The sequence below is a fragment of the Butyricimonas hominis genome, from assembly GCF_014287455.1.
Taxonomy (GTDB): Bacteria; Bacteroidota; Bacteroidia; order Bacteroidales; family Marinifilaceae; genus Butyricimonas; species Butyricimonas muris.
Genome location: NZ_JACOOH010000002.1, coordinates 288,358 through 519,043 on the forward strand (window position 1 = coordinate 288,358; position 230,686 = coordinate 519,043).

Below are 230,686 nucleotides of genomic sequence, written 5' to 3' on the forward strand. Positions count from 1 at the left end.
AGAACGTGCGGATTGAGGGTGTGATGGGAATGGCGACTTTCACGGACGATCTGGTGCAGGTTCAGGAGGAATTTCGGCATTTAAAAAGGATATTCAATGAGTTGAAGCAACAGTATTTTGCGGATAAATCGGAATTTAAAGAGTTATCTATGGGTATGTCCGGGGATTACAAGATTGCTGTTGAAGAAGGAAGCACGATGGTGAGGGTAGGAAGTTCGATATTCGGGGCAAGGCAATACAAAGCAATTGAAAATTGAAAATGCAGAATTGAAAATGAAATGAGAGAATAACAACTTGCAACTTACCGAAGGCAAATGTAACTTGCAACTTGTAACTCGCCGAAGGCGAACAAAAATCATAAATCATAAATCTAAAATTAATTATGGCAGAATTGAAGACGAAGTACATGGGACTGGAATTACGGAGTCCGATTATTGCGGCGAGTTGCGGGTTGACTTCCGATGTTGAGAAGATGGTGGAAATGGAAGAAGCGGGCGTTGGGGCAGTCGTGTTGAAATCTATTTTCGAGGAACAGATAAACCAAGAAACGAGCGGTGTGTTTAATGCCGGGTACGGGATGAGTGATGGTTACCCGGAAGCGGAGGATTACATCAAGGCTTATATCCGTTCCAACACGATACAGAAATATGTAGAATTGGTGCGCAACGCCAAAAGTCGTTTATCGATTCCCGTTATTGCCAGCGTGAATTGTTTCAGTGGTGGTGAATGGGTTAGTTTTGCCCGTCAATTGCAGGATGCCGGGGCTGATGCTTTGGAATTGAATGTTTTTATTTTGCCTGTGAACGAGTTTACAGAGAGTGCGGAGGTGGAGAATGTATACTTTGAGATCATGAAATCGATCAAAGAACAGGTAAAGATACCCGTTGCCATCAAGATAAGTCATTATTTCACGAATTTATCGGCTTTCGTGGATAAGATGAAAGCTTACGGGGCGAATGCCACGACAATATTCAACCGTTTTTACGAACCGGATATTAATATCAATAGCTTGACAATGGGAGCGGCTTCCGTGTTCAGTACGGCGACGGAGTTGAGAACGACGTTGCGGTGGACGGGTATTCTGGCGGGTAAGGACAAGAATCTGGAGATTTCTGCTTCGACGGGAGTGCATAGCGGTGAGGCGGTCGTGAAACTGCTATTGGCGGGAGCTACCACCGTCCAATTGTGCTCCGTGCTTTACGAGAAGGGGATAAGCGTGATCGGTGAGATGAATACTTTTATCAAGACGTGGATGGAGTCCAAAGCTTTCGAGAGTATTGATGACTTCCGGGGCATGCTGTCTTACTCTTCCATCGATAATCCCGATTTATACGAGCGAGCACAGTTTATGAAATACTTTAGTAATAAATCCAATTAAATTCATGAAAAACCTATTTATCTTGTTGTTGTGTTGCGTGTGCGTGGCATGCGCGAAATATCCGGGAGTACCGGAAAAATACCATGCGTTACTGGACAAAGCTTTGGAAAAAGCGGGTGCTAATCAAACCGAGCTCGTGAAAGCTCTGAAGACTGCCGCACCCGAGATGAAAGAAGGGGTTGCTTTCCTTATTGCTTATATGCCGGAGCGTGATTTGACTTCCATGACAGGCGACGATTTGTTGTCGAACGTTCAATTGGCTTACGAGGCTCGAAATCGTTTTGCTTGGGCGAAGAGCGTGCCGGATTCAATTTTCTTGAATGACGTGTTGCCGTACGCTTCCTTGAACGAAACTCGCGAGAATTGGCGTGCCGATTTTTACAGGCGATTCGCCCCGTACGTGGAGAATTGTAAAACGTTGGACGAGGCGATTGCTGCCGTGAACAGGAATATCCGGGATGAGGTAAAGGTGGATTACAACACCGGCCGCGAAAAACCGGACCAGAGTCCGTTCGAGTCCATGCGCCAGAATATGGCTTCTTGTAGCGGGTTGTCTATTTTGTTGACGGATGCTTTCCGTTCTGTCGGGATTCCGTCGCGCATTGCCGGTACTGCCAACTGGCATGACAATCGCGGAAACCATAACTGGTGTGAGGTGTGGTTGGACGGGAAATGGTACTTCACGGAGTATTATCCCAACAAGTTGGATCGTTCATGGTTCCTTGCCGATGCCGGGAAAGCGGACCCGAATGACCGTATGCACGCTATCTGGGCTTCCTCTTTCAAACCGACCGGGGAGAGTTTCCCGCTCGTGTGGGATTTCAACATCAAGTATGTACCTGCGTTAAACGTGACTCAACGCTACCTTGATATTTACAAGCAAGTGTATAACGAGCAACTGGAAGGCGGAAATTACGTGAAGATGAAAGTGATGATGTACAAAGACAAGCGTAATACGCGCAAGTCGGACGACCGGGTTGCAGCCAACGTGGACATTTTCTGCGGTAAAGACCAGATCGGTGGCGGACGTACAGCCGGCCCCAGACAGGATATGAATGACGTGTTGGAGTTTGTCGTGGAAAAGAATAAAGAATACACCTTGTATTATTTCGATAAAGACGGGAAGTGGGTCGGAGAGAACGTGAAAGTGAAAGAAAAACCGGTAGAGGTGAAACTGCATCTGTAAAGAATGAAATATTCTAAATAGAAAATCCCGGAAGCGTAAACTTTCGGGATTTTTCTTGAATTATTATTTGTGTTACAATAATTGCCTTTTTTAATAAAATATCCCTATATTTGAGCGATAGGTGGTAAAGCTTTGTGCGTCGATGTTTTATTAAAATTCAAGCTATGAATCTACATGACATTTTACATGTTGCCTTGTACGAGGCGAAGCAACAGCGTAGGCAATGGGAATTTCGTTTATTTGTTTTTATTGCGGTGATTGGTATAACGTTGTACCAGTTCTTTTTGCAAGGGCAGGGCTACTGCTCGAACTGGAAGATGGTGGCTTTGCCTTGTTCCGTACCGCTGGTGAATGCTTACTTGTATAGTGTTGTGCAATCGCTGTTCGTGATTCTGATGGTTACCGATTTTCCTCGCCGGGAAAAGTTGGGCGGGGCGCTTGACCCTATTCATGCCCGCCCGATGGAGAACGGGGAATACACGTGGGGAAGGGTGTTGGGTAATATGATACTTTTCGGTGCGGTGAACCTGCTCGTGATGTTGTGCTGCGTCTTTTTCGTGAACTTGAATAGTATGGCGCCTCTCGGTATCCAATATTATATATTCTATTTCGTCACCTTGAACATCCCGTCGCTGGTCTTCGTGATGGGGTTGAGCTTGTGGTTGTCACGGGTGTTCAGGTGGCGTTACCTGACTATGGTGCTTTTGTTCTTGTGGTGTGTGGTATCTGTTATCTGGTTGCCTTATCGGTTGCACGGGATACTGGATTTCTTGGGTACAGGAGTACCTAACTTGTTCTCGGGCGTGACGGGACACGTGGGATTGTGGTATTACCTGTTGCATCGGCTGGGTTTCCTATTGCTGGGACTGGGACTTTTGGCTTATAGCGTGCGGGGCGTGGAACGCCTGCCAAGTACCTTGAAGCAAGTGAGGCGTTACTCGCTCGGGGGCGTGACGCTTGTCGTGTCGGGGCTTCTTTGCGGGGTGGTGATGGCGGTAAGTTATATACCTGCCCGGAATGCCCGTGAAAGTTACCGGGAGAGTTTCCGGAAACATTGGCTCGGCATGCCTTGTCATGTCAGCAGCCACGATATTACGCTGAGGCAGGAAGGTGAGAATCTTGATGTGCGTAGTGATCTGGTGGTATGCAACCTGAATGGCAAGGAGGTGAAACAGCCGCTTCTCTTCCTGAACCCGGGATTGCGTGTGACTGCGTTGGAGGAAAACGGGCGGGCGTTGCCTTTCACTCGGGACGGGCAGGTACTTGTTATCGATCGTTCCTTGGCAAGTGGCGATACCTTGCGTTTGCGGGTGTCATATTCCGGTAGGATCGATGAACGATTTACCGATTTGCATATACCGGATGATAGTTACGAGGATAGTTTCCGGTTTGACAATTTCTTTCCCACGGGACGGCGGAGCGCTTTCGTATCGGATGATTATCTTCTGGTGACCTCCGCTTGCGGGTGGTATCCGACGGCATTGCCTCCCGTGAACCCGGTATACCCGGTATGCAGCGGCAAGGATATGACCCGTTTTCGCTTGACCGTGGCTCATCCCCGGCAGCGGGAGTTGTTTTCCCAGGGGATCGCTTCCACCGGGGCGGATTCTTCTTATTTCCGTCCTTCCCACGTCCTGTCCGGGATTTCGCTTTGCGGGGGACAATTTGAAACGGTGGAATTGGATATTGACAGTATGAAATTTGTCGTGTCGTCTTTCGGGATTCCGGCTCCCTTGTCGGAGCATTTCGAGGCTCTCGACTTGAATGGAATCTAAGGGTACTTTGAGTACTTTTTTAAACCCGTGATGAAATTCGTCGATTTGAGTTGGTACGAGAAGGAGCAACCTTGTTATCGCTTGATAGAAACCCCACTTCCTTTTCGAACCGAGTTTAACGAGGGGCGATTGATTAGCGGGCAAATGGAGCCGGGTGTGGTATTTTTGCCGGAAAAGGAATTCGATATGAAACTTATGACGGTGTTGAATATGCCCATCGAGGAACCGGAACCGGATCTGGCATTTCTCGGTGAAGGTGTGGCGCTTCCTGAGCGAACGCCTTGGGCGGCTGGACACATGAGTATGTTATTCGGTAGTGCGGATAATCTATTTGACAATCATGAATGTAGCCATCCGATACTGCAGTTGGGTTTTGATCGGGAACGAACCGGGTTCAATCTTTGGAATATACATACGTTGTTCGCATCCCCTCGTTTGTCTGTTTATTCCGAGAAATATCCTTATGTTGGCGTGTTGATCGACAAGTTATATTCCGAGCGCAAATTTATACTCGGGCACGTGGGGATGTACGTTCCGCCGGAAGATGCCCGAAAAATCAATGCGTACGCACGGGAGCACAGTCTGGAAGAAGCCTTCCTCGAGCGGGGATTTCCGCGGGTATTGCTGGCTGGGATGATGCTGTCGAACGTTCGGGATCTCGTGAATTATCTCGGGTTGGAGGTTTCCGTGGATTCCCTTTTCAGAGCTTTGGATGACATTTATCATACCCGTTCCGGGGTGATTCATTTTGACGAATTATCGCGGGTATTGGGCGAGCGGGTTGGAGGTGATCTGGAACGGGTGTTCGAGAAATGGATCGGGGTTCGGCATGACCAATATTTTAAAGTAGCCGATATGAACAGTTATTTTTACCCGGATGATAAAGTGTATGGGCCGGGATGGATAGAGATTGAGGCGAAGGTCATGAATTGCGGAAAAGAAGGAGGCTTCGTGTACATGGATATGAGCGAGAAAGGGGAGAAAAAATATTATAGTTGTTACGTGGAGCCGGGAAAGGCGAAGGCTTTTTATATGGCACGGCGGGTGGAAAGGGCTTATGATTTGTACGGGAATTTCAACTCGGGAATGTCAATCAATCGACCTGTCGACTTCGAGTTCGTGCACGGGGAAAGAAGTAAACCCGCGGGGTTGGCGGAAACCCCGGGAAGATGGGTAGATACGGATATTGCGGCATTCCTGCCTGCCCCGAATGTGACCGTGGTGGACGACACGGACGAGGGGTTCTCGTTTGACGACCGGGCTAACCAGACGATCTTGCAAAAATGGTTCGGGGTTAGCCGGGAAGAAGTTTTCGGTCTTGTCGGGCGGCAAGAACTGCGCTATTGGACTCCCGTGATCAGGAACAATTACGAGGGGGATTCCCTTCGGCGGGCGTATTTCAAGAGCTTCGGCAAGGGCGATTGTTCTGCAACGTGGACTGCCCGCTTGAAAGAAAAAGGGAAATACCGGGTGATGGTTAAGACCAACTTGGAAAAAATAAGTTATGGAGAAATGGGCTTGGATTACTCCGATTTCACTTTAGCTTACACGATAAAACACGGGGATCAAGAGGAAAAGATCGACTTTAACATGGGTGAAGGGGTAGAAAACAGAACGATTGACGACTGGATGGTTCTCGGGGAATTCGATTTTCCGGCGGGGGAGGTCAGCGTGATTCTTTCGGATAAAGACGAGCGGGGACGAAAAGATATCGTGATTATGGCGGATGCCGTGAAGTGGGTGAGAATGTAGGAAGTTTGTAAAGTACATGAAGTCTATAAGGTCAATAGACCTGCGGTGCTTTGTCCACGGTTGCTCGGGTTGCCGTTAAACTCTGTCCAAAAGACACCCGTGTTTTATGGACTAATAAAAGGGACGAAAGTCCCTTTTATTAATTTTTCGGTGTCGTGGATATTACTTCCAGACTATTGGCGTTTATCGTGACATAAACTTCTTTGTTGCCTTGTTCTACCTCGAAGATGTAGACATTCGTTCCGTCGGCTCTTTCTTCATAATCGATGTCGTCGATGCGATAATTGGCGTATGCCGAGGTTTTCAGAACGTTCATCACGTTGGTGGGGACTTCACTTTGGCGAACTTCCCATGTCGTGACCACCCACTCGTTCTTGTGGTTGAATACCACGTCTTTTTTGAGACGGTTGTCGATGATTTCTATTTTCAACAGTCCTTTTTCCTGATCAATTTCCACGATGTTTGCTTGCGGGTATTTTTGTTTGATAAATTGCAGGACGGTTTGGGGCATCGTTTCCGGGAAATAGCCTTTGTTTTCTTTGTCCATTACCGTTTTCACGAGAGTACCGTTTTCAAGGTAATGTAGGTCTACTTCCTGTTCGCCGAGTTCCACCTCGATGATGTAAAGGGTTTCCATACCGTCTCTCTCGAGTTTATCCACGTCTTCCACTTTCCATTTGGCATATTCCCCGGTTTCAAAACTGTTACGGATAACGGCGGGCAGAGAGCGGAAGGATACGTCGCTTTCCGTCATCACCCATTTGCCGTTGTTGTCGAACCAAGCTTCTGCTTCCGTGAATCCGATGCGGAATTCGGCGACTTGATACGTGTTCTTCACTTCCCATTCCACTTGTTTGGCTTTCGGGTACTTGGCCTTAAATGCGTTCACGATGTTCTTGGCGGGGACGTAGCCGTCGCTTTTGCAACTGCTGAAAGCGAACATGGAGGAGAGCATGATTATTGCAGCGATAAATGTTGTTTTCATAATTTCATGTTAGTTTTTGTTTTACAATATAGCTTTTCACTCCTTATTACGTGTGATTACTTCACGATGTTTCCTTCCATGTCCACGGTTACGTAAATATCTCGGTCATTTTCTTTCTCCAATTCGAACACATACACATCGCCATTAGGTCTTTCCTCGTATTCGATGTCGTCGATTTTGTAGCCTTTATGATTTTGACTAATAGCGTTATTAATAGTGGTCATCACTTCTGTTGGAACTTCCGACTGTCTTACGTCCCATGAGGTGTACAACCATTCGTTTTGGGCGTTGAAGTGTACTTCTTTGGACTTACCCTCGTGGCGGATATCAATTTCAGTGATACCTTTCTCAACGTCTATATCCAATATCACGGCTCCCGGATAGCGGTTGTCGATAGCTGTCTTTAACGCTTCGGGGACAGTTGTCGGGTGGTGTTCATTATTGTTGTCCATGTCTTCCACGGCCTTGAGGAGCGTGCCGTCTGCCGCGTAGTACAGGTCAAATTCCTGTTTCCCTTGTTCTACCTCGATCACGTACACGGGTTCCATCTCCACTCGTTCGAGCATATCCACGTCGTCAATTTTCCAATCCTTGTACTCGCTTGCTTGAAATGCTGACTGTACTTCTGCCGGGAGATCGGTGTAGCGGATGTCGCTTTCGGTCATTACCCATTCTCCTTGCGCGTTGATCCAAGCCTCTCTTTCGATACCCTCGAGATAGAAGTCTGCCACGTAATGGTCATATTTCTTTTCCCACTCCACGCGTTGGGCGTTCGGGTACTTGGTGATAAATGCTTCCTGTATCTTCCCGTCCGGGGTGTAGTTGTCGTCGTTATCATCACAGCTCGTGAAAGCGAAACCTGATAATAAAAGTGCGGTAAAAAGAAAATTCTTTGTTCTCATAGCTTTTTATTTTTAATGTTCATGTATTAATTCAATTTCTGAGAACAAAGTAAAGGGGCAATTTGGGAAAGATTTGGGAAAAAAGAGAGGAATTGAAAAATTTTAGATTTTTACCGTGAAATGATGCATCCCGTCGTACGAGTAGGTGATACGGATACCATAAAGATTCGCGATGCTTTGCACGATGGCAAGTCCCAGCCCTGTGGAGTCCGGTTTCTTGTTGTCGGCTTGATAGAAGCGGGTGAAAAGGCGGGAATTATCCAAAGGTTTTCCTTCGCCACTGTTGGAAATGGTGATTTGATAAGGAAGTATGCTGACCATAATTTCGCCGTTTACCGGAGTGTGTATCATGGCATTTTTGAGCAGGTTTGTCACGAGGGTATTGGCTAAAGATTCGTTCGTGCGAATCTTGCAGATGCCCGTTTCCTCGAGGTGTACCCGGAGTTTCTTGTGTTCGTATATTTCTTGAAAATCCTCGATAAGTTCCCGAATGATCGGGTTGAGTTCTACCTCTTTCTCGTTGTGGAATTGCCCGTTTTCAATGCGGGAAAGGAACAACAGGGATTTGTTGAGTTTAATGATGCGTTCCACGTTGCGGTGAATATCGGCAATTTCTTGCAATTGTTCCTCGGTACAGTCCGGTCTTTCGGCGAAGAGTTCGAGTTTGTTGCGGCATATTGCCAACGGGGTTTGCAACTCGTGGGAGGCGTTCCCGATGAATTGCTTCTGTTGGGAATACATTTCTTCGCTCCGTAGAGTCATTTTGCGTATCGTGTCGTTTAACTGTTTGAATTCTTTGATTTTCGTGGGATTGTCCAACGGGGGATTCTTTTCCCCGAGAGTAAATGTATTGAGCCAGCGAAGCAGCTTGTAGAAAGGCGACAGGCTCCGGCGAAACACGAGCTCGGATACGAGTATAATACACACGAGAAGGGTGAAATAGAGAATGATAATCCATTGCAGGATGGCCTCGATCATGTCGTCCTGTTCCAGCGTGGAGATCATGACTGTCAACTCGTAGAATCTCTTGTCCTGTCCCCGGAATGCGGTTTTTAGTACCCGCACGGGGTCAAATTCCAGTTCTGTCTCGTAGAAGCGGGTGGAGTCGAAATAGCGTTCCCGGTAATGGATGGCTTCTTCCTCGGGTATTTCCTTGAGCATGTATTGGCTCATCAGATCGTTATGATTGTCAATGGCGGATGTATCCGTGAGTACCTGACGGATGATAAGGTTTTTATAGTTTTCAAGACTATCGTCCGTTTCATCAAGAATCTCATCGAGTATGTTAAAATAGAAAAGACAAGCCCATGTCGAGAGGATGATGATCAACACGACAGAGAGTTTGCTTATGGTATAGTGGATGAGTTTCATGCTTCCGGGGTGGTTATCAGTTTATAGCCGAAGCCGTAAACGGCTTTGATTTCCGGAATAGCTTCGGCTTGTTTCATTTTCTTGCGTAGATTTTTTACTTGGGAGTAAATAAAATCCAGACTGTCTGCCTGATCGATGTTGTCGCCCCAAACGGATTCCGCGAGAGTGGTTTTATTGATCAGGCGGTCGGGATTAGCGACAAAATAATACAAAAGGTCAAATTCTTTACGGTTCAATTTCAGTTCATTACCATCAATAAAGACGGTGTGATTGTCGGGGTAGACAATTAGATTGCCGATCTCTATTTTGATATCTCCGTCGTTTTGTTTTCTCCGGATGACGGACTTTACTCTGGCGTGGAGTTCCGCCAGATGGAAAGGTTTTGCCAGATAATCGTCTGCGCCGAGGTCTAGCCCTGTCACCTTATCTTCAATGGAGTCTTTCGCGGAAACAATGATAACGCTTTCGCGTTTGCGTAGTTTTTTCAGTTCCTCGAGGATCGACAGTCCGTTGCCACCGGGAAGCATGATGTCCAGCAGGATGCAATCATAGTCGTAATCATTGATTTTCTGCAATGCCGTGGCGTAGTCCGTGGCGGTTTCCACGATAAAACGTTCTTTTTCGAGTGATTGTGTCATCACTTCCCGTAATCCTTTTTCATCTTCGACAATCAGTATCTTCATGGCTTTCCGGTTTTAGTCTACACAAAAATAGAAAAATATTCTGGAAAGAATTAGGAATAAAGCGGTAGAACAAACGCATTTTCACGCGTTTACTCTGTGTGATGGCTTTGTCGTGTGGTTATTTATCTATTATTTGTTATATTTGTGCATGATTGTTAAAATATAGTATATGAAAAATGTATTGTGGTTTGTTTTGATATTTGCCCTGTTCGGGTGTACGGGGAAGAGAGGGAAGTTCGAGGGCGTCTTCGAGGGGGAGCCTCGAGTGAATCCGCCTTACGTGGTGGGGAATTATCCCGGTACGGAGTTTATTTTCGCTATTCCGACTTCGGGTGAGCGTCCTATGACTTGGACGGCGGAAGGGTTACCGGGGGGATTGACCTTGAATGGCGAGACTGGAATTATACGGGGTATCGTGGAGAATGCCGGGGAGTATAAGGTGAAGATTACGGCTACTAATAAGCTGGGAAGCAGGGTGAGCGAGTTGAAAATACAGATTGGCAAGGAGTTGGCGCTGACGCCGGTGATGGGGTGGAATAGTTGGAATACTTTCGGACAAGATTTGACGGAAGCCTTGGTTATCGAAACGGCAGAGGCGATGATCGCGAACGGAATGCGTGATTTAGGATATAATTACATTAATATTGACGATTTGTGGCAGTTGAAAGAGAGAGGGGCGGACGGGCATATTGTCATTGACTCGACGAAGTTTCCAAGAGGAATAAAATATGTTGCCGATTACCTGCACGAGAGAGGATTCCGTTTAGGTATCTATTCGGACGCCTCGAAATATACTTGCGCGGGCGTGTGCGGAAGTTACGGCTTCGAGGAAATAGATGCCCGTGATTTCGCCGAGTGGGGAGTGGACTTGTTGAAATACGATTATTGTGGTGCTCCGGCATCACGGGATACGGCGATTGCACGTTACCGGAAGATGGGGGAGGCTTTGCGGGCTACCGATCGTTCGATTATTTACAGTGTTTGCGAGTGGGGACGTCGTGAGCCGTGGGAGTGGGCGAGAGAAGTCGGCGGGCATTATTGGCGTACAACGGAGGATATTCGTGACGCTTGGGATTTGAGAGAATCGGGAACAGGATTATACGGCATACTGGATATTATTGACAAGAACGCTAAATTGGCCGATTACGCTTTCCCGGGGGCATGGAATGACCCGGATATGTTGGTTATCGGAATTTGCGGGAAGAGTTCGAGTATTAACTCCGGCGACGTGCAATATGGTTGTAATTTAAAAGAGTATCGTACACACATGAGTATGTGGTGTATGATGGCCGCTCCCCTGTTATGCGGGAACGATGTTCGGAATATGCCCGACTCTGTTTTAAGAATATTGACAAATCCGGAGATTATCGCGATTAATCAAGATGTGCTAGGACTGCAAGGGAGAATGATGAAGAAAGAGGGAAATTGCGAGATATGGATGAAACCGCTGGATGGCGGGCGTGTCGCTTTAGCCGTGATGAATCGGGGGGATGAACCGGAAGAGGTCGTGGTACCATTGGATTTATTGGGATTCGGGAAAGCGTTCGTGCGAGATGTCTGGTTACATCAGAACGTGGGAGAATTTGAGCAATTGAAACTCAATTTAGAACCGCACGTGACAGCCGTATTTAAGCTGGAATAGAAATAAAAAAGCCTCGTGAAAAACGAGGCTTTTTTTATATTATTTCAACCATTTGTCCAACCAAGCGGCGAAAGTTCGTTGCCATAAAATACCGTTCTGGCATCCGAGTACCCAGTGACATTCCTCCGGGAAATATAAATATTGTGCCGGAATGCCACGCATACGTGCGGCATTGAAAGCTCCCATACCTTGCGATGCGTCGATGCGGAAGTCTTTTTGACCGTGGATCACCAGAATCGGGGTGTCCCATTCTCCGACAAATTTGTGCGGGGAATTTTCGAAAGTACGTTGAGCCACCTTGTTTTTCTTGTCCCAAGGCGCACCGCCCATGTCCCATTGTGCGAACCACATCTCTTCGGTGTTGAAATATTGCATTTCCATGTTGAAGATACCGCAATGGGCGATAAACGCTTTGAAACGTTTGTCGTGATGTCCGGCAAGGTAGAACACGGAGTACCCTCCATAAGAGGCTCCCACGCATCCCAAACGATTCTCGTCAATATAAGGTTCTTTCTTCATCTCGTCGATGGCAGAAAGATAATCCTTGATGTTTTGCCCGGAATAGTCCCCGCTGATCTGTTCGTTCCATTCCTGACCGAATCCCGGTAAACCGCGGCGGTTAGGGGCAACGATGATATAGCCGTTGGCTGCCATCATCTGGAAGTTCCAGCGATAACTCCAGAACTGGCTGACGGTACTTTGCGGTCCGCCCTCGCAATAAAGGATTGCCGGGTATTTCTTGTTCGGGTCGAAATGGGGAGGATAGATAATCCATGTCAACATCTCTTTGTTATCGGTAGTTTTTATCCAACGGGATTCCACCTTACCCATGGTCAGTTGATCCAGTATCTTTTTGTTCACGAACGAGAGTTCCGTGTCCTTTCCGGTTTTCGGGTCTACTTTGTAGATTTCTGCCGGCTTGCTCATGGATACTTTAGTAGCGATCAGGTAATCGTTTACCGGGATAACGGAAGTATAGTTGTGTACGCCCTCGGTTAATTTGGTGATAACCCCGTCGTTCAACGTCAACTTGTAAATCTCGTCGGTGGCGTGGTGATCGGAAATAAAATAGAGCGTGTTATTGTCAGCCCAAGTAAGACCACCCACGTTTTGGTCGAAGTCTTTCGTGTACTCCTTTTTCTCGCCTGTTTTCAGATTCATCACGAAAAGGCGGATTTTATCAGCCTCGTATCCATCACGTTCCATACTTTCCCATGCCATGAATTCCCCGTTGGGAGAGATCACTTGATTTTGGTCGTACCCCATCATACCTTTCGTGAGATTCTCGGTTTTCCCGGATTTCACGTTATAAAGGTATAAGTCCGTGTTTGTAGAGAAAGCGTAATCGATACCCTCTTTTTTGCGTGCCATGTAGATAACGCCTTGACCGTCTTTTGTCCATGTCAGTTGCTCGGTGCCACCCCAAGGACGAACGGGAGATTCCCATTTCTCGCCTTCCATGATGTCTTTACCGGTGGTAATCATTTGTCCCGCGATATAGTCGGCGACAAACGGGTGGGTATACGCTTCCACCCAATCATTCCAGTGACGGTAGAACTGGTCGTTGATCAAGCGGGCATTCGCTTTCGGGAGGTCCGGGTGCAAGTCGTGTACATCTTTTTCCAGTTTCACATCTTTCAAGAAAAGAAGTTTGGATTTGTCCGGGGAGAAAATATATCCCCCGATACCGCCTTCCACGTTGGTCAATTGTTTGAGGTTACTGCCGTCCGGGTTCATTTCCCATAATTGGACGGAACCCGATTTACTGCACATGAAGGCAATTTTACCGTCGGGAGTCCATGTTGTCCCGAATTCCTTGTAATCCGTGTCGGTTAATTGTTTGGATGTTCCGTCAGCAAGATTCATCAGGTAGACATCACTGTACGAGCGGTCTTCTTCTTTGTTGAAGTAAGTCACCTCGTACACGAGTGATTTCTGGTCGGGGGATACACTTATTCCGCCGAGTCTGCCAAATGACCATAACACTTCGGGAGTCATCACGTCGGATGCTAATTTCATATCCGGTGTTTTATAACTTGTTTTTACTGCCTCTTTCTGGCTATCGCACGACACAACAGATAGCAGGATAAGTGCAGAGAATAAACGATTTTTCATTGTATTTTTTTATAAAGTTCATAAAGTCTATAAAGTTCATAAAGTCTATAAGGTCCATGGACCCCTGCGGGGCGCTTTGTCTATGGCAGCTAGGGCTGCCGATAAACTTTGTCCGAAGGACACCTTGTATCCTTACGGGCTTTATGGACTTTATGGACCTTATGGACTTTTGACTTATTTCGTTGCCGGTTGCACACCACTCTTTATTGCTTCCACGATCTTTTGCGTGAGTTCTTCTGCCAATTCCGGGTTGTCCATGACAAGTTGTTTCACGGTTTCCCGTCCTTGTCCCAGTTTGCTTTCCCCGTAAGAGAACCAACTTCCGCTTTTTTTGATCACGTTGTATTCAACACCCATGTCAACGATTTCACCGGAACGGGAGATACCTTCCCCGTACATGATATCGAATTCCGCTTTTTTGAATGGAGGAGCTACCTTGTTTTTCACTACTTTCACGCGAGTGTGGTTACCGTAAATTTCCTCCCCGTCCTTGATCTGACCGATACGGCGGATATCCAGACGCACGGAAGCGTAGAATTTCAGTGCGTTACCACCGGTTGTCGTTTCGGGATTACCGAACATAACACCGATTTTATCACGTAATTGGTTGATAAAAATACAACAAGTATTTGTTTTGCTAATTGTTCCCGTTAATTTACGTAGGGCTTGGGACATCAGACGGGCTTGTAATCCCATCACGCTGTCACCCATCTCTCCCTCGATTTCAGCTTTCGGGGTAAGGGCGGCAACAGAGTCAATCACGATGATATCGATAGCAGCCGAACGAATCAATTGTTCCGCTATTTCAAGGGCTTGTTCCCCGTTGTCGGGTTGTGAAATAAATAAATTATCCACGTCAACGCCCAGTTTCTCCGCGTATACCCGGTCGAAAGCGTGCTCCGCGTCGATAATAGCGGCGATACCACCCATTTTCTGTGCTTCAGCGATAGCGTGAATAGCGAGTGTTGTTTTACCTGAAGATTCGGGGCCATAGATTTCTATGACGCGTCCCTTGGGATAACCGCCTACGCCCAGAGCTCTGTCCAGTCCGATAGAACCCGAGGGGATAGCCATAACATCTTCTACGACATTATCCCCAAGTTTCATGACGCTTCCCTTCCCGAAATTCTTCTCGATCTTGTCGAGCGTGAGTTGAAGTGCTTTTAACTTGTCTTGGTTGGTTTCTGCATTTGCCATACTTGATTTATTTATGATTTTAGATTTATGATTTTTGTTCACCTTCGGCGAGTTACAAGTTGTTGTTCTCGCATTTCATTTTCAATTTTCAATTCTCAATTTTCAATTGCTCTTGGATTTGCTTCGCGTGATCCTTCGTGTTCACTTTCGTGATGATTTTTTGAATAATACCGTTTCCGTCAATGATAAACGTGGTGCGTAATACGCCCATGTAAGTTCTGCCGTACATTTTCTTTTCTGCCCATACGCCGTAAGCTTCCAGTATCTTTTTGTCCGTGTCGGCGATAAGGTTGAACGACAAGTTGTATTTCGCTATAAATTTCTGATGAGAACTTGCCGAATCGGGGCTAACTCCTACAACCTCAAAGCCATTATTCGTGAGGGAGGAATACCCGTCGTTCAAGCTGCAAGCCTCTGCCGTGCATCCTGAAGTGTTATCTTTCGGGTAGAAATAAAGTATTAATTTTTTCCCCTTGAAATCATCTAAGGTAATTTTTTTGCCGTCTTGATTTATGCCCTCGAAATAAGGGGCTTTTTCTCCTTCTTTCAGTGTTATCATAGTTGCTTAGTTTTTTCTCGTACTTCCATACAAAAGTAGGAATATTTTGGAGAAATAAGGTAGTGTTTTGGGAATATTTGTACATTTGCGGGAGTCTAAAAAAACATTTATGGAATTCATTGAATCATATAACTTGACTGGATTAATTATCGGGATTTGTACCTTCCTGATTATCGGGTTATTTCATCCCGTGGTAGTAAAAGCGGAGTATTACTGGGGTACAAAATGTTGGTGGATATTCCTTGTATTGGGAATCGCCGGAACGCTTGCAGCCCTGTGGGTTACCAACGTGTTGTGGTCATCTTTGCTGGGCGTATTTGCCTTCTCGTCTTTCTGGACGATTAAGGAAGTTTTCGAGCAGGAAGAAAGGGTAAAGAAAGGATGGTTTCCCGCGAATCCCAATAAAAAGAGAAATTAATTTACGATTAAAAGCCTTGGGCTGTGAGTGGAAATCTAAAATCATAAATCTAAAATCAATACATGTTAGAGCTTATAGAACAGATGAACCGGGAACGCCGGGGGACATTGATGGAAAGTTTGGGAATTGAGTTTATCGGGGTGGGAGAGAATTGGTTGGAAGCAAAGATGCCGATTGATGAACGCACGATGCGTCCGGGACAATTGTTGCACGGTGGAGCGATTATGGCATTGGTGGAAACCGTGGGAAGTGGATTAACCTATATCGGGGAAAATCTGGAAGAAAATCACGTGTTCGGAATCGAGATTAATGGCAATCATATCCGTAAAGCCCAAGGGAGTTATGTTATCGGGCGGGCTGAATTTATCCATAAGGGACAACGAACCCACGTGGTTGCCGTGAACGTGACGGATGAATTCGGGAACTTGGCTTCCGTGTGCCGTATCACGAACGTGGTATTGCCGAAGTCGTCAGATCACAAATAAAAAGTTATGATTTTTGCCGAAAAAACAAAAATCGGAAGCTTGCCGGATGATGAGGAAAAGAATTTACATGGCACGAAAACCAAAAGAGTTTCATTGTTTGGGCTCTTCTGGTTTTCATGTTTACAAAATACCCTATCTATGTAGTTTAAAGTTTCTCTACTTCCAAAATCGATAGCCCTGTACTTTGAGCGATTATTTCAATATTCAAACCTGCTTTTTTCAAGTTTGATGCTATTTCCTTAGCTTTTTGTAATTCACCTTCCGCACGTCCTTCCATACGTCCTTCCGCGCGTCCTTCCGCGCGTTCGGTAAAAATATTATCCCGCAAAATAACCACATTATCCAAATGCCGATAATACGCGTCTAACTCTTCTTTCGTCATTCTATCAAGCTTCAGACGTTCACGAACCTCGTTCAAACCGGGTGCTGTAGCAGATTCCGGAATGTTACCCGTGTTCAAATAATAAATCCATTCTTCCAACGGACTTTTCGCTACTTGATTGAAATCATTCACTCTCAAGATGTAATACTCGGGGTAAAGTTGGCTAACTGTATCCACCTTGAATGTTTGTCGCTGAAAAGGTGTTAATTCAAGCACTTCACCGGTGTGAATACCGTGAAATTCCGTTTTACCATGATAAACGATATCTTTCCCGTGTCCCAGGGAGAAATAGACTATATTCACGCTATACACTTTGCGTACCTTGTCATATCCCTCACCCCGGTTGATATATTCAGTAACTAACTTTGACGTCCCGAACAACATACGTTGGAAGTAAGCGTATTCATTATTATTTTGTATCTCTATCAAGATAAGTTGGCCTTTGGAATCTTCAGCCAACATATCCACCCGATTATATTTATCATATTCGTCTTCCTGATTACTCTCGCTCTCCAACAATTTCTGGATAGTAATACGCTCACCCAACAACACGGTCAACAATCCTTCCAACACGGCAAAATTAGCTTTATTACGCAGCAAGCGCTTCATGGCCCAATCAAAACGGATATATCGGTTTCCTGTTTCCATATGCATTCTTTATTAGTTCTACCAACAAATATAAGTATAATTACTTTACAAACAAAAAATCACGCTTGTGCGGGGATTGCACTTCTATTGTGAATCTTCATATTCTATCAATTTGTATACACTTTATTTAGAAAATATCGGATAGACAAGATTACCATGTGAAAAAGTCGATTCTATAATTTCGATGAAGAGAGCAAGAATTTGAACGAGGTGTGTTCTCGTGGAATATTATAGGTAAACCTAGGCAAGTTGGTAACATAACAGCTATATACCAAGCTGTTTGCAGGGTGTTGGTTGGGTGATACTTCTATCATACTCCTATCATACCCCCATGAAACACCTATTAGGATAAAAAAATGTCGTGGCATAATTGTTTTTTGGTATAAGATTGTGTATATAAAACACCACGGAAATAGATTTGAATATTCCGATAAAGATAGTTCTTCTATAGTTATCGGATATTTAATGGTTGGTTTATTCCGATTTTTATAGAGGATAGTTTATATTATTTTTTAGATATAGAAAAGACCAAGTTGAAAAGTTTATGTGCTGTCAGAAAAGTTATGCTCTCTTCTTGCTTTTATTTTATAAAATTATCTTGGAAAGATAACCTTTTGAGTAAAAGTATTTAAGCGAGATTTGTCGTCAGATTCAGTTACCGAGAATTCCTCGGTAACTGAATTTTCGTCCAGTTCGTTTTCTTTGAATATATTCTTAAGATGCAGCGATATGTTGTCCGTTGAACAATCTTAAAGTTCCAGCCGTTTTATCGTTTCTTCGAGTTTGAACATTTCGTCACGCAGGCGGGCGGCTTCGAGGAAGTCCATTTCTTTGGCGGCTTTTTGCATGGCGGCTTTTGTTTTTTGCAACATCTTTTCCAGTTCGGGTTTGCTCATGTAAGCGGTAACCGGATCGGCGGCCATGTTGATATGCTCTTCTTCCACGTAAGCACGGGAAGTTTCTTTTAGCACGGAGTCGGTTGTTTTGTGAATTTGTGTGGGGGTGATGCCGTGTTCACGGTTGTATTCCATTTGTTTTTCCCGACGATAATTGGTTTCGTCTATGGTTGCTTGCATGGAACGGGTAATCGTGTCGGCGTACATGATGACTTTCCCGTTCAAGTTACGGGCTGCACGTCCGGAGGTTTGTATGAGTGAGCGCGTGGAGCGTAGGAATCCTTCTTTGTCGGCGTCGAGAATGGCGACAAGAGAAACTTCCGGCATATCCAATCCTTCACGGAGCAGGTTTACCCCGACAATGACATCAATAATTCCCTTGCGCAGGTTCTCGATGATTTGCACTCGTTCCAGCGTGTCCACGTCGGAGTGGATGTACTGGCATTTGATGCGAATACGGTCTAAATATTTACTCAGTTCCTCTGCCATGCGTTTGGTCAACGTGGTAACGAGAACTCTCTCTTTTATTTCTATTCGTTGCTGTATTTCGTTGACAAGATGATCTATCTGGTTTTTGCTGGGTACGACTTCGATTTCCGGATCGAGGATACCCGTGGGGCGGATAATTTGTTCGACCACGACGCCTTCGCATTTCTCGAGTTCGTAATCGGCAGGGGTAGCGCTGACGTATATCGTTTGTCCCGTGTTTGCCTCGAATTCCTCGAAAGTAAGCGGACGGTTGTCAAAAGCGGCGGGAAGCCGGAAGCCGTATTCCACGAGCGATTGTTTGCGGGAGCGGTCGCCCCCGTACATGGCTCTCACCTGTGGTAGCGTCACGTGCGATTCATCGACAACCAACAGGAAATCTTGCGGGAAGTAATCCAGTAAGCAGAATGGACGTACACCTGCGGCACGACCGTCCAGATAACGGGAATAGTTTTCAATTCCGGAACAGTATCCCAGTTCCCGAATCATTTCCAGATCGTAATTTACCCGTTCTTCCAGACGTTTGGCCTCCATGTGTTTCCCGACAGAATTAAGAAAATCGACTTGTATAGTGAGGTCATGTCCTATGTCGTGGATGGCTTTTGCCAACGTGGCTTTGTCCGTGACGAATAAGTTTGTCGGGTAGATGTTCAATGTTTCCATTTCATCCATGGTCTTTCCGGTCTGTGGGCTGAAAGAAGTGATCCGGTCGATTTCATCATCCCAGAATTCTATCCGGTAAGCCATGCCCTCGAAAGTTTCGATGGAGGGGAATATATCCACGGTTTCACCTTTTGCCCGGAAACTTCCCCGTTTGAACTCGAGTTCGTTGTTCACGTAAAGGGCGTCTACCAGACGTCGTAATAATTGATTGCGGGCAATTTTCAGTCCCCGGCGCAGGAAGATGATATTTGCCCCGAAAGCTGTCGGGTCTGCCATACCGTACAGGCAGGAAACAGATGAAACTACGACCACATCCCGTCGTCCGGAGAGGAGGGAAGCGGTTGCCCGTAGGCGTAGTTTATCGATCTCGTCGTTAATAGCGAGGTCTTTTTCTATATAAGTGTTTGTCGTCGGAAGATAAGCTTCCGGCTGATAATAATCGTAATAGGAAACAAAATATTCGACCGCGTTTTCCGGAAAGAACGCTTTGAACTCCGAGTACAACTGTGCGGCTAATGTTTTGTTATGACTTAAAATAAGGGTAGGGCGTTGTACCTTTTTAATGACGTTCGCGATCGTGAATGTTTTCCCCGAACCCGTGACCCCCAGCAACACTTGTCCCGGGGTACCTTCTTCAAGTCCCTGTGTCAGTTGTTTTATTGCTTCCGGTTGGTCGCCGGTGGGTTGAAATTCTGAGGTAAGCTTAAACATACAATTGAAAATTGAGAATTGAAAATTGAAAATGTGAATTGAAGTGTTTGAAAGATTATTTCATTTTCAATTCTGCATTTTCAATTTTCAATTATTAAAGTTTGCTCATAAATTTCTCCGGGTTGATGATGAAACGGTCGTGGACGGCTGTTCCGATAGGGGTGGTTTCGTCCCACGCTTCGATTTCAAAGCGAATACGGCGACCGTCGACTTCGGTAATGGTGGCTTTGCAGCCTACTTTTTTGCCCACGGCGGTAGCTTTCACGTGTTTGGTGTTGATTTCAATACCCACGGTATCGCTGTCAGTGTCGAGCATTCCTTCGAGGCATTTAATTGCCGTGTTTTCCATCAATCCGACCATTGCCGGGGTTGCAAATACTTCCAATTTCCCCGAACCGTAAACAGCCGCGGTATCTTTATGCTGAACTGTTATTTCCTGCGTGAACGAGTGTCCTATTTTTATTTCCATGGTGATGTAAAATTTGATTTACAAAGTTATCAAAATATATCGTATGCGATGCTTTTTTGTCGCCTACTTATTTCAGTAATTTCCTATTCCCGTCATTTTCCAGTATTTGTATTTTTTTATTTTTAGCTAAAATAAAGGCGGATAGCCACGACTACCAGTATCACGAGCAGGAAATAGCGAATGTATTTCGCTCCCCATTTCACGCTGAAGCGTACGCCGAGCCACGCGCCGAGCATATTGCCGCAGGCAAGGATAAGACCTACTTTGAAGCTGACCAGATCGTTGTATATGAAGATTGCTAGAGCGATAATCGTGTAAAAGAGAACGATAAACAGTTTTATGGCATTAGCTTTCAACAGGTCGTAACCGCACCCCAGCACCAGTCCGGCAAGCAGAAAGAAACCGATACCGATTTGGATGAAGCCGCCGTAAATACCGATAAAAAAGAAGATCAGGTTTCGCAGCCACGGTTGTTTCATTTTTGCTTTATCCGCGTTGGCTTTTACCCAAGCGTCGGGATTGAGAAGCAGCATGAAGAACATGATAATCAACAGTCCGGCAATGACTTTTTTGAAGACGTCCTCGTTAATATCTACCGCTATCAAAGCCCCCACGATACTTCCGAGGGCAACGGGGAGCAGAAGTTTGTAATCGGTTTTGAAATCAAGTATTTTCTTTTGTTTGAAACTTCCGACGGAAACCACGTTTTGTAACAAAATGGCAATCCGGTTTGTCGCGTTGGCTACATTTGCCGGAAGACCGATAAAGATCAGGAAGGGCACCACCAACATGGAACCACCTCCGCCCACTGTATTGATAAACCCGGCTGCCATGCCGAGCAATATGGTGATGAGTGCTTCTGTTATTGTCATGGTGCGAAATTACATACTAATTTTAGATTTACAATTGTTAGGAGTATTTTCTCGGGTACCGGAAAAATATGGCTAAAAGGGCGGCTATTCCCATGAGGTACGGGTAATAAAGATATTGCATGATAGCGAGTGGGGTAACAGCTGCTAATCCGGCAGCCATGAGTAGTTGTGCCCCGTAGGGAATGATTCCCTGTACAAAACAGGAGAACGTGTCCAATAAACTGGCCGATTTTCGGGGATCTACGCCAAAACGGGCAGCAATATCCTTGGCAATGGGACCTGCCATGATAAGCGCTATCGTGTTGTTTGCCGTGCAGAGGTTAGCGAAGCTCACGAGTGCGGCAATACTCAATTCTGCTCCTTTTTTCGAGTTCACGCGGGTGGTCAGTTTCTGTATGATGTAGGCGATTCCCCCGTTATAGCGGATCATTTCCAGCATCCCCCCGGCAAGCAGCGTGATGATGATGAGTTCACCCATGCCGGATATCCCTGTTCCCATGGCCGCGATCCAATCCCAGAATCGGATACTTCCGGCAAGGATGCCGACTATGCCCGAGCATAAAATGCCAAGTAACAATACCAACATGACGTTCATTCCGGATAAAGCGGTCGCGAGAACCAGAATGTAGGGGATTATTTTCAACCATTCGATTTCATGGATCACGGGATGCGTGGTTATTTCCGTTCCTTGAAACAGGTAGACAAGAGCGACGAGTGCGGCTACGGGAATGACGATCAGACTGTTTACCTTGAATTTGTCTTTCATGTTGCATCCTTGTGTGCGGGTTGCCACGATGGTCGTGTCGGAGATAAAAGAAAGGTTATCCCCGAACATGGCGCCGCCAACCACGATTGCCACCATGTAGGGCAATGCTATGTCTGTTTGCGCGGCAATACCTGCGGCGACGGGAGTGAGGGCGACAATCGTGCCGACAGAGGTTCCCATCGATAGCGAGATAAAGCAGGCTGCAATGAACATTCCCGCGAGCAGCAAGTTATCCGGGAGAACGGCTAAAGCAAGATTTACCGTGGCATCGACGGCTCCAACCGCTTTGGCGGTCTGGGCGAAAGCTCCGGCAAGAATGAAAATCCACACCATAAGCATGATGTTGCTGTTTGCCGCTCCTCTACAAAATAAATCTACTCGTTTGTGTAACTTGCCTCCCGAAGATATTGCCACGGCAACCACGGATGATACGAGAAACGCTACCGTGATGGGCATCTTGTAGAAGTCTCCGATGATAATTGAAGCTACCAAGTAGATTAGTAGAAAGACAATCAGTGGTATCAGTGCGAAAAAGCGTGGTTTCGGTTCTTGGTTCATCTTTTTGATTTTTTCAAAATACTTGTTTCACTATCTCTTGTATGTTTTCCGATTTTCCCATGGTATAATAGTGGACAGCGGGAACGCCATGTGCGATCAGATCCTTGCTTTGTGTCACGCACCACTCGATACCGACTTGGTTGATTTCCTTGTTGTTTTTACAGGAGCGGATTTCTTTCACCAACTCTTGGGGAATATCAATGCTGAATGTACGGGGCAGCATCTCCAAATGTTTGAGCGTGGAGATCGGTTTTAATCCCGGAACAATCGGAACCGTGATTCCTTGCGCCCGGCATTTTTCCACGAACCGGAAGAATTTAGAGTTGTCGAAAAACATTTGAGTCACGATATAATTTGCCCCGGCATCTACTTTTCGTTTCAGGTTTTCGATATCACAGGCTTGGTTCGGCGCCTCGTAATGTTTTTCCGGGTAACCAGCCACGCCGATACAGAAATTCGTGGGAACGGAATCCGTCAAAGTATCATCAAGATATTGCCCGTGATTCATGCGGTATATCTGTTCGACTAACTCGCAACTGTATTTGTGTCCGTCTTCTTCGGGTGAGAAAAAACGCTGTCCCGGTATGGGATCTCCCCGGAGAGCCATTATGTTCTCGATGTCGAGAAAGTTCAGATCAATCAATTCGTTTTCGATTTTGTGGCGGGTAGCCCCACCGCACACGATATGCGGAACCATATCCACGTTGTATCTTCTCATGATGGCGGCTGCCAGAGCTACCGTACCCGGACGCTTCGTGACGGTAACTTTTTTAATTGTTCCGTCTGGTAATTCCCTGTATTCCAATTCATCCCGGTGGAACGTGATATTGATAAACGGGGGAGCGAGAGCGATAAGCGGCTCAATTGCCTCGTATATCTTGTTAATATCTCCCCCTTTCAGCGGTGGCACCAGCTCGAAAGAGAATACCGCTTTATCTGATTTGTTTAAGATGTCAATAACTTTCATGATTTTAGATTTTAAATTTTAGATTTTAGATTCCCTGCGCTTGAACCAACGCTTCAACTACCCCCTCTTTAGCTTTTATCTTATTTCAGCGTTTACACGCTGAAATATTTTGCTTCCGGGTGTGAGATCAGCATTCCGCAGAGGCTGGTTGAGGGATAGATTGAATATCCTTCTGTCAGTTGTACCCCGATTTGGGCGGGTGCATCCAATGCTTCGAAAGCGATCTTTTTTAACGCGTGATCCGGGCAAGAGGGGTAACCGAAAGCGGGACGGATGACACGCGTACCCTCGTTTATCTGCTCCTGCATCCATTCCGCGCAGGCTTCCGTCAGTCGGGCGCACAGGCTTTCCCGTAGAAGGTGCTCGAAATCACGACAGTCGTTACACTTGTGCTTGTCGGATACTTTCAGGCAGAACAAACCGACACTTCCCGTCCCTTTCTCTTTGGGGATCACGAAGTCTGCCAAAGAGATACATTCTTGCAGGTCTGCCTGTTGCCGGGGCATCGGGAAGCGGAATTTGCCGTCCAGCACGATTTCGTCGTTTTCCGAACAGGCATCGAAAAAGCGTACGATGATGGAAGCGTCAAATTCGTTGCCGGCAATGACTTTTCCCAACATATCCAGTGCTGCCTGATAAGTGCGGTCCGCCTCGTCATTCGTGTAAACGATCTCCGGGTATTTTCCTTTGAATCCCCAGAAATGGAAGAACGGGGTCCAGTCAATTCTTTCCACGAGGTCTTCGATATTAAGGTGTTTTACCAGTAAATTGTGTTCCCCGAATGTTGTCGGTTGAACGTTATCCCAATTAAAGCGTGGCGCTCTTCGGCGGGCTTCTTCAAGCGATATGTGTTTTTGTTGACGGTGGTAATAATGCGTCCGGATTTCTTCCTGCTCCCGTTTGAGTTCACGGGTATAATTTTCCCGGTCGTTCAGCAAGCGTTTTATGATTCCCACGGTACGTGAAGCATCCCCCCCGGGTACAACACAATGATCATATTTGGGTGCCAGTTTCACAGCCGTGTGCACGGATGAGGTGGTTGCACCTCCCACGATTAGCGGTACTTGCAGTTGTTCTTTCTGTAACAGTTCGCATAGATTTTCCATTTCACCCAGCGAGGGAGTGATCAATCCGCTAACCCCGACAATATCCGCCTCGTGTTCTTTAATAGCCTCGATAATCCTTTGGTTGTCTACCATGACACCAAGGTCGATCACTTCTAGATTATTACACGTTAATACAATGTTTACAATGTTTTTGCCGATGTCATGCACGTCGCCTTTTACCGTGGCAAGAATTACTCTGGGTAATCGTTTCATGTTTTGTGCCGCCGTGTTATGGCGTTCTATTTCGGGTTGCAGGATATTCACCGCTTCTTTCATCACTTTTGCCGATTTCACCACTTGTGGGAGGAACATTTTGCCGTCCCCGAAAAATTCGCCTACGCGATCCATGCCTTTCATGAGCGGTCCTTCGATAATTTCTACCGGATTGGAATACCGGGCGAGAGCCTCTTCTATATCCGCGGGAAGATAGTCCGTGATGCCTTTCACGAGTGCGTGTCCCAAGCGCTCTTCCAGCGGGTGGGTGCGCCATTCCTCGTTTTGTACGTTTTTGTTTTCGCCCTTTACTTCTTTATATTTCTCGGCTAGGGCGATTAATGTTTCCGTGGCCTCCGGAGTGCGGTTTAAGACAACATCTTCCACTGCTTTAAGAAGTTCCGGGTTGATTTCGTCATACACTTGCAACATGGCGGGATTGACGATAGCCATATCCAGTCCCGCCCGTATCGCGTGGTACAGGAAAACGGAATGCATGGCTTCCCGCACGGTATTGTTACCGCGGAACGAGAAAGAGAGGTTGGATACTCCGCCCGATGTGCGGCAGCCTTTCAGGTTCTGTTTTATCCAGCGCACGGCTTCGATGAAGTCCACTGCATAATTGTTATGTTCGTCGATACCCGTGCCGATAGCGAGGATATTCACGTCAAAGACAATATTTTCGGGGGTAAATCCGGCGCGGGTAGTCAGTAATCGGTAAGCGCGTTGGCAGATGTCTATTTTCCGTTGGAAAGTGGTTGCTTGTCCTTCCTCGTCAAAAGCCATAACCACGACTGCTGCCCCGAGGCGTTGTATCTCTTTCGCCTTGTGCAGAAATTCTTCTTCCCCTTCTTTCAAGCTGATGGAGTTCACGATACATTTCCCTTGCGAATTTTTCAATCCTGCAAGAATGGTTTCCCATTTCGACGAATCGATCATCAAGGGTGCCTTGGCTATATCCGGTTCGTTGCTGATTATACGAATGAAGCGTTCCATTTCCGCCGTGCCGTCCAGCATGGCATCGTCCATGTTGATGTCTATGATGGACGCTCCCGCCTCGATTTGTTTGCGGGCGATGATAGCGGCTTCCGTGTAATTCTTTTCCCGTATCAGACGGGCGAATTTGGCGGAACCTGCTACGTTGGTGCGTTCCCCGATATTGATAAAATTGCTTTGCTCTTTATCAACAATTACAGTTTCCAGTCCGCTCACTTTCAACCGGTGTTCCGAAACCGGGATTTCACGGGGAGGGATGTTTTTCAACACTTCGGCGATAGCCCGAATGTGTTCGGGTGTCGTTCCGCAACATCCGCCCGCGATGTTGATTAACCCTTCTTTTGCCATATTTTGCAGGCATTGTGCCGTGAATTCGGGAGATTCGTCGTATTCACCCATTTCGTTGGGAAGCCCGGCATTCGGGTAGATGCTGATCGCACAAGGTATATGTGGCGCCAGTTCCCGGATGAATTGGTGTAATTCTTTTGCCCCGAACGAGCAGTTTAACCCGAAACTCACGATGGGGTAGTGGGACAAACTGGTGAACAGTGCATCCAGTGATTGCCCTGTCAGCGTACGACCGCTTTTGTCGTTGATCGTTGCCGAGAGCATCACGGGGAGTTGTGTCCCGCGTTCCTCCTGTACTTTGGCGATAGCATACAAGGCTGCCTTGGCATTCAGGCCGTCATAAATGGTTTCCACGAGCAAGAGATCTACGCCTCCCTCGATTAGTGCGGTAACTTGGGTAGTGTAAGCCGCGACTAATGTGTCGAAGTCCACGATACGGTAGGCGGGCTGTTCCGGATCGGGGGCAAGCGTGAGAGATTTGTCCGTGGGACCGATACTTCCTGCCACGAGTATTTCGCGTTCTCGGCAGGCGGTAGCCGCTTCTTTGGCGATTCGTGCCCCTTCCCGGTTTATTCGGGTAATCCATTCCGTGCACCCGTATTCGGCTTGGGATACGGCATTGGCGTTGAACGTGTTTGTTTCTATAATATCGGCACCCGCTTCAATATAACTTTGATGCACTCGGCGAATCACGTCGGGACGGGTGATATTCAACACGTCGTTGTTGCCTTTCAAAGGGATAGGGTGCCCCGCGAATTCTTCTCCCCGGAAATCGGCTTCTGTTAATCCGAATTTTTGTAAGGCTGTCCCCGTGGCTCCGTCGAGGATGAGGATGCGTTTGTTGTCGCCTGCGGCGAGTTGCAGGTTGCAGGTTGCATTTGCCTTTGGCAAGTTACAGGTTACAGGAACTCCCGTGTCGGTGTTGTTTGGTTGTATGTCTTTGTATGTTTTCATTTCTAAATTTCTTCATTTCCAAATCTTCAAATCAAATATCCCGTGAATACCGATTTTATCGTCTTTGATACAAATAGCTCCTAGGATTTCGTCTTTTTTTCCTATCTCTTCCATGCAGGGGGCAATGTCCTCCACGGTCTGTATCCGGTTGGCGAAGGCAGTGGCGTATGTATCGGCCAAAGCACAGTCTTTGCAGATAATCATTACCGCGTCCGCTTTCCCGAAACTGAGCGATGGACCTACGGTGCCCGATGAGGTGCATATTCCCAGCGGGGCATATCCGGCGTTGATCGTGAAACCGACTTTCTCGGACAGGGGAGATTGCCCGGCGAACACGGCGATATCCATGTCTGTCCGGATGTCGGCGTATATATCTCCGCCGTTTTCCACGATAATCTCTTGTACCCCGAACTTTTCTTTGACTTCTATGCCTATTTCGCGGGCGACAGCTCCGGCAACGGCACTCATGGGACCGATGCCCGAACGGACAGCCACTTCCGCCATCTCACGGAAGATAACCGGTGCTGTCGGTTGTGCCTCGTGTGGTACCAATGCTTTCAAGTAGTCCGGATCTTGGGCTATGTAAGCGTCCATTTTCTCCCGTAACGCCCGTACACGGGTTTCCGTGAAGACGGGAATCTCCGGGTGAAACGAGGCTTTGTCAATCCCTATCCACAAATCGGTTTCCTTGAAAGCGACCGTGAAAGAATGCCAGCGCTCTTCCTGTAAATGTTCCCTGTATGTACGATCTTTGTATTCCATTTGAGTTCGTAAAGTTTATAAGGTTTGTAAAGTTTATAAAGTGTCCAGTGTTATTATTTTTGCTTTCATAAGGTCTGCTAACTTTATAAACCTTATAAACCTTATGAACTTTATAAACTTTATAAACTAATTCAGCGAATCGCTGAATTCAATCTTGAAAAGTTTCAGCGGGCAGGCTTTCAGGCATAGCTTGCAGGCGATACACTTTTCCGGGTTGAATTGCAGTTTCCAGTCCGGAGCCTCAATAGTCAAGGCGTGGGAGAAACAGGCGGATGCGCAGTTGCCGCAATTGATGCAACGGGTTTCGTCATACGAGATTTTGCTGGAAACGGGACTCACGGTGACTCCGTTGTCGTTCAGAAATGCGATAGCTTGTTCTATACGCAATTCGTCGGCATCCATTTCAATGAGTAAAGAGCCGGTTCTTCCGGGTTGTATTTCTCCTTTCAGTATATTTATTTTTATATCATAAATACGAATCAATTCGTATGTCAAAGGTCTGTCTGTTGCGTCGACCGGGAAGGTCAATATTACTTTTTTATTCATAACCGGAATAATTTTAGATTTTAAATTTTAGATTTTAGATTGAACTCCCTCCCTCCTTCGGGGTATTGAGCCCGGAAACCGGTCTCGAACTGGCTCTCGTTCGACAGACAACGAGCAAGCTCTCAGTCTGTTCTCTCTTACTCGCCAGTTTTCCTCTATAAACAGAGGGAGAGCTGAATTACTCACCGTCTTTGGCTAGTGTCACCAGCTCCTCCTCTGTTTATAGAGAGGTGGCTGCGAAGCAGACGGAGGAGTTCATTTTCAATTTTCAACTTTCAATTTTCAATTGTTTCAGTGCAGTTCCTGTCGGCATCGGTCGAACGGGTTCCGAGAGCAGGAAATCACCTTTTTGAATCCATGATTTCAGTATATCGGCGATTTGTCGGGCTTTTGCCAGACTGGCCACGGGGGTGGTTCTGATCTTGTGTCCGTTTACTTCTATTTCACCCGATTGGAGGGCGGCATAGTTTGTTTTTCCTAGAATCTTGTTTCCGTCCCCGTAATCCACGACGGTTGTTTCAATCTGTTCGTTACGAATGGATACCCTGCGCGCGAGGTCTTCATCCAGAATAGGGATGGGGATACCGATCCCGACAAACAGGCTTACCCCGTATTTCTCGTAGTACACGCCTCGCAGGAAGTCGGTACTCATGTTCTTCAAATCGCCGATTACCGCTATCGTGCGGGCGTTACTGGTCGGGATGCCGTATTCGTTGACTTCTTTGGTGGAGTGGAATTGTGTCCCGTTCCATGTGACGTACCCTTCCGTGCCGCAGAGGAAAATGCGGGTTCCCAATCCTATCGTGCGACATTCCGGATCATTCAACAGGGGAGAGAGTTCACCTGCCGTGCTGTACGAGGCGTTGCGCAATTTTGGAAGTAGGGTTCCCATGTAAGTGTATTTGATTTTGTCCGTGGAGTTTGTTGCCACGTTGTAGTTCTGGTACGCGTTTCTCGGGTTGTACAGGATTGCCTCGTTGATTGAGTCTTTCGTGATACGGGTTTTAATGTGTTTGCAGGGATAGCAGTCCGTTCCTTTTCCCCAAGCCTCCAAGGCGATTTCTTTTCCTGCCACGAGGTCTTCGATAACGTGCGCACCCCCGTATGCCGGGTTCTCTGGGTTGCAGTCCGTGGCACCCACGTAGGTGTCCACGGCGGCGAGTCCGCCACTGACACGTATCCCATTCAATTCGATTTTTTCCATGCGAATCGGGGGATTGGCATGACCGAAATTCAAGAATGCGCCCGATGAACACATTGCCCCGAAAGTGGCGGTTGTTACCACATCTACTTTTTCGGCGATCTCTTTCGGCGAGAGTGTTTTTGCCAATTCGGAAACTTCTTCGGCGGTCAGAACCACTGCCGTTCCCTTTTTTATCTTGTCGTTTATTTCCGCGTATGTTTTTGCCATGATATTGTCCAATTTCTTGATAAATAAATGTTTGAATAATGATTTTTTCAAGATAATTGCCTTGCAACTATCTGATTATTAGATTGTAGATGTTGTTTGTGTCATAAAAGTCATGACACAACGATCAATCATAAATCTAAAATCAAAAAATCTAAAATGAATAAGTTCCGGGGTAAAAAAGATATTAGCGCATGCAGCGCATACACATGGACATGGCAATAGAGAGGATGAAAAGATTTCTACAATTGGCGGTGCAATAACTGCTGTTCTGGTTTGGTGTTTCTTTTTTCATTTTTCTTCAGCTTAAATTATAACTCCTGGTTCTCAGGTCAGGTTTTGGCACCTTGCAAATCTTTTGCAGGTTGTCGGAGCTTCAATGAGCCTGTTCTCTCGACTCCTCTTTATAATTCAAACAATCCTCGCAGATTGAATTGATCGGGACAAAGAAAAAAAGAATAAATGAAGAATGCAAATATTTTTCATCTTTTTTGCGATCGGGGATTCTAATTTACTGCTATAACTCTTCATTACACGTGAATAACCCCTGTTCAACCCTTGGTCTCTATCAAAAAGATTGCAATTTCATATCATTAACAGAGCATGAACGCTGGTTTACGTTCATGCTTCGAAGATGCTACGTTCATGCTTCGAACTTGGTAGCGGGAAACCATAGCCTAAGTATAGTCCGGGGGATGCCGGGTGTGAGTGAAGGGATGAAAATGCAGTGTTTCGTTTATCGCAATTTAACATTTTGCGAATTGCGAGAAATGAAACACAAACTGATATTATTACGATAAATGTGATAATTTTAAATATAAGATTTATAACGACAAATTTTCATGTATTTATATTTTGTGTTAATCAAAAATTAATTACTTTTGTGTATCAGTGAATAAAAATTTATTGATATTATTGTAAAATTAGAGAAGTGTCGCGTGTGAAAGGGAGAACAGGAGCGATTCGTGTGAGTTTTTGCGGATAGTTAATATGGATATTTACACTGTCAATGTGTTGCGAGTATGAAGAAATGTGTGTTTGTTTTTTTGATCATGATTTTAGTGGTTTATGGTTATGCACAGACGGTAACATCGACGAAGACGCTTACCGATTCGCTTCGTGTGCAGTTCGAGAAAGATGCCAAGCAAATCACGTCTGATTTTGAGGCGTATAGTAAACAGGCTCGTGAAGAGTACGCGAAATACGAGGCACAAGCAAAAGCGGATTATTTTCGTTATGTCCGTTCTATCAAAAAGGTATGGGGGGAAGATAGTGTTATTGACAACACCCGGACGGAATGGGTGGAATACAGTGATGATTATCATAGCCGTTCCATTGTCGATTTTGACAAAGGGGAGATTTTCGTGGAGATAGCGCTTGACGATATCGGCGTTACGGATTCTACCGAGATAAACGCACGTTTGGCGGAAGCCATAGAACGGATGTTGAACAGCAGGGGTTCGACCTGTCCTTACCAATCTTCTGTTGACGCATCGGAAGCCTTAACGCAAAAACCTATCCTTGACGGGCTTGTCGATTTCTCCAAGTATAAATTCGATACGTCGTCAGCCTCAACGGACAGGAAACCGACATCCGCCCGTCCTGTCCCCCCGGTGCCGACCGTGAAGGGGAAAAATCTGACGGTTGATCGGAAGCAGGATTCGCTGGCACGAACTGTTGACACGGGGAAAACGATGGCACAGCGTACTCTGGAGAAAGACGATAAAAGAAATGGTAATCCTCTCGCTAGTAAACAGGAAGAGGCTCGTGAGCGTGCCGAACAAAAAAAGCAGGAATGGTCGGGCAAAGGGGAAACGGCATCTATCGCGAAAGCTATCGCGGCGCAAAGTAAAAAAACGGTCAAGGTAACGGGAACGAACAAGGAAGCACGTCAAGTGGTGCAGGTGCAAATGAGCCTTGTTGCCGATAATCTCTCGAAAAACGCGGCTCTTTATAAAGACCTTGTAGCGGAATTTTCGCGCGTCTACCAGATTGAGGCGTCACTTATTTATGCCGTGATGGAGCAGGAATCCTGTTTCAATCCCGAGGCAACGAGTTGGGTTCCGGCTTACGGGTTGATGCAGCTTGTCCCGACGTCGGGAGGTTTTGACGCGTTTCGCTATGTGTACAAGCGCGAGTGGATTCCCACGCGGAGTTATCTTTTCAACCCGCGTAATAATATAGAATTGGGTACCGCCTATTTGCGTGTTTTGTCGAACCAGTTCGCGTCGGTTGCCAATTCCGATTGCCGCAAGTTGTGCGTGATTGCCGGGTATAATACCGGGGCGGGAAACGTGAGCAGGGCTTTCACGGGAGCAACGAACCTGAATAAAGCCATCCCGTTGATAAACGAATGCAATTATGAACAATTATACAGTCATCTCACGACTCGTCTGAGCACGAGTGAAGCCCGGAATTATGTTTCGGGGGTGACGAAACGACAGAAAAAGTATCTCAAATAAAAAATGAAATAACGATGTATTGCCCTGAATGCGGAAATAAAATAGAAGACGGGAACGTGCTTTTTTGTTCGGAATGCGGAACAAAATTGGAGAGGGACGTTCACACGATGAACAAGGATTCCATGGGTTCGTCCTCGTCTAAAGAAGCGGGTATTCATGGATTGCTCTTCACGAATCTGAATTTGCTGGCAGAAAAACTGGATGTTGACGAGCAAAGTTTAACAGCCGTGTTTGACAAATTTATCGTGGAGAAAAGGAAGTGTGGCGTTTCATACAAACTTGTCGATGCCGGTAATTATTCTTACGGGAAGAGCGGTTTTTTCGGGAAGGCCAGAACGGTCAGTTTAAATGCCGACAGTTCGTTGTGGGATTATATGGACATACTGATGGATGTTCATCAACGGGAAGAAGCGGCGGGAAAGGAAGAATCGCAATACCTGTTTATTATAGGAGGAAGCGATATTATTCCCATGCCGTGCGTCCGTCATTATATCCCGGATGATAGTAATGATGACAGTATCGATACGGATATACTTTACGCTTATCCCTACGGCAAGGAGATGCTTGCTTTACTTGAAAGTCAGGAGATATTCAAGTACGAACAGCTTTTTTTCGTGGGACGGTTGCCTTTTGGGGAGGATGCGTCATGCGAAGATTTACTTGATTACCTGAAGCGGGATATAGAAAATTCTCACGGTATTCCGATGATCGCGGCTTACGGGCAATGCGATCCTAACTGGAAGAATGTGTCCGTCCGCGTGGCGGGTGATCTTTTGAGCGGTAATTATTTGCGTAATTTCGACGGTCGTTTGCCGGCTGATTGTTATTATAACCGGCTTATTCTTTCTCCCATGGTTATGGAGGAGAATGTCAGCCAAGTTTTCCACGCGGGAGCTTCTTTGTATTATTATAACCTTCATGGAGGGGAAGGATTGGAGTCACGCGGTTATTTCGGAGCCATGCTTCATAAAAGCGGGGAGGGAGCTTATCCGGTCATCGAGCCGGAACACATGATGACTTGTCTGGCTCCTAATATCGTTATCAGCGAGGCTTGTTACGGGGGACGTTTTATCGGGTTGGATAGGTATCACAGTATGTTATTGGCCTCGCTCTCCGCGAACACGTTGGCTTTCGTGGGGTCGTCGCGGGTGGCTTGGGGTTCCGTGGATTCTTTGAACGCGACTCCTTCCACGGTTGCTTTGTGCGAGGCGGATATCATCGCCAGTTGCTTCATGAATGCCGTTTTGCAAGGATATACCGTGGCGCAGGCATTGTTTATCGCGCGTAGTGCTTTGTTGCAGGGAACCGATCAGGGCAGTTTATACTCGGCTTTGACGATCGTGGAATTTAATCTTTTCGGGGACCCGACTCTCTCGATGAATTTTTACAAGGGGGGAAAGTCAGAGGGCGAAAGGCTTGGGAAGAAGGCTCTGGTTCCCGAAGACGCTAAAATCGGGTGTACTGTCGAGAGAATTAAATCGGGGAATAGGAGCGGTTCCATTCTGGAACAGGTGCGCAGTGCCGTTGATGGTAATATTCTCCAAATTCATACGATGATAAATCAATACCTGTACGCGAATTATGGCGTGGTACCGCGTGAGGTTGACGGGATTTTCAAGGTGCGATATAAAGACGGGCGGGAAGAATTACAGTTTAATTATGACATGGAGGCTCAAAAGGGAAAAATACCTGCCCGTTATGTCATAACGACCACTGTCGGCGGGGAAATCAAGCGTGTTTACACGGCAAAATGAAATATTTAAAATAAGATTGTAAAACGAAATATTATGAATTGTCCTAAATGTAATACAGTCCTTCGTGCGGGTGCAAAGTTTTGCACTTCTTGCGGACAGAAAATAGAGGCCTCGATGGAATGTCCTCAATGTAGTGCTCCCTTGAAACCGGGGACCAAGTTTTGTACCAAATGCGGCCATCGAATGGTTCCGGCGGAAAAAGCACCGGCTTCACCGCAACCGGAAGCGTCCGACTTGAATACGGTGAAGGGGCGTATTTATTGGAATATACAACCGGGGCAAGTTGCCCGGGTGATCAGTGAGGCGGAATTTGACTCTTATAATAAGATTCAAGGCATTATCATACCGGAAGGAACAACAGCATATATCCGGGCTAACGGGCGCACTATCGCTTCTATCAGCGGCGGTACTTATGATTTTACGGGTTCATCGGAACAAGCGATTAATAATGCGGGAAGAAATTTGCGGAAAGGATGGGAATTTATTGTCAATTTATTTAAAAGCCGCAAGCGGGAGGAGGGAGATAAGACCGGGGAGGAACTTTACCGGCAGCAGCAGAATGTGATTCAAGAAAATGCGAAGCGGGGAGCGGCTTTTTCAATTATCATTTTGTTGGACAAAGCATTTCCGCTTCTCATTGGTTCCAAACAGCAGCAGATTGACGGGTACAAGGATTTTACCCCGATGAATATTCAGACCCGGTATCTCGATATGGAATTGGGCGTGAATGCCTATTTCAAGATTTCAGACCCGGAACGGTTTATCATTCACTATTTGACGGAGCGGCAGGTGCTGAACACGGCGTTTATCGTGGACGAGATAACCGATACCGTCCGTACGGTACTCCAAGATGCGTTGTATGACGTGGAACTCTCTTCCAATCGTATCCCGAAGGAACTTCACTCGATGTTAAAAGACAAGATTAACGCGGTTGCCGCCGAGGCGTTCTTCGGTGTGTCGGTCGTGCGTATCGTGGAGATTTCGGCGGCGAACGAGGATTTGGATCGTTTCAGGGCGTTGAGTCGTGAATTGTATCTTTCAGAGAAAGAGTTGGATTACCTGCGTCGTTCCAATGAATTCAAGAATAGATTGTCCGATACCGTGAACGCGCAACGGTTGCATGAAGCCTCGTCCGATTTGGATTTGGACAAGCAATTGGAAGTGATCAATCATGACCGGTTGTTGCACGAGGATGAAGTGGAAAAATTCAAATATTTCCTGAAAAACGAGCGTATCGTGCGTGAGGCGCAGAATGATGACGAGCGTAATGCGGCTTTAGCGGAATTGGCCAAGACGGGCTTGATCCGTGAAGATGAAGTGTATGCGCTTCAGGATCAGTTGCAAACGAACAGCTACCAGCGGGGGATGGCATTCCAGATGATGCAACTTCGTGACGGTATCGAGTTCGAGCGTGTTCGTCTGGAAGGTGAAGCTGACAAGGCGGCAGTGATTATCAAGAAGGAACTCGAGTTGACCGGTTTACGTGACGATTATGACGACAGCCGTTTCTATAAAGAAGTTGAAAAACAGCGTACGCTTGCCGAAACTAATTTGGATTTGGAACAGCGTAGCCGTGATATGGACTATCAGGATGTCAAGCGTATGCACGATATGGAACGGGAGGATGACGATACCCAATTCCAACAGTTCATGGCGATGCAAAAGGGGGAGGAAGAAGGAAAAGAAAATCAGCGCCGGCATGAGGCGGAACTGGAACAAACGCGTTTGAAGAGTGCCGAAGAGTTGGAACGTCTGAAGTGGGAGAACTCCAAGGAACTTTCCGACGAGAAGGTGTGGGCGTTAAGCGGTGGCGATGCTGCCGTGGCGTATGCCGAGAACAGGTATAGCGCGGATGCCGAACGGGAAGCGAGCGAGCGTCTGGAAGCCCAACGGCGTGAGTTGGATGCGCGTCTGGAAGCGGAACGTGCGTCCCGTGATGCCGAGCACCGCGATAATCAGAGTCAGATGTTCGGGATGATGCGTGACGTGATGGCCATGACCGGTGGGATTCAAGCCCAGAAAGCGGAGGAGCGGGATAGCCGGACACGGGAAAAGATGGAGGAAAAAGACCGTCAGTTGCGTGAACGCGATGAGCGTATTCTGCGGCAGGAGGGACGGATGGATACGGCTTACGACCGCGCGTTGGATTATAGCACCCGCGGTAACGCACCCGCTCACCCGCGGCAGAACGCGGAGTCGGAACAGGTAGCACGGCAAGCGGGAGCGAAAACGGTTGCTTTTGTCGTGTGCCCGGAATGCGGGAAGCAGTTGGAAGCCGGAATCAAGTTTTGCGAGGATTGCGGAGCCGAGGTATAGCAAAAGAATTTCTCATTTCAAAGAGTTAAGGATATGACAATAATTCATGGAATCATAGAGTGTCGTTTGCAGCATGTCGGGTCGAAGTCGGAAGGCGTGAGAGCGGTTCTGAAAGGAGATGACGGCAGGACGTATAAACTCTATCGGGTTGGCATTTTACCTGCCGGGGATCCTTTTTTTATCCCTTATGACGGGATGCGGGTCGGGATTTCCGGAAACGCGGAGGAAGCGACAGGGAGTTTTTGTGTAACATCTATTCTATTGGATGACGGAACGGAAGTTTTTTCGCAACCGGTAGAACCTCCCGTTGCCGACGAGTCTGTTTAGTCCTATGTGCTGTACGAGTTTAAAGAAAAAAAATGAATTAAAAATACGAGATTATGAGCAAAAAGAGATATTGTCCGGAATGTGGTCAGGTAATGGAAACGGATGAACGTTTTTGTCAGGATTGCGGGGCAGAGGTACCGTGTGATCCGGATAAAGACCATGTTGCGGCAGAGGCGGTTTTGAACGAGGTCAAGCCTTCGGACACGGAGGGATCTATCATCGGCGCGGGGGCGCGGGCAAACGTTACCGGGGGCATCAATAAAACTTCAACCACACATACTAATGTCAATACCTCTCATGTGGATAATTCTGCTACCGTCCATAATAACACGACGATAGTGATGGGAAAGGGGGAGATTGAATATTGTGAGGTATGCGGGAATCCTTTCGGGGAGAAACACGCTCGTTGTCCGAAATGCGGCAAACAGATATGTTTTGACTGCAAGGTGAAGAACAAGAATCGTTGCGTGGAGTGCGAGAAAAAGTCCGTGAATGAATACAGTGTCGCTTTTCAGCAATTGCTCTTGACGACGAACGGGAATATTGGTATTGCCGGACGGCAGATGATGAATCAGAAGGCGAGAGAGTTGGACGTGGAGGACTCGAAAGAGGCTATCGAGGAGGAGATGAATGAATTGTACAAACCGGTGGATAAGGCTGTACAACCCTTGGTTGGGGGTGCTGCAACATTCACGGGACAATCCGTTCAGCAAGCGGAAATAGCCGGAAAAGGCGTGGGAGCTTTAACCGGGGACAAACCTCTTCTGCCTCGTTCGACAAGCAAAGGGAAAAACAAGTGGCTTCCTGCGGTTGTTATCGTGTTTGTCGTGATTGGCGTTTTTTTCGTTTTTGGCAAGAAAGATAATTCTTCCAAAGAAACGGCTTCTGTTCCCCCGACGGAACAAAAACAGACGGTTTCTAAACAAGCGGCTCCGGCAGTGGAACAGAAAGCCGCACCACAGGTCACAACTCCGGCGAAAACGGAAAAACCGGCGGTAAAGGCGGAACAACCCGTGGTGGCGAAGAAAGATGCTGATTATGATGCCGGAATGGCGGCTTATGATAAGAAGGAGGGGATTGAAGCCATTCGCCTTTTCAAGAAGTCCGGCAGCGCGACGTCTTATTATATGCTGGGTAGGATTTATGAAAGCGGCTGCGGTAAAGTGGCTGCCAATGCGATGATGGCACGGCAGAATTTTAAGAAAGCTGCCGATATGGGAAATGAAGACGCGAAAGCGAAATTGAAATGAAAATAAAAAAAACATATTAATAGAATTTACTAATGACTAAAATTGGCGCTATGTTAAAAATTGTTTTGAGTGTTGCCTTGTTCTGTGTTGTAGCAATTGCAGTTCAAGCTCAGGAAGTTAAGAAACCGCGTTTGTACGTGGAGTATTTCACGGAAGCGAATGGAGTATCGAAAGCGGACGGCGATAAAGTTCGTCAGGCGGTGATTGATGCCCTCAGCAAGACAAAGCGTTTCGAGTTGGTAGACCGGGATGTTGAAAGCTCTCTTAAAAAGGAAGAGGAACGCCGTTCCGACGAGAAAGCGATGGGAGATGAAAAAGCCCGTACACAAACCATGTCTGCCGCCGCCCATGATTATATCTTGAGCGGGAATGTATTGGGTTGTTCCGTGAAATCCGAACAAAAAGACGGCAAGACGATGTACACTTGTGTATTGAATTATTCTGTCACGTTGACGGAAGTTACCACGTCAACGACTGTTGCAACCAAAGCGTTCGATCATTCACCTTCGGGGATAGGCGGTACCGTGGGTAAACTTTTGGATATGTCGGATTCGAAAGAAAAGGCAATTGCCAGTGCCGTTAATATGATTTCCAGTGATATTCAGGATTTCCTGATCAAGGAATTTCCGTTGGAAGGTACAGTTATCCCTTTGGACTATGAGGTGAAGAAGGATAAATTGGTAAAGTGTTACATTGATTTGGGGGCTGAACACGGGGTTAAGAAGGGAGATTATTTTTCCGTTTTGTCGCCCAGCGTAAGAGCCGGTCGCACGACTTACAGCGAAGTGGGGCGGTTAAGAGTGGAAGAAGTGGTAGACGGAACCATGTCGCAGTGTAAGGTGGTGCAAGGGGACAAGCGAGTGTTTGCCGCGATGGAAAGTTTTCAAGCACTGGATGAAGCGGCACAGAAGAAACAAGCTCTAAAGATTAAATCTACGGTGGCGCCTTTATTATCATTTTAATAGTCAGCTATGAAAAAAATAATTAGCCTATTTTGTGTACTATTATTCGGGGGTGTAATTTCAGTAAAGGCTCAGGATTATCTTCAGATTGTTTCTTTGGAATCGGATAACGGGACACAAGCTGTTTTTTCTTCCGCGGGGGCGGCTGAGAATAAAAAAGGGATTGAAACAGACGCTATAAAATCACTTATCTATACCTTGTTTTTTCAAGGTGTAGAAGGTGTTAATGACGGGAAACCTTTGGTTAGCAAGCCTAACGAGGCCTATACCAATTCGTTCTTTAATAATCAGGCGCGCTACGCTTCTTATGTGGCGCGTACCGAAGAGGCTGTCAAGGCCGCGAAGATTGGCGGACGTTACCAAGGGACGACGCGTGTCACGTTGCGCCTTCGCCAATTGATAAACGACGTGAGGAAGAACACGGGTTATGACCAGATGGTGGCGGAAACTCCTAAACCCCGCCTGCCTAAACCCACAATCATTGTTGTTCCTTACAAGAAGGAAGGCGAAAGTTTTCAAAGCATACTGGAGAATGACTATGATCTTCGTGTTGCCGTGGCTGCCGTGCAGAAAGGGTTTGAAGATTGTGATATTAAAACGAGGGATTTGCAGGGGACTATCGACGCGATGAAACGGCGTATGCAATACGAGGACAATGCCGGTGCGGCGGATTCCAATGATAAGCAGCTTTTGCTGTCGTCGGGTGCGGATGTGTATGTCACCGTGGATATGAAAAAGGATGTCACGGAACAGGATGCCCGCGTATCATTGATAATGAAGGCTTACGAAACGGCAAGCGGAACTATCTGGGCATCGGAAGATGGGTGGACGAATCGTTTCCGTACCAGAGCCACGGATGTTTTGTGTTCTCATGCCGTTAAGGACAATCTTCCGAAGTTCTTGGAACAGATTGTTAAGAATTATTCTCAGCCGGCACGTGTCGTTTTGCAAATATCCATTAGCGGAAGTTCTATAAGTTCCTTGAACGATGCTTCCTGCTCTAATGGAGAGCGGATTTTGGATTTTATCCAGAATTGGTTGGATCGTAACGCTTTTGAAGGGGATTATCATATGCAGGGTATTATGGGAGAGTCGGCTATATTTGATTATGTCATGATTCCTATGCAAGACGAGAACGGTTACAAAATGACCGCGGACAAATTCGCCGGTCAACTGGGACGGCAACTCAAAGAACAGGGTGTTTCCGCCTCTTATCGTATCGAGGGCGGCACGATTTTGCTGATGCTGGATTTGTAGAGAGTAATAACAGTTAAAAGAAAAGGATTATGCGAAAGATTATTTTAAGCTTGTTGCTTTCCGTGTACGGTGTTTTTCAAGCCGGAGCGCAGGAACCCGAATGGGTAAACAAGCGTCCGACTTCGCCGGATATGTATATCGGCATAGGCATGGCATCGCTGACAGAAACCGACTACATGAAAAAGGCCACTCAAAATGCTCTGTTGGACATTGTTTCACAGATAGCGATAAAACTTGAAAATAATTCTTTTTTACATCGGGTGGATGTAGACGGGAAGTCGCGCGAGATGTTCGAGGACAAGATTCACGGTTCGCTGGTGGCTTGGATAGAAGGGCAGGAGTTGAAGGATACCTACCAATCCGGACAAAAATACTACGTGTATTATGTTCTGGATAAAAACGTGTATGCCCGGAAGGCGGAGGAACGCAGGCAGCAGGCGATAAAAACGGGTATGGATTACCTGCAAAAGGGACGTGCCGCGGAAGAAGCCATGAATCTCACGCAAGCCGTCCAGCTTTACGGTAAAGGACTTGAAGCCGCGGAACCGTGGGTGTTTATGGATTTGACGACGGACGAGGGGGGAAGGTCTGTAAATGTTCCCGTTGAACTTTACAATGCCTACATGAATGTATTCAGCGGTATGGCTATTACCACGAATGTCGTTCAAGTGGAAGGGGAGGCTTTCAAGGCGGTTGCTGAGCCTATTGCCGGGTGTCTTTCAAAGAATGGCGTTGTTGTTCCCAATGTGAAGTTGAAAGCGTCGTTCGTGTCCGGTAGCGGTGCCGTGTCGCCTGCCATACAGACGGATCACACGGGGACGGCTGAATTTTACGTGACGAATATCACGTCTAAAGAAGATGTGCAGGAGTTACGCGTTTCTATTGACGAGTCGTTCACGGACGCTCTTCCTGAAGCGTATCGCCGGCTGTTACAAAATCAAACGTGGCCGGCTGCCAAGGTTTCTATTCTGTTGAAAAGTGCCCCGATCACGGCTTACTTGTATGTCAACGATAATGACTTGGAAGGATGTGAACGCCATATCAGCAGTTTATTGACCAACAATTATTTCACGCTGTCGGAAGACCCGGATGCTCCACAATGTTTTGTCGATTTGTCAACAAAAATGGAGATGGGGGAAACGGTTACCGGTGGTATTTATGATTTGAACGCGTGTTATTGTACACTCGTTCTCAAGATTTATAATAACAAGAATCAGCAGATGTTACTAAACTATTCGGTGAATCGCGTGAAAGTTCTGGTACCTATCAGTAAGTCTGCGGAAGAAACTATTTCAATGTGTGTGCGGGAAGTTATGAAACGTGTCAACCGTGAATTACCGGACCGGATTAAAAAATTAAAAATCAATTAAAATGTAAGATTATGAAACATTATGCCTTGTGGGTAATATTTTTAGTTCTGTTTTTCTCGTTAGTCGGTTGCGGCTCATCGAAGAAAGTACAGGAAACATCTCCCGTATCCACTTTTATCATGCCCGGTTCCGAATATGTCAGCGGCAACGGTGTGCTTCGCGGATGGGGTTCCGGGAAGTCCGACAGCGAGGCTTCTGCCCGGAAGAAAGCACAGATGATGGCTTCCGCTGAATTGGCTGCCATGTTGTCTAAAACCGTGGAGGCTACCGTTGAAGAATACACCACGGTGCTGTCCGAGGGGATGTCGTCCGCGTCCAAATCTTTGCTTCAGGACAAGACGAAAGTAACGGTGAAAAAGACTTTGGTGGGGGCTACTATTGTATTCGACCGTTGGACACAGGATGAGCAAACCGGACAATACACGAATTATATTGTTCTGGAACTGAAAGGAGCTGAGTATTTGGATGCTCTTTACAAGGAATTAGGCAAAAATAACGAGGATTCTATTGATAAAGAATTGTTGCAACGCCTTTTCTTGAAGTCTATTGACGAAAACGCGAAAAAGTAAAATATTTCCCCTGCCCGGAGAAAAGAAGGGCAGGGGGACTATAATTCGTTCACGAGTTTATAGCCCGTGGCAAATTCATTTTGTATCGCGATGGTTTTATCTGCCTTTAGTTTTTTATTCAGCAGGCAGACATACCGGGTGAGCGATTTCTCTTTGTCGGTGGAATAAATGTTCCAGAGGGTTTCGCACATTTCTACCGTGGAGATTACTTCGTTGATACGCAAACAGAATAACCATAGTATTTTGGCTTCCATGCCTTTCAACTCTTCCTTTTTGCCGGAGATGACGAGCAGGCGATTGTTTTTGTTGAAAGTGGTGGTGGGGGACAGGTGGAAAAGTCCCTGTTCTTGTTCTTTGTTCAGACGGCGGGTTCTGGCAATGGCCTTGTCCATACGCGCCCGCACCTCGTCAACGCTGCAACCTTTGACAAGATAATCGTCAGCCCCCTCGTACAGGGCGTGATTGTGATTGGCGGAACTGAGGATAACGATGGGTACTTGATCGCCGGTTTCACGGACAAGGCGGATGAGTTCGTGCCCGTCTTTCCCCGGTAAATCCATGTCAAGCAGTAGCAGATCCCATTTTCCCGTTTCGTATAAGCGCCACGCCTCGTTACCTTCCGGGGCGACTTTCACGGAGAATCCCGCTTCTTCCAGTATTTCCGTGTATACCGCCGCCGCCGTGGCGTTGTCCTCGGCATATAGTATTTTTATTTTTTCCTCCATTTGCTAATGTATATAGTGAATGTAGAACCTTTTCCCGGGGTACTGTTTACCGTGATTTTGCCTTTGTGGGCTTTCACCACGTTGTAGACGTAATTGAGTCCCAAGCCGTATCCTTTCTTCCCGTGGGCAGGCTCTCCTTTATTGACTTGATAATATTTATTGAATATGTGTTTCTGTTGTTTTTTAGGTATTCCGACGCCGTTATCCCTGACTTCGATAACGAGGGTTCCTCTTTTCTGATAGCAAATGACGGTGACGTGAGGTGCTTTACCACTGTATTTTACAGCATTATCGAGTAGGTTCTGGATTGCTCCCAGCAGGTAGAAATGGGAAACATACGCGGTTTCCGATTCCACGAGGTAGCGCAATTGCAGTTGAAGGTCTTTTTGCCCGTGGTTCGCGAGGCGTTGTTTTTCGAGCAGGGCGAGTAATTCATCTTTTAAGTTGAATTCACTTCTGTTGATTTGAAGATGAGCGAGCCCGCTTAATGTTTTCAATAATTGTTGAGAGCCTATTTTTAAACGGTTGGCTTCTTCCTGTATAAGGTGGATTTTCTTTAAACCTTGTTCGTCTTCCGGGGCGATGGATTTTCTTTCGACAAGTTCGGCAAGCGTGGAAATACTGCTTAGCGGGGTTTTCCAGTCGTGTACTACTTGTTTTATCATTTGTTCCTGCAATCGGGACAGGTGTTGCTGGGCGTGTGACAAGTATAGTAACCCGAACACGAGCAACAAGGTCAGAGCCACGATGGCAAGCATATCCTGCCATGATTTTTCCAGCAGGTACGCGAACGGGAAGTTGTAGTGAACAAGCAGAACTTCGCCGGGTGTGTCCGCTATCGGGTAGGCTTTAGCGTGAATCATTTTCGCTGTGTTTTCCCTGTTGCGGGAATAGTGAAAAAGTTCCAAACCACTGCTGTCTATTTGTTGAATAACAAAATGAACGGGGTAATGCGTGCTTCCGTGTAGAAGGCTGTCCAGTTGTACAAAGGTGGGGACAGGGTCGGGATGGATGTCCGATAGTGACAATGCCTTGATGTTATTGTCAATGATGGAGTCCACGTGTATTTTCCACTGTGTTTTCTCGTTCTCGTATAGTTTGATTCCGGAAAATAGCTGGTTGATCCACAACAATATGAATATTGCGAATGTGATATATCCTATTATCCTTAAATCATGCTTCATATACACCTTTATTGTGTCGTTCCAACAAGTTTACAATAAATGGCCGGTGAAAGTATGCTGTTTAGACGACGGGGTAAAAGTAATTATTTCAAGTTGATTTTGCAAGGACATGAAATTATCACTTGGCGACTTGTGCCATCCATAACTTGAATGGTTCTGCTTTAGGCGAAGGAATGGATTGTATTAACCGGAATAATTGTTCGGTATCAGCGACATCCGTCATGTAATTTTTCCCGTCAGACGAGTGTATTTTTTGGGGGTTGGACTATCCGTTAAGACAGCCACTACATCCACAATAGAGAAATACCATTCCTCTTTGTCACTATCCCATACGGTACGAACTTTCTTTTCCTCGAAAACTTTTATCGCATTTTGTCATGATATCTTGTTTTGCACTACGTAAAGATAGCTATTTGGAATGATTTATCCTAATAATAGATTAGCAAATTCGGTTACCAAGGTAACTTTTCTTCAATTAGTACTACTGAAAATTACAATACTTTTACAATACTTTTAGACGTTTCTTTAGGATGAGGTTATCTAAGTTTGTAGCGTAATAATAACTAAAACTGAACGCGTATGATAACCTTGGAAAATATTAATAAAACGTTTTACACGAAAGAAGTAGAAACCCGGGCATTGGAAGATATTAATCTGACGGTGGAAAAGGGTGAATTTGTTGCTATCATGGGACCTTCCGGTTGCGGGAAGAGTACGATGTTGAATATCATGGGACTGTTGGATAAGCCGACGAGCGGCTGGGTGATTATTGATAATGTGCGGGCGGATTCACTGTACGACAAGGATATGGCACGGATACGAAACCAGAAGTTGGGTTTTATATTCCAAAGTTTCCATTTGATTCCCTCGTTGAATGTCTTGGATAATGTTTTATTACCCATGCTGTACCGCCGGGGAACTTCCCATTCGGAGGATAAAAAAAGGGCTTTGGAGATATTGGATAAGGTGGAGTTGTCACATCGGTTGAAACATTTCCCCTCGCAATTGTCCGGTGGTCAGTGCCAGCGCGTGGCAATTGCAAGAGCCTTGATCGGACAACCGAAAGTAATTTTTGCCGATGAGCCGACGGGTAACCTTGACAGTAAAATGGGAGCGGAGATCATGGATATTCTGATTCGCTTGAATCAAGAGGGAACAACTATCGTGATGGTGACTCATGACGAGAAATTGGCACGGGAAACGGGACGAATCATACGTTTGTTTGATGGAAAGCTGGTGTTATGAGAAGGGTGAAGGAGGCGTGTTATTCGGCTTATTAGATTTAAAGTAAATCGATAGTGGCTTTAAAATAAAAATATATGGGGAAGTTAAGAATCTATTTTAAACCGATATGGTACAATATCATGCACCACAAAGCATACGCGGGATTTTGTGTGTTCGGGACGATGTTGACGTTTGTGTTTATCACGATATTGTTGCAGGTGACGAACGTGATCGTGGGGAATACGCCGCCGACGGATGATCCGGAACGGGTTTTATATATAAATTCTTACGTGTATGATAAGCAAGGGGAATGTATAGGTTGTTGTCGGCGAGAGGATGTAGCGTCTATCATGAGCAATGTGGTGGGATATGATTGTTATGCTTGTACTCATTTCGAGTTGGGAAATATTTTGGTGAACGGCCAGTATATAGATAATGGGGCTGAATACGTGGAGCCGAATTATTGGAATGTTTTGCAATACCACTTTGTTCAAGGTCGATCATGGGAGGAAGAGGAATCTCACCAACCGTATGCAATAGTGAATAAAAGCTTTGCAGAGAGGTATTTTGCCACGGATGATGTTCTTGGAAAGGAGATTGAATTTCAAGAGACGACTTATAAGATACTGGGGGTAGTTGCTGATGTTTCTATGTTCTCAATTGAGGGAAGGGTTTCCGTGTGGCTTCCGGAACATTTCAACGAGTATATTAGTACTGGTAGTCGATTCGTGGAGACCTATGTATTGTTTCCGGAAGATGTGTCGGTCGAAATAATGAAGAGAAATTTGAAACATGGTTTTGATATATGGACACGGATGCAAAATTGGGATAATGTCAGAGTTAGAGAATTTAGTACTTTAAAAGAGGTTTCAATAAATATGAATGGCGGGGATTTGTTGTTGATGGGATTGGGAGGAATACTTTTTATATTGCTAATTATTCCTTTGTTGAATATTATTTTGTTGAGTATGGCGAACAATAGCGTGCAGGCTTCTGAGATCGGGTTAAGACGAGCCTTGGGGGCAAATCGGTTCACGGCATTTATGGCTATTTTATCCGAGAATCTGGTATTGATTCTTATCGGGACATTGGGTGGAATTATTTTGGTGACTCCTGTTTGCCGATATATTGACGGGTTGTTTTTTATGGATAGTATAGTCGGACGTTCGATGGTACTTCCCGAGATTGATTGGATGATTGTTTTATTGATCGTGTTACCGTTGTCAGTATTGTTTTCTTTGGTATCCGGTGGGATTCCGGCTTATTTGAACGTGAAACGGTCTATCGTGGATATGTTGAAAGGAGGTTCAAAATGTTGAAGCATATATTTGTTTTGTTCCGTAATCAAAAAAAGAGTTACGGAGGGATGTTTGTGGAACAAATGCTTGTGTTCGTGGTGCTTCTCTATTGTTTTATAGCTGTGGGAGAAGCTATACAGAGGTATCGGGCTCCCGGAATGTTATCCACGGATAACGTGATCTATTTCTATGATTATTCACGTGATAAAAACAGTAAACTCAATAAGGATGATGAGATGGAAAAGTTGGAGAGTTTACGTAAACGGTTGGAAAGTTCCCCTTCCGTGATCGCGGTGGCAAAGACAAGTCAATTTATACCTTATTTGCGTGGTGAGGAGGATTATCGTACGGATTCCGTGTACGTCGGCAAGGGTAAAATAGAGGCTTTTATGAAATCTGCTGATGAAAATACTATGATTGTTTTTCAGCCGATGTTAGACGAAGGAAGTTGGTTGAAAGAAGGAGTTTTAGAGGATGGTTCATGGCCGGCGGTGATTAACCGTCAATTTGCAGATGAAGCGGGTTGGACGGATGCTATCGGTAAAAAGTTGAATCATTCCGGTTATGAATTTACGGTAGTTGGTATTCTTGCAGGATTTAAACATATGCCGATGGAACCATCCCGTCCGACATTGATCATACCTTTTTGTCTAAATTCATGGCACTTCGAGTATTCTGCATTGGTGAAAGAAGGAGAACGGGCTAATTTTCGTATTTTTTTGTACAAAGAATTTTATAAGATTTTCGAGAAAGGGAAAGAAGGATTAGGAATCGTGGAGCTGAAGAAAATAAAAGATTTGTATTTGCAGTTTGATTTTGTATTGTTGACGGGCTTACTTATCCCTACCGGATTTTTGTTGGTGTTTGCATTTATCGGGACTTTTGGGTTGTTTTGGTTGTATTCCTCGAAACGAAGGAAAGAGTTTGCGTTGCGGTTGGTGGTGGGATCGACTTCACGGGGGTTGTTCCGGTTCGTGATTTTAGAAGGTATTTTGCTTACGTTACTGGCTCTGATTCCGGTGTGTGTGTTGTTTTGGTGGGTGTATCCGTTTTCAATCGTTAATTTATCGGCATTTGGTGTGGCAGTGGGAGTGATGATTTTGTTTTCGGCATTCAGTGCTTGGTTGCCGGCATTTCAGGTCGCAAAGGTGAATCCGGTAGAGGCGATGCGGGAAGAGTAATAATGTAAAGGAGAAAATTATGGGAAGGCTGAGAATTTATCTTAAACCGATTTGGTATAATATTATGCACCACAAAGCGTATGCGGGATTTTGCGTGTTCGGGACGATGTTGACGTTTGTGTTTATCACGATATTGTTGCAGGTGACGAACGTGATCATGGGGAATTCTGCCACGAATGTTGCAGCAGAACGGATTGTGAGTCTTCCGATAGTTTTAAAGAACGAGAGTGGTCTTCCGGTGAAAGGATTGAATCGCTCTGACATTCGAACTTTGATGAATAATGCCAAAGGCTATGAGTGTTACACGTGTTATCAGTTTCAATCTACGAGTGTTAAGGTGAATGGGCGGAATTATGATTACGGCGTTCTTTTTATAGATAAAGTTTATTGGGATGTATTCCAATTTGAATTTATTCAAGGTCATCCGTTTACAGATGGAGAGATGCAAGTGCCTTGTATGGTAGTGAGCGAGCGTTGGGCAAAAAAGTTTTTTAGAGATGGTAAGGCTATCGGGCGGGAGATTCAATTTCAAGGAGAAACTTATAAGGTCACAGGTGTGGTGGCAGATGTTTCTGCCTTTGCTGAAGGAGGGGCTGTTTCTTTGTGGGTTCCTGAAAAATTCAATAAATATATTCCGACAGGTAATGATTACGTGAGTTCGTATGTTCTTTACCCGGAGAACACGAGTGTAGATGCCATGATGAAAAGTATAACCGGTGCTTTCCAGTTATATGGAAAAGCCTATTATAATATAGAACAAAGTACTTCAATGAAAGAGATTTGTACGGTGGAAGAAGCGATGTTAAGAAAATATGGCGGGGATTTGTTATTGACGGGGGTAGGTGCGATTTTAGTTATATTGTTGCTTATACCGATATTGAATATTATTTTATTGAGTATGGCTAATACCAGTCTTCGAAATTGTGAAATAGGTTTACAGCGGGCGTTGGGGGCAACTCAAAAGGAAGCGTTTTTGTTCGTTTTAATGGAGAATTTGTTGTTGGTGGTGCTTGGAACGTTAGGGGGAATTTTATTAACTTTTCCTATTTGCAGGTGGATTGATAAATGGGTTTCATTGAATAGTGCAATTGGAGAGGTGACGTTATTGCCGGAATTGGATTGGACGCTTCTTTTGGTTAGTGTGTTGCCTTTGATGTTGTTGTTTTCGCTATTGTCCGGTGGTATTCCGGCTTGGTTAGCCATTAAACACTCTATTATGGAAATGTTGAAAGGAGGTGCGAAATGATAAGACATATTTTTACATTAATGTTGAATCAGAAAAGGATGTATGGAGGAATGCTTTTAGAACAAGTATTCGTGTTTATAGTACTATTATTTTGTTTTACTATCGTGGGAAAAAATATGAGTCAGTATTATTCTCCCGGAATGTTGGATACTGATAATACGTTAAAGTTGGCTTTATTTCCATTGTCACCGACTGAACCTTGGTCGCCAGAGGAGGTAGAGCGAAAGATGGATAGAATTGTAGCAGATATACGGAATGCTTCTTGCGTGGAGGCTATTGGGAAAAGTATGTGTTTGACTCCCTATTCCCGACCGGAAGAAATGAATCCTTGGGATTCTATTCGAATAGAGGGGAAACAAATGAAAGTCTTTATAAAACAAGTGGATGGGCATATGCAAAAAGTTTTTTCTCCAAGGATGGAAGAAGGAGAGTGGCTGACTGATGATATGTGCTTGGAGGATGGAAGTTTTCCCGTGGTGGTTACTCGGCAATTGATAGATGAGGTTGGCTGGACAACGGGGATGGGGAGAAAAATATATTTCAGAGGAATGAAGTTTACCGTGGTGGGAATTGTTGCCGGGATTAAACAGGAGGTATTGCTTCCTTCTCCTCCGATGTTGATTATGTCAATGTATGTGCCGTATCAAAATGGGTATGGAGCGGAATACGCGGTGCGAGTTAAGGAAGGAGAAGAAGATGCTTTTCGGGATTTGATACAAAAAGAGGTAGATAAGATGATGGGAAAAGATAATGTGATGTTGTGGATTGGGGATGTTGCAAAGTGGAAAGTTAATGATATGCAAGACACTTTTATTACGTTGCTTGCAATTGGGGTGCCTACTATTTTTTTGTTAGTGTTTGCTTTTATCGGCACATTCGGTTTGTTTTGGCTTTACTCGTCAAAGCGACGGAAAGAGTTTGCTTTGCGGTTGGTTGTGGGATCAACGTGTGGGGGATTGTTCCGGTTTGTGGTTTTGGAAGGTGTTTTATTGACCTTGATAGCTTTGGTTCCGGGATGCATCTTGTTCTGTTGGGTGTATCCGTTTTCGATGGAGAATTTGATGGCGTTGGGAGCGGCTTGCGCGGTGATGATGCTGTTTTCTGTGTTTAGCGCATGGTGGCCTGCTTATCAAGTATCTAAGGTGAATCCGATAGAGGCGATGCGGGAAGAATAATTAAAATATGCGATTATGAATAAATTGAAGAATTATATCCAATCGGCGGTGTACAGTATCATGCATAATAAGGCTTATGCTTTGTTCTGTATCATTGGTACGGCGTTTACGTTCGTGTTTGTTGTTATAGTACTACAACTCGTGTATGATGTGACTGCCAGTAAAGCTCCTTTCGTTAATGCGAAAAGGGTGATTGTGTTTAGTCGTTTCAATAATGTAAAAGGAGAGGATATAGGAGGAATCTATGCAGGAAGTACTTCTTGGTTGATGGAAAAAATAAAAAACAAGGAAGATTATTTCATGTATTATTATAGTTCGGGTGAGGTGTCGGCAAATGATATATATAAGAATTCTTATTTTGCTTTTGTAAATGGGGGATATTGGAAGATAAATCAGTTTGATTTTATTGAAGGACGGGCTTTCACGGAAGAGGAATGTCAAAACAAAGCAGCTTACGCGGTGGTGAGGGAAGATGTGGCGAATAAATTTTTTAGGAAAGGTGAAGCTATCGGGCAGAAAATGGATATTCAAGGTCGGGAATACACTGTAATTGGCGTTGTAAGTACTTATTCTGTTACCGCGATACAAGCGGATGGGATTTGGGTTCCTTATGTTTTTAATAGTTTTTCTCCGCGGGGATTCGGGTATTATGATCTGGGTGTTTTATTCCCTAGGGATATTTCTATCCAAAGTGCTAAAGAACATGTTGCCGCGGCGATCAAAGAATATTGGGATATGATTCATATCGAGGTGAATATGACGCCGGATAAGTTATATACTTTTCAAGAAGAACGAATTTATAATTTTGGTATTGATTTATATTCTTACGGGATACCCGTTGCTATTCTTTTACTGTTGATGATACCGGCAATAAATATTGTCACGTTGAATATGGCTAACGTGGATAATTATACGACAGAGATTGCTTTGAAGCGAGCTTTGGGTGCTGGTATATTCGATTCGTTCGTGCAGGTAATGACGGAGATATCCATACTGGTAATTATTGGAGCGATTTTAGGGGTGTGTCTGACGTTCCCGATAGCGGATGGGATAAGTATATTATTTTTCAATAGTGGAGAAGATGGACAGGTTTCTCTAGTCGAGAATTTGGATTTCTTCGTTGTTCTATGTGGAGTGTTTCCTCTTGCTCTGTTGTTCACGCTTTTGTCCGGCGGTATACCGGCGTATATGATAGCTAAGAGTAATATTAATATTATGTTGAAAGGAGGTTCAAAATGATACGACATATATTAAAAATACTTTGGTATAACCGGAGAAAATATACCGGGGTGTTGATTGAACAGGTGTTGATATTTATTATTTTGATGGTGAGTTTGGTGTCGTTATTTGAAGCGATTAGTAAATACAGGGAACCGGGTTTGTTAAACACGGATAACGTGATACTTTTCGGGTATATGCTACATGGTGGTGGCGGCGGACAAGGTATGAGTCGGGAGGAACAGTCGGAAGTTGCTCGTTGTATGGATGTTATTATTGAAAAAATGCGAAAAGAGCCGTTTGTAGAAGCGATAACCGAGAGTGTGGGGCTTGCTCCTTATTTGCGGTCGCACCGATATTATGTCGAAATGTATGGCGATACCGTGAGAGCGGATGGTAAGGCTGTCGGGGTTATTGTGAGATTTGCGGATAAAGCGGCAGAAAAAGTGTTCAATCTGGAGTTGGAAGAGGGAACGTGGATAATCGAAGGAACTTTAGAAGACGGTTCCTATCCGGCCATTGTCAGTCGTCAATTGATGGATAAATTAGGATGGCATGACGCAATGGGGCGGAAGTTGCAGATGGGAAACACGTTTACGGTTGTGGGTATTATTGCCGGAATAAAGCAAAGTGTGTTTGCGGATAGTCCGGAGTCAATCATTGTTCCTAAAGAGATAGTGTCGCGATATGGATACAATGAATGTTGTGCTAAAATTAAACCGGGATTTGAAGATGAATTCCACGCTTGTTTCAGTAGAGAGTTTAAGCGTATGGGGTTGGCAAATAAGGCTGTACAAACTTGTTCTAGTATGGAAGATTCAAAAATAGGCTCCATGTATGACACGGTTTCCAGCATCGTGATGCAGGTTGTTCCCACGAGTTTCTTATTGCTTTTCGCTTTTATCGGGACTTTCGGGTTGTTTTGGTTAAATTCTAAAAAGCGGAAAGTGGAGTTTGCTTTACGTGTGGTTGTTGGTGCAACCAGAAACCGTTTGGTGAGTCTTGTTGTTTTGGAGAGTTTGATATTGAGCGTGATGGCGGCATTGCCGGGAATCTTGCTGTTCTGTTTCGTGTATGAATGGACGACGGTACACGTGATGGCCGTAGGGATAACCTTTGTTATCATGGTTTTGTTCTCGGTGTTTAGCGCGTGGTGGCCTGCTTATCAAGTATCTAAGGTAAATCCGGTAGAGGCGATGAGAGACGAGTAATTTGTAAAATGGAAGTTGTATGAAGACGTTTTTGATGATAGGCTGGTTATTGTTCGTGTTGCCTGTGGCAGGGCAGCAGGAAGAAAGGGTGATTTCGCTGGAGGAAGCGATACGTTTGGCGCAAGAGCAGTCATTGGACGCGATGGTGGCGAAGAGTCAGTTGCGGGCGGCGTATTGGCAGTACAGGAATTACAAGGCGGATTTGTTACCGAACGTGAAGTTGGCGGGGACATTGCCGAGTTTTAACAGGACATTGTCGAGTTATCTGAAGGAGGACGGGACGTACAAGTATGTTTCGAGTAATTCGATTTCAGAACAGTTGTCGCTGTCCGTGACGCAGAATATCCCGTTGACGGGGGGGCAGTTGTCTTTGCAGTCGCAGTTGGAACGGGTGGATCAGTTGGACGGGAACAAAGAAACGGAGTACATGAGCGTGCCTTTTAACGTGGTGTTCTCGCAACCATTGGTGACGGCGAATCCCTTGAAGTGGAGCATGAAGATCGAGCCGGAGAAGTATAAACAGGCACGGCAACAATTTGCGGTAAGCATGGAGAGCGTGTCGGTGCAGGCTATCTCTTATTATTTTGATTTGTTGCTGGCGATGATAAACGTGAATATTGACAAGCAGAATTTGAAGAGTTCCGAGAAGCTGGTACAGATTGCCCAAGGGAAGCGGGAACGGGGATTGATTTCCGATAATGATTTGTTGCAGTTGAAACTGAATTACTTGAACGCTTCGTCTTCCTTGATACAGACGGAACAGGCGTACGAGCAGAAGATGTTTGCCTTGCGGAACTATTTGGGGTATAACGATCGGGTGGTGATCGTGCCGGAGATACCGGGGGAGTGTCCGGAAATCGAGGTGACGTTCAAACACGTGATCGAATTGGCGAACAGGAATAATCCTTTCCGTTACGAGGTGGTTTGCCGTTTGTTGGAAGCACAGCAGCAAGTGGCGGGGGCGAAAGCCGGACGGGGTTTTCAAGCGGATATTTACGCCTCTATCGGGTTCACGGGAAGTGATAAGAACTTTAAGGACACGTACAATAACCTGCGCAACCGGGAATCGGTGAGTCTGGGAATCAGTATTCCTTTGCTGAACTGGGGAAAAGGCAGGGGACAGGTGGAACTTGCCCGTTCCCGGGAAGAGATTGCCAAGATGCAGGTGGAACAGGATATGCAGGCTTTCGAGCAAAACGTGTTGACCACGGTGAAACAGTATCAGGAGCAGAACCGGTTGAACGAGATCGTGCGTCTGGCGGATACCGTGGCACAGAAACGATACAAGACGGCGTACGAGACTTTCGTGCTGGGGCAAATCAGTGTGCTTGACTTGAACACGGCACAGACGGAGCAGGATAACGCCCGGCGCACGTATATCAGCCAATTGTATTCGTCGTGGGTGTATTTTTATAACCTGCGGAAATTGACATTGTATGATTTCGAGAAGAAAGAAGATATTATTTACCAACAAGAAAAATATTGAAGTATGGATCAGGCTATTTCTCCGGAGATGAAGAAACGACGTAAAAAGAAATTGATAATAAAAGTCGTTATTACCGTGATGGCAAGCGTGGGGATGTTTTGGTTTTTGGTGGGCGTGTTTCAGCCCAAGATACGGGGTGCGGAGGTGAATTTCGGGACAGTGGACGAGGGAGCCGTGGAGGTTTCCGTGTACGCCACGGGGAAGGTTGTGCCTTTTGCCGAGGAGATTGTGACTTCGCCGGTATCCTCGAAGGTATTGGAGGTGTACAAGAAATCGGGTGACCGGGTGGAGAAGGGGGAACCGTTGTTGCAGTTGGATCTGGAAACGATCCGGACGGATTATGAAACCAAAAAGGAGTCGCTGGAGATGCAGTTGAGCAAATTGGATTTGCAACGAAAAACGATAGCGAGTGATTTGGCGGAGATGAAGATGCAAATTGATATCGACGAGATGATGTTGAAACGTACGTTGGTGGCGTTGAATAACGAGCGCTATCTGGATAGTATCGGGGCGAGCACTCAAGAGAAAGTGAGGGAGGCGGAGTTGAATTACACGGTGAAGCAGATGCAGCAGGAGCAACTGAAGCGCAAGTTCGAGAACAAGCAAAGTGCCTCTCGATCGGAAATCCGGTCGTTGGAATTGGATTACAAGATAGCCAAAAAGAATATTGACTTGTTGTACAAAACGTTGGGTGAAGCGCAGGTACTGGCACCACGTTCTGCCACGTTGACGTGGATTAACGATCAAGTAGGTTCTTCCGTGTCACAGGGAAGCAATCTGGCGATATTATCCGATTTGTCGAGTTTTAAAGTGGAAGGGGAGATTGCCGATAGTTATGCGGATAAGATTACCACGGGTAACCGGGTGAACGTGGTGATCGGGAGCGAGAAACTTGCCGGGACAGTCGGGAATGTCACCCCCTCGGTGAATAACGGGATTATCAAGTTTGTCGTGTTCCTGACGGAGCATAGCAACACCCGTTTGCGTTCCGGGCTGAAAGTGGATGTGCACGTTACCCACGCCATGAAAGACGATGTGTTACGAATCCCGACGGGAGCTTATTACATGGGTAAAGGCGATTACGATATGTGGGTAGTGAACGGCGACCGTGCCGAGAAACGAAAAGTCGTGCTGGGCGAGAGTGGTTTTGAACACGTGGAGGTCGTGCAGGGACTGACTTCGGGAGAGAAAGTGATATTGTCGGATATGGGAAGATACCGGGATAAGGAGGTGCTGTATATAAAATGATCGCCCGCGGCAGTTACGGGTTTTATCTAAGTATATTTCGGCAAAACACTTATTTTACCGAAATATACTTAGATAAAAATGAGTTTTTCTTGAAATATGTTTCGGTAAATTGAATAGATAGTTGTAATTTTGTGGGGAAAATATCGTATAAATTCAATTTAATATGGAAAAGACACTTATTCGTCAGAATCCACAATGGAGCAATATAGATTTCAAAGATTTGTGTAATAGAGATATTATGGCGAATCTATTGAAAAAAAAGAATCTGCGTCACGTGCAAATCCTAACAGGGGTTCGTCGTTGTGGTAAATCTACGATTTTCAAGTTGTTAATAAATGATTTATTGGCTACAGGAATAGAAGGTAAGGAAATTTTAGTACTGAATCTGGATGATCCTCAATTTATTCCTTTTTGGGATAGTTCATCCAAACTTTTTAGTGTGATAGAAAATGCCGAGAAGTTGACGGGTATTAAGGTTAAATATCTGTTTTTAGATGAGGTGCAACACATACAGGATTGGGAGCTTTTTGTGAAAAGTGTTTATGATAGTAATTTGTTTACCAAAATATATATAACCGGTTCTAATTCTAATTTATTGCAGAATCGCTTTTCTGCTTTACTATCAGGTCGCTATTTTGAGAATGAAGTACGTCCGTTTTCTCTTTCTGAAGTACTTCGGGCAAAAGGATTTTCTACTTTGCTTGATTGCTATCATAACACACCGGATGTCTTGCGTATTGTAGATAGTGTTTTATTGTATGGTAGTTTTCCGGAAATTGTGTTGAGTGATGTCGATGAGAATATCAAGTTGGAATTATTGAAAAGTTATTTTGATTCCATTGTGCAGAAAGATTGTATTATCTATAATAATATTCGCGATACTTATTTGTTTTATCGCCTTGTCAACTATTTGTTACAATACGTGGGTAATCGTTTTTCAATACCCACGGTAGCTAAAGCGTTGAAAAGTAACGAAAATACAATTTTGACTTATTTGAACTACCTGTGTGATAGTTATATTTGTTCGGATGTGCGTAATTTTTCCTATTCATTGAAAGAAACGAATCGTTCGCAGCATAAATGTTATTGTATTGATAATGGGTTAATTGTGGCTAACGTGTTTCGTTATTCACCGCAGAGTGGGAATGCCTTGGAAAACTTGGTCTATAATGAGTTGAAAAACAAGGGGTATGAAAACATATCGTTTGATAATAGTAAGACGGAATGTGACTTTATAGCATACAAAGATGGTGAAGCACATTGTTTTCAAGTATGTTATGAATTAAATGAAATGAATCGCATGAGGGAATTAAAAGGTTTTGTGACTGATGTGGTTTCATTGAAATCAAAGACACTGATTACGTATAATCAAAAAGACATTTGTGACGATATAAAGGTTGTTCCTATCTGGGAATGGGTTATTAGTGGAAGTTAAAAGTGAATAGCTAAAAACTAAAGGTTAGAATACACTTGTAGTTTTTAGCTATTATTTTCAGTTCATCAGATAATCTTGAACCCGAGAGTTAGGTTCCATGATTTCGGGGCTTTAATATCATCGCCGAATTTCTTTAAACCGAATTCGTAGTCGATATCGAAAGTAACTTTCCACACGTCCACTCCGGCTCCGATTTTCCCGTTCCACATCATTTTGTCGGTATTGAAGTCTTTCTTCAGGTTTTTAGTCACGAAAGAAGCAACCGGGCCAACGAATCCGCGAAGTTTGAAGATCGGGAGTTCCAGTATATGGTAACCGACCAAAACCGGAATGTCAATAGAGCTGTATTTGAATTTCCCGATATTTCCGGCGGTAACTTTACTTTCCTTGTGAGCGAAGTTTAAAGCCGGTTCCAGATAAATACTTCCGAAATTGATTCTGGCAAAGGCACCGATCATGTATCCGCCGTGAGAATCTACTTTCAAGTGTTTTGCCTTGATTTTCGTGTCGTTCCAACCGCCGTGGATACCCAGACTGATAGGGAGGGATTGAGCCATGGTAGTTAAACCGATAAGGCTGAAGAACGCTAAAATTACAATCTTTTTCATACTGTTCTTTTTTGTGTGATTAAATAAATTGTTGCTATTTATATTCTATCCGTTTAAATTCCGAGAGGATGATACCGGTGGCAACGCCCACGTTCAGGGATTCCGTCGAATAGGGGCTGTGTGCAAAGCTGGGGATTGTTATTTTTCGGGTAACAAACCTTTCTATTTCGGGACTGATACCGTTCCCCTCGTTTCCCATGACGATAAATCCTTTCGTTCGAAGTTCAGTCCGGTAGATGTTTTCTCCTTCCAGAAACGCCCCGTAACAGGGGAAATTCTGATCCACGAATTGCGGGATAAATTCAACAAGATCCAAGTAGAACACGTTCACCCTGAAAATTGCACCCATACTCGCTTGAACGGATTTCGGGTTAAAAATGTTCGCACAATCATGGTCACAAAACACGTGCCTAACTCCAAACCAATCACTCAAGCGGAGAATCGTGCCGAGATTACCGGGATCTTGAATACCGTTGAGCACGATGCTAAGCTCATTTTTTATTTCTTCCGGCGAGTGTTCTTTGACCGGAATCTGTGCCAAAGCGATTACTTCGGGGAGGGATTTGAAGTTGGAAACTCGTCCCATTTCAATTTCGTTGACCTCTATCGTGTTGTATGACTGTGCTTTTTGCCTGTTGCGTTCAATCCACGAGGGACGGGCGATCAAGGTGTCAACCTTCATGTCGGAAAGGAATAATTCCTGCACGAGTTTTTCACCCTCTATTTTGAACAAATTATATTTTTCCCTGAATTTCTTTTTTTCAAGGTTTTGGATTATATTTGTTAAGTGTTTACTAAGCATACTTTTCAAGTTTGCTGATTAGAATTAAAACACAAACATAGTATTTTTTTGAGATTTTTGAGCATGCGTGGAGCGTACAAGATAAGTTTTATTCTTTTTATATTCTACTTCCTGTATTCGTGTTCCCCGACGAAGTATGTCGGGAAGGATGAGTATTTGTTGGATCACGTGAAGGTGAAAGTGGATGATTACAAGCTGAATAGGAGTGATGTGAGGCGGAGTATACGACAAAAACCGAACACCCGGATTCTGGGTACCGTGCGGTTCCATTTGGGGCTTTATAATTTAAGCGGACGGAACGAAAAAAAGAAATTTAATCAATGGTTGCGTCGTATCGGGGAGGCTCCCGTGATTTACGATCCCTTTTTAACGAAACGGAGTGTCGAGCAAATAGAATTATTCCTTCACAATAAAGGATTCTATCAAGCGGAAGTGCATGATACGGTGTATTACAAGAAGAAAAGGGCGAACGTGGAGTATAAGGTGAAAGTCGGTCCCGTGACCTCGATCGAGAGTATAAAATTTGATGCCCCCGAAGGACGGCCGGAAAATCGGATAGCGGAAGAAAGCGGTTTAATGGCGAATTACCGGAGAGACACGGTGAACACGCTGTTGGAGAAAAATGCACCTTTGGATTTGGACGTGCTGGACGACGAGCGGGAAAGGATCACGAAAGCGCTTCGGGAAAAGGGGTACTTCAACTTCTCGAAGAATTTTATTCGCTTTATGGCAGACACGTCGACCGTGAAAAAAGAGAATATGGCAAAAGTCTTCGTGCGTATTGTCGAGAATGCCGTGGACAGTAATGCCTACAAGCGTTATTTCGTGCGGAATATCAGCGTCAACTTTGACTATGATCCTCTCGTGAGCGCGGAACAGGTTGCCGCGACCTATAATTCATTGGTGTATAACGGGTACACGATATTGTACAAGGATAAGTTGAAAATCAAGCCGAAGATGATTATCGAGACGATACAGTTGCAGCGAATGGAATTGTACGATGCGCAACGGGTGATTGATACTTACGTGCGTTTACAGGCGTTGAATCTTTTCAAGCTGGTGAATATCGACTTCAAAGAGGTGGAATCCGACGGGGAGGTGAAAGCGTTGGATTGCACGATACAGTTGTCCCCCGTGAAAAGACAGTCATATAACGTGTTCTTGGAAGGAACTCATAATTCGGGTAACTTGGGAGTCGGGGGAAACTTCACGTATAACCACCGTAACGTGTTTCGGGCGGGCGAGAATATCTCTGCCAGCGTGTGGGGAAGCCTGCGTAAGGAGCAAGTGAATGGGGAGGGAAAATTATTTAATACCACGGAGATCGGGGCGGAATTGAAACTCGTGACGCCGCAGTTCTGGATGCCTTTCTTGCGGATGAAAGATTTCCGTCGGAATTATGCCCCGAAGACGTCGATATCTTTCTCTTACAGTTATGAATACACGCCTTATTATACCCGTTCGATTGCCAACGCCCGGTTCGGTTACTTGTGGCGGAAAGCGGATAAGAAATGGCGGTATAATTTTGATTTGATCGATTTGAATTACGTGTTGATGAAGGATGTCGACAAGAGTTTTATTGACGGGCTGAAAAATGAGTATATCAAGAATGCCTACACGGACCACATGATTCTTTCGGCCGTGTTCTCTGCGACCTTTACCGATCAGCTTCTGAATGCGAAAGCAATGAATTATAATTATTTCCGGGTGAACGTGGAAACTTCCGGTAACGTGTTGAATGCGATAGATCGCCTTTCCGGCGGCAAGAAGACAGGTGAGAGTCTGGACGAGAAATATTATAAGTTGTTGGGTGTACGGTACGCGCAATTTGTCAAATCGGATGCCGAATACCGTTACAATTGGTATATCAACCGGGCGAACTCCCTCGTCGGGCGTTTCTTTGTCGGTTGCGGTTACCCGTACGGGAACATGAAAGTGTTGCCTTTCGAGGAGGCCTTTTACGGGGGAGGGGCTAACGATATGCGGGCTTGGCAGGCTCGGACACTGGGACCGGGGTCATATCTGGCAACGGAAAAGTACCCGAATAGCGTGGGGGATTTCAAGTTGGCAGCCAATATCGAGTATCGTTTCAAATTACTTTGGCTACTGGAGGGTGCTTTGTTCCTCGATGCCGGAAACGTGTGGAATATCAACCCGAAAGAAACCCGTCACGGTGCAAAATTGAATTACAATTTCTTCAACCAGATAGCGATAGGTACGGGAGCCGGATTACGATTGAACGCTAATTTCTTCCTTCTGCGTTTCGACTTGGGTATAAAACTGAAAGATCCCGCGCTCCCCGCCGGACAGCGTTTCGTGTTGTTTAACTCGGGCGGAGGTTTCCGTCGTTCGGTATTTAATGTGGCAATCGGGTATCCGTTCTAGCAGGGTAAAAGCGTTTTAACGTATTTGCCCTGTGGCGTTTGGTAAATTTGTAAATTATACCGATATTTGACAGATAACTTTTATCTTTTAGTTTTTAACTTTTAATTTAATATATCTCTTGGTGACACAGATCGTTGTATATTTATCGTTGTTGTTGCAGATCGTGGCGATGGGATTTGCAATCAGTTTATTTAAGCGGACAAAATTCAACGCGGCGTGGATATTGATTTCCACGGGCTTTTTTCTTATGGCGATTTACCGGGCGATAGAGTTAGTTCCGTCCATGCACCGGGGAGAATCGGAAGAGTTATACCAGACGAAAGTATGGCTGTCGTTCGTGATTTCCTTGGCATTTGCCATCGGGGCGTTTTATATACGGAAAGTATTTCAATTCCTGCGGCGTTTGGACGGGATACGGAGTGAAACGGAGAAAAGGGTTTTGTCGGCAGTGATCCGCACGGAGGAACAGGAAAGGCAACGATTTGCCAAAGAATTGCATGACGGTCTGGGACCGTTGCTGAGCGTGATAAAAATGCTGCTTTCCGGTTTTGACCAAAGTAATACCCCGGAGGTAAACGAGAAAATCAAGGTGAACCTGAAACAGGCAGTAGACGAGGCCATCGTGGGAGTTCGGGAGATATCTGCGAATATCAGTCCGCACATATTGAACAATTTCGGGCTAAAGGATGCCGTGGGGTCATTTATCAAGAAATTGCGTCCGGCCGAAGGTATCGAGATAACTTTTGAAACAAATGTAGAAAATCGCCGTTTCGCTTATAATGTCGAGGTTATCATGTATCGTGTGGTTTGCGAATTGCTCAATAACACGTTGCGCCATGCCGAAGCGAGTAAAATCAGTATTGACCTGCAATTACAAAATGATATCCTATACCTTGAATACGAGGATAACGGCATGGGATTTGACGTGAAACTGGCGGAAAGTGACGGGGGAATGGGATTGAGTAATATGCAATATCGTCTGAACTCCGGTAACGGGGATATCAAGATATTGAGCGAGCGGGGAAAGGGAATGATTGCCCGGGCTTTTATAAAATGTAAGTAGTTGTTTAAATATGGATAAATTGAGAATATATCTGGTCGACGACCACAAGTTATTTCGCGAGGGATTGAAGCTGTTGCTCTCGACGCAGGATTTCGTGCGACATATCTACGAGGCTTCGAACGGTCGGGAGTTTATCGAGAATCTCTCGTTCGTGGATTGTGACGTGGTACTCATGGATATCGAGATGCCGGGAATGAACGGGATCGAGGCGACGATCGAGGCGATGAAGATGAAGCCCGGCTTGAAAATTATCGTGCTTTCCATGTACGGGGACGAGCAATATTATTACAAGATGATTGACGCGGGAGCGAAAGGATTTTTGTTGAAAAATTCCGGTATTGATAAAGTGGTAACGGCGATTCAAAAGGTGGCGGAAGGGGAGAGTTTCTTCTCGGAAGAGTTGTTGGTGAATATCTTGAATAATATGCGGGATAATAAAAATGACGTGCCGGAAGTGGTGGATAATGACATTTCGGAACGGGAATTGGAAATATTGTACCACGTTTGTCGCGGGCTTTCCAACCAAGAGATTGCCGACGAGTTGTTTATCAGTAAACGGACGGTGGATAAACACCGTGCCAATTTGCTAAGCAAGACGGGATGCCGCAATACTGCCGCGTTAGTTATGTACGCCATAAAGAACAACATAATAGAGATTTGAAAGCTACAAGATAAATCATTAAATTTGAAATTAGTTGATGAATGGAATGATTTTCGCCGCCGGATTAGGCACACGGCTAAGACCGTTGACGGATGATCGCCCGAAGGCTTTGGTGGAATTGAACGGGAAAGCCTTGTTGGAACGAGTGATCGGGAGAATGAAAGAAGTGAAGGTCGAGCGTTTGGTGATAAACATTCATCATTTTGCCGATCAGATAAAGATCTTTCTACGCGAGCATGAGAATTTCGGAATGGATATCGTTCTATCCGAAGAGCGGGAAAAATTGCTCGATACGGGGGGAGGAGTTCTGAAAGCCCGTGATTTATTCCTTCCTGACACTCCGGTGCTGATACACAACGTGGACATATTAACCGATCTGGATTTGAATGCTTTGATTCGGCAGCACGAGGAACACGACGCGTATGCCACGTTAGTGGTGAAGCCTTGTCTGGCAGATCGGGTGTTAAAGTTTAATGGCGGTATATTGAAAGGTTGGGAGAACAAGCGGACTGGAGAACAGAAAATCGTGGACGACGGTTTTTACAAGGCGAAAGAATACAACTATTGCGGGATGCAGGTGCTTAGTTCCGAATATTTACATAACATGATCCATGGGGATGTTTTCTCTATCATCGACGAACATCTGGCACAAGCAAAGAATCATCCTATCGAACTTTTTCAACATGACGGACTTGCCTTTGACCTCGGAACTCCGGAGGCGATAAAAGAGGCAAACGGGATGATTTACGATTTATGATTTACGATTTCGGATTGAAAAAAAGATATAGCCTCGTGTGGTTGAAATCTAAAATCATTTAAATGCTTCTGCTTCCCGGTATCAGTTTGATGTGATTCGTGTCCTCGAAGAATTTGAAATACATGTATAGCTTGTAATTAAAATCGAAGCCGTAGTTTTTATTCATACTATAATCGATATAACTGTTTATCCTCGGATCGCCCATGGCATAGCGCCTGTTCCATTCGATGGAGTATTGCAGATTCATGTTTTGATAATATTCGTTGCTGTGTTGGTTCGCGACGGATTGGTGAGTTGCCAGCCAATAGTCAAACCCGGAATCGAAAACGATTAATTCATATTGCGCGGAGTCTTTGATAGCGCAACGTCCCTTCTTGTTTTGGGTAATGTCTTTCTGTGAGGCACACGAGCAAAAGAAGGCAAGCACGAGAAGAAATCCGAATGTTCTCATAATCATTGTTTTTATGTATTTATAAGTGCAGTCCAAGTTACGAAAAAAACGGAGAAAAACAAAAATCATGACATGCTCCATGTATCGCCCTCTCGTCCATAAGGTCTGAATGTCCATAATGTCATAAGGTCAAATCTATCGGAATGTTTTGTTTATGATACTGTATATCATTATGTTATTGCGTCGTGAACTTTATGGACTTTAGGATCCGGAGGCTCGACTTTATAGACATTATAGACAGGAGGTGTGTTTGACACACCTCCTTTTTTTATTTCACGGCTATCGTTTCGATCTCCACCATAGCGCCCATGGGAAGTGCTTTCACGGCGAACGCGGCACGTGCCGGGCAGTCACTCTTGTAGAATTGCGCGTATACTTCGTTCATTTCAGCGAAATAAGACATATCACCGAGTAAACAAGTTGATTTAACCACGTTGTCGAAAGTGTATCCGGCTTCTTCGAGGATATAACCGATGTTCTTCAAACATTGTTCGGTTTGCTCTTTCACGCCACCTTCCGCGAATTTACCGGTGTTCACGTCAATAGGAAGTTGTCCGCTGATATAGAGCGTTCCATTGGCTTCAATAGCTTGACTGTAAGGCCCGATTGCTTTCGGTGCTTTCGGTGAATTGATAACTTTTTTCATAATGACTTTTATTTTATTGATTTAAAAATATAATTCTATTTCCTCGACGCGAATATAACGAAAATCACCTTGTTATTTTTCTACCACGTGTAAAAATAAAAAACTGAAAGCCGGAAAAATATATCCCCGGCTTTCAGTTTTTAACTATTAACTTTTCTCGTTAATAGTTGTTCTTCTTTTCTTCAAAGTATGCTTGCGGATGAGCACATGCCGGGCATGCTTTCGGGGCGGTCTTGCCTTTATGCACGTAACCGCAGTTACGGCATTGCCACAGGATTTCTTCATCTCTCTCGAATACTTTTCCTTCTTCAACGCGAGCGAGTAAAGTTCTGTAACGAGCCTCGTGTTCAGCCTCTACTTTCGCGATATTGCGGAATACGGCAGCGATAGCGGTAAATCCTTCTTCTTCGGCTACTTTAGCAAATTCAGGGTAAAGGTCTGCCCATTCTTCGTTTTCACCTTCGGCGGCAGCTTTCAGGTTTTCAGCGGTAGTTCCGATAATTCCCGCGGGGTAAGACGCCGTGATTTCAACCATTCCGCCTTCCAAGAACTTGAAGAATCTCTTGGCGTGTTCTTTTTCTTGTTCCGCGGTTTCCATGAATACTCCGGCGATTTGCTCGAAGCCTTCTTTTTTAGCCACGCTTGCAAAGAAAGTGTAACGACTTCTGGCTTGTGATTCACCAGCAAATGATTTCAATAAGTTCTGTTCTGTTTTTGTTCCTTTAATACTCATAGTCTTATATATTAGCTGTTGTTGTATTTTCGCATTACAATATTACTACAATTTGAGGAAGCAAACAAATATTTATTTTTTATATAGTTATAGAAATTAACGATGAGTTTATAAACCCAAGTAATCCGCCGTTTCCACCATCATTGCCTCAAAATCGTGTGCCACACCTTTCACGATGACTCTTTTCCAGTTGAAAATCATCGAGTTGGTTTGGCTGATTTGTTGGCTTTCGCTGTAATAGTGTTCCCCGCGGGCGTAACGGTACAGACCTTGCGCATCGGCTTCCGGCGTGTGGCGTAAAGAACTGTCGTTCGGGTCGGTATCTTGATCCCCTAATGCCACGATCAAGTTGGAGCCGAATAAATGTGTTAGGGTAGACAGATCGGAGAAACCGGAGTTTTTCAACCCGTAAGGGTACTCTATTCTCGTGTCGGGCACCGTGTACCAACCGGAATTTGCCGCTATGGCTTTGTTCAGGTGCGTGTTTTGTTTGAAAGTGACGAAACGATGCACGAATTGAGCTCCCGCGGAATGACCGAACATGTTGTATTGCACGGATTGATTGCCCGTTTCTGATTTCACGTGATCGAAAATGGCTTCAATCACCGAGTATGACCATTGTTCTTCCGGAAGTGCCTTGTTGTTCTTGAACATATTTCCCTCTATGTATTCGCTCGTGGAATAATGATTCTGGGGAAATTCCAAGGCAATGGCAATTACTTTCCGGTCTTTGAAATGTTTCACCCAAGCATCCAGATAGTCATTGGCATTTCTGGACGTCCCCGGCAAAATAAACACGATCGGCATTGCCTTGATATCGCCTTCCGGGATGTAGAAATGTAAATTTATCGGTTTGTCCTTCAACGGTTCGTAGCCCGTGTAGGTCACGATTCCCCGTCCTGTCCCCAGTTGATTCAGAATGGGATCGTCCACGTCGCTTTTCCATTCACAGCTAGTGAGTGTAAAGCCGAAAAGCAACAGTAATATAGATATTCTTAAATTCATAAAGCGTTTCTGATTATTATTTGTGATTTAGAAGATGATTTGTAACGATAATTCTGCGCTTAATTTCTCGTTTGAAGTTTTCAGGTTCGGGTTTTTCCAGTAACTGAAAGAGCCTTGACACATCAAGCGGTTGTCAATGAAATATTTGGCAACACTCACGGCGTATTCATCGGTTTCAAGTAATACGGATTTAGCGGTTTCCTTAAATTCCGGTTTTACTTTGCTGTAACGGGCGTCGAATGCCCAGCCGTTTTTCAAGATATAACCCACTTGTACGTTGTACCCGTTTCCGATGCTCAAGTAGTTGGCAATCTCTTCCGGCTGGAGGGGAAGATCACCCGTTGATTTGGTGTAAATACCTTTCAAGTCGGTAGCCGAGGAGTTCACGTATTCGGCCATCACGCTCAGGCCTTGCCATTTAAATAACAAGTCGGCTGCAATCTTGCGGAGTGCCGGGAATCGTGTATCCCCGTCCTTGTCGTAGAGGATAAAATCACCATGGCCTTCACCCGCGCTGTTGCTTGCCCCGTCATTGTAGCTCATGGCTCCACCGATCAATAATTTCGGGGTGGCTTCCCGTGCGAAGTCAGCACCCACGCCGTCGTTGCCCGGTTTGAATTCACCGAGGGGAAGTACGTCCAGACGTCCCCCGTATTTTAAACCGCCCATGTCCGCGTCAACAGAACTGGAGCCGAACGAGTTTCTCCCGTCGCCTGTGGTGATGGCGATAGAGGGTTTCAAGCCTACATTCCCGATATGGAATCTGCTTTCGAAGAAAAGTCCGAGTTCGCGTCCCGTACCCGAAAAATATTGACTCACGATGCTCCGTTCCGCCATGCTCAATCCTTTCTCGTGCATAATCATCTCCCGGTTGTTGGTGAATGTCTGTTTCTGTCCGGCGGTAATCGTGAGGTAGTCTTTATAATTGTAGGCTGCCCATGCGTCCATCAACGGGTTGGAATCCGCGAAATTGACTTCCAGCATAAAAGTGAACTTGTTGTATAAAGCGCCTCCTTTAAACCCGAAGAAAGCGTTCTTCACGCCGAAAACCGATTCGTCCTCGCCGTCTTTCTGGTTGCGGTAAGCCCCGTAAACTTGAATAAATCCGTTCAAGTTGAAGTGGTACTCGCCATTGTTTAAATTGATATCCAATCCTTTGCCCAATTCAAATTTGGCCGTGTTTTTATTATCTTGTGCAACAACTGCGGTTGTTGATAATAATGTTATGATAGCTATAAATAATGTTTTCATATTGCTGTAATTCCCTTATTTTTCACTGTTCATTTTCCGGTAGACCGGTAATTCCTCTCCTTGTTTTGTTTCGTAAACCCGGTAATTAATAAAACCGTTCGGTGCTTCCGGTTCGAGTACCGATGCCGCCACGTTACCGTTCTTCTGATTCATGGGAATCACGAACGATCCGGTGGGGAAGGTCACGGTTTTGGCGGCGACACTTGTTTTCACTTTCACGGGATAGAATTTCTCGAATAACGAGTATTCCGCTTTGTGCGACTCTACCGTGTATGCTTCCACCTCGACGGTTGCCGGGGCGGTTAGGGTTTCGACCGTTACCCCCAGTTGTTTCAGTTTTTGAGCGATCTCCGGGTGGGAAGCGGTAATATAATAGGCTTCCGGGCGTTTCCGGGTGAGGGTAGGGGTGGACTCCAACGACAGGTTGGCGTTTACTTCCAGTTCCACGATTTCATTCGTGTTCATGCTGATGAACGGAAGCACGTAATCATCTACCGTTTTGGCTTTACTGGTGACCACGATATCGTTTTTAGAGCGGGCAGCCTCCGCCGTGATATTCATTACCTCGTCGAAGTTGTCATATGCCGTTTTCAAGTACGATTCGGCTAGCGTGAAAGCGGTGTTGATTCTGCGTTTCAAGGATGTCTTACCGATTTTCACGCCCCGTAATTCCATTAATATAGCCACGGAATTACCCAGAGAGAAAGCGTTGGCTGTTGAACGGGGATTGATACCGCCCACGTTGAATACCACTTCCCCGAATTTCTTCGAGGTCGTGAAATAGTCGTGATGGCGAAGTCCCTTGGAGTCAAGTGCTTCACGAGCGTTTCCGACGAATTTGCCCGCCGTGAGGTTGCGCAACTCTTCGGGCACGTTGAGGTTGCCCGTGTAGAGGAACATGGCGTCGAACGAGTTGGTGATGTTATCCGTGCTGATTAGCGTGTAGTCGGCACGTAGGGGTTGGAACTCGTGGAAGTCGATCACGACTTGCGGGTTGTAGTTGTTGTAAAATGCCCGTAGAACCACGGCTTCCGGTGTAGCGAGTTTGCTTTGATCCCGGTTCAGGTCCAGCGTGTTGGCGGTTACCCGTTCCAGATGACTGCCCCCGTCGATATTGACCATGGGGATGATCGTGATTTCCAGACGTTGCAACAGGTATGCCAGTTCCGGATCGTTCAACAGGCGTTCCATCGTGTAGAGCATGCTCTCCGTGCTGCCCGGTTCATCGCCGTGTACCCGTCCGAGGAATAATACTCTCATCTTGGTATTTTTGGTCTTCCCGGATATGGTGACGGCGGGGATCTCTTTACCTTTCTGTGTTTTCCCGATAAAGTTCAGCGTCGCTTTGTCGGGATGTCGCGTAACGAGTTGACGGATGTATGTCATCATCTCGTTGTATGTCGTGAATTTCCGTCCTTTCTGGAACCACGGTGTCTGAATATCCATCTCGGGGTCAGGGAAGAATTTTTTGGCAACCTTGGCAGGTTGTTGTGCCCAAAGTGAACCGACCTGCACGAGAATCAATAATGTCAATAAGTATCTTATCATCGTATTCATCTTTTGCTGTTATTAGAATGAGAACTGGATCATAGCTTGAAAGAGCGTTTCGTTGCCCTTGGTCACGACACTGTTCACGTTTTTACTACCCGGTTCGGCATCCACGAATACGACGGAAGCCTGTACTTTCACGGCGTATGATTTCGTCAGGTATTTGCCGAGTCCGATTTCGTAAAAGTTGTTCCGGTTGAAGTATAGTTCGTTATGCAGGAACGAATCTTTTGCCGGATCGAAATGCGTGTACCGGGCATCGATCGACAGGCGGCAGGGGAACATATACCCGGCTTGGATATTGTACCCGGAACCCAGCATCATGCGTCCCTTCACGTATTTTTCCATATCTCCGCTGAAGTCGGTCGAGGTTGTCCCGTCGTTTCTCACCCGTTGCGTGATTTCACTTGGCACGTGCGCCCATGTTTTCACGAACTCGCCCAGCATGGAGAATCCCATGTATTTGAAATGGAAGTCTGCCACGAATTTGATGTAATCCGGTAATGCTTCTTTGTTCTCGTCGTTCAAGTAGAGGATAGAACCGCTTTCCCGACCTCTCCGGTCACTGATGCCGACATTGTAACTGAATGCCGTACCGATGGAAAGTTTCGGGACTACTTCTCTTACCATGTCCCCGCCACGGCTCTCCCCGTAAGCCCGGAATAGCCCGAAAGGCAGGTAATTGACACGAGCCCCGTATTTGAATCCCCCGTGACGGCGGGTAAAGGTGGCGCTACCATCGCCGTCCGTGATGGCAATCGAGGGACGGATATAACCCGTGTGTCCGACACGGAAAGAACCGTCCACGAAAATACCCACTTCCCGGATGGAACCGAAATAAGAGGATAGTTTACTGCGGTCGATCAATTGTAGCGTGTTTGAAGTCATTCCCAATTCCCGGTTATCCGTCGGGGTGGACTTTTGTCCGAAAGTCAAGGTTAGTCCTTTCACGGGTTTGTAAGAAATAAAGGCATCCAGTAGCATCCCGCTTAATTCGCCGTCGCCGCCATTGGCTTGAGCGAAGTCTGTCTGTAAACGGTAGCCGATTTTACCACCCCAAGCGTCACCGGATAAGCGAAGACGTAAACGTCGCATCCGGAAACGGGAATAGAATTTATCGTCACCCTCGTATTTGCGGGTTTCAAAGGAAGTTTGAATAAATCCCCGCAGGTTGATGTTGTACCCCCCGTCCGGTGCGGAGAACGTGATTCCGTCACCCGGACGGTATTTATTCACGATGATTTTAGCTGCATCGGAATCTGCCGTTACGGCTTCCGAGTCGTCGTCGTCCGTTTCGTTCTCTTGGGAGAGAGCGGGAAAACAGAACCCCAGCATAAACAGCATAAATATGAACTTATATTTTTTCATCTTTTCGTTTCAAGTTAAAGCGTTTCGAAATTTCCAACCTTTACCAACTGTCCCCGGCGCATCCATTCCACACCACCCGCGATCACGCCTTGCAGGTTCAGTTCGTTGTCGAATAAACAGAAATCGGCGTCACAATCCGGGGCTACGCGTCCCTTCGTGCGCAAGGTCATGTTCTTTGCCGGATTGGTCGTTACCGGGCGGAGAGCCTCTTCTAACGGTAGTCCACCTTCTTTCACCAGTTTCTGCACTTGTTGCAGGTTCAAGTGCAAGGGGGCTTTGTAGAACACGAGTTCGCCCGTTTCCGGATCTTTCTTGCTCATTCCCGCGTTGCCGTCGCTGCTGAAAGTCATGCGGTCGATAGGTACTCCTTTTTCCAGACCGTGCAACAGAATCTTGTATGGTTCATCGTATTTGGTGCCTCCCGTGGTGATATCAATCATTCCTCCCAGAAGGGCAAACTCGACGGCTTCCTCGAATAAGGCTGCCGTTCTGCCCACGTGAGTGGGAGAGATGTGTTTTACCAGCGTGGGATATTCCCGTGCGATTTCCAACAGGAGTTGCATACGGGAAGGTAACGCTCCCAAGTGGATATGTAAAACTCCTCCCTTGCCGGAAGTCAGACCACCTGTGTGTACTTGATTGATCAGGCGCAGTAGCTCCTCCTTGGTCGGGAATGAACACCGTTCATCGCTAATGGCTACCTTGCAACCGATGATTTTGTCAATAAACAACATATCCTCTGCCACGCTGTTCATGATCGTTTTCGGGGGTACGGCGAAATAACTCGTGAGCATATATGCCCCGATACCGTACTGTTCCAGTGACTTGCATTTGGCGTAGAGAGTGGTCAATTCTTTCGTGATACCGTCGGTACCCAGCAGACCTACTACCGTGGTGGTTCCACAGCGAATCAGTTCGCTCGGTTGTACTTCGGGGGTGATGGAGAAATAACCGCTTTTGCCGCCTGCACCGATAATATGCATGTGTTGATCGATAAAACCGGGGGTCACGATCATGCCCCCGGCATCGATCTCCGAGTGGCTCACACTCGTCAACTCGATCTTCTCATCCACCATGATTATTTTCCCGTTACACACGAGAAGATCTTTTATCCCCAGTTTTTCCGGGGCGTATATATTTGCGTTTCTTATAATTGTAATATTCATACCTTATCCGATTAAGAAGTGATATGCCAGCATGACTATCATGGTAACCGATAGCGGAATCAGGTTCCGGCGGGCGAGGTCGAAGGACGATACCCCGGCGATTTCCGATATGGCGATGATAACCCCGGCGATAGGTGATGCTGCGCGCCCCATGCTGGAGGCAAGCTGCATCGGTAATATCATGTTCACCCCATCCAATCCTACTTTGGTAGCGATGGAAGGAACCAGCGGTCCGAACGAGAAAAATGACGCGTTACCGCTGCCCATCAACATGGAAGCCGCGAAGATGAGCAGTGTCATCAATATGGCTATAGCTGCCCCGGAGAACCCGATGTGCTGCGAGAGCATCACCAGCGAATCGATAAAGCCGAGGCTGATCAATCCTCTGGAGAAGACTTCGGCAGCGACGATTAACGTGATCACGCTGGCGAAGACTTTTCCCATGCCGTCCCAGAACGTTTTGATGGAAGCGAATACATTCTTGAGGTTCTTTTGCCGGATCAGCTCGAAGATGATAGCGATAAAGAATGACATGAACATCGCTGTCGTCGTGTCGAGTTCTACCGAGAAGTTGAACAATTGAATGTATTTCGAGAACACGATCAACAGGATCAACGGCAATACCGGAAGAATGGCGTAAATCAGAGGTACATCTACCTTGAAATCTTCCCGTTTGGGTTCTTCGGGTTGTTTGTGCAACGCATCTTTCCTGTCGTAATACCGGTTACTGAAGTAATACACTACCATGAGCAGTATCGTCATAGGGATGGTCAGCGGCATCTGGTGTTCGATAAAATACATCACGTTATTCATCCCCACGAGTTCCGATGCTCTGGCTGTATTTGCCGAGGCGGGCCCCATGTCAAATACCGTGCATGCCGAGATTACCGATACGGCAGACAGTTTGCTGACACCCAGACTCACGAGAACCGGGTAGATGGAAGCTACCAGCAGTAGTCCCAGCCCCGTCGCCGAGGGAGTGCAGATAAACAGCAGTTGCCCGATAGGTATCACTAATGATGCGGCGAGATAGGGGTACTTCCGGAAGATAGACAGCGGTTGCATGGAAACGTACACGAGGGCATCGCTTGCCTTGATGTGCTTCATGTAAGCCACGAATCCTCCGATGGTCATAATCATCAATCCCACTCCCGCACCTTTCTCGCTGAAAATCTCCTGTATCACTTTGAAGAGATCGAACTCTTTCAGTCCGGTAGCGTTCTTCAGTTCGGGAATATCGAACCCCAGCAGCAATGCTAAGGTCAACATCGCCAAACCGCTGAAAAGCAGTACCGCCTGCGCATGATATTTCTTGAACAGCCAGTAGGCAGTCAGGGCAATGAATTGAATTGAAATAAGTGCTCCTATGTAAATCATGGTGTTATTTTTTGATACTGTCGATGACCGTGTTCTTATTGCCTTCGGCTGCAACATTGTCGTAAACTTCAGAGGAAACGACAAAGGGAACTCCCGGGTTTTTACTTAAGTCAATGACAGTCAATTTCGTGTTTTTACTTAAATCCAAGTCATTCAATAAATGACCGCTTAATAAAACGGTGGTTAATGCTGTGTTCTGTGTTAAGTCGAGATTGGAAAGTTTGCTGTTTTCCGGGGCATCTTTACTTGAACTAGCCCCGTAACGCAGGTATTCTAACTTCGTATTTTTGGTTAAATCCAAACTGCCGATCCAGTTAGCGTTCAAATCCAGATAAGTGAGGTTCACGAGTTTTGTGATATCTAAAGAGGTAACTTGATTGGAAACCAGTTTCAACGAGGTGATTCCCGTGAAATATTCGATACCGCTCAAGTCGGTTAATTTGGTTTCTGCCGTTTCAAGTCCGGCCTCCGTGAGTTCGGTAATAGCGCTTTTGCTTTTGGTCAGATCCAGTTCTCCCGTGTAGGCGGCGGCTTTTGTCTTGTCAATTTTATACGCTCCGTTTTCTTCTGCCACGATACCCTGATCTTTTAAACGGTAGTGCAAAAATTCGCCGAAGGCTTTATCCGGAATCGTGTAGTAATCCCCTTCTCCCGGGGTTTCCGGTTCTTTGCTCGGCTGTAATCCGGTCGCCGTATTCAATCTGTCGTACACTTCTTGCGGTATGTACAAAGTATTGCTGTTACCTTTAAAGTTTACTCCCCGTAGTTTCGTGTTCTGTGACAGGTCGATACTTTCCAACTCGTGATTTGTCATGGATATCGTGTCTAATTCCACGTTGTGAGTAAGATCAATCTCGATAAGTTTGCTGTTTTCCGGGGCAGATGCGCTGCTACTGGCGTTATATAAAAGTGTTTTTAATTTCGTGTTTTGCGACAAATCGAACGAACCTATCCAGTTGTTGTTCAAATTCAATAAGGTTAGATTCACAGACTTGCTCAAATTGATGGATGTCAACTCGTTTGACGTGAGGATTAATGACGTGGCTCCCGGAAAATACTGGATGCCGTCCAAGTCTTTGATTTTCTCTTTAGCTGTCGTCAGTCCGGCTGTTTCCAGTTTCGTCATGGAACTGTTACTCTTGTTGAGGTTGATCTCTCCCGTGTAGCCTTGGGATTCAACCGTGTCGATCACGTAGGAGATAACGGCGTTCCCGCTCTCGTTGGATACTTGGGAATAAACTCCGCTAACCTTCAGGTATTTTAGATATTCCCCGAAAGCATTGTCTTTGATGGCATAGAGATTCGTCCCGTCACCGGGGCCTGTTTCTGTTAATGACACGTCATCCGTCGTGCACGCTTGAAAGGCGAACAACATCGAAATAAGTGCAATGAATAAATTCTTTGTTTTCATGGTGGATTAAAATTTATAATTAAAGATTTTGCTTCATTTTACTGCAACAAATTTATCTTGGAGGGATAAACAGAACAGTAAATAATCCACTAACGAAACCATTAATTACTACTTTTCTCTGATTAATTATGCTGTTTTCGAGGCAAAAATACGTTTTCTCCACAAAATTCGGAGAATGCCCGGACGAAATTAAGATTTTAATAGTAGCTTTGAAATTCATAAACGATTTATGATTTGTCATGAGAAATTTTTATTGGATTTTTATATTGTCTTTAGGGGTTTGTGCCTGTTCCGGGAAGAAAGTTCCGGAAGGGTTTATTTACCCCTTGGGCGATCTGTTGTTCAATAAAGAGAATATTGCTTTAGGTACGACTTATGTCGGGCGGGAGTACACGGATACCGTCATGGTATATAATCCCAAGAGTAAGGCTGTCCGATTGGAAGGCTTTAATAATTTCCCTGAGTTGACTTGTCGGAAAATAGGAGGGAGCGTTCAAGATTGGCGTTTGGGAGGATATGATATTGCTTCCGGTGAGATAGATACTTTGATTATCACTTTCCGACCGGAAAATGAAATGTTGTTGGGTGAATATTATAATGTTCTCCGTTTTTTGGTTGATGGAGAAGTGGATTATTCTTTCGGCGTTGTTGCCGAAGCTGAAGTAAAGGAGAATTTTAACGAGTGGAGCGAGGAAGAAAAAGCCAAAGCTCCCCGAATAGAGGTTGATTCTTTGGAATATGATTTCGGAACGCTAAAGGAAGGTGAAGAAAAATCGATCATCATCCCTATTCGTAACACAGGCAGCGGTAGCCTTCTGCTCCGCAAAATCGAAACCACCTGCGGTTGTACCGCCGTCGTCCCCGGGCAACGTGTCATTCTCCCCGGCAAATCCACTCAACTTGACGTCGTTTTCCACTCCGCCGGAAGAATCGGCAAACAACGCAAACAAATTACGCTCTACTGCAACGATCCCTGCCGCCCCATCCTCCAATTCATAATCAAAGGTGAAGTGCGCAGGGCAAACGCGTCAAAACGCTTTTCGCCCTTTTAGTTAAAAGTTTATAAAGTCTATAAAGTTCATAAGGTTTATGGACCCTAGCGGGCGCTTTGTCCACGGCAGCATGGCTGCCGGTAAACCTTGTCCGAAGGACGCCCGTTACTTTATGAACCGGGCGAAAAGCGTTTTGACGCGTTTGCCCTAGTGAAGTGCGGGAGTGAGTTGGATTGTTAAATTATTTTTCGTATCTTTGCAGAACAAACAATCGAGTTCATATTGTATCTTTTAGAGCTGTGCTTTGCTCTGTCGTATTCAGGCAGGTCTTTTCATCGTCAAAATTGACTTCAAAATCAACTTATTTGTTTTAAATTTTTAATTAGACAGAGCTAGCTGTAAAGTAGCAGATATTTTATGACATTTAGAGAATTGAATATTTCGGAGCCGATATTGAAGGCTTTGGTAAATAAGAAATATGAAACGCCGACTCCCATTCAGGAACAGGCGATACCGGTCGCATTGGAGGGGCGTGATTTATTAGGTTTGGCACAAACGGGAACGGGTAAAACCGCAGCGTTCGCTATTCCCATTATTCAACAGCTTGATCAACAGATGTCCAAGAACCGGAAAAGGGAGATTCAGGCATTAATCCTTACCCCGACACGAGAATTGGCAATCCAGATAGATGAGTGTTTTCGTGATTATGCCCAATACACGAGTGTACGCCACACGGTAATATTCGGGGGAGTAAATCAACGATCACAAGTAGAACAACTTCAATCCGGGGTGGATGTTCTGGTGGCAACGCCGGGGCGTTTGCTGGATTTGATTAATCAAAAATACATTTCCCTTAGCCATATCCGTCACTTCGTCTTGGATGAAGTAGACCGGATGCTCGATATGGGTTTTGTACACGATATAAAACGATTGTTGCCTATGCTACCGAAACAAAAGCAGTGTCTTTTCTTTTCGGCAACCATGCCCGTGACAATTGCTAACCTATCCAAATCAATTCTGTACAAACCCGTTAGAATAGAGGTGGCACCCGTGTCGTCGGTCGTCGATACCATCCACCAGAGATTGTATTTCGTGGAAAAATCTCAAAAGAGCAAATTGCTTGTCGAGATTCTAGCAAAGGAAAAGAAAAAGACGGTTTTGGTCTTTTCAAGAACCAAACACGGGGCGGATAGAATTGCCCGGGTGCTGAACAAGCAGGGCATAGGCTGTGAGGCTATTCATGGTGATAAGACTCAAAACGCCAGGCAGCGTGCACTCTCGAATTTTAAATCGGGTAAAACTCGCGTGATTATTGCCACGGACATTGCCGCGAGGGGAATAGATATTGCCAATCTGGAGATTGTGATTAATTACGATTTGCCTGATATGGCGGAAACTTACGTGCACCGGATCGGACGTACCGGGCGTGCCGGGAATAGCGGGACTGCTCTGACGTTCTGTTCACAGGAAGAAAGTATCATGCTTAAAAATATACAGAAACTGACAGGAAAAGAATTGAACGCGGTATCTGTCTCTGCGTAAATATAACTATAATAATTTATAAATGCCTATGGCGATATCGTTTAGTAAAAGAGAATTAGAAAAGAAGAAACAGAGTAAGAAACTGGAAAAACAGAAACGCAAAGAGGAGCGTAAAGCAAATGCCGGTAACGGATCTTTTGAGGATATGATCGCTTATGTCGATGAAAATGGTCTTATTACCGATACCCCTCCTGATATGAATAACAAACAGGAGATTAATATAGAAGACATTGCTGTCTCTACATTAAAGAAAGAGGAAACCGAAGAAACCGTGTTGAGAGGTCGGGTGGAATATTTTAACGAGGACAGGGGATTCGGTTTTATCAAGGATGTCAATAGTACGGAAAAATATTTTTTCTATATTACCAGCGTCCAAAACCCTATTGTTGAAGGAAATATGGTTACTTTTGAGTTGGAACGCGGTCGTAAAGGCATGAATGCTGTGAGAATCGCTCTTGCAAGTTAAAGGATAACCCATTATCAATAATTAAATACCTAAATGATGAACATCTATGTATCCAATTTAAGCTATAGCACGACGAGTGAAAGCTTACAAGAATTATTTTCAGCGTATGGTAGTGTAACTTCTGCCTACATTATTACAGACCGCGAAACTAAAAGGTCACGTGGTTTCGGGTTTGTTGAAATGGCGAATGAGCCGGAGGCTCAAGAGGCTATTGCTAAATTGAATGAAACGGAATTTGAAGGAAAGACAATTAGCGTAACCGTTGCACGTCCCCGTGTTGAAAGAAGCGGCGGGAACAATCGGAGATATTAAAAAACAAGAAAGGGGTAAAAGTCATTTTAGCTTCTTCCCGGCTACGCCGTACCCCCTCTATAAACAGAGGGGGAGCTTGGTTACTCGCCGTTTTTGGAAAGATTCATCAGCTCCTCCTCTGTTTATAGAGGAGGTGGCTGCGAAGCAGACGGAGGAGTTTTTGAAGAAAAGGGGTTTTTACCCCTTTCTTGTTTTTAATTCATATCCTCTTTTCCCATCTTCAGGAAACGCCATACCTCTCAGGAATCCAACCATTCGGTTGCCGGGGTGTAAGTGTAATGTTCCAGTTTTTCCAGCAACAAGTTGACTTTGTCTATCAATGTTCTGCTGTTTTTCAACAATAGACTCATGTTTTCGTCTGTCATACTTTTTTCTTTCATATCTTTTGTTTTTTAATTCATACATACAATATTACTGCTTAAATAAAAAAAGTTAATAGAGTATTTCGTGTGAAATCTCCGGTAAAATTGTTGTTTATTTATATCTTTGTTTTTGCTTAAATAAAGGAACGATATGGAGTTACGGACTACAAATGTTACAAGGTATATCATGCCCTTGCGTGAAGGCGGCTCTTTGCCGGCATTGGCGGAAGCGGATGATGAATTCAAATACGTGGTGAAATTCCGGGGTGCAGGTCACGGGGCAAAAGCTTTGATCGCTGAACTGATCGGGGGAGAGGTGGCTCGTGTTTTGGGATTACGGGTGCCCGAGATCGTGTTTCTTCAACTGGACGAGGCATTCGGGCAGGCGGAAGGCGACGAGGAGATACAGGATTTGCTGAAAGCGAGCCGGGGGTTAAACTTGGGGCTTCATTTCTTGTCGGGGGCATTAGGGTTCGATCCCACGGTGAATATAATTGATCCCGAATTGGCATCGAAAATTGTTTGGTTGGATGCCTTGCTCACGAATATCGATCGCACGATACGAAATACCAATTTGTTGATGTGGCACAAGGAACTTTGGTTGATAGACCACGGTTCATCACTTTATTTTCATTACTCGTGGGTGAATTGGGAAAAACACGTCTTGAGTCCTTTCGGGCAGGTAAAAGATCATGTCTTGTTGCCTCGGGCGAGCCGGTTGGTGGAAGTGGATGCCGGACTGAAAGCCTTGCTCACGCCGGAAAAAATACGGGAGATTGTCCATTTGATTCCCGACGAATGGTTGAATTGGGAAGATTTCGGCGTATTGCCTTCGGAGGTTAAAGATACTTACGTGCGTTTCCTTGTGGAGCGGGTAGCAAATTCGGAAATATTTATAAAAGAAGCTCAACATGCTAGAGAAATACTTGTATGAATATGCGGTCATCCGGGTTGTGCCCCGGGTGGAACGGGAAGAATTTGTGAACGTGGGAATCATTTTGTTTTCCAAACGGAAAAAATACCTCAAGGCAAAATATATCCTGCACGAGGATAAATTGAGAACGCTTTTTCCGGAGGCGGAGGTTGAGGTGATAGAAAATAATCTGCGTGTTTTCGATCGTATCTGTTCCGGAGCGAAAGAGGGCGGTCCTATTGCCGAATTTGAAATTCCGGAACGTTTCCGTTGGCTTACCGCCGTCCGGAGTACTTCAATACAGACCTCCCGTCCTCATCCCGGTTTCTCTGCCGACCTTGACGTGACGTTCGAGAAACTGTTTCGGGAATTAGTGTTGTGATTTTTGTTATAAAAATGCAAACAAATTTGTTTGCATTTTCGTATCTTTGTAAAAAGAATTATGGTGCATAAAATTGACATATTAAAAGGAATTCATCCGGGAAAGATCATTAGCCGAGATTTAAAAAAGAAAAATCTCAGCCAGCGTTCTTTCGCTGCTTCTATTGGTGTTCATAGTCAAACTCTTAATGCTATAATTAACGGGCGGCGGCAACTGACAATTGAATTATCTCTTAAGATAGAACAGGCATTGGGATACGAAGATGGATTCTTATATGCTCTTCAGGCGTATTATTTAGTAATAGAATTTAAGAATAAGGAATTAAGTCGGTCTGTATCTGGAATTCCCAATATCCGAAAGTCTTTGTTTTGGGACGTAGATTTTGATTCGATAGACTGGGGTAAATACAAAAAAGCCGTAATACAAAGGGTTTTAGAACGAGGAAATAAAGCAGAGAAGAAAGAAATAGCACGTTTCTATAATATAGAGGTTACTGAACTTGAAGGTTACAAATCGAACAATTATTATCGGATTACTAAAACGAAACATTCTAATGACAGTATTACATTATGAAACGGTAAAACCATATTTGAAGGAAATTCTTGATATGCTGATGGCGGAAGAATTGTTTAACCCGTTTCGTTTGGTTGGTGGAACTAATCTCAGTTTGCGATTTGGTCATCGTATTTCAGAAGATATTGATTTATTCACAGATGTAGAATACGGTAGTCTAAATTACCGGAATTTTGAATCTTATCTTCGTGCTAGATTTCCATATTATGAATCCACGGATACAACTTCGGTAGTGGGAAATGGCAGATCATATTATATAGGGTTGTCTGCTGATAATTATATAAAACTTGATCTGATGTACACGGATTCTTTTATAAATGAGATTGAAATCATTGACAATATACGTATGGCTAGCCTAAGTGATATTATTGCGATGAAAATGAATGTGGTGTCTCGCGGTGGACGAAAAAAGGATTTTTGGGATTTACATCTTTTGCTTGCTAGATTTCCACTATCTGAAATGTTTGCTTTTCATGAGAAAAGGCATCCGTGGGAACATGAGCCCAAAGAGTTGTTACGATTGTTCACTGATTTTAGTGTTGCGGATGAATTTCCTGATCCTATATGTTTGCTTGGTAAAAATTGGGATGATATAAAACTTGACCTAATTGAGATTGCTGATGAATATGTGGAAAAATAAGGTTCTCATGTATTCTTTAATGGTTTTGATTTTAGTATAAACTTGTCATTGTTTTGCAAATCCACTTGTTAAAAGTGGATTTGCAAGAAATGCAGATTGTTTAATACGTGTTCTTCGTTAAAATTTCTTCGCTTCCAATGTAGCCTCGATGTCCGTTTTGCTGAAAAATACTTTGCCTCCTAAACGCCGGAAGGGGAGAATATTTTTGTTACAATAAACTTGTAATGTTCGGGGGTATATTTTCAGAATGCGACAGACATCGTTGCCGTCCAGCCATTCTGTAGTCGGGGCTATCGTTTGTTGGTCCACTCGGTTGAGCAATATTTCCACTTGGTTCAATAACGTGTGGTTACATTCCAGTAACACGTGGAGTTGATACTCGATGTCAATATATTTTTCCATAATATTGTAGATTTGTGGTTAGTGAAAAGGAAGGGAAGTTATTTTTTTCTCTGTTCTCGTTGCTCCGCGTAATCGAGGTACTGCTCCCGCAGTTTGTCCACGTATTTAAGCGGGTTGTAACGCCCGAGAGATTGGTGTATCCTATCTTCGAAATTATTGGCGCATTTCCGGTTCATCATGGCCGAGAAGTATCCCGCGAAAGCCTTTTTCGTGACACCGGGAGTGATGCCTTTCACCGCACCGGAATGCCATAGGAAATTGATTAATTCGTTCAAGTCTATTTCGGTACCTTCAAGCATGAAATCGGATGGACGGAAAGAGGTCGTGCCGAGCAGGCTGGCTTTAGTTCTTTCGAAAGACTCTCGTTGCAAGGTGAGAAACCGGTCAAGATATTTCCGGTGGTCATTTGACAAATCCTGTAAAGACACGAGCTCGTTTCCTTTGGTGATTAATAAATGGCGGTGAATGCCGTTGATATTCTTTCCCGTGAACAGACTCTCCACGTGAAGGCAATAATTGTACGCTAACTTGCGCCAGTGATTGGTGTGTGTGCGGTTGAGGACGATCTTTACAGCAAGGGGCAATAACTCGATTTCCAGTCCAAGGAGGTAAAGTTGGTAATCTGCGAAATTGTCGGCACGATTGAAGGTGACGGGGTGATAGGGATCATTGGTAATTTCCACTCGAGCTTTACTTAATTCTGTTACATACTTTTTAATGGTTTTGGTGTTCATCATAGTTGGAAATGTTTATCGTTTGAAAATTGATAAAAGTTCTCATTACTGAAAAAGCAGTACAAATGAGAAGGAAGCGATACTCCGGCGGGAAGACGGAAGGTGTAGTTTTCGTCGGCACGGCAAACAGTTGTTGCGATATACAAGGGAAGGAATGAGGTTTTCTCTTCAATTAGGATAATCAGTAATTGGTCGGTGTGTGAGGAAGATGCTGTATCGGGGTTACATGTCCAGTGCAAGGTGAAATTGCCGTCGGACATGGTTTCCAAGTTTAAATTCTCCGCTTGTTGCCGGACGCCCTCGCTGAAATGCAATTGCGAGTAATCCGCCACGAATCCGTCGCCCCGGAACGCATGGATGTTCCGTTTCAAGAACAGGTTATACCCTGACATGGGTAAACCGATAGCGGCAACCCGCCAGATCCGGCGAATCGGCGAATCTTTCATTCGCTGATAGAGGACGGTAACAGCTTTCAACTTTCCTCGTTGTTGCAACTGTTCTTCGCTTTGGGCATCGTGATACGTGCCGGGTAGGAGTCTGGCAAACTTCTTCCCGTAACGCTCCACCACGGATACCCCTCCGATCTTACCGGAAAGGGTTTGTACAAAATCAGAATCAATTTCTGCCATAGTTTTGTTATTTAGTAAGACAATGTTCTTCTCCAGTCAGACTGATATGACTGTATAGCCTCTATTCAGTCTGAAAAGAAGAAATAAAATAGATTCACACATGTTACAAACTTGTTTTCATTCGAATGTCAAGCGACTTTATATCAAGTCTATTTCGACTTTATAGGCTTAACATTCCTTGTCAAACGCCGGGAAAACAAGGATTATTTTTGTGAAGGGGTAGAGGAGGGCATTAGTGAAAGTGCCCTCCTGACACGCAACGATGACTTATTTCACGATGATGGTGAAACAATCATTTACGTCTTTCGAGTACCCCTCGTTCGAGAAATTTAAGGAGATCACGTAACGTCCGACGGGAATATCATGTTCAATAGGAACCTCGAATATTCCATTACCTCTAACAGTTAGGCAATCCGCTAATTTATTAGCATCGCCATTCGTTGTTTTGATTTCTTTCACGGTAACATAAATCTGTTGAGTTCCTTGAATGCCTTCGATAGGTACGCTTACCCATGGTTGTTTCCACTTTAACCGATAATAATCTTCTCCTTCTCCTCCCATACCTTCATAAGTAGGTTCGATTCCCCATTCGAGAATTTCTTCAGGTGGTATCCCCATGTTGATTAAATCGTAATATTCCGGGTTCGACCAAATACCCCAACTTGGAGGTGTAATATCTAAATCTTTTTTTACAATCATTGAATCGGTTTCATAACTGGCATTTTCTGTCAATAAATAGCCTATGGTTACATCTTGACACCCGACTCCAAGCCAAGTAACCATGGCAATAATCGTCAATATAATTATATTCTTCATAGTTTTAATTTTTTAATACCTCCATTATATTCTTCCCAAATCGTAATTATAATTCAATGCATGAACTACTCCATTCAGAGGTTGAATGTCTGGGGTGGCGAGAGGAACCATTGTTGCTTTTGTAAAAGAATAAATGTACATGGTCTCGGGACCTAAATCAGGAACTCCGCCATAAGCCGATTTATCTCGATAAATTCGTAAATGACTGCCGCCTAAAGTTTCAACATCCGTTCCTCCGTCTTGTAATTCGTCGTCAATCATATAGTCTACATTACGGTATGCAAAGTCGGCTTTCAAGTATTTTTTGTTCAACACGTGGCGTAGCACGATTGCTTTACAATCCTTTATACTCATCTCGTCCACTGATTCCATACCGTTATTCCATAAATGTCGTAATATAGTGTAACTCGGGGGAGCAAAGAAAGTAATCTCTTTGTAATTCGAGTCTTTTCCCTCGAACATATCGGTTAATCCTGCCCGTTCTATCAATTTTACGGTTAATTCCCAGTTATATGTATCTTTTCGTAAATACTCCATGATAGAACAATCATGATAAGGGCTGGAAACCCCGCTGTCATACCAATCTTGTGCGGTACAAGAAGACAGGAAGATTGCGGCACTAATACAAACAAATATATTATATATTTTTTTCATAAACTTCAATTTAATAGATTTACGTTGTTCCATTTACATTCTTCGTTGCCAATATATATTTTGCCTTAACAAGGGGTTATCCCAAAAATTTGAACTTTGAAGGGCACCAAAGAATACACCGTCAATAATATCTTGGGCGCTTACGTTACGAAAACCGCCATATAATTCCGTTTTGTAGTATTCATTGCGTAACACGTCAAACCAACGTCCACCCTCTATCAGGAATTCTTTTTCCCGTTCTTTAAATATTGTATAACGCAAGTTACCGCCATACTCGGATGCATCATATAATTTTGCTTTTGCACGAGTCCGGATAGTGTTCAGGTCGTCTATCGCACCTTGCAGGTAACTGCCACCTAATCTAGCCCGGCATTCAGCTCTCAATAGAATAATATCGGCTAATCGCCACCAGATTTTATTAGCGTCGAAATTGATAAATTCTCCGCCGCCCGCACCTCCGTCCGTGGAAACATAGGCTTTACGGTGTTTGTAAGGGTAAGCGTATCCGCCTGTTATATCAATATCCACGGAATCACGCATATATTCATACCGATAAAACCAAGCATCTCGTCTTAAATCGTCTTTGGAGAACATTTTTTCAACGGTTTCATTCGTGATTCGGAATCTCATGTATTGTATATTAGCCATCGTTGCCCCCGTAACCACTGGATAGCCTTGATAAAATACTGCCATATCGGTTGAAGCTAGACGTTGATCCCATTTTGTCTGAGCCAATTCATCCCAATAATTTCGGAAAATACTCTCGAAAACACTCTCCTTTGAACCACCCATGAAGGTTGTTTCACACATGTCTTCCGGGGTATCCGCTAGTTTATAAATATCTTCCCGCTTGATGATGTCCGTGCAAGCTTGTTCCGCTATTTTCCACAGTTCCTGTTCATCATAATTTCGGTCTTCCGGTTTTGCCATGTATTTACAACCAGCTTTCCACGCGCACAAATGGGCTAACAAGGCATTTGCCGCACCTTTGCATGGACGGGCACGATGAGTTACAGCATTGCCGTTTGCGTCCGTTAATTTGTCCCATTCGGGGAGAAGTTGTACCGCTTCTTTAGCTAATTCAATGGCGTAATCTATTACTTTTATCCAAGAGGTTTGCCCTTGTGGGGTGGTTTCCACTTCGTCACGAATCAAGACGCAATCTCCGCATAGACGAACGATATGCAAGTAAGCAAATGCTTTAAAGAAGTAGATTTGTCCCCTGTAAAAATTGCGTCTTTCTTTTGGCATGTCAATTTTATCAATATAAGGTAATGGTACATTAGCGTATGAGATTACACGATAAAACCAATCCCAATCTACAATATACATAAAGGGTTCATGTTCTTGTAATAGTGACGATGAACCTTCTTCAATGTAATCCGAATATTCTCCATTGGGGGCAAGGTCTTGACCAACGCATTCATTGCGTACAGAGGCTTCCGCACCCATTACGCCAATCTCTAGTTCTCGTTCTGTTTCAAAAACATTCATGAATGTGACAGAGTTTTCCGGGCTCATGTCCAAGGAATCCACGCAAGCCGTGCAATTCAATAAAAATGTGAAGAGGAATAAATAATATATGTGTTTCATGGTTTAGAATTTTATCGTTAAACCTAAAGTAAACTTGCGAGCCAATGGATAGGGTAATGCTCCATTGTTTCCATCTATTCCGGAGCGAATATCCACCGTTTCCGGTTCTATACCGGAATAGTTTGTCCACGTGAACAAGTTTTCTCCACTGGCAAAGAAACGTAATTCTGAAAGCCCACAACGTTTGATCCAATTTTGGGGGAGCGAATAGCCTAAAGTTACGGTCTTTAGCTTTAACCAGTTTACTTTTTCTACGTCATCCTTAACGCTACCCCAGTTGTGGTCAGCATTTCCTTGCCACATGGGGAAATCTGATTTATCTCCGTTTTTTTCCCAGAAAGTTACTTTATTTAAATTCATTGCGATAGCGGGGTATTCACCGGGCATGCCCAAACATCTTTTAGATATATAATTTATCATATGTCGTCCTAATTGATAGGATATCAGCATATTCAAATCAAAATTTTTCCAACGTACTTCATTCACAATTCCTCCGCTTATCTCGGGTAAGGCACTGCCACAATATACTCGGTCTTCAAAACCGATTTGTCCGTCACCGTTCACATCAATGAACTTGTAATCCCCGGGTTTGAAATAAGTACTATTACCTTCATCTCCTCCTAGATAATGACTTACACCAACAGAATTATAGAACACGGGTATTTCATCTTGTGAATTTATATAGCCGTCTGTTTTAGGTAAATAAATTCCGTTTAAAGCTTTTCCTATAATTCGTTCGGCTCCGTCATCTTTTCCGTTCGTGGATTTTTTGAAGCGATTCCAGTTTTTGGCAGCGTTGATAGAAATTTTCCAATACAGCTCGGGACGTCGGAATATCTCGTAACGAACCATTAGTTCTATACCTTCGTTTGAAATTGTTTTTGCATTTTGCCATTGGGAATCATATCGTTGATAAGAGCCTGTGGGTAAATTGATTCTATCAAGTAATTTGTCTGTAAGCCGATAATAATAATCAACCGTAAATCCTAAGCGATAGTCAAAAAAATCCAAGTCAGTCCCAAAATCATATTGGTCGGTTTCTTCCCAACTCAATTTATCATTATATAGTCCTCCAAACCATTGGGGACGAATCATTCCGTTACCCATGTAAGGAATATCCGTGACAAAGATTCCTAATGCTAAATAGTTTTGTGCGAAATGCATACCAGAACGTCCCCAACTTGCACGTATTTTACCGAAAGAGAACCATGCTAAGTGTTCTTTTATCCAGTTTTCTTCAGAAAAATTCCATCCTGCTGCGATAGAGGGGAAAGTTCCCCAACGGTTGTTTTTTCCAAATGTGGAACTTCCGTCCCTGCGAATGCTAAATGAAAGTAGATATTTATCTCGAAAACCGTATTCCAAACGGGCAAAATAAGAGAGTAAACATTTTTCTTGCATGTCGGATTGATAATTTTTGAAAGCGATTGGACGAGATTCGCCACCTCCCCAATCTTCATACCCGATATCCGGCATTCCATCCGGGGCATAATATATTTTATCACTTGGTGAATTTTGGGCGTATCCTCCGTTGTATTCCTCTTGATCATACTGGTAAGAGAAACCGGCTACAAAGTCAACATGATGGTCTTCATGAATTACTTTTTTGTATGTCAATAAATTTTCATTTAGAACCATGAGATTTATCCCCGTTTCCCCGATGCTTTTAGAATAACCGGAATAGCTTAAATTTGCCGGTTGGAAATAGTTTCGACGGTCAATGACATAATCAGCAGCCAAGGAAGAAGAAATATTCAATCCCTCTATGATTTCGTAACCTAATTTCATGTTCGTTCTTAAGCGTACGGAACGATTGTTTTCTTTTGTACCTTTGTATGCGTTTAGGGCTTGCTCCCACACGATGGAACCTTCTCCTGGCAATAAGGATGATAATTGATAGGGTTCTCCCGGGACTGTTTCTATTGGGACTGCATTTTCCGAATAAGCTAAATTTTCAGAAGCATTTGAACTTGCCCGTTTTTTTCGTGTGATAGAAGCGTTAAAACGTAAATCTACAGTCAATTTTTTTACCGGATTCACATTTAAATTGGCATTTAGATCAATTCTCCGGTATCCTGTGCCCTTATAAATACCTGTTTCATCGTATAAACCTAATCCGATGGCGTAAGTTGTTCTCGTTGTACCTCCATACGTTTGAATGTTTGCATTTGTAATTTTACCTGTTTCAAAATACATTTTGAAAAAATTCGTGGAATTGTTGTAAAAAGGATTTAAACTATCTTGAAACATCGTGCCATTTCCTGTTCCCCAATATTCCGTGTTTGGAATCCAATTTTTGTCTAATGTGGCTCCTTGTGTATTGTGTTCGTATTGTTCCTTTAAAGAAGTCGGGTATTTCCAGCGATTGGTTTCTTTATCTAAATATGCACGATAATACTTTCTATTGGCAGCCAAACGAAAGGCTCGTTCTGCTCGTCCTGACGTTAAATCGGGATAACGTGGCAGAATGCTCCATGATTGGGAAAAATTGACAGAAAATGTAGCATCTTGATCTTTCAATCCTTTTTTCGTGGTAACAATAATTACTCCGTTTGCTGCACGTGAACCATAAATTGCCGCAGAGGAAGCATCTTTTAATACTTGAATTGATTCGATCATATCCGGGTTTAAATCAGCCAATAAGTTTGCTCCCGTGATAGGTGAAGTAAAAGAGTTTAACGGCATCCCGTCCACCACCCATAAAGGATTGGAAAAACGACGTTTTTGTTCGACATCTAATGAGTTGTAACCTCGGATTGTGACTGCAATATCGCCTCCTCCCGGTGCTCCGGAGATATTGGTTATATCCATACCGGCTACCCGTCCTTGTAATAGGTTAGCAATACTTGATGTCGGAATTCCTTTTATTTCATCAGCCTTTATCGTTGACACTGCGCCTGTCATTTTTCTTTTCGTGGTATTTCCATAGGCAACAACGACAGTTTCGTCCAACATTTGTATGTCTTCCTCTAGGGTGATGCGGAGGGTATCTGTTTTTTCCGTGAAGTTGATGACTTGTGTTTTGAAACCCACGAAAGAAAATTCTAAAGAGCCTTTGGTTGTTGGAAGTTGTAAAGAAAACCAACCTTTATTGTTTGTTGCTGTTCCAATGCTCGTGTTAGCTAGTTTTATAGTTACTCCCGGCATCGGTTCTTTTTTCTTGTCATAAACCCAACCTTTTAACGTGATAGATTTTTTTTCGTCCTGTGTATTGGCTTTGAGTTTGATAACAATAGCGTTATTTAGAACGACGTATTCCAAGTTCGTGTTCTCCAAGCATTTTTGTAGAATCTTTTCTATGTCTACATCGGTTTCATTAAGCGTGATGCCTTTCACGGGTGCAATGTCCGTATCATTGTACATGAAGGTGAAGTGGCTTTGTTGCTTTAACTCCCAGATTACCTCTTCCAAGGTGGCATTTTTCTTCTTGATCGTGACGGTTTGCGCGTTCGCCCCGGCAAAGGTTTGTATCACGAAACACGTGAGTAATAGTAATGTCAATTTCATACATCTAATCATTTTTCGCGTATTTCCCCCGGAGGGAAAAACGCTTTTCCATCTTTTTTTCATAACTTTGTTCAGTTAATTAATGACTAATTAATTCCTAGGATCGGGAAATGTTGGAGCAGGCCCCGATCCTTTTCTTATTATCGGGTTTGAACGGTAATCGTGTTTGCCTTCCGGACGGCAAGCACTTTCCCGCTCTCGTTGATAATTTCCAGTAAGTTGTCGATTTCTTCGTATTTATCCAGATTTGCCGAAATTTTTATCTCTTTCGCTTCCGGGTTGGTGTAGAAGATTGTCATCCCGTACCAACGAGCCACCTCGTTCATCACGTCTTCCAAACGTTGGTTGCGGAAGACAAACATCCCTTTCACCCATCCCGTGTATAAGTCCGTGTCCACTTTTTGGACGGAAGTTTCTCCGGTTATCCTATCCAGACGGAATTGCTCCGAGGGTTTCAACAACACTTTCGATTTGTCGGTGTAAGCCCAAACGGAACCTTCCACCAGCGTGGTATGCACGATGTCTTCGGTGGGATAAGATTTTACATTGAAACACGTTCCCGTCACTTGTACTTTCATGCCCTTCGTGTTTACTATGAAAGGCCATCCTTCGGCATGCACGACTTGGAAGAATCCTTCTCCTTCGAGAAACACCTCTCGCGGTTTCCCTTCCTCGAATTGTTCGGGAAAGCGTAATTTCGATTCGCAGTTCAACCATATTCGCGTCCCGTCGGTAAGTGTCACTCCATAGTCTGTTCCTGCCGGGATTTGTATCGTGTGGTAGGAAGGAAGTATTATCTGTGAATCCCGAACCTGTTGATGTTGTGAACCTGCCGGGCTATTGGTTTGATAGGCAAGTAAATTCGAGGTGTCGTTCACGATCTGTGTACCTTGAGGTGTTTCCAAGTGAATCTCCGTTTGAGTCAGATCGTAGACTTGTCCCGATGCGGTTGTCAATATGGCACCTTGTTTGCCCTTGTGTACTTCTTTTGCCACTTGAATCGTTTTCTGTTTTGTAAAATGCTGTTTTAGCATCAATCCTCCCGCCACGCTCAGCAACACGCCCGTGCATGCAACCACGGATAGCCACGCTCTCCTTCCAACCCGGTGTTGCCGTATCGTTCGACTCCTTTGTGAAGTCATATTCTTTTCTTGTACCTTTTGCCGGAACTTCTTCCACTCCTCGCTCACCACGATCTGCCGCCCGTACTCCTCGCGTAAAAACGCCTCTCGATTCAAGATTACCTCCTCGAACAATTCTTTGTTCTCTTTGATAAGTAGCCACTCTATAAACTTTTCGTCCAACAACTTCTCCGGCTCCCTCAAATGAGAAAGAATAAATTCTATTCTATCGTATTTTTCGTCCATTTTTAGCTTTTTTCTTCTTGTTTTCTTATATCACAGATTCATCTCGAAAATGGGTGAGAAAAAAATGAACTTTTTTTAATTTTTTTTCGTCGAACTTATCCCCGGGAATTTGAAACATGACCTAATACTTTTATTTACACCAATCTAACGCAATAAAAAAAGAGGGCGTATTTCCCGTTTGCTTTCCCGTTCGCCCTCTTAACAAATTCGAATTGTCGCACAAATGTAATAAATTATTTCAATATTAGAATAAAATGCGTGATTTTGAAATGTTTTTTTGGTGGGAATATGATTTTGAATTGAAATTTCGGGATGTGAATTTTTCTGATAGTTGTAGACTCGTTAATGGATTAGGAAGATTTGGCTATTTCCTTTATTATTCGATTAAAATCATTTTTCGTGGAAAAATGTGGTGTTTATATTTTTTTGTATATATTTGTAAAACAGTGATGATGTATTAAGGTATGTTTATTTTATTTCAAAAGTAGCATGAATAGAGAGGATTATTTATCTCAGATGAAGGCACTTGAGGATATTATTATTGATGCTCGTTCGCAACAAGATACTTTGAGGCAGCAGTATATAGATGCCAATAAGAAGTTTGATGTAAATGAGAGGATCAGGATAATTACTCCCGGTTTTAGAAGAGTTACTCCGGATGAACAAGGAAGAACGCGTATTCCCGAAGATGTGAGGTATGCTTATGTGGAAGGATACACGATAGACAGTCAGGGGAAAATAACGTATTTACTGGCGAAGGAGACAACGACTCATCGGAAAGCGGTAGCAAAGACTTCTTACACGGAGTTTGATATTCTTGAAAAGATAGATCCGGAAGCACTTCCGGTTTTGTAAAAGAGGGGAATATCCCGGTGCATAAAAAAAAGAGCGATAAGTGAAAAACTTACCGCTCTCGGTATGTTATGCGGTTAATGTCCGCTTCGTTGGCGTTTCTTTTCCATCGCGATACTGATTATGAATGGGATGGAGAAGAATACCACGGTTCCTATGACGACAAGTCCGGTATACATTGCCGGGCTGCCGACAGGTAGTTGGGATGGTGGGAAGAAGGTGACAGCGAAGGAGAATAGTACTGCAAGAAAGCCTATGCCCGCTATAAGCCACATTCCCAGATTTCCTCCCGGTACCCGGTAACTACGGGGAAGGTCGGGTTGCGTGTACCTCAGCTTAATGCCGGAGGCGTACATCATCATGTACATAAGTAAGTACAATCCGATCGTGAGGGCGCTCAACAGGAAGAATGCAACGCTGACGTCGTCCATGATCATGTAAAGTGAAGATAGAACGGAAACGATACATCCTTGTATGATAAGGATGTTAATTTGTATCCCGTTTTTATTGGTTTTCTTCAGTAAATCGGGAAGTTGTCCGTCTTTTGCTGTCCAGAGTAGACCGCGGCTGGGGCCGGATATCCATGACATAACTCCGGCGAGAGCCCCGAAAGCGACAAGGAGTCCCATCACGTTGGATAGCCAGCCGACATGGTAATGGTCGAACAATTGTTGGAAGGTGGTAAATAATCCCGATTGAAGGTTTATCTGGTCATAAGGGGTGACGATTGCCACTGCCAAAGCTCCTAGGGTAAACAACGCGAAAGAGATCAACGCCGCGAGGAACATGGCGGCCGGGAATTGTTTTTGAGGGTTTTGTAATTCTTGGGCGTGTACGGCGTGTACTTCAACTCCGGCAAAAAGAAGTAATATTCCTGCAAGGAAAGCGATATCGCTCATTCCTGTGATGTGAGGGAACAGACGGGGATGCACGTGATGTGCGGCGTCTATATTTACAACTTCCGAAACGGTGGCCGGCACGTGTTCCAGAGCTATCGGGTTTTTATCAACCACCCAGATGATAGCCATAACGATGACGACGATTCCGGGTAATACCGTTCCGATCAAGAAGCCTTGGCTGGTGAGCTTGGATACGGTGGAAGTCCCCTTGAGGGTTACCCACGTGGCAAACCAGTACATGATGATAGAGAATAATCCGACAAACATTCCGTTCTGTGCCAGATCGGGTTTGCCTATCATGTACGCGATGGATGCGGCGGCAAAACCGAGGACGGTAGGATACCAAACCACGTTCTGTATCCATTGCAGGAAGATAGCGGCAAATCCCATCCGTTGGTTGAAAGCTTCTTTTACCCACGTGTAGACGCCTCCTCCTTTGGAGGCGAAAGCACTACCTAATTCCGCTCCAACAAGGGCGGCGGGAATAAGAAACAGGAAGGTGGCAAAGAATATATAGAAGAACATGGTAAGTTCTTCTTGTGCCATCATTGGTAAACCTCGCAGGCTGATTACCGCAGCGGCGGTCATTAGCGCGAGTTGAGTTGTAGTGATGTTCTTAGTTGGTTTAGTCATAACGAAAAATTTAAAATGAGATATGTTTTCCTCCGTTTTTATTTAATATTTTTCGTTGTAACGTGGAGAGAAGAAGATTTGTTATGTAAATTTCTAATAATTTGATTATCGTTGATAGCCCTCCGGTGTGCTATCGTTGCGCAAAGAGTCTTCGTGAACGAGAAGAAGTAATAGCAGAGAAGAGGGAAACTCATCACGTAATATATTTAATCCGGTGGTTACGTGTGTTTTAACGGTGTTGACCGAGATGTTAAGTTCTTCCGCTATTTCTTTATATTTTTTGCATTCTATAAAGCATAATTTCATCACCCGCGAGCAACGTTCCGGAAGTTGGTCTATTCGTTTTATGATACGGTTGATGAGTTCATCCCGATCGGAAGGCTCGGATAGGGTATATACCGGTTCCTCGACAAGTGCCTGTTGTGCGTGAGCGTCCTCTACTTTCCGGTGTGCCAAGTAATTGATTGCCCTGTTGCGGGTAAGGCTGAACAGGTAAGGCAGGATAGGACGGGAAAAGTCTATTTCTTCCCGGTGACTCCACAAGCTGAGAAATACGTCATGAACGATATCTTTCGAGGCGTCCGGATCGTTCACGAAAGTAGTAGCGTGGGTACATAGAGTTGCAAAGTGCTGTTTGAAGATATCTTCAAACCCGGTACACATCGATTCTTTGTTTTTCACGCGTTCCATAATCCAACTTTGATTGTTGCAAAGGTAGGAAAATTTATTAATTTTGGCATTCAAATTTCAATATATGGAATGGTTGAATAGTTTATTTGTAGAACACTCTGTTATTCAGGCGGTAATCGTGATATCGCTGGTTTCGGCAGTGGGATTGGCTTTAGGGAAAATCAGTATCTGGGGAGTATCGTTAGGGGTGACGTTCGTGTTCTTTGCCGGTATTATGGCAGGCCATTTCGGTCTTACGATTGATCCGCAGATGTTGAATTACGCCGAGAGTTTCGGGTTGATTATTTTCGTGTACGCTCTCGGTTTGCAGGTGGGACCCGGTTTTTTCTCGTCATTGGGAAAGGGCGGTTTGAAGTTGAATATACTGGCGATGGTCGTGGTGGCTCTCGGGGTAATGCTGACTTTGGGTTTTCATTGGACGACGGGGGTATCTTTGCCGGACATGGTAGGTATTCTCAGCGGTGCGGTGACAAATACCCCGGCGTTGGGTGCGGCGCAACAGACGTTGAAGCAGATGGGAGATCCGACGATGACTCCTTCCGATATAGCGTTGGGATGTGCGGTGGCTTATCCGTTGGGGGTAGTCGGGGTGATTCTTGCAGTGATTTTCGTGCGTAAACTTTTTGCCTCGAATATCTTTTTCAAGAAATCGAATGATGATAAGCATAAGAAGACGATTGTTGTGGGGTTGAACGTGAGCAATCCCGGCGTGGAGGGCAAGACAATTAAAGATATAGCGCGAATGGCGTCGAAGAGATTCGTGATTTCCCGTTTGTGGCGTGACGGGAAGGTAGTCATTCCGGCTTCCGACACGGTAGTGCAGCTTGGCGATCGTTTGCTGGTTATTATCACGGAAAGTGATGTTGACGCTTTGTCGGGAATGATTGGTGAGCGGGACACGACGGATTGGAATCAGGAGGATATCGACTGGAATGCCGTGGATAACCAACTCGTGTCGCATCGTATCGTGATTACACGTCCCGATATTAACGGGAAGCGGTTGGGGACATTGCGCCTACGGAACGAGTTCGGGATTAACGTGACTCGTATTTACCGAGCGGGAATCGTGCTTTTGCCGACACCTGATCTTGTCTTGCAGTTGGGCGACCGTTTGAATGTGGTTGGTGAGGAGGCTGCTATTGCCCGGGTGGGGGAAGCTGTGGGTGATGCCGTGAAAGACCTTGACGAACCTAATCTTGTGGCGGTGTTTATCGGTATGGTATTCGGTTTGTTGCTCGGTTCAATACCTTTGGCTATTCCCGGTATCAGTTTTCCGGTGAAGTTGGGATTGGCGGGAGGTCCGATTATAATGGGTATTCTGGTCGGTGCTTTCGGTCCTCGGATACATATGATTACTTACACGACGATTAGCGCGAACTTGATGTTGCGGGCTTTGGGACTTTCGATGTATCTCGCTTGTCTTGGGCTGGATGCCGGTACGCATTTCTTCGAAACGGTTTTTCGTCCGGAAGGAGCGTTGTGGGTGGCTCTCGGTTTTGCTATCACGGTGGTTCCTGTCGTGCTTGTGGCGGCTGTGGCAATCAAGTGGATGAAGATTGATTTCGGTTCGGTGGCGGGAATGTTGTGCGGGAGTATGTCTAATCCGATGGCGTTGAATTATGTCAACACGACCGTGGATAATGATTCTCCTTCCGTGGCATACGCGACAGTTTACCCGTTGACGATGTTCGTACGGGTAATTCTGGCGCAGGTGATTTTGATGTTGTTTCTTTGAGTGTAGGCTTGTGAACTTTTATTTTCAGAGGCAGAAGTCGCTTTTTTCCCATTCAATGGAGCATCCTGTGATTGGGACGGCGCCTTTGTCTGTGATATCGAGCAATTCATCTTCCATTTCATAGTAGGCGAAGCCGGCTCCTATGACTAGCTTTTTGTAGATTTCGTTTATGTCGATAGCTTTCGGCACGAGTTTTCCTTGCCTTATGGATACAGGGGTGAGTTTTTGTCCTTTTACCCCGATTTTTATTCTTCCGCCGATAAACAGGATATGCCAACCGTCCACCACGGGCAGGTCTTGCGTGGGATATAGCACGTGTTCTCCTTTTGTGCTGGTAAAGGTGATTTTTGCCGGACGTATTTCACGATTTTTCCCGAATATTTTACTGGCGAGAGTACCCTGTCTGGTCATTTCGTCTATGGTATATTTGAATTCATCAATGAGGTCGGGCATGAGCATGTAAAGTTCTTTCTGCGGGTCTTCGTCCCATTCATCGAGTTTCATTTCCAATATTAGAGCAAGAGCCATGAGAGCCTCTGGTGCCACGTGGAGGGTAATATCTTTTCTTTTCATAGCTGTATGTTTTATATTTTCCTTCTTGATCATTTGTATTTATAGCCGGGAAGTAAGTTACGCGAATATTTTATAAAAAACAACGAATTGTTTCATTTTTCTCCTTGCGGACGGTAGGTAGACACGGGAACAGGCAAAGATTTTATGGAGATCCTATAATAATGTCAAAAAAAAGTTTACCCTTGGTATGGAATTTGGTGATCTAATACTTTATATGCCTGTCATTTGAAACATAGAAGCACTTGTATTCGTAAACATATAAATGATAATTTGCAATGTCAGGTAATGATAGTCATATCTTGTAAACTTTATAAACAGATTAGACATGGAAAAGAAATTTCGATTCAAGACAAACCTAAAATGTAATGGTTGCGTATCAAAAGTTACCCCGTACTTGAATAGCACGAGGGACGTTACGGATTGGACTGTTGATTTGAAACATCCCGATAAAGTACTGACAGTGACGTTGCAAACGGGCGATACCCGTTCCGTGCGCAAGGCATTCGAGGGTGCGGGGTATAAAATTGAAGAAATACATTAGAAGTTATGTTGATTATTTTATCACCGGCAAAGGCCATGGATATGTCCGCGGTAGAGAAAGATGTTCCGGGTTCTATACCCGAGTACGCGACCGAGGCGGAGTATCTCGCGGAACAGATGCGTCGTTTTTCGGCATCCGATTTAGAGAAAATGTTGAAGATCAGTGATAAGTTGGCTCAGGAGAATTACGAACGTTATCAAAAGTTCGGTAGTTTGTCGAATCCTCGCAAACAGGCGTTGCTGGCATATAACGGGAGTGTGTTCAAAGCTATTGCTCCTGCTTCATTTGCGGTAGACGATCTGAGATATGCCCAGAATCATCTCCGTATTATTTCAACGCTCTACGGGTTGGTACGACCGCTTGATCTGATACAGGCGTACCGTATCGCTTTCGCGGTAAAATTGAATGGAACAAACGGGGGTGATCTTTACGATTATTGGACGCCCAAGTTGACAATCCCGTTGCTGGATGCCGTACGTTCTGCCGGTGGTATTATGGTAAACCTCGCCAGTCTTGATATACAAGGGGCGTTACAAATGGACGTGATCCGGGAAAAGGTGGAGGTGATCACACCGGAGTTTCAAGAGTGGCGTGACGGGAAATACGAGACAATTCGTACTTATGCCAAGGTAGCACGAGGTATTATGACCCGTCACATTCTGCTCAACCGTATCGAGAACCCCGAGGAGTTGAAGTCTTTTCGTTGGGACGGTTTCACGTTTAACCCGGAACTATCGAATGAAGAACATTATTTTTTCACGCGGGTGAAGAAATAATGTGGTGATTTCTTGAAACAAAACCTTATTTTTTTACGATATATCTATCATGTTATAAATCTTATAAGTCATGAAAGAGCGTAAAATAGAACCGGGGACACCCCTGAACGATCATAAGTATTCTATCGTGGTGGATCGCAAAGGACCTTATATGGTCTACGGGCGTCCACCCATGAAACAACAGTTTATCGTGCAAAATGAGGAAGGTACTTCGTGGTCGTATCGCGACGGTATCGAGTTCGATTTGGAAGATGACCCCGTGGCGCTTTGTCGTTGCGGTGCATCAAAGAATCACCCCTTTTGTGACGGTAGCCATTTGACCACCAATTGGGATCCCTCGCTGACTGCCGATAATATACCTTTACTCGATAACGCCGACGTGTTCGACGGTCCGGAATTGGAATTGACGGATAACGAGAAATATTGTGCTTTTGCCCGTTTTTGTGATGCTTACGGTAAGGTGTGGAATCTTGTCGAGGAATCCGACGATAAGGAAGCACGTGAACTTACCGTGCGCGAGGCGAATTATTGTCCTGCCGGAAGACTGAAGGCGTGGGACAAGGAGAAAGGTGAGTTTATCGAGAACAGGCTGACTCCCTCGCTCGTGTTACTTGAAGATCCTCAGGAACGTTGCAGTGGTCCGCTGTTCGTGAGAGGGGGGATTCCTATTGACGACACGGAGGGGGTAAAATACGAACTTCGCAATCGGGTTACTCTTTGTCGTTGCGGTGCCTCGTCCAACAAGCCATTCTGCGACGGTACGCATGCCAGTATCCGTTTCCGTGACGGATTGCCGGGACCGCACGGGGAAGCTAAACGATAAATAGGTTCATAAAGTTCATAAGGTTTGTAAAGTTCATAAAGTAACGGGTGCTTCTCGGACTGTGTCTATTACTTTATAAACCTTATGAACTTTATAAACTTTATAAACTTTTTATTAGTTTTGCCGGAAACTAATAAAAGGTTATTGTATGGATACATTTCATATATTTTTATTCGTGATGACCGGAATTGCGGTTATCGTTTTCGTGGCACTTTATTTCGTGAAGGCGGGATATGGTATGTTTTTTGATGCGAAGTGGGGACGTCCGCTGAATAATCGGTTGGGGTGGGTGCTCATGGAGAGTCCCGTTTTCGTGGCGATGTTGCTTTACTGGTATTTTTCCGATCGTCGTTTTGATATTGTTCCGTTTTTATTCTTTCTTTTTTTCGAGATACATTATTTCCAGCGTTCGTTCATTTTCCCGTTTCTGCTGAAGGGTAAGGGACGTATGCCGTTGGGTATCGTGCTTATGGGAATCACGTTCAACGTGCTTAATGCATGTATGCAAGGGGGATGGATATTTTATTTCTCTCCTGCGGATATGTACACGACGGCGTGGCTGACCACCCCGCAATTTATCATCGGTACGGTCGTGTTTTTCGGGGGGATGTTTATCAATCTTCATTCCGATTATATTATCCGGCATTTGCGTCGTCCCGGTGACACGGCTCATTATCTGCCTCGAGGCGGTATGTTCCGTTACGTGACTTCCGCGAATTATTTCGGTGAAATTGTGGAGTGGACAGGTTTTGCCATACTCACGTGGTCTCTTTCCGGCACGGTATTTGTCGTTTGGACATTTGCGAACCTTGTGCCGCGAGCGAACACTATTTATCATCGTTATCTTGACGAATTCGGTGATGAGGTGCGCGCGATGCGTTTGAAGCGGGTGATACCGTTTATATATTAGTTCTCAAAGATAAAAAGGTTAACATGAAAGAAGACACCACTAACAGCAACAACTTGCAACTCGCTAACGGCGGATGTAACCCGCAACCTGCGACTGCCGAAGGCAGCAAACTGTTCACGCCTTATAATATCGGTCCTTTGACATTGCGCAACCGGACGATTCGGGCGGCTGCTTTCGAGGGAATGTGCCCGGGGAATGCCCCGTCGGATATGTTGCATGATTATCACGTGGCGGTAGCCCGCGGGGGAATCGGTATGACCACCTTGGCATATGCGGCAGTGACGAGGAGCGGATTGTCGTTTCCTCACCAGCTATGGTTGCGGCGGGAGATCATTCCCGATTTGCGGCGTATAACCGATGATATCCACGCCGAGGGAGCCGCGGCATCTATTCAAGTGGGGCATTGCGGGAATATGTCCCATCGCTCGATATGTGGTTGTATGCCTCTCTCCGCGTCCAGCGGTTTCAATATTTATTCGCCCACGCTCGTGCGGGGAATGAAACGGGACGAGATCGTCGATATGGCACGGGAGTATGGCAACTCCGTGCGTCTTGCCCGAGAGGCGGGATTCGATGCCGTGGAGATTCATGCCGGGCATGGTTATTTGATTAGTCAGTTTCTTTCGCCTTATACCAATCATCGTCGCGACGAGTATGGTGGTTCGCTCCAGAACAGGATGCGTTTTATGCGTATCGTGATGGACGAGGTGATGGAGGCGGCGGGCGATGATATGGCTATCCTCGTGAAAGTGAATACACGCGATGGTTTTCGCGGTGGCATGGAAGTACCGGAGTGTATCGAGGTCGCGAAAGCTTTGGAAAAATCAGGAGCACACGCTCTTATTCTTAGTGGCGGGTTTGTCAGTCGGGCTCCGATGTACGTGATGCGCGGGGCTATGCCGATACGTTCTATGACACATTATATGCATCAGGCGTGGTTACGCTGGGGGGTACGTTTGGCAGGACGTTTTATGATTCCGACGGAACCTTTCAAAGAAGCTTATTTTTATGATGACGCGATAAAATTTCGTGAGGCGTTGCATTTGCCTCTCGTCTTTGTCGGTGGTCTGATAGCCCGTGACACGATAGATCGGGTGCTGGATTCGGGATTCGAGTTTGTTTCTATGGCAAGAGCCTTACTTAACGAACCGGATTTCGTGAACCGTATGGCACGAGAAGAGAACGCCCGAAATACTTGTGAGCACGTCAATTATTGTATTGCCCGAATGTACTCGCGTGAGATGGCGTGCCATCATCACTTGAAGGATTTGCCGAAATCGCTGGTAAAGGAAATGGAACGATTAAATGATTTATGATTGCCGATTGAGTGATTAAGTGATTAGAGATTTAGTGATTAAGTGATTATCGGAATGAAAAGTAACTTGCAACTCGCCGAAGGCGAATGTAACTTGCAACCTGCAACTTGCCGAAGGCAAACAAATGGCGAATGTGACTTGCAACCTGCAACGTGTAACTCGCCGAAGGCGAACCTCACGGCTGTTGTAACCGGAGCGAGTTCCGGTATCGGACGGGAATATGCCCGGCAGTTGTGCGAGAAGGGATACGAGGTGGTGATGGTGAGCAACGAGGATATCCCGCTACGGAAAGCGGCGGAAGAGTTCGCTGCGAAATACGGAACCCGGACTTATCCCGTGTGCATGAATCTGGCTGTACCCGATGCGGCGGTGCGGTTGCACGAATTTTGTCGAGAACGGGGATTCACGGTTGATATACTGGTGAATAACGCGGGTGTATTCTATTTCGAGCAGGTTGTGGATGTTCCCGTTGATCGGGTGGAGTTGATGCTGACGCTTCACGTGACTACACCGACAATGCTATGCCGTCTTTTCGGTGAAGATATGAAATCCCGCCGTCGCGGGTATATCTTGAATATGTCATCCGCCTCGGCGTGGTTACCTTACCCATCAATTTCGCTTTATGCGTCCACGAAAGTTTTTCTTAGAAATTTCTCCCGTGCGTTCCGGTTGGAAATGCTTGACCACGGGGTAAGTGTCACCGCGGTGTGTCCGGGTGCGGTAGCGACAGACTTGTACAATTTACCGCGACATTTGCAAAGACTCGCCTTGCGCCTTGGGGTGATGATGACTCCCCGTTCGTTGGCTCGCCGCGGGTTACGGGCTATGTTCCGTCGTCGGGCAAGAGTAATTCCGGGGATATTCAATTATTTCATGATCGGGACATTGAAACTCGTGCCATTAGGGGTGATCAGGTGGGCGATTCGAGAGGTAGATAGAAGGATAAAAGGAAAGAAAAATGAAACAAGGTTGGGTAATAGTCACGGGTGCTAACGGCGGCATGGGACGGGCAATTGCGATGGCGGTAGCCCGGGCGGGAATGCCCGTGGTGATGGCTTGTCGCGATATAGCGAAAGCGATACCGGTGCGCGAGGATATTGTACGGGAGAGTGGTAATTCAAACGTGGAATTATATCGTCTTGATCTCGCTTCGTTCGCGTCCATTCAAATGTTTTCCGAGGAAATGACAAGAAAGGATATTGCCGTGCTGGTGAATAACGCGGGAACGATGCCCGGCGAATTTTCTCTGACGGAAGACGGGCTGGAAATGACCGTCGGTGTGAATTACGCGGGGACGTGGTTGCTGACCAATTCGTTACTCCCGTTCATGGGACACGGCATCGAATCGCGTGTTATCAACACGACCTCGATCACCACTTGCATGGGACACGTGGGAGAGCGTTTCCTTGTTCCCGACCCGGAACGTTTCCGGCGTTTTCGGGCATATCCGGATTCTAAACTTGCCGTGCTCATGTTCACGGCGGAACTTGCCCGGCGGTTACGCGGGCGCACGATTACTGCCAACGCGGTCGATCCCGGTGTAGTCGATACGGGCATGATCACGATGGGACGTTGGTATGACCCGTTGACCGATCTTCTGTTCCGTCCCTTTATCAAATCTCCTGCGCGGGGAGCATCCTCTGCCATTATGCTCGCTACTACCGACCGCTACGCCCACGTGACGGGTAGTCTTTTCCGTGGCGGTCATCCCGTCAAACTACCTGCCGAGGCTCGTGACCTTCCGGCTTGTCGGGCTTTGTGGGAAGAAACACTTCACTTCGTGCAGGGAAAGTTGCGTCGCCCGTGGGATGAATTTAGTTGATCGTGTGATTACAGAATCGACTTCGGGGCGTGTATTTTGAAAAATAACTTGTAACTTGCGGACTTGAAACTTGTAATTATATATAAGGTATGGAATTGAAAGAAAGATATGACCGCGTGTTGGCATGGTTCCGGGAAGAGATGCCCGTTGCCGACACGGAGTTGCGTTATAATAACCCTTTCCAGTTGCTGGTTGCGGTCATCCTGTCGGCACAGTGTACTGACAAGCGGGTAAATATGGTGACTCCGGCATTATTCGAGCGATTCCCGACAGCCGAGGCGATGGCGGGCGCCACGATAGAAGAGATTTTCGAGTTGATACGGTCGATATCGTACCCGAATAATAAGTCCAAACATTTGTCGGCAATGGCGAAGAAATTGATGAACGAGTTCAACGGGGAAGTGCCGTCTGATTTCGAGTTACTGCAAACCTTGCCCGGTGTGGGACGAAAGACCGCGAACGTTATGGAAGCGGTGGCTTTCGGGCGTCCGGCAATGCCTGTGGACACGCACGTGTTTCGTGTGGCCGATCGTATCGGGTTGGTGACAGGGGCACGTACTCCACTGGAAACAGAGAAACAACTCGTGGCCAATATCCCGGCGGAATGGTTGTCGAGAGCACACCATTGGTTGATTTTGCATGGACGGTACGTGTGTACGGCACGAAGCCCGAAATGCGGGGAATGCGGGATAAAGAACTGGTGTAGAAAGCAAAATGGAGAATAACACTCCATTTTAAATTACAAGAACAGTCTGCACCATTCGTCAAAGCGGGCGGCGGAATCCGCCCCGTGAAACAACATTTCGGCACGGATTTTACTGATTTTCTTTTCGCGGGTGAGGTTGCTTTTCGAGTAGAACTTGTCGGCGAAAGCGATGAGTTTCTCTTCCAGCGTGACGGGTTGCATGTCGCGAAGGGGAAGCGGGAGATGTTTTTCCTGTATCATTTCGATCGTGAGCCCTGTGCCCGTGTGACGTTCGCACACGAGGGCGTGGCGAGGCAGTCCTTCTTTCCGGAGTAAATCGGCACCGAGATAGCCGTGGCAAATGTAAGGATATTCGCCGAAACACCCGATGTCGGGAGCGTTGGTGAGGAATATCCCGATATCGTGCAACATGGCGGCTTCTTTGATAAAGGAGATATCGAGATCCATTTCCGCGTGGCGCATAGCGATGGCGAGTGCTTTGTCCCGCACGAGTTGGCTGTGTATCAATAGACTTTGTCCCGCGAGGGAGTCAAGCGTGTAGTATTTGCGTATAATATCTAACGGTTGTATCATTTGTTCGTTTTTTAAGCCCACAAATATAAGGTTTAGTTTATAAAGTAGCGATACCCGCAAGTATGCTTTGAAATCATTTACGAATAAAAGTTCTTTTAGGTTATGAAATAGTCATTGAACTTTTATAAATTTGTATGATTTTAAGCGGGGAGAAAGGTAGTGGGGTGTGGAATGTCGAATTTCTAAGTGAACAGGATATGATCAGAATAAATGTTACTTTATCGGTCGGCGCCGGGGTACGCGCCGAAGTTGCGGCTTTGTTGAGCGAAATGGCAGACCTCTCGCGAGGAGAGCGGGGATGTATCGGTTACGAGATACTGGAAAATTGTCGGCTGGAAGATACGATGATGATCATAGAAACGTGGGAGAACGAGGCGGTGCTGGCGACACATAAGGAAAGCGGACATTTCACGCGCATTATTCCCCGTGTACGGGAATTGGCGACGGAGATGAAAAGCCAGAAATTCACGACGATGGCTTCCGCGGACGAGGCGATTACAGGTCGCCGCACGGTGCGGGAATACACGGGGGAGAAGATTTGCACGGGAGTGATCGAGCGTGTGGTGCGTGCCGGAATGTACGCACCCTCGGTGAAAGATCGTCGCCCGTGGGAGTTCTTCGTGATGGAGGATGCGAAACATCTGCACGAGTTGGCGGAGATTTTGCCGGGGAGCGAGGCGTTGCGGACAGCCCCGATGGCTATACTCGTGTGTTGTAATACCCGGCTGGCAGGTCTGGAGGGTGGTAATTGGCCGCAGGAATTGGGAGCCTGCGTGCAGAATATGTTGCTACAAGCCTATGCCGAAGGATTGGGAACGGCATGGATCGGGGTGTACCCGAAAATGCATTTCGTGCACGAGGTGAAAAAAGCATTGCACTTGTCGTCGGAATTCGTGCCGTTCGCCGTGGTCGCGATCGGGAAAACGGCGAGGGAAACGGATACTGTGACGGAACGGTATGACCCGTTGAAAGTGCATTTTATAAGTCGTTAAAATTAGTCTTGAAAAATAAAGAAAAAGGCAAACTTTTTGCAGTTCTATTCGTTGAAGTAAATATATAAATTAAAAATTAGACGAATATGAAAAACGAAACTTCAAATTTACTGCTGGGTCTGGGTATAGGCGCGGTAGTTGGAGTAGCTGTCGGGTATTTAATGGTTGCCGACAACCGCAAGAAATTAGCCGAAGAGTTTGATCACGCTGTTGCCAAAGTAAAGGACGAGGTGAAAGGCGTATACGCTAAAGCAAAATCAAAAGCCGAGGAAGCACGCGAACATGTTTCCGAGAATGTACATGATGTAGCGGAAAAAGTAGCGGGAAAGACTGAACACGAGGGGAGAGCGGCTGCTGAAACCAAGTAACGGCTTATGGAGAATTTCGCCGAAAAGACTTTCTCCGGGTTGAAAAATGACATTTCAACCTACGTGGAGACGAGACTTGAGCTAATGAAATTGAACACGTACGAGAGGGTAGCCAAGACTATGGCGGTCTTCTCGTACGGTATTGTTTTGGTATTGCTCGCCTTTTTCGCTATTCTTTTCCTGTTTCTCGCCCTTGGTTTTTTCCTCGGCGAGATATTGAACAGCGTGGCACTGGGGTTTTTGTTGGTAGTGGGGATGTACCTGTTGTTGTTCGGGCTGATTCTGTTGTTCCGGGAGAAGATTAGCGCGAGGGTGACAAACGAGATTATAACCGCGATGATGAGTAAAGATGAAAAAGAGGACGAAGAAACCACCGACCCCGCTGGAGATATTACGGGCGGAACAGAAACGGGTGCGTGAGAGTTGCCGTTTGCAGGAGGAAAAACTGAACGAGGATTTCCGTTTTATCCATCGCCATTCCGGGAAATTGTTGTTTTCCGGTATCTCGTCGTTGTTTTTTTCCGGCAGGAGGGACGATACCCCGAAGGAAGAAAAGGAGGTGCGTGATACCCCGATGCTGGGTGCCATGTTAAAAGATTTTTCGCCTGTTTTGATAGAGGCGGCTATACCCATTGTATTACGCTGGGGTGTGGGGCGGATCGGCAGACTATTCAAGGGAAAAAAATAAGGGTTTGTAAGGTTCATAGAGTTTATAAGGTTTATAAAGTAATAGATATCTGCGGGATGCTTTATATGCGGCGTCTCCTTGGGAATCCTCTACTTTATAAACCTTTAGGACAAATGCGTCAAAATTGAATAGAGAGAAAAATTATCCCCTTTTTCTCTCTTGTTTAGTGTGAGATAAGTTAAATAGTAATTATATATGATATATATACTTTATAGTTTCTTTATAACAACTCCCATTCAACTCCTATTCATCTTCTATTATAAAGGTAGAATAATAGAAAATAAATTGAAATTGAATAAAATTTGATAATACGAAAATACATGGTATAATTATTATTCATTATAGAAAAATAACTGAATACACCAGAATCTTATCTTGAAAAAGGAAGGAAAATAGTAAAAATTATTTTGATGCGGTTGCCCTAGATAAACCTTATAAACTTTATAAACTATTTGCTATCTTCGCGCTCTCTGTTCTTATCTGATGGTGATCGAGGGGGAGTGAACGAGGCTGTAATACTAAAGAAAGGAGGATCATTTTATGTCTGCTGCGGACGCATCGCATTTATTGGAAACAAAACCCGTCGGGAAGTTATTGCTTCAGTACTCGATACCCGCTATCATCGGGATGACGGTTACATCGTTGTATAATATTATTGATAGTGTTTTTATCGGTCATGGCGTGGGACCGCTTGCCATTTCGGGATTGGCGATTACTTTCCCGTTGATGAACCTGATTATTGCTTTTTGTACACTGATTGGTGTCGGGGGAGCCACGATCAGTTCCATATACATGGGACAGAGAGATATGGAAAAGACCTCGTCGGTGTTGGGGAACGTGTTTTTGCTGTGCGTTATTCTCGGATTCTGTTTCGGGGGGATTGCCACGTTATTACTGGAGCCCACGTTGCGGTTCTTCGGGGCAAGCGAGGCCACGATGCCTTACGCCAGAGATTTTATGGAGGTGATACTATTGGGAAATCCTATCGCTTTCACTTTTATCGGGTTGAACAACCTGATGCGCGCGACGGGATACCCGAAGAAAGCCATGTTGTCATCGCTGTTGACGGTTTTCGTGAATATTATATTAGCCCCGATATTTATTTTCCATTTCGGGTGGGGAATCCGGGGGGCAGCGTTCGCTACCGTGATCGCGCAGACGAGCGGGTTGGTGTGGATTCTGGCACATTTTATAAACAAGAATAGTTCGGTACATTTCAAGGCCGGAATATTCCGGTTAAAAGGCCGGATAATCAAAAGTATTCTTTCTATAGGGATGTCGCCTTTCTTGATGAACGTGTGCGCCAGTACGGTGGTGATTATCTTGAATAATAGTTTCATGCGCTACGGTGGAGATTTGGCAATCGGGGCTTATGGCATCGTGAACCGGGTGTTGACGTTGTTTATCATGATCGAGATCGGGCTCACGCAGGGAATGCAGCCGGTAGTCGGGTATAATTACGGGGCGTTATTGTTTGACCGGGTACGACGTGTGTTGCGTTATGCCATGATCACGGGAATCTCGATCACGACGTTCGGGTTTATCACGAGCCAATTATTCCCGGACTTTATCGTGGGTATGTTCACGGATAATCATGAGTTGACGGAGCTTGCAAAGTTCGGGTTACGGATAACTTGTTTGTTATTTCCACTGGTCGGGTGTCAGATTATTATTACCAATTTTTTCCAGTCTATCGGGAAAGCGAAAGTTTCTATATTCCTGTCGTTGTCGCGCCAGTTGATATTCTTGATACCGTTCCTGCTGATTTTACCCCGTTTCTGGGGTATCACGGGCGTGTGGGCCAGTTTGCCCATGGCGGATTTTATTTCTTTCGTGATGGCAGTCGTTACCTTATTTTATTTTAATAAAAAGGGACTCCTTTTCAAGATGAACAAACAGATATGAGGAAAAGTGTGGTAAATACTTTTTATACATGTGGAAATATTTCCCATGAAATAAGAAACGGGCTCAATTTCTTGAACCCGTTTTTTACTTAAAGAATGTCTAATCTTCCAGCGTGACTGCTCCCGAGAGAGCTACCGCTTCTTTATTACGGAAAATCATAATAGGTGAAACTGCTTCGTAAGCAGACATTATATACTCGAATAGTTGAGCTGTGGCTAATTTCCCGCGCTCAGCCAGTGAGAGTTTCAATTTCATACCCGTGTTCGCGTCCTCGCTTTTCTGTAACTCAGACAGACCGAGGAACTGTTTGGTTTCCAACAAATATTGCACCCGGTGCAATTCTTCCGGCTCGAAAAATAATTCGTAATTTTTCTCTTCCCGATTTCTACTGAATAAAGTTGTTTTCATTTTTGTGTGTATTGTGTGTGTATATATATAACGCTTTACGCGTTGCTCCGTTTTATAACTTGGGTAACACTTAGCAAATGTATCCTATGTATTCACGATACAAGATACGTGCCAAATATGTACTGGTTTTTCAAATGATTAGAAGGCAGAGCTCATGGAAATATCGCTTGGGTTGCGATATGAACACGTCACGTGTTCCCTTGTTGTCTGTCTTCGGGTTGAGAATTGGATATTCGTATTCGTCAGCGGTGATTCCGTCAAGCATGACTCGAACCCGACAAGGCAATTCCGATCTCCTCATGCTGACGAGCGTGTTCTGGAGTACCGGCATATCGTTGGGGTTCATGATATCAAAGGCTTCCGCCTTGGTGATAGAGTCATGTATTTCTGATATCTGACAAACGATGGCACCGCGTTGAGATTCAGTCATAACCAGTCCCATGGCAACATTCGTGAGTTGTGTTACCACCAAGATCAGAAGGCTATGTAATACGAATCTTATCATACTTAGTGTTTTGTTTCAAATATAGCGAATCGATTCAATAAATGCAACGTTTTCCGTGCTTTTTTTCTGCTATATACGTGAAAATAGGTATATTTACCACCTGAAAGTTCGTATTTTTCTTTATTGGGAAAGAAAATTAACATTTTAGTAATATTTCATTGACTTGGAGTAGGGGTTTTATTAAACAAATGATATGAATATGGAGATACGAGACGAGAGAGAACGTTTTTTATTGAGAGAATGGACGCTTGCCGATGTCGATTCTTTGGCTGAAAATATCAGTAATATTAATATATGGAATAACGTACGGGACGGTTTGCCTTATCCTTACACGAGGGAGGATGCCGGGACGTATATCCGTGTAACGATGGATAAACCGTACGTGCAGGATTTCGCTATCGTGGCGGATGGGAAAGCGGTGGGAGGAATCGGTTTCATTCCCCTGTGTGACGTCGAACGATATAGCGCGGAACTGGGGTATTGGTTGAGTGAAGATTATTGGAATAAAGGAATCATGAGCGAGGCAATACGCCGGGTGGTGGATTATGTATTCCGGGAAACGGATATCATTCGTTTGTTTGCCACCGTTTACGAGTATAATCCGGCGTCCATGAAAGTACTGGAAAAGGCCGGGTTCACGAAACAGGCAATACTGCGCAAAGCTGCCGTGAAGAACGGTAAAGTGATTGATATGCATTATTTTGATTTGGTGAAAGACTAAGGGATGGGTAAAAGAATCTTGATCACGGGTGCGGCGGGTAATTTGGGTAGTTTGCTTGCTTGTCGTTTGAAAGAAGAGGACGTATGCCTGCATCTTCTGACACATCGTAAAGATGTACCTTCCGTGTTGAAAGAAAAAGAAAACATTACCGTATTCAAGGCTGATTTAGGAGAGCCGGGTACGTTGACCGAGGCTTTGCAGGGAGTGGATGTGGTAGTACATTTCGCGGGAGTGCTTTTCAGGCATAACCCGGAGAAGTTTTTGTCAACCACGAATACCCGTTATTTCAATAATTTGTTGGATGTTGCGGTGGTACAAGGTGTGAAGCGGGTAATCTTAATCAGCTTTCCACACGTGGAGGGTGAAACGACTCCCGAACATCCGGCCGCGGGACGATTGGACGGGACTCCCGTGTCGGTTCACGCTATCACGAGGCTGGAAGAAGAAAAGTTACTGTTCGATTACGGTCGGAAGAATGGGATTGAGGCTGTTTCTTTACGCGTGGGCATGGTATACGGTCGGGGTATTCTGATGGTGGACGCCGCCCGTTGGTTTTCCCGGTACGCGTTACTGGGGGTATGGCAAAAGCCCACGTGGATACATCTGATTTCTACCGAAGATTTTCTTGAAGCAACACGGGCAGCTTGCATGAAGGAGGGTATTGAAGGAATATATCATATCGGTGACGATGGGGTACAGACTTTACAGGAGTTTTTGGATGAAGCCGCGAAACATTGGCACACGGTAAAACCGTGGCGAATGCCTTTATGGATGATAAACACGGCAGCCCGCTTTTTTGAACTTTGTTCCCGTCTGTTCGGGGTTAGAAGTCCGTTGACGGTTGATTTTATCAGAATAGGGCAGGTATCCTATTACGGGGATACCTCCCGGATGAAAGAGGAGTTGTTACCCCGGTTGAAGTATCGGGATTTTAGAGAAGGTATAGGGACATTGTAATATAATAAGGTAGTATGAGGAATCGGATAGTTTTATTTGTTTTTGTTGGTATGATATTGGGGGCGTGCGCTACACCCCATTATATACACTTGTACGAGTCGCCGAAGTCATTGGACTTCAGCGAGGGGAAATGGTTGGTCACGAATTTGGACTCGAAGATACCGTACATGTACAGGGAGAGTTTGAATCGGGATTTATTGGCGTGTTTACAGAAATTAGGCGGAGATTCCGTGTATAGTATCGAGAATGTGAGATTCAAGTACATAAACCCGAGCAAGCTGACGTTCGAGTTGAATCCTCAAGTGCTGAAGATATTCAAGGAATCGACGGATTTCGATTACGTGGTGACGGCTACGGCACGAAAGGTTCGGGACGAGGTTCCTGATCTGGTGTATCCCGGGAACCCGGTCTATTACCAGAAAAGCGAATCGGAGGTAAGCATCGCCGTGTATGATGTCGCTGACGGGGCTAGAATCTATTATCAACAGGTAATTGCTTCCGTTACCTTGGATCAAGGGGATGAAGAGGTCGTGTTTGCCCGTTCCGCCGGAACGTTGTTGCGTAATGCCATGAAAAAGGCTTTAAAGGATCTGAAAAAGAATGCACTGGTTATCCGTAAAAAAAACAATCACGCGACTCGTTGAGAATCGCGTGACTGTTTTTATACGGGTACGATGATTACCAAGCAAACATAGGTTTGTCGTTCATCATCGCGTTTACTTCTTTCTTCACTTGAGCGATAACAGCGGCATCGTCGATGTTACTCAATACTCTGTCGATCATATCCACTACGATAGGCATATGCTCCTCTTTCAAACCGCGGGTAGTGATAGCCGGGGTACCCACGCGTAAACCTGACGTGGAGAACGGGGTACGGGTATCGAACGGAACCATGTTCTTGTTGATCGTGATGTCTGCCAATACCAACGTATTTTCAGCTTTCTTACCGGTTAATTCCGGGAATTTGGTTCTCAAGTCAATCAACATAGAGTGATTGTCAGTTCCGCCGGAAACAACTTTATAACCTTTTTCCACGAATGCTTTCGCCATAGCCTTGGCGTTAGCCAGCATTTGTTTAGCGTATTCGGTATAGCTGTCAGATAATGCCTCCCCGAAAGCAACGGCTTTGGCAGCGATCACGTGTTCAAGCGGTCCGCCCTGTTGTCCCGGGAACACGGCAAAGTTGATCACTTGTGACATCATTTTGATTTCTCCCTTCGGAGTCTTCAATCCCCAAGGATTCGGGAAGTCTTTCGGGAGAAGAATCATACCACCGCGCGGTCCGCGAAGCGTTTTGTGAGTGGTAGTTGTCACGATATGGCAATATTCCATCGGGTTGTTCAATAAACCTTTGGCAATCAATCCGGCAGGGTGTGACATATCGCACATTAACAAAGCACCTACTTTGTCAGCGATTTCACGCATACGTTTGTAATCCCAGTCACGAGAATAAGCAGATGCCCCGGATACGATCATTTTGGGTTTGTGCTCGATAGCCAATTTCTCCATTTCGTCGTAATCTACCATTCCAGTTTCTTCTTTCACGTGGTAAGCTACCGGGTGGTAGTTGATACCGGAAAGATTAACGGGTGATCCGTGTGAAAGGTGTCCGCCATGAGCCAAGTCAAGTCCCAAGAAGGTATCGCCCGGTTTCATGCAAGCGAAGAACACGGCAGCATTAGCTTGTGCCCCGGAGTGCGGTTGCACGTTAGCGAATTCGGCACCGAATAATTTGCAGGCACGATCGATAGCCAATTGTTCCGTTTGGTCAACGATTTGGCAACCGCCATAGTAACGAGCTCCGGGATATCCCTCTGCATACTTGTTCGTCAAGCAAGAACCCATGGCTTGCATAACTTGTTCACTCACGAAGTTCTCGGAAGCGATCAATTCCAGTCCTTCTTTCTGGCGATGGCATTCCTTGTCAATCAGGTCGAAAATTTGAGTATCTCTTTCCATTATTTAGATTTTTAATAATATAGACGTTTATAAAATCTTGCCCAAAATTATACTAATTCGTTCGTCTAAGCAAAGTATTTCCCGACTTTTTTTCGTCCTCCCGCTTTTTAATTTTCAAAATTTTATTTATGTTTGTTGTTGTATAAAAAAATGACTTGCTATGGAAAATCCTTTTGAAACAGAAAAACCGGTAAGACCGACCTTTCTGACAGTACTTTGTATTTTAACTTTTATCGGTAGTGGTTGGGGAACGGTATCCAACTTATTCAGTTTGGTTGCGTTTTCTCCCGAAGCGATAGTGGCGCAGATCCAACAGATAACAACAATGACAGGTACAGAAGGAGCTCCTTCGTGGATGTCTTCTTTCATGGGATCTTCCATTGAAATGTTGCAGACCACGATTAAACACGCGATTCCGATTTATTCATTATTGACCTTGTTCGCTTTAATGAGTTTGAGCGGGGCTATTTTGATGTTTAACTTGAAAAGAACCGGATTCTATTTGTATACTTTCGCTCAAATAGCGCAATTGTTTGTATTGCCTATGTATTCCGGCTGGAATATGGTAGTTATGGCTTCAATGATCGTATCCGGCTTTTTCGCTTTATTATTTATAATCCTGTACGGGGTGAATTTGAGCAAAATGAGAAATTAGTGATTGTTTATAGTCGCCTTCGGCGAATTGCAGGTTGCTTTTCTTGCGTTTAAGACTGTATTTTAACTCCTCCTCTGTTTATAGAGGAGGTGGCTGCGAAGCAGACGGAGGAGTTTCTTTAGAAATGGAGTTTTGGCACACGTGGTCTTTCTTTCTTTTTCCCGTGTTTGTCGGCTCTTATCTTCTGACTACCTAGTGACTAAGTCCTGACCAAGTCCTGTATAGACAGGAGTTAGTCAGGACTTACTCAGAACCTAGTCAGGACTTGGTCGCCATGATATACGGAGAAGAGCGGGAGATAAGCGTGGGAGAGGGGAAAAGAAAAACAGACCGGAATGTAAAGAGTCCGGTCTGTTTTTCTTTTTATGATTGAAGGAATTTGGTTTATCCTCCGAAGTTGTCGTACATCACGTTTTCATCGGGTACACCCAAATCGTACAACATTTTGGTTACGGCCGCGATCATCATCGGGGGACCGCAGAGATAATACTCGATGTCTTCCGGGTTCTCGTGGTTTTTCAAGTAGGTTTCATAGATTACCTGATGCACGAATCCCGGTGTGTAAGCTACTCCGGCTGCATCAGCCACGGGGTCCGGTTTATCCAGAGCCAGCGTCCAATGGAAGTTCGGGTTCTCTGCTTGAATCTTGTTGAATTCATCCACGTAGGGAGCCTCTTGCAGGGCACGGGCACCGTAGAAGAAACTTACTTTACGATCCGTGTGCATCGTGTGGAACAAGTTGAAGATATGCGAACGCATCGGAGCCATACCGGCACCACCACCGATGAACATCATCTCGTTGTTGGTATCTCTCAGGAAGAATTCCCCGTAAGGACCGGAAATGTTTACTTTATCTCCCGGTTTACGCGTGAAGATAAAAGAAGAACAGATACCGGGGTTCACGTTGGCAAATCCACCTATAGCTTTATCAAACGGGGGAGTCGCGATACGGATATTCAACATGATAATGTTGCCTTCTGCCGGAGAGTTAGCCATGGAATACGCGCGGTAAGTCGGTTCCGGGTTATGCATTTTCAGATCGAACATCTTCATACGTTCCCAGTCAGCCTTGTATTTCTCGTCAATATCCATGTCTTTGAAATCCACGTCAAGGGCGGGTACGTCAATTTGTATATATCCACCCGATTTGAATTTCAAGTTTTCGCCTTCCGGTAATTTTACCACAAATTCTTTCAAGAATGTGGAAATATTTCTATTGGAAACCACTTCACATTCCCATTTCTTGATACCGAGTACTTCTTCCGGAACGCTCATCTCGATGTTTTCCTTCACTTTTACCTGACAAGCCAGACGCCAGTTATCGTGCTGTTGTTTGTACGAGAAGAACCCTGTTTCGGTCGGGAGTATAGACCCCGCGCCTGATTCTACCTGACAACGGCACATACCGCAAGAACCTTTTCCACCACAAGCGGAGGGAAGGAATATCTTGTTGTTCCCGAGTGTGGCAAGAAGCGTGGAGCCGGGCTCGGTAACTAATTCTTTTTCGCCTTGGTTGATGCTGACTTTCACTTCTCCCTTGGGGGTAAGTTTAGCTTTCGCGAACAAAAGCATACCCACGAGAAGCAGTGTCACGATGAGAAACACCACGATCCCCGACAGGACAATTGTTGTATTTATTGCTAATAAAATCATCTTACTAATTTAGATTTATTGATTTTAAATTTTAAATTGTAAGTCTTGAAATTTACAATTTAAAATTTACAATTTAAAATTACTACAGGTTAATACCCAAGAAACTCATGAATGAAATAGCCATCAATCCGGTCACGATAAAGGTAATACCGATACCTCTAAGCGGGGCGGGGATGTTGGAATATTTCAGTTTCTCGCGTATGGCGGCGATACCCACGATAGCGAGCAACCAACCGATACCTGAACCTAAACCGAATGCCGTGGCCTCACCGATATTCGCGTATCCTCTCTCTTGCATGAACAAGGAAGCACCCATGATGGCACAGTTCACCGCGATCAACGGGAGGAAGATACCCAATTGGTTGTAAAGCGCGGGAGTGAATTTCTCCACGACCATTTCAACCAATTGCACGATAGCGGCGATGACCGCGATAAACATGATGAAACTCAAGAAGCTCAAGTCTATGTTAGCGGCAGCTTGTTCTCCCAATAACCACGCTAAAGCTCCTTTTTGTAACACGAAATTATCGAGCAGGTAATTTACCGGAACGGTAATCAATAGCACGAATACAACGGCAATACCCAATCCGAACGATGTTTTCACGGTCTTCGATACGGCAAGGTATGAACACATACCCAAGAAGTAGGCGAAGATCATGTTATCGATAAATACAGACCGGACAAATATATTTAATAGATTTTCCATATTCTATTTTTCTTTTTAGTTCACTATTTCTGTTCTATCAACTCTTTGTTCCTTGAGCGTTGAACCCAAATGATCAATCCTACGAGCATCAAAGCCATCGGGGGGAGGATCATCAACCCGTTGTTCTGGTATCCCCAATCGTAGAATATCTGGGGGATAACTTTAAAACCGAACAGAGTTCCGGAACCCAGTAATTCACGGAAGAAGCCCACGATCACAAGTACCAGACCGTATCCCAAACCGTTGCCGATACCGTCAAGCAGAGAGGGCCACGGTTTGTTTGCTAACGCGAAAGCCTCGATACGTCCCATGATAATACAGTTCGTGATGATCAAGCCGACGAATACGGATAGTTGTTTACTAACCTCGTAAGCGAACGCTTTTAAAACTTGGTCTACCATAATTACCAAAGCGGCAACTACCACCAATTGCACGATAATACGAATACGTGTCGGTATGGTGTTCCGTAGCAACGAAAGGATCACGTTAGCGAATGCCGTTACTGCCGTTACCGAAAGAGCCATCACGATGGCGGGTTCCAGTTTTGCCGTCACGGCGAGAGCAGAACATATACCCAACACTTGCACGAGTACCGGGTTATCCTTGTTCAACGGACCGAGTAATAATCCCCGGTTCTTGGCTGAAAATAATGTTTCTTTATCGCTCATTACTGTATTTGTTTTAAGAATTGTTCGTAACATTTTAGATAATCGGCAATCATCGTTTCAACGGCTTTCGACGTGATTGTTCCTCCCGAAATACCGTCTACTTCGTGGGCACCGGTAGCGTTTCCGCCTTTTTTCACTGTAATTGCTTTTAGGGTTGAGTTGTCGAAGATCGTCTTGCTCTTGAATTGCTCTTTAAAGAACGGTTGGGTGATTTCGGCTCCTAACCCGGGAGTTTCTCCCTTGTGGTCGAACAGCACGCCGTAAACCGTGTTCTTGTCCTCGTTCAAGGAGAGATATCCCCATACCGGACCCCAAAGTCCTGCCCCGTAAACCGGAAGTATGTATTTGATTGCTCCGTCAACGTCCGCGACAAATACCGGGAATTTGATATCCGCCAATGCTTTATCGTCTTTTATTACTTCGGTAATCATGCGTCCGTCTTTCAACGCTTTTTGCAGTTCCGGACTATTCTTGATGGCTTTCTGAAGTTTTTTTCCTTCCACGGGAATGTCAACTTCAAAAGCATTTCCCTCGATGGCCTCTCCCTTGTAATTCAGAATGAATTGTCTTTTGATAATTTTATCGAACAACTCTTTTGACGTTTCCGGGGTTGAACTGATATTCACCGAGCTCAGTATATTCTGTCTTTTCTCGTTCTCTATATTCTCATCTTGCAGTGGTTTTAGTGAAAGAGATACCACGGCCAGTATAGCCGCCACCACGACAACCAAAACGATGGAATAGATAAAGGTATATGTATTTCCTTGTTTGTTCATCTCTTTAAAGATTTAGTGATTTACGATTTATGATTTATGAATGTTTTGTAATCTGAAATCATGAAATCTTAAATCTGAAATTGTTTGGCTCTTTTAAGTCTGCGTTTGATGTTTCCTTGAACCACGAACCAGTCGATAAGCGGGGCAAAGGTGTTCATCAACAGGATAGCGAGCATCATACCTTCCGGGTAACCGGGGTTCAGCGTACGAATCAGGATGGCCATCACACCGAGGATAAATCCGTATATCCATTTTCCTTTTTCCGTTTGAGCGGAAGTCACGGGGTCGGTTGCCATGAACACGGCTCCGAACGCGAATCCACCCATGATGAGGTGCGCGATCGGGGTGATTGCGGCGTACGGGTTCGTTTCCGGTAACGTGTAGTTTAATAACAACGCCATGCAGTATCCCCCGATAAAGGTGGAAAGCATAATCTTCCAGCTGCCGATACCTGTCGCGATCAATAAGATTGCTCCCAGTAAAATACAGAATGTGGAGGTTTCACCGATAGAACCGGGAATCAATCCCCAGAACATGGATGCCATGTCATAGGTCGCCGGTAAGCCTTGAGAGGCTTCGGCCAGCGGGGTAGCTTGTGAGAATCCGTCGGGCATTCCGGCGATCCAAACCTTGTCTCCCGAAATCATGGAAGGGTAGGAGAAGAAGAAGAATGCACGGGCTAATAAAGCGGGATTCCAGATGTTCATACCGGTACCACCGAAAATCTCTTTACCGATAATCACGGCGAAGGCGGTAGATACTCCCACCATCCAGAGGGGTGCGTTGACCGGCATCACCATCGGGATTAATAATCCCGACACGAGGAATCCCTCGTTGATCTCGTGTCCTCTGATTTGCGCGGCGGTAAATTCTATCGCCAGTCCTACCACGTAGGAAACGATGATCATGGGCAATACTTTCCATAACCCGTAGAAGAACATTTCGAAAAGTCCGGATTCTACTCCCAAGGCTTTGAAGTGTTGGTACCCCACGTTGTAAATACCGAACAACAAGGCGGGAACCAGTGCCAGTACCACGATGATCATGGTTCTTTTCAAATCAATACCGTCCCTGATGTTACACCCTGAACTTGTCGTGCGATTAGGCACGAAAAGGAAAGACTCGAAACCGGTGAAAACGGAATGAAGCTTTTCCAGCTTGCCTCCCTTTTCGAATTTTGGTTTCTGCTTGTCTAAATATTTGCGTAAGAAATTCATCTTTAATATTTTAAATTTTAGATTTTAGATTTTAAATTTTCGAATCGTAAGCGTTTTAGAATTTACAATTTAAAATTTACAATTTAAAATCAGTTCAGTTCTCTAATCATTAACTCTATACCTTTTTCCAGAATCTCTTGAACGGGAGTCTTGGAGGTACAAACGAATTCACACAAAGCCATGTCTTCCGGTGCAATCTCGTACATGCCGAGTTGTTCCATCTTATCAAGGTCTTCGGCCAAAACTGCTTTCAGCAAGTACACGGGCAGAATGTCCATGGGAAGGACTTTCTCGTATTGTCCGGTAACCACGAAAGCCCGTTCTTCCCCGTTATAGTTCGCGTTCAGCGAATACTTCTTGTTCGGGCACAAGAATGACGGGAAGGTTTTGGAGAGCGAGAATTTGTTGAAGCCCGGCATAGCCCAGCCCAAAAATTCATAATTATCGCCTTCCGGGATAACCGTTACCATATTATTATAGTACCCGAGATAATTGTCCTCGTCGGTTTTATAACCCGTGAGCACGTTTCCGGATATAATACGTTGGTGTACTTGATTTTTCAAATTGCCTTTCACGAGACACTTAATTTGGGCTCCCATGATCGTCTTGTAGTAAGCGGGTTTCTCCACCTCTGAACCGGCAATGGCGATCACTTTGCGGGCATCGAATTTACCGGTAGTGAATACCCGTCCGATGATGGCAAGATCCATGGCGTTTACCACCCACACGATATCCCCTTTGTTGATCGGGTTCAAATGGTGAATTTGTATCCCTACATTACCTGCCGGGTGCGGTCCGGAGAAATAATTCACGTCCACGTTTTTCAGTTTCGTGAAAATAGAGGTGGAAGGAGTCCCTTCTCTCAAATTGAGATTCACGTTTTTCTCGCACAATTTCTTTAAGCAATCGATTCCGGCTTGAAGCGCGGGAAGCTCATCCGCGAGGGTTACGTCATAATCCGGTGCAAGCGGCGCGGAATCAAATCCCGATACGAATATCGCTTTCGGCATATCTTCCGGGTTAGCGATGATGTCGTACGGGCGTTGTTTGATCATAGGCCAAACACCACTGTCGAGCAACTTTTCGATGATTTCTTTTCTGGAAAGTTGGTTCGCGTCGGCACTCCCGAAATCCCGGTATTGGATTTGATCATCCGCTTTGACGACAACTTCCAGTAGTTTTCTTCTTTCACCTCTGTTGACGGCTTCGATAGTACCGCTGACGGGTGCCGTGAATTTGACTTCGGGTCGGTATTTATTAATAAACAATACATCGCCCGCCTTCACTTGGTCGCCTACCTTTACTGCAAGTTTAGGGGTAAGTAACCGGAAATCTGTTGGTTTTACTGCATAGAGATTGCATTTCTCCACGTTTTTTACCACGTTTTCCGCTTCTCCTTTCAACTTGATATCAAGGCCTTTTTTCAGTTTTATCACCTTGGACATTGTTTTATTATATTTTTGATATGTAGATAATTATTTCTCTTCCACGCATAAAAATGGTGTTTTAAAAATACGTGCAAATATATAATCAATTATTGAATTTATTCAGTAATTCAAAGGTTAATTCTTGCAATAGAATGCTTTTTTTAGCTTTGAGTATCGGATTAGTATATTCCTATTTGGCATAGTATTTGTTGAGATTAGTGTGAAAATGATTAATATGATATTATCCAAAATAGTGATCGAGTTATGAAAGGTATGATAGTTTGTTGCTTTATAACAGTTCTGGTGATTTCGTGTAAATCCGCTAAGGAAAGCGTTTCTCTGACGGGAGTGAAGTGGGTGGCGGAAAGCTTGAACGGAAAAGAAATTAAATTCAAGGAGGCGCAGAGCGAGGTATTCTTTACTCTTGACGCCACCGATAAAAAGGTTTCCGGGAAAGCGGGTTGCAATCGTTTTTTCGGGACTTACGATTTGAACGAGTCGGAATTGGCGTTTAGCGGGATGGGGGCGACGAAGATGGCCTGTCTGGATATGGATATCGAGGCTTCGTTCTTCAAGGTGTTGGAAGATACAAAGAGTTTCGTGATCAAAAACGACAAGCTGACTCTGAAAGATGACAACAACGTGATAGCGGTATTTAAGGCCTTGGATGAAAAGGCAGACAAGAAGAAAAAATAGTTTATAGTTTGATTTTTCGTGATAGAAAAGGGGCTTGTCGGCAACGATAAGTCCCTTGTTGTTTATTTAACTTGTGGCTTATGCGCTTTTCCGATAAAATAGTTATCTTTACCTCGAAATTATAAGTATCCACATTTTGAGAACAATTCTTAGATTTATACTGGTTTAATATTTAGCCCTGTAAACCGCGGGCTAATAATTCTTTCGTTCGAGTAATTCTACTTGAAAAGATTTTCTATTTCATTTTTATTCATGGCATTGCTCTTTTGAAGGGCATGGGACGCGTGTTGTAGCGCGATGTCGTGAATCATAACAAGACTTTCAAAGAATATTAGGTACGGTATAGATCATGAGAACAGAGTATACATGGGAAATAAAGATTAAAAACACTCCCGCTTTAGAAAGAAAATGTAACCGATGTAATTGTAATAAATTTTATTGCAGCAACAAATTCAGGATGAATGCGCAAAAAAGGAACATTGATGTATGGCTGATTTACAGGTGTATGGAATGTGACAGTACATATAATTTAACGATATTGTCACGTACAAAACCCGAACTGATAAGAAAAGATTTGTTCACCAAGTTTTCGGACAATGATGAAGATATAGCTTGGGAATATGCTTTCTCGCTCGAAACGGCACGGAAAAATAATGTCAAATTTGATTACAATAGTGTTGAATACGAGATAGAGCATGATAATATTTCGATAAATGATATACTGAACGCGGGAGATGAATCGGTAGTATTCAAGATTCAAACCGGTTTTGAATTTGAACTTAAATTATCCTCCGTTATTCGCCATTGTTTAGGTGTATCTGCAAGTCAATTAAATCAAATGATTGAAGTTGATGCTGTTTTTACCCCCGAAGGCTATCCGATAAAGAAGCATAAAGTCAAGAATGGAGATATTGTATTGATAAACAAAGAGAAGTTACAAGGTATCAAATCTTTGGGTAGCGTTTGATTTTTAGGAATTTCTATTTCGAGATTACCGGAAAAGTCCTTCTTGAACGGGGCGAAAAATCTCTTGTCCGCGGTAGCTTGCACGAGGTTCTTCGCTTTGTTCGAGAGGGGCTTTTCCGGTGATGTCAGACAACTTCAGCTACCACGAATGTACTTCCCCCGATATAGATCATGTCATCGGGAGTGGCGGCGGCTTTTGCTTCCGCGTATGCTTCCGCGACGGTCGGGTACGTTTTACCGTGTAAATGGTGGGCTGCCGCTTTTTCCGCCAATACATGCTCATCCATTGCCCGGGGGATAGACGCTTTACAGAAATAGTAGATCGCGTCTTTCGGTAAGATATGCAATACGCTATCCACGTCTTTGTCGTTCACCATGCCCATGACGAAATGGAGTCGTTCGTACTTGCACGTTTCCAGTTGAGCCGCGATCTCCGTCAACCCGTCAATATTGTGTCCCGTGTCACAAACCGTGTAAGGGGCACGGGATAATTCCTGCCAGCGTCCGAGTAATCCCGTGTAGCGAATCGTGTTCGCTATACCGTCATGTATATGTTGATCCGAAATGTTTATCCCTTGCGCCCGTAGACTCAATACCGTTTCCAAAACCGCGGGGATGTTTTTGCGTTGGTACAATCCTTTCAGATCCGGATGCAGGTTGTCGAACGTGATGCCTTGCTTGTTTTTTAGATTGTAAGTGTTACCCGGGGTGCGCTCCGCGTTCCAGTTGTCGGAAGCAAATTCAAGCGTCGTACCGCACTCTTTGGCTCTCCCGATAAACACGAAATCGGTATCGGCATCCCTCGTGCCGACGATTGCCGGAACGTTTGGCTTGATGATTCCCGCTTTCTCGCGGGCGATCTTTTCCAGCGTATCTCCCAGAAGTGCCATGTGGTCGAATGAAATATTCGTGATCACGGAAGCCAGAGGCGTGATGATATTCGTGGAATCGAGCCGTCCGCCCAACCCGACCTCTATCACGGCGATGTCCACTTGTTGATCGGCGAAATACTTGAATGCCATGGCTACCGTCATTTCGAAAAATGAAGGTTTTATACCCGTGAAAAGAGTTTTGTTCTCTTCCACGAAGTCAATCACGTATTGCTCGGGCATCATTTTCCCGTTAATCTTGATTCGTTCGCGGAAGTCCTTCAAGTGAGGGGAGGTGTATAACCCGGTCTTGTATCCCGCTGTTTGTAAAATAGAAGCGAGCATGTGTGACACGGAACCTTTCCCGTTGGTTCCGCCCACGTGTATCGTTTTGAACCGGTGATGCGGCGCGCCGAAATGCTCGTCCAGTTTTAACGTGTTATCCAGATTGGCTTTGTACGCGGCTTTTCCCTCGCGTTGATACATGGGAAGTTGGGCGAACAGCCATTCTAAAGTTTCATTGTAATTCATATATCCTCTGTATTAAAACAAGTTCTCGTTATTGAACGGGCAAAAGTAGTAAAAATATGATGAGGGTATCATCTTGCAAAACGATTTGTTGTTTCTTGTCTAATTGGTGGACATCGTGCGGGTATCACTCTTTTTAGATGTTTCTTGGTAAATATGTGTTGTTTTATAATATTTGTTTTTAAATAGTTACATGGTTTGGTTGAAGTATTTTGATTTATTTTTACTAACTTTCAGTCCTGAAAATATCGTGTTGATAGTAGTATGATTTATTAAGAGAAAGAATATATGGGAAAAGAAGTACAGACCATCTTGAATCTTTTGAGTGAAGGTATCGTTGTGGAAGGTGATATCCGGACGACGAAAGATATACGGATTGACGGCACGCTCGTTGGTACGGTGCAGACCAATGGTCGTTTGGTTTTGGGACCTGCCTCCAAAGTGACCGGAGGGGTAAATTCCCCGAGTATAGATATTTACGGGCAAGTTGAAGGGGACATCGTTTCGACAGGCTCTATCGTGTTGAGAAAAGACTCGAAAATCAAGGGAACGATAACCACACGCACGATGATTGTTGAGGCGGGAGCGACTTTTAACGGGGAGAGCAAAATGGTTATCGACAAGGGGAAGAGTGAGTTGCCAAGTGGGGGTGAAAAATAAATAATGCAGATTATTTACATCGTTTTCGATGAAAAGATATAAATTTGCAGCGAAATTATTGACGATATATGGCTAACGATAGTAAAATAGTTCCGGTTCCGGTACTCAGGCGGATGCCTGCTTATCTTTCATTCGTGAAAACCTTGCAGAAGCAGGGAGAGAAGTACGTGTCATCGACAAGAATAGCCGAATACATGGAAATTGATGCCACGCAAGTGACGAAAGATCTATCACATACCGGGATATCCGGCAAGACTCGGGTGGGGTACGAGGTGGACAATTTCGTGGAAATCCTTGATGATTTTCTCGGGTTCAATAAGATGAATAACGCTTTTCTCGTGGGAGCCGGTTCGTTAGGAGGAGCCTTGTTGCAAGATAAGGGATTGAGAAACTTCGGTCTGAATATCCAAAAGGCTTTCGACGTGGATAAATCGAAAATCGGCACGAAAATCAATGACGTGGAGATATTTCATATCGATCAGTTCCGCGGTATGCCCACCGAATGTAACGTGGCCATCGGAATCATCACGGTTCCGGCAGATTGCGCGCAAGCGGTAGCCGATTTAATGGTGGCATGGGGAATCAAAGCCATTTGGAATTTTACCCCCGCGCGCATTAAAGTGCCCGCGCATATAGCTGTCCAGAATAGTACTATTTACACGAATCTGGCGATCCTATTTAATAAATTGCACGGGCAGGAATAGGTTCAATCTTTTTTGGTTAGGTGTGTCACAAGGGTTTTGCCGGGGATAATCTCTACCGGTGGATGTTGTTTGCTGTTCGTTTGGGGGGTAAAAGAATGGGAAGACATGTTTTTCAAGTGTGTTAAATAAGCGTATTTTTTGCAAAAACGTGGGCTAAGAGTGGGCGATAAGTAGGCGATGCCGCCTAACAGTCAGGCAACAGTCGCCTAATAGCCGTCCTATGGTATAGGTTTACGGGCTGTCGTGGGTTGTTTAAATATTGGAACGTGCAGAACGGGCTAACTCGTCAAGTGTTTGATAAAATTTCGGATTCACGCCTGAACCGATGTAAATGATTTTTTTGTCCGGGGAGATTATGACTTGGGACGGGTAGGCGAGAATCCCGTAATCTCGTGTGATTGTCATTTCTGGGGAACAAAATAGATTTTTCCATGGTAAATCGTTTTTCTTGATGGCTTGTAGCCATTGTTCTCTCGTGTCGTTGCAGCATACTCCCACGAATTCAAATAAAGTGTGATATTTCCTGTAATAATTCTTTAAATGTGGAAATTCGGCGATGCAATAACCGCACCAACTTCCCCAAAAATCAAGTATAATGTATTTGTCCTTGAAGGAAGATATCGAGATTTGATTCCCGTTTGTATCGGGGAGAAGGAAATCCGGGGCGATGCTCCCTGTCGTAAGTTCTTTATGTCGTTGTTGGGTCTGTATTTGCTGTGTCGAGAATGACACGATATGGTTAAATCGATTTTTTAATTTTCCGTTGCGGATTTTCGGGTTCAAGCTGTTGTATAAAGGTGGTACACTATCCGTGTCCATGCTGCTAAGGTAAATGGCGGAAGCCTCCCTGTCGGGGTGTTGTTTTATGTAGTTATATTTAAGTGCTTGTATTCGTGTTTTCAACAAGCAGGTGAATGTATGTTTTTTTGTACTCGGCTAATTGTGAATTTAGTTCTGAACCGGATATGGAATAAGATAAATAATCGGGGAAAAATTCACCTGAAATATTTATTTGTTCGTTCGGTGTGATATAGAGATCTATTGTTTTGGATGAAGCCCAATAGGTGTTGCCATCCGGGTAAAGAACTTGTCCCTTGCCGGGAATAAGCTGAATCATCTGTAAGTCGTTAAGGGGTAAGTCGATCGTGAATTTCCCGTTTTTGGCAACAGTCTTAAAACTTGGTAATTCGGTATCTCCCCGGTAACGATTGATCGAATCCGGGTGCAGGCTCGTGTGTATTCCGTAAATCGTATCATTACCGATTCCCTTGATATACCCGGTAATGGTATGTTTTTGTTCGCATGATATCATTGAAATACATAGAAATGCCGCGAGTATGGTGTAGATTGTTTTCATTCTTCTTGATTTTTTGTAACAGGTTAAAAGTATGCTTTTTTGTTGGGTTTTTCAATAAAATGTGAATTCTTGTACCCTGTTTTTTCGCATTGTTCGTTTATTTATTAATATTTATTAAATAACAAGAGAGGAGGTGATAAAAATACGTATCAAGTGAAACTTATTCATGAAAACCTTTTCATAGAAAGTAAAATTGGAGGCTATTACACGATGTTCCTCAATTACTTCAATTTGCATTTAGTGATGAATGGAGGAATTAACATCGATTAGAATGATGATTTTTTATAGTTTATTTTATACATCACTTTAAATCATTTTATGTTATGAAGTTTTTTTTGTTTTTAGGTATCGTTTTTTGTTTGTTTGTTTTTTGCACAAAAAGGTGTGAGTCAAAGTCGGACGATTGGGAGTGTGTTGGACACATTGTCAAGGGATAGTGCAATTGTGAAATTAGTGAACGAATCTTACCGGGTGATGGAGGGGCGAGATTGTTTGATGAATGTTAAAAATAAGTTCGATTTTGCTGGTGTGATGGATTGTAGGAAAGGGAAAAGGATAACCTTTATGGAAAGAGGGACGATTGATGAAAAAGTTTTCAAGAAAGTTTTTTCAAAAGAGCGTATGGCTGAGTTGAGGGGACAGAGTTTCACGATAGCTTGTATTATTGATTCGATGGGATGCGTGCACGAGATTATTCGTTTTCTGTTGGCTTCTGCCCCGGGATTGACTTTCGAGGAGATAGAACAAGTGGAAAAAGAGATGCAAGGGTTCAAGATTAAGCTATTGGGCGTGGGAACCCCGCGTGTGCCACCTTACGATTTGTTCGGGTATCGTTGTGATTTCAAGAGGCTTTATGAGAACTACGAGGTTAATCAGGCAAGAGAGTTGAAGGATCCTGTTGAGTTGTGGGAAGAGATAAATAGGATAAACGAGCAGAAAAATCTAGAAAAGTCACGAAGGGATAGGCGAGGAAGTGTTGGGTTGTAAACCTGATAATATCTGCTTCGAAAAGATGTTGGCAAGTGCTTGCCTGTTGTGTTCTTGCTCTCCACGTGATTCGGTCACGTGGAGAGGTGTACTTTTTTTTATTCGAATACGAAATATAGATATGATTCTTGTAAGTTTGTATTATCTTTGTTTGAGTAATAAACAATATAAAGCCCATGGGAAGCGAAGGTTTACAAGAACGGTATATCAATCCTTACACGGATTTCGGGTTCAAAAAATTGTTCGGTACGGACATGAACAAAGATTTGTTGATCAGTTTCCTGAATGCTTTGTTGCACGGGGAACAGATGGTGAAGGATGTTACTTATCTGAATACGGAACACCTCGGTACTCAAGAGATTGACCGGCGTGCCGTGTTCGACGTGTATTGCGAGAATGAACAGGGCGAGAAATTTCTCGTGGAAATGCAAAAGGGAGAGCAGCAGTTTTTCAAAGATAGAAGTTTGTTTTATTCAACTTTTCCCATTCGGGAACAGGCGGTAAAAGGGAAAAACTGGGATTACGAGTTAAAAGCGGTTTACACCATTGGAATCCTTAATTTTACTTTCGACGAGAAGGACGGTTATTACCATCATGAAGTAAAATTACTGGATACCCGCACGAAAGAAGTATTCTATGACAAGCTTACTTTCATTTACTTGGAAATGCCCAAGTTCAACAAGACCGAGTCGGAGCTGGAAACGATGTTTGACAAGTGGATGTTTGTTTTGCGGAATCTTTCCGGACTCATGGAGCGTCCGGCGGCATTGCAGGAATGTGTTTTCGAACGTCTTTTCAAAGCGGCGGAAATTGCCGGGTTTTCCCAACAGGAATTATTTGAATACGAGGATAGTTTAAAAGTTTTTAGGGACTGGTATAGCGTGATGAAAACGGCTGTAAAAAAGGGTAGGGCAGAAGGAATAGAAGAGAGTAAAATGGAAATAGCCCGAAACCTGAAAGCCTTGGGAGTTCCGATTGAGGTTATCGTTAAAAGTACGAACTTGTCGATGGAAGAGATTGAGAAGTTGTAAGAGTTTTGTATTTTTCTTAAATGTAGTCGATTAAATCTGATCGAATCTATTACTCGTGTGTTGTTTTTCCGATGTTTTTTCGTACTTTTGCAACTTGTAAATTACAATTAGTAATAACTAAAAGAAAGCAGAATGGTAAAGATTAAATTTCCCGATGGGAATGTAAAAGAGTTCGAGTCCGGGGTTACCGGCATGGACATAGCTAAGTCAATTAGCCATAAGCTGGCTAAGGAAGTGTTGTCGATATCCGTCAATGGAGTCACGTGGGACTTGACGCGGGGGATAACGACAGACGCCGAGATTAAGCTGTATACATGGGACGACGAAGAGGGACGCCATGCTTTCTGGCACTCGTCTGCACACCTTATGGCAGAAGCTTTGCAGGCTCTTTACCCGAATATCAAGTTCGGTATAGGACCGGCTATCGAGAATGGTTTCTACTATGACGTGGATCCCGGAGAAGGTGTTGCCATCCAAGAGAAAGATTTAGTGGAGATTGAAAAGAAAATGTTGGAGTTGGCAAGGAAAAACGAGGAGTATTGCAGGATAGACGTTAGCAAGCAAGAGGCGTTGAATCATTTTTCATCCCTCGACGAAACATATAAAGTTGAGTTAATCAATGATTTGGAAGACGGTACGATCACGTATTACCGTCAGGGTGATTTCACGGACTTGTGTCGCGGACCGCACTTGCCCGATACATCCTATATCAAAGCGATCAAGTTGACATCCGTTGCCGGGGCATACTGGAGAGGGGACGAGCACAAGAAGATGCTGACCCGTATTTACGGTATCACTTTCCCGAAGCAGAAGATGTTGGACGAGTGGATCGTGTTGATGGAGGAGGCGAAGAAGCGTGACCACCGCAAGATAGGCAAGGAGATGGAATTGTTCATGTTCTCGCAAGCCGTGGGTTCGGGATTACCCATGTGGTTGCCGAAAGGCGCCATGTTGCGCGACCGTTTGGAGGCTTTCTTGAGAAAGGTACAGAAGAAATACGGTTACGAGCAGGTAATTACCCCGCATATCGGTAACGTGAACTTGTACAAGACTTCCGGGCACTTCCAGAAGTACGGGAAGGATAGTTTCCAAGTGATCACCACGCCGCAAGAAGGCGAGGAGTTCATGTTGAAACCGATGAACTGCCCGCATCATTGCGAGATATACAAGTTTAAGCCCCGCTCGTACAAGGATCTTCCGGTGCGTTTTGCCGAGTTCGGTACGGTGTATCGTTACGAGCAGAGTGGTGAATTGCACGGGTTGACAAGGGTACGCGGTTTTACTCAAGATGACGCTCACTTGTTCTGTACGCCCGATCAATTGAAGGAGGAGTTCAAGAAAGTGATTGATATTATATTCACGATCTTCAAAGCGTTGGATTTCGAGAACTTCACGGCGCAGGTATCGTTGAGAGACCCGAATAACAAGGAGAAATATATCGGTTCGGACGAGAACTGGGAGAAGGCGGAAACTGCCATCATCGAGGCTGCTGCCGAGAAAGGTCTGACAACTACCGTGGAATTGGGTGAAGCCGCATTCTACGGTCCGAAGTTGGACTTCATGGTGAAAGACGCTATCGGTCGGAAATGGCAATTGGGTACGATTCAAGTGGATTACAACCTGCCGGAACGTTTCGATTTGGAATACACGGGTGCCGATAACCAGAAGCATCGTCCGGTGATGATCCACCGCGCGCCGTTCGGAAGTATGGAGCGTTTCGTGGCGGTTTTGATCGAGCACACGGGTGGTAAATTCCCCTTGTGGTTGACCCCGGATCAGGTTGTAGTGCTTCCGATTAGCGAAAAATATAACGATTACGCGGAAAAAGTTGTAAATTTCTTAAATAATTCCGACATTCGCACCGTTTTAGACGACCGTAACGAGAAGATAGGTCGGAAGATACGTGATAACGAGTTGAAAAAGATTCCTTACATGTTGATTGTCGGGGAGCAGGAAATGAACGAAAATAAAGTTTCCGTGCGCCGTCAGGGTGAAGGTGACAAGGGATCGATGTCGACGGAAGAGTTTGCAGAGATGATAAATAAAGAGGTAGAGATGCAGTTGAACGCTATCTACAATGAAAATAAATAATAAAAGGAGGATTAATTATAGCAAGGACAATGGAATTTAGGGGCAGAGGTCAAAGTGACAAGCCACAGCACAGAATTAACGAGCAGATAAGAGCCGCTTCTGTGAGAGTCGTTGGTGAAAACGTGGAACCGGGGGTTTATCCCGTGAAAGAGGCTTTAGCGATGGCTGAAGCTGCCGGAGCGGATCTGGTAGAAATATCTCCCAATGCCGATCCACCCGTGTGCAGGATTATTGATTATAGTAAGTTTCTGTACCAGTTGAAGAAAAAGCAGAAAGAGATTAAAGCCAAGAGCGTGAAAGTGGTCGTGAAGGAGATTCGTTTCGGACCCCAGACAGATGACCATGATTTCAATTTCAAGTTGAAACACGCGATTGAGTTCTTGAAAGAGGGTGCTAAGGTGAAAGCCTACGTTTTTTTCAAGGGACGCTCTATTTTGTTTAAGGATCAAGGGGCTACATTGTTGGAACGCTTTGTCGATGCTTTGGAAGATTACGGTAAATTGGAATCCGCTCCCATGCTGGAGGGGAAGAAGATGATTGTGATGATTACTCCTAAAAAATAGTTTAGAATTTGGGTTTTAGAATTTAGAATGAAATCTAAAATTTAAAATCTAAAATTTGAATTGAAAGGATTTTTTATAATTACATATTCTGAAACACAATTAAATTTAGAACAAATGCCAAAGATGAAGAGTGTAAGTAGCGCGAAGAAAAGATTCGTTCTGACCGCTACCGGGAAGATTAAAAGAAAACATGCTTTCAAAAGTCATATTTTGACGAAAAAAGCAACGAAGAGAAAAAGAAATTTGACTCATAGCACGATCGTTGATCCTAGCAATGTGGCTGGTGTGAGAAAGATGCTTTGTATCTAAGAAATTTAAAAGTAATTAACCGGAATGTTATGCCTGACAAGTTTCTGAAAAGAACGCTAACATTCAAAAAAAACAAGAATTATGCCAAGAGCTAAAAATGCCGTTGCTTCGAGAGCACGTAGAAAAAAGGTTTTAAAACAGACCAGAGGTAACTTTGGTGCAAGAAAAAATGTCTGGACGGTTGCTAAAAACACGTATGAAAAAGGTTTGACGTACGCGTACCGTGACAGAAAGAAGAAAAAATCAGAATTTAGAGCACTGTGGATTCAGAGAATTAATGCCGCGGTTAGAATGGAAGGTTTAACTTACTCCAAATTTATGGGCTTGGTTCATAAGGCTGAAGTAAACATGAACCGTAAAGTTCTTGCTGATCTGGCTATGAATCAACCGGAAGCTTTCAAAGCTGTTGTGGCGAAAGTGAAAGAGTTAGCTTAGTAATTATAAAATATCGGAAAAAGGCTGCCCTCGGGTAGCCTTTTTTTTTAATTAAAATGTTACCTTTGCGTGTCAGTGGTATATTTTATTTATTTAGAATAATGAAGATTGCATTACTAGGATACGGGAGAATGGGAAAAGCTATCGAACGATTGGCTCGGGAGCGTGGGCACGAGATTGTTTTAATCGTGGATGAAACAAATCGGGCTTCGTGCACGGATGAGCAGTTGAAGCAAGCGGACGTGGCGATAGAGTTTACAACCCCGGCTGTTGCCGTGGATGATTACGGCTGGTGTTTTCGCAACGGGGTTCCCGTGGTATCCGGTACAACCGGGTGGCTGGAGAGATGGAGCGAAGTGACGGAATTATGCAACGAGACGGGGGGTGCGTTCTTTTACGCGTCGAATTACAGTATAGGGGTGAATATATTTTTTCACTTGAACCGATGGTTGGCTAAGACCATGGCGGGGTTTGATAATTATAAGGTATTCGTGGAGGAAACGCACCATGTGCATAAACTGGATGCACCCAGTGGTACGGCAATTACTTTGGCTGAAGGAATTTTAGAGGAACACCCGAAATATTCTTCTTGGAAACTGGATGAAGGAGAGGTGAAAGCCGGCGAGTTGCCGATCAAGGCAAAGCGTGAAGGAGAAGTGCCCGGTATTCATGCCGTGACGTATAAATCGGAAGTGGACGAGATTCAGATATATCATTCCGCCTTTTCCCGTGACGGCTTCGCTCAAGGTGCCGTGATGGCTGCCGAATTTCTTGCCGGGAAGAAGGGGGTTTACGGGATGGATGATCTTTTGGAGTTGAAAGTTAAAAACTAAAAGTTTAGAATTAAGAACGAAGATATGAGAAATGTATTGACAAATAAATGGTTTAAGTTCGGGATAGTTCTTTTTATATACTTGTTGTGGACGTTGTGGGTACAGAGTTGGTGGTTGCTGATCGGGGTACCTGTATTGTTTGATATCTATATCTCGAAGAAAGTACATTGGGCATTCTGGAAGAAAAAGAACGTGGAGAAGCAAACGAAAGCCGTCGAGTGGATTGATGCTTTGATATTTGCCGTTATTGCCGCCACGCTGATCAGAATGTTTTTTTTCGAGGCGTACACGATCCCGACGTCTTCCATGGAGAAAACCATGCTAGTGGGGGATTATTTGTTCGTGAGTAAGGTCGCTTACGGACCGAAGTTGCCGAACACCCCTTTATCAGTACCTTTTACACATCATACCTTACCTTTCACGCAATCCACGAAAGCGTATTCCGAGGCAATACAGTGGCCTTACAAGCGCATCGGCGGGTTGGGCAAGGTGAAACGGAATGATATTGTTGTGTTTAATTTCCCAGCGGGGGATACGGTTGTCGTGGGGAACGAGAATCCGGACTATTATTCACAGATACGTAGCCATGCGAACTACATGGAGCAGGTTGCTAAAGAAAAAAATATGGATTTGACACCGGAAGAAGCATGGACGTTTGCCCGGAATCAAATATGGAAAGAGAAGGACATCATCGCCCGCCCGGTGGATAAACGGGAAAACTATATCAAGAGATGCGTGGGGATGCCGGGAGATGTGTTGGAGATGAAAGATGCCGTGTTATACGTGAACGGGCAAAAGGAAGAGAATTACGCTACCATGCAGTTGAATTATCATATTAAGGTGACTTCCCCGTTTAATCAATTGAAGTTGCAGGAGATGGGGATTGCTTTGGATGACATTCAATATTACAATAATAATTATAAGTTGCCTTTAACACCGGAGATGTTGGAGAAGATCAAGGCGATGCCTAACGTGGTTTCTGTCACTCGAGAGACGGAGCGGGGAGAGGTGTTCCCGTATAGTGAGGCTTACCCGTGGACGAGAGATGATTTCGGTCCGCTGCCGATTCCGAAGAAGGGGGAAACGATTGATCTGACTATCGAGAATTTACCTTTGTACGAGCGTATTATCGGGGCTTACGAGGAGAATAAGCTGGAAGTGAAGGATTCCGTTATCTATATAAACGGGAATCCGGCGGATAAATATACCTTCAAAATGGATTACTATTGGATGATGGGTGATAATCGTCATAATTCGGCGGACTCCCGTTACTGGGGATTCGTGCCCGAAGATCATATCGTGGGTAAGGCTTATTTCATCTGGCTTTCCTTGGATAAGGATAAATCTTTCTTGGGTAAGATACGATGGAACAGGATGTTTCGGTTTATACATTAAAAAAAAGCGGCTTAGCCGCTTTTTTTGTTAATTAATTTATTAACTTGTCAGTGTTTTGAAATACTACAATTATGGCAAAGAGTAAAACTAAAAAGACATTTGTATTAGATACGAACGTTATCCTTCATGATTATAGATCGATTTACAATTTCGAGGATAATGATATCGTTATCCCGATAACGGTTCTCGAGGAGTTGGATAAATTCAAACGGGGAAATGACCAGATTAATTACCACGCGCGGGAGTTTGCGCGGGAATTGGATCAGATTTCGGGGGAGGATTTCTTTGTTAAAGGAGCTTCTTTGGGTAAAGGCAAAGGAAATCTTTTTATCCAGACGGGAGTGCCGTTTAACGAGAAGATAAACGAGTCGTTCAGTGAGGATATTCCGGATCACAGGATATTGGCTATTGCCGCTTATATTACAGAGAAGAGGAAGGGTGAAAAGGTTGTTTTGGTGTCGAAAGATATGAATTTGAGGATGAAAGCGAGGTCTCTGGATATTTTGGCAGAGGACTATAAGACGGATCAAGTGAAGAATTTGGAAGTGTCGTTGAGCAAGTGCGTGATCACGAAAGAGGATTTCTCGCAAGACTTGATCGCCAAACTTTACGAGAGCGGGGAAGCCGGGGTTCCGGTGGAAACGTTCTTCCCGAAAGAGGATATTAAAGGAAATAATTATTACATATTAAAGAACGGCAGTAATTCCGTTCTGGCCTGTTATGATCCTACGCGGAGAGTTGTGCGGAAAGTGGAGAAATTGAATACTTTCGGAATCTACCCGAAGAACTCGGAGCAGGCATTCGCGTTGGATGCATTGATGAACCCGAATATATCCCTTGTTGCCTTGAGTGGTAAGGCGGGAACGGGTAAGACATTGTTGGCGTTAGCGGCGGCATTGCAACAAAATAAGGCTTTCGAGCAGATTTATCTGGCTCGTCCTATCGTGGCATTATCCAATAGGGATTTAGGGTATTTACCGGGTGACGTGAACGAGAAAGTAGGTCCTTATATGCAGCCTCTATTCGATAATCTGGCGGTTATCAAGCATCGTTATAATATGCATAGTCAGGAGAACCGCTTGATTGATGATATGTTGAAAGACGAACGTTTGGTTATTTCCGCGTTGGCATACATCCGCGGACGGAGCTTGTCAAACGTGTTCTTTATCGTTGACGAAGCCCAGAACCTTACCCCGCATGAGGTGAAGACGATTATCACACGTGCCGGAGAAGGGGTGAAGATGGTGTTCACGGGAGATATTGATCAGATCGATTCTCCTTATCTGGATCGTCAGTCTAACGGTTTGTCACATCTGTTCGACCGGATGCAGGGACAAGAGATTTTCGCCCACGTGCATCTGGAGAAAGGGGAACGGAGTTACCTTGCAGAGGTGGCTAGTAACTTGTTGTAATAGTCGAATTAGTAGTTTATAAGGTTTATAAAGTTCATAAAGTTTATAAGGTTCATAGCCCCCTGCGGGGCGCTTTGTCCACGACAGCTTTAGCTGTCGATAAATATAGTCCGAAGGACACCCGTCACTTTATAAACCTTATAAACTTTATGAACTTTATAGACTCATTTTATGAATATATTGGGATTTCTGGGTGCGGCAATTCTGTTGACATTGATGCCGGGACCCGATATTTTGTTCGTGATAACACAAAGTATTATCCGGGGAAAAAAGGCGGGAATCATTTTTGCTTGTGGGTTGTGTACCGGGTTGATCGTTCACACGGCGGCAGTCAGTTTGGGACTTTCCTTGATTCTGTACAAATCTCCGGTGGCCTTTGCCGTGCTGAAGTATCTGGGGGCGGGGTATTTAATCTATCTGGGTATCAAGTCTTTTATTCATCGTAACGAGAACTCGATGGAGTTGCCTGCTTCCGGGGGAGCGGAATACAAGCTATACCGCAAGGGTATTCTGATGAATGTCTTGAACCCCAAGGTTCTCGTGTTTTTTATAGCGTTTTTTCCCGGATTCGTCAATCCGGCAACGGAGAATCCGGCAGGTGAATTTCTGTTGCTGGGCGTGCTTTTTATGGCACAGGCTATCGTTATATTCTCGCTGGTAGCTTTGTTGGCAGACCGGTTATCCCGTCGTTTGATGCAAAACAACCGTTTCTCGTTGATTATGCATATCATCGAGTCGTTGGTGTATTTCGCTATCGGTATCAGTTTGATCTTTGTGACCGTGGGATCAGAACTTCCTCAAGCGTAATATGCGGGGGATATATGTTGAAATATGACGCGCTTTTTTCGTATCGTAGACGTCGGCTATTTTAATTAAAATAGCTGTTTCTTCCACACCGCCGAATCCCGGGTTTATCGCCGTACCGAATGATTTCATCGAGGGCGACAGGCTCATGTAGGCGTTCACGAGAGGAGGTATGTTTTCCCCTTGTTCACGCACGTAACGGGAAAGTATCCTGTAATCTTCCTCGTAACTGTTCCCGCAGAGGATGCTGCCGAGTTTTCTATCGTCGATATGTATTTCCAAAGGAACGATAGGTTCAACCAATCCTTCGTTGTCTTTAAAATACTTGCGCATGAAGAAAAGTATCATGTCGCGGGCTTTTATGTTGAAGCTGGTGTACATGGTGACTTTACCGAAGAAGTATTCCATCTCCGGGTTCTCCACGGTAAGGGCTCCCAATCCGTCCCATAGATTATCCAAGGCAAAAAGGGATTTCCGTCCCATTTTGGTGGATTGATACAAAGGTTGAACGAAAGAGCGTCCGAGTTCTATCATCTTGGTGAGGTACTCCTTTTTGAAGCGCTCTGAAAAACGGAATAACTCCGTGGTCGCGAGATTGGGCTCTCCCTCCGCGTTCAGAGAGAGGTTGTCGCAAAGGATATAACGGTAGCCACCCAGTATTTCCTGCTCTTTCGGGTCCCACACGATAAGTTGCTGATAGGGTACCTGTTCATCCACGTCGAACGGGTCTATATCTACTTCTTTTCCTGTTCCGCCCCCCGCTGTCCTGAAAGTCAATTCACGTAACCGTCCGACCTCTCTCATGAGGTTGGGACTGTTGAAGGCATTGAACGAGTATATTTCATTATTGCCTTTATTGGTTTTCCGGATAAATCTTTCTTCCGTTAATTCAGCTAGCAATTTTGCTTTATCGACAGGATAAATAACTGGTTGCATAATTTTGAATCTATAAACTATATACGTTTTTTTTCACTTCTGCTGCCCACTCTTTGGGAGTCTTACTTTTATCGAACGTTTCCCACGGGATGGGTTTACCTATACTTAATGTGAATGTAGAACCTTTTTTATTGAATGTTTCCTTGGGGAGGCACATCATTTCGAGGTTTACTTTCAAGCCTATTTTTTTTCTGAAGTTAGCGAGGTTGTAGAAGAACTTGGAGTTCTCGCCTTTCACGTGTATCGGAACAATATCACGTTGGTATTTCACGGCTTTCACGATAAAGCTCTTTTGCCACTCGGGATCAATGATTACCCCCTTGGTCTTACGACTGACCATCCCTGCCGGGAAGGTGATTATTTGCGCGTTGGAAGCGAAAGCGTTTTCGAGATCGGCAGCGGCTTCTTTTGCCAGAGCCCCGTGCTTGTTGACGGGCAGGAAGATGTTGTTCAAGTTCTTCAAGTTCATCAACAAGTCGTTTACCGGGAATTTTAACGGACTGTATTTTCTACCCAAATAGGAGATTAGTATAATTCCGTCCGGACCGCCGAGAACGTGGTTGGCGGCGAATATATATCGTCCGTTGGGATCGGGAAGGTTTTCTTCTCCCTCGATTTTAAAAGATAAGTCAAGATATTCCATGACTCCGTCAGCGAAATCGAGTCCCTTGCGGTCCCCGTATTTCGAGATAAAATCGTTGATTTGGTCCTGGCAAATTAATCTTTTTAAGAATGAATAAACGAATTTAGGAATCCAGCGTGCTAATTTTGGATTTTTGCTCTTAAAAAGTTGTTCAATGTATATCGGTTTAACAGTTTCTTCCATAATTATTGTGAATTGCTCTCTCTTACTTCAAAAGTTTTGACAAAGATAAAAAACCTTATTCAATAAAATTCGTTATAGAGGATATGAATTGAAAAATATGAACATTTTTAATGAATGGAATAAGTTGAACGCAAAAAAAGAGAACTATGAAAAAATTATCTTTGATAAGTAGTGGAGTTATTTTGATGCTTTCTTTCTTGATGGTGGGGTGTAATACCATGAAGAAGTTAGAGAGAGAAGCCATCGAAACGGCAGTAGTGGGGAAGGTCTCACCTCAGCAGTTGACAGCGGTGGATGGAACGGTGAATTTTAATTATAATATTGCTTTCGCTCCCAAGCAGTTTTATAAGAAGTTAATTTTGAAAGTGACTCCCAAGATGCAATATCCCGGTGGAGAAGAGGCTATGGCACCACTTTATTTCCAAGGAGAGAAAGTGAAAGGAACGGATTATCCCGTGGTAGAGTACAAGGGTAATACAATGGCAACTTATAATTTGTCTTTCCCGTACCGTGACGGTATGCAGAAAGGCGTGCTAATCGCGGATATCGAGGCAATCATGAAGAACAAGAGCGTTACTTTGACTCCTGCTATATTGAACACGAACGGGGTGAAAGAGTGGAAAACTTACGCTTATTCCTTACCTAATAATCCTAACGCGATACCGTTGTTTACCGAAACATTCGTGAAAGATGTTCCCGCTACGGGCGTAGGTGTGGTCAGCGGTTATGTATTGTTCCCGTTATCTCAATCCGTGATCACGGACGCGCAAAAGAAATCAACCGTGATGACGCAGGCCGCTAAGGTTATGAAAGAAGTGTTGGCTAATAAGGATGCCAAGATCACGAAGATGGTAATGTATGTTTCCAGTTCTCCTGAAGGACCGGAGAGATTGAACAAGAATCTAACGACGAACCGTTTCAAGGCTGCCAAGTCTTTCTTCGAGAAAGACCTTGCTCTGGCAAATACTCCGGTGGCAAAGGATTCCAAACTTATCGTGTCTAATTTGGTAGACGAGAATTGGGATGGTTTGTATCTGTTGTTGGATGACTCTAATATACGTAATAAAGCCGCGATCGTGAAAGATTTGAAGGCTGCCCCGAGTTTGGCAAAACGTGAAGCTGTTCTTGATTCATATATCAAGTCGGTTCCGGAGTTGAAAGATGTTGTTCTTCCTGTTCTTCGTCGTGCTGACTTCTTTATATTCTACACGATGCCTGCTGTTATACAGGTAGAGAATCAGGCAACTGCTTATTATGTACCTCAATTACAGGAAAATTCAGTGTTGTCTGCACAGACTGACGTGAGTTTATTGAATGATTTGGCCGCTATGGCTATCCGGAATAAGGATTACCGGAAAGCCAAGAAGTTGTTGGAGTCGGCTGCCGTGATGAAAGAGCAACCGGAAGTGTTCAATAATCTGGGTATCGTGTACCAAAACGAGGGAAATAATACGCAAGCCCAAAATATGTATTCCAAAGCATCTATCAAGAAAGAGGCCAAGTACAATTTAGGTATGTTGCTATTGCAGCAAGGCGAGTATAACAAGGCTATTCCTTACTTGAAAGCAATGCCCGATGTAAACCTTGCTTATGCGCAATTGATGGCTAATGACAATCGTGCCGCTTTACAGACCTTCAAGAGTTTGAACTTGACGACAGGATATGAATATTACTTGATGGCTGTAGCTGCTGCCAGATTGAAAGATACGCAGACCATGGCTGACGCTTTGCAGAAAGCGATACAGCTTGATCCGCAAATGAAAGAAAAAGCTCAGATGGATAGAGAATTTTATCCTTACGCGCAAGAAACGATTTATTTGAATATTGTTGATTAAAATTGTTTGACTTTGCATTGTTGAATAGGGTTATAGCGGAGGCTATGACCCTATTTGCTATTGTATAAAAGCCAACCTGCAACTTGCAGAGCCGTAGGCTCAACTTGTAACTTGCAACTTTGTAAAGCAATTTATCGCTTTACAAAACCTTATCCGGATTCTGTTTGATGAAATCTCCCCAGTCTTTGCATTTGGAACCGCCTGTTGTCGGAAGGTTGCCCTGTATATGGTGGCAATAAGCGATGGCGATAGCGTCCGTTTCGTCCAGTGTCGAAATGGTGTCGGGCATAACCATAAACTTGCCTAACAGAATGGCAATCTGTTCTTTTGATGCCTCTCCTGTACCCGTGATGCTCATCTTGATTTTTTTTGGAGCGTACTCGAAGATAGGGATGTTACGTTGCAGTGCGGCAGCTATGGCCACGCCTTGCGCACGTCCCAACTTGAGCATGGATTGGATGTTTTTCCCGTAAAACTGTGATTCAATGGCTAATTCGTCCGGGTGATAGGAGTCAATGACTTGCAGGGTTCTCTGGAATACCCGTTGTAACTTCAGATATGGATCATCCAGTTTCTTCATGTCCACGACTCCGGACACGACAAGTTCGGGTCTGCTGTTCTTTCCGGTAGTGCGGAGAATTGCGTATCCCATGAAATTAGTTCCGGGATCGATGCCCATGATTAGTTTTTCCATATCCTTTAGATTTCTATACTTCTTCCAGCGTGGTGCTGAAATGAAGCATTTTTTCTCCGAACATTTCTGTCAATACACCCAGTAATTTTTCTTTGTATAGTTCCATGAAAACAGCGTAATCGTTTGCAACGGAGAAAACGAGTTGCAGGGAGAACGATTTTCCATCCTCTTCATTTACCAGTATTCTGGTGAACAGAACGTCACAGCATACTCCTTTGGTTTTGACGAAAGGAATATAAAATTCGTGGATGGCTTTTCTGAATGCCCCCTCTATTTCTTCTTCGACGTGGAATGTTGTGTTGTAAATAAAACGCATAGGTGTCGAGATGAAATTTAGGACGTGACCGCTGACGGTCATGTCCTAAATTGATTATTATCTGATATAGTCCGTACCCATGAATCCGCGTAAAACGTCGGGTACACGGATGCCTTCCGGTGTTTGGTTATTTTCCAGCAAGGAAGCCACGATTCTCGGCAGAGCTAGCGCACTACCGTTAAGCGTGTGAGCCATGATGGTTTTCTTCTCTCCTTTGTCCCGGAAACGCAGTTTCAAGCGATTCGCTTGGTATTCCTCGAAATTGGAGACGGAACTGACTTCCAACCAACGATTCTGGGCTTTGGAATATACCTCGAAATCGTAAGTAAGGGCAGACGTGAAACTCAGGTCACCACCGCACAACCGAACGATACGGTAAGGTAGTTCCAGTTTTTGCAACAAGCCTTCCACGTGTTTTACCATACCGTCCAGAGCCTCGTAAGACGCTTCCGGGCGAGTGATTTGCACGATTTCCACTTTATCGAACTGGTGCAGACGATTCAATCCGCGCACGTCCTTACCGTATGAACCCGCTTCCCGGCGGAAACAAGCCGAATAGGCAGTGTTTTTTACCGGCAACTGGTCCGCGTCAAGAATAACATCCCGGTAAAGGTTCGTTACCGGAACTTCTGCTGTCGGGATAAGGTAAAGTTTATCCTCGTTCACGTAATACATTTGTCCGTCCTTGTCGGGCAATTGTCCGGTTCCGAAGCCGGAATCTTCATTCACCACAAGGGGCGGTTGTACTTCCTCGAACCCGGCTTTGATGTTTTCTTCCAGAAAGAAATAGATCAAGGCTCTTTGCAAACGGGCTCCCAATCCTTTGTACACGGGGAATCCTGCTCCGGTGATTTTTACACCTACCTCGAAATCGATTAATTGATATTTCTTTGCCAGATCCCAGTGGGGGAGTTGTCCTTCCTCGTGGGCGGGCACGTTGTCGCATACTTTCACGATCACGTTGTCGGCATCGCTTTTGCCGGGAGGTACGGAGTCGTGGGGAAGGTTCGGCAGGCGCACGATGAGCGTGTTCAACTCGTTCAGCGTTTCGTTGTGCTTGGTTGTCAACGCGGCGATTTCCTCTTTCAAACGGGTGGTGTTTGCACGGGCAGTTTCCGCTTCCTCTTTTTTTCCTTCTTTCATCAACGAGCCGATTTGTTTCGAGATGCTATTCATTTCGGCTTGTTTATCGTCTGATTCTTTTTGAAGGTTCTTTCTCTCGTTGTCAAGAGAGATGATTTTTTCTACTAATTCCTTGGCATCAAAGTTTTTCACGGCTAATTTACGAATCACCGTTTCTTTGTTTTCCTGAATAAATTTAAGGTTTAGCATCCCGTCTTAATTTTAGGTTTTAGATTTTAGATTACGGGAACAAAAGGCTTTTGAGGATACCGTTGTTCCGGGGTGTAAAAATAAAAAAACTCCTGTACTTTACCAAGGACAGGAGTTCGAAATATGTTCATTTTTCTGTTTACTCGGCAATAGCTTCAACAGAAACGTACGATTTGTTGTCTTGTTTCTTTTTGAAAACAACTTTTCCGTCGATCAACGCGAACAAGGTATGATCTCTACCTAATCCCACGTTCAATCCGGGGTTGTGTACAGTTCCTCTTTGACGAACAATAATACTACCAGCCTTGGCGAATTGTCCGCCGAAAATCTTTACTCCTAATCGTTTGCTTTCTGATTCACGACCGTTCTTAGAGCTACCGACTCCTTTCTTGTGTGCCATATCGTCTTATAATTTTAGAAGTTACAAAATAAATTAAGCGTTGATCGTTTCGATCTGAATTTGAGTCATACATTGACGATGACCGTTCTTTTTGCAGTATCCTTTTCTTCTCTTTTTCTTGAAGATGATTACTTTGTCAGCTTTCAAGTGAGATAATACTTTTGCCGTAACTTTGGCTCCTTCTACAATTGGAGTACCGATTTTGATATCTCCTTCATTGTCCACTAAAAACACTTTGTCAAATTCTACTTGAGAACCTTCTTCTGCAGCCAGTCTGTGAACATAGACTTTACGGTCTTTCTCAACTTTGAATTGTTGTCCTGCGATTTCTACAATTGCGTACATTGTTCTAATTCATTTTTAAGTTAATACCATGGGGTGGGCATTTCTCCGCTTGGTGTACCCCTGAGGTTAAATTTTCGCTCGGCAAAAGTAGTAATTGTTTTTGAAACGGCAAAGATTTCACTGAATAAAACGGTGTTGTTTTTAATAGAAATTCTTTGGATTCGTATTTTTGAGTGGATATTGAATAATTAAAGGTAAAATGTCGTGAATGGTAGTGAGATATTATTGCTAATATCATGAAGCGGGTCGAAATCAAGAATGGTAATTCAAGAAAATAATGATATTATGATTAGTTTTGTGTGTTTGCTTGAATTTTATCAAAATACGAAGAAGTATTTAGTATATTGCCGATATATGGAAAATTATTCTTATTAAATTTGATGATTTTCAAAATAGCTAAAAATATACTATATTGCCTAATGAACTATTTTTTTTAATCTTTTTAAAAATAGGGTAAATTCTTTGATATATGAATTTATTTTAATATTTTTGTAATACTAATTATTTACTAATTTAAAATACAAATAACATGAAAAAGAGGATCGTTTTTATCATCGCGTTATTTTTAGGGTTGACAGGATTCAATGGGGAAAGTAGAATTATAGAGCAAAATAGTGTGAATTTCCAAGAGAGGGTTGCACTTGTAGGTTATGCACCCCAAATAGTCAGACCGCTCAAGGATCTTATAGCTCCAGAAGGAAGTTCTATTACCTTTGTTGCCACTGTTTCGTTATCTGATTGTTTGGCGGTATGGTACAAGAATGGAGAAATATTACCAGTTGGGGGAAGGTTCCAATTTTATATGAAAAAAAATACTGCAAAATTGACAATAGTAGATGTATTTCCAGAAGATGCTGGAGTGTATGTGGTGAAATTTCAAAACAGATATGGAGAGGCTATATCGACGGCGCGACTATTTGTTGAATTGTCGAGATAAAAATAATTCTATTCGGTTTGTCGGCAAGAATTACTTCAAGATATATTGGAAATATTCTTGAAGTAATTCTTAACTATGAACTTTCTTTTATCAAAATGATACTTTTGAGCAGGTGTTATACAATCAAAATTGAGCGTTATGAGCGGTAATCATGTCTTTATTGAAACTTTATATGGGTTCAAACGTGCCCGACGGAATGTCATCTTTTGGATGTTTGTAATTCTTGGAATCGTGGGAATCGTCCTTTACGTGTTCACGCCGTTGTCTGCTTTGCCTCATGTCAAAAGTATCGATCAACTTTTAAGGCAACCTCCGATGGAATGGGTATCCCGGGCATTACCTTCATCCATTCCCTTCACGTGTGCTTACTTGTTCAACATCTTGCAACTTTTCTTCGTGACGGTACTCGTTATCAACGACACGAGATTAGTCCGTGTGGATAGTAGGGATGCCTTGAACGTTCACCCGCAAGGGAACTCGGAGAGTGCGGCAGGGAGCATAGTGGGAAAACTCGTTGCTATCTCCATAATCAACGTGTTAATCCTCGGTTTTTGCGGATTGCTGAACCTTCTTTTTTATCCCAAGGTGTTTAACATCGGGTATTACCTATTTTATTGGTTGACGCTAAACCTTCCAACCCTTATCTTTTGCTTGGGGGTATCTACTCTTGTGTCAAGGCTAACGAGGAATCAAGGCTTGAGTGTGATTTTTTTGGCGTTAATTCTTGGATTGATGCCCCTTCCCGGTTCGGTTTGGCTAAACGGGTTATTTGACCCTCTGGCGGCAAGGATTCCCAATATGTTTTCCGATTTCACAGGCCACGTGCCCCCCGGTAGTTACTTGCTGCAACGGGTATTTATCTTGTTCCTCGGGATAGGGCTGGCTGTTCTTGCCGTGATCCCTTACCCTAGGATTCATAATAATGTGCGGGCGGCATTCCGATTGGCACGTGTGACACTGCTTCCCTTGCTTCTTGCCGGAGGTTTTGCGGTCGCTTACGGTTTCCAATCCGTGTCTAATGAACGGGAAGCATTCCGGGAAACTTATTCAAAGTACACCCCCAGAAAGGTTTTAAAAATTGCCGACAATCAACTCCATTTGAAAGAAACGGAAAACGGGGGTATCTTCGTGACCAGTCGAATGACTGTAGCAAACAAGGATAACGAGGAACTTCCTTTGATTCTTTATTTGAATCCCGGACTTGTGATCTCCTCGGTTACCGTAGACGGGGCAAATGTCAAGTACCAGCGTGAACTGCAAGTGCTTCTTGCGGACTGTAAGGTTTCTCCCGGCGAGACAAAAGAAGTGATCGTGAAATACGAGGGGAAAATCGACAATAGTTTTTGTTTTCTCGATACCCCGGAAGAGAAGTATGCTTCCCCGGCAGTGAACACAATTGATATTTACCATTTCGGTTATAGTCCCGCATTTTGCGAGAAAGGGTACAAATTACTCACGCCGGAATGTGCTTGGTACCCGGTCAGTGTGCCTCCCTACGATGCATCCGGTTTCAGGCGAGCCATGTTTACCCGCTACAAATTGGAAGTGGAACATGATCCGAATTTGGTGGCAATATGCCAGGGAGAGGCGAATCGGGAAACGCATGGGAAGACAATGTTCACCTTCGAGCATGACATGAAAGGAATTAGTCTTTGTGTAGGTAATTACAAAAAACGGGAAATCATAGTCGGTAGTGATGAGAAAAGATGGGAATGGGATCAATCAATTCCTGACTCTAAAATATCGAAGTTTGCAAAGGATGAATATCCGACGCGGGTAGAGTTTTTCTACTTGCCCGAACATGAGTTTATGCTCGATATTTATGATAAAATCCCTAAAGAGGAGTGGAAGAACATAATCGAAAGTGCTAAAGTTTCAATAGGATTTTATGGTAATAATAACAATTATGCCGTAAAACGCATGATGAATAAAATTGCCGTTGATCCCACGCTACAATATCCTTACAGTTGGATCACCATAGTGGAAGTGCCGTGTGCTTTTCATGTGTTCACGGGGAAGGCCTTGCAGGAGGGAGAAAGGGTACAAGGGGGAATGATATTTCTCCCGGAAAAGAAATACTCGGTGGACATGTCTTTCTTTTCTGACAACAAGAGATTGAAAACTCAATTACGATCGTACGAAGAACCAGAAACTCAATTATGGTTTGATAATGAATTTCAACTGTTTGAGCGAGGAAGTTATGGTCTGGAATCAAGCGGTATGGGTAACACGAGTTTCGTTTACTCTGACGAGTGTCCTTTGATTAATGATGTCTTGTCTTTGGCTTTTAATCCCAACTTAAGTTGGGAGCATGGGACGGATATAGAGTACTATGTCCTCGATTACATGAAAGAGCATAGTCTGGAAGAGGCTTTGAGTGATCCCTTATTGTCCCCGGATCTGCTTGATAAGATTATCCGCAAAAAATGTATGGAGTTAAACGCTCTGTTGGCGATCAGAATCGGGAAAAAAGAATTTAACGATGCTTATCATGATTTCCTCAAGCGACACCTTTTCGAGGAAACGACTCTAGAGGAATTTTCTCGAGAAGTCTTCGCCCATTTTAATGTTAGGTTGGACTCCATTGTTATGAATTGGTTTAGAAGTAACGAGTTACCTCTTTTCGAGATAGACGGTCACGTCATTTATGTGGTGGATGAGAGGTATCGTATGCACAATACGTACGATATCAAGGTGTTTAACCGGGGAAAAGTGCCGGGTATTGTCCAGACGAGTGGTTACCGACCGGAAATGTGGATTATTCCTCCGGGAGAAGGACGGGCTATAAGAGCGCATGTATCTGCTGATAATACTAACATATATACCATTATGGCTTTAAATATCCCGGGATATGTTGAATTATCAAGCGAGAAAAGGGATGTCTATACCGACACCACCACGTGGTATTTACCCCTCGATTCGACCTCGTTCTCAACTGTGAACGAGAACGAGATTATCGTGGATGACGCTGATCCGGGATTCACTATCCTTGAAACCAGAAAGTTTAATATAGCTTCTTTGTTCGGACAAGTCGAGACTCGTGCCAAGTATTACAAGTTTCCCCCTGAAGAGCACTGGGGTTTTACGGTCAAAGAGGCTGGTGGTTATGGTTTTCCCGTGAAAGGAGCGTATTTTAAACAAGCCGGCAAGGGTAACCAAAAAGTGCAGTGGGAAGCCGATTTGCCGGAAGTAACATACGAGGTGTTTTGTTATCAACCTTTTGAAAGAAACAGAATCAGTGATTTCTTAAGGGAGTACTATTATACTGTATTTGACGGGAAGGAAGAACACGAGGTTGTGCTTTCTATGAGTAAGGATGATGGGGGATGGTTGTCCTTGGGTGTTTTTGATTTCCACGGGAAGGGAAGGGTGACATTGAGTGACAGGGATCGTAAACGTAATTCCGCTGACAAAGATAGTGACCCGCAAGTTGTCGTTGCTGATGCCATAAAGTGGGTTAAAGTTCAGAAATAATAGTCTGTATTATCGTTGGAAAAGTTTATATTATACTTCGCTTCACGTTATTCAAGTGAAGCGAAGTGTTGTTAATTAATTATTCGAGACTGAAAATACGGCACGAGTGTATAGGATAGAGAATCGTGTTCTTGTTCGATATTATTTGTAATAAAAAACATTGTGTCCTATTTTAGTTAGGTGTTATTCCCGGAAAAGTACTAACTTTGGCAAGATTTTAGGAAATAGTAAAAGCTATGAAATATATCGCACGTCTGATACTGAAAATGTTCGGTTGGAAACTCAAGGGAAGTTTGCCCGTGGATAAAAAAGCGGTGGTGATTTCCGTGCCGCATACTTCTATTATGGATTTTATATGGGGAAAGCTCACGTTCATGAGTTATGGGATTCCTACTTATATATTAATGAAGAAGGAATTTTTCTTTTTTCCCTTGGGGGCTATCTTGAGAGCCTTGAACGTGATTCCCGTTGACCGGGGAAATAAAGAAAATCATCTTGTAGAGCGGATGGTGGAGGAATTTAATAAACGGGACGTGATGTACCTGACGATTACCCCGGAAGGAAGTCGCAAAAAGCGAAAGAAATGGAAGAAAGGATTTCTGGTAATCGCGAGAGAGGCGGGTGTTCCCGTGTATCTGGGCAGAATCGATTATAAAGATAAATATTGCACGTGGGGACCTCGGTTTGTTCCCTCGGATGATCCGGATGCCGATTTGAAATACATCATGTCGACTTACAAGGACGCTAATCCCCGTCATCCGGAAAACTTTTCGGCAGGAGATTAAACTAAAATAAAAGGATTATGAAGGTAGCAATCGTACAGGCACGTTTGGAATGGGAAAATGTTCCCTTGAATTTGAAACTCTTCAACAAACGTATGAGTGACATAAACGGGGTGGATATTATCGTGCTGCCGGAGATGTTTTCTTCCGGTTTCACGATGACGGGTAAAGATCAGGTGGCTCCTTTCCACGAGGCGGTATACCGGTGTATGCAGGATTGGGCGGACGAGAAAGACGCTTTGGTCATGGGCTCGACCATTTATTTTGAAGACGGACATTATTTCAATCGTTTGCTGACGGCATTCCCGGGAGGGAAAGTGTTGCATTACGATAAAAGGCACCGTTTCACGATGGGGCATGAAGACGAGCATTTCACCGCCGGGCACGAGTTGCTGGTGTTTGAATACAAGGGCATGAAGATCGCGCCTTTCATTTGTTACGACCTGCGATTCCCCGTGTGGAGCCGTAATACTTCCGGGTATGACTTGGCTGTTTATGTGGCTAACTGGCCGGAGGCAAGGAGGGAGCCTTGGCAGATATTGTTGAAGGCGAGGGCCGTCGAGAACCAGTGCTACGTGGTGGGCGTGAATTGCGTGGGGGAGGACGGAAACGGTCTGCAATATTCCGGCGATTCTATGGTGATATCTCCCCGGGGAGAGGTGCTGGTGGCTTGTGAGCCTTATGCCGACGAAGTACAGGTGGCGGATGTCGATTTGGGTGCTTTGGAAGGGTTCCGTGAAAAATTTCCCGTTTTGGAAGATAGAGATGAATTTACAATTGATGAATAAATAATAACAGCAGAAGAAAGGATGAAAAAAACATTGTTGACGATAATCGGATTAAGTATGATGTTCGGTTTGAATGCACAGGAGAAGATTTTGACCATGGAAGAGGCTGTCGTGGGGTACCATTTGTATCCGCGGGCAAAGTATATCCAATGGCAGGGGGATAAGAATCAGTTTACTTATCTCGACCGTGAAGGACTCACGGGTGAGTCGGCGGATAAAGGTGAGAAAACCGTTTTGTTGACCGTGCCGGAGTTAAACAAAATTATCGGGGCTGATTTGAAAGGCTTCCCTAATTTTTCTTGGTTGGACGGAAACACGCTGGTAGTTGCCCGTCAAGGGAAAATTTACCATATCGACGTGGAGAAAAAACAGTTGAAACAAACTTTTTCTTTCCCGAAAGGGGCGGCTAATCAGACCTACTCGAAGGCAGGTAACATGTATGCTTACACGGTAGACAACAATTTGTATTACATGGATGAACGGGGAAACAGTTACGCCGTGACTTCCGATGAGAACAAGAATATCGTGAACGGTCAGGTGGTTAGTCGCAACGAGTTCGGTATCACGGGCGGTATATTTTGGTCGCCTGACGGTAAGAAACTTGGGTTTTACCGTAAGGACGAGAGCGAAGTGACGAATTTTCCCTTGTTGGACATCAATAGCCGTACCGGAGATCTGAAAGAAATCAAATACCCGATGGCGGGAATGAAGTCCGAGTTGGTGACGATGGGGGTTTATGACATCGCTTCCGGTACTACTGTCTTTCTGGACGTGAATGATTTCGGGCGGGAACAGTATCTCACGGGCGTGACGTGGGCGCCGGAATCCGACATCGTGTATATTCAGGTGTTGAACCGGGGACAGGATCACATGCGTTTGAACAAATACGATGCTTCTACCGGGAAACAGATTGCCACGTTGTTCGAGGAAAAATCCGATACTTACGTGGAGCCTCAAAACGGGCTGGTTTTCATGAAGAATAACCCGAAACAGTTCCTTTACGAGACGAATAACCGGGACGGTTATTTCAATCTTTACTTGTATGACGTGAACGGCAAGCTGATCAAACGTCTGACGGATGTCGATGCCGACGTGGCTTACGCGGGTATGGATCGTGCCGGGAAGTACGTGTATTACCTTTCTTCGGAAGTGTCCCCGGTGGAAAAACAACTTTTCCGGGTAGACGTGAAGAGTGGCAAGAAAACCCGTCTGACTCCCGAGGAAGGTTGGCACACGATCACGATGAGCGGGGATTGCAGTTATTTTATCGATAGTTACAGTAGTGTAAAGACCCCTCGCAACGTTGATTTGGCTACCAATAGCGGTAAAGTGGTACGCCGTGTTCAAGAGGTGGAGAACCCGAACAAGGATTACAACTGGGGTGAAGTTACTTTGGGCTCTATAAAGGCTGACGACGGTAGTGATTTATACTATCGGTTGATTAAGCCTATGAATTTCGACCCGAACAAGAAATACCCGGTAATTCATTACGTGTATGGCGGACCGCATGCGCAAATGGTGACCAATATCTGGAATGCCAATATCCGCATGTGGGAAATGTATATGGCTCAACACGGTTACGTGGTATTTATTATTGATAATCACGGTACCCCGAACCGGGGAAAGGCTTTCGAAGAGGTGATTCATCGTCAATGCGGTCAGGTGGAAATGAAAGATCAGGTGAAAGGTATCGAGTGGCTGAAGTCATTCCCTTGGGTGGATGCAGAGCGTATTGGTGTTCACGGTTGGAGTTACGGCGGGTTTATGACGATTTCGTTGATTACCAATTACCCCGATATTTATAAAGTGGGTGTTGCCGGAGGTCCCGTGATTGACTGGAAATGGTACGAGGCCATGTATGGAGAGCGTTACATGGACTCCCCGCAGGAGAATCCCGAGGGGTACGCCAAAGTGAGTTTGATCGCCAAAGCCAAAGACTTGAAAGGCAAATTATTGATTTGTCAAGGTGCTGTCGATCCTGTTGTGGTATGGCAACATAGCTTGAGTTTTATCCGGGAATGTATCAAAAATAACGTGCAAGTGGATTACTTCCCTTATCCTTGTGCCGAGCACAATGTTATGGGACGTGACCGTATTCATCTGATGCAGAAAGTGACGGATTATTTTGAAGATTACTTGAAATAATTGAACAATAAAATAAATCAGCCAACTAATTCTAGTTGGCTGATTTATTTTATGTCGAAAGTTTTTATAACTTTTCAATCTCTTCTCGCGATAAGCGGGTTCCTTTAATTATAACCTCTGTTGGAACTTCCAAGGCTTTTAAGTTTTTGGCTATTTGTTTTTTCTTTTCACCTTCCTCAAATCCTTTAATATGCCCTTTCTTTTCTGCCGTTTTAACCACACTGTACCAATCCCGGAAAACTTTCAGGCTATCCTCGTATTCAAATAGTTCTTACTTGGAGAACCCGGCAATTTCTGCCGCTTTGAAAAAACGTTCGAAAACTCGTTCCTGTATCATGTCTGTGCCGAACAACTTCTTGAAACCGAAGTCGGTGTAAGGATTGATATATCGTTCTTGTAAACCTTCGCTTCCTATGTTTTTTTGTTTATTGTTATAACAAAGATAATATAAACTTACAAGAAATCAAAGTTCAACTGGAATCAAGTATGTGAAGTTGGAGGCTGTTCCTTTTAAGCGTTGAATTTACGATACGATTCCTGTTACAGTATCTTTTCGTATAACTGGAATTTGTGCAGTCCGTACTCTCCAAGTCCCAGATCGACTGTAGCCACGTGTTTGAATCCAAATTTCTCGTACAGTTTGATGGCGGGAATATTGTTCACGTAAACGTCCAGACGAATCGCAGTCATACCTTGCTCTTTTCCTGATTCACACGCGAAGGAGATTAATTTTTTCCCGATGCCGGCTTTCAGAAAGTCCGGGTGAACGACAAGCGTGTGAATCACGAATATTTTACTGTAATCCGAATCAATACCCCACGGTGCAATTTTGTACGCTTCTTCCGGGTGATGATTCAGTATTATGGAACCGATAATCTGCCCGTCGCATCTTGCCACGTACAGGTTACCTTCTTTGACACCCTTTTCCGCGTTTTCCCGGACGGGGTACACTCCTTTGATCCATCCCGGGTGGTTAATATCGGATGCAAGGAAATCATTCAAGTCATTATATAATTGTTCCAGCTCGTTGATGTCTGCTGCCGTCCCTTTTTCTATAATCATTTTGTCATATTCATGAATCCGGTAACAAATATAATGGCTTTTTTGTTTCTTCCCAAAGTTGTTTTTTATTCTTGATTTATTATATTTGTAAAATAATTCTCAAATTTATAGACGTATGAAACGACTATTTGTGATATTAGTGTTATTTTCCACTATTCCGAGAGTTCATGCAACAGCACAAGCCGGGGATGTTTTAATATGGGGTAAAGATACTTCTTGGTTGTTTAGTAATCCCTTGGAATTAAGACGTGATATAGATTCAATACGTGAGAGATTGGAAGAAATGGGTGCGATGTGGACATCCACAGCTTGTTGGAGAGGGTATATTGCGACATGGGAGATTATTGATAATGAATTGTATCTGGTAAATATAGAGTCTGATTTAAGTGATACAATTGAAATAAACTTGGAAAAATTGCTGCCGGGAGAAGTCATTAATGGTAGAGTGAGAGCTTCGTGGATAACAGACACTTTAATCGTTCCCCGGGGGGAGTGCATTTTCTACGTTCATTCCGGTTATCAGTCCGTGTACGAGAAGGAATCTGAAATTATAGTTCAGGAAGGAAATGTGGTTAAGCGGGTAGATTGGAATAATTATTGGGCTTGTAGGCCGGGATATTGGGAGAATCCGGAATTGCTTAAAGATTTCATATATGGACATATAGATTGGGGTAAAGTTGCAGCAAATACACCGGAAAGAGCACGAGTGGTATTCTGTATTATTCCGTCTGAAGAGATAAAGCCGGTGGTGAAAATAATTCGTTCATCCGGTTCAACTATTTTTGACGAGGAGGCGATGAAAGCAGTGCAGATGCTTGAGGAATGGGAAACTTTATATCAACGGGGTAAACTGTTTAGACAGTCGTGGGTAGTTCCTGTTATTTTCAAAAGATAAATTTATATCTTTGTGCGGTATTGGGATTTGCCGTCAGATTTACATCGGCATTTTCAACTTTCAATTTTCAACTTTCAATTTTCAACTTTCAATTTTCAACTTTCAATTGTTATGCGCATTGATATATTAAGTGTTGTACCAGAGTTACTGGAGAGTCCTTTGAATCATTCGATTATCAAACGGGCGAAAGAAAAAGGGATCGTGGAGATTTATATCCATAATATACGGGATTGGTCGAAGGATAAGCACCGGAAGGTGGATGACTATTCTTTCGGCGGGGATGCCGGACTGGTGATGGCGGTACAGCCGATTTTTGATTGTATCAATGAATTGACTTCTCGGCGACATTACGACGAGATTATCTACACCGCCCCGGATGCCCCTACATTCAACCAGAAGATGGCGAATGAATTGTCGTTGAAGGAGAATATCATGATTCTTTGTGGGCATTATAAAGGGATTGACCACCGGATCCGGGAGCATTTGATTACCCGGGAGATTTCCGTGGGCGATTACGTGCTGACGGGAGGGGAGTTACCCGCCTGTATCATGACGGACGCCGTTGTGCGTTTGTTGCCGGGAGCCATGGGGGATGAGACTTCCGCTTTGACCGATTCGTTTCAGGACAACCTGCTTGCCCCGCCCGTGTACACGCGTCCCGCGGAGTTCAACGGTTGGCGGGTGCCGGATGTGCTATTGTCGGGCAATCACGCCTTGATTGACGAGTGGCAGGAACAACAAGCCTTGGAACGCACGAGGCGATTGCGCCCGGATTTGTTGGGGGAATAGCTTATGTCTTGGGTAGAATTATAGTGGGTTTTTATAGGTTACGTGTTATTTTTCAGTGCATTTTGTTTGTCAGGGTTAATATTTATTTGTATTTTTGCGCCCGTATTAGAAAAATATAATGTCTAATTTATTAGAGGACAAGCATTTATTATTATGACTGAAGAACAAAAAGAAATGCAAGTGGAACTTGCACAAGAAGAAACCAAGAAAGCTGCTCCGGTAGCAACTACAAGTGCCGAGGCTGATGACAATTTCGATTGGGAAGCCTACGCGAATGATGATGTAATCCCCGCATCTGAAAAAGAAGAATTAGTAAACAGGTATGCTGAAACTCTTTCATCAGTAGTTGAGAAAGAAGTTGTTGAAGGTACTGTTATCTCGATGAACAAGAGAGAAGTCGTTGTAAACATCGGTTACAAGTCAGACGGTATCATTTCATTGAATGAATTCCGTTACGATCCGGAATTGAAAGTGGGAGATAAAGTAGAAGTTTACGTTGAGACTCAAGAAGACAAAAAAGGTCAGTTGACTCTTTCTCACAAGAAAGCAAGAGCTTTACGTAGCTGGGATCGTGTTAATGCTGCGTTGGAAAACGACGAGATTATCAAAGGATTTGTTAAATGTCGCACGAAGGGCGGTATGATCGTTGACGTATTCGGTATCGAGGCATTCTTACCGGGTTCTCAGATTGATGTTAAGCCGATTCGTGACTATGATATTTATGTTGGGAAGACGATGGAATTCAAGGTGGTTAAAATCAACCAAGAATTCAAAAACGTTGTTGTATCTCACAAGGCTCTTATCGAGGCAGAGTTGGAACAACAGAAGAAAGACATCATCTCCAAACTTGAAAAAGGACAGGTACTTGAAGGTACCGTTAAGAATATCACTTCTTACGGGGTATTCATCGACTTGGGTGGCGTAGACGGATTGATCCACATTACCGACCTTTCTTGGGGCCGCGTAAATCACCCGAACGAGATCGTGGAATTAGACCAGAAGTTGAATGTTGTTATTCTTGACTTCGATGACGAGAAGAAACGTATCGCTCTTGGTTTGAAACAATTGACTCCGCACCCGTGGGATGCTTTGAGCGCAGACTTGAAGGTAGGTGACCGCGTGAAAGGTAAAGTAGTTGTTATGGCTGATTACGGTGCCTTCGTTGAGATTGCCCCGGGCGTTGAAGGTTTGATTCACGTTTCAGAGATGTCATGGTCACAACATTTGCGTTCCGCTCAAGATTTCATGAAAGTAGGAGATGAGGTAGAGGCTGTAGTTCTTACCTTGGATCGAGACGAGAGAAAGATGTCTTTGGGTATCAAACAATTGAAAAACGACCCGTGGCAAAATATCGAAGAGAAGTATGCTGTTGGCACGAAACATAAAGCTATCGTGCGTAACTTCACGAACTTCGGAGTATTCGTTGAGATCGAGGAAGGTGTTGACGGTTTGATCCACATCTCTGATTTGTCTTGGACGAAGAAAGTGAAACACCCGGCTGAGTTTACCCAGATTGGAGCCGATATTGATGTAGTTGTTCTTGAAATTGATAAGGATAACAGAAGATTGAGTTTAGGTCACAAGCAATTGGAAGAGAATCCTTGGGATGTATTCGAAACCATCTTCACGGTTGATTCTATCCACGAAGGTACGATTACCGAAATCTTCGATAAGGGTGCCGTTATCGCGTTGCCTTATGGCGTAGAAGGATTCGCAACTCCTCGCCACTTGGTAAAAGAAGACGGTTCTCAGGCTAAGGTTGACGAGAAATTGCCGTTCAAGGTGATCGAATTCAACAAGGGTGCCAAGAGAATCATTCTTTCTCACTCTCGTATTTTCGAAGACGAGCAGAAAGCTACCGATAACGCGAAGAAGAAAGATGAGGCTAGCGCAACTAAAAAAGCAGTGAAGAAAGTGAAAGAGAAACTGGAGAAAACCACTTTGGGTGACATCACCGAGTTGGCTGCTTTGAAAGACCAAATGGAAGCTAGAGAAGAAGAAGAAAAGAATAATAACTAGTGAAGTTTGAGATAACTATATTAGGGTGCGGTTCTGCCGTACCCACGCTTCAACGAAATGCTGCCGCTCAAGTGCTTAATGTACTTGAGCGGTACTTTCTTATTGACTGCGGGGAGGGAACCCAGCAGCAATTGCGGCGTTTCAAGGTGCCGTATAACAAGATCAATCATATTTTTATTTCCCATTTGCACGGGGATCATTTTTTCGGTTTGATCGGTTTGTTGTCCAGTCTTTCTTTGCAGGACAGGAAAGCCGAATTGCACGTTTACTCGGACAAGCGTTTGCAAGAGATTATCGAGTTTCAGTTGAAAGTGATGAATACCCGTTTGAATTTTCCCTTGATTTTTCATCATTTGGAACGGGAACCCGCTTTGATTTATGAAGACAAAGCGTTGACCGTGCGTACTTTTCCTTTGAAACATCGTTATGATGCTCCCGTGACAGGTTTTTTATTTACCGAGAAAGAACGGGAAAGAACGATTCGCCGGGATATGACGGATGCTTTCCAAGTGCCGGTGGCTTTCATGCACCGGCTGAAAAAGGGCGAGGATTTCGTGACTCCCGATGGAGAGGTGATCGCTAATTGCCGCTTGACGATGGCTCCGCCTGCCGTCCGATCCTACGCTTACATGACCGACACGTTGTTCCGGGAGTGTTTTGCCGAACACGTGAAAGGTGTGGATTTACTTTATCATGAATCCACTTACGGGAACGAGTTTGAAGATTTAGCTAAAGAAACATTCCACAGTACCGCGGGGCAAGCGGCGCGAATGGCTCTACTTGCCGAAGCAAAACACCTCCTGCTGGGACATTTTTCATCCCGTTATCCCGATCCTACCCCTTTGTTGAAACAAGCCCGGGAGATTTTCCCGAACACGGATTTGTGTTATGACGGGGCTGTATTCGAGTTACCCGTGGCGAAACGAGGGTAAGGCTGGAAATGTTTTTCATGATAATTGATTTGTTCGGTTTGGATTTTGATGTTATTTCGTATATTTGTCCTAATGGTGTGAAATTTGGGCAGCATGATAGATGAAGAGTTGATTTTATCCGGAGTGAATCGTAAAAATGAAAAGGCTTGGGCAAGTCTTTATGAGCATTTTTATGCGGCATTGTGTGTGTACGTGAACCGGATATTGAAGGGATCGGAGAGTACGGAAGATTTAGTACAAGAAGTTTTTATCGCCATTTGGAGTTCGGATAAGAAATTCGAATCTTTGCAGGATTTGACCCGTTATTTGTACAGGGCATGTTATAATAACGCATTGGTGTTTGTACGGAATAATCAGATTCATGATACGATTTTGAATTCGATAGGAGCAACGGAAGAGTCGACCGTTGATGATGTATATGCTTTGACTGTTCGGGAAGAGGTTACAAGGCAATTATATATGTATATCGAACAGTTGCCGCCGGAACAGAAAAAAGTGCTCCTAATGAGTATCGAGGGATATTCATGGGATGAGATCGCGGAAAAATTAGGGATAAGTGTAAATACCGTGAAAACGCATAAAAGTCGTGGTTTCAAGTCGTTGCGTTCAAAACTTCAAGATTCTGTCTGTCTTTTTTTAATTTAATTGGAAAAAAATGGCTGGTCATGTCATCTGAAATCGAGAGTTATGTATTATAGAAATACATAACGAGATGATAACAGATGATGATGAAGAAAAATATATATGATGATGCTTCTTTGATTAGAAAATCTTTGCTGGAAGATTTGGAAGAAGGAGAGCAAAAGGAGTTGGGACAATTGCTGGATAATCCGGAAATACAAGAAGTGTACGGGCAATTAAGTGATCCCGTGTATCTGAAAAAGCAGTTTATCGAATACGAGAATTATTCCGGTAAGAAAGGGTATACTGTTTTTAAAGAGAAGATAAATCGAGCCAGAAGAGTCAGAATGATCCGTTGGGGAGCGGCTGTCGCTGCCGTGTGGGTGATTGCTTTAGGTATCATGTTGTGGATGACATCGGGTGAGAAGAATGGTGACGAGAAAGGATTGCCTGTTGCTTCGAATATTATCCCGGCCGGAGAGAAACGGGCTAGATTGACGTTGGCAGACGGGAGTACCGTAATGATAGCGGAAACAAGTACACGGGTGTTGAAAGAAAAAGGAGCCCGTATTGAATACAAGAACGGGGAGATTTTTTATAATACAGAAATAAAAACCACGGAGATCGTTTATAACGAGTTAGAGGTTCCAAGGGGCGGAGAGTGTATTATTACGTTGGATGACGGAACAAAGGTATGGGTTAACGCGGAAACCAAGCTTAAATATCCGGTGTCTTTTGCTGGCGAACAACGGGAGGTTATCTTGGAAGGGGAAGCTTTTTTTGAAGTAGTGAAAGACAAGAAACCTTTTATCGTGAAGACTTCTTTTGGGGACGTGAGGGTTTTAGGTACCGCATTCGGGATAAATGCCTATGTCGACCAGCCGGAAGGTTATACCACGTTGGTAAGAGGAAAGGTAAGTGTGACGGCAGGAGCAGGTGAACCGTTGGTTATTCAGCCCGGGGAGCAGGTGGTATCGTCTAAGGACGGGAAAACGCGGAAACAGGAGGTGAACGTGGACGAATTCGTAGGGTGGAAAGACGGGATATACGTGTTCCGGGATAAAAAACTGGTTGATATTATGAATACCTTGGAGAGATGGTATAATATATCCGTTCTTTTTGAAGATGAAAGTCTGAAAAGCCTGTTATTTACAGGTAATTTGAAACGTTATGATGATATTAATGTATTTTTCGATGCTTTATCCCGCACGGGGGATTTGAAGTATCGGGTGGAAAGAAATCACGTGATTTTATATAAATAAACTAAAACGAGATAACGGACGACAAATTTCTCAGGTTCGCAGCCCATTATCTCATCTTAACAAGTAATTTACAAATATATGAAAAAAAATCAATGTTTGAAGTGGAAATGGCTTTTTAAATGGAGAAGCTTTTTTCACGTGCTGGGTTTAACAATGGTACTGTCATTGGGAAGTTTCTCGGGATATGGGGCGAGAAACGTACAAGACACTATTTCCTTGGATTTGAAAAAGGTAAAATTGGAGAAATTCGTGGAGGTGATGAAAGAGAAGACCGGGTTGAATTTCTTGTATAATTCCTCTCTGTTTAAGGGTATGGAGCCGATTTCTGTCGTTGCTAAAGGAGAACCGTGGGAAACGGTGTTGTGGGGGGTGTTAGATAAAGTCGGTTTCATGTATGACGTGAAAGATGAAATTGTTGTTATCAAGCGAGTGCCAACGGAGGATAAAAATGGACAAGAGAAACGTTCCAGAATGATCAAAGGAAGGGTTACTGATACAAATAAAGAGCCGCTCCCGGGTGTAACGGTGTTATTCAAGGGAACAACGGTCGGGACAGCAACAAACACGAATGGGGAATTTTCGTTGAATGTTGTAGAGGGAATTGATACGTTAGTAGTTACTTTCGTGGGGATGAAAACTCAGTATCTGCGTTTAGTGGAGGGAAAAACGGAATACCGAATTCAAATGCAGGAAGACGTCGAGACATTGGAAGATGTTGTGGTAACGGGATATGGTAACGTGTCAAAGGGGAATTACACGGGGGCGTCTACCAACGTGAAAGTTGCCGAGGTGATGATGGCCGGAGTTTCTTCTATTGACCAGATGTTGCAAGGTGTTGTACCCGGAATGTTGGTAAGGAATACAAGCGGACAGGTCGGGGCGACGTCTAAAATCCGAGTACGGGGTACTTCCACGTTGTTGGGGAGCCAAGAACCGGTCTGGGTGGTCGACGGGGTAGTACAACGGGATCCTCAGCCTTTCAATTCGGATGATAACACGAAGTTCACGATGGATGCCGATGACATCAGGCAATTGGCGGGGAACGCAATTTCTTGGTTGAATCCGTATGATATAGAGACGATCACGGTGCTGAAGGATGCTTCCGCTACTGCAATTTACGGTTCAAAGGCGGCGAATGGCGTGATAGTGATCACGACAAAGAAAGCGAAGCAAGGGCAACTTGCCGTGAATTATAACGGTAGTTTTTCTATCGGGCAACGTCCTCGTTACGGGTTGTATGACCGGATGAATTCAGCCGAGCATATGCAATTTTCGAAAGATATATATGGTGAACATCGTAAGTATACTTCCCGAATTTTGCCTATCGGTTACGCCGGGTTGGTACAGAAATTGACAAATAAGGAAATTACGGTGGAGGAGATGGATAAGGAATACCAGAAAATGGCACGCCAAAATACGGATTGGTTTAAGTTGTTATTCCGGAATTCATTTAATCATTCTCATGCAATCAGTATTAGCGGAGGATCTGAAAAATTGATGAATAGGACTTCTTTTAGTTTCACGGAAGAAAAAGGAGAGGCAAAAGGGAATGAGGTTACTTCGTTTACCGCCACTTCAAACACGACGGCTGTTTTCGGGGAGAGTCTGATTGCTAATTTGTTGTTGAAAGGAACGATCCGGGAGGTCGACGGTTTTGCTTACGGGGTAGATCCTTTTAATTATGCCTACAATACGACCCGGGTTATTCCGGCATACAACGAGGATGGTTCATTGTATTATCACGGAAAAAGAGGGACCGTTAGTTATGCAATGCCGAATAAAGATGTATATGATTATAATATTCTGAATGAGTTGGATAACACGGGGAGTTCAAACAGCACGAGAACTTGGGGAACAACGATCGATTTGAAGTGGAAACTTTTGCCCGGGTTGGAATATCAAGGATTGTTTTCCTATACTTCATCTTCTGCTAATTCAAAGAAGTATGCCAGTGAGCGTTCGTTTTATATCACACAGATGCGCGGCTACGAATTCGGGACAGTTCAAGCGAATAGCACGGAAATGAAATCGTCTCCACTGCCTTTTGGCGGGTTGCTGGAAATGGATTTGGTAAACACGACGACGATTACCGTTCGGAATAGTTTGGTGTATGACCGTTTATTTCAGGATAAACATCGGTTGACCTTACAACTTGGGATAGAAACGAATTCTGTAAAAACAAAAGGTGAAACAACGAAACGTTATGGTTATTTGCCGGAACGGGGAGAGACTTTTGCCGTGCCTCCCGCCACTTATTTAAACGGAAACCGCACAATGGATAACATGACGATTGCAACAGGAAGTGCTTCTGTAATCAATCGGCTCGAGAACGAGTTGAGCGAGTATGCTTCAGCTATTTACACGTATGATAATCGTTACGTGGTGAATCTGAATGCCCGTTTGGATGCATCGAACCGATTTTCCCAAGATAAAAATAAACGGGTGGAACCTACATGGTCTGCTGGGGTGAAATGGCGAGTGAAACAAGAGGTGTTTGCGGGTGATTGGTGGTGGTTGAATAATTTGGATTTATACGGTTCATTCGGTTATCAAGGTAACGCGGTACCTTCGGTATCTCCTTATTTGATTGCCTCGACCGGGACACTGAATCATTTGTATCAATCGTATATTATGGAAGTGAAATCGTTGCCCTATCCGGAGCTTGGATGGGAAAAGACGAAAACGTACAATTTCGGAGTGGATGCTTCCTTGTTGAAAGGACGATTGAATTTCACGTTCAATTATTTTGATAAAAAGAGTTATGTACTCGCTTCGCGTAATGTTCCTTACGAGAATGGAATGGGAAATAGCGTGGTGTCCGGTTCTAATATGAAGAATTACGGGTATGATTTCGTGATTGAGGTTGTTCCCGTGCAAACGAAGGATTTTAGTTGGCATCTTTCATTGAATACTTCGGTTACCCGTAATAAAGTGGAAAAGAATCAGCGAGTGAATCAATTGAGTGATTATCTCAACGGGACAAGTATAGTGAACGGTAGACCGTTTTCGACGTTTTATTCTTATGAATTTGATAAATTGGATTCCGAGGATGGTCGACCGCTGTTCAAAAATATGGATATCGAGGGTGCTGACAGTGCTTTGGATTTTTTAGTCGAATCCGGGAAGTTTACGCCGGACTTTTCCGGTGGACTGAATACCATGTTCAAGTACAAAAGTTGGTCACTGTACGCTTTGTTCGCGGTACAATGGGGAGGGCATGGACGTTTGCCCGAGTTATATCCGGGAGCCTCTGTTCAGGTGAATGGTCTTCCGATGCCGGAACAGAATGTTTCCCGGAAATTGATAAATCGTTGGAAAACACAAGGAGACGAGGCACGGACGAGTATACCTTCCTTGCCGGGGCTTGGAAATGAGAAAATAGATATACCTGTAACTACAGAGTCAACGAGTACCTTGGAGAATCTTTATCATTTGTATAATTTATCGGATCAACTGGTGGCGAACACGGATTTTATCCGTTGTCGTTCGCTCTCATTGGCCTACGAGTTGAATCCCCAGTGGTTGAAACGGTTATATATCCAACGTATGCAGGTAAAAGCGAGTATGACGAATCCGTTTATATGGGTTTTCGACAAGAAATGGGACGGGTTGGACCCGGAAACAGGGAATTGGCCGGCTCGTCGGATTACCTCTTTGTCTATACAAATAGCATTTTAGTAGTTGGAAATTTAAAATGATAGGACATGAAGATATTTAGAATATTACAGATAATGAGTTTAATCGGGGTGTTGATCCCGATGGGGTGTTCCGATTTTTTGGAAAAGAAATCTCAAGACGAGGTGATCGTGACAACGGTATCGGATTTTGATGAATTTCTATTGGGCTCCGGGTATGTTACTTATGTACAGTATGCAAATCTTTATTTTTTGGATGATGATATTGAATATTATGAATCAGAGTATTATGATGAGTTGTCCGATGTGATGGCTTCTTATGGTTTTCAATCTTGGCAACCGGATATGTGGGAGAGTGAAGAAGTTATTCGGACTAATTGGGAAACTTACACTAGTACATATTCTCGTATCATGGGTGTTAATGCTGTTTTGGATGGAATTGACAAAGCAAGAGGGGAGATCGAGGCTCGTGATCAGGTGAAAGCGGAGGCTTTGGCTTTGCGGGGGTACTATTATTTTATGTTGGTGAATACCTTTGGTGAACCTTATAATTATAATAAAAAAGCATTGGGAGTTCCTCTTAAGCTTTCCGCTGATATAGAGGAGAATGGGATGCCCCGAAATACAGTAGAAGAGGTTTACATGCAGATCGTAGAAGATTTAAGAGAATCGTCAGCTTTGTTTGAAAAATACCCGAAACGAAGGGGAAATTACCGTATTAATTTACCGACGGTTAATATCTTGTTATCCCGGGTATATTTACATATGGAACGATGGGATAGCGTGATCGTGGCAGCGAATAAAGCTATTCAATATTCCGAAGGCTTGACCGACTACACGAAATTTAGCGGGAGTAACTTTTTCATGTGTTCTTACGATCATTCGGAAGTAGAATGGATTTATGGTGTCGGAGTGAATATCCAGTTTTTTGGTCCCTCGGCTGATCTTCTTTCAAGGTATGATAAAAATGATTGTCGACCCGGGATGTGGTTTGATATGGGCGAATATTCGACCAATCGTTTATTAAAAAAGGATTATGATTGGATGAGTGGATCCGCTACTCCCGTGAATACGGTTCGGATTTCCGAAGCTTATTTGAATCGTGCGGAAGCTTACGTGCAAAAGGGGATGACGGGTGAGGCTTTGGCGGATTTGAACGAGGTGCGCTGTAACCGGATTACGGGATACACGAATATAGAGAATGTCCCGGCAAATTTGTTGGAGGAAGTACGTTTGGAACGACGTTTGGAATTGTGTTTTGACGAGCAACGGTGGTTTGATTTACGTCGTTATGGGATGCCTTCTATTACCCATAGATATCGTTATCGAAAAAGCGATCCGTGGGTAATATACACGTTGCGTGAGAAAGACCCGTTGTACACGCTTCCTCTACCCAATGAGGCAATACGAAATAACGTTAGACTGGAGCAAAATGCTTCGGCTTACGAACCCAAGAGATCGGGGGTTGAAGAATGACAAGATTAAAAAAATGATGTAGTATGAAAAAGATATATTGGTTGATGTTTGTGGCACTGGGAATGTTGGCTTGTGCCGAGGATAGCAAGTTGGGGGAAATACCTTCGTTGACACAGGAATATACTTTACCGCAAGGAAATTCTCCCGCGGATGACCGTATCGTGGATTTGCATGATAAATACGGGACGTTTGTTTTGTACGAGTATATAGAAGCGGATTTGAAATGGTTGCAGGTGGACGTGAATAATACTTGGGGCGATTACGAGTATACTCAGCCGAATCCGCTATATGCGGGAAATGTTTTGGATCTATTGGGAGAATGTTGGTTTAGATTTTATCCGGCAGAATTTCATGAGAAATTTATGCCTTACAAGATATTTCTGACCTCAACCTTGAAATATGTGTCTTTCACGGGAGCTGAAACGATGATGAATAGCCGTGTTGTTCAGACTCAAATGGTCGTCAGTCATTGTTCGGAGGAGGTGAAGAATATGACTCAAGCGGATAAGGTTGCTTTTAAAAATGATTTACAATCCAAACTTTGGGGAAGTTGGCTTTCAAAATTTGATATTCCCGGGGAGTTTTATGGTGTAAGTAATTATTACGGTAAGGCTAGTTCTGATCCAACGAATTGGAATTATGCCCGAGAGAGAGGTTTTGTTGCTGATAGCAAAGGTACGGAATGGAGTACGCAAGACCCATGGCCTTCTTCAACTCTAAGTGAAAGTGCCGATCTGGATGCTTTTTTAAGTGGAATGCGCAACCGGACTTCGGAGGAGTGGGCTGAAGATTTGACGTATCCTCTGGTAAAAAAGAAATATGATATTCTGAGGAATTATTTTTTAGAGAAGTTCAATTTTGATATACAAAGGATAGGGGATGCAAATGCGGTAACCGAATAGTAATGTGTTTCTATGATATATTGGAAATAAATCATTGTATGTTTAAATCTTAAATTTTAGGAAATGAGAAAATTTTATGTGCTATTGCTAATACTAGCAATAATGGCTCCTTGTATGCTTACATTTGGGGCAGATAGAAAGAGGAAAAAAGACAAAACAGAACAAAAAAGTGAAGAGGTAGTTAAAAAGAAAAGTAAGTATGATGAGTTGTTAAAAAAGCCTAATGTGGTGACTGCTAAAGGCGATTTTGTAACCGTACATAAGATTGGAGGTAAGATTTATTTCGAATATCCGTTAAAATACATGGGACGGGATGTATTGTTGGGAGGTACAGTATCGGCAACTTCCGAACCGATGTTCGTGAATTTGGGATTCAAGTATCAGAACCCGATGTTGCTGGAAGTCGTGATACAGGACTCTACTGTTTTCTTTAATAAGAAGAATGTTGCTTATTCACGAGGCACGGATGAGGCTTGGGCTCGTAAAGCTGTGGAAAGAAATTTCATCCCGCGTTTATACAAGCGTTTCCCTGTTGCGGCTTATAATATCGATAGCACGGCGGTGGTAATTGACGTGACGGAACTTTTAAATAATAACCCGGAACTTTCTCCTGAAGGATATACCGGTATGTTTAAAAATACCCTTATGAAAGAATCCTCGTTCTTCGGGAAAGTAAAAGCTTTCGAGGATAATGTTTCCGTGGAAATAAACCAAGAGGTGCAGATCGGTATGGAGTTCGCTATTTTTAAAGCGTCTTTGGGAAAAGTTTCAACCCGTTCGGTTATCTCAATGCTTTTATTACCGGAAAAGAAAATGAATCCTCGTGTTCAAGATTCTCGTGTAGGAATATTTCCGACTTATAACGGTAGTCACGAAAACGGGACTCTTCCCTTTCGAGAAATTTCGCAGACAGAGGATGGATTACGTTTATATAATCTAGCTAATCGTTGGCGTTTAGAACCGAAAGACATCAAGGCGTGGGAGCGTGGTGAGTTGGTGGAACCCGTGAAGCCGATTGTGTGGTACGTGGATGACGCTTTTCCCGATGAGTGGAGAGAACCGATCAAAGCGGGTGTTTTGATCTGGAATCAAGCTTTCGAGAAGATCGGTTTCAAGAATGCGATTCAAGTTCGTGATTTCCCCGTGAATGACCCGAGTTTTGATCCGGATAACCTGAAATATTCTTGCTTGCGTTATTTGCCTACTCCGGACGCTAATGCTATGGGGCCTTCTTGGGTGGATCCGACAACCGGAGAGATTGTTAACGCTTCGGTTATCGTCTATAATAATATTATACAGTTGATTAATAATTGGCGTTTCGTGCAGACCGCACAGGTAGATTCCAGAGTTCGGGCGAAAAAGATGCCGAAGGATGTTATGGACGAATCGATAGCTTACGTGATCGCCCACGAGATCGGGCACACGTTAGGATTGATGCACAATATGGCAGGGTCGGCAGCTATACCGGTGGATTCTTTACGTTCGGCAAGTTTCACTCGTGAATACGGGACGACGGCTTCCATTATGGACTACGCTCGTTTTAATTACGTGGCGCAACCCGGTGACAAAGGGGTGAAATTGACACCCCCGGGGCTGGGCGTGTATGACGAGTATGTTATCAAGTGGTTGTATAGTCCGATTCCTCAAGCCAAGGATATGTGGGAAGAAGCCGCTATCGCTGAAAAATGGATTGACGAGAAAGCGGGAGATCCTTACTATCGTTATGGACGGCAACAGATAAGTAATCGTTACGACCCCAGTGCTTTTGAGGAGGATTTGGGTGACGATCCCGTAAAGGCAGGAACGTACGGTATCAAGAATTTAAAGTATATTCTTGAAAATATGAATGAATGGATCAAGGACGACGAGGATTTGAGATATCGTTCCGGGATTTATTTGCAGATTCAGCAACAATATTTCCGTTATTTGATGAACGTATTGTATCAGGTAGGAGGTATATACCTGACACAAGTGAAAGACGGGACGGACGGGGAGCCGGTAAGGGCATTGGATCGCAAAAAACAAAAAGAATCATTAGCTTGGGTAATAAACGAGTTACTTCACAGTGAATGGATTAATGCCCCGCAATTATCCGATAAATTTGATTTGGATATAAGTGCATCAGCTAATATAATTAATCGGGTTTCATATTCCTTTTTGTCGACATTGGCAACGAATGTAACCCTCTCTTCGCACGTTTCAAAAGAAAAAGTGCCTTACTCGGTTCGGGAATATTACGATGATTTATACTTGAAGATATTTGCCCCTACAATACAAGGGCGGAAATTAACAACAACCGAAAAAGCTTTACAGAATGCATTTCTGCTTTCCGGATTTAGTGCTGGTGGTGGAGGGAGTATGGCTGCTTTGACGAACGATTCGCGTTTCGTCCCGTCGGAAATGTCGCCATTACCTTCTTTGGATGAGATACGAGCTTATGGTTTGGATGAATCCGGAGTATCAAAAATATGGTATGAACAGTTGCAGCAAATTGAAGCACGTTACGGGAAAGGTTCCGTGGCACGTGCCTTGTTTGATAATAATTTTGGACGTTATGTATCACCGTTTCAAAATACGGTTTTCGTGGACGCTATCAGTGAACTCGGGTACTATAATATCGTGATGCTACGAAAAGTGCGTGATTTGGTAAAAGGAAAAGTTGCCACGGCTCACCGTGATGATAAGGCGTATTACGAGGGATTATTGATTAAATTGAATAAGTTTTTCAAATAGATATAAAATGTTTTTGTGTTTGAAAGGTCGTGTCTGTCTGGCACGACCTTTGTCTATCGACTATATGGTAACGAGGGGTGTTGTATTGTGAAAATGAATTCAGATTTGAGATAAATAAATTGCTCCCGGTTTTGATTTAATACTGATATTGATAATACCATTTTTGTTTTCGGGTATTCTATACGTGTGGAAAAAGTGTGATAATTTTTTACTCAAAACAATATTGTATGGAAAAATCAATCGTAAAAGTAGAACATCTGTCTCATCGATACAGTGTTCAATGGGCTATCCGGGATATTAATTTCGAGATAACGGAAAATGGAATTTATGGTTTGCTCGGTTCTAACGGGGCGGGGAAATCAACCACGATGAATATCATGTGCGGGGTGTTGAAGCAGACAGAGGGGGACGTTTACATCAAGGGCGTGAGCATGCGTGATAATCCGGTAGAAGCAAAAAAGCATATCGGTTTCCTGCCGCAGAAGCCCCCGTTGTATGGTGATTTGACGGTGGAGGAGTTTCTGGCGTTCACGGCGAATATCCGTCGTATTCCGGAAGACGAAGTCGCGGGAGCGGTGAAAAGTGTTATGGAACGTTGTGGGGTAGGCCATTTCCGGAAGCGGTTGATTCGTAACTTGTCGGGCGGTTACCAGCAGCGGGTGGGTATCGCGCAGGCGATTATTCACAATCCGGCATTCGTGGTGCTGGACGAGCCGACGAACGGTTTGGACCCGAATCAGATCATAGAGATACGCCACTTGATAAAAGAGATCGGTGAGGATAGAACGGTGATTCTATCGACGCATATTCTGTCGGAGGTACAGGCGACGTGTGATTATATACGGATGATCGAGGAAGGACAGGTAGTTTTTTCCGGCACGGTGGAGGAGTTTGACAATTATATTGTTCCCAGCACGATATTCGTGACTTTGGCGTCAATGCCTTCGGCGGAGGAACTAAAGGTATTGCCCGGGGTGGTGGATGCCGAGAACACGGGTGGCATGAATTACCGGGTAAATTTCTCGGACTCCCGCGAGGCGATCACCAAGATCGTGGAAACAAGCGTGGCTCGCAACTGGCAATTGCTGGAGATTCGTGCCGAGAAGAGTTCTATGGATAACGTGTTCGCCGAGTTGTCCGCCAAGAGTAAGAAACATTAAAATCGAGAATTTATGAAGATGGCATTTAAAATAGCAAAGATGGAATTGCAATCTTTGTTCTTCTCGCCCGTGGCGTGGTTGTTGCTGGTCGTGTTCTCTTATCAGGTCGGAATGACTATTTCTGATTCGTTGGAGGGAATCGTGGTACGCCAAGCGATGGGATACGAGATGTGGAGAGTGACGGGCAGCGTGTTCGCGGGATTAATGGAGTCGATACAAGGCTCTCTTTATTTGTATATTCCCTTGTTGACGATGAATATGATCAGTCGCGACTTGAACGGGGGGACAATAAAGTTGTTGCAGTCGGCGCCTTTACGCAATATTCAGGTGGTAGCCGGTAAATACATGGCTTTGATGGTATTCGGGCTGGCGATGATGGGCGTGATATTGTTTTACGTGATATTCGGTTTGTTCACGATCGAGAATATAGATATTCCTTACGTGTTGACGGGTATTCTGGGACTTTACCTTTTGTTGTGCGCTTATGCCGCTATCGGGTTGTTTGTTTCCAGTCTGACTTCTTATCAAGTGGTGGCGGTGTTCGGTACTTTGATGATTCTCATCCTGTTCAATTACGTGGGCGACGTGGGGCAGAACTACGAGTTCGTGCGGGATATCACTTATTGGCTTTCAATCCGGGGCAGGGTGTTCGAGTTTATTCACGGGTTAATATGCAGCGAAGACGTGCTTTATTTCCTGATCGTGATCGCTATATTCTTGACATGGACAACGCTCCGGTTGATTAACCGGGTGCAGAAGCGGGGATGGACAGTCCGCTGGGGTGCCTACCTTGGTGTATTCGTGTTGGCGATGGGATTGGGGTATCTGAGTTCCCGCCCGATGCTGATGTCGTATTACGATGCCACGAGAACGAAGGGAAATACGCTGAGCGAGGGAAGCCAGAATATCGTGAAGTTGCTTGACGGAAAGGTGAAGATCACGACTTACACGAATGTGCTTGACAAGGAGTTTTGGAGCACGCTGCCCGATCATATTAATCATGACATGGGCAATTTCCGTGATTACGTGCGTTTTAAACCGGATATGAAGTTGCGTTACGTTTATTTCTATGACAACGCGGGTAACGAGGAACTGGACGAGCAATATCCCGATTTGAACGACAGAGAACGGGCAGAACGGATATGTGATAATTACGGGATTCCTTTCTCTATTTTCCTGTCGCCGGAGGAGATGAAGAAAATAGAGGATTTGAGCGCGGAGGGCAACAAGACAATACGCGTAATCGAACGGGAGAACGGGCAAAAGTCTTATTTACGTTTCTATTATCACGGGGGATGGAAAGAGTCCCCGATGGAAGGCGAGATTTCCGCCGCATTCAAACGTCTGGTGATGGACGTACCGACGATAGGCTTCCTTACCGGGCATGGTGAACGCGATATCAACCGGGAAGCCGACCGGGAATATAAGCGTATTTCCAGTGACAGGAATATTCGAAGCTCTATGGTGAATCAGGGGTTCGATATAGAGGAAGTGCGAGCGGATCAGGCTATCCCGGACAGTATCAATATACTGGTGATTTCCGAGTTAAGGTCGCCTTTGAGCGAGCGAGAGAAAGTGCATCTGGACGCCTTCGTTGACCGGGGCGGCAATCTCTTTATACTCGGCGGACCGGGAAGACAGGAACTGATGAACCCGCTTGTCGAGCGGTTCGGTGTCCGCTTTATGCCGGGGCAGCTGGTGCAACCGACAAAAGATCTTCAAGCTGACCTGATACAGGCTTTACCGACGAAAGAAGGAATAAAATTATGGCCGGGGTTGGATATAATTCGGATATACGAGGGCTGCGTTGCTATGCCGGGCTGCGTCGGTTTGGAATACACTCCCGTCGAGGGGGTGACGATCACGCCGTTGTTTACCACCGACACGACGGGATGCTGGAATAGGACACGGGGCGCGGACTTCACGCGTGATTCGATTGTTTATGAACCGGAAGCGAGTGACCGTGCCGGAGTTTTCGCCACGGTAATAGCTTTGAGCCGCGACGTGAACGGCAAGCAACAACGTGTAGTTATCTCCGGCAACACGGATTGCTTGAGTAACGGGGAATTTGCCACGGGCAGGCGGGAAGTTCGCAATTTTAATTACGAGTTGGCTCGTTCCGGTTTCTACTGGTTGTCACACGAGGAATTGCCCGTGAATACTTCCCGCGCGGAGCCGATAGACAGGAAATTGAATATTAGCGAGTCTGCCATGGAGGTATGGAAGATCGTGTTCATGGTAGTTATTCCCGTTATACTCGCGTTTGCCGGAATCTTGATATGGCTTCGGCGCCGGGGACGTTGATACTTAAAATTTAGATTATGAGAATGATATATAAAATAGCGAAAACCGAGTTACAGATGTTGTTTTACTCGCCTATAGCTTGGTTAGTGTTGATCATATTTACTTTTCAATGTGGTTTGATTTTCACGGGTTCCGTCACGATGATCGAGAAACAGCAAGCGATGGGGTACGATCCCATGTTTATCAGTTCCAGTATTTTCGGTCGCCTTTTCTACGAGGTGCAGAACTATCTTTTCTTGTACATCCCTTTACTGACGATGGGATTGGTAAGCAAAGATCTTGCCGGGGGAACGATGAAACTTTTGTACTCGTCGCCGATGACGAACGCGCAGATTATCTTGGGTAAATACTTGTCCATGGTGATTTTCGCGCTCGTGTTGGTATCTATTTTTATCGTGTACGTGATATTCAGTCTGTTCGCGGTAGAGAACTTTGATGTATTGCAGATTCTTACCGGGATACTCGGTCTTTTCCTTTTGATATGTACTTATGCAGCCGTCGGGTTGTTTTTCTCGACGCTGACTTCTTACCAGATTATCGCGGCAGTGGCGACTTTAGTATTCTTGACTTTCTTGAACTTCATAGACCGTATCTGGCAGGATATTGATTTCGTTCGCGACGTCACTTTTTGGTTGTCACTTCCGCGGCATGCCGGAACGTTTATAGGCGGGATGATTTGCAGCGAGGAGATCGCTTATTTCATCATGTTCCCCGCCATGTGCGTGTGGTTCTCTATCGTGCGCCTGTCTTCCCGCGTGCAGAAGAGTTCATGGGTGCGGAATTTCGCGAAATACGCGGGTGTTTTCCTTATCATGGCGATGGTGGCTTACGTGAGTTCCCGTCCCGCCTTGATGGGGTATATCGACACGACACGGGAGAATAGTTTAACGTTGACGCCTAACAGTCAGGAAATTGTGAAGAAGCTGAAGGGCGGACTCACGATCACCACGTACAGTAATTTGCTGGATGAGGACTTCATGAAGGCACTCCCTCGTTACCAGAATAATGACGCGTACCAATTTCGTGAATACCTGCGGTTCAAGCCGGAGATCAAGATGAAATACGTGTATTATTACGATTCGGTTCAGAACACGAAACAGAGAGGTTTTTTGTCTGAATTGCCGATGGAGAGAAGGGCAAAACAGATTGCCGCGTCGTTCAAGATCAAGTTGTCGAGATACTTGACCCCGGAGCAGATCAAGCAGGTGATTGACCTGTCGCCGGAGGACAACCGGTTCGTGCGGCAGGTGGAACGGGAAAGCGGGGAGAAGATGTTCCTGCGGCAGTTCGACGATATGATGAGAGATCCGTCGGAGGCGGAGATTTCCGCCGCGTTCAAACGTATGGTGATGGAGTTGCCTACCGTGGGTTTTCTCACCGGACACGGCGAGAGAAGTATCAGCCGCTACCGGGATCGGGATTATGCCAGCTTTGCTCAAAACAAGCGTTTCCGCTATGCCTTGCTGAATCAAGGTTTTGATGTTCAAGAAGTAACATTGGACGGGAATATTCCCGAGCGGATCAATATTCTGGTGATAGCCGACATGCAACAACCTTTGAGCGAGCCGGAAATGGAACGTCTACAACAATATATCGACCGGGGAGGCAATTTGTTTATCGCGGGAGAGGCGGGCGGACAAGCACGGATGAATCCTCTGGTGCGGCAGTTTGGTGTGGAGTTCACGGATGGAGTACTCGTGAAACCGACAGAGGATTATCAGCCCGATCTAGTGCTGGCATGGCCGACAGAGGAGGCACGGGAATTATCGTATTTCTTCGGGACGATGATCGAGTGGCGCATGTGTGCCATGATGCCGGGTGCTACCGGGTTGAGATACACGGTAGATAAGGGGTTTAAAGTTACGCCGATGTTATTGACGGATTCCACGGGAGTGTGGAATGAACTGGAAACCGTGAATTTCATTGATGATACGGTGCGTTATAATCCGGCGGCAGGGGAGAAGGAACAACAATACACGACGCTTTTGGGATTATCCCGTCCGCTGGGAGAGCGCGAACAGAAGATCGTGATTCTCGGTGACGCCGATTGTATCGGCAACGCGGAATTATTCAAGCCCCGCGAGGGAATGGAGAACGGCAATTTCTATATCATTCTCGGTTCCTTCCAGTGGCTGTCCGACGGTGAAGCCCCAGTAGACGTGCGTCGCCCGAAAGCGATAGATAATAAACTGTTCCTCGGTAAAACCGGGGTGAAAGTGACGGAGATCGCGTTCAAGTGGATTGTACCTGCCGGGTTATTGCTATTGGCTATTTTCGTGTGGATCAGGAGGAGAGGGAGGTGATTTCATCTTCCAATAATAGAACGATTAGACTATTCCACGGGCTCGTCAGGGGAACCCTTGTATTGTTAACGAGTGTTTAACGTGTCGTGAACCGGTGGTGTACCGGTATATACCGTTTACCACCGGTACACCACCGGAACACCACCAGTACACGATACTGGAACACCCCTTGTGTTCCTCTGTTAATATGTTGATGTACAGTGGTTTAGTTGTGTTTATTAATTAATATTTATTAACAACTACAAGGTCGCTTACCCGTGTTCCGCCCCTTTTCCACTCCTTTGATGCCTGATGGTGTAGCTATTTTTAACGCTATATGTTGTAATAATTGTGATATTATGTGATATAATTATAAAAGCATTTATAAATCATACATCCCCGGGTCGGGTTCATTTTTCTTTTGAATGGTGAACGTGAGATACGTGTTGTTCATGATATCGATGGCGAGTAGTTTGCCGGAAAGGACACCGGGTTTTTCCAGAATGACTTTTATTACTTCGTTGGCTTGGAGAGAACCGATGATGCCGGGAAGGGCGCCGATCACCCCTAGGGGTTGCGAGAAGTCCTTCACGGCATCATGGTACTCGAACAGATCCCGGTAAGTCGGACCGTCGTGATAATTAAAAACAGAGAGTTGTCCCTCGAACTCGCGAATGCTACCGTAAACGAACGGTTTATGCAGTTGCACGCAGGCGTCGTTTATGACGTAGCGGGCGTAAAGATTATCGGTGGCATCGACCACGACATCGTAACCGGTGATGATTTCGAGCGCGTTATCGGGAGTTAATCGGGTGATATATGGTGTAATCCTGCAAAAAGGATTTAATTGAATTAATTTAGCGGCTGCAACGGTTGCCTTGGCTGTCCCCACGTGTGTCGTGTCGTATAATATCTGTCGTTGCAGGTTGGATTCCGATACCGTATCGTCGTCCATGATTCCGATGTGCCCGATGCCGGCGGCGGCAAGGTAGTATAACACGGGAGAACCGAGTCCCCCGGCACCGACTACCAGTACACGGGAATCTTTAATTTTTTCTTGTCCTTGAATTCCAATGTCTTGAAGAATTATATGTCGGTTATAACGTTCCGTTTCTCTAGAGGTTAATGACATATTCTATCGCTTTAATTCTAAATTTGTTCTATTTGTCTTTTAATTATTTCTCTCGTTAATGTGTTGCTTCACGAAACGATTGACGGTACAGATGGAGACCTTGTATTTTTTGGCTATTTTCTTGTAAGGGACGCTGTTATCCATGAGTTCAATGATTTTATCCTTGTTCTGGATTAACACGTTTAACTGCGGGCAACTCCCGTACGGGCGTCCCAGTTTAACGCCTTCCGCTTTCCTGACTGCCAAAGCTTCTCTCGTGCGGATGGAGATCAGATTACGCTCGATTTCAGCCACAAGCCCAAAGGCAAACCCCAAGATTTTGCTATTCAAGTTATTCTCGAAAGTGTATCCCTCTTTCGTGCTGTGAAGAACAATTTTGCGCTGGATGCAGGTATTGATGATATTCATGATATCGATCAATGTCCTGCTCAAGCGCGATACTTCCGTGACGATAAGGCAATCACCCTCTTGCAAAGATTCAAGAAGATCACCGAGTTTCCGGTCACTACTGCTAACTTTACCACTGACTACGTCGTGGTACCATTTATCAATATCAAGACCTCGGCTGGATGCAAATTTCTTAATCTCCTCCTCCTGATTTTCCAGGTGTTGTTTGTTAGTACTGACTCGTAAATACGCAACTACCATAATTGATTTAGTTTTTGACGTTTAAAAAGACAAACGTAACAAAAGGAGGAGAATAAACGTGATACTATAAATGTTAAAATTAGTTATGAAATTCAAGAGAGTGTCCCGCTCTCGACTACATCCATGCATCCCAATCTTTCCACACCGGTTCATAGCCTTGTGCCTTAATGGCTTCCACCATTTCTTGCGGGCTACGGTCATCGTTAATGGCAAATTGCTCCAGTTCCTTGTGGGGAACGACATACCCGCCGGGTTCCGTGCTTGATCCCGCGCTCATCGAGGTTGCCCCCAAGTGCATCACGTGATCTCTGAATTTCCGGCTTTCCCGCGTGGAGATGGAGATTTCTGCCTGTTGATCTAGCAAGCGGTACGCGCAGATCAGTTGCACCATTTGGCGATCGTTGATCGGGTCTTTCGGCATAAAAGCTCCCGCGTGCGGGCGCAAACGGGGCAGGGAGATCGAGAACTTGGATTTCCAGTAGTTCTTTTCCAAGTATTTTAGATGCAAGGCGGTGAAGAAGGCATCCGTGCGCCAGTCTTCCAACCCGAGTAACGCCCCGATTCCCATTTTTTGTACACCTGCCGAGCAAGCTCGATCGGGAGTTTCCAAACGGTAACGATAGTTTGCTTTTCTTCCTTTCGGGTGGTAAAGCGGGTATTGTTTCTCGTTATACGTTTCTTGATACACGCAGACAAAGCTAAGTCCGGCTTCATGCAGGCGGGCGTAGTCTGCCGTGTCGAGAGGTTGTACTTCTATGGCTATTTGTGAGAATTTGTCGCGTACGGTACGGATTACTTCCTCGTAATAATCCACGGTCGTAACGGCGGGTGCTTCTCCCGATACGAGTAATAAATGCTTGAAACCCCAATCGGCGATAACGTCTATTTCAGCCTTAACCTCGTCCAAGGTAAGCATTTTGCGATGAATTTCGTTATCATGGTTAAATCCGCAATACACGCAAAAGTTCGTGCAATAATTGGAAACGTAAAGGGGAATGTATAATTGGATGGTATTCCCGAATCTTTCCAGAGTAAGGCGTTGCGCTTCGATTGCCATATCTTCCAATAAAGGAGTGGCGGAGGGTGCAATGAGTGCCATAAAATCGTCTAACGTGCGACGCGGGTTGTTTATGGCGGCGATCGCATCGTTTTTCGACTTATCCATGATGCTTTGTTTTACACCATCCCAGTCGTAAGTTTTAATTGTATCGTAAAATGTATTCATAATTAAGTCTATAAAGTCTATAAAGTCTATAAAGTCTATAAAGTCTATAAAGTCTATAAGGTCTGTAAAGTCCATAAAGTCCATAAAGTCCATAAAGTCACGGGTGTCTGTAGGAGTTCATGGACCTTATGAACCTTACGGACTTTATGGACTTTTGACAGGACTAAGCGATTTCGCTTAGTCCAAGAATGCCGTTAGTGGAGAACTGGCTTGCGCGTGGCGGTATTGCTTGGCTAATTTTGCCTCGAATGCCATGCGTCCGGCTTCAACAGCCAGTTTGAAAGCTCGTCCCATTTCTACCGGGTTGGGGGATACGGCAATAGCGGTGTTCACCAACACGGCAGAGGCTCCCATTTCCATGGCAGCGGCAGCATGTGAAGGTGCCCCGATTCCCGCATCCACGATAACGGGTATCTGGCTTTGCTCGATAATGATTTCAAGCAGATCACGGGTAACCAAACCTTTGTTTGTCCCGATAGGAGCGCCCAAGGGCATTACCGTTGCGGCTCCGGCGTTCTCCAAATGCTTGCATAACACGGGATCGGCTTGAATGTAGGGTAGAACGATGAATCCTAATTTAGCCAATTCTTCCGTGGCTTTCAGGGTTTCAATCGGGTCGGGGAGAAGGTATTTCGGATCGGGATGTATTTCCAGTTTCAACCAATTGGTACCGAGAGCTTCTCTTGCCAGCTGTGCGGCGAACACGGCCTCTTTGGCGGTGCGCACACCGGATGTGTTGGGCAACAACGTGATATGGGGTGCTTTAAGGTGGGCGAGTATATCGTCTTCTTTGCTTTCCATGTCTACTCGTTTCAGTGCGACTGTCACGAGTTGCGATTCGGACGCCAGTATGGCATCTTCCATGATCTGATTTGACGCGAATTTACCGGTTCCGGTGAACAGGCGTGAAGTGAATACCTTGTCTGCAATCTTTAATGGTTCCATATTAATTTTAGATTTCTTGATTTTATGATTTAAGATTTATGATTTCAACTGCACTTGTCGCCATTTTTTTTATCGTAAATCGTAATTCATAAATCGTCAATTAATTCGTTTTCAATTGTAACAAAACTTCTTTTGTCTTTTCCGTGATATCGTCGTTGTCTTTCAGTAAAGAGGAGAGGGCGATACCTGTTACTCCCGTGTCTAAAATCGGGCGGATATCTGTTTCCCGGATGCCGCCGATAGCGTGTATCGGGAGATGAATACCTGCTTCCCGGCATTTATCCGTGATTTGTTGATAACCTTCCAATCCTAGTATCGGGCTTAGACGCTTTTTCGTGGAAGTAAACCGGAACGGTCCCAGACCGATATAGTCTACTTGTTGACGATAGCGCTCCGCCACGTCGTCAAACGTGTTGCATGTTCCCCCGATAATCTTTGAATAACCTAGTATTTTACGGGCTTCCAGTGGGTTCATATCTTCCTTACCGAGGTGTACCCCGTCCGCATCCAGTTCGATGGCGATATCCACGTGATCATTGATCAGGAATAAAGCATTGTAACGTCGGCAAATTTCTTTCACGGCGTTCCCGGTTCGGATAAATTCCTCTCTCGACACTTCTTTCATCCGCAATTGTATCCAACGGCAACCGCCTTTGCACACGGCTTCCACTTGTTCGGGAATAGGCGTTCCCTCCTTGTGATCCGTGATGTACTGCAACGGAATTTCGTGCAGGTTCGCTGTAGCAGTTGCGTGTATCCGGCTGTGTATACCCAAATTCGTGTCATTTCCCCGAATAAAATCGGATACATAGCGTTGTCCCAGACGACAGGCTTCAGGTAAAGAATACCCGAGAGTCAAGTAGGAGGTAACGGCGGAGGAAAGGACACAACCCGTGCCGTGTTTGCCGTGCTTTCCCCGTGCGACGGAGAAAGTATATATCTCTTCTCCCGTGATCAGACGATCGGACGCCAACGCTTCCGTGTTGTGTCCGCCTTTCCAGAGAATATTGGTATGCAATTGTTTGGCAATTCTTTGCAATCCTTCTGCTTCCAAGTTATTGCCGAAAAGAATCTCCAGTTCGTTTCTATTCGGGGTAAGTAAATATATCTTGCCGAGGATATTTTGTATCGTTTCCATGTTTTCCCCGTTATGAAATTGGAATCCGGCACTTGCTTTTAGAATCGGGTCCCAGATGATTTTCACTTTTGGCAAAGTGGTCGTGAGGTAATCCACTACTTGTGCCAAAGAATCAAAGTTTTCGATCAACCCGATTTTGACGTATGCCGGGGTAAATTCTCGGCACAATACTTCACACTGGCGGATAATCTCCCCTGGGGACATCCATTTTGTCCCAAGGTACTCGTTCTGATTTTGGAACGTGATCGCACTTGCAACTCCTAATCCATATACCCGGCAACATTCAAAGGTCTTGATGTCGGCAGTTACTCCTGCGCCGGAACTCTGGTCGAATCCGGCGATGCTTAACGTTTCGTCGGGAAAGATTTTCAGAAAGCGGGAGAGAGCTTCCGAAGGGGTATCCCAAAGGTATCCCAACAGAGCGACTCCCCGGAATCCTAATTTCCGGCAAGCGGTTACATTATCCGCGCTAATTCCTCCCAAGGCAATCACGGGGGTAGAGGTCTTTTTTAATCCTTCCTTCAGCATGTCAGGTGTAAACATGGATTTGTACCCCTGTTTGGAAATACTGTCAAACACGGGGCTTAAAAACACGTAATCGGGAGTGAATGGCAATGTCGCGATCTCTTTAAAGGAGTGGCACGATACGCTGACATGCGCGTACCATTTCCTGTCCCCGAAATGCTCCGCTTGCTTTGACTTGAGATGAATCCCTCTCAGTCCGTATGCTTCTACCAGATCAAAATGATCGTGTACAATGATGCGTTCCCGGAAACAAGGTTCTATCTTCTGGATAAATCGCTCGTAAACAACCCGTTCTGCATCCGGCTTTCGTAAATGCAACAGGTGCAAACCGTTCTTGAAGAGGCTATTCACGATAACTTCTTCATCCGGAATCCGGTAAGGGGGGGTAATGACGACTATCATGTAGTTAGTTCATAAAGTTCATAAAGTTTATAAGGTTCATAAAGTTTATAAGGTTTTGGATGTCCTTCGGACAAAGTTTTCCGACTGTTTAATAAGTCTTAGAGTATTCCCCGTGAAGGGGATAACTTTATGAACTTTACAAACCTTATAAACTTTATAAACTCATTTATTCTTTCATTTTCTTTCTCAATTTCTCGCTTGCACGCATGGAGCAGAAGTGTTCACCGCACATGGAACAGAAATGTGCTTCCTTGTGTCCTTCGGCGGGTAAGGTTTCGTCGTGGAAACGGAGAGCTTTTTCAGAATCCAGTGCAAGGTGGAACTGGTCTTTCCAGCGGAATTCGAAGCGGGCTTTACTCATGGCGTAATCACGATAATAGGCAGCCGGATGTCCCTTTGCCAGATCGGCGGCATGGGCGGCGAGTTTAAAGGTGATCACTCCTTCTTTCACGTCGTCCCGGTTGGGGAGTCCTAAATGTTCTTTCTGCGTGACATAGCATAACATAGAGGTACCGTACCAGCCGATCATGGCTCCGCCAATGGCAGAGGTGATATGGTCGTAGCCGGGAGCGATATCCGTAACAAGCGGTCCGAGCGTGTAGAACGGCGCTTCATTACAATATTCAAGTTCGAGATCCATGTTTTCCCTGATTTTCTGCATCGGCACGTGACCGGGACCCTCGATAATAACCTGCACGTCGTGTTTCCATGCAATCTGAGCGAGTTCGCCCAAGGTTTTCAATTCGGATATCTGTGCCTCGTCGTTCGAATCAGCGATACATCCCGGGCGTAACCCGTCACCGATAGATACCCCGACATCGTATTTTGCCAGTATTTCGCAAATATCTTCAAAGTGATCGTACAAGAAACTCTCCTGCTTGTGCGTGGTACACCAGTGTGCCATGATAGCCCCTCCGCGGGACACGATACCCGTGAGGCGTTTCAGCGTCAAGGGTACATGATGCCAGCGCAATCCGGCATGAATGGTAAAATAGTCAACGCCCTGTTCTGCCTGCTCGATTAGCGTGTCGCGGTAGATTTCCCATGTCAGGTCTTCTACTTTGCCCCGTACTTTTTCCAATGCTTGGTACAAAGGTACTGTTCCCACGGGCACAGGGGAATTGCGGATGATCCATTCCCGCGTTTCGTGAATATTCTTTCCGGTAGAAAGATCCATGATCGTATCGGCACCCCAGCGGAAAGCCCACGCGGCTTTTTCCACTTCTTCCGATATGGAAGAGGTAATCGGGGAATTACCGATATTGGCATTGATCTTCACGAGGAAATTACGTCCGATGATCATAGGTTCGCTCTCCGGGTGATTGATGTTTGCCGGGATAATGGCACGTCCGGCAGCCACTTCTTGGCGCACGAATTCGGGCGTGATATATTCCGGGAAGTTAGCACCTAAAGGTTCCCCCTTTTCCTTTTTATAGTTTTCCCTAATTTTATCGACCAGTTGATTCTCGCGGATAGCAATAAACTCCATTTCCGGGGTGATGATACCCTGTCTAGCGTAATACATTTGTGATACGCGATGCCCCGGTTTTGCCACTCTGGGAGTCGTGTTCACGTGCTCGAAACGAAGAGCGTCCAGCGATTTGTCATTCTGGCGCATCCGTCCGTACTCGGAACTTAAACCGTCTAATTTTATGGTATCATTCCGGTCGGCAATCCATTGTTCCCTGATTTTGGGCAATCCCTTGTGCAGATCCACTTTATGGTCCGGATCGGTATAGGGACCCGATGTGTCGTAAACAACAACGGGTTCGTTTTCAACTTTTTTCCCGTCGATATCAATCGTCGGGGAGAGGGCGATACGACGCATCGGTACTTTGATATCGAACATCTCGCCTTTCACGTAAATTTTCTCTGAACCCGGTAGCGGGCCGCTTGAGATTTTAAATTGTTCCATGTTTATATTTTTGATTTATGATTTTAGATCTATGATTTCAGATTTATAATTTACGATTTAATGATATTTGGAATCTAAAATCGTAAATCATAAATCTAAAATCAAATCATCCTCCCTGTACCGCCTTAATGATAATGATTTTGTTTCCGTCCTGTAAAACGGTTTTATTCCAATCCGGGCGGGGAATAACGGAGAAATCCACGGCAACGGCGATGTTATCCGTTTTGATGTCGTTGGCTTCCAATACTTCAGGAAGTGTTGCCCCGGCGGGGCATTCAAATACTTTGTCGTTTATAAATACCTGCATCGTTTTAATTTTTAAATTTAGAATGAAAGAATTGAATTAAACTTTAATTCCCGAAATGGGTTGTCATTTTCAATTTTTCATTTTCAATTTTCAATTTCTTCAAGGGATTCTATAAAACGGCATTCAACTTGTATTATAACTCTTTCCCTACGCCGGCATTACCCGGATCAGGTTCATGGGTATAATCTCAGCCCGTTGTTTTCATCTGCTAATGGTCTTAGTCAGACAGAAGTGTCGGGAAATTTCCCTTGCTTCTTAGGCACCCCTTCAGAATATTTCACGACAAAGCTACAATAATATTTTAATATGCGGAATATTTTGGAAAGAAAATAAACGTTTCTTTACAGGATGGCTAGTTGAAGACCGTTGAAATCAATCAATTGTACCTGTTTACCCTCCATGGCAATCATTCCCTCCTTGATCATTTTGTTGATTTCTTTAGAGAGGGCGGGACGAGTGACGCACAGGTATTCGGCGAGTTGCATGATATTATGTTCGATCAGGACTTTATTATTATCATCTTTGGCGTGTTCAAAGAGATAGGTGATAAAACGTCCCCGCACGCTTTTCTGGGAGAGAGCCCGAAGACGGGAAACGGTACAACGGTTGCAATTACCCGTTATCTGGAGAAATTTCTTCAAGATGCTCGGTTCTTTGCTGATTAATTCAAACAGCGAGGCTTTGGTAACCGTGAAATAAATACCTTCTTCCACGACCGTGAAGGTGGCGGGCAACAGGCTGTCGGCACTGAATAAATGTGGTGTGGCAAACGCACGGGGAGCAATGATATTCTCGATCATTACTTCATTACCCAAAGCGTCGAATATGTCTACCCGCAAACGCCCTTTCAGCAGTACCATAAGGTTCTTGCAGATCGTGTTCTGTTTGGCAATCTGTTCGTTTTTGCTGATATTGTAAACGGAATAATCCAATTGTTCCAGTAATGAATCTTTTATGTGAGAAGGCAAATCCCGGAAGAGAGGGATTTGGAATAATAATTCTTCGTGTTCCTTTGTGAAAGTGATTAAATTCATTGCCATTGAATTACTGGTTTACCGTGCAAATATAAATAAAAGTTTGTCTTCGGCAAGTTACAAGTTGCCGAAGGCAAACTCCCCGTGAGTGAACTAATCCAAATTGTACGTGTGAACGCTCACCCCTTGTGCGGATGGAAGGTAATTGATGCCGTACCAGCACATTTGCAAAAGAACGAACGAAACGAGTAATATACTCAATGCCATTCTGTGTTTCCGGTTCCGGTGGAGTCTGAAGTGGATATATACCAGATAGGACACCCATGTCGTGGCTGCCCATGTTTCTTTCGGGTCCCAGCTCCAGTAGTGTCCCCATGCTTCTTTTGCCCACACCGCCCCGAATAACATTCCCAAGGTCATAAAAGAAAGTCCCACGTAAACCAAATTGTCACAGAGATCCATTTCCTGTTGTGTGGCTTTTTTCTCTTTCTTGAACCATAACAAGTAAATTGCCATGATCGCGGCAGCACCCAGCATGGCATAGGCGAACATATAAACGATCACGTGAGGGGCAAACCACGGGCTCTGCAAGGCGGGCATTAACGTCTTGTTATGTATTTCCGGTTTGAATATATTGATACAGATGAACACGATGGACAGGACGGTACTGAAAGTGAGTATCCATTTATATTTCCAACGGGCATACGTGATGATTCCCGCCAAGGGCAAAAAGAACGAATACCACAGGCGGGTTTCCCCCATGGTACGCATGGGCGGACGTTCCAGTGAAATCCACATGCTTACGATAAAAGCGAAGAACACCAGCAATCCCGTGATTGTACACCCGAATGTCAATCCCGGGTGCCTGCCTTTCCATGCACTTATCGCTCCCGCTCCCCAGAAGCATAAAGCTATAACGGCAAATATTGGAAATTGATCCCACGTCATACGTTTTCCTCCTTTCTTTTTCCGGCTATCGTGAACATGCACACGGCTCCCGCTATCATCATCCATATACCCGTGTAAACCAAGGGTAACCACGGGTCTTTGACTATTTCCAAAATACTGATTTCACTCCATTTGCCCTTACTCTCGTCGTAGCTTAGCTGGTATATCTTCCAACCTTCTATTTGATAGGGCTTGTTTACCTCGATCGTTGCCGAGTCTTTACGTCCGCTCCGCGTGTACACGGTCACTCGCGAAGCGAAACGACGGGGTTCCCGGTCGGGCATCACCAGACTCATTTTTTCGTTCAGGCGTATGGCTTTGTAAGGGAACAGGAAGCTGCCGCAACTCACCCAACCTTCCTGCCGTTCTCCGGTTTGCCGATTCTCTGCTTTCGCGTACAAGGCGTAGGCGGCTCCCATGGAATGAAATTCCACGTACTTTACTGTGTCTTCCGTGGCGACTCTTGCCGCCGAGGGCAAACGTTGTTCAATGGTTATATGCCAATCCTCTAAATCTCCCGATAAAACAGAATCTTCCACGAGTATATTTTCGGCTTTTCCTTCGGGGATCACCTTACCCGTTTCATTATCGATGAGCATCAGTTTCGGGGGATACTCGTCAATCGTGAAATCGTGAAGTTCTATGGCAAGTGGTAATTCCATCAGTTTCTGGTCTTCATCAAAAGCCCGCCATTCGGCTTTGCCGATGCTGGTTTGCATTTTCAACCGCTGCATATCGGCACTTCCAAGGATGGCTCCCGTGAGAGCTAGAAAGAGTCCCATATGATTAAGTATAAACGGAATATCTCTTGGCTTGAAATGCCGGATACGACGCAATGTTACCATACCCAACAGCGTGATGAACCATACCAGCAACAAGGAAAATGACCACGCCGACAGCATTTGATGAAAACCGAGCCAACCGGCAATTCCCGTGACGTGTACTTTCTCGTTGACCTGCAACGTGAGCCCCATGATAACAGTGATGATCACGGCGGCTATCATGGAAGTCACTGCCGCCTGATAACCGCTCATCCACCGGAAAAGATATACTTTCCGGGACAAAAGAGAAGCCGCGATAATTAAAACGAGATAGACCAATCCAAGAATTAAATTCACCGGATAGGCTAAAAGATCCAAATGTACTTTACCTAAAACAATTTGCAGGAGAGTTCCCACGAGGAACAATCCCCCGCAAATCGCGAATCCTTCTTTATATCCCCAAGGTTTCTGCCACATACATATTTTACATGCTTACTCTCCAGTTTTCCTTCGCTTTCGCGAGCCACTGGGGGACAATCGTGTTCATGAACTTTTCTTTCGCTTCTTTTTCTTTCTTGATATCTAACCCGATATATGCCTGTGCTTTTTCTTTTGTAGAGATATCCGGCATGGGAACATTTTCCAAATGACCGTTCTTGGCCAATACTTTAGAGATAGCCAACCGGGCTTGCATCGCTTTGTCAACTCCATTACCCAGTATACGTTGTATTTCTTGCGGCGCATGGAACGAACCGCCATGAGAGGCTACACCGAAATCCCATCTCCATTGAGCCTGACGCAATAATTTCAGACTTTCTTTCATTTGTTCATCGGTAGCGCCGTTGTCCCAAGCGTATTTTGCCTCGATGTGTGCTTTTGCCAGTTCCTGTTCCAGACGGTTACGGGTTTCATTGGCTTTGCGTTGGCGTTCGTACACGTTATTACGCAGGGTTTCCTCGCTTTCGCGGTGACAAACCTGACACGTGCGGTCTATCATTGCCAATGGGCTTTGGATATGGTGGTCGCTGAATTTCATGCCGCCTTCACTCTTGTACGGCATATGGCAATCGGCGCAAGATACTCCCCGTTGCCCGTGAATACCCATTTGGGCGATCTCGTAATCCGGGTGCTGTGCTTTCAGGATCGGGGTTTTACTGAGCGCGTGTATGTAATCATAGAATTCCGCTTCGTCATAGTAAGTTTCCATGTCTTCTACCGTGAAACCTTTATCCCACGGGAAAGTCAGGTATTTGCCGTCGCCTTTGAAATAATATTCCACGTGGCATTGTGCGCATACCAGAGAACGCATTTCCTGTGGGGTGGCTTTATCAATATCTTTGCCTTGGCGGGCAAATGCTTCCCGCAGAGCCGGACGACTGATATGCAGGTTCATGTTTTCCGGTTCGTGGCAATCGGCACACCCGATCGGGTTCACGATCTCGCTTCCCATGGCAGCCCATTTATTGCTGTAAAAGTTTTCAACCCCGATAGCCTCCATCATGCGGGGCACGTCCGGGCTCTTGCATGTCCAGCAGGTAGCGGGTTGCGGTCCTTCCTCGGCAGTCATGGGGCTGCCCACGCGGAGGGTATGACGCATATCGTCGATAGCGTGCATGTGTCCCCGGGGAGTGGAATAATCTTTGGAGAACGCGTATCCCGCCCAGAGTATCACCATTTCGGGACGTTGTTCCAATACATCCACTGCCTCGTTCCCGTTAAATTCGCTCTTGAAATCCGTCTTGATTGTTTCCGTCCACGTGTTGTATTCACGGGGATAGTTTTCCCCGAAAATCTCGTTACGTGCTTCAATACCTTTTATCTCGACTTTCTTGTTATTGAAAACGCTCACGATTTCAGCCTGACGATCCATAAGTGCTGAAACGAGCAATCCCAATACGAAAACGACAACCATTGTTCCCCCGAACAACAGCCATCCTTGCCATGATTTTAGTTTCTTTTCCATATATAATTAGTTTGTTATTGTTTCATTAATTTCTTTAGCCAAGCCGGGGCAGGGGATTCCGGGTAAGGAACCAGAGCCGCCGGGGTAGAGGAAAGACTGTTTTTCCCGCCGTGAGGAACATCCCGGTGACAGTCCCAGCACGCTTTGCCTTCACCGACTTGTGCCATCATGTAGTCAACGCGCCCTGTCTTCACGAACTCCGTGTTTAATTGCGTGTGACAACGGATGCAATTGTTCATGATCACTTTTGAACTCTCCGGAATGGCTTGCAATACTTGCGGTTCACCTTTCGCCAGATAGACCGCCACGTGGCGCATCCCGTCCATTCCTTTGAATACCCATTTCTTCACGAAGTTGTCATGTGGTACGTGACAATCGTTACAGGTAGCGTCGCGGCTGTGCGAACTATGGAACCACGTGGCGTAATAGGGTGCCATGATATGACAATTCACGCAGGCTGACGGATCGTCACCCAGATAGGTGTGTGCCCGCAGCACGTAAAGGAATAGCATACCGCTTCCGCTGATCACTCCCAGTAAAACGATAGATACTATCTTCCACCTGCGGGAAGGTAATACTCGATTAATTATGGCTTTCAGTTTCATCTGCTATATGGTATAATTTTAGACAAAAATACGGAATTAATTAATACGTGTGTGTAATCAAAATTACACTTTGATAAATTTCTTGTGAAGAGTCGCCTTCGGCGAGTTGCAAGTTGCTTCACTAGCGTTTATGACAGTATTCCAACTCCTCCTCTGTTTATAGAGGAGGTGGCTGCGAAGCAGACGGAGGAGTTTGTTGATTAGGAGATTCAATGATTTTAGATTGAATGATTCCAGCCGCACTAGCAACGCTTCGTAAATCACGGAATCGACAATCATTGAATCACTGAATCAAAAAACTCCCTCCCCCCTTCGGGGTACTCCCTCTATAAACAGAGGGAGAGCTAAGATACAGTCTTGCACGCTAGAGAAGCAACCTGTAACTTGCCGAAGGCAAATGCAACCTGTAACCTGCAACTCGCCGAAGGCGAACAATGTTCACTCCAGTAACAGCTCCGTGTTCCATCGGTGTTTCTTCATGTCCACGCACCCGTTTTTCTTGAAGGTTACTCCTTCTTCAATCAACAATTCCTTTTGTTCCGGCCAGTTCGGGGCTATTCCCCCTTTGTGATTTACAACCCGGTGGCAGGGAAGATGCAGGTCAGCCGGGGCGTTGAACATGGCTTGCCCGACCATTCGGGAGTATTGAGGTCTGCCCGCTAAACGGGCGACACCGCCGTAGGTAAGCACTTTTCCAAAAGGGATTTGTTTCACGATTTCGTAAACTTCCGGGAAGAATTCTTCGCGTGTACTCTTGTCAGGCATATTATTCAATTCATGTTCACGGGGTGAAGATAGTAAATATATTCAATACTAGCCAATTAATGGGGCTTCTCGAATATTATTTAACGAACGTTTATTGATACTGCAAATATAAGATTTCTATTTAAAAAAACAAACAGTCATCAAAAGTATTTAATTACTTCATTTCCAAAACATAGAATGATACATGCGGAATCAAAGTACTGTCCGGTTATCATGGATAAAAGCTATCGCATAAAACCTTCTTTTTTTAGTATTTATTTGAATTGGTGTTTTACTGGCGAGAGGGAGTAAGATGGATGTATTTGCACTATAAATAAGCGTGTTATTTTAAATGAAATGTGTATGATTATATTAAAAGTGTTTAGATCAAAGAATAAGCTGGTTTACTTCAGTTTGGCCAAGAAGTACAATACCACCCCGTGGTACGTGTATAAATTGGCACATGGTAAACGAGTTCGAATTACCGGAGTTACGCATGAAATATTAAACGAGCTGAGAGACCTGAATATTATCGAGAATATCCGGGTATGAGAGCTGGTTGCACGGGGCTGGCTATATTCTCATTAAGCCAGCCCTTTTTTACTGTCTCATCAATTTACGGGTAAGTACCTCCGGATCATGGATGTATTCGGGCAGGTACTCTACTTTGTTCGCCCTCGACGGGCAAATATCTATACCGCCCCGGCGGGTGTAAATACACGTTATCGAGAGTATTTCCGGGTTGAATTTATCCCATAAGCGTTTGTACGTCATTTCGCAGATTTCCTCGTGGAAATGGTTCTCGTTCCGCAGGGAAACGATGTATTTTAGCAGGGAAGCGTTGTTCGGCAGGCGGGAACCTTTCATTCGAATATAGATGCTTCCCCAATCCGGTTGCTTCGTGATCTTGCAATTACTGCGCAATAAATGGCTGCAAACCTTTATTTCACCTTCACCGGGCGTGTTTTCTTCCAGAAGAGCCGGGGTTTCGTCGTATTCCGTGAATGACAGGTCTTCCGCGTTTTTATCGTTTTCCAGCAGGGCATAGCCGTTGAAATCGAAAAACAATTCTTCCGGTTCCTGTTGGAAGAAAGAAATATCTACCCGTGTATCCAGAATTTGCTCCAAGTCGGATTTCACGATTCGGGTAAACAAGTCAATCCCTTCCGCCATGTTTTCCCCGAGGCGGGTCATGTTGAGCGAATTGAGGTAAAGTTTTAAGGACTTGCTCTCCACTATATTCGGGCTGCCCGCCGAATACACGATCTTTAGCACCCCGCACACGGGAAGTCCTTTTTGGGTTAAGAATCCTGCCTCGTAAGCATGCCATGTGTCATATCCCCGGAAAAGTTCTTCCGGGAGATGAATATCGTATATCACCCGGTTCAGACTACGGGGAACCGGAACGAGAATCAACGGGCAATAATCCGTGGGGTAGGCAACTTGCTGCCCGAGTACCTTGGCTTCTATTCCCATGACTAAAAGTTTTGCATGTTATACAATTTCGTGTATATACCGTTCTGTGCCAATAATTCCTCGTGGCGTCCCTGCTCGACGATTTCTCCTTCGTGGAACACGCAGATCAGGTCTGCATTCCGGATCGTCGACAGGCGGTGGGCCACGACAATGGATGTACGATTCTTCATCAGGTTATCCAATGCTTCCTGCACGAGTTTTTCCGATTCGGTATCCAGAGCCGAGGTTGCCTCGTCAAGAATCATGATCGGGGGATTCTTCAGTACGGCACGCGCGATGCTTAAACGCTGCCGTTGTCCGCCGCTTAATTTCCCGCCGCGGTCACCGATATTAGTCTGGTAACCTTTTTCCGTCTGCATGATGAAGTCGTGGGCGTTGGCAATCTTGGCGGCTCTTTCCACTTCTTCCGGAGTGGCGGTTTCCACGCCGAACGCGATGTTGTTGAATATCGTGTCGTTGAACAGGATCGGGTCTTGGTTCACGTTCCCCATCAATGCCCGCAGGTTTTGAGTAGAGGTATCTTTGATATTTATACCGTCAATCGTTATTTCTCCTTTCACGACATCGTAGAAGCGGGGGAGAAGATCGACAAACGTGCTCTTGCCCGAACCGGATTGCCCCACGAGTGCGATAGTCTTGCCTTTCGGGATGGTTAAGGTCACGTCTTTCAGTACCAGATGATCCTGACGGTAAGCAAAGTTCACGTGTTTGTATTCAATCTGCCGGTTAAAATCTTTCAGCGGCTTCGGGTTCTCCGGCTCTTTTATCGTGGATTCGGCGTTAAGTATTTGGTCGATACGATCCATGGCTGCCTGTCCTTTCTGTATACTGTACAATGCCGTGGAGAATTGTTTTGCCGGGTTGATGATAGAGTAGAATAGCGCAATGTACGCGATAAAATCCTGAGCCTCCATGATCGGGGAATCTCTCAAGATAAGGTACCCCCCGAACCAAACCACGATAACCACGACGATCGTTCCGAGAAATTCACTCATCGGGTGAGCGAGTGAACGCCGACGCATCAATTTGTTCATGATCCGGCGGTAGTCCTCGTTCAAGTTAGAGAACGACCGATCTACCTTTTTCTCCGCGTTAAAAGCCTTGATAATACGTAAACCGGAGAGTGTTTCCTCGATATTGGACAGGATTTCTCCCATTTTATCCTGTCCCTCTTTCGACCTCTTCTTCAGTGATTTACCTACTTTCCCGATCAGGAGTCCCATGACAGGCAACAGTACCAGTACGAATAAGGTCAATTGCCAACTCATGAAAATCATCGTGCTCAAGTAAATCAATATCAATATAGGGTTCTGGAAAAACATTTCCAGCGAGTTCATGATCGAGTTTTCCACTTCCTGCACGTCACCCGTCATGCGCGAAATGATATCCCCTTTGCGTTCTTCCGAGAAGAAGGGGAGCGGGAGCGATAAAATCTTCCGGTAAATCATGCGGCGAATATCCCGGACAACCCCGTTCCTGATAAAGATAATCTCGTAAGAAGCCATGTAAGAAAACCCGGTTTTGAAGAGAGCCGCCAACGCGAAGAAGCCTCCCGCGACCAGTAACGTGGTGACTGGTCCGATCGTATCCCGTCCTAACGTGACATAGTAGTACAGGATATTTTTCAGCGTGGTCATATTCATCGCGAATTCAGGCAATTCCTTCACGTCGGATTCCGTCCGGAAAAGGATGCCCAAAACGGGTATCAATATCACGAATGACATCGAACCGAATATGGCGTGCAATATATTATATAGTATATTCTTGGTTAACCTTGCCTTGTAAGGAGGAATAAATCTTTTCAGTATCTGGATAAAATCGCGCATGTATTCCGTTTATAATCTCCCCGTGTAGTTGGAGGGAGTGATTTGTTTTAATGCTTTCTTCAACTCGGGGGACACGTCCAATGTATCGATAAATTCGGCAATGGATTGTTGTGTCACTTTACTGTTGGTGCGGGTGAGTGCTTTCAACGCCTCGTACGGGTTCGGGTAAGCCTCTCGCCGCAGGATGGTCTGGATGGCTTCCGCCACGACAGCCCAGTTTTCCTCCAAGTCTGCCTCTATCGCCGGTTTGTTGATAATCAATTTATTCAATCCTTTCAGTGTTGATTTGAACGCGATTACCGTGTGAGCCAAAGGCACCCCGATATTACGCAACACGGTAGAGTCCGTCAAATCTCTTTGCAGGCGGGATATCGGCAATTTATTGCTCAGGTGATCCAGTATAGCGTTTGCCATACCGAGATTGCCTTCCGAGTTCTCGAAATCGATCGGGTTCACCTTGTGGGGCATGGCGGACGAACCGACTTCCCCCGCTTTGATTTTCTGTTTGAAATAAGTCATGGAGATATACGTCCAGAAATCACGATCCAAATCAACCACTATCGTGTTGATACGGCGCAGGTTGTCGAACACGGCGGCAAAGTTGTCGTAGTTCGAGATTTGCGTGGTGTATTGTTCCCGCTCTATTTTCAGCTTTCGCGTCAGGAAGTTATTGGCAAACTCCGTCCAGTCGATCTCCGGGTAAGCCACGGTATGGGCGTTAAAGTTTCCGGTAGCCCCGCCGAATTTTCCGGAGCAGGCTACTTTCTTCAACAATTCCAGTTGTTTGCTCAGGCGATACACGAATACCTTTATCTCTTTCCCCAAGCGGGTGGGTGATGCCGGTTGCCCGTGAGTCTTTGCCAGCATGGGCACGTCTTTCCATTCTTCGGCAAGTTCTTCCAGTTTCGCTATCAGTTCGTCGATGAGCGGGTAATACACGTCATGGATAGCATCCCGGAAAGAGCAGGGCACAGAGGTATTGTTTATATCCTGTGAGGTCAGTCCGAAATGGATAAATTCTTTGTACTCGTGCAGGTTCAATTGATCGAATTTCTCTTTGATGAAGTATTCCACGGCTTTCACGTCGTGGTTCGTGACTTGCTCGATGTCCTTCACCTTTTGTGCGTCTTCCACGGAGAAATCGAGGTAAATATCTTTCAAGCTATCGAACAGCGCGTGATCGAATCCTTTTAATTGCGGCAATGGAAGCTCGCAGAGAGCGATAAAATATTCAACTTCAACCATCACCCTGTAACGAATCAAGGCACTCTCGGAAAAGTAGTTCGCCAACCCTTCGACTTTATCTCTGTATCGTCCGTCGATAGGGGAAATTGCTGTTAATGCTTGCATAATATACTTTAATTTTTAATTGTTTCTCTCGCGAAAGTACAAAAAAGTTCGTAAAGTTTATGAGGTTCGTAAAGTTTATAAAGGAGGGTGGCAAAAGTCATCTTGAACTCCCTCCCCCCTCCGGGGTATTGAGCCCGGAAACCGGTCTCGAACTGTCTCTCGCTCGGTAACAAAGAAGCAAGCTTCTCCGTTACCCTCGCTTACTCGCCAGTTTCCCTCTATAAACAGAGGGAGAGCTGAATTACTCACCGTCTTCGGTAAATGTCACCAGCTCCTCCTCTGTTTATAGAGGAGGTGGACGCGAAGCGGACGGAGGAGTTCAATCTAAAATCTAAAATGAATACCCCCTCCCTCTTCCACCCTTAGGAAAAATCAAAAAAATCCCTTAAATTTACACGAATTTTAAAGGTAATCGGAACATGAACTTCTTCCAAGGATTTTCTAAAGGAATAAAGGCGTACGGTGAAGCCGTGAAACTATTGTTTTCCGGGCGTTTCTGTTATTTCCTTTTATTTCCGGTCGTGATAATTATCGTGCTGTTCGCGGCGGGGAATTACGCTGTTTCCTGTATCGGGGGCGGACTTTCCGAGACGGTGGAACAGCAGGTTATGGATTGGGTTTCCGGCATTTCGTGGTTGAGTTGGGTTTCCGGTACGGTAGGTTTTATCGTGCGGTTGCTCGTGCGTGCCGTGTACTACATCCTGTTTATTTCTTTCGGGGGATACGTGGTGATGGTCGTGATGTCGCCCGTCTACTCGTGGCTTTCCGAGCGCACGGAAGCGCGTCTTTCCGGGCGGGAATACCCGTTCAATTTCGGGCAGTTGGTGTGGGAAATCGGGCGGGGCATCGTGATCTCCTTGCGTTGTATGATATTTCAATTTATATTGACCGTTCTCTTGTTTTTCCTCTCTTTTATCCCGCTGGTCGGGTTGGTCACCCCGGTGCTGACGTTCGGGGTAAGTGCCTACTTCTACGGTTTCGCCTTCATGGATTACGCCGTGGAGAGGAAGCGTTTCCGGGTGCGGGAGAGTGTCCGCTATATGCGGCGCAATTCGGGAATGGTTGTCGCGATAGGGGCGGTATTTACCTTATCGTTGATGCTCCCGTTTATACGGGTAGTGGCGTGTAGTTTTGTATCTTTATTATCGGTAATCGCCGGGACGGTTGTCGTGAATGAAACATTAAATAAAAAGGTCGAGAAATGAAAAGATTGTTGCTTTGCATCGGTTTGTTGTTTTGTCTTCTCTCTGCGAGCGCGACGGGGAATAAGGCTATCGTGTACAAGGTGGATATAAAAGACGAAATCGGTCCGGGCATCTGGCGGCTGGTCAAGAAATCGTTCGACCGTGCCACGGAGGAGCGTGCCGATTACGTGTTGATTCACATGAATACCTACGGGGGAATGGTGGTATACGCCGATTCCCTGCGCAGCCTGATCCTGAATTACCCGAAACCCGTGTGGGTATTTATTGATAATAACGCGGCTTCTGCCGGGGCTTTGATTTCCATCGCCTGTGACAAGATATACATGCGGGAGGGGGCGAATATCGGTGCGGCTACTGTGGTCAACCAGACGGGAGAGGCTATGCCGGACAAGTACCAGTCGTACATGCGTTCCATGATCCGCGCCACGGCACAGGCGCACGGCAAAGATACGGTGACGGAGAACGGCAAGACGGTTGTCCGCTGGCATCGCGACCCGCGCATTGCCGAGGCGATGGTGGACGAGCGTGTGGCGGTGGAAGGTGTTTCGGACAGCGGCAAGATATTGACTTTCACGCCACACGAGGCGATGCAGCACGGGTATTGTGAAGGAGTCGCCGAGAGCGTGCCGGAAGTGATACGGGAAGCGGGCGTCACGGATTACGAGTTGCGGGAATATCGCCCCACGACGATGGATCGGTTGATCGGTTTCCTGATCAGCCCGATTATACAGGGACTCCTGATCATGGTTATCATCGGCGGCATTTACTTTGAATTGCAGACTCCCGGGGTAGGTTTCCCGCTGGTTGCCGCCGTCACGGCATGTTTGCTTTACTTCGCGCCGTTGTACTTGGAAGGGTTTGCCAATTACGTGGAAATCATCTTGTTCGTCGTGGGACTTGTCTTGCTCTTGCTGGAAATATTTGTCATACCGGGATTCGGCGTGGCGGGAATACTCGGCATTCTTTGCATCGTGGGTTCCTTGGCGTTATCCGGCATTGACAACTTTACCTTTGAATTTCTGCCCGATTTCGCGGGGGCAATCATCCGTTCACTGTTCTTCGTTATCAGTTGTTCTCTGATTTCCGTCGTCGGCAGTATTTGGTTAAGCCGCAAGTTATTCGGTTCCCGTCGGTTGAACTTTGCCCTTCACGCGGAACAGCGGGTAGAGGAGGGATTCGTGGGCGTGGATATGACCGTGAAGGAAGAAGTCGGGAAAGAGGGCGTAACATTCACGGACTTGCGCCCGGTGGGTAAGGTGGAAATCGGTAACGACATTTATGATGCCGTTTCCAACACGGGAGTGTTTATACAAAAAGGGGAGAAAGTAAAGATCATAAAGTATCAGGCGGGACAGGTTTACGTGGAAAAGCTCGTGCCATGAATCCAATCAGATGCTTGAAGAAAGTCGTTTACGTCGTTCTGGCGTTTATGATAGGGTGGTACGCGTATCCCTTGTTCAAGGATGCCGGTGCGGCAAAAACTTTTAATCGAGCCGCACGCTATTACAATAAAGGGAAATATGCCGATGCTGAGAAGTATTTCCTGATCGCGGCGAAGGACAGCATTCCGGAGGCGTATGTCAACTTGGGCATGATGTACTTCCGCGGCACGGGAGTGGAAAAGGATTACAAGAAAGCGGAATCTTGGTTGCGTTTGGCTGCCGAACACGGGTTTGCCGAAGCCCAATTCTGTTTGGGCGTGATATATCTCAAAGACGAAAGCAAATGTAGCATGCCGAAAGCCTTGCGTTGGTTTCTCGCCGCGGCGGTAAAGGGTGTACGGGAAGCCTCTAACAATCTGGGGGTGATGTACGAATACGGTTTGGGCGTACAGCGTGATACCGTGCTTGCCCGGATGTGGTACGACGTGTCGAACGAGTAATTCAATGATTTCTTGATTTATGATTGTTTTGGGAATCACTCAATCATAAATCAAGAAATCGTAAATCATAAATCAAATAAATTCCAACAACACCGCGCCGCACGAGTACCCGCCGCCGAAAACGGTCAGTCCCACGAGGTCGCCTCGCTCCACCCGGTCGAGGTTTTGCGAGAGGGCGATGCCGCAACTGGGACAACCCGTGTTGCCCACTTCCCCGATGTTCGACAGGATACGATCTTCCGGGAAGTCGATTTGCCGGGCGATCGTTGCCATGATTCGTTTGTTTGCCTGATGGGGGGCGATATATTTCAGGTCTGCCAATGTCTTGCCGTTGCTTTCCGTCACTACTTGCAAACCCTCGATCATGTAGTGGCAGGCATTGATAAACACGTCGCGTCCCTCCGGCATGCCGATGCCCCCGTGGCGCGGGCGCAGGTACACGGCGGTGTCCGCCTTGCCGATATGTCCCAGTCCCCGCGTGAAGATATCTAGTATCTTCGCCGCTTTTTCACCTTCCGGCGAAGTGGATATAGCGATGGCGATAGCACCGTCACCCCACAGGTGACCGCTCTGGGGACAACTCTCGTTGCAGTATTCCGTGTTATGCTCGGAGGCGACCACGATAGCTTTCGTCGCCTTGCCCATGGCGAAATACCCTTGCACGATCTCGATGGCGTTGATGAATGACGAACAAGCCGAGGAAACACTCAGGCATTTTGCCGCCCGCGTCGTGTACGCCCGCTGGATGGCGTGAGCCGCCGTGGCAACGGTGTCATGCGGGGAATACGTGGCAGCCACCACCAGATCGGTGTCCTCGATGGCGAAAGGCAGCTTGTCTTTCAGCCTTGCCACGGCTTCGAGAGCCATGGTATTCGTGTTTTCGCCTTCTCCCGCTTTGCTTCTGGTTTTGATTCCCGTTCTGCTGAATATCCATTCATCGTCCAGACCGTTCACGTCCTTGAAATAGGAATTGGGAACTCTCGCTTCCGGTATGTAATGTGCTATGGCGTTGATATATAGATCCATTTTTATAATGTGTTGTGATTACTTTTTGATAATCCCGTGAAATAATATATTAATATACTCGTTGATAATTTGAGGGTTTGGTCGATGATCATATTCCCGGATAAAACCAAATTCAAGGCTTTTAAAAACGGATTGCAGCGAGTTTGCCAGACGTCTGGGTTGTTTGATCGAGAATATCCCTTTATCCGCCCCGTCCTTTAAGATGGCGTACAAAAGTTCAATCTCCTGTTTGTCTATATTCTTTCTCAAGATATCGATTTTACTGTTGTTGTGTAAAAAAGTTTCCTTGATCGGCAGGCTTCCACCCATGAGTTCCGCGATTAAATTGAACCGTTCCTTTATATATAACTTCAACCGTTTGTCGGCGGGCAAGGCCGTGCGTACTGCCTGTTCCAGTTTTTGGTTTATCAATACTATTCTTTGATCCACGATGTGGTTAAAAATCTCTTCCTTGCTGTTAAAATGCGTGTACAAGGTACGCCTGCTAATCTTGGCGGCGTTGGCGATATCTTTCATCGTGGTCCCGTAGAAACTCATCTCGATAAACAATTTTTGTGCCACGTTGAGTATTTTATCTTTCGTTATTCGTAGGCTTGTTCTCATTTTAATTTCACAAATTGGAAAAAGTGTGCAATTATAATCAATAATTCGGGATATGCAAAATTAAGGGAAAACAAGTTTTCCCGGTTTATAAGGTTCATAAGGTTTATAAAGTTCATAAAGTGACGGGTGTCCTTTGAACAAGATTAAAACGGCAGCTCATGCTGCCGTTAGTATAGTACCCCGCAGGGGGCAATAACTTTATAAACCTTATAAACTTTATGAACTTTATAACTTCTGAAGTGTTAAATTATATTTTTACCCGAAGATATGACAAATGTCATGTTTTCATCCCCCGCCGGGGGGTATATTCGCGCCCGAAATTAAAATCAAAATCAATGGTAAATATATTATTAAAAGAAAAGCCGTTTACCCGCGAGTGGTTCAAGACATACGCCTTGTTGGTCGGCGGGGCTTTCGTGTTAGCGCTGGGGTATAGTTGTTTCATGGCACCGTACAAGATTGTTCCGGGAGGAATATACGGTATCACGATAGTGTTGCAGCACATGTGGGGATTCCCGATAGGTATGGCAGCGCTCTGCTTCAATTTACCGTTGAGTTTAATCGGTTTACGGGTATTGGGTTCCGGTTTCGGGGTGAAGACATTTATTTGCTTCATTCTGGTTGCCGTGTTCTCCGACAGTCTTCCCGCCCTGTTGTTGACTTTGATGGGTGAACCTATCCCGGTGAGCGGCACGTTGGACCCGTTCAAATTGGGTGATGAAGTGTTGCTCGCCTGTATCTTCGGTGGGGTGGTCATGGGTATCGGCGTGGGCATGATACTGAAAACCCGCGCGTCCAGCGGCGGTACCGACGTGCTGTCGAATATCCTGCACAAGTGGACGCATCGCCCGCTAGGGCAGTTGCAGATGTCCGTCGATTCCTGCATCGTGGTTTTTGGTTTCCTCATGTTTCAGGATTGGAAAGTGCCGATGTATTCTTGGTTGTCCATATTCCTGATGGGAAAGACGATCGATATGATTCTGCAAGGCTTTGACAACGAGAAGAGTTTCTTTATAATCTCCGATAAAGTGGAGGAAATCCGCACCTATATATTGAACGACCTGCACCGCGGTGGTTCAATCGTGCCGCTTCAAGGGATGTACAATCGTGCCGAGAAGGAGATGATCATGACCATGATAAACCGTCGTCAGATGGCTGTTTTACAACAAGCTATCTATAAGATTGACCCGAATGCTTTCGTGACAATCTTTGATGCACATCAGATACTGGGTGAGGGGTTCAAGAGGTTGGATTCATAGAACTATACCTTGTCAGTTGATCAATCTTTTCGCTATAATTGGTACCTCCATTCCCGCTATCATGAACGTATCATGAACCAATCATGAACGTAAATTTGCGTTTATGATACGTTCATGAAATGTAAATGCTTGATACGTGTGAGTGGGTAACGGGGAGGTGATGGTTGTTCAATGGCTTGCAAGAAGTTGATATCGCTTTTTTAATCTTGTAACTTATAAATTGCTATAGGAAAATATTTTTATTAACTTGCGGCGTTTTTAACATGAACGTGAAAGATGATGAATAAACGTGACGTCGGTTACCGGGCTAAATTACGCTTTTCCCGTTGGAACAGGAAAGGGTATGCCATTTTCGCCTCGCTGGGGCGGGAGGTGTGCATCGGGCGGTTGGCGATACATATTTGTGAAATGGCGTTGCGGAAATCATCGAGAAAAGGCGTGATCGTGAATCTCGCGGAGGCGTTCGAACGAATGGTGACGACATTCGAGGAATATGCGGAAAAGGTGACGCGGGCGTGTTGCCCGGTGGTTCCCGCGCGTGTCGATGCTATTAATACCGGGAGTTACGGGAATTATGATACGAGAATGAAGGTACGTCCGGCTGTAAAGGTGGACGTACCTTTTTTATTGAAAACAAATTAATTTATGATTTATGAATTACGATTCGCGATTAGAAAAGCGTTAGCAGACGGGAGGGAATCATAAATCATAAATCCAAAATCTTAAATAGATCGGATGATAGAGAAATTGAAACAGAAGGTCTTCGAGGGAGGACAGATCACGAGGGAGGAAGCGCTGGCACTGGCTGCCGCGGGGGATAAGGCGGCGTTGTATGCTGCCGCGGGGGAGATACGCGATCGGTTTGCCGGGCGTTATTTCGACACTTGTTCCATCGTGAACGCGCGGTCGGGACGGTGCTCGGAAAATTGCAAGTGGTGCGCGCAGTCGGCAGTTTTCAAAACACACGTGCAGGAGTACGAGCTGATTGACGAGGAGAGTTGCGTGGAGTTGGCTCGATTGAACGCGAAATACAAGGTGAACAAGTTTTCGTTTGTCACGAGCGGGCGTGCGCTGTCGGACAAGAATATCGACCGCCTGTGCGGGTACGCCGAGAGGATAAAACGAGAGATGAATATCAACCTGTGTGCCTCGATGGGGTTGTTGAGCAAGGAACAGTTACGCCGACTGAAAGAGTCCGGTATAACCCGCTACCATTGTAATCTGGAATCGTCGCCGAGGTTTTTCGCCACGTTGTGCTCGTCACACACGCTAGAGGAGAAGATACAAACGATTCGTGCCGCGCAGGAGGTGGGGATGGAGGTTTGTTCGGGCGGGATTATCGGCATGGGCGAAACGATGGAAGATCGCGTGGAACTTGCCTTGACGGTGCGAGAATTGGGCGTGAAGTCAATACCGATGAACGTGTTGAATCCCATACCGGGTACCCCGCTGGAGGGTATGCCGCCGCTCGCGGACGACGAGGTACTGACCACCGTTGCGGTGTTCCGCTTTATCAACCCGGACGCTTTCCTGCGCTTCGCGGGGGGACGCGTGCTGATCGCCCATATCGAGGAAAAAGCCATAAAAGCGGGTATCAACTCCGCCATTCTCGGCGATATGTTGACCACCGTAGGCTCGAAGGTGATGGAGGACATGGAGAAGGTGCAAAGACTAGGGTTTACAATTGAAAATGAATGAATGCAAGAGTTTATAAGGTTCATAAGGTTTATAAAGTTATAGACCGTCGTGGGGCGCTTTGTTCACGGCAGCTTGAGTTGCCGATAAGCCTTGTCCGAAGGACACCCGTCACTTTATGAACCTTATGAACTTTATAAACCTTATAAACTTTTAGTTATAATGAATACGGCAGAATTATTGAAGTTTGACAGGGAGCACGTGTGGCACCCGTACACGTCGACGATAGATCCGCTCCCGGTGTACCCGGTGAAAAGGGCGGAGGGTGTTTATATCGAACTGGAGGACGGTACGCGGCTGATTGACGGTATGTCGTCATGGTGGTGTGCGGTGCACGGGTACAATCACCCGGCGTTGAATGCGGCGGTCGAGGAACAGTTGAAGAACACGTCACACGTCATGTTCGGCGGGTTGACGCACCGTCCGGCGGTGGAACTGGCGGAAAAGTTGCTGGAAATGGCCCCGCGGGGGATGGATAAGGTGTTTTACAGCGATTCCGGTTCGGTTGCCGTGGAGGTTGCCATGAAAATGGCTCTGCAATACTGGTACGCTGCCGGGAGAGAGGAAAAACGCTATTTCCTGACGATCACGAAAGGGTATCACGGCGACACGTGGAACGCCATGTCGGTATGCGATCCCGTGACGGGGATGCACAGTATTTTCCGGGGGACGCTGCCGATGCAGTATTTCGTGCATCGACCGGAAGTGCGTTACGGGGAAGTGTGCCTGCCGGAACATATCGAGGAATTGAAGCAATGCCTGCGCAATAATCACAACCGTATCGCTGCCGTGATACTGGAGCCGATCGTGCAAGGTGCCGGGGGGATGTGGTTCTACTCGGCGGACTACCTGCGGCAGGTGCGGGAGTTGTGTGACGATTACGGCGTGTTGCTCGTGTGCGACGAGATCGCTACCGGGTTCGGTCGCACGGGGAAGATGTGGGGGGTGGATCACGCAGGAATCGTGCCGGACATCATGTGTGTCGGCAAGGCACTCACGGGCGGTTACATGAGTTTTGCCGCCACGATGGCAACGGAGAAGGTGGCAACGTGGATATGCACGGGAAACCCGGGTGTCTTCATGCATGGTCCCACGTTCATGGGTAACCCGATGGCGTGTGCCGTGGCGAATGCTTCGCTGGACTTGATACGGGGGTATGACCTTCCCGAAATGATCGGGCGGATAGAGAGCCAGTTGCGCGTGGATTTGCTGCCCGCACTCGAGTATCCAAACGTGGCGGACGTGCGCGTGCTGGGGGCTATCGGCGTGGTGGAGATGAAAGACGCTGTGAACATGGGTGTCCTGCAAGCGGCTTTCGTCAGAGAGGGGGTATGGATTCGTCCTTTCGGGCGGCTCGTGTACGTTATGCCGCCGTATATTATTCGGGCGGAGGAACTGAGGCGGTTGACGTCGGCGTTGTTGCGGGTGATCAAGTATTTCAGGTGAGGCGGCAGTTTAATTCGCCTTCGGCGAGTTGAAGAGAATTACCGGTGTTCGAGTTGAATGATGAAAGAATATAATAAGGTGAAGTTATTGGAAGCGGAAGCAACTTGCAACCTGCAACTTGCCGAAGGCAAATTTAACCTGTAACTTCGCCGAAGGCGAAAAACAATGAATAAGGAAAGGTATATTAATAAACTGGAGAAAATCAAGGAATTCGGGAATTACCGGATGTTGCGGGACGTGCAGCACAACGGTTTTCTGATTCATTATAACGGGCGGGAGATGCTGAATCTCTCGTCGAACGATTATCTGGGATTGTCTTCCAACCCGGTTTTATACGAGGATTTCAGGAAAGAAACCGACGTGAAACTGTTGAGTTTCAGTGCCGTGTCGTCCAGACTACTGTCCGGGAACCACGAGTATTACGGGTTGCTGGAGGACGATTTACGGGATTTGTACGGCAAGGAGGCGGCTTTGGTGCTGAACTCCGGGTATCACGCGAATATCGGTATTTTGCCGTCATTGGCGGGGAAGCGGGATTTGATCGTGGCGGACAAGCTGGTGCACGCGAGTATCATCGACGGTCTGCGGTTGAGTGACGCGCAGATGTTGCGTTACCGTCATCTGGATTACGACCACCTGCGGGAACTTCTGTTCAATCACCGGGAGGAGTACGAGAACGTGTTTATCGTGACGGAATCGATATTCAGCATGGACGGTGACACGGCGGATTTGCAGGAGTTGTGTGACTTGAAGAAGGAGTATGACGCATTCCTGTACGTTGACGAGGCGCATGCCGTGGGGGTGCGGGGTACGAACGGGTTGGGATGTAGCGAAGAGCAGGGATGTATTGACGATATCGACTTTATCGTGGGCACTTTCGGCAAGGCGTTTGCCTCGTACGGGGCTTTCGTGGTGTGTGACGAGTTGTTCAAGGATTACCTTGTCAACACGCAGCGGAGTCTGATTTTCACGACGGCGTTGCCCCCGGTGGTGGTGGCGTGGACGCGGTTCGTGCTGAACCGGATGCCGGACTTTTTCCCGTATCGGCTGAAACTGACGGAGATTGCCGAACAATTGCGGACAACATTGTCCGAACGGGGATTCGAGACACGGGGCGATTCGCATATCGTGCCTTTCCTATGCGGGAGCAACGAGAATAGCGTTTACATGTCCGAACTGTTTCAAGATAACGGCTTTTTCGTGTTGCCCGTGAGGTACCCGACCGTGCCGAAAAACGAGGCTCGTATCCGCTTCTCGCTGAATGCGGCGATACCGGAGGAGGATTACGAGTGTTTGAGGGAGTTCGTGGAAGTAAGTTTATGAAGTTTGTAAAGTTCATAAAGTTTATAAAGTTCATAAGGTTTATAGACCCCTGCGGGGCTCTTTGTCCACGGCAGCTTGAGCTGCCGATAAACGCTGTCCGAAGGACACCCGGCACTTTATGAACTTTATAAACCTTATAAACTTTATGAACTAAAAAAAAGTGCGAAGCTCGGTGGGTGGGAAAACAACTTGTAACTTGTAACCTGCCAACCTGTAACTTCGCCGAAGGCGAAAAACTATGCGAAGACAGTGGATAACCAAAAAAGGGGGGCGGTGCTTGACTTTGTTCTTTTGCGGATGGGGGATGGACGAACGTGCCGTGCAACATCTGACGGGAACGGGGGACGTGCTCGCGTTCTATGATTACCGGGATATAGCGGGGGAAGAAGCTCCCGTGACGGACGGGTACGATGAGATTCGTGCGGTGGCGTGGTCTATGGGCGTGTGGGCGGCGGCGGTGTTGCTGGAGCGGTGGAAGTTGCCCGTGACAAGACGGGTAGCGATCAACGGCACGGAGCGTCCCGTGGACGAGCGTTACGGGATTCTCCCGAAGGTTTACCTGTTGACGGAGCGGAGCATGGACGAGCGGGGACGGGACAAGTTCTTTGCCCGGATGCTGGCGGGACGGGAAGAGATGGCGAGATTCGGGGCAAATAAGCCTCTCCGGGAGTTGCACGAGCAGGTGGAGGAGTTGCGGGCTATCCGGGAGCAAGCGATGCTGATACGGCCGGAAACGCGGTGGGACAAGGCGTACGTGTCTGCGGGCGACGTGATCTTTCCGCCGGAAAGCCAGCGGAACTGGTGGGACGGACGATGCGAAACGGTGAGCATAGAGGGAGGACATTACCCGTTTTACGTGTTGGATAATTGGGATGAGATATGATGGAAAGGGGGTTAAAAGTTTATAAGGTTCATAAAGTGACGGGTGTCCTTCGGACAATGTTTATCGGCAGCTCAAGCTGCCGTGGACAAAGCGCCCCGCAGGGGTCTATAAACCTTATGAACTTTATAAACTTTATAAACTTTATGAATTTCATGAAATTTGAACATGATGGAAATAAATAAAGAAAAAGTGCGGAAACATTTCCGGCGCAGCATGGGGAGTTATGACGAGAACGCGTGGGTACAGCGGGCAGTGGTCGGACGGCTGTGTCCTATGGCTGTGGCAGCGGTGGAACGGATGCCTCGGAAGATACTGGAAGTGGGATGCGGGACGGGATTGTTGACCGTTTTGTTGAGGCAGGCTTTTCCGGGGAGCGAGTTGCACGTGAACGATCTCGTGGAGGATTTGTGCTGCGGGACGGCTGTCGCTAACGGGATTCCGGAGGGATGTTGCATACCGGGTGATATCGAGCGGGCGGAACTACCCGGCGGGTATGACCTTATTGTTTCGGCTTCCACGTTCCAGTGGTTCACCGACCCGGAGGCTACTTTTCGCATGTTGGCGGAGAATCTGAATGATGGCGGTTGCATGGTATTCAGTTCATTCGGTAAGCATAACTTGCGCGAGATACGGCAAACCACGGGTGGCGGCTTGGCATACCGCACGAAGGAGGAGTTGCGGGATTTGTTGAGTCCCTGTTTCACGGTGGAACGGATGGAGGAAGAGTTTCATGTTCTTGAATTTGATAATCCCCTGTCGGTTTTGCAGCATCTGAAACGAACGGGCGTGAACGTTTCTTCCGACCGTTCCGTGTGGACGAAAGGACGGGTGAACGCCTTTATCGACGAGTATAATACCCGTTTCACGGTGGAAGGAAAGGTGATATTGACTTATCACCCGCTTTACTTCGTGTGCAGGAGGAAACAATTGAAAATTGAAAATGAACTCCTCCGTCTGCTTCGCGGTCAAGTGAGCCCGGAAGCCGGGAGGGAGTTCAATCTAAAATCATAAATCTAAAATCATAAATGGGAACAGTTTATTTTATCAGTGGAATAGATACGGATGCCGGGAAGTCGGTGGTGACCGGGTTGTTGGCTCGTTCTTTGAGAAGGAAAGGGGTAAACGTGATTACCCAGAAGTTTATTCAGACGGGATGCCGGGGAATATCGGAAGATATTCTGAAACATCGCGAGATTATGGGGATGGAGCCGCAACCTGCGGACGAGGACGGTACGACCTGTCCCTACGTGATGACCTATCCCGCTTCGCCGCATTTGGCAGCCGAGATTGATCGGGTGACGCTCGACATGGGGCGCATTGCCGGGGCAACCGGGAAGTTGCGGGCTATGTACGACACGATATTGCTGGAAGGAGCCGGGGGACTGTACGTGCCGGTGACGAGGGAGTATTTCACGATAGACTACGTGTGTGAACAAAAGCTTCCGTTGATTTTAGTAACATCCTCTAAACTAGGAAGTATTAACCACACGTTGATGAGCCTTGAGTTGTGCCGTGCGCGGGGAATTGAGTTGGCTTGTCTGGTGTATAACCGTTTCCCGAACGCCAGCGAGTGGATCACGAATGATTCGATCACGATATTCCGGCAATACTTGAAAGAACATTTCCCGACGACGGCATTGATCGAGGTGCCCGTGGTACACGGGACGGATTATCCGGACGTGGATGTTAGCGCCTTGGAGGGACGGAAATGAGGAAACTGGAGTTGTTATCCCCGGCAAAGAATGTCGAGGTGGCGATAGCCGCTATCAACAACGGGGCGGATGCAGTGTACATCGGCGGACCCGCTTTCGGGGCGCGTCAGGCGGTAGGCAACACGGTGGAAGAGATTGCGCGGGTGGCGGAGTACGCTCACCGCTTTTATTGCAGGGTGTTCGTGACTTTGAACACGATACTTTATGATGACGAACTGGCGGAGGTGGAACGGTTGATTCACGCGCTGTATCGGGTTGGCGCGGATGCTATTATCGTGCAAGACCCGGCTATATTGAAACTGGATATACCGCCTATTGCCCTGCATTCCAGTACGCAGATGCATAATTACGATCTGGAACGCGTGAAGTTTCTCGATCGGTTGGGATTTCAGCGTATCGTGTTGGCGAGGGAATTATCCCTAGAGCAATTGCGGGCAATCCGGCGGGAGGTGAAAGCGGAGTTGGAGTATTTCGTGCATGGGGCTTTGTGTGTCAGTTTAAGCGGGCAGTGTTATATCTCTCATTATCTGACGGGAAGGTCTGCCAACAGGGGCGAGTGCGCGCAGGCTTGCCGGATGCGGTGGACGGTGGCGGACAGTGACGGGCAGGTGCTGGTGAAGGACAAACACGTGCTTTCACTTAAAGATTTAAATTTATCCGCTTACTTGCGTGATTTGGTGGATATTGGAATTGATTCGTTCAAGATAGAGGGGCGGTTGAAAGAAGCGGATTACGTGGCGAACGTCACGAGGTATTATTCTGCCCGGTTGGACGGGATTATCGCTGGAAGCGAGGGATTGTCCCGCGTGGGAAACGGGCACGTGAATGCGGGATTCGATGCCGAGCCGGAACGAAGTTTCAACCGGGGGTACACGGATTATTTTGTTGCCGGGCGGAAACGGGGTATCGTGAACATGGATACCCCGAAGTCCACGGGGAAGAAAGTGGCGGTGGTGAAACAGGCGAAAGGAAATTTGTTGGTCGTGGAGGCGCTGGAAACGATACATAATGCCGACGGCTTGTGCTATTTTGACGGGCAAGAGTTGCGGGGGATCAAGGTGAACACGGCGGAAGGCAATCGACTGACGTGCAACGAGCGGGTGACCGTGATGCCGGGGACGGTGTTGTACAGGAATTACGATCACGAGTTTGTAAGTCGTTTGTCCAAAGCGGTTTCAGTGCGTAAGATTCAAGTAAGAGTTGACGTGTACACGGAGGAGGATCATCTCGTGCTGGTTGCCGAGGACGAGGCAGGCGTGGCGGTGACACTGCGTAGTGACGAGGTGTTCGAGAGGGCGACAAACGCGGCTCAGGCGGAACGAATTGTCGGGCAGTTGGGCAAAAGCGGTAATACGCGCTATGATTGTTGCCCGGTAGAGTATCATGGTGATACGGTACTTTTTATCCCGTCGGCGGTGGTGAACGGTTACCGGGGGCGGTTGCTGGACTTGTTGACCGAGGAACGGGAGAAGCAACGGGAACGTTGGGTACAGGCGCCGTTGAACCGGGACGCGGTGTACGCGGGAGAGGCGGATTGGCGGTTGAACGTGGTGAACAGGTTGTCGGGGACATTCTACCGCGAACACGGGACGGCAGAGCCGGAAGCGGGTTTCGAGGTCGCCCGGAACCGTTCGGGACGTGCCGTGATGACCACACGCTATTGCCTGTTGTTTGAACTGGGAATGTGCCGCAAGTCGGGCAAGGATAAGGCGTTGAAGTATCCCCTTTACCTTTCCAATAACTTGGGCAGATTCAGGCTTGAGTTCGATTGCGAACGTTGCTTTATGAAGGTGGTTTCGCCGTGAGGGGTTAGTGGACTAATTTCAGTCCCACGACACCCGCCAGTATGAGCGTGACGAATAATAGGCGAAGGACGCTTGCCGAGTCGTGAAAGAATAATATCCCCAGCAAGACGGTTCCCACGGCACCGATACCCGTCCATACCACGTACGCGGTGCCTATCGGGATGCTTTTTTGGGCGAGGTACAGGAGATAGCCGCTGCATCCCATGGAAACGATGGAAAGTGCGATGAAAAGGTAAAAGTGTTTCTCGTGAACACCCGCTAATTTGAACCCGAGAGGCCAGCCTATTTCCAGTAGTCCGGCACAAACCAATAAAATCCAAGGCATAGTTGTTTTCGTTAATGTTACAGGGCAAAGGTAGGGCATCGACGCGGGGAATTACTTGATATTTATCAATTAATCGACACGGGCTTGCGATTCAATTGTAAAAGTATATTTTTGTGGAAAACTTGAAACAGATATGAGCGGGATGGCAGGAATGGAGAATTTACTCCCGGGGAACGTGGGGAAACGGTTGGCATCTCTCGTGACGGAGGTGCGTTACCCGAGGGGACACGTGTTGTTCAGTCGGGATAAGCCGGAGAGGAATATCTATATCATCGGGCAAGGGATCGCTCGGGCGTACACGGAGGGCGACGGGAAGGACGTGACTATCTGGTTCGGGCTGGAAGGGGACGTTATTATCTCTGCCCGCGGGTATGTGTACGGGGAAAAGGGATACGAAACGATGGAGTTGTTGGAGGATGCAGTTTTGTACCGGATTGAATGGCAGGGACTTTTCGAACTTTATCATCACGATATAGAGGTGTGCAACTGGGCACGGCAGTTGCTGGAACGGGAGTTCGTGAAGACGGAACAACGGCTGATATCGCATTTGTCCGAAACGGCTTCGGAACGATACCTGCGCTTGACACGGGAGAAACCGGGGATTGTCCGACGGGTGCAGTTGCAGTATATCGCTTCTTATCTTGGGATTACTTCCGAGCATTTGAGTCGAATTAGGGGGAAGAAAAAGTGACGGGCGGGTTAAAAGTTATTTTAAACTCCCTCGCGGCTTCGCCGTATTGAGCTATCGCTCGAACTGGCTCTCGCTCGGTAACGTGGAAACAAGTTTCCCCGCTACTCTCGCTTACTCGCCAGTTTCCCTCTATAAACAGAGGGAGAGCTGAGTTACTCACTGTCTTTGGTAAGATTCACTAGCTCCTCCTCTGTTTATAGAGGAGGTGGCTGCGAAGCAGACGGAAGAGTTTTAGAAGAAAAAGACTTTCGACACGCCCTCATTATTTGCATTATTAATAGATTTTGATTATCTTGCAGAGTTTTATATAGGGTATAATTTGTTATGAGATTAAAGAGTCGATATTTTATTCAATATATTTTGTGTGTCGCTTTCTTTTTCATGGTGTCTTGCGAGAAGGATGAGAATGAACCGGAGAAGGTGAGGACGTTGATGGTGTATCTTGTTGGAGAGGGTGATGTCACTATTTCCAACCACTTGAAAAATAATATCAAGGATATGGCGGGAGCATGGAAGAAGGGCTATAAGGGAGATATTGTTATTTACTATGATGCTAATGGGGCTGCGCCTCAATTACTGACTTTCAAGATAAAGAATGGTGTTGCGGAACAAGAAATACTTAGGACGTATGATGATGATTTGAATTCTGCTGACCCTGCAACGTTGCAAAAAGTAATAGGGGATATGCAGTCTTTGTACCCGTCTGATTCTTATGGAATAATTTTCGGTGGTCATGCTTCCGGGTGGTTATTGTTATCGGCGGAGGCACGTTCAATACAATCAGATTCTTTTTGGGATAACCCGATTTCTCGGAGTTTTGCAGATAAGAAATTTGGCAAAGGTATGGATATACGTGAAATGGCTAAAATTATACCAGCTGAAGGAGTGGATTTTATCTTGTTCGATGCTTGTATGATGTCTTCTGTTGAAGCTTTGTACGAGTTTCGCTACAAAACAAAGTATATTATTGCTTGTCCGACAGAAACACAAATCCAAGGATTCCCTTACAGTGATGTTATGTCTTATTTCTGGGGTAAAGGAGCAGATTTAGAACGAGATTTGAAAAATGTATGTGAAACTTATTATGAATATTATAATACGTATAATGATAAATTGCATTTCGGTTCAATCGCTTTAATTAATACTGCTGAATTAGATAATTTGTATAATTTGACTCGGCAATTATTGTGTGGACGAGCTTCAGAAGCGGCTAAAATAGGAAGTTCTGAAGTAATTTGTATACCATGGACGGTTAATCGATATGACATGTTTTTTGATTTAAGGGATTATGTGAGGTATATGTCGTCCGATCAATCTTTTAGAAATATTTACGATAAGCAATTAGCGAAAGTTGTATTATACCACGCTTTTACGGAAAGTTTTTATAATAATCCGATATCGGCTGATAAGTACTGTGGTATTACGACATATATCCCTTTGGAACGTTATGATTGGCGAGAGAGAACTGCTGCTTACTGGAAGTTCCCGTGGGCGGGAGTTTACGGTAAGGATGCCACGGAATAGAATACCCGGGCTCCGGTTTCGATGAGTTCGTCCGGGAAGTCGTAGTGCGGGGAGTGAAGCGGGGGACAGTTTTCGCCGGCTCCAAAACCGAACATGGCTCCTTTGTACCGTTGAGTGAATAGCCCGAAGTCTTCGCCCCAGCTAAAGGGGTTTTCCACTTCCACGTAATTGAAACCTTCGCGAAGGGCGGCACTTTTGATTGTTGCCACTGCCTGCTTGTCGTTTTCGTTGGCGGAGAAAGGTTCAAGCCACGTGATTTCGTGTTGCAAACCGGGAGTGTTTTCACAGTCGGCAATAACCAAATGTTTTAGTTTTTCCGTGTATTCGTTTAACCGACGGTCGGTTTTGGCACGGAGTGTAGCCCGGATAACGCTGTTCCCGGCGGATACGCCGTATGCTTCTTCACCGACATGTATTTCCACGATCGTGGCGAGGAAATAGTCGTCGGATTGTATGTTCGTGTTATTCCAGTGTTGCAGTTCCTCGACGATGTGGAGGGTGGCGGGAATCGGGCTGATGCCATTTTGGGGTTCGGCGGCGTGGGAGGTCTTTCCGGTGAGAGCAATGGAAACACTGACGACGGCGCAGGTGAAACTGCCTTCTTTGCAGAGTACGGCAGAGGTCGGTGCTCCCGGTATGTTGTGGAGGGCGAATACCCGGTCGATGGCATAGTAATCAAGTATTTTCGTGTCGAGTACGGCCTTGGAACCGCTGCCGTTTTCTTCGGCGGGTTGGAAGAGCAGTAGTATGCGGCCTTGTTGCAGGGGATGGTCGTGCAACATTTGCGCAAAACGCAAGAGGATTGTCGTGTGTCCGTCGTGTCCGCATTTGTGGGCTACGCCGAGGTTCTGGGAATGGTACGGGAGTTCGTCAGGTTCCTGTACAGCCACGGCGTCCATGTCCGCACGGAAAAGGAGCGTCTGACCGTTTTCGGAGAAGAAATATTCTGCCAGTAGCCCGTGTCCGCCAACGTGGCGGATGATCTTGGTCGGGGCGAAAGGTTGTAGTTGTTCCTCGATGAAACGGGCGGTGTTGCTCTCCCGTCCGGACAGTTCCGGGTGTTGGTGGAGATGGTGGCGTATGTTGTAAAACGTGTTTTCCTGCATGACTTGTTTTTTTTGATTGGACAAAGGTAAGGGTTAAAGTTTAAATTTGAACCCCGAACAGTTACCAATTGAGTTCTTTTAGAGAGGTTGTTTTGATGAATTATCGTTTTGTATTTGTTCTGTAACCGTTTCGAAACGGTTGAACAACGGTTAAACACTGAATGAACAACGAGGCGACGGGATGACTTGGATAGAAATCTGCCTGAAACGCGGTTGGTATCGAAAAATTATTACCTTTACGACGAATTATAAAACAGAATAGCGATGAAGTTGAATAAAACTCAGGGTGATTTTCTGCGGGGAGTGATAGAGCGTTGGGAAGCGGAAGGAACAATCACGACAGATACTGCTAATCGGTTAAAAACAAGTTACACGGTGCGTCCGTTCGAGTGGAAAGAGTTGGCAAAGTACTCGTTTTGGATAGCGGTTGTATGTGGCGTTATTGCCGTGGGATCGGTGCTTGCCGATCATTTTATCATGAATTTTCTGGAAAAGCTGTTCCTTTCTTCTTACGGGTTGGCGAGCGGGGTGTTTGCCGTGCTTGCGGCGTTGACGTATTACTGGGGGTGGAAGAGGCGGCAGCGGTTGCCATACAAGATATTCAGCAATGAAACGATTCTTTTTATTGGCGTGGTGTTTACAGCCGTGTCGATAGGGTATTTGGGAGCCGCTGTTGATAACGGGAGCGGGCATTTTTCGTTGTTATTGTTGCTTGCGGCATTGGTCTACGGGTTTCTGGGACTCCGGTTCTCGTCTTCCATGGTATGGGTGTTTGCCTTGCTTTCACTGGGAGGCTGGTTTGGTGCCGAAACTGGTTACCTGACGGATTGGGGACATTACTTTTTGGGGATGAATTATCCTACCCGTTTTGCGGCTTTCGGGGCGGCAATCCTGTTGTGCCGTTTCGCGGTGCGGGGGAAACGCTGGTTTACCGATGTAGACCACGCGACTTACGTGGTAGGGATGCTTTACTTGTTTATTTCCCTGTGGTTGCTGTCCATATTCGGGGATACGCGTAGTTTTGCCCGTTGGTATAGCATGCGGCAGATTGAGCTTTGGTACTGGAACGGTTTGACGTTGGCAGCTTCGGCGATTGCGGCGTATATCGGTCTTAGACGGGACGATGCGGTGGCACGGGGATTCGGGATATCTTTCTTTCTTCTGGGGATATACACGTTGTATTTCACGTTGTTGTGGGACGTGATGCACGTGGCATTATTCTTTTTTGTTCTGGCAGTATCTTTCTGGCTGTTGGGACGTAAAGCCGAGAAAATATGGAGTCTTGAGTTTTTCGCCCGGGATGCCCGTAAAGTAAAAGAAGACATGAATTGAAAGAAGTATGGATACACTCGTAAGCTTGGGATACTGGGGACTTTTTATCGGCTCGTTTCTTGCCTCGACGGTTATACCTATGAGCGCGGACGTGTTGCTGGTAGGCGTGTTGGCGTTGGGAGGAAACGTGTGGTGGTGTCTGGCGATTGCCACGGCAGGCAATTGGTTGGGCGGGCTTACCTCGTACTGGATCGGCTGGCTGGGGCGTTGGGATTGGATGGAACGGTGGTTCAAGGTGAAGCGCGAGCAGTTGGAAAAGCAAAAAGGATATATAGACCGCTACGGCGTGTGGCTGGCGTTGTTCACGTGGTTGCCTCTGGTGGGAGATTTGTTTGCTATTGCTTTGGGGTTTTATCGTATCCGTCCGAAAATGTCCGCTTTCTATATGCTGGTGGGACGGTTTGCCCGGTTCGTGGTGTGGGTGCTTCTTTACTTGAAATACGCTGATCGCTTTGTCGAGTGGATTAGTAATAATTAGCACAAGGCAACAGGAAGTTAAGTTTTTTGGGTGGAATATGTCTTACTTTTTTAAAGGATTGTCTTATTATTTTATGTGATTTGTCTTACTTTGTTCGAAAATAATCTGTTTTCAAAAAAGATATATCAAGTATATTTGATTCTTCCGGTGTATTTGTTTACTAGTATATAGCTAGTTGTTATGTGTTGTTTTGATTATTTTGTCCGAATAATTTTATTCGGACAAAAACGAGCGCAATCCGCTTTTCTGTGAAATTGTATTCCCGTAATTTTACAAATGTGAATAAACAACATAACAAATCTAAAATTGAAGTACTATGAAAAATCAAATGAAAAAAGTTATTTTATTATTAGTAATGATGGTGTCTGTTTTATGTGTGAACGCGCAAAAAAAAGGCGATATGGCGGCAGGTGCGCATTTCGTTTACGGAACCAGCAGTGATATAAGTAATTTCGGGCTGGGGTTGAAATTCCAGTGGAATGTCACGGATGTTATCCGGTTGGAACCCAGTTTTAATTATTTCTTCCCGAAAGACGAAGGTTTGGGTTTTAAGTATAACATGACCGATTTCAACGCGAACGTGCATTATCTTTTCCCGTTGAAGAACGAGAAGTTTCTGTTTTATCCTTTGGCAGGGTTGAGTTACATGAACGTGAGCGTGAAAGTACTCGGAGTGAAGGCGTCGGATGGTAAATTCGGTTTTAACATTGGTGGTGGCGGCGAGTACCGCTTGTCGGATGTACTTTCTTTGAATTTGGAAATCAAGTACCAGATTATCGCGGACTTTAACCGCCCGGTATTCGGGTTGGGTGTGAAGTATAGATTCTAATGACTACTAACAGAATGATTATGAAATGCGTACTTTTTTGTTTACTGGCGATTTTTGTCATGGGCTCCTTCGGGAGTCTCATGACAGGATGTAGCGATGATGATGAGAAACCGGGGATACTGGAAGAAAAGTATTTCATGGTACTCGATGCTACTTATGTATGGGGTGGTTTCCCGGCGGCAACGTCGGAACTTTCCGTGGGACAGGTGAATATCAACAAGAATGTTTTGGCAGGCGGTTCTTCCGTGGTAACGATCAATTCGGAAGAGGAGGTTTCGGAAATTTACGTGGCGGTGTCCGGCGAGACAGAGGGGTATTATCGTTTTGATCCGACGATATCTCGCGCAGGGACTAACATGTATAACGTGATTCTGCTTGTGAGCCAGAATCTGGAGGGTGATTTTACGATACGGATTGCCACAAAAACAGTAAATGGGGAGATCACGAAGGAGTTCACGACAAACGTGAAATATATAGCCGCGGGGACGGGAGCGTTGCAGGTGAGTCTTTCTTTTGACAACGAGAAGGATGTTGATTTGTATTTGGTAAAACCGGATGGCGCGGTGATTTATTACGGTAACCGTGATAATTACCGGGAGAGTGACGATGAAACCGAAGGGACAGAAGAGGTGATTTACGGGTTAGACGTGGATTCGAATGCCGGATGTGGTATTGACGGGATTAATAACGAGAATATTTTTTACCCGGACGGATACGTGCAATCGGGTAAATACGAGGTGTGGGTGAATATGTACCAGAATTGCGACAAGTTGATAGCCACGAATTGGGTGGTGACGGCTATTTATAAGGGAGCATTGCTGTCGCCGACATGGGGACAAAATCCTGTCACGGGTGTATTCCCTGTGAATACGCCGAGCAATAGTATCGGTTCTGACTTGAACGATTTGGCTGTAAAGGTTATGGAATTTTCGATTTCCGATGGTTCGCGGGCTGTAATGAGTTTGAACGGAAAGAAACTGAAACCGTTACCCGAATCGGCGAAGTTGAAATTGCAGCAAGCTAAACAAAGATAACAAAGGAGGGCGTCATGAAAAGACTATTTATACTAATCCTATTCGCGCTTCTTTTCTTTGGATTCGTTTCATGTGGGGGAAGCGCCACGAACAAGTCTTTGAAAGCGATTGACGAGATAACGACGAAGGCGGAAAAAGAGAAAGACAAGTTGACCGACGAGGATTGGAAGAAGTTGGGGAAGGAGATGGAAACTCATCTTGAAACGTTGAACAAGGCGATTGATGATGACGAGTTGGGCATGATGGATAGGTTGAAGTGCGTGGGGATCGTGGCACGGTGGACGAAAATCGCGGTGGAGAAGGGATTGGAGAAGGTGGAGAAAGAAACAGGTATGTCTGCCGAGGAGTTGGGAAAAGAATTGGAAAAAGCCGCTTCCGAACTGGAGAAGGCAACAGGGGAGATGAATGACTAATATTTAAAATTTGAAATTATGAATCTGATAGACAGGGCTAAGAATATCTTGTTTTCCCCGAAGACGGAATGGGAGAAGATTCAAGGAGAAACGATACCTCATGTTAAAATGTTGACTACTTATTTGTTGTGGTTGGCGCTGATACCTGCGGTTGCCGCTTTTATCGGCTGGGGGGTGATCGGGCATAAGGTGTTGTTCGTGCGGGTGGCAGGTTTCGGGTTGGGCATCCGCTATGCCTTGATGCAGTTTGTTTCGGTGATCGGGGGGGCATACCTGACGGCGTTGGCGTTCTATCTGGTGGCTCCTCATTTCGGTGCGAAGAAGGATTTTGATAAGGCTTTCCAGCTGGCTGCATATTGTTACACGGCGGTTTGCGCGGGTGGTGTTTTCTATATAATGTGGAGTTTGAGTTTTCTCGCGGGGATTGCCGGGCTTTACGGTTTGTATATCCTTTGGTTGGGTGTGAAACCTATGCTGGAGGTGCCCGAAGAAAAAGTGACGAACTATTTTATAGTGGCTCTTTTGTGTATGGTGGTGATCTCCATTGTACTGGGGGCTATATTGGGTGCGGTGACAGGTGTTGGAACGACGCTAGTGTAACTGGTTAAGAAAAGAAGATGTGTCACGGTTTCGCGACACGTGGCACAGGCTTCTTTCATGAGGTATCTAGTAAAAATATGAACGATGAAGAATTATTCTGAACAAGAGGAGTATTCCGGGGTACCTAAAGGTTGTTGGGGACGTGTATTACGTTACTTGATGATTCCGTTTAAGGTTTTTAGAAAAAGGAGGGATGTTACGGGACAGGGAGAGAAGCAATCCTGTCGGGGGGAGGCGGATAAGTGTGTAAATACTCGTTCATCTTTAAGCCGGACGGATATGGAAGGGTATTGCGAGAAAGTGGTGGCTTATTTGCAAGAGAGTGAGATATACAAGGAACCGGATATTTCGGTGGCATACGTGGCGAAGGCTACCGGTATTTCAAGTATAATCATATCTCAATCGATAAACACACTTTTAGGGAAGAATTTTTTTAATTTGATAAACGGATGTTGCTGGACGGGTGTCAGAATAAATATTCCATCGAACAGATAGCCCGCATGTGCGGTTTCCGTTCCCGATCTTCTTTCTATCTTGCTTTTAATAAGATAGAGGGGGTGACACCCACGGAATGGTTGAAGAAAAACAAAAAATAAATCTAAATGAAGTGATGAGAAAGATATGGATATTCCTCACGTGTTTTATGTTGGCGGTGAATCTCGCTTACGGTCAGTCGTGGGGTGAAAAGATAATAAAAAAGGCTGGTAAGCGGGCAGAAGAGAGAGCGAAGCAGAAAGTGGAGGACAAGGTGAACAAGAAAGTGGACAAGACCGTGGATGACGCTTTTGATGAGGCGGGGAATGCCGTGAAAGGAAATAAAGATAAAAAAGACAAAACGGAGAAGAAGGAAGAGGTGAAGGTAAAACCCGTCGCAACAAAAGCGGAGAGTGGTCAGCGAATGAAGCAAGGTCCGCGGGGACCGGTAAAAAGGACGGAGGTAGGTAAAATATTGCCATCCGAAAGTATCGACGTTGCGGAAAGTAGTGGTGGTGTCTTATCGGGGGGAGGGGAAATTTCGATTGCCGTGTATAACGTTGCCGATAGGTCGTTCTATATTTATAAGGACGGTAAGCGAACGGGGCCTTACACGAAGTCCGAGATGAAGGCTCAATTGCCTGCCGATAGAGTCAAGTACGTGAATGCCAACGTGACGAGGAAGGTTCGGGCTTTCCAAAAGCCGTTGCAGGACGGTTATATTGTCGAGGAAGGCAAGAAATACGGCCCGCTCGAGGGAGAGCTCTATTATCTTTACGAGAACGAGGATAAAAGTGCTTTTATCGCTGTGGTGTATAACATGAATGCCCCGTTGGCGTTTGTTACCCCGTTAGCCGGGGTGGTGAAGACCGACAAGTATATGCAATATGACTTGGAAGTGCTCACGAACGAGAGTGGCAAAGTCCTTTTATTGAGTATACCGCTTACAAGCACGAATCCGCAAAAACAGATGGAGAAGCAGATGGAATATAATCAAATACAGATGGAGAAGATGAAACCTATCATTGATTTGACGAAGAAGATGCAGGGCGCCAGCAAGGAAGAACAGATGAAAGTGCTTGCGGATATAAAACGAAAGAAAGAAGAACTCGAAAAGGAACTCAAGGAGATCGCTCCCGAACAGCTTGTTTTCGAGAAATATATCTATACTCTTGATGGTAAAGGGTACGGACCTTACGCGAAGGATGCCATGATATGTTTTTCCCGCTCCGGGGGAGAGCATTGGGCAGCGATGTTTAACGGCACGTTGCGAATAGACGGGGTGGAGATGCAAGTGCCGGGAGGAATTTACCCGACGAGTGATATACTTTGGATTTCCCCGGACGGGCAGCGGTTTGCCTTGAAAGAATATGACAAGATCGCCTTTTCCGACGGGAAGGAGTATCCCTACCCGATGCACGTGACGTACGAGAACGGTGAATTGATCTGGTTATGCATGGAAAACAAGGAAAGTATAGTAAGGTATTCTTTGGACTTTTAACGGGATACGGAGTCGCTATCCTGCTATCTTTCGCGTGTGATTGCCGAAGTCGAAGGGAAGGGAATGAAGAACGCTACGATGAGCTGTTTCGGGCGGAGTATTCGGACGCATTGACTTTTCTTGACTGTAACCTTTGGATAGCGGACTCCGCCACCCGTTGGGGTGTCGATCCGGATGTGGTTCGTGCCACGGTGTTTCCCGAATTGTTGCGTTACTCTGCGCTTCAAGACCAGATAGAGATCTCTTGTCTGAAAACGCTTTACGTGCAGTTCGGGGAGAAGTATGCTAATTTCTCGATCGGGCGTTTCCAGATAAAGCCTTCTTTCGCCGAGAAGCTGGAACGATTGTGGATGCATGACACCGTGAAACGCAGTCCGGATGTTCGTTTTGACACGACGACTTCTGCGCGTGCCCGCAAGGAACGTATCAACCGGTTGGAAACCTTGGAAGGTCAGGTTAGGTACATCTGTTTGTTCATGCGCTTGTTGCCTGAACTGCATCCGGGGATAGACCGTTTGGACGCCGAGGCACGATTACGGTTTTATGCTACGGCATACAACTATTCTTTCACGGCAGAATATGATGCCATACAGGTGGAAGCGTATAGAAAGCGTTTCTTTATATCTATGTTTGCTTATCCCGGAATGAAGTATTATAATTATTCGGATATTGTTCTTTTTTATTATTCGAATTTGAATAACCATGTTCCATAGGAATTTTTGAAAAAAATTGTATATTAGCAAAATTAGTGTATGGATTGGATGACAAATGAAGATTTATTGATTATAATTGTGAATTCCGGCTGTATCACCTTGTTGGTGGTTATGGCTATCGTGTTGGGCGCCGCTACTCGAATGAAAAGCGGCGGGGGGGTCGCGGTGCTGATCGTGGCGACGACAGTTCCGGTCTATATTTATAATTTGTCCCGTTCCGTGGAGTTTTACGGTGTAGCGGAGATAGCCGTTTATCCCGCTTGTTTCATGAATGTCTTGTTGTTGCCCGTGTTGTGGTTGTTCGTCCGGGGGCAATTGGATAAGACATTCAAGTTTACCGCCGGATATTGGTGGCATTTTATTCCGGCTTGTATTTCTTTATTGGCTATGTTGAGCTATTACCTGCCGATGTCGAGAGAGGAATTTATCGAGGATATGCTCGAACAGGCTAACGGTGTGGAGAATTTCGTGGCTCTAGTGAATGACTTTATCGTATTATTTCAGCTTGTGTTTTATTTCATTCTTATTTTCCGATTCCTGCGTCGGATAAAGCAGGCGTTGCAGGATAATTATTCCGATAGTGATTACTTGACGATCGGGTGGCTTCCCCGTACGGTAACTTTATTCGGGATTTTGTTCGTTATCGTGTTCGTTACTTATCTGATTTCGCCTCGGACTGATGTATGGCTGATCCCGATACTGAATGTCATAGCGATGAGTTATTTGACGTATAATTATATCGTTTATCCGGTTGCGGGGTATATCTGTCGTCTGGATTCTTCTGTTTCGGAGGTGAAAAGGGCTTCTAAAACATTGTGGCAAACCGTTGATTTGGATATCGGTCAAATGAAATTGAATTGCGCTCGGGTAATTGATATATTGAATTCTACCCATATTTACAGGAATCCCGATCTCTCGCTGGATATGTTGTCGAGAGAGACGGGGATAGGGAAAGGTGCTATTTCCCGTTCGATAAACGGTTATTTGCAGAAGAACTTCTTTGAATTGATTAACGAGATGCGGGTACGAGAGGCAAAGCGAATGCTATTGCTATTGAAGTCGAACAATTACACGATAGACAGTATCTACCGGGAATGCGGTTTTCATTCCCGGTCTACCTTTTTCCTCGCGTTCAAGAAAGTGGAGGGTACATCTCCAGCCCGTTGGTTGAATGAAAAAGAAAAATATTGAGTTGGTTTTACCAGCTACCACTGGAACCGCCGCCACCGAATGAACCACCGCCAAATCCCCCGAACGAGCCGCCGCCACTGCTAAAGCCGCCGAAGCCACCACTGCTGCTGCCACCGCCAAAACCGCCCATGGGGAAGATAAAGAAGCCACCGCCGGAGGAACGTCCCGGCGAATATCCGCCGCCACCCCGCCGCCGGAAAATGAAGGACAGTAATACCGCTAAAATGATAAAACCGATGACGAAGTCAATCCACCCGCCACTCTCGCTTTTCTTCCGGTATTCGTTCGCCGTGTATTCTCCTTTCGAGAGATCCATGATCACGTCGAGAGCCTTGTTTACACCCCTGTAATATTCTCCTTGCTGAAAAGAGGGGATGATTTCGTTACGTATGATACGGGATGCGATGACGTCAGGAATGACTCCTTCTAACCCGTAACCGACGGAGATGGCTACTTCGCCTCGTTCTCTGCCGCTCTTGGGTTTTATCAGGAGCACGATACCGTTGTCCTTGCCTTTTTGTCCCACGCCCCATTGCTCACCCAAGCGGGCGGCGTAATCGTTGATATCATAACCGTTTAGCGTGGGAACGGTGACTACCGCTATCTGCGTGGATGTGCTGTCGTTGAAATTCCTTAGCTTTCTTTCCAGTGTATTTTGTTCCTGTTTGCTGAATAGTCCGGTGAAATCGTTCACGATACGCCGGGGTTTCATGGGGTCGGGAATGTTCTGTGCTCCGGTGATATAGCTTATGCCTGCGATAAGGGTAAGTAATATGAATAGTCTTTTTATCATTGTTGTTCTAGTTACTGAATGAAATATCATCGGGAAGTTCGTTCACGTCATCCTCTTGGTAGGGGAAATACGCTTTTAATTGTTCCCCGGCAGTAATCACGGCTTCGCAAATACCTTCGGTGATCGCTCCCTGTTTGAATTTCTCGACCATGTTTGTTTTGATCGAGTCCCAGAATCCGGTGGGTACTTTGGAATTAATCCCGGCATCGCCGAGAATGGCCAATTTGTGGTCGAGTAGAGCAACGTAAATCAATACCCCGTTGCGAAGTGCCGTTTTGTGCATCTTCAATTCGGCGAACACGTCCGCCGCCCGGTCGAGTACTTCTATCTTGCTGCGATTCTCGATATGGACCCGGATTTCTCCGGAAGTATCTTTCTCCGCCTTTTGTATGGCAGCTACCATGGCTTCTTTTTGTTCTTTGGTGAATGCTTTCTCGGGAGACATGAGTTGATTTTAAATTTTAAATTTTAGATTTTAGATTTTGGATTCCAACTGCACGGGATTTCGCTTTTTTAGAATTTTACTTCCGGTGCTTTTTCCGCCCCGGCGGTGGCCTCGAAGTAAGGTTTCACGGTGAAGCCGAACATGTTGGCGAGGATGTTTTTCGGGAATGAACGGATGTAAGCGTTATAGCTTTTCACGTCCTCGTTGAATTTCCGTCTTTCCACGGCAATACGGTTCTCGGTACCTTCCAGTTGAGCTTGCAAATCCCGGAAGTTTTCGTTTGCCTTGAGGTTGGGGTATTGTTCCGATATAGCCATCAAGCGGGAGAGGGCAGAGGAGAGTTCGCCCTGCATGCTGTTGAATTGTTGGATGGTCTTCTCGTCAAGTTGATCAAAATTAATTCTCATTTGGGTTGCTTTCGCGCGGGCTTCCACAACTTGAGTCAGCGTGTTTTGCTCGTGTTTGGCGTATCCTTTCACCGTGTTCACGAGGTTAGGGATTAAGTCCAAACGGCGTTGGTATTGGTTTTCCACGTTCGACCATTGTGATGATACTCCTTCGCTACGAGTTACCATTTGATTGTAACTTCCTTTAAACCACATGAAAATACCAATCAGGATAATGACAATTATTCCGATTACAATATAACTCTTCTTCATTTTTTTGCTTTTATTTTAGTGATACAATTAATGTGACAAATATAATATTTTTCAATTTCTTCTATCAGAAACCATGCCGTTTTAGCAGGGCTTCAAGTTCTTTTCCGGTAATATTTTCCTTTTCGGCTTTGTCGTAGATATAGAGAAGATTGATAACTCCTTCCTCGACGTTTAGAATAATAGTATAGGTAATTACCCGTGCCCCGTGGCTTTTTCCTTTTCCTTTCGAACGAATAGCCATACGAACTTTGCGCAGACCTTTTCCTAAATCTATGCCGGAGTCCGGGTGCTCAAGTAATTCTTGCTGTAAGGCAATAAGATCGTTTCTTAAAGAATGGTATCGTTTACTTAATCGTTTGAACTCTTTTGCGAATCCGATTAAAATGTTAATCTTGTAATTCATCAAGGAATTCATTTATATCTTTTGCTTTCTTTTTGCCTGCCCTAATTAATTCCAATTCTATTAAGCTTGCTTCTATTCCCGCTAAAATCTCTTCTTTACCGATAGTTTCTTTCTCGACCGCTTTCTTTTGGCGGCGGATATATTTCACCAAACGTTTGAGTGCTATCATATCGTTAAGTTGTTTGATATCATCTATTAACTCCTGTTTCAAGATATTCATTTCCCCGTAAGCGATAGCGGGTTCGCTGACTTCATTTTCCGCCGGAGGGGGCATTTTGTATATTTTCTTTTTTGCCATAGTAATGATCCTCGTGGTCTTAATAATCACAAAGATACGAAATATATCCGAAAAGTGTTATGCTTTTTCCCGTATTACCCGGTCATAGATGTAAAGTAACACGGTTGTGCCTAATCCTATGGTTAGAATTACCATCCAAATATTAGAGGGAGAGTATTGTTGCCAAAGGAGATCGGTCAATTCCTTGTGTCCCATGTGGAGTTGTTGCGCCACGTTGTCAAAATAGGCGTTACTGGATAACCCTTCGGGGATAGCCAAGCCTTTGGCTTCGGCGAATTGGCGGGTGATAACCACTTTGTCGGACATATTCTGGTACACCATACCGGAGATAATCCCCGCGAAAACACTACCGATAAACACGGGAATAAAGGAGTATCCCATGTAAAGGGCTTTCTTGTCATGCGGGGCGATACGTCCGATGTATTCCGTGATCTTGGGTGAGCCTGCCATTTCTCCCAGCGAGAAGACGAGTATCGCCACGAGCGTGAAGAGTACGTTTTGGGAAAATAATGTTAATGCCATACCTATGGAACACACGAGAAAGCCTGACATCATTGATTTCAACGGTTTCATGCGCATCACGATGCTTGATACCGCGATTTGGAAAATGATGATATACAAGGCATCGAAGTTTGTCACGAATTCGGCGTCCAATACTCCCGGTGCGGGACTGTAATTATTACTGATAAATGGAATATACTCGTGGAAAAAGTTGTAAAGCACGCTGGTATCCACCCACTGAGAGATAAACACGGGCAGCGTGAAGAATAACTGGTAATACATAGTCCAAAAACCTGCCACGATAAGCAGGAACACGAGAAATTTGACATCCCGTACGATGCTGAACATATTACGGAATATATCCCCGAAAGTCTTTGCCAGAGAGGTTTGTTCCACTTTTCCACGGTGAGGTTCCTTGTAAAAGAGCAGCAGAATGAAATTCAACGCGATCATCCCTGCTGAAACGTAGAACACGAGATGCGATGATCCTTTAAATAGTAATGTTACCATAGGACCGAAGAAAGCACCGATGTTCACCATCATGTAGTAAACGCCGAATCCTATTGATGCCGTTTCATCAGTGGTTGTCTTGGCTATGGTTGCCGATATTACCGGTTTGAATAACGCGGCACCCACGGCAAGATAAAGATACATGAGAAATACTCCCGTAAATGTTGAGAACAAGGGTAAGAGGATAAATGCCGAGGTGTAAATCACGAAAGCGAGTGCCAGTATTTTTTTGTACCCGTAGCGGTCAGCAATTGCCCCGGTCAACACGGGCAGGAAGTAGAGTATTCCAGTGCCCACGCCCATGAGGATACCTTTCTGGCTCTGCGTGAATTCCAGACCTCCTGCGTCGGAAGAACTGGTGAGGTAATTGGCAAATAGCATGAAAAATCCATACCATGCCCAACGTTCGAATAACTCAATAGTGTTTGCCACCCAGAAGGTGCGGGGAAATTTACTGAAAAAACTCATGGTTTCAGGTTTTGCCTTCGGCAAGTTACAAGTTGCATTGCCTTCGGCAATTACAGGTTACAAGTTCGAAGAGATTGTCTAAACCTGTAACTGCGAAAGCAATGTAACTCGCCGTAGGCGAATTATTTAACCAAATTCATCGTATCTGTCGCGATAACCAATTCTTCATCGGTAGTGATGCTCATCACGATCACTTTAGAGTCAGACATGGATAACATTTTGTCTTTTCCGCGAGTGCCTTTGTTGGCAGCCGTGTCGAAATGAATACCCATGTATTCCATGTTACGGCATACTTGTTCGCGTACCTCATCGTCGTTCTCTCCGATGCCACCCGTGAATACGATCAAGTCTACGCCGTTCAGTACGGCTGCGTAACTACCCACGTATTTTTTCACGTCGTAAGAAAGGATGTCAAGAGCCAAACGGGCTTTCTCGTTACCTTCGCTTGCGGCAGTTTGCAGGTCACGACAGTCTGAAGATACCTCGGACACTCCTTGTAATCCGGATTTTTTGTTTACCAAGTCGTTTGCTTGAGCTGTGGTTAGTCCTTCTTTGTCGCAGATATACAACAATGCACCGAGGTCGAGATCACCCGTACGGGTACCCATGAGCACCCCCGCGTTGGGAGTGAAGCCCATAGAGGTGTCGACGGATTTACCTTTGTTGATAGCGGTAATGGATGAGCCGTTACCGAGGTGGCAGGTGATAATCTTTTTCTCTTCGATGTTCCAGCCTAGAATGTTGCATGCCTTTTGAGCCACGAATTTGTGAGATGTCCCGTGGAAGCCGTAACGACGTACCCGGTATTGCTCGTAATATTTGTAGGGCAGACCGTAAATGAATGCCTCTTTCGGTAGTGTCTGGTGGAACGAGGTATCGAATACGGCTACTTGCGGAACGCCCGGCAGTAGTTTTTCCATTGTCTCGATTCCGGCCAGGTTTGCCGGGTTATGCAACGGAGCCAACTCGCAGCAAGCGGCGATTTTATCTTTAGCATCTTTGTCCACGATAACGCTTTTGGCAAAGAATTCCCCCCCGTGTGCCACGCGGTGTCCCACGGCATTAATATCGGTCAGAGCCTTGATCACCCCGTGTTTCGGGTCAACAAGTGCTTTCAGAATCAAGTCAATACCGACGGTGTGATCCTTGATTGGTTCTTCCACCACGTATTTATCTTTTCCTTCCGGTTTGTGTGTGAAGCTTCCTACCGGTAGACCGATTTTTTCTACCAATCCTTTTGCCAGTAACGTTGGCTCTCCTTCCATGTCTAACAACTGGTATTTTATGGAGGAACTACCGCAGTTTAATACTAATATGTTCATTATATTTGAATTTATAAAGTTTTTAAAGTCCGTGAAATATTTAGTTCGTAAAGTTTATAAGGTTTATAAAGTTCATAAAGTAAACTTGCTTTATGAACCTTATGAACTTTATAATTTTATAAACTGATTTATTTTGCTGCAGCTTGATTTACCGTGATAGCCACTAGGTTTACGATATCACTAACCGAACAACCTCTTGACAGGTCGTTGATTGGGGCTGCCATACCTTGTAGCACGGGTCCAACAGCTTCGATGCCCGCGATGCGTTGCACGAGTTTATAGCTGATGTTACCTACTTCGAGGCTGGGGAAGATAAGCACGTTGGCTTTTCCGGCCACGGGACTGCCCGGGGCTTTGCTTGCACCCACGGAAGCTACCAGTGCGGCGTCTGCCTGCATTTCGCCGTCGATCATTACGTCGGGAGCCATTGCTTTTGCCAGTTCGGTTGCTTTTACTACTTTATCTACCAGTTCGTTCTTTGCCGATCCTTTGGTGGAGAAGCTCAACATGGCCACTCTCGGCTCGATTTTAGCGATAGCTCTTGCGGTTCCGGCAGTAGCCACGGCTATTTGAGCCAATTCTTCAGCGGTGGGGTTAGGCAACACGGCACAGTCGGCGCACACGATTAACCCGTTTTCCCCGTATTCCGGTTTGTTGGTCAACAGGAGGAAAGCCCCTGATACGACAGATATTCCCGGTAGCGTCTTCACGATTTGTAACGCCGGGCGCAATACGTCTCCGGTAGCGTTCTTCGCTCCGGCGACTTCACCGTCCGCATCACCGCTTTTGATCATCAAAGTTGCCAGATAAAGCGGATCAACAACAAGTTTCAATGCTTGTTCCTTTGTCATCCCTTTACTCTTGCGGAGTTCAACCAACAAGTCGGCATAAGTCTCTTTTTTTTCGTGGTTCTCGGGATCGATGATTGTTGCTTTACCGATATTTTTTAACTCGAATTTCTCCGCCAAAGCCTTGATTTCCTCCGGTTTCCCGATTAGGATAATTTGCGCGATACCTTCACCCAAAAGAATATCGGCAGCTTGTAACGTACGTTCTTCGGTTCCTTCCGGAAGTACAATTCTTTTATTGCACTTCTTGGCGTTTTCTTTGATTTGTTCAAGGAGATTCATTGTCTTTATCTGTTTTGTAATTGTTATTCGCAATCGTTGCCGCAAAAGTATGAATAATTCATCAAATTACACGTGTTTTGCTATTTATTGTTTGCAATTTTCAATGATTTTGCAAGATTGAGATTGCAAAATTCATGAACTCACTTTAAAGCGTACTCGCAATACTCCTTCGTTGAAATCGTGTGATATTATACGGAATGTACCGATTTCCGCTGTGTTCGTCACGTGTTCGCCGATACAGGCACATTGATCGTAATCACCGATACGGATAACGCGTACTGTATCTACGCTTGGGTCGGGCAGGCGTTCGATGCTGATACTTGAAGGTACTTTGTCTTTCGGGTAGAAAATTTCTTCTACGTTGATGTTCTGTTGAATAATGTCGTTCACCGCTTGTTCTACCGTGGCTATATCCTCGGGAGTGGGAGAGGTGGTGAAATAATAGTCACACTTGGACTTCTTTTTCTCGATATGCGCCGAGAAAGCCCGTTCGCAATGGAAGTATTTTACCATTTGCGAGTTTAGTATGTGTTCCGCCGTGTGCATGGCAGGCGAGGAGTATACCTTGTTCGGTTCGTTGATGTTCATGCTTTTAATATTGCAAATTTTGTAGTTTGTGATGTTCCATCGCGAATATAATTAAATAATTTGCGATACGCGAATTATTTGATTACAAGTTAATAGGTCACAAGTCGGTAAAAAAATAACTGTTTCTTTTGGATATATCAAAAAGATACTTACCTTTACAGCGAGAATCAAATGTTACAACCGTTCACGGTAAAAATACATAATGAATACCGGGGATAAGTGCGAGACACACTTAGGAAGTTTTACTTTCATAACATGATCGAATCGATACGCCTTAGACCTTATATCGGCCCTTGATATACTTCCAAACCCTCCACTCGCCATTCCCCGGTTTCTTTTTTTTAGTCTAAATCACATGTTATAATAGAATTTATTGCCTATCTTTGCACCTTGAGCGGGTAAAAATACCCGTGGGGAAGAATCGCCTTTTGGGTGTGTCCCCTTTAATTTAGGTTTAAATAAAACTGTAATTATGAAGTTATTAGAAGGAAAAACAGCCATTGTAACCGGGGCATCAAGAGGTATCGGTAAAGCTGTGGCAATGGAGTTTGCCAGACAAGGCGCTAATATTGCTTTTACCGACTTAAGGTATGACGAAATCGCACAAGAGACAGAGAAAGAGATCGCTGCCTTGGGCGTGAAAGCGAAAATGTACGCTTCCAACGCTGCCGATTTTGCTGCTACAAGTGCTACCGTGGACGAGATTGTTAAAGAATTCGGACGAATTGACATACTTGTAAATAATGCCGGAATCACGAAAGATACTTTGTTAATGCGCATGAGCGAAGAACAATGGGATGCCGTGATTAACGTGAACCTCAAATCCGTGTTCAATTTCACGAAAGCCGTTTCTGCCGTCATGTTACGCCAGAAATTGGGTTCTATTATCAGCATGAGTTCCGTGGTGGGAGTAAGCGGTAATGCCGGACAGGCTAACTATGCCGCTTCCAAGGCAGGTATCATCGGCTTCACCAAGAGCGTGGCGAAAGAATTAGGTTCTCGCAACATCCGTGCTAACGCCGTGGCTCCGGGATTTATCATCACGGACATGACCGCTCAATTGTCCGAGGACGTGCGGAAAGAATGGGCTGCTAAAATTCCATTGAAAAGAGGCGGAACGCCGGAAGATATCGCTAAAGTATGCGTGTTCCTCGCTTCCGATTTGTCCTCTTACGTGACAGGACAGACCATCCACGTTTGCGGTGGAATGAATATGTAGACATCGCCGAAGGCGAGTTACAAGTTGCAGGTTATCAGGTTACAAGTTGTACCTGTAACCTGCAACTTTTTTTATGACAGGAATGTATGTGGCAAAATCACCGAATCACTCCACGTACATGTACCAACTACCGGAAAAATCAACTTGATTTTCCCCGGCGAAAAAGATATACACGTGGATTATGTGGTATATTAGAACTCGGACAGAATTTGAAGGTGATTCTATAGTGATACAGTTGTGTGTACTGATTATGTCGGATTCCGTACGGGACATCGGTTACCTGAAGGTGTGTTTATGTCTTAAATAGATGTGTTTGTGAAAACACGTGTGCTCTTTATGAAATATGGTTGGAAAAGGGTAAAGCGGAAAGTATCTTTGTATTGAATAATAAGAAATGGGACGGGAACGTCCCATTTCTCACTTTGTGTGATTATTATTGTGCTTTTTTCATGTGGATGGAGAGGTTCGGGGCGGTTTTGATTTTTACTTTTTTCATACCGGGAGCGGTAACGGTAAGTTTATCGTTTTTCCCGGTGACAAGTAAAAATTTACCGTCCTTGTCTGTATTTGTTTGAACTCCTTGAGTCGAAACAGTTGCTCCTGCAATCGGGTTACCGTCTTGGTCCAGAATTGTACCTGATGCTTCTATTATGGAGGGACTGGTTACAACTTTAACCTCAGACATTCTGAGACGAAAATGAGGACGTTCGTCTTGCTTTGTAACGCTAAAATAACTTTCTCCCTGTAACTGAATCTCTCTTCCGTTTGGTTGAATTTCTTGAGAAACAAGATCCGTTTGTGATGATAGTTTCACCTTTGTTCCGTCTGCAAGAGTAATTATTGAGTCTTGAGCAGATAAAACATATATCGGGGAAAATGTGATAAAATCTTTCACTAACTCGACGTTGACAACTCCGTACCTGCCTTTCTCGCCATAAACGGAAGTGGCAGCTTTATCTTTGAGAATGGTTATTGATTTGACTATTTGGGGAGGAAGCGAGCGGAATGCTTTCTGATCTACTTCTTGTCCCTCTACAATAAATAAATGTGTGTCAAGGGATTCGTCACTGATACGGCTTGATATGATATACGTCCCCCCATCGATAACGGTATCCCTAATTAACACGCGTGAAGAGCGGGAGAGGGTATCCTCGCGAATCGTGAGTGTAACCAAGGAGTCGTTGGAGGAGGTGGTGGTAATGTAAATCACACCATCTTTTGCAGAGGTCTTCACGGTCGTCTTGGTTGTCAGAGAGTCTTGTTCCGGAACGGGATTATTTGCCGCTTTTGTTTCCAGAATTGAAGTAAAATCATTAACTTTGATTGCTGAAATCTCGTTTAGTTCGCCGGAGATTTCGGGACGGGCGAAAGCGGTTAAGGCGATTACCGCCAATGGAAGTACATACAGGTACTTTGCACGAGCCCACGGACTGGATTTTTCTTTTAACATCATAGTGATTCGTTTTTTAAGTTTACTGTGATTAAAGCTGTTGGCCATAGAGTAGAGCCTTGTGCCGACAGCTTTTTTTATTAATAATAATTGATATTGTTTCGCGTTGATGCCTTGGCGGATAACCGAGTCGTCAGCCTCGTATTCGTGAATGGTCTGCAATTCCTGTTTAAGCAGCCAAGAGGCGGGGTTGAACATTGGAAACAGATACAAAGGTCTGAAATCAACAAGTCAACGGAATGGCGGTTACGTATATGCGCCATTTCGTGAGCGAGGATTTCCTTGCTATTCTCTGTCAGATCTTTTTCCGAGATCACGATGTATTTCATCCAGCTGAAGGGGGCGATATCTTTGTCGTGTACAGCCAATATAGTCCCTTTTTCCAACTTTTCTTTCCGTCTGCGGCGTACCAGACAGAGCATGTGTGCGAGCGAGTATGCGGTACGTCCGAAAAAGAAAAGAATCCCGAGAAAGTAAACTAGCAGAGCGAGCGGTATCCACACGGGGATGGATGGTGTTATCGCGGCGGCTGACGTGGTCTGTATGACATCGTCAACCTGCATGATGTATTGCTCGAAGTTTACAAGAGTTTGCTGAATCTCGGTGTTATCGTGAATGGTTATTTCACAGAAGGGGATAACAAGGGATAATACCAGAATGCCGCATAGAGCGATCCGGTTGAAACGGTGAAATGTTTCTTTACTCAGCAGCAACCTGTAAAACAGATAAAATGCTGCCAGGCAAACGGATGCTTTCAGTATGTAGACGAAAAAAGTTCCCATAAGTTATTCGTTTTGGTGTGCTTTTTCTACTTCGGCTATAAGTTGTTTCAGTTCTTCCAGTGAGATATCTTCTTCTTGTACCAGTGAAGAAACGGCATTGAGGTACGAGTTGTTGAAATACTTGTTGATCACGTTCTTTAAAGTACCTTTTCTAAATTCTTCTTCACTGATGACGGCATGGTATTGATAGGTGTTACCAAAAGCCTCGTGTCCGAGAAATCCTTTTTCTTCCAGACCCCGCACGATGGTGGAGAGGGTATTGAAATGCGGTTTGGGATCTTCGTAATAGGCGAGTAACTGTCTCACGAATAGAGAACCTTCCTTCCAGAAAAATCCCATGATTTCTTCTTCTTTTGCTGTTAGTCCTTTCATAGTTTTTATCTTTTACGCAAAGTAACTAAAAGTTTTAGTTATTCAACTAATTCTTGTAGTTAATAATTTGCTAATATTCTATAAAATAATACATATAACTGATAATTAACAAGTAAGTGTGTATACCCGTGTACGAGCATGCGACTTCTTCGGACTTTATGGACTGATTTTATTGGAATGCTTGTAAAAATGTTTATATTTGTCTAGTTGTGCGTGCGTGAGGATATTAAGGAATGTATGTAATGTAATTTAAAATTATTGTCATGGAAGAATGGTGGAATGCTTTAGGTTTATTTATGCAGTCGGTGTGGTGTATCACGTTGTTTGCCAGTTTGGTATTTGTTATACAGACCATAATGACTTTCGTGGGAATGGATGCCGACGGGGGGATGGATGTTGATTTGGATGTCGATTCGTCGGGTGACGGGGACGGACCTTTTCAATTATTCACGTTCCGTAATTTTATTAATTTCCTGTTGGGATTCGGTTGGTCGATCATCTCTTTTCAAGGAGCGATAGAGAATCAGTTTTTGTTGATTCTTTTGGCTGCCGTGATCGGGGTATTGCTGGTTATGGCCGTGATGGCAATTTTCCGGTTTATGAGCAAGATGGAGCAGAGTGGAACGATTCAGATGGCAAATGCTGTCGGGTGCAAGGGAAACGTGTATTTAAAGATTCCGGCAGAAAAGCGGGGAGAAGGCAAAGTGCAAATCTCCGTTCAAGGGGCTATCCGGGAATTTGATGCTATTACTCTGGGTGAGGAGTTGGAAACGGGAGCCCCGATTAAAGTGGTGGAGGTGGTGAATGACAGCACCTTGTTGGTGGAGCGTTTTTAAAGAATACTATTTAATTATTTAACAGCTATAATATGGAATCTATGGAAGGTAGTTTGTATTTGATCGTCGCGATAGCGGCGGTCTTGTTCGTGACGTTTGCGGCAATATTGTCCCGTTACAAACGTTGTCCGTCGGACAAGGTATTGGTCGTGTACGGTAAGACCGGGAAAAATGCGGCGGGAGGTGTGAGTTCGGCCCGTTGTATTCATGGTGGTGCGGCATTTATATGGCCGGTGTTCCAGAGTTACGCTTTTCTGGACTTGACGCCTATTTCTATCGAGTGCAATTTGACAAACGCGTTGAGTAAACAAAATATCCGTGTGGATGTACCGTGTCGGTTCACCGTGGGTATTTCTACCGAATCGGACAGTATGACGAACGCTGCCGAACGTTTGCTGGGGCAACGGTTGGAGAATATTCAGGATTTGGCGAAAGATATTCTTTTCGGTCAATTGCGTCTGGTGATTGCCACCATGGATATCGAGGAGATCAATTCCGACCGGGACAAGTTTCTGGCTAACGTGAGTGCCAACGTCGAGGCGGAGTTGCGTAAGATCGGTTTGAAACTGATAAACGTGAACGTGACGGATATTCGCGACGAATCGGGTTATATTGAGGCTCTCGGAAAAGAAGCGGCGGCGAAGGCTATCAATGATGCCAAGAAGAGCGTGGCGGAGCAGAATCGTTTCGGTGAGATCGGTAAAGCCGAGGCAGACCGGGATAAAGATATACGTATCGCGGAAACCGTGCGGGATACCCGTATCCGGACGGCGGAAGCTAACGCCACTGCCGTGGATGGAGAGAATAATGCCAAGATTTTGATAGCGGATTCGGATGCTATCCGCCGGGAACGGGAGGCAGAGGCTGCTCGTAAGGCGATTGCCGCCGAGAAAGTGCAAGCCGCCAGAGCCTTGGAAGAGGCTTACAAGGCTGAGAAGGAAGCCGAGATTGCCCGTGCCGAACGGGAGAAAGCTACGCAAGCCGCCAATATCGTGGTTCCCGCGCAGATTGACAAGGAGAAAGCGATTATCGACGCCGAGGCAGAAGCCGAACGTTTGCGCAGGTTGGCAAAAGGGGAGGCTGACGCCATCTTTGCCAAGATGGACGCCGAGGCACGGGGTATATACGAGGTATTGACCAAGCAAGCCGAGGGATACGCCCGGATCGTGAAAGCCGCTGCCGGCGATCCGGACAAGGCGGTGATGATGTTGATTACCGATAAGTTGCCGGAACTCGTGAAAACGCAAGTGGAAGCGGTTAAGAATATCAAGATTGACAAGGTTACCGTTTGGGACGGGAATAATGCCGGAAACGGTAATACTTCCACCGCTAATTTTATCTCCGGAATGATGAAATCCGTGCCCCCGTTAAACGATTTATTTAACATGGCGGGATTGAATTTACCCACTTATTTGAAAGGGACTCCGACGGGAGACGTGAAAGTTGAAGAGAAGCCACAGGAAGATGTTTCAAGTGAAAGCTAACTTTTAGCTTCGTTTTTCGTTAACTAATATTATCTTTGTGGTATACTTTACAGAAGTATATCACAAAGATAATGTACTTTTAAATAAAATAGATTATGCGTTGGATAATTGACGGCGTGGACGACTTGAAGAGAGTGGCAAAGGAATTTCTGGAATTTACCGGAAAAGACACGATATATGCATTATACGGTCCCATGGGAGTGGGAAAAACGACTTTCGTGAAGGCTGTTGCCGAGCAGCTTGGGATAGAGGATGATGTAAATTCACCCACTTTCGCTATCGTGAACGAGTATCTGACGGCAC

At 45.2% G+C, this 230,686-nt stretch carries 218 protein-coding genes, 2 pseudogenes and 1 riboswitch (2 of these 221 running past the window's edge); of the genes and pseudogenes, 122 read left to right on the forward strand and 98 right to left on the reverse strand.

Features of this window, described 5'->3' with window-relative positions; all coding sequences use genetic code 11:
* The 5 genes from H8S64_RS04740 to H8S64_RS04760 all read left to right on the forward strand — a co-directional run.
* Window positions 1-257, forward strand: the 3' end of a protein-coding gene (locus H8S64_RS04740) for a YggS family pyridoxal phosphate-dependent enzyme (protein ID WP_099292159.1). 430 nt of this gene lie to the left of the window's left edge; the window shows 257 of its 687 coding nt (coding positions 431-687); the start codon falls outside the window, past its left edge; the stop codon is at window positions 255-257.
* Between the two features lie 125 nt (window positions 258-382).
* Window positions 383-1,378 carry a dihydroorotate dehydrogenase-like protein gene (locus tag H8S64_RS04745; RefSeq protein ID WP_186975186.1) on the forward strand — a complete coding sequence of 332 codons (996 nt, stop codon included), beginning with the start codon at window positions 383-385 and terminating at the stop codon, window positions 1,376-1,378.
* Window positions 1,379-1,382: 4 nt separating this feature from the next.
* Window positions 1,383-2,564: a transglutaminase-like domain-containing protein gene (locus H8S64_RS04750; RefSeq protein WP_186975187.1), complete on the forward strand. Its 1,182-nt coding sequence runs from the start codon at window positions 1,383-1,385 to the stop codon at window positions 2,562-2,564.
* 164 nt (window positions 2,565-2,728) lie between these two features.
* Window positions 2,729-4,339, forward strand: a complete 1,611-nt coding sequence (locus H8S64_RS04755; RefSeq protein ID WP_186975188.1) for an ABC transporter permease/M1 family aminopeptidase — start codon at window positions 2,729-2,731, stop codon at window positions 4,337-4,339.
* Window positions 4,340-4,369: 30 nt separating this feature from the next.
* The gene (locus H8S64_RS04760; protein WP_186975189.1) at window positions 4,370-6,091 is read left to right on the forward strand and encodes a golvesin C-terminal-like domain-containing protein; all 1,722 of its coding nucleotides are present in this window, start codon (window positions 4,370-4,372) and stop codon (window positions 6,089-6,091) included.
* A gap of 139 nt (window positions 6,092-6,230) precedes the next feature.
* Here H8S64_RS04760 and H8S64_RS04765 read toward each other — a convergent pair whose 3' ends face one another.
* From H8S64_RS04765 to H8S64_RS04780, 4 genes are all read right to left on the reverse strand, one after another.
* Window positions 6,231-7,076: a PepSY-like domain-containing protein gene (locus H8S64_RS04765; protein ID WP_099292163.1), complete on the reverse strand. Its 846-nt coding sequence runs from the start codon at window positions 7,074-7,076 to the stop codon at window positions 6,231-6,233.
* Window positions 7,077-7,132: 56 nt separating this feature from the next.
* Window positions 7,133-7,978: a PepSY-like domain-containing protein gene (locus H8S64_RS04770; RefSeq protein WP_099292164.1), complete on the reverse strand. Its 846-nt coding sequence runs from the start codon at window positions 7,976-7,978 to the stop codon at window positions 7,133-7,135.
* Window positions 7,979-8,080: 102 nt separating this feature from the next.
* Window positions 8,081-9,349, reverse strand: coding sequence for a sensor histidine kinase (locus H8S64_RS04775; RefSeq protein ID WP_186975190.1), 1,269 nt, complete (start codon window positions 9,347-9,349; stop codon window positions 8,081-8,083).
* On the reverse strand, window positions 9,346-10,032 hold the full coding sequence (locus H8S64_RS04780) for a response regulator transcription factor (RefSeq protein ID WP_099292166.1): 687 nt from the start codon (window positions 10,030-10,032) through the stop codon (window positions 9,346-9,348). Before H8S64_RS04780 ends, H8S64_RS04775 begins: the two co-directional genes overlap by 4 nt.
* Before the next feature lie 169 nt (window positions 10,033-10,201).
* On the opposite strand from H8S64_RS04780, the gene H8S64_RS04785 reads away from it, so the two are divergent.
* On the forward strand, window positions 10,202-11,674 hold the full coding sequence (locus tag H8S64_RS04785; protein ID WP_186975191.1) for a putative Ig domain-containing protein: 1,473 nt from the start codon (window positions 10,202-10,204) through the stop codon (window positions 11,672-11,674).
* A gap of 39 nt (window positions 11,675-11,713) precedes the next feature.
* Here H8S64_RS04785 and dpp5 read toward each other — a convergent pair whose 3' ends face one another.
* The 3 genes from dpp5 to bcp form a co-directional block, all read right to left on the reverse strand.
* Entirely contained in the window at window positions 11,714-13,789 is a 2,076-nt protein-coding gene (gene dpp5 / locus H8S64_RS04790; protein ID WP_186975192.1) for a dipeptidyl-peptidase Dpp5, read from the reverse strand.
* 174 nt (window positions 13,790-13,963) lie between these two features.
* Window positions 13,964-14,986, reverse strand: a complete 1,023-nt coding sequence (gene recA, locus H8S64_RS04795; protein ID WP_186975193.1) for a recombinase RecA — start codon at window positions 14,984-14,986, stop codon at window positions 13,964-13,966.
* 88 nt (window positions 14,987-15,074) lie between these two features.
* Complete coding sequence (gene bcp / locus H8S64_RS04800; RefSeq protein ID WP_186975194.1) at window positions 15,075-15,545, reverse strand: thioredoxin-dependent thiol peroxidase; 471 nt, start codon at window positions 15,543-15,545, stop codon at window positions 15,075-15,077.
* A gap of 109 nt (window positions 15,546-15,654) precedes the next feature.
* On the opposite strand from bcp, the gene H8S64_RS04805 reads away from it, so the two are divergent.
* On the forward strand, window positions 15,655-15,963 hold the full coding sequence (locus tag H8S64_RS04805) for a DUF4491 family protein (RefSeq protein ID WP_186975195.1): 309 nt from the start codon (window positions 15,655-15,657) through the stop codon (window positions 15,961-15,963).
* 62 nt (window positions 15,964-16,025) lie between these two features.
* On the forward strand, window positions 16,026-16,448 hold the full coding sequence (locus H8S64_RS04810; RefSeq protein ID WP_099292178.1) for a PaaI family thioesterase: 423 nt from the start codon (window positions 16,026-16,028) through the stop codon (window positions 16,446-16,448).
* A gap of 145 nt (window positions 16,449-16,593) precedes the next feature.
* Here the strand turns inward: H8S64_RS04810 and H8S64_RS04815 are convergent, their stop codons facing one another.
* From H8S64_RS04815 to H8S64_RS04860, 10 genes are all read right to left on the reverse strand, one after another.
* Window positions 16,594-17,478 carry an Rpn family recombination-promoting nuclease/putative transposase gene (locus H8S64_RS04815; RefSeq protein ID WP_186975196.1) on the reverse strand — a complete coding sequence of 295 codons (885 nt, stop codon included), beginning with the start codon at window positions 17,476-17,478 and terminating at the stop codon, window positions 16,594-16,596.
* 749 nt (window positions 17,479-18,227) lie between these two features.
* On the reverse strand, window positions 18,228-20,234 hold the full coding sequence (gene uvrB / locus H8S64_RS04820) for an excinuclease ABC subunit UvrB (protein WP_186975197.1): 2,007 nt from the start codon (window positions 20,232-20,234) through the stop codon (window positions 18,228-18,230).
* Between the two features lie 94 nt (window positions 20,235-20,328).
* Window positions 20,329-20,703, reverse strand: coding sequence for a thioesterase family protein (locus H8S64_RS04825; RefSeq protein WP_186975198.1), 375 nt, complete (start codon window positions 20,701-20,703; stop codon window positions 20,329-20,331).
* 122 nt (window positions 20,704-20,825) lie between these two features.
* Window positions 20,826-21,575 carry a sulfite exporter TauE/SafE family protein gene (locus H8S64_RS04830; protein WP_186975199.1) on the reverse strand — a complete coding sequence of 250 codons (750 nt, stop codon included), beginning with the start codon at window positions 21,573-21,575 and terminating at the stop codon, window positions 20,826-20,828.
* 37 nt (window positions 21,576-21,612) lie between these two features.
* Window positions 21,613-22,899 carry a Na+/H+ antiporter NhaC family protein gene (locus H8S64_RS04835; RefSeq protein WP_186975200.1) on the reverse strand — a complete coding sequence of 429 codons (1,287 nt, stop codon included), beginning with the start codon at window positions 22,897-22,899 and terminating at the stop codon, window positions 21,613-21,615.
* 13 nt (window positions 22,900-22,912) lie between these two features.
* Window positions 22,913-23,866, reverse strand: coding sequence for a methylenetetrahydrofolate reductase [NAD(P)H] (gene metF / locus H8S64_RS04840; RefSeq protein ID WP_099292184.1), 954 nt, complete (start codon window positions 23,864-23,866; stop codon window positions 22,913-22,915).
* A gap of 92 nt (window positions 23,867-23,958) precedes the next feature.
* Entirely contained in the window at window positions 23,959-27,483 is a 3,525-nt protein-coding gene (metH, locus tag H8S64_RS04845; protein ID WP_255469431.1) for a methionine synthase, read from the reverse strand.
* A gap of 12 nt (window positions 27,484-27,495) precedes the next feature.
* A complete protein-coding gene (locus H8S64_RS04850; protein ID WP_186975201.1) occupies window positions 27,496-28,245 on the reverse strand; it encodes a UPF0280 family protein in 750 nt (249 codons plus the stop codon).
* A gap of 126 nt (window positions 28,246-28,371) precedes the next feature.
* Window positions 28,372-28,791 (reverse strand): NIL domain-containing protein, encoded by a 420-nt coding sequence (locus tag H8S64_RS04855; protein WP_099292186.1) that lies wholly within the window; start codon window positions 28,789-28,791, stop codon window positions 28,372-28,374.
* 268 nt (window positions 28,792-29,059) lie between these two features.
* Window positions 29,060-30,202, reverse strand: coding sequence for a homocysteine biosynthesis protein (locus tag H8S64_RS04860; RefSeq protein ID WP_099294503.1), 1,143 nt, complete (start codon window positions 30,200-30,202; stop codon window positions 29,060-29,062).
* Window positions 30,203-30,507: 305 nt separating this feature from the next.
* Window positions 30,508-30,612: riboswitch (SAM riboswitch) on the reverse strand.
* 609 nt (window positions 30,613-31,221) lie between these two features.
* Between H8S64_RS04860 and H8S64_RS04865 the strand changes: the two genes are divergently transcribed.
* The 9 genes from H8S64_RS04865 to H8S64_RS04905 are packed head-to-tail and all read left to right on the forward strand — an operon-like array spanning window position 31,222 to window position 42,466.
* Window positions 31,222-32,661, forward strand: coding sequence for a murein transglycosylase domain-containing protein (locus tag H8S64_RS04865; protein ID WP_186975202.1), 1,440 nt, complete (start codon window positions 31,222-31,224; stop codon window positions 32,659-32,661).
* Window positions 32,662-32,675: 14 nt separating this feature from the next.
* A complete protein-coding gene (locus H8S64_RS04870; RefSeq protein ID WP_186975203.1) occupies window positions 32,676-34,415 on the forward strand; it encodes a C25 family cysteine peptidase in 1,740 nt (579 codons plus the stop codon).
* Between the two features lie 33 nt (window positions 34,416-34,448).
* Window positions 34,449-36,731 carry a double zinc ribbon domain-containing protein gene (locus tag H8S64_RS04875; protein ID WP_186975204.1) on the forward strand — a complete coding sequence of 761 codons (2,283 nt, stop codon included), beginning with the start codon at window positions 34,449-34,451 and terminating at the stop codon, window positions 36,729-36,731.
* A 33-nt stretch (window positions 36,732-36,764) separates the two neighbouring features.
* A complete protein-coding gene (locus H8S64_RS04880) occupies window positions 36,765-37,058 on the forward strand; it encodes a hypothetical protein (RefSeq protein WP_186975205.1) in 294 nt (97 codons plus the stop codon).
* 53 nt (window positions 37,059-37,111) lie between these two features.
* Entirely contained in the window at window positions 37,112-38,308 is a 1,197-nt protein-coding gene (locus tag H8S64_RS04885) for an SEL1-like repeat protein (protein ID WP_186975206.1), read from the forward strand.
* 50 nt (window positions 38,309-38,358) lie between these two features.
* Entirely contained in the window at window positions 38,359-39,270 is a 912-nt protein-coding gene (locus tag H8S64_RS04890; protein ID WP_186975207.1) for an LpoB-related protein, read from the forward strand.
* 9 nt (window positions 39,271-39,279) lie between these two features.
* A complete protein-coding gene (locus H8S64_RS04895) occupies window positions 39,280-40,527 on the forward strand; it encodes a DUF6175 family protein (protein ID WP_186975208.1) in 1,248 nt (415 codons plus the stop codon).
* 29 nt (window positions 40,528-40,556) lie between these two features.
* On the forward strand, window positions 40,557-41,897 hold the full coding sequence (locus H8S64_RS04900) for an LPP20 family lipoprotein (RefSeq protein ID WP_186975209.1): 1,341 nt from the start codon (window positions 40,557-40,559) through the stop codon (window positions 41,895-41,897).
* 11 nt (window positions 41,898-41,908) lie between these two features.
* Window positions 41,909-42,466 carry a hypothetical protein gene (locus H8S64_RS04905; RefSeq protein ID WP_186975210.1) on the forward strand — a complete coding sequence of 186 codons (558 nt, stop codon included), beginning with the start codon at window positions 41,909-41,911 and terminating at the stop codon, window positions 42,464-42,466.
* A 38-nt stretch (window positions 42,467-42,504) separates the two neighbouring features.
* On the opposite strand, the gene H8S64_RS04910 is transcribed toward H8S64_RS04905, so the two are convergent.
* The 3 genes and pseudogenes from H8S64_RS04910 to H8S64_RS04920 form a co-directional block, all read right to left on the reverse strand.
* Entirely contained in the window at window positions 42,505-43,191 is a 687-nt protein-coding gene (locus tag H8S64_RS04910) for a response regulator transcription factor (RefSeq protein WP_186975211.1), read from the reverse strand.
* A complete protein-coding gene (locus tag H8S64_RS04915) occupies window positions 43,176-44,375 on the reverse strand; it encodes a sensor histidine kinase (RefSeq protein WP_186975212.1) in 1,200 nt (399 codons plus the stop codon). Before H8S64_RS04915 ends, H8S64_RS04910 begins: the two co-directional genes overlap by 16 nt.
* Before the next feature lie 121 nt (window positions 44,376-44,496).
* Window positions 44,497-44,741, reverse strand: a pseudogene (locus H8S64_RS04920) (BRO-N domain-containing protein); the annotation flags it as partial.
* A 213-nt stretch (window positions 44,742-44,954) separates the two neighbouring features.
* Between H8S64_RS04920 and H8S64_RS04925 the strand changes: the two are divergent.
* The 10 genes from H8S64_RS04925 (at window position 44,955) to H8S64_RS04970 (ending at window position 57,097) form a co-directional block, all read left to right on the forward strand.
* On the forward strand, window positions 44,955-45,620 hold the full coding sequence (locus tag H8S64_RS04925; protein ID WP_186975213.1) for an ABC transporter ATP-binding protein: 666 nt from the start codon (window positions 44,955-44,957) through the stop codon (window positions 45,618-45,620).
* Window positions 45,621-45,694: 74 nt separating this feature from the next.
* Window positions 45,695-46,918, forward strand: a complete 1,224-nt coding sequence (locus H8S64_RS04930; protein WP_186975214.1) for an ABC transporter permease — start codon at window positions 45,695-45,697, stop codon at window positions 46,916-46,918.
* Window positions 46,912-48,078: an ABC transporter permease gene (locus tag H8S64_RS04935; protein ID WP_186975215.1), complete on the forward strand. Its 1,167-nt coding sequence runs from the start codon at window positions 46,912-46,914 to the stop codon at window positions 48,076-48,078. Before H8S64_RS04930 ends, H8S64_RS04935 begins: the two co-directional genes overlap by 7 nt.
* Window positions 48,079-48,097: 19 nt before the next feature.
* On the forward strand, window positions 48,098-49,324 hold the full coding sequence (locus tag H8S64_RS04940; protein ID WP_186975216.1) for an ABC transporter permease: 1,227 nt from the start codon (window positions 48,098-48,100) through the stop codon (window positions 49,322-49,324).
* Entirely contained in the window at window positions 49,321-50,499 is a 1,179-nt protein-coding gene (locus H8S64_RS04945) for an ABC transporter permease (RefSeq protein WP_222621141.1), read from the forward strand. The genes H8S64_RS04940 and H8S64_RS04945 overlap by 4 nt, the downstream gene beginning before the upstream one ends.
* A 15-nt stretch (window positions 50,500-50,514) precedes the next feature.
* Complete coding sequence (locus H8S64_RS04950; RefSeq protein WP_186975218.1) at window positions 50,515-51,738, forward strand: ABC transporter permease; 1,224 nt, start codon at window positions 50,515-50,517, stop codon at window positions 51,736-51,738.
* Window positions 51,735-52,928: an ABC transporter permease gene (locus tag H8S64_RS04955; RefSeq protein ID WP_186975219.1), complete on the forward strand. Its 1,194-nt coding sequence runs from the start codon at window positions 51,735-51,737 to the stop codon at window positions 52,926-52,928. Before H8S64_RS04950 ends, H8S64_RS04955 begins: the two co-directional genes overlap by 4 nt.
* Window positions 52,929-52,947: 19 nt before the next feature.
* Window positions 52,948-54,414: a TolC family protein gene (locus H8S64_RS04960; RefSeq protein WP_255469432.1), complete on the forward strand. Its 1,467-nt coding sequence runs from the start codon at window positions 52,948-52,950 to the stop codon at window positions 54,412-54,414.
* A gap of 3 nt (window positions 54,415-54,417) precedes the next feature.
* Window positions 54,418-55,662 (forward strand): efflux RND transporter periplasmic adaptor subunit, encoded by a 1,245-nt coding sequence (locus tag H8S64_RS04965; protein WP_186975220.1) that lies wholly within the window; start codon window positions 54,418-54,420, stop codon window positions 55,660-55,662.
* A gap of 163 nt (window positions 55,663-55,825) precedes the next feature.
* Window positions 55,826-57,097 carry an ATP-binding protein gene (locus tag H8S64_RS04970; protein WP_186975221.1) on the forward strand — a complete coding sequence of 424 codons (1,272 nt, stop codon included), beginning with the start codon at window positions 55,826-55,828 and terminating at the stop codon, window positions 57,095-57,097.
* A 65-nt stretch (window positions 57,098-57,162) separates the two neighbouring features.
* Here H8S64_RS04970 and H8S64_RS04975 read toward each other — a convergent pair whose 3' ends face one another.
* Together H8S64_RS04975 and H8S64_RS04980 are read right to left on the reverse strand one after the other, a co-directional pair.
* Window positions 57,163-57,705, reverse strand: a complete 543-nt coding sequence (locus tag H8S64_RS04975; protein WP_186975222.1) for a porin family protein — start codon at window positions 57,703-57,705, stop codon at window positions 57,163-57,165.
* A 34-nt stretch (window positions 57,706-57,739) separates the two neighbouring features.
* Window positions 57,740-58,507: an RNA methyltransferase gene (locus H8S64_RS04980; RefSeq protein ID WP_186975223.1), complete on the reverse strand. Its 768-nt coding sequence runs from the start codon at window positions 58,505-58,507 to the stop codon at window positions 57,740-57,742.
* A 48-nt stretch (window positions 58,508-58,555) separates the two neighbouring features.
* On the opposite strand from H8S64_RS04980, the gene tamL reads away from it, so the two are divergent.
* The 4 genes from tamL (at window position 58,556) to H8S64_RS05000 (ending at window position 63,373) form a co-directional block, all read left to right on the forward strand.
* Entirely contained in the window at window positions 58,556-60,892 is a 2,337-nt protein-coding gene (tamL, locus tag H8S64_RS04985; RefSeq protein ID WP_255302013.1) for a translocation and assembly module lipoprotein TamL, read from the forward strand.
* Window positions 60,893-61,013: 121 nt separating this feature from the next.
* Window positions 61,014-61,955 carry a sensor histidine kinase gene (locus H8S64_RS04990; protein WP_227214568.1) on the forward strand — a complete coding sequence of 314 codons (942 nt, stop codon included), beginning with the start codon at window positions 61,014-61,016 and terminating at the stop codon, window positions 61,953-61,955.
* Window positions 61,956-61,965: 10 nt separating this feature from the next.
* Window positions 61,966-62,616, forward strand: coding sequence for a response regulator transcription factor (locus tag H8S64_RS04995; RefSeq protein WP_099292200.1), 651 nt, complete (start codon window positions 61,966-61,968; stop codon window positions 62,614-62,616).
* A gap of 37 nt (window positions 62,617-62,653) precedes the next feature.
* Window positions 62,654-63,373 carry a sugar phosphate nucleotidyltransferase gene (locus tag H8S64_RS05000; protein WP_255469433.1) on the forward strand — a complete coding sequence of 240 codons (720 nt, stop codon included), beginning with the start codon at window positions 62,654-62,656 and terminating at the stop codon, window positions 63,371-63,373.
* Window positions 63,374-63,431: 58 nt separating this feature from the next.
* Here H8S64_RS05000 and H8S64_RS05005 read toward each other — a convergent pair whose 3' ends face one another.
* From H8S64_RS05005 to H8S64_RS05050, 10 genes are all read right to left on the reverse strand, one after another.
* On the reverse strand, window positions 63,432-63,824 hold the full coding sequence (locus H8S64_RS05005) for a DUF6146 family protein (protein WP_186975224.1): 393 nt from the start codon (window positions 63,822-63,824) through the stop codon (window positions 63,432-63,434).
* Between the two features lie 268 nt (window positions 63,825-64,092).
* On the reverse strand, window positions 64,093-64,470 hold the full coding sequence (locus H8S64_RS05010) for a RidA family protein (RefSeq protein WP_099292202.1): 378 nt from the start codon (window positions 64,468-64,470) through the stop codon (window positions 64,093-64,095).
* A gap of 160 nt (window positions 64,471-64,630) precedes the next feature.
* On the reverse strand, window positions 64,631-65,203 hold the full coding sequence (gene rbr, locus H8S64_RS05015; RefSeq protein WP_018336532.1) for a rubrerythrin: 573 nt from the start codon (window positions 65,201-65,203) through the stop codon (window positions 64,631-64,633).
* A 108-nt stretch (window positions 65,204-65,311) separates the two neighbouring features.
* Window positions 65,312-66,208, reverse strand: coding sequence for a hypothetical protein (locus H8S64_RS05020; protein WP_099292203.1), 897 nt, complete (start codon window positions 66,206-66,208; stop codon window positions 65,312-65,314).
* A 27-nt stretch (window positions 66,209-66,235) separates the two neighbouring features.
* A complete protein-coding gene (locus H8S64_RS05025) occupies window positions 66,236-67,459 on the reverse strand; it encodes a putative porin (RefSeq protein ID WP_186975225.1) in 1,224 nt (407 codons plus the stop codon).
* A 15-nt stretch (window positions 67,460-67,474) separates the two neighbouring features.
* Window positions 67,475-69,007, reverse strand: a complete 1,533-nt coding sequence (locus H8S64_RS05030) for a M14 family zinc carboxypeptidase (protein ID WP_186975226.1) — start codon at window positions 69,005-69,007, stop codon at window positions 67,475-67,477.
* Between the two features lie 21 nt (window positions 69,008-69,028).
* The gene (locus tag H8S64_RS05035; protein ID WP_186975227.1) at window positions 69,029-70,375 is read right to left on the reverse strand and encodes a porin; all 1,347 of its coding nucleotides are present in this window, start codon (window positions 70,373-70,375) and stop codon (window positions 69,029-69,031) included.
* A gap of 14 nt (window positions 70,376-70,389) precedes the next feature.
* Window positions 70,390-71,541, reverse strand: a complete 1,152-nt coding sequence (iadA, locus tag H8S64_RS05040; protein WP_186975228.1) for a beta-aspartyl-peptidase — start codon at window positions 71,539-71,541, stop codon at window positions 70,390-70,392.
* A 3-nt stretch (window positions 71,542-71,544) separates the two neighbouring features.
* Window positions 71,545-72,918, reverse strand: a complete 1,374-nt coding sequence (gene dcuC, locus H8S64_RS05045) for a C4-dicarboxylate transporter DcuC (RefSeq protein WP_099292208.1) — start codon at window positions 72,916-72,918, stop codon at window positions 71,545-71,547.
* A 4-nt stretch (window positions 72,919-72,922) separates the two neighbouring features.
* A complete protein-coding gene (locus H8S64_RS05050; RefSeq protein WP_186975229.1) occupies window positions 72,923-74,329 on the reverse strand; it encodes a leucine-rich repeat domain-containing protein in 1,407 nt (468 codons plus the stop codon).
* A 239-nt stretch (window positions 74,330-74,568) separates the two neighbouring features.
* Here H8S64_RS05050 and H8S64_RS05055 point away from each other — a divergent pair, with 239 nt between their 5' ends.
* From H8S64_RS05055 to rbp, 4 genes are all read left to right on the forward strand, one after another.
* Complete coding sequence (locus tag H8S64_RS05055; protein ID WP_186975230.1) at window positions 74,569-75,381, forward strand: DUF1573 domain-containing protein; 813 nt, start codon at window positions 74,569-74,571, stop codon at window positions 75,379-75,381.
* Window positions 75,382-75,738: 357 nt separating this feature from the next.
* The gene (locus tag H8S64_RS05060) at window positions 75,739-76,863 is read left to right on the forward strand and encodes a DEAD/DEAH box helicase (protein ID WP_186975231.1); all 1,125 of its coding nucleotides are present in this window, start codon (window positions 75,739-75,741) and stop codon (window positions 76,861-76,863) included.
* A gap of 22 nt (window positions 76,864-76,885) precedes the next feature.
* Entirely contained in the window at window positions 76,886-77,329 is a 444-nt protein-coding gene (locus tag H8S64_RS05065) for a cold-shock protein (protein WP_176555055.1), read from the forward strand.
* A gap of 36 nt (window positions 77,330-77,365) precedes the next feature.
* On the forward strand, window positions 77,366-77,641 hold the full coding sequence (gene rbp, locus H8S64_RS05070; RefSeq protein WP_099292214.1) for an RNA-binding regulator: 276 nt from the start codon (window positions 77,366-77,368) through the stop codon (window positions 77,639-77,641).
* Between the two features lie 239 nt (window positions 77,642-77,880).
* Here the strand turns inward: rbp and H8S64_RS05075 are convergent, their stop codons facing one another.
* Entirely contained in the window at window positions 77,881-78,021 is a 141-nt protein-coding gene (locus H8S64_RS05075; protein ID WP_176555056.1) for a hypothetical protein, read from the reverse strand.
* A gap of 133 nt (window positions 78,022-78,154) precedes the next feature.
* Between H8S64_RS05075 and H8S64_RS05080 the strand changes: the two genes are divergently transcribed.
* The 4 genes from H8S64_RS05080 to H8S64_RS05095 are packed head-to-tail and all read left to right on the forward strand — an operon-like array spanning window position 78,155 to window position 80,511.
* On the forward strand, window positions 78,155-78,937 hold the full coding sequence (locus H8S64_RS05080) for a HipA family kinase (protein ID WP_186975232.1): 783 nt from the start codon (window positions 78,155-78,157) through the stop codon (window positions 78,935-78,937).
* Window positions 78,915-79,298 (forward strand): DUF3037 domain-containing protein, encoded by a 384-nt coding sequence (locus tag H8S64_RS05085; protein WP_099292216.1) that lies wholly within the window; start codon window positions 78,915-78,917, stop codon window positions 79,296-79,298. The genes H8S64_RS05080 and H8S64_RS05085 overlap by 23 nt, the downstream gene beginning before the upstream one ends.
* Before the next feature lie 60 nt (window positions 79,299-79,358).
* Window positions 79,359-79,871, forward strand: a complete 513-nt coding sequence (locus H8S64_RS05090; RefSeq protein WP_186975233.1) for a HigA family addiction module antitoxin — start codon at window positions 79,359-79,361, stop codon at window positions 79,869-79,871.
* Window positions 79,852-80,511: a nucleotidyl transferase AbiEii/AbiGii toxin family protein gene (locus tag H8S64_RS05095; RefSeq protein ID WP_099292218.1), complete on the forward strand. Its 660-nt coding sequence runs from the start codon at window positions 79,852-79,854 to the stop codon at window positions 80,509-80,511. Before H8S64_RS05090 ends, H8S64_RS05095 begins: the two co-directional genes overlap by 20 nt.
* 117 nt (window positions 80,512-80,628) lie before the next feature.
* Here the strand turns inward: H8S64_RS05095 and H8S64_RS05100 are convergent, their stop codons facing one another.
* The 7 genes from H8S64_RS05100 to H8S64_RS05130 all read right to left on the reverse strand — a co-directional run bounded on the left by H8S64_RS05100 (window position 80,629) and on the right by H8S64_RS05130 (window position 88,600).
* Window positions 80,629-80,913 carry a helix-turn-helix domain-containing protein gene (locus H8S64_RS05100; protein ID WP_186975234.1) on the reverse strand — a complete coding sequence of 95 codons (285 nt, stop codon included), beginning with the start codon at window positions 80,911-80,913 and terminating at the stop codon, window positions 80,629-80,631.
* Window positions 80,914-80,951: 38 nt separating this feature from the next.
* On the reverse strand, window positions 80,952-81,650 hold the full coding sequence (locus tag H8S64_RS05105) for a hypothetical protein (RefSeq protein WP_186975235.1): 699 nt from the start codon (window positions 81,648-81,650) through the stop codon (window positions 80,952-80,954).
* Window positions 81,647-82,276 carry a DUF6266 family protein gene (locus H8S64_RS05110; RefSeq protein ID WP_186975236.1) on the reverse strand — a complete coding sequence of 210 codons (630 nt, stop codon included), beginning with the start codon at window positions 82,274-82,276 and terminating at the stop codon, window positions 81,647-81,649. The genes H8S64_RS05105 and H8S64_RS05110 overlap by 4 nt, the downstream gene beginning before the upstream one ends.
* Before the next feature lie 267 nt (window positions 82,277-82,543).
* Window positions 82,544-83,092, reverse strand: a complete 549-nt coding sequence (locus tag H8S64_RS05115; protein WP_099292221.1) for a hypothetical protein — start codon at window positions 83,090-83,092, stop codon at window positions 82,544-82,546.
* Between the two features lie 24 nt (window positions 83,093-83,116).
* Window positions 83,117-83,746 carry a fasciclin domain-containing protein gene (locus tag H8S64_RS05120; protein WP_186975237.1) on the reverse strand — a complete coding sequence of 210 codons (630 nt, stop codon included), beginning with the start codon at window positions 83,744-83,746 and terminating at the stop codon, window positions 83,117-83,119.
* A gap of 33 nt (window positions 83,747-83,779) precedes the next feature.
* Complete coding sequence (locus H8S64_RS05125) at window positions 83,780-85,339, reverse strand: RagB/SusD family nutrient uptake outer membrane protein (protein ID WP_186975238.1); 1,560 nt, start codon at window positions 85,337-85,339, stop codon at window positions 83,780-83,782.
* A gap of 3 nt (window positions 85,340-85,342) precedes the next feature.
* On the reverse strand, window positions 85,343-88,600 hold the full coding sequence (locus H8S64_RS05130) for a SusC/RagA family TonB-linked outer membrane protein (RefSeq protein WP_255469434.1): 3,258 nt from the start codon (window positions 88,598-88,600) through the stop codon (window positions 85,343-85,345).
* Window positions 88,601-88,637: 37 nt separating this feature from the next.
* Between H8S64_RS05130 and H8S64_RS22480 the strand changes: the two genes are divergently transcribed.
* Window positions 88,638-88,925 (forward strand): hypothetical protein, encoded by a 288-nt coding sequence (locus H8S64_RS22480; protein WP_255469435.1) that lies wholly within the window; start codon window positions 88,638-88,640, stop codon window positions 88,923-88,925.
* Between the two features lie 61 nt (window positions 88,926-88,986).
* Here H8S64_RS22480 and H8S64_RS05135 read toward each other — a convergent pair whose 3' ends face one another.
* The gene (locus H8S64_RS05135; protein WP_099292223.1) at window positions 88,987-90,213 is read right to left on the reverse strand and encodes a FecR family protein; all 1,227 of its coding nucleotides are present in this window, start codon (window positions 90,211-90,213) and stop codon (window positions 88,987-88,989) included.
* A gap of 489 nt (window positions 90,214-90,702) precedes the next feature.
* Between H8S64_RS05135 and H8S64_RS05140 the strand changes: the two genes are divergently transcribed.
* Window positions 90,703-91,068 carry a hypothetical protein gene (locus H8S64_RS05140; RefSeq protein ID WP_099292225.1) on the forward strand — a complete coding sequence of 122 codons (366 nt, stop codon included), beginning with the start codon at window positions 90,703-90,705 and terminating at the stop codon, window positions 91,066-91,068.
* Between the two features lie 74 nt (window positions 91,069-91,142).
* Here H8S64_RS05140 and H8S64_RS05145 read toward each other — a convergent pair whose 3' ends face one another.
* Both H8S64_RS05145 and H8S64_RS05150 read right to left on the reverse strand, forming a co-directional pair.
* Entirely contained in the window at window positions 91,143-92,597 is a 1,455-nt protein-coding gene (locus H8S64_RS05145) for an amino acid permease (RefSeq protein ID WP_186975240.1), read from the reverse strand.
* Window positions 92,598-92,702: 105 nt separating this feature from the next.
* A complete protein-coding gene (locus tag H8S64_RS05150) occupies window positions 92,703-93,287 on the reverse strand; it encodes an RNA polymerase sigma-70 factor (RefSeq protein ID WP_186975241.1) in 585 nt (194 codons plus the stop codon).
* A 64-nt stretch (window positions 93,288-93,351) separates the two neighbouring features.
* Here H8S64_RS05150 and H8S64_RS05155 point away from each other — a divergent pair, with 64 nt between their 5' ends.
* Window positions 93,352-95,022, forward strand: coding sequence for a putative transporter (locus tag H8S64_RS05155; RefSeq protein WP_186975242.1), 1,671 nt, complete (start codon window positions 93,352-93,354; stop codon window positions 95,020-95,022).
* A 24-nt stretch (window positions 95,023-95,046) separates the two neighbouring features.
* Here H8S64_RS05155 and H8S64_RS05160 read toward each other — a convergent pair whose 3' ends face one another.
* Window positions 95,047-95,595, reverse strand: coding sequence for a hypothetical protein (locus H8S64_RS05160; protein WP_186975243.1), 549 nt, complete (start codon window positions 95,593-95,595; stop codon window positions 95,047-95,049).
* Between the two features lie 325 nt (window positions 95,596-95,920).
* Here H8S64_RS05160 and H8S64_RS05165 point away from each other — a divergent pair, with 325 nt between their 5' ends.
* The 8 genes from H8S64_RS05165 to nth all read left to right on the forward strand — a co-directional run bounded on the left by H8S64_RS05165 (window position 95,921) and on the right by nth (window position 102,508).
* Complete coding sequence (locus H8S64_RS05165; protein WP_186975244.1) at window positions 95,921-96,136, forward strand: heavy-metal-associated domain-containing protein; 216 nt, start codon at window positions 95,921-95,923, stop codon at window positions 96,134-96,136.
* Window positions 96,137-96,141: 5 nt separating this feature from the next.
* Window positions 96,142-96,912, forward strand: coding sequence for a YaaA family protein (locus tag H8S64_RS05170; RefSeq protein WP_186975245.1), 771 nt, complete (start codon window positions 96,142-96,144; stop codon window positions 96,910-96,912).
* A gap of 70 nt (window positions 96,913-96,982) precedes the next feature.
* Window positions 96,983-97,735 carry a CDGSH iron-sulfur domain-containing protein gene (locus H8S64_RS05175; protein ID WP_186975246.1) on the forward strand — a complete coding sequence of 251 codons (753 nt, stop codon included), beginning with the start codon at window positions 96,983-96,985 and terminating at the stop codon, window positions 97,733-97,735.
* A 148-nt stretch (window positions 97,736-97,883) separates the two neighbouring features.
* Window positions 97,884-98,645, forward strand: a complete 762-nt coding sequence (locus H8S64_RS05180; protein WP_099292233.1) for a DUF1295 domain-containing protein — start codon at window positions 97,884-97,886, stop codon at window positions 98,643-98,645.
* Between the two features lie 23 nt (window positions 98,646-98,668).
* Window positions 98,669-99,961, forward strand: a complete 1,293-nt coding sequence (locus H8S64_RS05185) for an NADH:flavin oxidoreductase (protein WP_255469436.1) — start codon at window positions 98,669-98,671, stop codon at window positions 99,959-99,961.
* Between the two features lie 54 nt (window positions 99,962-100,015).
* Window positions 100,016-100,954, forward strand: a complete 939-nt coding sequence (locus tag H8S64_RS05190) for an SDR family NAD(P)-dependent oxidoreductase (RefSeq protein WP_186975247.1) — start codon at window positions 100,016-100,018, stop codon at window positions 100,952-100,954.
* Entirely contained in the window at window positions 100,920-101,783 is an 864-nt protein-coding gene (locus tag H8S64_RS05195; protein ID WP_186975248.1) for an SDR family oxidoreductase, read from the forward strand. The genes H8S64_RS05190 and H8S64_RS05195 overlap by 35 nt, the downstream gene beginning before the upstream one ends.
* A gap of 89 nt (window positions 101,784-101,872) precedes the next feature.
* Window positions 101,873-102,508: an endonuclease III gene (gene nth, locus H8S64_RS05200; protein WP_186975249.1), complete on the forward strand. Its 636-nt coding sequence runs from the start codon at window positions 101,873-101,875 to the stop codon at window positions 102,506-102,508.
* A 14-nt stretch (window positions 102,509-102,522) separates the two neighbouring features.
* On the opposite strand, the gene H8S64_RS05205 is transcribed toward nth, so the two are convergent.
* On the reverse strand, window positions 102,523-103,059 hold the full coding sequence (locus H8S64_RS05205; protein WP_099294515.1) for an HD domain-containing protein: 537 nt from the start codon (window positions 103,057-103,059) through the stop codon (window positions 102,523-102,525).
* A gap of 137 nt (window positions 103,060-103,196) precedes the next feature.
* On the opposite strand from H8S64_RS05205, the gene H8S64_RS05210 reads away from it, so the two are divergent.
* The 5 genes from H8S64_RS05210 (at window position 103,197) to H8S64_RS05230 (ending at window position 107,015) form a co-directional block, all read left to right on the forward strand.
* Entirely contained in the window at window positions 103,197-104,054 is an 858-nt protein-coding gene (locus tag H8S64_RS05210) for a nitroreductase family protein (protein WP_186975250.1), read from the forward strand.
* 86 nt (window positions 104,055-104,140) lie between these two features.
* The gene (locus tag H8S64_RS05215; RefSeq protein WP_099292238.1) at window positions 104,141-104,422 is read left to right on the forward strand and encodes a YtxH domain-containing protein; all 282 of its coding nucleotides are present in this window, start codon (window positions 104,141-104,143) and stop codon (window positions 104,420-104,422) included.
* 6 nt (window positions 104,423-104,428) lie between these two features.
* A complete protein-coding gene (locus tag H8S64_RS05220; RefSeq protein ID WP_099292239.1) occupies window positions 104,429-104,842 on the forward strand; it encodes a phage holin family protein in 414 nt (137 codons plus the stop codon).
* Window positions 104,772-105,110 carry a hypothetical protein gene (locus tag H8S64_RS05225; RefSeq protein ID WP_141560951.1) on the forward strand — a complete coding sequence of 113 codons (339 nt, stop codon included), beginning with the start codon at window positions 104,772-104,774 and terminating at the stop codon, window positions 105,108-105,110. Before H8S64_RS05220 ends, H8S64_RS05225 begins: the two co-directional genes overlap by 71 nt.
* Before the next feature lie 540 nt (window positions 105,111-105,650).
* On the forward strand, window positions 105,651-107,015 hold the full coding sequence (locus H8S64_RS05230; RefSeq protein ID WP_186975251.1) for an MATE family efflux transporter: 1,365 nt from the start codon (window positions 105,651-105,653) through the stop codon (window positions 107,013-107,015).
* A 99-nt stretch (window positions 107,016-107,114) separates the two neighbouring features.
* Here the strand turns inward: H8S64_RS05230 and H8S64_RS05235 are convergent, their stop codons facing one another.
* The gene (locus H8S64_RS05235) at window positions 107,115-107,423 is read right to left on the reverse strand and encodes a hypothetical protein (protein WP_099292242.1); all 309 of its coding nucleotides are present in this window, start codon (window positions 107,421-107,423) and stop codon (window positions 107,115-107,117) included.
* Between the two features lie 130 nt (window positions 107,424-107,553).
* Window positions 107,554-107,928 (reverse strand): hypothetical protein, encoded by a 375-nt coding sequence (locus tag H8S64_RS05240; RefSeq protein ID WP_186975252.1) that lies wholly within the window; start codon window positions 107,926-107,928, stop codon window positions 107,554-107,556.
* Between the two features lie 199 nt (window positions 107,929-108,127).
* Between H8S64_RS05240 and H8S64_RS05245 the strand changes: the two genes are divergently transcribed.
* Genes H8S64_RS05245 through H8S64_RS05255 form a run of 3 tightly spaced genes read left to right on the forward strand, consistent with a single transcriptional unit; the run spans window position 108,128 to window position 110,250 of the window.
* The gene (locus H8S64_RS05245) at window positions 108,128-108,649 is read left to right on the forward strand and encodes a GNAT family N-acetyltransferase (RefSeq protein WP_369860635.1); all 522 of its coding nucleotides are present in this window, start codon (window positions 108,128-108,130) and stop codon (window positions 108,647-108,649) included.
* Window positions 108,650-108,652: 3 nt separating this feature from the next.
* On the forward strand, window positions 108,653-109,606 hold the full coding sequence (locus tag H8S64_RS05250) for an NAD-dependent epimerase/dehydratase family protein (protein WP_186975253.1): 954 nt from the start codon (window positions 108,653-108,655) through the stop codon (window positions 109,604-109,606).
* 14 nt (window positions 109,607-109,620) lie between these two features.
* Window positions 109,621-110,250: a hypothetical protein gene (locus tag H8S64_RS05255; RefSeq protein ID WP_186975254.1), complete on the forward strand. Its 630-nt coding sequence runs from the start codon at window positions 109,621-109,623 to the stop codon at window positions 110,248-110,250.
* A gap of 34 nt (window positions 110,251-110,284) precedes the next feature.
* Here H8S64_RS05255 and glyA read toward each other — a convergent pair whose 3' ends face one another.
* Complete coding sequence (gene glyA, locus H8S64_RS05260; RefSeq protein ID WP_186975255.1) at window positions 110,285-111,565, reverse strand: serine hydroxymethyltransferase; 1,281 nt, start codon at window positions 111,563-111,565, stop codon at window positions 110,285-110,287.
* Window positions 111,566-111,725: 160 nt separating this feature from the next.
* On the opposite strand from glyA, the gene H8S64_RS05265 reads away from it, so the two are divergent.
* Entirely contained in the window at window positions 111,726-112,220 is a 495-nt protein-coding gene (locus tag H8S64_RS05265) for a hypothetical protein (protein WP_186975256.1), read from the forward strand.
* Between the two features lie 384 nt (window positions 112,221-112,604).
* Here the strand turns inward: H8S64_RS05265 and nqrF are convergent, their stop codons facing one another.
* The 6 genes from nqrF to H8S64_RS05295 form a co-directional block, all read right to left on the reverse strand.
* Window positions 112,605-113,873, reverse strand: a complete 1,269-nt coding sequence (nqrF, locus tag H8S64_RS05270; RefSeq protein ID WP_099292251.1) for an NADH:ubiquinone reductase (Na(+)-transporting) subunit F — start codon at window positions 113,871-113,873, stop codon at window positions 112,605-112,607.
* Between the two features lie 82 nt (window positions 113,874-113,955).
* Window positions 113,956-114,579, reverse strand: coding sequence for an NADH:ubiquinone reductase (Na(+)-transporting) subunit E (gene nqrE / locus H8S64_RS05275; RefSeq protein WP_099292252.1), 624 nt, complete (start codon window positions 114,577-114,579; stop codon window positions 113,956-113,958).
* A 23-nt stretch (window positions 114,580-114,602) separates the two neighbouring features.
* Complete coding sequence (locus H8S64_RS05280) at window positions 114,603-115,247, reverse strand: NADH:ubiquinone reductase (Na(+)-transporting) subunit D (protein WP_099292253.1); 645 nt, start codon at window positions 115,245-115,247, stop codon at window positions 114,603-114,605.
* Window positions 115,247-116,023, reverse strand: a complete 777-nt coding sequence (gene nqrC / locus H8S64_RS05285) for an NADH:ubiquinone reductase (Na(+)-transporting) subunit C (protein ID WP_186975257.1) — start codon at window positions 116,021-116,023, stop codon at window positions 115,247-115,249. The genes H8S64_RS05280 and nqrC overlap by 1 nt, the downstream gene beginning before the upstream one ends.
* A 68-nt stretch (window positions 116,024-116,091) precedes the next feature.
* The gene (locus tag H8S64_RS05290) at window positions 116,092-117,240 is read right to left on the reverse strand and encodes an NADH:ubiquinone reductase (Na(+)-transporting) subunit B (RefSeq protein ID WP_099292255.1); all 1,149 of its coding nucleotides are present in this window, start codon (window positions 117,238-117,240) and stop codon (window positions 116,092-116,094) included.
* 89 nt (window positions 117,241-117,329) lie between these two features.
* Complete coding sequence (locus H8S64_RS05295) at window positions 117,330-118,685, reverse strand: Na(+)-translocating NADH-quinone reductase subunit A (protein WP_186975258.1); 1,356 nt, start codon at window positions 118,683-118,685, stop codon at window positions 117,330-117,332.
* 246 nt (window positions 118,686-118,931) lie between these two features.
* Here H8S64_RS05295 and H8S64_RS05300 point away from each other — a divergent pair, with 246 nt between their 5' ends.
* Both H8S64_RS05300 and H8S64_RS05305 read left to right on the forward strand, forming a co-directional pair.
* The gene (locus H8S64_RS05300; protein WP_255469437.1) at window positions 118,932-119,363 is read left to right on the forward strand and encodes an META domain-containing protein; all 432 of its coding nucleotides are present in this window, start codon (window positions 118,932-118,934) and stop codon (window positions 119,361-119,363) included.
* Between the two features lie 349 nt (window positions 119,364-119,712).
* Window positions 119,713-120,330: a DUF1062 domain-containing protein gene (locus tag H8S64_RS05305; protein WP_186975259.1), complete on the forward strand. Its 618-nt coding sequence runs from the start codon at window positions 119,713-119,715 to the stop codon at window positions 120,328-120,330.
* Between the two features lie 124 nt (window positions 120,331-120,454).
* Here the strand turns inward: H8S64_RS05305 and H8S64_RS05310 are convergent, their stop codons facing one another.
* Entirely contained in the window at window positions 120,455-121,729 is a 1,275-nt protein-coding gene (locus tag H8S64_RS05310) for a bifunctional folylpolyglutamate synthase/dihydrofolate synthase (protein ID WP_186975260.1), read from the reverse strand.
* Between the two features lie 285 nt (window positions 121,730-122,014).
* Here H8S64_RS05310 and H8S64_RS05315 point away from each other — a divergent pair, with 285 nt between their 5' ends.
* Window positions 122,015-122,386, forward strand: a complete 372-nt coding sequence (locus tag H8S64_RS05315) for a bactofilin family protein (RefSeq protein ID WP_186975261.1) — start codon at window positions 122,015-122,017, stop codon at window positions 122,384-122,386.
* Between the two features lie 68 nt (window positions 122,387-122,454).
* The gene (locus tag H8S64_RS05320; protein WP_186975262.1) at window positions 122,455-123,090 is read left to right on the forward strand and encodes a redox-sensing transcriptional repressor Rex; all 636 of its coding nucleotides are present in this window, start codon (window positions 122,455-122,457) and stop codon (window positions 123,088-123,090) included.
* A gap of 252 nt (window positions 123,091-123,342) precedes the next feature.
* On the opposite strand, the gene H8S64_RS05325 is transcribed toward H8S64_RS05320, so the two are convergent.
* On the reverse strand, window positions 123,343-123,993 hold the full coding sequence (locus H8S64_RS05325) for a TlpA family protein disulfide reductase (RefSeq protein ID WP_186975263.1): 651 nt from the start codon (window positions 123,991-123,993) through the stop codon (window positions 123,343-123,345).
* Window positions 123,968-124,447 carry a DUF4369 domain-containing protein gene (locus tag H8S64_RS05330; RefSeq protein ID WP_186975264.1) on the reverse strand — a complete coding sequence of 160 codons (480 nt, stop codon included), beginning with the start codon at window positions 124,445-124,447 and terminating at the stop codon, window positions 123,968-123,970. The genes H8S64_RS05325 and H8S64_RS05330 overlap by 26 nt, the downstream gene beginning before the upstream one ends.
* A gap of 444 nt (window positions 124,448-124,891) precedes the next feature.
* Between H8S64_RS05330 and H8S64_RS05335 the strand changes: the two genes are divergently transcribed.
* The 10 genes from H8S64_RS05335 (at window position 124,892) to H8S64_RS05380 (ending at window position 134,310) form a co-directional block, all read left to right on the forward strand.
* Window positions 124,892-125,434 (forward strand): hypothetical protein, encoded by a 543-nt coding sequence (locus tag H8S64_RS05335; RefSeq protein ID WP_186975265.1) that lies wholly within the window; start codon window positions 124,892-124,894, stop codon window positions 125,432-125,434.
* A 176-nt stretch (window positions 125,435-125,610) separates the two neighbouring features.
* Window positions 125,611-126,465 (forward strand): Rpn family recombination-promoting nuclease/putative transposase, encoded by an 855-nt coding sequence (locus H8S64_RS05340; RefSeq protein WP_186975266.1) that lies wholly within the window; start codon window positions 125,611-125,613, stop codon window positions 126,463-126,465.
* Between the two features lie 132 nt (window positions 126,466-126,597).
* Window positions 126,598-128,556 (forward strand): threonine--tRNA ligase, encoded by a 1,959-nt coding sequence (gene thrS, locus H8S64_RS05345; protein ID WP_186975267.1) that lies wholly within the window; start codon window positions 126,598-126,600, stop codon window positions 128,554-128,556.
* A gap of 29 nt (window positions 128,557-128,585) precedes the next feature.
* A complete protein-coding gene (gene infC / locus H8S64_RS05350) occupies window positions 128,586-129,119 on the forward strand; it encodes a translation initiation factor IF-3 (protein ID WP_099292271.1) in 534 nt (177 codons plus the stop codon).
* Between the two features lie 114 nt (window positions 129,120-129,233).
* On the forward strand, window positions 129,234-129,428 hold the full coding sequence (gene rpmI, locus H8S64_RS05355; protein WP_186975268.1) for a 50S ribosomal protein L35: 195 nt from the start codon (window positions 129,234-129,236) through the stop codon (window positions 129,426-129,428).
* A gap of 81 nt (window positions 129,429-129,509) precedes the next feature.
* A complete protein-coding gene (gene rplT, locus H8S64_RS05360; RefSeq protein WP_099292273.1) occupies window positions 129,510-129,863 on the forward strand; it encodes a 50S ribosomal protein L20 in 354 nt (117 codons plus the stop codon).
* Between the two features lie 101 nt (window positions 129,864-129,964).
* Window positions 129,965-130,696 (forward strand): 4-hydroxy-tetrahydrodipicolinate reductase, encoded by a 732-nt coding sequence (dapB, locus tag H8S64_RS05365; RefSeq protein ID WP_099294517.1) that lies wholly within the window; start codon window positions 129,965-129,967, stop codon window positions 130,694-130,696.
* Between the two features lie 24 nt (window positions 130,697-130,720).
* Window positions 130,721-132,091, forward strand: a complete 1,371-nt coding sequence (gene lepB / locus H8S64_RS05370) for a signal peptidase I (RefSeq protein ID WP_186975269.1) — start codon at window positions 130,721-130,723, stop codon at window positions 132,089-132,091.
* A 71-nt stretch (window positions 132,092-132,162) separates the two neighbouring features.
* Complete coding sequence (locus H8S64_RS05375; protein WP_099292275.1) at window positions 132,163-133,503, forward strand: PhoH family protein; 1,341 nt, start codon at window positions 132,163-132,165, stop codon at window positions 133,501-133,503.
* 171 nt (window positions 133,504-133,674) lie between these two features.
* Window positions 133,675-134,310, forward strand: coding sequence for a LysE family translocator (locus H8S64_RS05380; RefSeq protein ID WP_186975270.1), 636 nt, complete (start codon window positions 133,675-133,677; stop codon window positions 134,308-134,310).
* Here the strand turns inward: H8S64_RS05380 and glsB are convergent.
* Together glsB and glsA are read right to left on the reverse strand one after the other, a co-directional pair.
* Window positions 134,290-135,243: a glycine N(alpha)-acyltransferase GlsB gene (gene glsB, locus H8S64_RS05385; RefSeq protein ID WP_186975271.1), complete on the reverse strand. Its 954-nt coding sequence runs from the start codon at window positions 135,241-135,243 to the stop codon at window positions 134,290-134,292. The genes H8S64_RS05380 and glsB overlap by 21 nt on opposite strands.
* Window positions 135,244-135,253: 10 nt before the next feature.
* Window positions 135,254-136,069, reverse strand: a complete 816-nt coding sequence (gene glsA / locus H8S64_RS05390) for a lyso-glycine lipid O-acyltransferase GlsA (protein ID WP_186975272.1) — start codon at window positions 136,067-136,069, stop codon at window positions 135,254-135,256.
* 146 nt (window positions 136,070-136,215) lie between these two features.
* On the opposite strand from glsA, the gene H8S64_RS05395 reads away from it, so the two are divergent.
* Window positions 136,216-137,904 (forward strand): tetratricopeptide repeat protein, encoded by a 1,689-nt coding sequence (locus tag H8S64_RS05395; protein ID WP_255469439.1) that lies wholly within the window; start codon window positions 136,216-136,218, stop codon window positions 137,902-137,904.
* A 139-nt stretch (window positions 137,905-138,043) separates the two neighbouring features.
* Here the strand turns inward: H8S64_RS05395 and ruvC are convergent, their stop codons facing one another.
* The 5 genes from ruvC to rplU form a co-directional block, all read right to left on the reverse strand.
* Window positions 138,044-138,598 (reverse strand): crossover junction endodeoxyribonuclease RuvC, encoded by a 555-nt coding sequence (gene ruvC / locus H8S64_RS05400; RefSeq protein WP_186975273.1) that lies wholly within the window; start codon window positions 138,596-138,598, stop codon window positions 138,044-138,046.
* 13 nt (window positions 138,599-138,611) lie between these two features.
* On the reverse strand, window positions 138,612-138,914 hold the full coding sequence (locus H8S64_RS05405; protein WP_186975274.1) for a DUF4286 family protein: 303 nt from the start codon (window positions 138,912-138,914) through the stop codon (window positions 138,612-138,614).
* 57 nt (window positions 138,915-138,971) lie between these two features.
* Window positions 138,972-140,246 (reverse strand): serine--tRNA ligase, encoded by a 1,275-nt coding sequence (gene serS / locus H8S64_RS05410; RefSeq protein ID WP_186975275.1) that lies wholly within the window; start codon window positions 140,244-140,246, stop codon window positions 138,972-138,974.
* 139 nt (window positions 140,247-140,385) lie between these two features.
* Window positions 140,386-140,646, reverse strand: a complete 261-nt coding sequence (gene rpmA, locus H8S64_RS05415) for a 50S ribosomal protein L27 (RefSeq protein ID WP_099292283.1) — start codon at window positions 140,644-140,646, stop codon at window positions 140,386-140,388.
* Between the two features lie 33 nt (window positions 140,647-140,679).
* Window positions 140,680-140,991 (reverse strand): 50S ribosomal protein L21, encoded by a 312-nt coding sequence (rplU, locus tag H8S64_RS05420; protein WP_099292284.1) that lies wholly within the window; start codon window positions 140,989-140,991, stop codon window positions 140,680-140,682.
* Between the two features lie 529 nt (window positions 140,992-141,520).
* On the opposite strand from rplU, the gene H8S64_RS05425 reads away from it, so the two are divergent.
* From H8S64_RS05425 to H8S64_RS05445, 5 genes are all read left to right on the forward strand, one after another.
* Window positions 141,521-141,928 carry an immunoglobulin domain-containing protein gene (locus H8S64_RS05425; RefSeq protein ID WP_186975276.1) on the forward strand — a complete coding sequence of 136 codons (408 nt, stop codon included), beginning with the start codon at window positions 141,521-141,523 and terminating at the stop codon, window positions 141,926-141,928.
* Between the two features lie 138 nt (window positions 141,929-142,066).
* The gene (locus tag H8S64_RS05430) at window positions 142,067-145,402 is read left to right on the forward strand and encodes a carbohydrate-binding protein (protein WP_186975277.1); all 3,336 of its coding nucleotides are present in this window, start codon (window positions 142,067-142,069) and stop codon (window positions 145,400-145,402) included.
* 236 nt (window positions 145,403-145,638) lie between these two features.
* Window positions 145,639-146,187 (forward strand): 1-acyl-sn-glycerol-3-phosphate acyltransferase, encoded by a 549-nt coding sequence (locus tag H8S64_RS05435; RefSeq protein WP_186975278.1) that lies wholly within the window; start codon window positions 145,639-145,641, stop codon window positions 146,185-146,187.
* Window positions 146,188-146,204: 17 nt separating this feature from the next.
* Window positions 146,205-146,972: an amidohydrolase gene (locus tag H8S64_RS05440; protein WP_186975279.1), complete on the forward strand. Its 768-nt coding sequence runs from the start codon at window positions 146,205-146,207 to the stop codon at window positions 146,970-146,972.
* Window positions 146,973-146,993: 21 nt separating this feature from the next.
* Complete coding sequence (locus H8S64_RS05445) at window positions 146,994-149,117, forward strand: S9 family peptidase (protein ID WP_186975280.1); 2,124 nt, start codon at window positions 146,994-146,996, stop codon at window positions 149,115-149,117.
* A gap of 64 nt (window positions 149,118-149,181) precedes the next feature.
* On the opposite strand, the gene H8S64_RS22485 is transcribed toward H8S64_RS05445, so the two are convergent.
* Together H8S64_RS22485 and H8S64_RS05455 are read right to left on the reverse strand one after the other, a co-directional pair.
* The gene (locus tag H8S64_RS22485; protein ID WP_255469440.1) at window positions 149,182-149,337 is read right to left on the reverse strand and encodes a hypothetical protein; all 156 of its coding nucleotides are present in this window, start codon (window positions 149,335-149,337) and stop codon (window positions 149,182-149,184) included.
* Between the two features lie 320 nt (window positions 149,338-149,657).
* Window positions 149,658-150,179: a GNAT family N-acetyltransferase gene (locus H8S64_RS05455; RefSeq protein WP_186975281.1), complete on the reverse strand. Its 522-nt coding sequence runs from the start codon at window positions 150,177-150,179 to the stop codon at window positions 149,658-149,660.
* A 115-nt stretch (window positions 150,180-150,294) separates the two neighbouring features.
* On the opposite strand from H8S64_RS05455, the gene H8S64_RS05460 reads away from it, so the two are divergent.
* The 13 genes from H8S64_RS05460 to H8S64_RS05520 all read left to right on the forward strand — a co-directional run bounded on the left by H8S64_RS05460 (window position 150,295) and on the right by H8S64_RS05520 (window position 171,210).
* Window positions 150,295-151,074, forward strand: coding sequence for an energy transducer TonB family protein (locus H8S64_RS05460; RefSeq protein WP_186975282.1), 780 nt, complete (start codon window positions 150,295-150,297; stop codon window positions 151,072-151,074).
* 111 nt (window positions 151,075-151,185) lie between these two features.
* Window positions 151,186-151,863, forward strand: coding sequence for a tRNA (guanosine(37)-N1)-methyltransferase TrmD (trmD, locus tag H8S64_RS05465; RefSeq protein WP_186975283.1), 678 nt, complete (start codon window positions 151,186-151,188; stop codon window positions 151,861-151,863).
* 153 nt (window positions 151,864-152,016) lie between these two features.
* Entirely contained in the window at window positions 152,017-153,882 is a 1,866-nt protein-coding gene (gene rpsA / locus H8S64_RS05470; protein WP_176555063.1) for a 30S ribosomal protein S1, read from the forward strand.
* Window positions 153,882-154,814 carry a ribonuclease Z gene (locus H8S64_RS05475; RefSeq protein ID WP_186975284.1) on the forward strand — a complete coding sequence of 311 codons (933 nt, stop codon included), beginning with the start codon at window positions 153,882-153,884 and terminating at the stop codon, window positions 154,812-154,814. Before rpsA ends, H8S64_RS05475 begins: the two co-directional genes overlap by 1 nt.
* A 93-nt stretch (window positions 154,815-154,907) precedes the next feature.
* Window positions 154,908-155,459 (forward strand): RNA polymerase sigma factor, encoded by a 552-nt coding sequence (locus H8S64_RS05480; protein WP_186975285.1) that lies wholly within the window; start codon window positions 154,908-154,910, stop codon window positions 155,457-155,459.
* A gap of 83 nt (window positions 155,460-155,542) precedes the next feature.
* A complete protein-coding gene (locus H8S64_RS05485) occupies window positions 155,543-156,697 on the forward strand; it encodes a FecR family protein (protein WP_222621143.1) in 1,155 nt (384 codons plus the stop codon).
* 78 nt (window positions 156,698-156,775) lie between these two features.
* A complete protein-coding gene (locus H8S64_RS05490; RefSeq protein WP_255469441.1) occupies window positions 156,776-160,375 on the forward strand; it encodes a SusC/RagA family TonB-linked outer membrane protein in 3,600 nt (1,199 codons plus the stop codon).
* A 26-nt stretch (window positions 160,376-160,401) separates the two neighbouring features.
* Window positions 160,402-161,808 carry a RagB/SusD family nutrient uptake outer membrane protein gene (locus H8S64_RS05495; protein WP_099292324.1) on the forward strand — a complete coding sequence of 469 codons (1,407 nt, stop codon included), beginning with the start codon at window positions 160,402-160,404 and terminating at the stop codon, window positions 161,806-161,808.
* A 23-nt stretch (window positions 161,809-161,831) separates the two neighbouring features.
* Window positions 161,832-162,710, forward strand: a complete 879-nt coding sequence (locus tag H8S64_RS05500) for a hypothetical protein (protein ID WP_099292325.1) — start codon at window positions 161,832-161,834, stop codon at window positions 162,708-162,710.
* A gap of 63 nt (window positions 162,711-162,773) precedes the next feature.
* Entirely contained in the window at window positions 162,774-165,443 is a 2,670-nt protein-coding gene (locus H8S64_RS05505) for a zinc-dependent metalloprotease (protein ID WP_186975287.1), read from the forward strand.
* 227 nt (window positions 165,444-165,670) lie between these two features.
* Window positions 165,671-166,603, forward strand: coding sequence for an ABC transporter ATP-binding protein (locus H8S64_RS05510; RefSeq protein WP_099292327.1), 933 nt, complete (start codon window positions 165,671-165,673; stop codon window positions 166,601-166,603).
* A 12-nt stretch (window positions 166,604-166,615) separates the two neighbouring features.
* Entirely contained in the window at window positions 166,616-168,907 is a 2,292-nt protein-coding gene (locus H8S64_RS05515) for a Gldg family protein (RefSeq protein WP_186975288.1), read from the forward strand.
* A 17-nt stretch (window positions 168,908-168,924) separates the two neighbouring features.
* The gene (locus tag H8S64_RS05520) at window positions 168,925-171,210 is read left to right on the forward strand and encodes a Gldg family protein (RefSeq protein ID WP_186975289.1); all 2,286 of its coding nucleotides are present in this window, start codon (window positions 168,925-168,927) and stop codon (window positions 171,208-171,210) included.
* A gap of 361 nt (window positions 171,211-171,571) precedes the next feature.
* Here H8S64_RS05520 and H8S64_RS05525 read toward each other — a convergent pair whose 3' ends face one another.
* The 13 genes from H8S64_RS05525 to H8S64_RS05585 form a co-directional block, all read right to left on the reverse strand.
* Window positions 171,572-172,321: a HesA/MoeB/ThiF family protein gene (locus H8S64_RS05525; protein WP_099292330.1), complete on the reverse strand. Its 750-nt coding sequence runs from the start codon at window positions 172,319-172,321 to the stop codon at window positions 171,572-171,574.
* Between the two features lie 39 nt (window positions 172,322-172,360).
* Window positions 172,361-172,969, reverse strand: coding sequence for a recombinase family protein (locus tag H8S64_RS05530; protein WP_099292331.1), 609 nt, complete (start codon window positions 172,967-172,969; stop codon window positions 172,361-172,363).
* Between the two features lie 115 nt (window positions 172,970-173,084).
* A complete protein-coding gene (thiH, locus tag H8S64_RS05535; protein WP_186975290.1) occupies window positions 173,085-174,194 on the reverse strand; it encodes a 2-iminoacetate synthase ThiH in 1,110 nt (369 codons plus the stop codon).
* Between the two features lie 177 nt (window positions 174,195-174,371).
* A complete protein-coding gene (locus H8S64_RS05540) occupies window positions 174,372-175,139 on the reverse strand; it encodes a thiazole synthase (RefSeq protein ID WP_186975291.1) in 768 nt (255 codons plus the stop codon).
* A 100-nt stretch (window positions 175,140-175,239) separates the two neighbouring features.
* Entirely contained in the window at window positions 175,240-177,204 is a 1,965-nt protein-coding gene (locus tag H8S64_RS05545) for a thiamine phosphate synthase (protein WP_186975292.1), read from the reverse strand.
* 166 nt (window positions 177,205-177,370) lie between these two features.
* The gene (gene thiC, locus H8S64_RS05550) at window positions 177,371-179,119 is read right to left on the reverse strand and encodes a phosphomethylpyrimidine synthase ThiC (protein ID WP_186975293.1); all 1,749 of its coding nucleotides are present in this window, start codon (window positions 179,117-179,119) and stop codon (window positions 177,371-177,373) included.
* A 106-nt stretch (window positions 179,120-179,225) separates the two neighbouring features.
* Complete coding sequence (gene thiS, locus H8S64_RS05555; protein WP_186975294.1) at window positions 179,226-179,426, reverse strand: sulfur carrier protein ThiS; 201 nt, start codon at window positions 179,424-179,426, stop codon at window positions 179,226-179,228.
* A gap of 341 nt (window positions 179,427-179,767) precedes the next feature.
* Complete coding sequence (locus H8S64_RS05560; RefSeq protein WP_099294529.1) at window positions 179,768-180,460, reverse strand: Crp/Fnr family transcriptional regulator; 693 nt, start codon at window positions 180,458-180,460, stop codon at window positions 179,768-179,770.
* A gap of 93 nt (window positions 180,461-180,553) precedes the next feature.
* A complete protein-coding gene (locus tag H8S64_RS05565; RefSeq protein ID WP_099292337.1) occupies window positions 180,554-181,348 on the reverse strand; it encodes a cytochrome c biogenesis protein in 795 nt (264 codons plus the stop codon).
* Window positions 181,345-182,586, reverse strand: a complete 1,242-nt coding sequence (locus H8S64_RS05570) for a cytochrome c biogenesis ResB family protein (RefSeq protein ID WP_186975295.1) — start codon at window positions 182,584-182,586, stop codon at window positions 181,345-181,347. Before H8S64_RS05570 ends, H8S64_RS05565 begins: the two co-directional genes overlap by 4 nt.
* Window positions 182,587-182,593: 7 nt before the next feature.
* Window positions 182,594-184,072 (reverse strand): ammonia-forming cytochrome c nitrite reductase, encoded by a 1,479-nt coding sequence (nrfA, locus tag H8S64_RS05575; RefSeq protein WP_099292339.1) that lies wholly within the window; start codon window positions 184,070-184,072, stop codon window positions 182,594-182,596.
* 14 nt (window positions 184,073-184,086) lie between these two features.
* Window positions 184,087-184,677 (reverse strand): cytochrome c nitrite reductase small subunit, encoded by a 591-nt coding sequence (gene nrfH / locus H8S64_RS05580; RefSeq protein WP_186975296.1) that lies wholly within the window; start codon window positions 184,675-184,677, stop codon window positions 184,087-184,089.
* 438 nt (window positions 184,678-185,115) lie between these two features.
* Window positions 185,116-185,442 carry an MGMT family protein gene (locus H8S64_RS05585; protein ID WP_099292341.1) on the reverse strand — a complete coding sequence of 109 codons (327 nt, stop codon included), beginning with the start codon at window positions 185,440-185,442 and terminating at the stop codon, window positions 185,116-185,118.
* Between the two features lie 342 nt (window positions 185,443-185,784).
* On the opposite strand from H8S64_RS05585, the gene H8S64_RS05590 reads away from it, so the two are divergent.
* On the forward strand, window positions 185,785-185,973 hold the full coding sequence (locus H8S64_RS05590; RefSeq protein WP_099292342.1) for a hypothetical protein: 189 nt from the start codon (window positions 185,785-185,787) through the stop codon (window positions 185,971-185,973).
* Between the two features lie 48 nt (window positions 185,974-186,021).
* Here H8S64_RS05590 and H8S64_RS05595 read toward each other — a convergent pair whose 3' ends face one another.
* Genes H8S64_RS05595 through purB form a run of 3 tightly spaced genes read right to left on the reverse strand, consistent with a single transcriptional unit; the run spans window position 186,022 to window position 190,073 of the window.
* The gene (locus H8S64_RS05595; RefSeq protein WP_186975297.1) at window positions 186,022-186,897 is read right to left on the reverse strand and encodes an NADPH-dependent 7-cyano-7-deazaguanine reductase QueF; all 876 of its coding nucleotides are present in this window, start codon (window positions 186,895-186,897) and stop codon (window positions 186,022-186,024) included.
* Window positions 186,898-186,899: 2 nt separating this feature from the next.
* Entirely contained in the window at window positions 186,900-188,723 is a 1,824-nt protein-coding gene (locus H8S64_RS05600) for an ABC transporter ATP-binding protein (RefSeq protein WP_099292344.1), read from the reverse strand.
* A 9-nt stretch (window positions 188,724-188,732) separates the two neighbouring features.
* On the reverse strand, window positions 188,733-190,073 hold the full coding sequence (gene purB / locus H8S64_RS05605; protein ID WP_186975298.1) for an adenylosuccinate lyase: 1,341 nt from the start codon (window positions 190,071-190,073) through the stop codon (window positions 188,733-188,735).
* A gap of 419 nt (window positions 190,074-190,492) precedes the next feature.
* On the opposite strand from purB, the gene H8S64_RS05610 reads away from it, so the two are divergent.
* The 3 genes from H8S64_RS05610 to H8S64_RS05620 are packed head-to-tail and all read left to right on the forward strand — an operon-like array spanning window position 190,493 to window position 193,160.
* Window positions 190,493-191,278 carry an EI24 domain-containing protein gene (locus H8S64_RS05610; RefSeq protein WP_186975299.1) on the forward strand — a complete coding sequence of 262 codons (786 nt, stop codon included), beginning with the start codon at window positions 190,493-190,495 and terminating at the stop codon, window positions 191,276-191,278.
* Window positions 191,275-192,660, forward strand: coding sequence for an NfeD family protein (locus H8S64_RS05615; RefSeq protein WP_186975300.1), 1,386 nt, complete (start codon window positions 191,275-191,277; stop codon window positions 192,658-192,660). The genes H8S64_RS05610 and H8S64_RS05615 overlap by 4 nt, the downstream gene beginning before the upstream one ends.
* Window positions 192,657-193,160 carry a tetratricopeptide repeat protein gene (locus H8S64_RS05620; protein ID WP_099292348.1) on the forward strand — a complete coding sequence of 168 codons (504 nt, stop codon included), beginning with the start codon at window positions 192,657-192,659 and terminating at the stop codon, window positions 193,158-193,160. The genes H8S64_RS05615 and H8S64_RS05620 overlap by 4 nt, the downstream gene beginning before the upstream one ends.
* Before the next feature lie 72 nt (window positions 193,161-193,232).
* On the opposite strand, the gene H8S64_RS05625 is transcribed toward H8S64_RS05620, so the two are convergent.
* Both H8S64_RS05625 and H8S64_RS05630 read right to left on the reverse strand, forming a co-directional pair.
* Window positions 193,233-194,186 carry a 3-oxoacyl-ACP synthase III family protein gene (locus tag H8S64_RS05625; RefSeq protein ID WP_186975301.1) on the reverse strand — a complete coding sequence of 318 codons (954 nt, stop codon included), beginning with the start codon at window positions 194,184-194,186 and terminating at the stop codon, window positions 193,233-193,235.
* Between the two features lie 18 nt (window positions 194,187-194,204).
* On the reverse strand, window positions 194,205-194,789 hold the full coding sequence (locus H8S64_RS05630) for a TetR/AcrR family transcriptional regulator (protein WP_186975302.1): 585 nt from the start codon (window positions 194,787-194,789) through the stop codon (window positions 194,205-194,207).
* A gap of 335 nt (window positions 194,790-195,124) precedes the next feature.
* Between H8S64_RS05630 and H8S64_RS05635 the strand changes: the two genes are divergently transcribed.
* From H8S64_RS05635 to H8S64_RS05675, 9 genes are all read left to right on the forward strand, one after another.
* On the forward strand, window positions 195,125-196,048 hold the full coding sequence (locus tag H8S64_RS05635; protein WP_186975303.1) for a YitT family protein: 924 nt from the start codon (window positions 195,125-195,127) through the stop codon (window positions 196,046-196,048).
* A 276-nt stretch (window positions 196,049-196,324) separates the two neighbouring features.
* Window positions 196,325-196,690 carry a hypothetical protein gene (locus H8S64_RS05640; RefSeq protein WP_099292352.1) on the forward strand — a complete coding sequence of 122 codons (366 nt, stop codon included), beginning with the start codon at window positions 196,325-196,327 and terminating at the stop codon, window positions 196,688-196,690.
* A gap of 93 nt (window positions 196,691-196,783) precedes the next feature.
* Window positions 196,784-197,746, forward strand: coding sequence for a biotin synthase BioB (gene bioB / locus H8S64_RS05645; RefSeq protein WP_099292353.1), 963 nt, complete (start codon window positions 196,784-196,786; stop codon window positions 197,744-197,746).
* Between the two features lie 159 nt (window positions 197,747-197,905).
* Complete coding sequence (bioA, locus tag H8S64_RS05650) at window positions 197,906-199,189, forward strand: adenosylmethionine--8-amino-7-oxononanoate transaminase (RefSeq protein ID WP_186975304.1); 1,284 nt, start codon at window positions 197,906-197,908, stop codon at window positions 199,187-199,189.
* A 165-nt stretch (window positions 199,190-199,354) separates the two neighbouring features.
* Window positions 199,355-200,512 carry an aminotransferase class I/II-fold pyridoxal phosphate-dependent enzyme gene (locus H8S64_RS05655; protein WP_099292355.1) on the forward strand — a complete coding sequence of 386 codons (1,158 nt, stop codon included), beginning with the start codon at window positions 199,355-199,357 and terminating at the stop codon, window positions 200,510-200,512.
* Between the two features lie 238 nt (window positions 200,513-200,750).
* On the forward strand, window positions 200,751-201,395 hold the full coding sequence (locus H8S64_RS05660) for a DUF452 family protein (RefSeq protein ID WP_186975305.1): 645 nt from the start codon (window positions 200,751-200,753) through the stop codon (window positions 201,393-201,395).
* Between the two features lie 168 nt (window positions 201,396-201,563).
* Window positions 201,564-202,406: a malonyl-ACP O-methyltransferase BioC gene (bioC, locus tag H8S64_RS05665; protein ID WP_222621144.1), complete on the forward strand. Its 843-nt coding sequence runs from the start codon at window positions 201,564-201,566 to the stop codon at window positions 202,404-202,406.
* A gap of 14 nt (window positions 202,407-202,420) precedes the next feature.
* Window positions 202,421-203,107: a dethiobiotin synthase gene (gene bioD / locus H8S64_RS05670; RefSeq protein WP_186975307.1), complete on the forward strand. Its 687-nt coding sequence runs from the start codon at window positions 202,421-202,423 to the stop codon at window positions 203,105-203,107.
* A complete protein-coding gene (locus tag H8S64_RS05675) occupies window positions 203,104-204,912 on the forward strand; it encodes a peptidase U32 family protein (RefSeq protein ID WP_186975308.1) in 1,809 nt (602 codons plus the stop codon). The genes bioD and H8S64_RS05675 overlap by 4 nt, the downstream gene beginning before the upstream one ends.
* Before the next feature lie 4 nt (window positions 204,913-204,916).
* Here the strand turns inward: H8S64_RS05675 and H8S64_RS05680 are convergent, their stop codons facing one another.
* On the reverse strand, window positions 204,917-205,237 hold the full coding sequence (locus H8S64_RS05680; RefSeq protein ID WP_099292361.1) for a DMT family transporter: 321 nt from the start codon (window positions 205,235-205,237) through the stop codon (window positions 204,917-204,919).
* A gap of 133 nt (window positions 205,238-205,370) precedes the next feature.
* Between H8S64_RS05680 and H8S64_RS05685 the strand changes: the two genes are divergently transcribed.
* Window positions 205,371-205,928, forward strand: coding sequence for a Crp/Fnr family transcriptional regulator (locus H8S64_RS05685; RefSeq protein WP_255469442.1), 558 nt, complete (start codon window positions 205,371-205,373; stop codon window positions 205,926-205,928).
* A 324-nt stretch (window positions 205,929-206,252) separates the two neighbouring features.
* Window positions 206,253-207,452, forward strand: coding sequence for a clostripain-related cysteine peptidase (locus H8S64_RS05690; protein WP_186975309.1), 1,200 nt, complete (start codon window positions 206,253-206,255; stop codon window positions 207,450-207,452).
* On the opposite strand, the gene H8S64_RS05695 is transcribed toward H8S64_RS05690, so the two are convergent.
* The gene (locus H8S64_RS05695) at window positions 207,428-208,558 is read right to left on the reverse strand and encodes a M20 metallopeptidase family protein (protein ID WP_186975310.1); all 1,131 of its coding nucleotides are present in this window, start codon (window positions 208,556-208,558) and stop codon (window positions 207,428-207,430) included. The genes H8S64_RS05690 and H8S64_RS05695 overlap by 25 nt on opposite strands.
* Before the next feature lie 264 nt (window positions 208,559-208,822).
* On the opposite strand from H8S64_RS05695, the gene H8S64_RS05700 reads away from it, so the two are divergent.
* The 11 genes from H8S64_RS05700 (at window position 208,823) to H8S64_RS05750 (ending at window position 217,123) form a co-directional block, all read left to right on the forward strand.
* Window positions 208,823-209,890: a DUF2157 domain-containing protein gene (locus H8S64_RS05700; protein WP_186975311.1), complete on the forward strand. Its 1,068-nt coding sequence runs from the start codon at window positions 208,823-208,825 to the stop codon at window positions 209,888-209,890.
* A gap of 7 nt (window positions 209,891-209,897) precedes the next feature.
* Window positions 209,898-210,368 (forward strand): YqaA family protein, encoded by a 471-nt coding sequence (locus H8S64_RS05705; protein WP_186975312.1) that lies wholly within the window; start codon window positions 209,898-209,900, stop codon window positions 210,366-210,368.
* 316 nt (window positions 210,369-210,684) lie between these two features.
* Entirely contained in the window at window positions 210,685-211,197 is a 513-nt protein-coding gene (locus tag H8S64_RS05710; RefSeq protein ID WP_366482428.1) for an outer membrane protein, read from the forward strand.
* Window positions 211,198-211,217: 20 nt separating this feature from the next.
* Window positions 211,218-212,231, forward strand: a complete 1,014-nt coding sequence (locus tag H8S64_RS05715) for a hypothetical protein (protein ID WP_186975313.1) — start codon at window positions 211,218-211,220, stop codon at window positions 212,229-212,231.
* Window positions 212,232-212,245: 14 nt separating this feature from the next.
* Window positions 212,246-212,644: a hypothetical protein gene (locus tag H8S64_RS05720; protein WP_186975314.1), complete on the forward strand. Its 399-nt coding sequence runs from the start codon at window positions 212,246-212,248 to the stop codon at window positions 212,642-212,644.
* An 18-nt stretch (window positions 212,645-212,662) separates the two neighbouring features.
* Window positions 212,663-213,244, forward strand: a complete 582-nt coding sequence (locus H8S64_RS05725) for a Yip1 family protein (protein ID WP_186975315.1) — start codon at window positions 212,663-212,665, stop codon at window positions 213,242-213,244.
* An 84-nt stretch (window positions 213,245-213,328) separates the two neighbouring features.
* The gene (locus H8S64_RS05730; RefSeq protein WP_186975316.1) at window positions 213,329-213,739 is read left to right on the forward strand and encodes a hypothetical protein; all 411 of its coding nucleotides are present in this window, start codon (window positions 213,329-213,331) and stop codon (window positions 213,737-213,739) included.
* Window positions 213,740-213,744: 5 nt separating this feature from the next.
* The gene (locus H8S64_RS22710) at window positions 213,745-213,840 is read left to right on the forward strand and encodes an AraC family transcriptional regulator (protein WP_366482475.1); all 96 of its coding nucleotides are present in this window, start codon (window positions 213,745-213,747) and stop codon (window positions 213,838-213,840) included.
* Between the two features lie 14 nt (window positions 213,841-213,854).
* Window positions 213,855-215,219 carry a hypothetical protein gene (locus H8S64_RS05740; protein WP_186975318.1) on the forward strand — a complete coding sequence of 455 codons (1,365 nt, stop codon included), beginning with the start codon at window positions 213,855-213,857 and terminating at the stop codon, window positions 215,217-215,219.
* Window positions 215,171-215,932 carry a hypothetical protein gene (locus H8S64_RS05745; protein WP_099292371.1) on the forward strand — a complete coding sequence of 254 codons (762 nt, stop codon included), beginning with the start codon at window positions 215,171-215,173 and terminating at the stop codon, window positions 215,930-215,932. Before H8S64_RS05740 ends, H8S64_RS05745 begins: the two co-directional genes overlap by 49 nt.
* 39 nt (window positions 215,933-215,971) lie before the next feature.
* Complete coding sequence (locus H8S64_RS05750) at window positions 215,972-217,123, forward strand: helix-turn-helix domain-containing protein (protein WP_186975319.1); 1,152 nt, start codon at window positions 215,972-215,974, stop codon at window positions 217,121-217,123.
* A 7-nt stretch (window positions 217,124-217,130) separates the two neighbouring features.
* Here the strand turns inward: H8S64_RS05750 and H8S64_RS05755 are convergent, their stop codons facing one another.
* From H8S64_RS05755 to H8S64_RS05795, 9 genes are all read right to left on the reverse strand, one after another.
* Entirely contained in the window at window positions 217,131-217,916 is a 786-nt protein-coding gene (locus tag H8S64_RS05755; RefSeq protein ID WP_186975320.1) for a TPM domain-containing protein, read from the reverse strand.
* Between the two features lie 7 nt (window positions 217,917-217,923).
* Window positions 217,924-218,361, reverse strand: a complete 438-nt coding sequence (locus H8S64_RS05760; RefSeq protein WP_099292374.1) for a TPM domain-containing protein — start codon at window positions 218,359-218,361, stop codon at window positions 217,924-217,926.
* Window positions 218,362-218,429: 68 nt separating this feature from the next.
* Complete coding sequence (locus H8S64_RS05765; RefSeq protein ID WP_186975321.1) at window positions 218,430-219,020, reverse strand: LemA family protein; 591 nt, start codon at window positions 219,018-219,020, stop codon at window positions 218,430-218,432.
* Window positions 219,021-219,084: 64 nt separating this feature from the next.
* A complete protein-coding gene (locus H8S64_RS05770; RefSeq protein ID WP_186975322.1) occupies window positions 219,085-219,423 on the reverse strand; it encodes a type II toxin-antitoxin system RelE/ParE family toxin in 339 nt (112 codons plus the stop codon).
* The gene (locus H8S64_RS22385) at window positions 219,407-219,721 is read right to left on the reverse strand and encodes a hypothetical protein (RefSeq protein WP_222621145.1); all 315 of its coding nucleotides are present in this window, start codon (window positions 219,719-219,721) and stop codon (window positions 219,407-219,409) included. Before H8S64_RS22385 ends, H8S64_RS05770 begins: the two co-directional genes overlap by 17 nt.
* Before the next feature lie 57 nt (window positions 219,722-219,778).
* Window positions 219,779-221,200, reverse strand: a complete 1,422-nt coding sequence (locus tag H8S64_RS05780) for an MFS transporter (RefSeq protein ID WP_186975323.1) — start codon at window positions 221,198-221,200, stop codon at window positions 219,779-219,781.
* Between the two features lie 122 nt (window positions 221,201-221,322).
* Complete coding sequence (locus H8S64_RS05785) at window positions 221,323-222,522, reverse strand: acetate/propionate family kinase (protein WP_186975324.1); 1,200 nt, start codon at window positions 222,520-222,522, stop codon at window positions 221,323-221,325.
* 128 nt (window positions 222,523-222,650) lie between these two features.
* The gene (gene pta, locus H8S64_RS05790; RefSeq protein ID WP_186975325.1) at window positions 222,651-223,652 is read right to left on the reverse strand and encodes a phosphate acetyltransferase; all 1,002 of its coding nucleotides are present in this window, start codon (window positions 223,650-223,652) and stop codon (window positions 222,651-222,653) included.
* 132 nt (window positions 223,653-223,784) lie between these two features.
* Window positions 223,785-224,240 carry an alanyl-tRNA editing protein gene (locus H8S64_RS05795; protein WP_186975326.1) on the reverse strand — a complete coding sequence of 152 codons (456 nt, stop codon included), beginning with the start codon at window positions 224,238-224,240 and terminating at the stop codon, window positions 223,785-223,787.
* Between the two features lie 472 nt (window positions 224,241-224,712).
* Here H8S64_RS05795 and fabG point away from each other — a divergent pair, with 472 nt between their 5' ends.
* Window positions 224,713-225,459: a 3-oxoacyl-[acyl-carrier-protein] reductase gene (fabG, locus tag H8S64_RS05800; protein WP_186975327.1), complete on the forward strand. Its 747-nt coding sequence runs from the start codon at window positions 224,713-224,715 to the stop codon at window positions 225,457-225,459.
* Window positions 225,460-225,892: 433 nt separating this feature from the next.
* Here the strand turns inward: fabG and H8S64_RS05805 are convergent, their stop codons facing one another.
* From H8S64_RS05805 to H8S64_RS05815, 3 genes and pseudogenes are all read right to left on the reverse strand, one after another.
* Window positions 225,893-226,693, reverse strand: coding sequence for a carboxypeptidase-like regulatory domain-containing protein (locus H8S64_RS05805; RefSeq protein ID WP_436231461.1), 801 nt, complete (start codon window positions 226,691-226,693; stop codon window positions 225,893-225,895).
* Window positions 226,673-227,691 (reverse strand): annotated as a pseudogene (locus H8S64_RS05810) (M56 family metallopeptidase); the annotation flags it as partial. The pseudogene H8S64_RS05810 and the gene H8S64_RS05805, both read right to left, overlap by 21 nt.
* A 3-nt stretch (window positions 227,692-227,694) precedes the next feature.
* Complete coding sequence (locus H8S64_RS05815) at window positions 227,695-228,063, reverse strand: BlaI/MecI/CopY family transcriptional regulator (RefSeq protein WP_099292384.1); 369 nt, start codon at window positions 228,061-228,063, stop codon at window positions 227,695-227,697.
* A 263-nt stretch (window positions 228,064-228,326) separates the two neighbouring features.
* On the opposite strand from H8S64_RS05815, the gene H8S64_RS05820 reads away from it, so the two are divergent.
* From H8S64_RS05820 to tsaE, 3 genes are all read left to right on the forward strand, one after another.
* A complete protein-coding gene (locus H8S64_RS05820) occupies window positions 228,327-228,899 on the forward strand; it encodes an NfeD family protein (protein WP_186975330.1) in 573 nt (190 codons plus the stop codon).
* Between the two features lie 41 nt (window positions 228,900-228,940).
* The gene (locus tag H8S64_RS05825) at window positions 228,941-230,383 is read left to right on the forward strand and encodes a flotillin family protein (protein WP_186975498.1); all 1,443 of its coding nucleotides are present in this window, start codon (window positions 228,941-228,943) and stop codon (window positions 230,381-230,383) included.
* A 95-nt stretch (window positions 230,384-230,478) separates the two neighbouring features.
* A protein-coding gene (gene tsaE / locus H8S64_RS05830) for a tRNA (adenosine(37)-N6)-threonylcarbamoyltransferase complex ATPase subunit type 1 TsaE (RefSeq protein WP_099292386.1) crosses the window boundary here: on the forward strand, window positions 230,479-230,686 show its 5' portion. 206 nt of this gene lie beyond the right edge of the window; the window shows 208 of its 414 coding nt (coding positions 1-208); its start codon is at window positions 230,479-230,481; its stop codon lies beyond the right edge, outside the window.

Coding starts and splice junctions, on each gene's coding strand:
- H8S64_RS04830 (WP_186975199.1), bottom strand. CDS start 21,575: ATGACAATAACAGAAGCACTCATCACCATATTGCTCGGCATGGCAGCC.
- H8S64_RS05440 (WP_186975279.1), top strand. CDS start 146,205: ATGAAGGTAGCAATCGTACAGGCACGTTTGGAATGGGAAAATGTTCCC.
- H8S64_RS22710 (WP_366482475.1), top strand. CDS start 213,745: ATGTGCGGTTTCCGTTCCCGATCTTCTTTCTATCTTGCTTTTAATAAG.
- H8S64_RS05005 (WP_186975224.1), bottom strand. CDS start 63,824: ATGAGAACATTCGGATTTCTTCTCGTGCTTGCCTTCTTTTGCTCGTGT.
- H8S64_RS04880 (WP_186975205.1), top strand. CDS start 36,765: ATGACAATAATTCATGGAATCATAGAGTGTCGTTTGCAGCATGTCGGG.
- H8S64_RS04835 (WP_186975200.1), bottom strand. CDS start 22,899: ATGAACCAAGAACCGAAACCACGCTTTTTCGCACTGATACCACTGATT.
- H8S64_RS05785 (WP_186975324.1), bottom strand. CDS start 222,522: ATGAACATATTAGTATTAAACTGCGGTAGTTCCTCCATAAAATACCAG.
- H8S64_RS05165 (WP_186975244.1), top strand. CDS start 95,921: ATGGAAAAGAAATTTCGATTCAAGACAAACCTAAAATGTAATGGTTGC.
- H8S64_RS05210 (WP_186975250.1), top strand. CDS start 103,197: ATGATTTTAAGCGGGGAGAAAGGTAGTGGGGTGTGGAATGTCGAATTT.
- H8S64_RS05750 (WP_186975319.1), top strand. CDS start 215,972: ATGGATTGGATGACAAATGAAGATTTATTGATTATAATTGTGAATTCC.
- bioD (WP_186975307.1), top strand. CDS start 202,421: ATGGGAACAGTTTATTTTATCAGTGGAATAGATACGGATGCCGGGAAG.
- nqrC (WP_186975257.1), bottom strand. CDS start 116,023: ATGAACAAACAAGGAAATACATATACCTTTATCTATTCCATCGTTTTG.
- H8S64_RS05425 (WP_186975276.1), top strand. CDS start 141,521: ATGAAAAAGAGGATCGTTTTTATCATCGCGTTATTTTTAGGGTTGACA.
- rpmA (WP_099292283.1), bottom strand. CDS start 140,646: ATGGCACACAAGAAAGGAGTCGGTAGCTCTAAGAACGGTCGTGAATCA.
- H8S64_RS04930 (WP_186975214.1), top strand. CDS start 45,695: ATGGGGAAGTTAAGAATCTATTTTAAACCGATATGGTACAATATCATG.
- H8S64_RS04945 (WP_222621141.1), top strand. CDS start 49,321: ATGATAAGACATATTTTTACATTAATGTTGAATCAGAAAAGGATGTAT.
- H8S64_RS05640 (WP_099292352.1), top strand. CDS start 196,325: ATGATGAATAAACGTGACGTCGGTTACCGGGCTAAATTACGCTTTTCC.
- H8S64_RS05330 (WP_186975264.1), bottom strand. CDS start 124,447: ATGAAAACAATCTACACCATACTCGCGGCATTTCTATGTATTTCAATG.
- H8S64_RS05225 (WP_141560951.1), top strand. CDS start 104,772: ATGAAAAAGAGGACGAAGAAACCACCGACCCCGCTGGAGATATTACGG.
- H8S64_RS05160 (WP_186975243.1), bottom strand. CDS start 95,595: ATGAAAAGAAAAGATATTACCCTCCACGTGGCACCAGAGGCTCTCATG.
- H8S64_RS04970 (WP_186975221.1), top strand. CDS start 55,826: ATGGAAAAGACACTTATTCGTCAGAATCCACAATGGAGCAATATAGAT.
- uvrB (WP_186975197.1), bottom strand. CDS start 20,234: ATGTTTAAGCTTACCTCAGAATTTCAACCCACCGGCGACCAACCGGAA.
- H8S64_RS05100 (WP_186975234.1), bottom strand. CDS start 80,913: ATGGAAAAATATATTGACATCGAGTATCAACTCCACGTGTTACTGGAA.
- H8S64_RS05500 (WP_099292325.1), top strand. CDS start 161,832: ATGAAAAAGATATATTGGTTGATGTTTGTGGCACTGGGAATGTTGGCT.
- nth (WP_186975249.1), top strand. CDS start 101,873: ATGGAATTGAAAGAAAGATATGACCGCGTGTTGGCATGGTTCCGGGAA.
- bcp (WP_186975194.1), bottom strand. CDS start 15,545: ATGATAACACTGAAAGAAGGAGAAAAAGCCCCTTATTTCGAGGGCATA.
- H8S64_RS05170 (WP_186975245.1), top strand. CDS start 96,142: ATGTTGATTATTTTATCACCGGCAAAGGCCATGGATATGTCCGCGGTA.
- thrS (WP_186975267.1), top strand. CDS start 126,598: ATGGTAAAGATTAAATTTCCCGATGGGAATGTAAAAGAGTTCGAGTCC.
- H8S64_RS05340 (WP_186975266.1), top strand. CDS start 125,611: ATGGGAAGCGAAGGTTTACAAGAACGGTATATCAATCCTTACACGGAT.
- H8S64_RS05655 (WP_099292355.1), top strand. CDS start 199,355: ATGAATAAGGAAAGGTATATTAATAAACTGGAGAAAATCAAGGAATTC.
- H8S64_RS22480 (WP_255469435.1), top strand. CDS start 88,638: ATGTCTACATCGGTTTCATTAAGCGTGATGCCTTTCACGGGTGCAATG.
- pta (WP_186975325.1), bottom strand. CDS start 223,652: ATGAATCTCCTTGAACAAATCAAAGAAAACGCCAAGAAGTGCAATAAA.
- H8S64_RS05290 (WP_099292255.1), bottom strand. CDS start 117,240: ATGAATTTCTTACGCAAATATTTAGACAAGCAGAAACCAAAATTCGAA.
- H8S64_RS04890 (WP_186975207.1), top strand. CDS start 38,359: ATGTTAAAAATTGTTTTGAGTGTTGCCTTGTTCTGTGTTGTAGCAATT.
- H8S64_RS05560 (WP_099294529.1), bottom strand. CDS start 180,460: ATGAATTTAATCACTTTCACAAAGGAACACGAAGAATTATTATTCCAA.
- H8S64_RS05725 (WP_186975315.1), top strand. CDS start 212,663: ATGAATCTGATAGACAGGGCTAAGAATATCTTGTTTTCCCCGAAGACG.
- H8S64_RS05695 (WP_186975310.1), bottom strand. CDS start 208,558: ATGCAGGAAAACACGTTTTACAACATACGCCACCATCTCCACCAACAC.
- H8S64_RS04885 (WP_186975206.1), top strand. CDS start 37,112: ATGAGCAAAAAGAGATATTGTCCGGAATGTGGTCAGGTAATGGAAACG.
- serS (WP_186975275.1), bottom strand. CDS start 140,246: ATGCTAAACCTTAAATTTATTCAGGAAAACAAAGAAACGGTGATTCGT.
- H8S64_RS04905 (WP_186975210.1), top strand. CDS start 41,909: ATGAAACATTATGCCTTGTGGGTAATATTTTTAGTTCTGTTTTTCTCG.
- H8S64_RS04935 (WP_186975215.1), top strand. CDS start 46,912: ATGTTGAAGCATATATTTGTTTTGTTCCGTAATCAAAAAAAGAGTTAC.
- H8S64_RS05685 (WP_255469442.1), top strand. CDS start 205,371: ATGAGCGGGATGGCAGGAATGGAGAATTTACTCCCGGGGAACGTGGGG.
- thiS (WP_186975294.1), bottom strand. CDS start 179,426: ATGCAGGTATTTATAAACGACAAAGTATTTGAATGCCCCGCCGGGGCA.
- H8S64_RS05220 (WP_099292239.1), top strand. CDS start 104,429: ATGGAGAATTTCGCCGAAAAGACTTTCTCCGGGTTGAAAAATGACATT.
- H8S64_RS05020 (WP_099292203.1), bottom strand. CDS start 66,208: ATGAATTTAAGAATATCTATATTACTGTTGCTTTTCGGCTTTACACTC.
- H8S64_RS04955 (WP_186975219.1), top strand. CDS start 51,735: ATGATACGACATATATTAAAAATACTTTGGTATAACCGGAGAAAATAT.
- H8S64_RS04805 (WP_186975195.1), top strand. CDS start 15,655: ATGGAATTCATTGAATCATATAACTTGACTGGATTAATTATCGGGATT.
- bioC (WP_222621144.1), top strand. CDS start 201,564: ATGGAAATAAATAAAGAAAAAGTGCGGAAACATTTCCGGCGCAGCATG.
- dcuC (WP_099292208.1), bottom strand. CDS start 72,918: ATGATTTACATAGGAGCACTTATTTCAATTCAATTCATTGCCCTGACT.
- H8S64_RS05530 (WP_099292331.1), bottom strand. CDS start 172,969: ATGGTAGTTGCGTATTTACGAGTCAGTACTAACAAACAACACCTGGAA.
- H8S64_RS05380 (WP_186975270.1), top strand. CDS start 133,675: ATGAATATATTGGGATTTCTGGGTGCGGCAATTCTGTTGACATTGATG.
- H8S64_RS05245 (WP_369860635.1), top strand. CDS start 108,128: ATGGAGATACGAGACGAGAGAGAACGTTTTTTATTGAGAGAATGGACG.
- H8S64_RS05280 (WP_099292253.1), bottom strand. CDS start 115,247: ATGAGCGATAAAGAAACATTATTTTCAGCCAAGAACCGGGGATTATTA.
- lepB (WP_186975269.1), top strand. CDS start 130,721: ATGAGAAATGTATTGACAAATAAATGGTTTAAGTTCGGGATAGTTCTT.
- H8S64_RS05795 (WP_186975326.1), bottom strand. CDS start 224,240: ATGAACATCAACGAACCGAACAAGGTATACTCCTCGCCTGCCATGCAC.
- H8S64_RS04810 (WP_099292178.1), top strand. CDS start 16,026: ATGTTAGAGCTTATAGAACAGATGAACCGGGAACGCCGGGGGACATTG.
- H8S64_RS04760 (WP_186975189.1), top strand. CDS start 4,370: ATGAAATTCGTCGATTTGAGTTGGTACGAGAAGGAGCAACCTTGTTAT.
- H8S64_RS04745 (WP_186975186.1), top strand. CDS start 383: ATGGCAGAATTGAAGACGAAGTACATGGGACTGGAATTACGGAGTCCG.
- H8S64_RS04860 (WP_099294503.1), bottom strand. CDS start 30,202: ATGGCAAAAACATACGCGGAAATAAACGACAAGATAAAAAAGGGAACG.
- H8S64_RS05815 (WP_099292384.1), bottom strand. CDS start 228,063: ATGAAAGGACTAACAGCAAAAGAAGAAGAAATCATGGGATTTTTCTGG.
- rplT (WP_099292273.1), top strand. CDS start 129,510: ATGCCAAGAGCTAAAAATGCCGTTGCTTCGAGAGCACGTAGAAAAAAG.
- H8S64_RS05780 (WP_186975323.1), bottom strand. CDS start 221,200: ATGAGTTTTTTCAGTAAATTTCCCCGCACCTTCTGGGTGGCAAACACT.
- H8S64_RS05010 (WP_099292202.1), bottom strand. CDS start 64,470: ATGAAAAAAGTTATCAATTCACCGAAAGCACCGAAAGCAATCGGGCCT.
- H8S64_RS05770 (WP_186975322.1), bottom strand. CDS start 219,423: ATGAATTACAAGATTAACATTTTAATCGGATTCGCAAAAGAGTTCAAA.
- H8S64_RS04900 (WP_186975209.1), top strand. CDS start 40,557: ATGCGAAAGATTATTTTAAGCTTGTTGCTTTCCGTGTACGGTGTTTTT.
- H8S64_RS05095 (WP_099292218.1), top strand. CDS start 79,852: ATGACAGTATTACATTATGAAACGGTAAAACCATATTTGAAGGAAATT.
- H8S64_RS05125 (WP_186975238.1), bottom strand. CDS start 85,339: ATGAAACACATATATTATTTATTCCTCTTCACATTTTTATTGAATTGC.
- H8S64_RS04770 (WP_099292164.1), bottom strand. CDS start 7,978: ATGAGAACAAAGAATTTTCTTTTTACCGCACTTTTATTATCAGGTTTC.
- H8S64_RS05320 (WP_186975262.1), top strand. CDS start 122,455: ATGGCTAACGATAGTAAAATAGTTCCGGTTCCGGTACTCAGGCGGATG.
- H8S64_RS05075 (WP_176555056.1), bottom strand. CDS start 78,021: ATGAAAGAAAAAAGTATGACAGACGAAAACATGAGTCTATTGTTGAAA.
- glyA (WP_186975255.1), bottom strand. CDS start 111,565: ATGGAAAGAGATACTCAAATTTTCGACCTGATTGACAAGGAATGCCAT.
- H8S64_RS05265 (WP_186975256.1), top strand. CDS start 111,726: ATGGAAAATCCTTTTGAAACAGAAAAACCGGTAAGACCGACCTTTCTG.
- H8S64_RS05700 (WP_186975311.1), top strand. CDS start 208,823: ATGAAGTTGAATAAAACTCAGGGTGATTTTCTGCGGGGAGTGATAGAG.
- H8S64_RS05295 (WP_186975258.1), bottom strand. CDS start 118,685: ATGTCCAAGGTGATAAAACTGAAAAAAGGCCTTGATATCAAGTTGAAA.
- H8S64_RS05240 (WP_186975252.1), bottom strand. CDS start 107,928: ATGATAAGATTCGTATTACATAGCCTTCTGATCTTGGTGGTAACACAA.
- metH (WP_255469431.1), bottom strand. CDS start 27,483: ATGAAAACATACAAAGACATACAACCAAACAACACCGACACGGGAGTT.
- H8S64_RS05025 (WP_186975225.1), bottom strand. CDS start 67,459: ATGAAAACATTATTTATAGCTATCATAACATTATTATCAACAACCGCA.
- nrfH (WP_186975296.1), bottom strand. CDS start 184,677: ATGAAACTGAAAGCCATAATTAATCGAGTATTACCTTCCCGCAGGTGG.
- rpmI (WP_186975268.1), top strand. CDS start 129,234: ATGCCAAAGATGAAGAGTGTAAGTAGCGCGAAGAAAAGATTCGTTCTG.
- H8S64_RS05625 (WP_186975301.1), bottom strand. CDS start 194,186: ATGGATCTATATATCAACGCCATAGCACATTACATACCGGAAGCGAGA.
- H8S64_RS05430 (WP_186975277.1), top strand. CDS start 142,067: ATGAGCGGTAATCATGTCTTTATTGAAACTTTATATGGGTTCAAACGT.
- H8S64_RS05050 (WP_186975229.1), bottom strand. CDS start 74,329: ATGAAAACAAAGAATTTATTCATTGCACTTATTTCGATGTTGTTCGCC.
- H8S64_RS04960 (WP_255469432.1), top strand. CDS start 52,948: ATGAAGACGTTTTTGATGATAGGCTGGTTATTGTTCGTGTTGCCTGTG.
- glsB (WP_186975271.1), bottom strand. CDS start 135,243: ATGCAACCAGTTATTTATCCTGTCGATAAAGCAAAATTGCTAGCTGAA.
- H8S64_RS04815 (WP_186975196.1), bottom strand. CDS start 17,478: ATGGAAACAGGAAACCGATATATCCGTTTTGATTGGGCCATGAAGCGC.
- H8S64_RS05115 (WP_099292221.1), bottom strand. CDS start 83,092: ATGAAGAATATAATTATATTGACGATTATTGCCATGGTTACTTGGCTT.
- H8S64_RS05445 (WP_186975280.1), top strand. CDS start 146,994: ATGAAAAAAACATTGTTGACGATAATCGGATTAAGTATGATGTTCGGT.
- metF (WP_099292184.1), bottom strand. CDS start 23,866: ATGAAAGTTATTGACATCTTAAACAAATCAGATAAAGCGGTATTCTCT.
- H8S64_RS04850 (WP_186975201.1), bottom strand. CDS start 28,245: ATGGAATACAAAGATCGTACATACAGGGAACATTTACAGGAAGAGCGC.
- bioB (WP_099292353.1), top strand. CDS start 196,784: ATGATAGAGAAATTGAAACAGAAGGTCTTCGAGGGAGGACAGATCACG.
- H8S64_RS05730 (WP_186975316.1), top strand. CDS start 213,329: ATGAAGAATTATTCTGAACAAGAGGAGTATTCCGGGGTACCTAAAGGT.
- H8S64_RS05055 (WP_186975230.1), top strand. CDS start 74,569: ATGAGAAATTTTTATTGGATTTTTATATTGTCTTTAGGGGTTTGTGCC.
- nqrF (WP_099292251.1), bottom strand. CDS start 113,873: ATGATTTTATTAGCAATAAATACAACAATTGTCCTGTCGGGGATCGTG.
- H8S64_RS05120 (WP_186975237.1), bottom strand. CDS start 83,746: ATGAAAAAAATATATAATATATTTGTTTGTATTAGTGCCGCAATCTTC.
- H8S64_RS04780 (WP_099292166.1), bottom strand. CDS start 10,032: ATGAAGATACTGATTGTCGAAGATGAAAAAGGATTACGGGAAGTGATG.
- H8S64_RS05180 (WP_099292233.1), top strand. CDS start 97,884: ATGGATACATTTCATATATTTTTATTCGTGATGACCGGAATTGCGGTT.
- H8S64_RS05085 (WP_099292216.1), top strand. CDS start 78,915: ATGCTAGAGAAATACTTGTATGAATATGCGGTCATCCGGGTTGTGCCC.
- H8S64_RS05190 (WP_186975247.1), top strand. CDS start 100,016: ATGAAAAGTAACTTGCAACTCGCCGAAGGCGAATGTAACTTGCAACCT.
- H8S64_RS05135 (WP_099292223.1), bottom strand. CDS start 90,213: ATGGACGAAAAATACGATAGAATAGAATTTATTCTTTCTCATTTGAGG.
- H8S64_RS05600 (WP_099292344.1), bottom strand. CDS start 188,723: ATGCGCGATTTTATCCAGATACTGAAAAGATTTATTCCTCCTTACAAG.
- H8S64_RS04965 (WP_186975220.1), top strand. CDS start 54,418: ATGGATCAGGCTATTTCTCCGGAGATGAAGAAACGACGTAAAAAGAAA.
- H8S64_RS05495 (WP_099292324.1), top strand. CDS start 160,402: ATGAAGATATTTAGAATATTACAGATAATGAGTTTAATCGGGGTGTTG.
- thiC (WP_186975293.1), bottom strand. CDS start 179,119: ATGGAACAATTTAAAATCTCAAGCGGCCCGCTACCGGGTTCAGAGAAA.
- H8S64_RS04765 (WP_099292163.1), bottom strand. CDS start 7,076: ATGAAAACAACATTTATCGCTGCAATAATCATGCTCTCCTCCATGTTC.
- H8S64_RS05505 (WP_186975287.1), top strand. CDS start 162,774: ATGAGAAAATTTTATGTGCTATTGCTAATACTAGCAATAATGGCTCCT.
- H8S64_RS05215 (WP_099292238.1), top strand. CDS start 104,141: ATGAAAAACGAAACTTCAAATTTACTGCTGGGTCTGGGTATAGGCGCG.
- H8S64_RS05820 (WP_186975330.1), top strand. CDS start 228,327: ATGGAAGAATGGTGGAATGCTTTAGGTTTATTTATGCAGTCGGTGTGG.
- H8S64_RS05150 (WP_186975241.1), bottom strand. CDS start 93,287: ATGGAACGCGTGAAAAACAAAGAATCGATGTGTACCGGGTTTGAAGAT.
- H8S64_RS05310 (WP_186975260.1), bottom strand. CDS start 121,729: ATGAATTACAATGAAACTTTAGAATGGCTGTTCGCCCAACTTCCCATG.
- H8S64_RS05565 (WP_099292337.1), bottom strand. CDS start 181,348: ATGACGTGGGATCAATTTCCAATATTTGCCGTTATAGCTTTATGCTTC.
- H8S64_RS05680 (WP_099292361.1), bottom strand. CDS start 205,237: ATGCCTTGGATTTTATTGGTTTGTGCCGGACTACTGGAAATAGGCTGG.
- H8S64_RS05690 (WP_186975309.1), top strand. CDS start 206,253: ATGAGATTAAAGAGTCGATATTTTATTCAATATATTTTGTGTGTCGCT.
- H8S64_RS05615 (WP_186975300.1), top strand. CDS start 191,275: ATGAAAAGATTGTTGCTTTGCATCGGTTTGTTGTTTTGTCTTCTCTCT.
- thiH (WP_186975290.1), bottom strand. CDS start 174,194: ATGAATACATTTTACGATACAATTAAAACTTACGACTGGGATGGTGTA.
- H8S64_RS05195 (WP_186975248.1), top strand. CDS start 100,920: ATGAAACAAGGTTGGGTAATAGTCACGGGTGCTAACGGCGGCATGGGA.
- H8S64_RS05250 (WP_186975253.1), top strand. CDS start 108,653: ATGGGTAAAAGAATCTTGATCACGGGTGCGGCGGGTAATTTGGGTAGT.
- H8S64_RS05675 (WP_186975308.1), top strand. CDS start 203,104: ATGAGGAAACTGGAGTTGTTATCCCCGGCAAAGAATGTCGAGGTGGCG.
- H8S64_RS05570 (WP_186975295.1), bottom strand. CDS start 182,586: ATGTGGCAGAAACCTTGGGGATATAAAGAAGGATTCGCGATTTGCGGG.
- H8S64_RS04755 (WP_186975188.1), top strand. CDS start 2,729: ATGAATCTACATGACATTTTACATGTTGCCTTGTACGAGGCGAAGCAA.
- H8S64_RS04910 (WP_186975211.1), bottom strand. CDS start 43,191: ATGGAGGAAAAAATAAAAATACTATATGCCGAGGACAACGCCACGGCG.
- rbr (WP_018336532.1), bottom strand. CDS start 65,203: ATGAGTATTAAAGGAACAAAAACAGAACAGAACTTATTGAAATCATTT.
- H8S64_RS05620 (WP_099292348.1), top strand. CDS start 192,657: ATGAATCCAATCAGATGCTTGAAGAAAGTCGTTTACGTCGTTCTGGCG.
- H8S64_RS04995 (WP_099292200.1), top strand. CDS start 61,966: ATGGATAAATTGAGAATATATCTGGTCGACGACCACAAGTTATTTCGC.
- H8S64_RS05515 (WP_186975288.1), top strand. CDS start 166,616: ATGAAGATGGCATTTAAAATAGCAAAGATGGAATTGCAATCTTTGTTC.
- H8S64_RS05455 (WP_186975281.1), bottom strand. CDS start 150,179: ATGATTATAGAAAAAGGGACGGCAGCAGACATCAACGAGCTGGAACAA.
- H8S64_RS05755 (WP_186975320.1), bottom strand. CDS start 217,916: ATGATAAAAAGACTATTCATATTACTTACCCTTATCGCAGGCATAAGC.
- H8S64_RS05065 (WP_176555055.1), top strand. CDS start 76,886: ATGCCTATGGCGATATCGTTTAGTAAAAGAGAATTAGAAAAGAAGAAA.
- H8S64_RS04750 (WP_186975187.1), top strand. CDS start 1,383: ATGAAAAACCTATTTATCTTGTTGTTGTGTTGCGTGTGCGTGGCATGC.
- H8S64_RS05660 (WP_186975305.1), top strand. CDS start 200,751: ATGCGAAGACAGTGGATAACCAAAAAAGGGGGGCGGTGCTTGACTTTG.
- ruvC (WP_186975273.1), bottom strand. CDS start 138,598: ATGGAAAAACTAATCATGGGCATCGATCCCGGAACTAATTTCATGGGA.
- H8S64_RS05105 (WP_186975235.1), bottom strand. CDS start 81,650: ATGATGAACACCAAAACCATTAAAAAGTATGTAACAGAATTAAGTAAA.
- H8S64_RS22385 (WP_222621145.1), bottom strand. CDS start 219,721: ATGGCAAAAAAGAAAATATACAAAATGCCCCCTCCGGCGGAAAATGAA.
- H8S64_RS04825 (WP_186975198.1), bottom strand. CDS start 20,703: ATGGAAATAAAAATAGGACACTCGTTCACGCAGGAAATAACAGTTCAG.
- H8S64_RS05490 (WP_255469441.1), top strand. CDS start 156,776: ATGAAAAAAAATCAATGTTTGAAGTGGAAATGGCTTTTTAAATGGAGA.
- H8S64_RS05035 (WP_186975227.1), bottom strand. CDS start 70,375: ATGAAAAAATATAAGTTCATATTTATGCTGTTTATGCTGGGGTTCTGT.
- dapB (WP_099294517.1), top strand. CDS start 129,965: ATGAAGATTGCATTACTAGGATACGGGAGAATGGGAAAAGCTATCGAA.
- H8S64_RS05030 (WP_186975226.1), bottom strand. CDS start 69,007: ATGATAAGATACTTATTGACATTATTGATTCTCGTGCAGGTCGGTTCA.
- trmD (WP_186975283.1), top strand. CDS start 151,186: ATGCGCATTGATATATTAAGTGTTGTACCAGAGTTACTGGAGAGTCCT.
- H8S64_RS05590 (WP_099292342.1), top strand. CDS start 185,785: ATGATTATATTAAAAGTGTTTAGATCAAAGAATAAGCTGGTTTACTTC.
- H8S64_RS05155 (WP_186975242.1), top strand. CDS start 93,352: ATGGAATGGTTGAATAGTTTATTTGTAGAACACTCTGTTATTCAGGCG.
- H8S64_RS05435 (WP_186975278.1), top strand. CDS start 145,639: ATGAAATATATCGCACGTCTGATACTGAAAATGTTCGGTTGGAAACTC.
- H8S64_RS05090 (WP_186975233.1), top strand. CDS start 79,359: ATGGTGCATAAAATTGACATATTAAAAGGAATTCATCCGGGAAAGATC.
- H8S64_RS05305 (WP_186975259.1), top strand. CDS start 119,713: ATGAGAACAGAGTATACATGGGAAATAAAGATTAAAAACACTCCCGCT.
- H8S64_RS05485 (WP_222621143.1), top strand. CDS start 155,543: ATGAAGAAAAATATATATGATGATGCTTCTTTGATTAGAAAATCTTTG.
- H8S64_RS05375 (WP_099292275.1), top strand. CDS start 132,163: ATGGCAAAGAGTAAAACTAAAAAGACATTTGTATTAGATACGAACGTT.
- bioA (WP_186975304.1), top strand. CDS start 197,906: ATGAATACGGCAGAATTATTGAAGTTTGACAGGGAGCACGTGTGGCAC.
- H8S64_RS05510 (WP_099292327.1), top strand. CDS start 165,671: ATGGAAAAATCAATCGTAAAAGTAGAACATCTGTCTCATCGATACAGT.
- dpp5 (WP_186975192.1), bottom strand. CDS start 13,789: ATGAAAAATCGTTTATTCTCTGCACTTATCCTGCTATCTGTTGTGTCG.
- H8S64_RS05705 (WP_186975312.1), top strand. CDS start 209,898: ATGGATACACTCGTAAGCTTGGGATACTGGGGACTTTTTATCGGCTCG.
- H8S64_RS05745 (WP_099292371.1), top strand. CDS start 215,171: ATGCATGGAAAACAAGGAAAGTATAGTAAGGTATTCTTTGGACTTTTA.
- H8S64_RS05110 (WP_186975236.1), bottom strand. CDS start 82,276: ATGGCAGAAATTGATTCTGATTTTGTACAAACCCTTTCCGGTAAGATC.
- H8S64_RS05765 (WP_186975321.1), bottom strand. CDS start 219,020: ATGAAGAAGAGTTATATTGTAATCGGAATAATTGTCATTATCCTGATT.
- H8S64_RS05635 (WP_186975303.1), top strand. CDS start 195,125: ATGGTAAATATATTATTAAAAGAAAAGCCGTTTACCCGCGAGTGGTTC.
- H8S64_RS05185 (WP_255469436.1), top strand. CDS start 98,669: ATGAAAGAAGACACCACTAACAGCAACAACTTGCAACTCGCTAACGGC.
- H8S64_RS05460 (WP_186975282.1), top strand. CDS start 150,295: ATGAAACGACTATTTGTGATATTAGTGTTATTTTCCACTATTCCGAGA.
- fabG (WP_186975327.1), top strand. CDS start 224,713: ATGAAGTTATTAGAAGGAAAAACAGCCATTGTAACCGGGGCATCAAGA.
- H8S64_RS05715 (WP_186975313.1), top strand. CDS start 211,218: ATGAAATGCGTACTTTTTTGTTTACTGGCGATTTTTGTCATGGGCTCC.
- H8S64_RS04925 (WP_186975213.1), top strand. CDS start 44,955: ATGATAACCTTGGAAAATATTAATAAAACGTTTTACACGAAAGAAGTA.
- H8S64_RS05000 (WP_255469433.1), top strand. CDS start 62,654: ATGAATGGAATGATTTTCGCCGCCGGATTAGGCACACGGCTAAGACCG.
- H8S64_RS04855 (WP_099292186.1), bottom strand. CDS start 28,791: ATGAATAAAAAAGTAATATTGACCTTCCCGGTCGACGCAACAGACAGA.
- H8S64_RS04980 (WP_186975223.1), bottom strand. CDS start 58,507: ATGCTTAGTAAACACTTAACAAATATAATCCAAAACCTTGAAAAAAAG.
- H8S64_RS04865 (WP_186975202.1), top strand. CDS start 31,222: ATGAAGAAATGTGTGTTTGTTTTTTTGATCATGATTTTAGTGGTTTAT.
- H8S64_RS05540 (WP_186975291.1), bottom strand. CDS start 175,139: ATGGAACCATTAAAGATTGCAGACAAGGTATTCACTTCACGCCTGTTC.
- H8S64_RS04775 (WP_186975190.1), bottom strand. CDS start 9,349: ATGAAACTCATCCACTATACCATAAGCAAACTCTCTGTCGTGTTGATC.
- H8S64_RS05710 (WP_366482428.1), top strand. CDS start 210,685: ATGAAAAATCAAATGAAAAAAGTTATTTTATTATTAGTAATGATGGTG.
- H8S64_RS05140 (WP_099292225.1), top strand. CDS start 90,703: ATGAATAGAGAGGATTATTTATCTCAGATGAAGGCACTTGAGGATATT.
- H8S64_RS05060 (WP_186975231.1), top strand. CDS start 75,739: ATGACATTTAGAGAATTGAATATTTCGGAGCCGATATTGAAGGCTTTG.
- recA (WP_186975193.1), bottom strand. CDS start 14,986: ATGGCAAATGCAGAAACCAACCAAGACAAGTTAAAAGCACTTCAACTC.
- H8S64_RS05740 (WP_186975318.1), top strand. CDS start 213,855: ATGAGAAAGATATGGATATTCCTCACGTGTTTTATGTTGGCGGTGAAT.
- H8S64_RS04785 (WP_186975191.1), top strand. CDS start 10,202: ATGAAAAATGTATTGTGGTTTGTTTTGATATTTGCCCTGTTCGGGTGT.
- H8S64_RS05520 (WP_186975289.1), top strand. CDS start 168,925: ATGAGAATGATATATAAAATAGCGAAAACCGAGTTACAGATGTTGTTT.
- H8S64_RS05630 (WP_186975302.1), bottom strand. CDS start 194,789: ATGAGAACAAGCCTACGAATAACGAAAGATAAAATACTCAACGTGGCA.
- H8S64_RS05080 (WP_186975232.1), top strand. CDS start 78,155: ATGGAGTTACGGACTACAAATGTTACAAGGTATATCATGCCCTTGCGT.
- nrfA (WP_099292339.1), bottom strand. CDS start 184,072: ATGGAAAAGAAACTAAAATCATGGCAAGGATGGCTGTTGTTCGGGGGA.
- infC (WP_099292271.1), top strand. CDS start 128,586: ATGGAATTTAGGGGCAGAGGTCAAAGTGACAAGCCACAGCACAGAATT.
- rbp (WP_099292214.1), top strand. CDS start 77,366: ATGAACATCTATGTATCCAATTTAAGCTATAGCACGACGAGTGAAAGC.
- H8S64_RS05405 (WP_186975274.1), bottom strand. CDS start 138,914: ATGCGTTTTATTTACAACACAACATTCCACGTCGAAGAAGAAATAGAG.
- H8S64_RS05480 (WP_186975285.1), top strand. CDS start 154,908: ATGATAGATGAAGAGTTGATTTTATCCGGAGTGAATCGTAAAAATGAA.
- H8S64_RS05235 (WP_099292242.1), bottom strand. CDS start 107,423: ATGAAAACAACTTTATTCAGTAGAAATCGGGAAGAGAAAAATTACGAA.
- glsA (WP_186975272.1), bottom strand. CDS start 136,069: ATGGAAGAAACTGTTAAACCGATATACATTGAACAACTTTTTAAGAGC.
- rpsA (WP_176555063.1), top strand. CDS start 152,017: ATGACTGAAGAACAAAAAGAAATGCAAGTGGAACTTGCACAAGAAGAA.
- H8S64_RS05145 (WP_186975240.1), bottom strand. CDS start 92,597: ATGACTAAACCAACTAAGAACATCACTACAACTCAACTCGCGCTAATG.
- H8S64_RS04950 (WP_186975218.1), top strand. CDS start 50,515: ATGAATAAATTGAAGAATTATATCCAATCGGCGGTGTACAGTATCATG.
- H8S64_RS05315 (WP_186975261.1), top strand. CDS start 122,015: ATGGGAAAAGAAGTACAGACCATCTTGAATCTTTTGAGTGAAGGTATC.
- iadA (WP_186975228.1), bottom strand. CDS start 71,541: ATGAATATTACAATTATAAGAAACGCAAATATATACGCCCCGGAAAAA.
- H8S64_RS04870 (WP_186975203.1), top strand. CDS start 32,676: ATGTATTGCCCTGAATGCGGAAATAAAATAGAAGACGGGAACGTGCTT.
- H8S64_RS05230 (WP_186975251.1), top strand. CDS start 105,651: ATGTCTGCTGCGGACGCATCGCATTTATTGGAAACAAAACCCGTCGGG.
- H8S64_RS04875 (WP_186975204.1), top strand. CDS start 34,449: ATGAATTGTCCTAAATGTAATACAGTCCTTCGTGCGGGTGCAAAGTTT.
- H8S64_RS05175 (WP_186975246.1), top strand. CDS start 96,983: ATGAAAGAGCGTAAAATAGAACCGGGGACACCCCTGAACGATCATAAG.
- H8S64_RS05545 (WP_186975292.1), bottom strand. CDS start 177,204: ATGATAGTCGTCATTACCCCCCCTTACCGGATTCCGGATGAAGAAGTT.
- H8S64_RS05760 (WP_099292374.1), bottom strand. CDS start 218,361: ATGTCTCCCGAGAAAGCATTCACCAAAGAACAAAAAGAAGCCATGGTA.
- H8S64_RS04915 (WP_186975212.1), bottom strand. CDS start 44,375: ATGAAGCATGATTTAAGGATAATAGGATATATCACATTCGCAATATTC.
- H8S64_RS05595 (WP_186975297.1), bottom strand. CDS start 186,897: ATGGGAATAGAAGCCAAGGTACTCGGGCAGCAAGTTGCCTACCCCACG.
- H8S64_RS05585 (WP_099292341.1), bottom strand. CDS start 185,442: ATGCCTGACAAGAGTACACGCGAAGAATTCTTCCCGGAAGTTTACGAA.
- H8S64_RS05395 (WP_255469439.1), top strand. CDS start 136,216: ATGAAAAAATTATCTTTGATAAGTAGTGGAGTTATTTTGATGCTTTCT.
- H8S64_RS04975 (WP_186975222.1), bottom strand. CDS start 57,705: ATGAAAAAGATTGTAATTTTAGCGTTCTTCAGCCTTATCGGTTTAACT.
- H8S64_RS04940 (WP_186975216.1), top strand. CDS start 48,098: ATGGGAAGGCTGAGAATTTATCTTAAACCGATTTGGTATAATATTATG.
- H8S64_RS04895 (WP_186975208.1), top strand. CDS start 39,280: ATGAAAAAAATAATTAGCCTATTTTGTGTACTATTATTCGGGGGTGTA.
- H8S64_RS05720 (WP_186975314.1), top strand. CDS start 212,246: ATGAAAAGACTATTTATACTAATCCTATTCGCGCTTCTTTTCTTTGGA.
- H8S64_RS05610 (WP_186975299.1), top strand. CDS start 190,493: ATGAACTTCTTCCAAGGATTTTCTAAAGGAATAAAGGCGTACGGTGAA.
- H8S64_RS05255 (WP_186975254.1), top strand. CDS start 109,621: ATGAGGAATCGGATAGTTTTATTTGTTTTTGTTGGTATGATATTGGGG.
- H8S64_RS05825 (WP_186975498.1), top strand. CDS start 228,941: ATGGAAGGTAGTTTGTATTTGATCGTCGCGATAGCGGCGGTCTTGTTC.
- purB (WP_186975298.1), bottom strand. CDS start 190,073: ATGCAAGCATTAACAGCAATTTCCCCTATCGACGGACGATACAGAGAT.
- rplU (WP_099292284.1), bottom strand. CDS start 140,991: ATGTACGCAATTGTAGAAATCGCAGGACAACAATTCAAAGTTGAGAAA.
- nqrE (WP_099292252.1), bottom strand. CDS start 114,579: ATGGAAAATCTATTAAATATATTTGTCCGGTCTGTATTTATCGATAAC.
- H8S64_RS05525 (WP_099292330.1), bottom strand. CDS start 172,321: ATGTCATTAACCTCTAGAGAAACGGAACGTTATAACCGACATATAATT.
- H8S64_RS05300 (WP_255469437.1), top strand. CDS start 118,932: ATGAAAGGTATGATAGTTTGTTGCTTTATAACAGTTCTGGTGATTTCG.